Origin of the sequence: Streptomyces lateritius (genome assembly GCF_014649715.1) — a bacterium.
GTDB lineage: Bacteria > Actinomycetota > Actinomycetes > Streptomycetales > Streptomycetaceae > Streptomyces > Streptomyces lateritius.
Genome location: NZ_BMTO01000006.1, coordinates 141,578 through 333,936, shown reverse-complemented (window position 1 = coordinate 333,936; position 192,359 = coordinate 141,578). Strand labels below are relative to the sequence as shown.

Sequence of the window (192,359 nt, the reverse complement as noted above, 5' to 3'; positions counted from 1 at the left end):
CGCGCGGCGGAGTCCTCGGCCACGAGCAGCGGCACGGGGTCGGCGGCGCAGCCGCCCAGCAGCCCGGCCGCCGCCAGCGCGGCGACGGCCGGCGCCAGGGTCCGTACCCGTATGTGATGTCTCATGCGCGTCAGCGTATCCAGGGTGACCTGCCCCTTTACCGGCGCGTCTCCGCAAGGGAACCGGTCACCGAGCGGGCCGCGGGCGGCCGTCGGACAATGAAAACGATCCGGAGGGTTGCCGGAGGGGGGAGTTCCGATGCCCAGTCCCACGCCCAGGAGGCATGACATGCCCCGCAGCTTGAGGAGAATCGGTGTACTCGGCGCCTGTGTGGCCGCAGCCGTCGCCTTCAGCGCCCCCTTCCCCGCTTCCGCCGCCCCCGCCGCCGAGAGCGTCTTCACCCTCTATTCCAAAGAGGTACCGTCCGGCGAGAGCGGTCAGACCGATCAGCCGCCCGAGGTGGGAGACAGCTTCAGCTTCGCCGGCGACCTCTACCGCGCCAAGGGCGGCGAGAAGGTCGGCCGGGACGGTGTGACCTGCACCGTGGTGCGTGCCGGGCAGGCGGGTGGTGACCTGCACTGTGTCGGCACCTTCGTCCTGACCGGCGAGCCCGCCGGGCAGCTGACGGGTCAGGCGCTGGTGCCGTTCGATCCGTCGGACGAGCAGCCGGCGTCGTTCGACATCGCCATCACCGGCGGAACGGGTGACTTCAAGGACGCGCGGGGCTTCGTCCGCTCGACCGCGGACGGGGACCACGAGCGCCTGGACTTCCGCGTCACCCCCTGAACGCGGGGGAGGAGCCCCGGCCCGGGGCCCCTCCGACCTGCACGCGGTGCGCGCCGCGCCCGCGGCGCGCGCGGATCAGGATCAGCCCAGGCCCGGACCGCGGACCGGGATGGTGGTGAAGGTCGGCTCGGGGGCGGGGTTCTGGAAGAAGTCGTTGCCCTTGTCGTCCACGACGATGAAGGCGGGGAAGTCCTCGACCTCGATCTTCCAGACCGCCTCCATGCCGAGCTCCTCGTACTCGACGACCTCGACCTTCTTGATGCAGTCCTGCGCCAGTCGCGCCGCGGGGCCGCCGATGGAGCCGAGGTAGAAGCCGCCGTGGCTGCCGCAGGCGTCCGTGACCTGCTTCGAGCGGTTGCCCTTGGCCAGCATGACCTTGGAGCCGCCCGCGGCCTGGAACTGCTCGACGTACGAGTCCATGCGGCCGGCCGTCGTCGGGCCGAAGGAACCGGAGGCGTATCCCTCGGGGGTCTTCGCCGGACCGGCGTAGTACACCGGGTGGTCCTTCAGGTACTGCGGCATCTCCTCGCCCGCGTCCAGGCGCTCCTTGATCTTGGCGTGCGCGATGTCACGGGCCACGACCAGCGGGCCGGTCAGCGAGAGGCGGGTCTTGACCGGGTACTTCGTCAGCTCGGCGAGGATCTCGTCCATCGGCTGGTTCAGGTCGATCTCGACGACGTCGCCCTCGGTGGAGAGGTGCTCGTCGGTGGTGTCCGGCAGGAAGCGCGCCGGGTCGGTCTCCAGCTGTTCCAGGAAGACGCCCTCGGCGGTGATCTTCGCGACGGCCTGACGGTCGGCCGAGCAGGACACGGCGATGGCGACGGGCAGCGAGGCGCCGTGGCGGGGCAGGCGCACGACGCGGACGTCGTGGCAGAAGTACTTGCCGCCGAACTGCGCGCCGATGCCGATCTTCTGCGTCAGCTCGAAGACCTTCTCCTCCAGCTCCTTGTCCCGGAAGCCGTGACCGAGCTCGGAGCCCTCGGCCGGCAGCTCGTCCAGGTAGTGCGCGGAGGCGTACTTCGCGGTCTTCAGCGCGAACTCGGCCGACGTGCCGCCGACGACGATCGCCAGGTGATAGGGAGGGCAGGCGGCCGTGCCGAGCGAGCGGATCTTCTCCTCCAGGAACTTCATCATGCTCGCCTCGTTGAGGACGGCCTTCGTCTCCTGGTAGAGGAAGGACTTGTTGGCGGAGCCGCCGCCCTTGGCCATGAAGAGGAACTTGTACGCGCCGCCGTCGGTCGCGTACAGCTCGATCTGCGCGGGCAGGTTCGAGCCGGTGTTCTTCTCCTCCCACATGGTCAGCGGGGCCATCTGCGAGTAGCGCAGGTTGAGCTTGGTGTACGCGTCGTAGACGCCGTGCGACAGGGCCTTCTCGTCCTCGCCTTCGGTGAGGACGTGCTGGCCGCGCTTGCCCATGACGATCGCGGTGCCGGTGTCCTGGCACATGGGCAGGACGCCCGCGGCGGCGATGTTCGCGTTCTTGAGGAGGTCGAGCGCGACGAACTTGTCGTTGCTCGACGCCTCCGGGTCGTCGATGATCCGGCGCAGCTGGGCGAGGTGCGCCGGGCGCAGGTAGTGCTGGATGTCGTGGATCGCCTCGGCGGCGAGCCGGCGCAGCGCCTCCGGCTCGACCTTGAGGAACGTACGGCCGTCGGCCTCGAAGGTGGAGACACCCTCTGCGGTCACCAGGCGGTAGGGCGTGGTGTCCTCTCCCAGGGGGAGCAGATCGGAGTACGCAAACTCTGGCATTTCGGCCATTCCTCACTCGGCAGACAGCGGCACGGCCTCCATTGGCAGCGCGTCCCCCAGCGTAAGACGCCGCACCGGCGGGGTTCCTGTGAGGTAAGGCTCACTTGCCACAGGTCTCCGGCGATCGGGCGGGTCCTTCCGGGCGACGGGGCGGCGCGCCGCTCGGTCGCGCCCCCTAGTCGCGATCTATCGCGTTTCGCTACGCTGAGGTCGTGGACCTCGAAAAGCAGCCCCAGAAGCCGGTCGCCCCCGCCGAGCCCGCGCCCGTCGGGCCGGCCCCCGTGCCCGGCGCGCCGGGCGACTCCCTGCGGGCCTCGGACGCCGACCGGGACCGGATCGCGGACATCCTCGGGGATGCCCTGGCGGAGGGGCGGATCGACGCGGAGGAGCACTCGGAGCGGATCGACGCGGTCTACCGCGCCAAGACGGTGGGCGAGTTGGAGCCGATCGTCCGCGATCTCCCGGCCGGCACCCGGCCGCGCCAGGCGCCCGACTCGGCCCACGCGTACGGCCCCGAGGACACGTCGGGACCCGCCGACAACCTGGTCGCCGTCTTCTCCAGCACCACCCGCAAGGGCCGCTGGCGGGTGGGCCGCAGGACCAACGCCTTCTCCCTCTTCGGCAACATCGAGATCGACCTCACCGAGGCGCTCTTCGCCCAGCGGCTGACCACCATCAACGCCACCTCGGTCTTCGGCAACGTCGAGGTGCGGGTGCCGGAGAACATCAGCCTGCGGGGCAGCGGCACGGGGATCTTCGGCAACTTCGAGGTCGTGGCGATGGAGGCCGCCGACCCGCAGGCGCCGCTGGTCGTGATCAACGGCTACTCGGTCTTCGGCAACGTCGAGGCCAGGCCCAAGCGCGGGAAGTGGATCACCGACCTGCAGGGCCGGCTGCGCAAGCACCTCGGCCACTGACCGCACCGGGGGGCGACGGATCGACGGCGAGACGGAGCGATGGGGCTCCTGACGCCCGGGTGACCGGAATCCGCCCCTGAGGTTCCGCACTCCGGAACTCGGCGGCACGCAGTGCATAGGCGCGCGCACAGCGGGTAGGGCTGGGGCATCGTCTCTCGCTCGCGAAGCCGTCGTCAGGAGTAGACCGTGCTGCAACTGCCGCATCAGCCCCGCCAGGTCGCCGCCGTCCCTCCTCAGCGTGCCCCCGCACGGGACGACGAGGGCGGTCCCTGGCACACGGAGGCGGTGTGCCGCCGGGACGAGGCCGGGCTCTTCTTCGCCCCCTCCAAGGAGCCGACCGCTGCCCGGCTCTCCCGTGAGGAGGCCGCGAAACGGGTCTGCGCCCGGTGTCCCGTGATGGTCGAGTGCCGGGAGCACGCGCTGCTCCAGCCGGAGCCGTACGGCGTGTGGGGCGGGCTCACCGCGGCCGAGCGCCGTGTCGTGCTCGCCCGGCGCCGGCGGCGCGAGGTGGAGCTCAAGAAGGCGACGACGGACCGGATCGCCGCGGCGGGCTGAGCCCGCGGCCGACGGTCACCTCCGCCCGTACGGGAAGGGGCGCCCCCACCGCACATGGGGGCGCCCCTCTTCGTGGACCCGATTTCTCGCCGATCCGCTGTGTGGCTACTTCGCCCGATCGAAGTCGATCTTGCTGTAGGCGCGCAGCTTCGAGAGCCGGTGCGTGGAGTCGATCTGGCGGATCGTGCCGGACTTCGAGCGCATCACCAGCGACGAGGTGGTCGCGGTCTCCGAGCGGTAGCGAACGCCGCGCAGCAGCTCGCCGTCCGTGATGCCGGTGGCGACGAAGAAGACGTTCTCGCCGCTGACCAGATCGTTCGTGGACAGCACCCGGTCGAGGTCGTGGCCCGCGTCGAGCGCCTTCTGGCGCTCCGCGTCGTCCTTCGGCCACAGCTTGCCCTGGATGACACCGCCCAGGCACTTGATGGCGCAGGCCGAGATGATGCCCTCGGGTGTCCCGCCGATGCCGAGGAGCAGGTCGACGCCGGTCCCCTCGCGCACGGCCATGATCGAGCCGGCGACGTCGCCGTCCGAGATGAACTTGATCCGGGCGCCCGTCTCGCGGATCTCCTTGACGATCCCCTCGTGGCGGGGGCGGTCCAGGATGACGACCGTGACGTCCTCGGGCGACATGTTCTTCGCCTTGGCGACCCGGCGGATGTTGACCGAGACGGGGGCGTTGATGTCGACGAAGTCGGCGGCCTCGGGGCCGGTGACCAGCTTGTCCATGTAGAAGACCGCGGACGGGTCGAACATGGTGCCGCGGTCGGCGGCGGCGAGGACGGCGATGGCGTTCGGCATGCCCTTGGCGTTGAGCGTGGTGCCGTCGATCGGGTCCACGGCGATGTCCACCTCGGCGCCGGTGCCGTCGCCGATCCGCTCCCCGTTGTAGAGCATGGGGGCTTCGTCCTTCTCGCCCTCGCCGATGACGACGACGCCGTTCATCGAGACGGTGGAGACGAGGGTCCGCATGGCGTTGACCGCCGCGCCGTCCGCGCCGATCTTGTCCCCGCGGCCGACCCAGCGGCCGGCGGCCATGGCAGCGGCCTCGGTGACGCGCACCAGCTCCAGGGCGAGGTTGCGGTCGGGGGCCTCGGGGGAGACCTCGAGCTCGGACGGCAAGTGATGCTCGGTCATCGGAGCGCACCTTTCTGTACGGCGACGGCCGGAAGTGAAGAGGGTGCTGCGACTCTATCGGCACGTCGACAAATTGAGCAGAGGGGCCCACGTATGAGCACATCACCATGATGCGACCATGGGTGCGTGGCAGGTATGCGAGGCAGGCAGACGGTACGCGGGATGTTCCAGTCCCTGGCGGTGATCATGGTGGCGGCGGGCGTGATGTATCTCTTCATCCCGCACGACGAGCACGCGGACCCGGTGAAGGTGAAGGACTACCGGGTCGAACTTCTGACGGCCCAGCGGGCTGCGCCGTACCCGGTGCTGGCCCCCGAGGGGCTCGGCGAGGGCTGGAAGGCGACCGTGGTCTCGTACAAGCGCGAGAACGCCGACGCCTGGCAGCTGGGCTTCCTCGACCCGGACACGCAGTACGTGGCGATCCACCAGTCGACGGCGGAGCCGAAGAAGTACGTTCCCGACGTCACCCAGCAGGCCGAGAACTCCGGGAAGACCCAGACGGTCGCGGGCCAGGTCTGGCAGCGCTGGGAGGGTCCGAAGTACGACGCTCTCGTGCGCACCGAGGGCGGCGCGACGACCGTGGTGACGGGGACGGCCTCGTTCGAGCGGCTGGCGGAGATGGCCGCCTCGCTGAAGTCGCAGAAGACGGCCTGACGCGCGCGCCACAGCGCGTGGCGCGGAGGGCGGGCGGATACGGGAAGACCCCCGGCACCGAGGTGCGCGGGGGTCTTGTCGCGTCGCGGCTCAGACGGTGGTGACGACCTCGTCGTAGGCCAGGCGCGGGGAGCGGGGGAACCAGGCGTCCTCGCCGGGCTTGCCGATGTTGACGACCATGATCGGGGTGTGGTCGTCGTCCAGGAACTCCTTCTGGACGCTGGCGAAGTCGAGGCCCGTCATCGGGCCGGCGGCGAGGCCGGCGGCGCGCACGCCGATGATGAAGTAGGCGGCCTGGAGAGCGGCGTTCAGCAGGGCCGAACCCTCGCGGGCCGGACGCTCGGCGAAGAACATGTCCTTGGCCTGCGGGAAGTGCGGGAGCAGCGCCGGGAGCTCCTCGTGGAACTCGTTGTCGGCGGAGAGGATCGCGACCAGCGGGGCGGCGGCGGTCTTCGGCTGGTTGCCCTCGGCCATGTGCTTGACCAGGCGCTCGCGCGCCTCGGCGGAGCGGACCAGCGTGATGCGCAGCGGCGTCTGGTTGAAGGCGGTGGGGCCGAACTTCACCAGGTCGTAGATCGCCTGGACCTGCTCGTCGGTCACCGGCTCGTCGGTGAACGTGTTGGCGGTGCGGGCCTCACGGAAGAGGAGGTCCTGGGCGGCGGGGTCAAGAGCGAGGGACATGCTGCGTACCTTCCGGACTGCAAAAGGGGGTCAAGCGATGCCCTCACCGTACGGCGGTGATTGGTTAATTTTCAACTAACTATGCGGATAGTGATCCGCTTCACAGTCCGCGAGCTGTTCCGGCCTGGCCCGCCCTACGCGTCCTCGTCGGCCCCCGGCTCGGTCTCGCCCGTTGAGAGCGCGGCGTCGAGCCGTGCCCGCGCGCCTTCCAGCCAACGCCGGCACACCTTCGCCAATTCCTCCCCGCGCTCCCAGAGTGCGAGCGACTCCTCCAGCGTCGTACCGCCCGTCTCCAGGCGTCGAACGACCTCGATCAGTTCGTCGCGTGCCTGCTCGTACCCGAGCGCCTCTTCCGTGGTGGCTGCCATGGAAACCACCCTAAGCGCCGGGTCCGACAACGCGCCGCACCGTGAACTCACCCGCCGCGACCCGGGCCCGCAGCTCCTCGTCGACCGCGACCTCGTCCGGAGAACGCACCACCGTCCCGTCCGTCCGCTGGAGCACGGCGTACCCCCGCTCCATCGTCGCGGCGGGCGACAGCGCCCGCACCCGCGCCCGGGTGTGCGACAGCTCCGAGTCGGCCCGGTCGAGCAGGTGCCCCAGGGTCCGGCGGCTGCGTGCGAGGAGCGCGTCGAGCTCCTCCTCCCGCAGCTCCACCATCCGCTGCGGATGCTCCATGACCGGACGTGCGAGCGCGTGCGCGAGGCCCCGCTCCTCCCGGTCGATCAGCCCCCGTACCGTCCGCAGCGCCCGGTCCCGCAGGCCCTGCACCCGGTCCAGCTCCTCCCCGACGTCCGGTACGACCTTCTTGGCGGCGTCCGTCGGCGTGGAGGCCCGCAGATCGGCGACCAGGTCCAGCAGCGGCGAGTCGGGTTCGTGGCCGATCGCGGAGACCACCGGCGTGCGGCAGTCGGCGACCGTCCGGATCAGCTGCTCGTCGGAGAACGGCAGCAGGTCCTCCACGCTGCCGCCGCCCCGGGCCACGATGATCACGTCCACCCCCGCGTGCGCGTCCAGCTCCTTCACGGCCTGGACGACCTGCGGCACCGCCTTCACGCCCTGGACGGCGACGTTGCGCACCTCGAACCGGACGGCGGGCCAGCGGCGCCGCGCGTTCTCCAGGACGTCCCGCTCGGCGGCGGAGGCGCGGCCGACGACGAGGCCGACGAGCTGGGGCAGGAAGGGCAGCGGCTTCTTCCGGTCGAGCGCGAAGAGTCCTTCGGCCCCCAGGCTCCGCTTCAGCTGCTCCAGGCGGGCGAGCAGCTCCCCGATGCCGACCGGCTTGATCTCCACCGCGCGCAGGGACAGCTGCCCGCGCGGCGCGTACCACTCGGGCTTGGCGTGCACGACGACCCGGGCGCCCTCGGAGACGATGTCGGCGACGGCGTCGAAGACCTGGCGGTAGCAGGTGACGCCGATGGAGATGTCGTGCGAGGGGTCCCGCAGCGTCAGGAACACGACCCCGGCCCCGGGCCGCCGCGACAACTGCGTGATCTGTCCCTCGACCCACACGGCCCCGAGCCGGTCGATCCACCCCCCGATGAGCCGGGAGACCTCGCCGACGGGCAGCGGCGCTTCAGCGGACGTAGTCAGAGCCATGCGCCGAGCGTAGTGGCCGCCTCGGACAACGGAGCGTGCCCGGCGCCCGCGCGACCGGAGTCCGGAGGTCCGGAGTCCGGAGGTCCGGAGCCCGCGTGCTCGGCGCCCGCTTGCTCGGCGCCCGGAGTCCGGCGCCCGCGCGACCGGAACCTTGGGCGCTGCCCCACCCGGCCGGGGCCGGGGCCACTACACCCGCCTGGCCGTGCCCTGCACCGCGAGGACCACGAGACCCACGCCCAGCCACACCACGCCCACCACCTGCGCCGACGTCGCCGCCTCCACGATCACCGCGACCAGGATCCCCGCCCCCACCACCGGCATCACCACATGCCGCAACCAGTGCGGCGGCCCGTCCGCCCCCCGGACCGCGAACCATCGCACCACGCTCGCGTGCAGCATCACGAACGCCGTCAGCGCCCCGATGTCGACCACCGACACCAGGTGGTCGAGACCGTCGTCCCGCTGCGCCGCCCACACCGCCGCCACCATCGTCAGCGCCGCCGCCAGCAGCAGCGCGAGCCGCGGCACACCCGAATCCGTACGGGCCAGCAGACGCGGCAGCCGCCGCTCCCTGGCCATGGCGAAGAGTAGCCGGCCCGCGGCCGCCTGCCCCGCCAGCGCGGCGAAGGCCGCTCCGATCGCCTTGGACGCCGCCACCAGATCGTGCAGCCAGGTTCCCACCGACGCGTCCACCGCGTCGTAGAACGCCGACCCCTGCTTCGCGGGGTCGGCGGCGAGCTCCGCCGACGACAACGGTTCGAGGAGCGCGACCAGATAGGTCTGCGCCACGAACAGCACACCCGCCAGCGCCAGACAGAACAGCACCGCCCGCGCCACCTTCTCCGAACCCCCGGTGACCTCCTCCGCGAACGAGGCGATCGCGTCGAAACCGAGGTACGAGAGCACGGCCACCGACACCGCGCCCACCACGGCCGCCGCCGAGAACGAGGCGTCGCCGGTCAGCGGCGACCACCAGTCACGCCGCGCCCCGTCCCGTACGAGCACGCCCACCGCCGAGACCACGAAGGCCAGCAGCACCACGATCTCCATCGCGAGCACCGCGAAACCGACCCGCGCCGCCGCCCGTACGCCCCACAGGTTGAGCAGGGTCGTGATCACCACCGCGATCCCCGTCCACACCCACCGGTCCACTCCGGGGACCAGCGCCTCCATCGCGATGCCCGAGAAGAGATACGCCACGGCCGGGATGAGCATGTAGTCGAGCATCGCCATCCAGCCGGCGATGAAGCCGGGCCCCTCGCCGAGCCCCTTGCGGGCGTAAGTGAAGACGGAGCCCGCCAGCGGGGCCACCCGCACCATCTGCGCGTAGCTGTACGCGGTGAACGCCATGGCGACCGTGGCGACGACGTACACCAGCGCCACCGCGCCGCCCGACTTCGCGTCGAGGGTGCCGAAGACGCCGACCGGTGCCATGGGCGCGATGAAGAGCAGCCCGTAGACCACCAGGTCGCGGAACCCGAGATTCCGTCGCAGTCCGGTGTGCGGTGCCACCTGTGCTTCGTCGGCCATGCGCCCCAGTCTCGGCCACGCTGTCGATCATCCGGATGACCGACGCGGCCGCGGGCCGGGGCCGCGACGGGGCGGCCTTACGATGGGACACATGACTGCTACGCCCGCGTCGACGCCCGCGACCCACCGTCCGAAGCGTGTCCTGCTCGCCGCTCCCCGTGGCTACTGCGCGGGCGTGGACCGTGCCGTGATCGCCGTGGAGAAGGCGCTCGAGCAGTACGGCGCGCCGATCTACGTCCGCCACGAGATCGTGCACAACAAGTACGTCGTACAGACCCTGGAGCGGAAGGGCGCCATCTTCGTCGACCAGGCGACCGAGGTGCCGCCGGGCAACATCGTGATGTTCTCCGCGCACGGCGTGGCCCCCACCGTCCACGAGGAGGCCCGGCAGGGCCGCCTGGCGACGATCGACGCGACCTGCCCGCTGGTCACCAAGGTGCACAAGGAGGCCGTCCGGTACGCCGACGCAGACTTCGACATCCTGCTGATCGGTCACGAGGGCCACGAGGAGGTCATCGGCACCTCCGGCGAGGCCCCCGACCACATCCAGCTCGTCGACGGCCCGGAGGACGTGGCCAAGGTCGAGGTGCGCGACCCCTCCAAGGTCGTCTGGCTCTCCCAGACGACGCTCTCGGTCGACGAGACCATGGAGACGGTGGACGCGCTGCAGGAGAAGTTCCCGCAGCTGGTCTCCCCGCCGTCCAGCGACATCTGCTACGCCACCCAGAACCGTCAGACGGCCATCAAGGAGCTCGCCGGCCAGGCCGAGCTGGTGATCGTCGTCGGATCGAAGAACTCGTCGAACTCGATCCGCATGGTCGAGGTCGCCAAGCAGGCCGGCGTGCCGGCCGCGTACCTCGTCGACTTCGCGAGCGAGATCGACGAGGCATGGCTGGAGGGCGTCACGACCGTCGGTCTCTCCTCGGGAGCGTCGGTCCCCGACGTCCTGGTCGAAGAGGTCCTCGCCTGGCTCTCCGAGCGTGGCTACGGGGACGTGGAGATCGTGAAGACGGCCGACGAGTCCCTGACGTTCTCGCTCCCCAAGGAACTCCGCAACAAGGACCTGCGTGCGGAGGCGGCGGCTCTCCTCGAGGAGTGACCGCCCCGGGCGGCGTTTCCCCCTACCGTTGGGTTCATGAACGTTTTCGGAGTGGACATCGGCGGCTCGGGGATCAAAGGCGCTCCCGTGGATCTGGAGCGAGGCGATCTGACCGAGCCGCGCCACAAGGTACTGACCCCCCAGCCCGCCACACCCGACGATGTGGCGGGCTGCGTCGCGGAGGTGGTGGAGAACTTCGGCTGGTCGGGACCGGTCGGGGTGACCTTCCCCGGTGTGGTCACCGGCTCGACGATCCGTACGGCGGCCAATGTCGACAAGGGTTGGATCGGCGTCGACGCGGGCAAGCTGCTCGGCGACCGGCTCGGCGGCCTGCCGGTGACGGTCCTGAACGACGCGGACGCGGCCGGGGTCGCCGAGATGACCTTCGGCGCGGGCCGGGGCCGCAAGGGCACGGTGATCCTGCTGACGCTGGGTACGGGCATCGGCTCGGCCCTCTTCGTCGACGGCAGGCTGGTGCCCAACACGGAGCTGGGCCATCTGGAGCTGAAGGGCCACGACGCGGAGAAGAAGGCCTCGACGAAGGCGAAGGAGGACGAGGACCTCAGCTGGGAGCACTGGGCGACGCGGCGGGTGCAGAAGTACCTGGCCCATGTGGAGATGCTGTTCTCGCCGGAGCTGTTCATCATCGGCGGGGGAGTGAGCCGCAAGGCGGACCGGTTCCTGCCGCTGATCGAGGGCATCAGGGCGGAGATCGTTCCGGCGGAGCTGCAGAACAACGCGGGCATCGTCGGCGCGGCGATGGCGGCGGCGGGGCGGTAGGGGAGCCGGGGCGGTAAAGCGCGGGGGCGCCGTCCCCGCTCCGGCCGACCCGGCCCGGTTACGGGGCGGGGTTGGCGGGGCGGCGGGGCGGATGGGCGCGGAGGGCCGCCGCCGCGGCGGCCGCACGCTGACGGCGCCCCATGTCCCGTACCTTCCGGACGCTGGTGATCAGACCGGCGACGAGCGTGCCGCCGTAGAGCCAGCCGGCGTGGACGGCGAGGGCGGTCACGACCGCCATCGCCTGTCCGCCGAAGCCCCCCGTACCGCCCGAGATGGGCACCACGCCGACGGCGAAGGCGATCGGGACGCTGATCGGGGCGGTGACGAGGTCGGCGGTGCGCACCCAGAGTGCGGTCAGGGCGCTGACCGGCAGGAACAGCAGGCCGTAGACGATCGGCGACCCGTCGAGGATCAGCCAGTCGAGGAAGCCGAGCATCAGCATGGTCGCGGAGGCGAACAGCCCCGCTCCGAGGCCGGTCAGCCGCGGGTTGGGCAGCCGCCGCAGGGCGAGGACGACGGGCGGTACGGGCCGCCCCGCGGGCACGGCCCGCTCGACCCGGCCGCGACCTGACCGCCCGGCGCGGGCGGCGACGCGATAGACGGAGGCGCCTTCGACGAGCGCGCCGGGCGGCGTGAGAGGCGTTTGCGGCCGCCGGCGGCCTTGAGGCTCACTAGTCCTGTGCTGCTCCACTCCACCAACGTAGGTCGGGAAGGGGCCGGGTAGCGGCACGAGACACGCCCTTTGGGTGACGTTGCCGCCCGGTTCGGCCGAAGACCGCCGTTCGGCGCCCGTCGTCGGCCGGTTCACGCCGCCCGTAAACTGGGGGATCGGCCCACCATCCACACCCCCTCCACACCGCTAGGGAAGTCGCCAACGTGTCGCTCACGATCGGAATCGTCGGTCTGCCGAATGTCGGCAAGTCGACCCTGTTCAACGCCCTGACCAAGAACGACGTGCTGGCGGCCAACTACCCGTTCGCCACGATCGAGCCCAACGTCGGCGTCGTCGGGGTCCCCGACGCCCGTCTGACGAAGCTGGCCGAGATCTTCAGCTCGCAGCGGGTCCTCCCGGCGACGGTCGACTTCGTGGACATCGCGGGCATCGTCCGCGGCGCGAGCGAGGGCGAGGGCCTGGGGAACAAGTTCCTGGCGAACATCCGTGAGTCGGATGCGATCTGCCAGGTCATCCGCGCCTTCAAGGACGAGAACGTCGTGCACGTCGACGGCAAGGTCTCGCCGAAGGACGACATCGAGACGATCAACACCGAGCTGATCCTCGCCGACCTGCAGACGATCGAGAAGGTCCTGCCGCGCCTGGCGAAGGAGGCCCGGATCAAGAAGGACGTGGGCCCGAAGGTCGCGGCGGTCGAGGCGGCCAAGGAGATCCTGGAGCGGGGCGACACCCTCTTCTCGCAGGGCTTCCTCCAGGGCTCGGAGAAGGCCGAGCTCCTGCACGACCTGCACCTGCTGACGACGAAGCCGTTCCTCTACGTCTTCAACGTGGACGAGGACGAGCTGACCGACGACACCTTCAAGAACGAGCAGCGCGCGCTGGTCGCCCCGGCCGAGGCGATCTTCCTCAACGCCAAGCTGGAGCAGGACCTGGCCGAGCTCGACGAGGAGGACGCCATGGAGCTCCTCCAGTCCGTCGGCGCCGAGGAGCCGGGCCTGGCGACCCTCGCCCGCGTCGGCTTCGACACCCTGGGCCTGCAGACCTACCTGACGGCGGGCCCGAAGGAGTCCCGCGCCTGGACGATCAAGAAGGGCGCGACGGCCCCGGAGGCGGCCGGCGTGATCCACACCGACTTCCAGAAGGGCTTCATCAAGGCCGAGGTCATCTCCTTCGCCGACCTCGTCGAAACGGGCTCGGTCGCCGAGGCCCGCGCGGCGGGCAAGGCCCGCATGGAGGGCAAGGACTACGTGATGCAGGACGGCGACGTGGTGGAGTTCCGCTTCAACGTGTAGCGGGTGACATACCGCCACGTTGCTGATCTGGCAAACATGCAGGTCAGAGAGGGCCCGACTCTACGGAGTCGGGCCCTCTGGCTTTTCCCCGTGCTGGGATGGTGCTGGGATGGCTGACCCCTCGTCACCTGTCATCACCCCTGCTCATCCCTACCGTGCTGGGATCGCGTTGGGATGGGATGAGGGTGCCCGTGCTGGGATTTGCGCGAGCAGGGTGCCGACTGAGCTGTGAAGATAGTGCGGACGTGGCACTTTTCCTACTCGTTTGACACAATCGGGGGTATGGCTGAGACGACGTACAGCATCGGGGAAGGCCCGGCGACGCGGGTGAGCCTGTCGCTGCCGGAGGGGACCGCGGAGGCGATCCGGGCGCGGGTGGGTAAGCGGGAGTTCTCCGCGTTCATCGCCGAGGCGGTCGAGCGTGAGCTGCGCGGGCAGGTCCTGGACGAGTACCTGGCGGACTACGAGAGCCGCAAGGGGCCGGTCTCCGAGCCGGCTCGCCAGCGGGCGCGGCAGGTCTTCGACGAGGTGTTCGCCGAGGAGGCCGAATGGCCCGCCGCAGGCTGAGTCACGAGGGGACGCTGGTCCTCGACAGTGAGGGACTCTCGAAGCTGCTCGCTGACGAAGAACAGGTGGTGGCCCTGATCGCTGAGGCGCGCTCGCGTGGCATGGAGGTCGTGATCAGTGCGCTCACCATCATCGAGGCCGTCCATGCCCGTACGAACAAGTCACGCCTGAACTGGGTGCTTTCCGGGCTGCGGGTCGTCCCGGTCGGTGACGAGGAGGCGAGGGCTGCCTCGAAGTTGCTGATGAATGCCGGATTGCACGGACACAAGTACGCGATCGATGCGGCCGTCGCCGAGGCCGCGCTGCGACAGCACCGCCCCGTGGTCATGCTGACTTCCGATATTGACGACATGGCCAAGCTGTGCGGCGAGCGGGTCCGGCTCGTGGCGGTGTGATTTCCCTCGGTCCGGCTCAGTAGGAGCGGGGTCCGTAGGGGCTCCAGTGACCGAGGAAGGGCTTGAGGTCGTCGCCGCTGGGTTTCGGCGGCGTGGGCAGTTTCGGCGCTGAGACCGATTCGGTGAGGTTTTGGAGGTGCGCGTCCGCGAACGCGAGCCACGCCTCGACCTCGGTCCGCTCCTGCCCGGGCGGAAGTGATGTGGCATGGACGCCTACTGCTGCGACGTATGCAGTCAGGCGCCTGGCCTGGTACCAGGTGTCCGCCTGTTCTCCGAGCTGTTTGACGCGGTAGGCGTGGGCGTAGGCGGCGTGGGCTTCCTGCATGGCGGCTTCCCAGCGCTTTTGCTGTACCTCTCTGGCTTGCTGGTCTGCAAGGCGTTTGCGTTCTGCGGCTTCGCCGCGGAGTCCGACCTCCTGCACGATCTCGGCGAGTTGTTCTTCCAGAGGCCGGTCGGGGAGATCTGCCCATTCGCTTGCACGGTGCGGGCTGCCGCCGCGGAGTATGAAGCGTAGGCGGCTGGAGGGGGTGTAGTCGAAGCGGGGGATGCGCATCCATGAGTGCTTCTTGGCGTCGGCGAGTTCCTTGTCTGTGGGGACGTGTTCGTTGCGGTCCTGTTCTTGGAGGACGAGGAATCCGACACTTTCGCCGTGGGCGGTGATGGAGAAGTGCGGTGGTGCCTTGCGGCGCCGATGGGGCGGGGGCGCGCCTTGTGTGGTTCCGAGCGATGCCTTGTGGCCTTGGGCTGTGGTGGCGGCGATGAGGGTTTGGATGATGCGCAGGGCTCGGCCCTGGAGGGGTTTGGTCAGGCCCATGGGCTGCGGTTGCTTTTGGAGGGCGGCCACGACGGCATGGGGTTTGGTGAGTCTGGCCGGCACAGGGAGCGGGGTGAGTTCCGCGAGGCGCCAGGCAGGGATGTCGACCAGCTTGATCTCGTAGCCGCGGTGGGTGCGGTATCCGTGGATTTCCTGCGTGTGGGGGATCTTGCCGGACTTGCGGGCGGCGTTGACCCGTGACGCCCAATTCACCGCGTGCGGGCCGGATTCGATGGGCTTGATGAGACAGCCGTCGTTCGCAACGGCCAGTTCATCGAGTAGCTGGTCCGCGTAGTTCGCAAGGGCCTTCGGCACGGCTCGGGGGCGCGGCGGTGCCGATTTTCGGGCGGGGCGCTCCGGCGGTCGGGTGCTCTGCTCCACGGGGCGGATGCCGCGTTCGATGAGATGCTGCCGCCCCTTCTCGGTGAGGTGGGCGCTCCAATGCCCGCGGCGTTTGGTGACTTTGATGAGCCCTCGGTTCTGCAGGGCTTGTCCGCTGGTCTTGTACGTGCTGTCTGGCCAGACTCCGTCGGGACACCCCTGGCCCACCCAGCCGAGCACGGCCTGCTGCCGCTTGTTGAAGGCCTGTTCCATGTAGCCTCCCGCCGTTCCCTGAATGCCCTGCACCCGGAGACGAGGGCGTGTTTACGGCGAGAGTCCCGGGCGGCTACGCAGCCTCGTCGCGCATGGCGGACTGGGCCGACTCGCTTTCGACGCCGATGACTTCGACGGTCACGCCGCGAGCGGCGAGGGCCTTCGCGGTCTGGGCCAGGGTGATGGCGGAGAACGGGAAGAGGGAGTCTGGCGTGAGCTTGGCTCCGTCCTTCAGGAGGATCGCGAAGACGACGCGGCGCGGGGTGAAGTCCTCGGGGATGCTGCGGGCCGGATCGCTGTTGACGTGTACGGACCGGGCGAACTCCGCGCGTACGGCCGCGTTCTCGAAGAGGAGCTCAACGGAGACGCGCGCCTGGCTGAACAGGTGACTCAGCGGGCTTGAGGAGTGCGCGGGCTTCACGAGGACAAGAGTGTCGTCCTCGGTGAACAGGTCGCAGATCTCGACGGAGTTGCTTGCCCGAAAGGGGTTGTGGACATTCTTCTTGTCCAGGCAGACCCAGCCGCGACGGGCCTGGGCGGCCAGCTTGTTGTAGTCGCCTTCGTCTACGGGACGCATCACGCGCATACCCTTCTTGTTGAGCTTCTCGACGAGCGGCCAGCGGGGGAGATCGACGGAGGGCGCGTCGGGGAACAAGGGAGCCACGGTCTCGTTGACGTTGCGCAGGTAGCCCGCCCCGAGCTCGTACCACTCACCGTCGAGCAGACAGAACGTGCGGGAGCCGAGGGAGAAAGTGGCCTCGATCCACTTCATGGCGGTTTCCTTGGACAGGGCTTCCAGGGAGGCGGTGCGCGGGGCGAGCGCGGTCCGTGCGGAGAGCGTGTCACGAAACAGTTCGACGGTGCCCTGCCGGAGCGCCGTGACGCGGGCGCCTGCCTTGATCACACGGGCCCGCTCCAGGACGTAGTCGAGACTGAACTCGTCCCGGAGGTGGGGCGGGCAGGACCCGATCTTGATGGTGCAGGCGGTGGACCGGGGCAGGTCGGTGCTCTGGGAGAAGGGGACGGCGGTGATGATCCGGCCGTCTGCGGGACGGCCGAGCGTGGCGTCCAGTTCCGCGTCGAGCGCGTCGATGAGGGAAGGGTCCTTGACCGCGGTGATGTGCTCGACGAAGGCCAGGTCGGGGTGGGGAACGACATGCTCGCAGATCGCGGCGATGGCGCGGATGTCCTTGATCAGTGTGGCGGGGGTGGTGCCGAGTTTGATACGGAGACCGATGCCGCCCTCCGCGGTCATGGCCCCGTTCCTGGTGCCGCTCCCTGCGGTGAGGTCGACCTCGTCGAGATAGCCGCCGAGGTGGCGGATGATCCGCCCGTGGTCCCGGAGTCCGAGTGCCGGTACGGAGGCGCCGGCATGGATCAGAGAACTGTCGATGCGCGCCTGGCCGAGGACGCTGGCAGTGAAGTCCCGCACCTGCCGCGGGTTGATGGCGCGGATACCGAAGGACAGACCGAAGCGCGCGTCCTTGAGCTGGGTGGGGAGAAGCCGGTACCCCTGGTCGAAGCCGATCGCGTACACCGCGCCGTCGACGGCGAGCATGAGCAGTGCGCCGGTGCGCTGCTCGCTCTGCAGCAGGTCCGACCCGTCGGTGAGCCGGAGGATGTCCTTGCCCCAGGCGGCTTCCTCCTTCGCTACGGCGAAGGACACCGCGAGGGCGGGAACTCCCATGTGATCGCTGACGTCGCGCACGACCGCGTCCAGGGTGTCGAGGGCGTCGACGTCGAGGGCTTCGAGCATCGACTCAGGGGTCGCCTTGACGTGGGTCAGGCGGTACAGGGTGCGCTTCGACGCGGTGCTGGACACAGAGGTCTCCTGGGGCGAGGTTGCGGTGCGTTCGGTAACACGAGCGGCCTTACGGGACGGGTGGTGTCGAGGTGGACAGGGGTGAGTGCCCGGCAAGGGAGCGGAGGTGCGGCGATGAGGACGCCGGTGCGGTCGGACTCGTATGGGGCTGGCGTCCCGGCGGGTGGTGCCGGGGTGATGGTGACGAAGGTGCCAGAAAATTGTCGGTGAAATTGTTTGAGAACCTGATAACCCTGGTTATCAACCGCTGGCGAAGCTGAGAGCTCGACCGGCTGTAGCGTGTGAGGTGCCCTGGGAGAAACGTTCTCGACCGAGAGCACGAGGCAGTCGTCACGAAGGGAGCGGAACCGCATGGCTGGCACAGCGTGAATGACCGCCGCAGTCCAGGGCGAGTCGCGGGTGGTGACCAGTGGCCGACGAGGTCGGTCTGGCTTCCGCCGCCGGCCGGCGCGCCCTCGGCGGTCGCCACCGGTCAACTGCGGCCTCGATGGCGCGGGGGCCCGCGTCCCGAGCGGAGAGGTGGCCCAATCGAAGAAGCTCGAAGATCTTCGGCGGTACGATCATCGCATGACGCGTAATGTGGTGATCAGCGGTGGTGGAACGGGAATCGGACTCGCGGCCGCGCGGACCTTCGCGGCGGGCGGGGACCGGGTGCTGCTGCTCGGGCGGCGGCGCGAGGTGCTGGAGAAGGCCGGGGTGCCGGGCGCACTCGTGTACGCGGCCGATCTGACCGAGCCCGAAGAGGTGCGCGGCGTACGGGAGTTCGTGACCGCGGAGCTCGACGGACGGGTCGATGTGCTGATCCACAGCGTGGGCGGCAACGGCGCACTCGAGCCCCCGGTCGCCTCGGACGATCCGCTGGATGTCATCGCCCACGACTGGACGGTCAACTTCCGGATCAATACGCTCACGGCCGCCCTGCTGACGGAGGCGCTGCGTGACCAACTCGCCTCGCCCGGCGGCCGGGTGCTCTTCCTCAGCTCCATCACCGCCTATCGCGGGTCGACTTCGAGTCCGTACGCCGCCTCCAAGGCCGCGCTCCATCCGTATGCCCATGAGCTGGCCCGCGTTCTGGGCCCGCGTGGGATCACGGTGAATCTGGTGGCGCCCGGCTATGTCGAGGACACCGGGTTCTTCGGCGGGAGCGCGCCCGAGGACCGGCGGGCGATGTGGATCGCCGAGACCTCCACCGGACGTGCGGGCACGCCCGAGGACATCGCCGAAACCCTGCACTGGCTGGCCTCTCCCGCCGCCGGACACATCACCTCGCAGGTGATCCAGGTCAACGGCGGTGCCGAACGGGGGCGTTGAGACCGCGGGCAGGTCTGCGCCACAGAACCAACAGGGCTCCTGCGTCGATAAGTTGGCGATCGAGATCGCCAACGGATCGACCAGGAGCCCTTGTCGCGTCACGAGCCCTGCCCACCGGGCAGCCGTCCTCCCTCAGGCGCCGGACGGCACCCTCTGATTCGCCATCAGAACGACATCGTCCGTGGAATGCCGGGGGTCGACCCCCAATCGCTGACGCAGGTATCCGGCGATCAGCGCCAGGGCGTCCCTGGACGTCTGGAGCTTTGCCGCCACTGCCAGGAATCCGTGCGGCAGACCCGCATAGTCGTGATGTTCGACCGGCACGCCCGCAGCTGAGAGCGCGTTCGCGTACGCTTCACCCTCGTCCCGTACGGGGCACAGCTCGGCCGTCAGTATCAATGCCGCGGGAAGTCCGCTGTGGTCGGCCGCTTTGAGCGGCGAGGCATACGGGGAGTCGCCGTCGGTGGGGTTCGCGAGATAGTGATTCCAGAACCATGCGCTCGAATGAGCATTGAAGAACATCGGGTCCTTGTTCTCGCGCATGGACTTCGACGCCAAGTTGTTGTGCAGCGGCGGGTAGACAAGCACTTGGGCGGAAAGCTCCGGTCCGTTCTTGTCTCGCGCCATCAGGGCCATGGCCGCGGCCAGGTTGCCACCGGCGCTATCTCCCGCAACGGCGATGCGCCGGCTGTCCGCGCCGAATTCAGCAGCATGGTCCGCTGCCCATTTCACGGCGGTGTAGCAGTCGTCGACGGCTGCCGGGAACGGGTGCTCGGGCGCAAGTCGGTAGCCCACGGACACCACGACGCAGGGAACCATGGTGGCCAGCGCACGGCAGATCGAGTCCGAGGTGCTCAGGGAGCCGACGACAAAACCGCCGCCGTTGAAGTACAGCACCATCGGGAGCGGCTCGTCGCTCTGCGGGCGGTACACCCTGACCGTCTGCCGGCCGGCCGAGCCGGTGAAGTCTACGTCGAAAACCTCTTCCGGGTGCTCGTGCCAATCCCAGTTCGCTGCTTCGGTTTCCGCATCCGCGCGGCGGGCCTCTTCCACCGACATCTTGTAAAGCGGGGTGAATCCAGTCACCTCACGATAACGCCTGATCATCGCGTAGGTTGGATCAAGCGGCATGGGAAACTCCTCAAACTCTCCGCCATCGTTGCAATACTGAGGACACGGTGAGTGGTGACCGGACGACACGAGCCCGATCTGCCGCGCCGAAACGGACGGTATGATCGCCCTCTCGTCATGCGCGTCCGCACCGCGCTTGTCTGGTGAGAAACATTTCGCTGATCGTTTTCTATGCAGGTAAGTCTCTTGATTACTGCGGGGCAGCCCCCTCCTCTGCCACACTCGGTTCCCGTTCAGTGCATGTTCGGCAATCGCAAGGAGTGGAAATGTCTGACATTCTCGATGAGCAGATCGCCAAGGCTCTCAGGGGAGTCGCTGAACTGCCGGAGGAATTCGAGATCACCGGCGAGCAGAACCTCAGGTCGGACCTGGGGATAGATTCCCTGGGGATGATCGACCTGGTGATGCATGTGGAAGAGGCGCTCGGCATCAAGATCGGCGAAGATTCCATCGGCAATTTCGCCACCGTCGCCGACCTTCAGCGCCATGTCCGCGAATTGTCCGCGACGCCGGTCTCGTAAGGTCCCTGTCCTTAATCCTGATTCAACGGAGTGCCGTGTGTTCGAGTTCAGTCTCCGTCAGGTCGCGCTATGCGGACAGCAACCCGGGGAAGAGCCAGGAGAACTGGCCGCACCTCCATCGGATCTGACCGCGGTCATCGGAACCATCGGTGATCAGTTCCGCGACTCCTTCACCCGCCTGTGCCTGTACTTGGCCCGTACCTACGACGATGCGCCGCAGACGCGCACCGACGACACCGTGGTGATCGGCACCGAGTACGGCAACACCGCAGCACTGGCCCGGCTGCAGCGTCGCGCGGAAACCGACGGCAAGATGCTGTCCGCCAAGCACTTCCCGAATGCCACATCGAGCTCCGCGTCGGCATTCGTGAACCTCGGGATCGGCGCGACCGGCAGGAATCTGACGCTCAACGCGGGCCTGCTCACCCCCGTGATCGCGATCTGGCAGGCGCTGCTCGCGCTCGCCGTCGACAGGTCGTCGACCAGCAAGGTGCTGATCGGCGACGTCTACTCTCCGGAAGCACTGCTGGACGCCCGGCGCGAACCCTACGACCTGCGATGCCGGTCAGGGTTGACCCACGCGACGTTCGTCAAGGGCAGCGAGTTCCGCGCGGATTTTGATTTCGCCTCCGACCACGACGAGTCCCCGGTGCTCGGTGGGCAGATCGGATCGAGCCGGTCGAGTGACCGCAACAGCGCGTTCGTCACCGCCGAGTTCCTCGAACTGATCCAGACGTTGGACATAGGTCAGCAGGCCGTGCTCACCTGCCGGGGCCCGCTCGCCCGCCGCGGCGCGCTGACCGTGACCAGGCAAAGCACCGACACGGCACGTAACGGAGGTCGCGGTGAATAGGTCAGCACGAATCTTCGTCACCGGCCTGGGGATCATCTCTCCGGCCGGCGCCGGCACCGCCCCGTTCTGGGACGACCTGTGTGCGGCACGCAACCGGTTCACCGATCTCACCCCGCTGTATCCGGGCATGAAGGCGGGCACGCTCGGCGGCCGGGTACCCAAGGACGCCTGGGACATCGCACTCGAGCAGGTGAGTGAGCAGACGCGCGCGCGGCCGCGGGCCGCATCGGTGTTCGCCGAGTACGCGGCTCTCGAAGCACTCCGCGACGCGGGCCTGGAGCGTGGCGACGACCTGGTGCGCAACGCTTTGGTGTGCATCGGCACCAGCGACGGTCAGGCCGACGCGCTCGAGGACCTCGTCGGCAACCGCAGAGACATCACCGAGACGGGCGGATTCTCCAGCTACTCGATCACGGAGGACGTCGCGGCGGCCGTCGGCGCCCGGGGGCCGGCGTTCACCACGCAGAGCACCTGTGCCTCGGCGAATGTCGCGGTGTCCTGTGCGATGGAGATGCTGCGCAGCGGTGTCGCCGACACCGCTGTCGTCGGCGGCTGTGATCCGTACTCGGAGAAGAACATCATCGGGTTCAGTTCGCTGCAGACCATCGGCGCGCAACGGTGCAGGCCGTTCTCCGTCGACCGACGCTACGTGACCCCGTCCGAGGGCGCCGGCATCCTGGTGCTGCAGACGGAGAACGCGCTGCGCCCCGGGCAGCAGCCGTATGCCGAAATCCTCGCGACGGCGGTCAACAACGACGCGAGCCATCCCACGGCGCCTGACCGCGACGGCGTCGAGGCGTGCCATCGCCGCGCGCTCGCCGAGGCCGGGATCACCGCCGCCGACATCGACGTGATCTTCGCGCACGGAACCGGCAGCCGGGCCAACGACGCGGTCGAGGGCGGCATCTTCACCGAGGTCTACCCGCGAGCGGCGGTGACCGCGATCAAGGGAACGGTCGGGCACCTGATGGGCGCGGCCGGCGCGGCGGGCGCGGTGGCGTCCTGTCTGACGATGCGGCATCGGACGGTGCCACCGACGGCTGTGGACGCCACGGAGGTCGACGGTGGTCTGAACCTGGTCACCGGTGCGCCGCTGGCGATGCCGCAGCTGCGGTACGTGCAGAACAACGCGTTCGGCTTCGGGGGCAACAACGCGATCAGCATCTTCCGGAACGTCGCGTGAACTCGCCGCTTCGACTGACCTGCGACGGTCCGCTCGCGATTCTCACCATGGACAGCCCACCGTTGAACCTGTTCGACCTCGCGATGTGGGACGCGTGGGAGGCAGAGGTGGCGCGGCTTTCGGATGATCCGCCTCGGGCGCTGCTGATCAGGGCGGAAGGGCGTGTGGTCAGCGCGGGCGTCGAGGTCCAGGTGTTCGCCGACACCGATCCGGCCGACGCGGAATCGTTCTGGGCGAGGCAGCTGCGGATCACTCAGGTGTTGGAGGCGCTGCCGTGTCCGACGGTGTTCGCCGCGCATTCGCTGACGCTGACCGCTGCGTTCGAGCTCGCGCTCGCCTGTGACCTGATCGTCGCGACGGGGTCCGCGAGGTTCGGGCTCGTCGAGCGCAAGGTCGCCTTCACTCCGTCGATGGGCGGCACCCAGAGACTGGCTGAGCGTGCGGGCCCGGCGCGCGCACGCGAGCTCGTGATGACCGGTGACCTGTATCGCGGGTCGGAACTCGCCGAGTGGGGTGTCGTCAACGCGTTGTTCGAGCCTGCCGGATTCCACGAGGCTGTGCACGCCTACGCGATGCGGCTGGCCACCGGACCGAGCATGGCGCACGCGGCGACCAAGTGGATCGTACGCGCGTACCTCGACGGTGGGGTCTCGGCCGCCGACGCGGTGCTTGCCTCGACCGCGGCCGAACTCGTGCGCACCGAGGATCACCGCGCTGCCGTCGCGGCATTCCTGTCGGAGGGGCCGGAGCACCGCACGACCTACCTCGGCCGGTAGGGCGACTTCCGCGCTCCCGGTCGGATCAGCGAACGGTTTCCGGCCCCCGGTGGTCTGACCTGCCGCTTTCCACCGGAGGAAAAGCAAGAGGAACGGCAAGAGTGAGAAGGAAGCGCCATGGACAGGTCCCCCGAGCCGCGCCGCGCGTGTGCGGACATCGGTGGAAGCCGGCATGTCCGTGGCGCTCCGTGCCACGTGAAGGAGCAGAGCGTCCATGGCTGACGTCTGGTACGTCGGCGTCGACCAGGTGCCCGAGTCGCTCGCCGTCCTCCTGGACGAGCGCGACCGCGCCCGCCGCCGACAGATCGCGGTCCCGGCGGACCGGAGCCGCTTTCTCGCCGCGTGGGTGCTGGCGCGCCTCGTTCTCGGCGAGAAACTGGGCCGGGATCCGGCAGCCCTGAGCTTCCATCGGGCCTGCGCCCACTGCGGCGACCCGACGCACGGGAAGCCGGTCGTGGAGACGGCCGGCACCCGTCCGGACTTCTCGCTCGCGCACAGCGGCGGACTCGCCGTGCTCGTCGTCTCGGACCGGGCCGTCGGCGTCGACGTCGAGGACGCCACGGCCAGGGAGCAGCCGTTGGCTCCGGCGCTGTCGGCGCGGGAACGCGCGAACTGCCGGAGTTACGCGGACTTCGCACGGCTGTGGACGCGCAAGGAGGCCTTGCTCAAGGCCGTGGGGAAGGGACTGGCGGTCCATCCGAGGCACATCGAGGTGCTCGGCACGACGCTGCTCGCGCTCCCTGCAGCACTCGGCCGCCCGGAGGACTACACCCTTCGGGATCTTCCGCTGCCGGCCCCGTACGTGGGGTCCGTCGCCGCGCTCGGATCCCGGTTGTCCTTGTCCGTCCGCAGCGGCGAGAGCCTTGTCGGCCGAGCCGCGCAGATATGCGAAGCGCGTTCGATCCCGGCACGGATCGCCGGTCCGGAGTAAGCAACCGTCACCTGACCGCGGGCGGCCTCAGCACGGGCACGCCCGCGAGAATTGCGAGCCATCATGTCGCCCACCCCGTCCGCAGATTCTCCGAGCCCCAGCGACAGCGTGGAACCGCCGGCGACCCAGGCGGACCATGCCCCGGAGCCCCGACCCGCGAAGAATCCCTTCGCGGCGATCGTGCATGACAAGGTCATGCGCGCTCCGCTGTTCTGGAGCGTCGTCGGCCGGCTCCCGCTCTACCTGATCTCCGTCTCCATGGTGGTCTTCACCGCGTCACGGGGTCTCAGCTACTTCTCGGCCGGCCTGCTCCTGTCCGGTTACAGCCTGGGCGGGGCGGTCCTCGCGCCGTTCGTCGCCCGGGCCGTCGACAAGTACGGGCAGCCGCCCGTGCTGCTGATCACCGGCGCGGTCTATCCGCTGGCCCTGATCGGCTTCGTGCTCGCCGACCCGGAGGCGGTGGCCCTGCAGTTGGCGTGCGTGGTCGTCGCCGGTGCCGCGATGCCGCCGATCAGCGGCTGCATCCGCTCCCTGTGGAGCGCGCCGGGCAACACCGAGCGGGTAGGTCTCTCGCTGGAGGCGGTGCTGGGCGAGGTCTTCGTGATCGGCGGGCCGCTGCTGTTCAGCCTGGTGCTGATCTGGGGCAGCGCGGGGGCGGCGCTCGTCGTCGGCGCCGTGCTCACCAGCGCCGGGGCGATCGGGTTCGCGATGACCCGGGCCTCGCGGGACCGGCGGGTCGACACCGGCACCGGCAAGCGCGACCCGCTGGGCGCGCTCCGCTCCGCGGCCCTGGTCCGGCTGCTGGTCCTGCTGCTCGTCGCCGGACTCGCCACAGGCGCGTACAGCATCGCGGTGCCGGCCTTCGTCGAGAGCCACGGCTCCGCCGGTGACATCGGTCTGGTCTTCGGAGTGTGGGGTGTCGGCGGGATTCTCGGCGGGCTCTGGTACGGCAGCCGCACCTTCCGCCAGCCCGCCGAGACCGTCTTCGCCTGGGGCCTGCTCGCCCTCAGCGCGGCCTCCGCGCTGGTGCTGGTCGCCTGGGACAACTGGTCGATGAGTGCGGCTCTCGTCGTCCTCGGCCTGCTGCAGGCACCGGTGACCGCACTCTCGTACGAGCTCATCTCCCGCACTGCGCGCGCGGGTTACGTCACCGAGGCGTACACCTGGGCCATCACGGTCAGCGTCGGCGGCACGGCGATCGGTTCCCAGCTGGGCGGTCTCGTGCTCGGCGCGTACGGCACCTGGGCGCCCTTCCTCGGAGCGGTTGTCAGCATGCTCTTGGTCGCGACGCTGGCCTTCGGCGCACGCCGACTGTTCGCGGAGCCGGCCGAACCCGCCAAGCCCGCCGAGCCGACCGAAGCCGCCGAGCCGACCGAAGCCGCGACTTCGCCCGCCTAGCCCACGCCTTCGACGTCGAACACCCCGGCAACGGGGATGTTCGACGTCTGCGCAGAGGGAATCGGAGAGGAACTGAGGGAAACTGAAGGGAATTGCGGGGGAAGTGGTCCCCGCACACTTGGAATCATGCGTGCACACTCCGCGAGAAGTTCGCAATACAGGCTGCTGCTGGTCATGCCGAACCATCAACTGGTTCGAAAAGGAACCGAAATGGGGATCCGCATCTGGTCGCTATGGGATTCTTCGCAGCTTGACGCGGATTTGCGGCAGCACCTTGAAGAGGTCTCTGAGGAACTGCTGCTCACCGACTTCACCGACGAGAGCGGGCTGCGCGAGCTCATAGCGCGGACCGCGCGGACCCATGACATCGACGTCGTGCTGCACTGCGGACACGGCAGCTCGGTCCTGCCGGTGGTCCGGGAGGCGTGGAGGCTGGGCCTGACCCCGAACTCGCCGGAGGTCTATGAACGGCTCCAGGTCTGCGAGTCGGACGACCGGATCCCCGCAGAGGCGCCCAGAGTGAGCGTCGAGACGCTGACCGTGGACGGGGCCCATCACGTCATCGGCATGACGGCTCAACGCACGACGGGCCCACCGGACTTCCACGTGACCGGCCATCTTCACCCGGCACCGCTGGACGAGGAGGTGCAGAAGGTCATCGCGGTGGAGGTCGTGGACCTGCTGACGGCGAGCGGTTACCGGTCCGGACCCGCACACACACAAGTGGCGCTGCTGCCGCTCGGGCCGCGGATCGTGTCCTGCCGCGCGCACCTCGGCGGCGATCGCATCCCGCTGCTGATCGACATCGCGCGTGGATTCGACCCGGAGGCGGCGGTCTTCGCCGGCCTGCTCGGCAGCCGGCCGGTTGTGGCGCCCGCCTCCCGGTACGCGGAGGTCGGCTTCTTCCTGCTGCCCGAAGGGCGCCTGGAGACGTATACCGGCACGGAGGAGATCGCGGTCACCTCCTGGGTCCGCGGCGCGCGCTTCCCCTACAGGTCCGGTGACTGGATCGCGCCGGTCGGCGATCAGCGCAACCGCCGCGCCTACGTGGTGGTCGAGGGGGATACGCCGGAGCTCACCCGTGTACGGGTGGCCGATGCCCGCCGTGATCTGATCACGCACATCCGGCCGGCCGGCCGCTGACCGGCACCGGGCTGCTGGAGGCCGGGCACGTGGCATGCGGATGGCCGAGCGTCGCGCGGACCTCGTCGTCGGCCGGCGCCCGCGCGGAGTGCAGCGGTCCGGAGATCCTGCGGCCCCATTCCCGCGCCGGAACGCCGGGTTGTCCACCGGCGGCTCCTCGTTCCCGGTGCCGGCTTGACCCGCTGGACGCGGATCCGCAGGCGGGTAAGCGAAATACGTAGCCGCAGCGGACGAATGTCATCGCCATGTGTCGTGCCGGTTGAACCGCTCGCGGACGCGCGGGGCGCCGCCGCGTCCGTAACGTCCGTCGTACTTGCTGGCACACGGCCGGCACAAGTCGCCCGAGTTCCCGCTGGCGATGTGCCGATCGCTCAAAAGTACCTGGCGGTGAAATGTCCGAAAACCAATCGAGCAGTGCTGCTGTCCTCGAAAACTGGGTAGTCAAACCTGTCCGTCTACCGCTTATTCGCCGCCGTTGCCACGTGTGCGCGTCCGACACGTTCCGGACGACCGGCAAATTCCGCGCCAACGCGAACCACAAACTCATCGACATCTGGCTCCTCGCACTCTGCACAGGGTGCGGGGACACCACGAAGCTCACGGTCATGGAACGCATGAATGTGAGATCCGTGCGTCCCGAGCTGCTGGATCGAGTGCACGACAACGACCCCAGCCTCGCGGCCGAACTGCTCCATGACCCGGCCCTGCGGCGCCGCAATCACATCGACCTCGACTGGTCGGACGCCTGGTGCCTCGACACCGGCGGATCGGATCACCTGGAGCGCGAGGTCGTCGACGTCTCGGTCCGCTTCGCGGCGCGCATACCCGTCCGGCCGACGCGGCTGATCGCGGAAGGCTGCGGCCTTTCGCGGGCCGGGGTCGAGAAACTGATCACGGACGGCAGACTCGTCTCGCCCTTCCGGCTGAGCGGCAAGCTCTCCGACGACTTCACCTTCACACTCAAGCGCTGAGCCCCGCCCGCCGGGTGCGCCGCCTCGTGATCGTCCCCGAGATGACGGCCGTTCCGATCTGCGCACCGGTCGGCCTGGCGGCCTGGCGGCCTGCGCGTCATCGCGCGCCGCGAACCGATACACCCTCCGTACGCCCGCGACCTCAAGCCCTGTGAGGTCGCGGGCGTCTGCCGTGTACTCCGAGACATTCCCGCCGACTCGGCCGATGCCGGGCATGCCGGCGATCACTTCGGCGTGCCGGTGCTCACGCGACCGGCCATCGATGAGCTTGCCGGTGTCGCCCGTCACCGCGCAGTTCACGCTGCGGGGATCGGGCGGGTGTCCAGAGGGGAACGGGCCGGGAAGACAGATCGGGAGCATCGGCGGAGTTGAACATCCGGCGTCCACGAAGGAGTCAGCTCATGCGCCGTATAGCCCTGTCTGCCGCCTCGGTCCTCGTTCTGAGTGCGCTGCTGGGCTGCTTCACCGCCTCCCACGCCACCCAGGCGTCGGCGACGGTCCAGCAGCACGCCCTGGCCACCGAGGCGCCGGCCGGGATCGTCGCCGAACCTCGCGACAACCACGGCAACGACTGAGCCTCGCAAGTTCCCAGGCCTCGGAGGGGCAACGTAATGACCATCAGGGTGCTTATCTGTGACCAACTGCCTGTCATCGCGGATGGTCTCAAGACCCTTCTCGACGCGATGCCGGAGATCGATGTGATCGGCACCACCCACAACGGCATGGAAGCCATGGTGCTGGTGCGCACCACGCGTCCCGATGTCGTGGTCACGGATCTGGAACTCCAGACCATCTCCGGCCTCGAGCTGATCCGGCGGCTCGGCCAGGAGGAGGACTCGCCCAACGTCGTCGTATTCACCGCGTCCCAGTCCGACAAGACGGTGAGCGACGTGTTGCACGCGGGGGCGAGCTGTCTGCTCGGCAAGGCCGCCAGCCCGCAGGAGCTGATCGCCGCCATCCAGGCGGCGGCCGCGGGGCAGACCCTGCTCGCCCCCAGCATCGCGGAGCGGCTGGTCAGCTGGTTCCGCGCGCAGCCGGAGCCGCAGGAACCGGTGGCCTGCCCGGAGGTGACCGAACTGACCCCGCGGGAGCGGGAGGTGACCCGGATGGTCGCGCTCGGCATGTCCACCGAGGAGGTGGCCAGCGAGCTGATCATCGGCGAGGCCACGGTCCGTACGCATCTCTACCGGGTGCGGACCAAGCTCGGCGTCCGCGACCGTGCCGAGCTCGTCTCCCTGGCCTACCGGACCGGACTGATCCACTCGGGGGAGCAGTCGTTCGGGGGCGAGCCGGCGCTGTCGCCGGGCGGCCTGCGAGCCAGCTGATCCGCTGAAGCCCGCCTTTCGGCTCACACCGGGAGCACCGCCGCGGCTCGGTTCCGGCGCGCCGTGCGGACGCGGTCCGCGCCGACCGCCCGCCACAGTGCGGCGGGATCGCCGTACCGGGCGGACTCGGCCGCGGCCAGCCGGTAGTACCGGTGCAGACCCAGTTCCGCCGTCATCGCGCGCACTCCGCAGCTCTGCATGCTCAGCCGCACCACGTCGCGCGCGGTCTCGGCGGCCATCGCAAGGGCCACGGCAGGCGCGGTGCCGACCGCGTCGGGCTCGGAGTCGACCAGCCAGGCGCCCCGGTACACCGCCGCCCTGGTGGCGCGCACCGCCACCAGGGCGCGCGCCAGCGGGAAGGAGACGGCCGGCAGGTCGCGCAGCCGCGTACCGAACTGCCGCCGGAATCCGGCGTAATCGACCGCGGTCCGGTGCGCGCCGACGGCGATGCCCAGCAGGTAGCCGGCCTGCCGCAGCCGCGCCCGGGAGAGCGGACCGGTGGGCGAGTCGTCCAGCGGCCCGGCCACCTCCCCGACGGACACCGGCGTGCGGTCGAACCGGATGACCGGCGGCCAGCAGGCGTCCTCGATGCCGAGACCGGCCGCCCCGCGCTCCACCGCGACGAGCACCGGCCCGTCGCCGGTCCGGGTGGCCACCAGTATGTGGGCGGCGCTGACGTCGTCGACCGTGGCCGTGCCGGTGAGTTCCCAGCCGCCCGCCACCGGGGTCGCGGTGACCCGGTCGCCCGTCGGCAGTGCCTCCAGCCCGGCCAGGGCCACGCCCGCCGGGCGACCCAGCTCGGCCGCCAGCGCGTCGGCCCGGTAGGAGTTGCCGCGCGCCGCGCGGCCGAGCTCCTCGCTGACCAGCACTCCGGCGGTGAGGCCGAGACCGAGGCCGCCGGCGGAGACCGGACGTTCGAAGTCGGCCGCGTCCAGTGCGTCGAGGACCGGCCGGGTCGGGCCGGAGGATCCGTCGGTGACCGGCGCACCGTGCAGGTCCATCCGGGCCTCGACGCCGGCCAGGCCCTTGCGCAGTGCCTTGCGCAGTTCGGTGAGGAGCGGATCGGGGTGCAGGTTCATGTCAGTACTCTTCCTGTCCGACGGACTCGAACGCGGCGGTCACGATCTGGAGCATCACCTCGGAGGTCCCCGCCGACAGCGTGAGCCCCGGGGCCTCCCGGTAGGCGGAGTCCAGGATCAGCGACTCCCCGGTGCGGTCGGCCCGCTGCCCGGGGGTGGGGATGCCGACGGCCCAGGCCGCCACGGACTGCGCGAGTTCGCTGCTGTGGTACTTGGCGACGGCCGCCGAGAGCTGGTCGACCCGGCCGGCGGCGAGGCCGGTGAGAACCTCCCAGGAGAGCACGTGGTCGGCCGTCAGCGCACCGTGCCACCTGCCGATCTGCTCCAGACGGTCCTCGTGCCCCGAGTCGGGCGCGTCGTCGATCAGCGCGCCGAGAGCGGTGTCGAACCAGCGCTCGGCCTTGAGGTAGTAGTCGAGGCCCGTGCGTTCGACGGCCAGGGCCTCGTTGAGCAGCGGCCATCCGCCGTCGCGCGGCCCGATCAGGTTGCCGCCCGGTACCGGAACCGAGTCGAGGTCCACCCGGTGGAAATGCTCGTCGCCGATGCCGGGTATCAGCGACACCGTGACGCCGGGGGCCTTCATGTCGACCAGGAACAGACTGATGCCCTGGTACTTCCCCGCACCCGGCGTGGTCCGGGCCGCGCACAGCCCGAGGTCGACGAAACGGGTCTTGAGGCTGAACACCTTCGTTCCGGTGATCCGGTAGTCGTCGCCCTCGGGCTCGGCCACGGCGCGCAGTGCCCCGAGATCCGACCCCGCGTCCGGCTCGGTGTAGAGCACCGAGGCGAAGCTCTCACCGCGGGCCAGCGCCGGCAGGTACCGGCGCTTCTGCTCCTCGCTGCCCGCCATCAGCAGGAACTGGCCCACGATCTGGATGGTGTTGACGTGGAAGGTGTCCGGCACACCGGCCCGCACCAGTTCCTCGGCCACGATCGCCGCATCGGTCGGCGGGCGGTCCGAGCCGCCGAACTCGACCGGCCAGTGCACGGCGAGCAGCCCCAGCTGCCCGAGCAGCCGGTACAGCGGACGCGCGTCCGGCTCGACGCCGTCCGCGCCGGTGGCCTCCGCCGCGGCGGCGCGTACCTCGGGTGAGCGCAGCGCCTCGCGCACGTGCGCCCGGAACTGTTGCTGGTCCTCGGTGAATCCGAACCGCATGGTGGTCTCCTCAACTGGGGAGCGTCGCTTCGAGCGCCGCGACGACTCGGCTCAACGCCGGCTCCGTGAACAGGGTGTAGTGGTCGCCGGGCACGTTCTCGACCCGGAACGGGCCGGTGCACACCGCCCGCCACTGCTCTTCCATGGCGATCTGCGGTGAGGCGGTGAGCAGGGTGACCGGTCCGCCGTACGGGCTCGGCGGGCGGTACTCCTGCATCGCCAGGGCACAGAACCGGAAGGTCCGGTAACTGCCGGCCAACTCCCCTTCGTCGAGCTCCGGTTCGATCTGGTCCCGGTCGCGTCCGGTCAGCGTGGCGAGGTCGTGCACGAAGCGCTGCCGCACCGTCGCCTCGTCGAGCGGGACGGAGTCCTCGTCGTAGGCGGAGTCCAGCAGGACGACCGGAGCCTGCTGTCCGGTCTTCTCCTCGATCTGCCGGGCGACCTCGAAGGCGAGCACCCCGCCGTACGACCAGCCGGCCAGGCAGTACGAGTCCGGCAGGCCGGTCTCCAGCAGGTGGTGCGCGATCCTGGCGGCGGACGCCGCAAGACCCTCCTGCGGAGGCAGGGCGCAGTCGTGCGGATCGGCGGCGAACCCGCTCACCGAGACGGACTCGCGCAGCGCCCTGAGCAGCGGCACGTAGCAGAACAGCGCGCCTCCCGACGGGTGCATCAGGATCACCTGCGCCGGGCCCGACGCACGCATCACCACCGGTGCCCGGCCGGCGTCCAGCCGGGCGGCGCGGCACGTGTCGACGGCGGCGGCCAGGTGGGCAACGGTGGGCGAGGCGAAGAAGTCGCCGAGCGCGATCTCCACCCCGAACCGGCGCTTGATCGCCGACATCAGCTGGACCGCCTGGAGACTGTTGCCGCCGGCCAGGAAGAAGTCGTCGTGCACGCCGACCCGGCCCTCGCCCAGCAGCGGAGCGAGAACCTCGCGCAGCAGTCGGCGTTCGGTCCCGGTGAGCGGACGGCGCTCGCCCCGCTCCTCACCCGCACGGCTCAGGTCCGGCGCGGGCAGCCTGCGCCGGTCGACCTTGCCGCTGCTGGTGACCGGCAGCTCATCGAGGACCACGAAGTAGGACGGGATCATGTACGAGGGCAGGAGCGTGCCCAGGTGCTCGCGCACCGCCGGCACCTGCTGCTCGGTCACCCCGGTCAGGTAGCCGACCAGGTGCTTCGCCCCGTTGTCGTCGGTCCAGGCCTGCACGCTGACCGGCCCGATGCCGTCGAAGCCGGTCAACGCCGACTCCACCTCGCCCAGTTCGATCCGCAGGCCGCGGATCTTGACCTGCTGGTCGATCCGGCCGAGGAAGACCAGGCGGCCGTCCGGAAGCCGCTTCACCAGGTCGCCGGTCCGGTACAGCCGGCCGCCGGGCGCGGTGCCGAACGGGTCGGCGATGAACTTCTGCGCGGTCAGCTCGTCCCGGTTGAGGTAGCCGACGGCCAGTCCGGCGCCGCCGATCACCAGTTCGCCCGGCACGCCGACCGGCACCGGGCGCAGCTCGCGGTCGAGCACGTGCGCCACGTGGTTGGCCATCGGCAGGCCGATCGGCGGCGAGGCCTCCCAGCTGCCCGGGCACTCCTCGACGATCATCGTCACCGTGCACTCGGTCGGCCCGTATCCGTTGAACAGCCGGCGCCCCGGGTTCCACCGGTTCACCAGCTCACCGCTGAAGCTCTCGCCGCCCACGAACGCGATCCGCAGTTCGGTGAACTTCTCCGGGGCCAGCAGCGGCATGACGGTCGGGGGCAGGTCGATGACGGTGATGCCGTGCTGCTCCATCAACGACTGGAGTTGGTCGACGGACAGCCGTTCCTCGTCGGTCACCAGGTACAGCCGTGCTCCGGTCAGCAGAGCTGAGAAGGTCTCGAACACGGAGACGTCGAAGGTCGCCGAGGCGAAGCCGAGTACCCGGTCGGCCGGTGTCAGCTCGAACAGCTCCCGGGTGGAGTCGATGAAGTTCACCACGCCGCGGTGCTCCAGCAGCACGCCCTTCGGCTTGCCGGTGCTGCCGGAGGTGTAGATGACGTACGCGACGTCGCCGGGCCGCGCCGCGAGCGGCGGGTTGTGGGCGGGCAGCGCCGCCAGTTCGGCGCGGACCTCGTCCAGCGTCACGACGGGCGCGTCGACCTCGCTCACGGCCTGACCGGCCTCGGCGTGGGCGACAACCACCCGCACATCCGCGTCGGCGGCGATCTCCGCGACCCGCCCGGCGGGGCTCGCCGGGTCGAGCGGCAGGTAGGCCGCGCCGGTCTTGAGCACCGCGAGGATCGCGGTCGGCAGGTCCACGTTCCTGCGCAGGCACAGACCGACCCGCATCCCGGGCCCGACGCCCCGCCCGCGCAGCAGGGCGGCGAGCCGGTTCGCCCGGAGGTTGAGCTCGGCGTAGCTGGTCTCGACGCCGGCGACGACGACCGCCACGCTGTCCGGGGCCTCCTCGACGCGCGCCTCGAAATCCCGCACGACAGTGGACTCGCGGATCGGCCGCACAGGTCCGCTGCCGACCTCCGCCAGGAACGCCAGGTCCGCCGGGCTGAGCAGCTCGGCAGCCGACAGTGGGGCGTCCGGGGCGGCGGTCAGGGCGTGCAGCAGTCCGTCGTAGTGCCGGGCGAACCTGGCGATGCTCCCGGCGTCGAACAGATCGCTGTCGAACTCGACGACCAGGGACCCGTCCGAGCCGGCCGCCGGCGGGCAGGTCAGGGTCCAGCTCATGTCGGTCTGCGAGACGCCCGTCCGGACGGTCTCCAGCGAGGTGACGAGACCGGACAGGCCGACGACGGCATCCGCGTCCCGCACGCCGAACACGATCTGGAAGACCGGCGGGCGCGACGGGTCGACGACCGGTTCGACCGCCTCGACGAGCCGGTCGAACGGCAGGCCGCCGTGCTCAGACGCCTCGGCCGACCCGCGGGCGACCCGCTGGACCAGGGTGCGGAAGGCCGGGTCGCCGGAGAGGTCCGCGCGCAGCACCCGCGGATCGGTGAAGAGCCCGACGGTCGAGGACAGGGCGGCGTGCCGCCGGTCGGTGTCCGGCGAGCCGATCACCAGGTCGTCCACGCCGCAGTACCGGTGCAGCAGCGTGAAGAACGCGGCGGTGAGCACGTCGGCCGTGGCCGCGCCCTCCTGCCGGGCCAGTTCCTCCGCCCGCTCCAGGGCCTGCCGGCCGATGTCGAAGCGGCGGCTGTCACCTGCGAAGTTCCGGGTCTCACCGCGTGGCCGGTCGGTCGGGAACTCCAACGCCTCGGCGCCGGCCAGCCGCTCGCGCCAGTACGCGGTGAGGCGGTCCAGATCGTCGGCGCTGCGCCGCTCGCGCCGCCACAGCGCGTAGTCCGGGTACTGCACCGCGAGGGCGGGCAGCCGGACCGCGTCGCCCTCGCGCGACGACCGGTAGAACTCGGCGAGGTCGCGGATCAGGATGCCGTGCGACCCGGTGTCACAGTGGATCGGCGGGATGTCGAGCAGGAACAGGTGGTCGTCCGCCGCCACCCGGACCAGCAGCGCGCGCCAGGCCGGCGTTCCGGTCGGGTCGAACGGCTCCCGTGTCCGGCGCGCGATCAGTTCCCGCGCGGCCCGGAGGCGCTGGTCGTGGTCCTCGCCGTCGGCCTCGATCAGCGGAAGCTTGACCGGGACCCCGGCTGCAACCACCTGTACCGGGCCGTCCTCGTGCTCCACGATCGTGGTCCGCAGTGCCTCGTGCCTGGCCACCACCGAGGCCAGGGCCGAGTTCAGCGCGTCCTTGTCCAGGTCGCCCCGCAGGCGCAGCAGCAGCGGCGTGCCGGCGGCGGGGCTGCCCGGCGCGGCGCGGTCGAGGAAGCGGAGCGACTCCTGCGCGGGCGACAGCGGGGCCGGGCCCGTGTGCCCGCGCGAGACCGGGCCCCGTTCGGCAGCCGCCTGCTGCCGTAGCCGGGCCAGGAAGCGCGCACGGCGTTCTGCGGGCAACGCGGCGAGGCGCTGGGTCATATCGGTCACTTGATGCTCCTCAGCGACGGCGGCGCGGCGCTCACCCGGTCGTCCGGGCGCCCGGGCAGGTGTGCCAGCTCCGAGATGGCGATGGTCAGCACGTCGATGCCGCGCAGGTAGTCCGCGAGAACGATGTGCTCGTCGTCGGCGTGGTCGAGGCTGCTGTCGCCCGGACCGTAGGTGGCCATGGGGATGTCCCATTCCTCGGCGAGGGTGTTCATGTCCGAGGTGGCCGTCTTCAGCACGAGTCGTGGCTGGGCGTGCAGTTGGCGGATGCCGGTGACCAGGGCGCGGACCGCCGGGTCGGCCCGGCCCACCCGGCAGGCCGACACCGCGTTCAGCACCTTGAGCTCGCCGGTGGTCAGGCGCTCGCGCAGCTCGCGCACCAGCTTCTCGTCGTCGAATCCCGGCGGGGTGCGGATGCTGAGGTCCATCGTCGCCGTGGTCAGGTCGGCGTTGAGCCGGCACAACGTCGCGCCCGGCTGGTCGAACACGGCGTGGCTCGCGTCCGGCCCGAGCAGATCGAGCAGCGCGCTCCAGCAGGCGACGGCCAGTTCGGACGCCTTCGGCACCGGGTTGCTCGGGTGCGTGGCGGGGCACTTGACGGTGTAGCGCAGGTCGAGCTTCCCCTTGTAACCGAGCACCACGCTCGACCAGCCGCTCGGCTCGCCGATGATCAGCGCGTCCGGCCGCTCGTGGCGGGCCCGGACCGCCATCGCTCCCCGCGAGCTCGGTGTCTCCTCCTCGACGACACCGATCACCACGATCCTGCCGGGGAAGTCCACCGCGCCGGCCGCGGCGCAGATCATCGCCGCCAGCGGCCCCTTCGCGTCCACCGCGCCGCGGCCGTACAGCCGACCGTCCTCGGACCGGACCGGGACATGGCCCGGGACGGTGTCCATGTGCCCGAGCAGCATCAGGGTCGGGCCGTCACCGTGCTCGATCACGCCGATCACATTGCCCACGTCGTCGATGTGCGCCTGGAAGCCCAGGCCCGTCATCGCCTCGGCGAGGAAGCCGGCCAGCTCGCGCTCGTGGTACGACGGGGAAGGTGTCTCCAGCATCTTGCGCAGCAGTCCGGCGGCGTACGTCTCGGTGACTCTGCCCGACGCGGTGAATGGCCAGTTCATCACTGTCCCCGTTCCAGCAGGTGGTCGAGGATGCGGTCCGCGACACTGACCCGGTCGCCGAGGACGGAATGGAAACCGGAGAACTCCACCCGGTGGTTGACTTCGAGGACCAGCAGCCGGCCCTCGCGGTCCTCGATCAGGTCGACGCCGGCGATGTCCGCGCCGACGGCGGTGGCCGCTTCGAGGGAGAGCTTCTCGATCTCCGGTGTCACCTCGCACGGCAGGATCCGGCCGCCGAGTGCCACATTGGTGCGCAGGGCCTCACCGGTCCGGTAGATCGCGCCGACCACCTGGCCGCCGATCACGATCACGCGGATGTCCCGGTCCGGCTTGTCGATCAGCTCCTGCACGTATGCGAGGTGCGACTGGGGGCCGGGCAGCGCGCCGGCGTACTCGAGTACGGCGTCCGCTGCGGCGCGGTCGGGGAGCTGCACCACCAGCCGGCCCCACGAGCCGACCAGCGGCTTGAGCACCGCCGGGTAGCCGATGGAGTCCAAGGCGGTCAGGGCGGCCTGCGGAGTGAGGGCGAGCGCGGTGCGCGGCGTCGGCACGCGGGCCGCCGCCAGGGCCTGGGTGGTGAGCCACTTGTCGCCGCACACCTCGGTCGCGGGCACGCTGTTGACCATGTCGACCCCCGCGGCGGCGAGGCAACGGGCCGCGTACAGCGCTCGCGTCTGGCCGATCTCCCGGTTCAGCGCGAGGCTCCAGGGCAGCTCGCGCCGCCCGGCCGGGAACCACTGCCGCCGCGGGTCGATGTGCTCGAAGAGGACACCGCGCCGCTCGAAGGCGTCGAACAGCCGCTTCTCGTCAGCGCCGATCCTGCTGGCGAGCACGGCGATCCTGCGGGCGTCTGGGCGCTCGGGCGTTGCTGACACGTGACCTCCGTATAAAGGACCAGTGGTTGGCCGGGCGGCATGGCACGCCTGCCGCGTGGAGGAAAAAATAGGCGGGCACGGCCGCCCGCGCGTCCGCGCCGAATGGAATCGCAAGGACGTATTGCAGGGACCCCGGCCGCTGCGGTTGCGAATTTTGATTACCCGGCTCCGGCCAGTGCCGTGTCATTCTTGACCGCATTCGAAAACCCGGCGGAAATCGATGACCGCCGCGAGGCACAGAGAGGGAAGTCGTGGAAAACACGTCGGAGCGGATTCCGGTGCTCGCCCTGTGGAGCGCGCCGCGATGCCGCTCGACCGCGTTCGCGCGGATGATGACGGAGCGGGGCGACCACGCCGTCGTGCACGAGCCCTTCTCCCGGGTGGTCGACTTCGGCGAGGTGGAGGTCGGAGACCGGGTCGCGCACAACGAGCAGGACGTGCTCGCCCAGCTGCGCGCCATGGGGTCCCGGGAGCCGGTGTTCTTCAAGGACACCACGGACTTCCACTACCCGGCGCTGCTCGCGGACGAGGCCTTCCTCGCCGCCGCGACCCACACCTTCATCATCCGCGACCCGGCCGAGGCGATCGCCTCGCATCACGCGCTCAACCCGGAGCTGGGCCGCGACGAGATCGGCTTCGCCCGGCTGTATGAGATCTTCACCGCCGTGCAGGCCGTCACCGGGCGCACGCCCGTCGTGATCGACTCCGACGACCTGCTCGACCACCCGGCCGAGACCGTGCGGGCCTACTGCGAGGCGGTGGGCATCCCCTTCCGCCCGGAGGCGCTGAGCTGGCAGCCGGGCATGCGCTCGGAGTGGCAGTCGACCAGCAAGTGGCACCGGGCGACCAGCGAGACCTCCGGCTTCGCCCGGAGCAGGACCGACGGAGCCGAGGCGGTGGAGGCGGACCCGGTGCTGCGCGCCTTCCGCGACCACCACCAGCCGTACTACGAGAAGCTGCGCGCCGTCGCACTCCGGCCGTGACGTCCGGCGGAACGGTCCGCATGATTACCCGGCGCGTACGCTGCATCCGCATTCGGATGTGCAGAGTAATCACCATGCGGACGACATGCGCGAATCAGCAGGCTACGTTCGAGACGTAAATTCCGTTCCAGCGAGGTGGGGCACTTGACGGGGATCTCGGCGTCCTCAGCCACAAGATTTCTGTTCGATCGGATCGACATTTCCGACCACCGCAACAATGCGGCAATCTCTTCGGCGGCGGAGACCGGAGCAGGGGCATTCAATGTGTGGCGGAACTCGTTCGCGGCGGAATATCTGCCTGCGGGCGGGAGCCTCGTCCATGTGGACGGAGTTCCCTTCGAGTTTCCTCCGGTCTGCGAGGGGCCCGACAACATCCGCTGCGCCGGCCAGTTCATCAAGGTCCCCAGGGACCGCTACGACTGGATCCACGTCCTGGCGGCGTCCGAACGGCGCTGCGAGGACACCGTGGAGCTGACCTTCGCGGACGGCTCGGTCGACGCCGAACCGCTGCGGGTCTCCGACTTCTGGGCGGCCCCGGCGTGGTTCGGTGAGGTCAGGGCCTTCGAGAGCCTGGCCATGCACTATCCGCATCACGTGCAGCGGGGCGTTCCCGCGGTGATGTGGGCGCAGCGGGTGGCAGTGACCCGGCGAGCCGATCTGACCGGCATCCTGCTGCCGCGCAACGTCGCGATGCACATCTTCGCGGTCACCCTCCAGCGGACGGAGCTCTGACATGACCGTCGAAACGACCGCGCGAACGTACATGATCAACGGTCCGGAACCCGAGCTGTGGTACCGCGACCTCATCAGCTGCCTGCAGGCCACCATCGGTTCGGTGCTGGCGCGGGAGGGCGTCGACCCCCTCTCCGTGCTCGGCGCGGGCTGGCGGTTCCTGCACCTGCCGGGCGACGTCAGGCACGAGGAGTTCTACTACCCGTGCCTGCCCGACGAGTCCGGGGCGATCGATCTCGGCACCGCGCTGGCACCGCACCACGCACTGCACGCGCGCTGGTGGCAACCGGCCGACGAGCAGGACGTCTGGCGCGAGGTGCGCGCCTCGCTGGCCGAGGACCGGCTGGTCATCGCCGCCGTGGACAACTTCCACCTGCCGTTCCGGCCCGCGTACGGAGACGTGCACGCCGCGCACCAGGTGGTGATCTACGGTCTGGACGAGACCCGTGGCGTGGTCTACGTCTCGGACGCGATGCCGCCGGCCTTCCGCGGCGCGGTCCCGATCGAGAAGTTCCTGCGCAGCTGGAACTCGGAGAACCCGACCGACGTCCAGGACGCCTTCTTCAGCGACTCCCGGATCGGCCGGCGCTGTCTCGACGTCCGGCTGGACGCCGTGCCCGCGCCGCTGACACCCGAACTGCTCGGCGGCTTCCTGCGCTCCGACGTCGAGGACTTCACCACGGCCGGCCCGGTCCGTACCGGTCTCGCCGGATTCGACCAGTTCGCCGCGGAACTCCTCGACCGGTGCCGGGCGAACGACGCCGGCGCGCTGCGCGAGCTCTACCCGTTCGGCTGGGCCATGCAGGCGCAAGCCTCACTCCACGGTGAACTGCTGCGCCGCTGCGGCCGTGAGTGGCGTGATCCGGCGCTGGCCGGAGCGGGCCGCGCGGTCGAGACCGTGGCGCACGCGTGGACCGGGCTGCGGTTCACCGGCGCACACGGGCTCGGGGACCCGCGCGCGGCCACCCTCGACATAGCGCACCACGCCACGCTGCTGCGCAGCGCCTACGCGCGTGCGGTCGACGCCGTCGGCGCAGTGGCGGCACGGCTGTGATCGCGTACGCATCGACCCTCGTGACCTTCCGGAGTGAAGAGTGAGCAGCAAGCTGGCAGCGCTCGGCGGTACGCCGGCCGTGCCGAAAGACCGACGTCATGTGCAGTGGCCACTGGTCGAGGACGAGGACCGCAAGGCCGTCCTCGACGCGCTCGACGGCGCACGGCTGGTGTCCGACACCGATGGCGTGAACCCGGTCTCCGACCTGGAGCACAACTGGGCCCGCCGCTTCGGCTTCGCGCACTGCGTCGCGGTGTCCAACGGCACCGCGGCGCTGTCCCTGGCGCTGTCCGCGCTCGGCGTCGGACCGGGGGACGAGGTGATCGTGCCCGCGCTGAGCTTCATCGCCACCGGGCTCGCACCGGTGCACCAGATGGCCGTTCCGGTCTTCGCCGACATCGACCCGGTCACCTTCAACATCGATCCGGACGACATCGAGCGGCGGATCACGCCCAGGACCAGGGCGATCATCCCGGTGCACCTGCACGGCGCGCCCGCCGACATGGACCGGATCACGGCGATCGCCCGCAAGCACGGCCTCGCGGTGGTCGAGGACGCCGCACAGGCCCCCGGCGCGACCCACCGCGGACGGCCGGTCGGCGGGATCGGCGACGCGGGCGCCTTCAGCCTCCAGGTCAGCAAGAACATCCCGACCTGCGGTGAGGGCGGGCTGCTGGTGACCGGCAGCACCGAGCTGGCCGAGGCGATGCGCCGGGGCCGGCAGTTCGGCGAGGTGATCGAGGCCGGCCGCGACCGCGACTACATCTCCTACGGCCTGGGCTGGAACCACAAGATGAACGCCCTCCAGGCCTCCTTCACCTCCGCGCAGCTCGCCCGCTTCGACGAGTACGAGCGGCGACGGCAGCAGAACGTCACCGAGTTCCTCGCCCGGCTCGCGAAGCTGCCCGGCCTTCAGGTGCCCACCGCGCTCCCGGACACCACCCACGTGTGGCACATCCTGCGCTTCCGGTTCGACCCGGCCGCGTTCGGCCTGGACGGGGTGCGCCCGCAGGCGCTGCGCTCGGCGCTGCGCCGGCTGCTGCGCGCCGAGGGCGTCCCGATGTCGCAGTACCAGCTGATGCCGCTGCCCGACCAGAAGGTGTTCGTCGAGCGCCTCGGCTTCGGCTCGGGTCACCCGTGGGCCGTGACCGGCGCGCCCGGAACGGTCTCGGGCGAGGGCTACCCGGTGACCCGCGCGGTCATCGCCGACTCGCTGACCATCCAGAAGCGCCACCTCAACCCGGGGGCGGGCGAGCTGCTCTCGCTGTACGCCGACGCCTTCGAGAAGGTGTGGGCCCACAAGGACATGGTGGCCACGCTCACGAAGGCGGCGTCATGACCGGCACCCAACTGCTGGAGCGGGACGCACTCGGGACGCTGGAGGCGATCGCCGCCCGCATCCGCAGGCACGTGGTCGACATGTGCGCCGGGCCTGAGGGCGGTCATCTCGGTGGTGGGCTCTCCTGCACCGACGTGCTCACCGCGCTGTACTTCTCGGTCCTCGACGTGGACCCGCGGCGGCCGGACGATCCGCACCGTGACCGCTTCCTGCTCAGCAAGGGCCATGCCGCCCTGGCGCTGTACGCGACGCTGGCCGAGCGCGGCTTCTTCCCGGTCGAGGAGCTCGCCGAGTTCGGCCGCCCCGGCAGCCGGCTGATGGGCCATCCGGTCCGCGCGGTGCCCGGCGTGGAGCTGCCGACCGGGTCGCTCGGCCACGGACTCGCCCTGGGCTGCGGCTTCGCGCTGGCCGCCCGCTACGCGGACAGCCCAGCGCGCAGCTTCGTCCTGCTCGGCGACGGCGAGCTGCAGGAGGGTTCGGTGTGGGAGGCGGCGATCGCGGCCGCGACCCTGCGACTGGACCGGCTGGTCGCCGTGGTGGACTCCAACGGCCTGCAGCTGACCGGAGCGACCAAGGACATCGCACCGATGGAGCCGCTGGCCGAGCGCTGGCGCAGCTTCGGGTGGTCGGTGCGCGAGGTGGACGGCCACGACCCGGCGCTGCTGGCGGAGCACCTCGACGCCGCGCCGTGGGAGCCGGGCAAGCCGAGCGTGCTGATCGCCCGCACGGTCAAGGGCCACGGTCTGCCCTTCCTGGCCGGCCGTCCGGCCAGCCACTACGTCACGCTCTCGCCCCGCAACCACTCGCGGGCCCTGAACGCACTACGAGCCACGGAGGGCATGGGATGAGCCGTGCGACCCGCGAGGCGTACCGGGACGCACTGCTTCCGCTGCTGGCGCGGCATCCCGAGCTGATGTGCCTGGACTCCGACACCGGTCTGTTCAGCGCGGACCACGCGGCGGCGGCCGGTGAGCAGTACCTCAACCTCGGTATCGCCGAGCAGAACCTGATGGGCGTGGCCGCCGGGATGGCGGCGTGCGGGCGGGTCCCGTTCGTCAACACGATGGCTGCCTTCGCCACCTCCCGGGCACTGGAAGCGATCAAGATCGACATCGCCTACAACCGACTGCCGGTCCGCATCATGGCCACCCACGGCGGGCTGGCCGCAGGCCACCTCGGTCCGACGCACCAGGCATTGGAAGACCTCGCCGTGATGCGGGTGCTGCCCGGCATGACCGTGGTGGTGCCGGCCGACGCCGCCGCCACGGAGGCGTTCGTCGAACAGAGCCTGAACCTGGCCGGGCCGCTGTACGTCCGCCTCGGCCGCAAGGCGACCCCGCCGCTGCCCGTCGGCCCGCCTCCCGTCATCGGGCAGGCGCAGACGCTGCGGCAGGGCGGCGACGTCGTGCTCGCGAGCTGCGGCCCTTACCCGGTGCTCGCCTGTCTCGCCGCGGCGGACGTGCTCGCCGGGCACGGCATCGAGGCGACCGTGCTGAACATGCACACACTGCGACCGCTCGACACCGAGACGCTGACCGCCGCGGCCCGCCCGGCCGACCTCGTCGTGACGCTCGAAGAGCACTGGCGCGGCGGCGGACTCGGCGGCGCGGTGGCGGAGACGCTGGCCGAGCGCGCGCCGGTACGGGTGGTGCGGCTGGGTGTGCCGGACACCTTCGTCGACCAGGTCGGCAACCAGGAACATCTCGTCGCGCACTACGACCTCACCGCGGAGCGGGTGGTCAGGGCGGTCCGTACCGCTCTCGACACCGCGGCCCGCTCGGGAAGAACCGACCGAAAGGAACACATCTCTTGATCACGAAGACTGCTCTGTCATGCCCGGAGTGCGAGGAGCCGGTGAGCATCGGCGACTCGGTCCGGCTGAACGAGATCCTGGAATGCGGGGGTTGCAGGAGCGAGCTGGAGATCGTGGCGCTCGACCCCATGGTGCTCGCCCTCGCCCCCGACGTCGAAGAGGACTGGGGAGAGTAGCCGTCACAGGCTGTGGCCCGCCCCGGCGCGCTGTGTACGCCGGGGCGCGCCGCGTTCCGGACCTTCCGAAAAGCCCAGAAGCGCACAACTTCCCCGAAGGAGTCAGACCTCATGCAGTCCGAGCCCCACGGTCCCGGTGTCGGGACGGCAACCCTGACGCCCCCGCCGTTCTCGGTCATCGACGACGCGGGTTCGTACGCCGCCGCCGTCGAGGAGTTCCTCGCCGCGGACGCACCCGCGTCCGTCCCGGTGTGGACCGGCGGACGGGCCGACCTGGCCGCCTCCGCCGAGCGTTCGGCCGACCTGTACGGGGAGGTGAGCCGCCCGGCCGCCCGCACGTACGGAATCGTGCTCAGGCCGGAGACCCTGCCGGCCGGACTGCACTCGCTGATCGCGCCCTGTGCCCTCACCTGGCTCGACGAGGAAGAGCTCGCTCCCGCCCTGCTCGACCGGCTCGCGCCGGAGGACGACGACAGGCCCGAGGCGTACTCCCTTCTGATCGCCGGGCTCTACGAGCACTTCACCGTCGATCTCATCTGGCCGCTGGTCCGCGCCGCCTCGCGCCGGCCGGACGTGCGTCTCTCGTTCCTCACCGGCCGGGACGCGGCCTCCCTCGCCTGGTTCACCGCGAAGCAGTACGTGGCACCGGCCCCGGACGTGCACGAGCTGGGTCTCTTCACCGGCGTCGACCGAGGTCTCACCCGCGACGGCATCCACCTGCGCAACGAGGGCGAGGTGGCGACGAGCGACGTCAAGTCCGAGATCCTCGGCACCCGTTGGCGGCGCCTGATGCTGCAGGGGCACGGCAAGGACGACTCGATCAATCTCGCCGACTTCACCATCTGCGGTCTGAACGAGACCGTCGGGCGCAACCCGGCCCTGGTCGCCCCGATCTGCGCCACCTCCACCTGCTACAAGCCCGTGGACAAGCTGATCCAGCTGAGGGACATCCGCGCCGCCGAGGTGGTGCTGAGCTCCTGCAACAACAGCCCCTTCGCCGACGCCGCCGTCTTCGACCCGAAGTACCAGCTGATGCTCAACGCGATCGACGGGACCGCCAGGAACGTCGTCGGTGCGATCACGGTCCACGCCTCCGCCCGCCCGGAGAACCTCGTCTGGACGGACGCCGCCCTGGCGGGGGCCTCCTCCGCCGCGGCACTCAACGCGAGCATCGGCACTTCGGAGCCCTACCCCGCCTACGTCCAGTTCGGCATAGGCGAGGACGCGGGCGATACGCCCGAGCCGCCCACCGTCGAGCCGGAGCAGCTGCTCCTCACCACCTCCGCCCGCCTCACCGCGTATCTGGCCGGCGGGGTGCTGTCCCCCAACCACCCGCTCCGAACCCGCCTGGGCAAGCTCGCCACCAAGGTCGAGAGCCAGGTCTCCAGGCGTGACCTGGCGGTGCACCAGGACCGCGCCCCGGTGATCCGCGGCCTGATGGACGACCTGCAGTCGCTGGACATGGCGATCGCCACCCAGTTCGTCAAGGACCCGGAGAACGAACTCAGCAACTGCTTCGCCTACTTCGGCGAGCGCAGCCGGATCGACATGTCCGACGTCAGCCACGTGCGCTGCCAGTGCGGGCGGCCCGCCGAGCGCTACAGCCGGCGTGCCCTCGTCCCCACCTCGCTCGACTTCGAGGGCGTCGTCTGCACGCGCTGCGGCGACGTCGCCTTCCGGCTGTTCGACTCCCCGTCGCTGCTGGTCCACGCCGAGGACGGAGCGGAGCAGGGGACCACCAACCAGGTGCGGGTGGCCGTGCGCGACGCCCGGCCCGGCATCCTGCGCCTCGGCCTGTTCTTCGCCAGCTACGGGCGCGCCGGCTGCACGATCGAACCGGACCTGCGCAAGGTCAGGATCGCGCCGGACGGTACGGGCGAGACGACGTTCACCCTGACGCTGGCCCCCGGCATCCCGCCGCACGGCTACTACATGACGGCCTTCGCCGTACAGGACCTCGCCGTGTCGATCGCCCGCCGCAACTTCGGCATCCTGGCCGCCGAGAACAGCGGCTGACCAGGACCGTGAGCCGGTCCGGCCGGTAGGGGTTCGCCGACCAGGCCCTCGTCGGCCTGTTCGCTGCACGGGGGTGCCCCGCCGAGTAGCCCGCAGGCGTTGACCGAGCGCTCGCCCGTCACCGTGGATTCCGTCTCCTCGGACGTCTCCACGCCGTGCGTCCCGGCGAGATGCGCGCCCCCGGCCGCCCACCCCTGCGCGGAGTAATCGGGGTGCGTAGCCGCGCGGCAGCGGAGTCAGTCCGGCACGCCCCGCGGAATGCGTCTGCCGCGGACGCGGGGGGCGCGGGCGGGCTCGTAGTTTCCCTTTGCAGAGGTCAAGACCGTTCGAACTGGAGGACGTGGTGGTGGCGCTTCGAAATGTGCTGGTGAGGAGGGCGTGGCCGTGCTGCGAGTGACGGTGGTCGGTGCGGCCGGCTACATCGGCGGGGAACTGCTGCGGCTGTTGCTGGGGCACCCCGAGGTGGAGGTGGTGGGCGCCGTATCGTCCCGCTTCCCCGGAAAGCGGATCGACGGTGTGCATCCCAATCTGCGCTCCGTCACCGATCTGGCGTTCTGCTCGGCCGAGGAGACCCCGGAGAGCGACGCGGTGTTCCTGGCGCTGCCGCACCGGGTGGCGATGACCCAGATCGAGCAGTGGCGCTCGCGGGCGGGTGTCGTCCTCGACCTGACCGGTGACTTCCGGCTCGACGACACCGAGGTCTTCCGGCGCTACTACGGCGAGGAGCACCTGGCTCCGCAGCTGTTGGGCGACTTCGTTCCCGGCCTGCCGGAGCTCTACCGCGAGCGCCTGCGCACCGCTGACCTGATCAGCGTTCCCGGCTGCATGGCCACGGCCGCCGTGCTCGCCCTCCACCCCCTGGTGACGCACGACCTGATCGACCTCGAACGAGGCGCCCAGGTCGATGCGAAGACCGGTTCCAGCGGCTCGGGCGCGACGGCCGGCCCGGCCAACCTGCACGCCGAACGCAGCGGTGCGATGCGCGTCTTCGCGCCCACCCGGCACCGGCACGAGGCCGAGATCTCCCGGCACCTCGGCCTGCCGACCGCGATGACCGCCACCGGCGTCGAGGCGGTCCGCGGAGCCCAGACGCTCTGTCACGCCACCCTGCGCCCCGGGGCCGACGCCAAGGCCGTGCGCCGGGCCTTCCGTGAGTGTTACGCGGCCGAGCCCTTCGTCCGTGTCGTCGCACACCAGCGCGGCATCTACCGCTACCCCGACCCGAAGATCCTGCTGGGGTCGAACTTCTGCGACGTCGGCTTCGCCCTCGACGAGGACACCGGCCGGCTGAGCGCCATCGGCGCCCTGGACAACCTGGTCAAGGGCGGTGCCGGCAACGCCGTGCAGTGCCTCAACGTCCGCATGGGTCTCCCCGAGACCCTCGGCCTGACCTTCCCCGGCCTGCACCCGCTGTAGCCCCGGCCGAACCGGAGAGAGCGTGATCACCCAACCCTTGACCGTCGTCAAATGCGGCGGCAACCCCGCCGTCGACGCCGCAGGCATCTGCGCCGACATCGCCCGCCTGGTCCACGAGGGCCACTCCATCCTGCTCGTCCACGGCGGCTCCGGCGAGATCGGCCGGCTGGCCGGCCGGCTCGACGTCCCGCAACGCACCTTGGTCGCACCGGACGGCGTGTCCACCCGCTACACCGACCCGGACACCCTCGACGTGGTCGTCCTCGCCCTGGCCGGTGCGGTCAAGCCCCGGCTGGTGGCGGAACTCGCCCGCCACCACGTGCCCGCGGTCGGCCTCACCGGCATGGACGGCGGCATGCTGCGGGCCCGTCGGAAGGCCGCCGTCCGTGCCGTCGTCGACGGCCGTACCGTCCTGGTCCGCGACAACCACAGCGGCCGGATCGCCACCGTCCACCCAGAACTCCCCCTGACCCTGCTGCGGGCCGGCTACGTACCGGTGGTCTCACCTCCGGCCATCGACGAGCACGATCAGCCCGTCAACGTCGACGCCGACCGGGCCGCGGCGGCACTGGCCACCGCCCTCGGGGCCGACCAACTGCTGCTGCTCACCGGCGCACCCGGTGTGCTCGCCGATCCCGGCGATCCCACCAGTGTGCGGAGCAGCGTCCGGATCGCCCCCAGCGGCGCGCCCGACCCGTCCGCCACCGGCGGCATGGCGCTCAAGCTCATCGCCGCCCGCGAAGCGCTGGCCGGCGGGGTCACCACGGTGCGCATCGCGGACGGACGCACCCCGGATCCCGTGAGCCGGGCACTCGCGGGGGCCGGCACCACCGTGCACGTCGCCGACGCACCTGCGGCCGACGGCAGTTCACGCGAGGAGGCGATCCGGGTATGAGCGAAGCCGATGGCACGCCGGCCGGGTGGCAGGGCGGCACGGTCTGGCTGACCGGGCTGCCGAGCGCGGGCAAGACGACCGTCGCGGTCGGCCTCGCCGAGCAGCTCTCGGCCGAAGGACACCGGGTGCAGGTGCTCGACGGTGACGAGATCCGCGCCGCCCTCTCTCCGGACCTCGGATTCTCGAAGGCCGACCGGGACACCAGCGTGCGGCGGATCGGGTTCGTGGCCCGACTGCTCGCCGAGCACGGCGTCACCGTGCTGGCACCGGTCATCGCCCCCTACGCGGAGTCCCGCGCCGCGGTGCGGGACCTGCACGTGGCGCGCGGCGTCGGCTACCTGGAGGTGCACGTGGCGACTCCGGTGGAGATCTGCGCCGACCGGGACGTCAAGAGCCTCTACGCCAGGCAGGCAGCGGGCGAGATCAGCGGTCTCACCGGCGCGGACGACCCCTACGAAGCCCCGGTCGACCCCGATCTGCGCATCCACACGCAACACAACACGATCGACGAGTCGGTCCGGCAGGTGCGTGCGCTGCTCGCTGCACGGGGACTGTGACGAAGGAGACTGACATGACCGTTGTCGACACCGCCGGCGCGCTGCGCCCACCACGCTCGGCGCTGCCGGGCCACCTTGACGCGCTCGAGTCCGAAGCGGTGCACATCTTCCGCGAGGCCGCGGCCCAGTTCGAGCACCCGGTGCTGCTGTTCTCCGGGGGCAAGGACTCGATCGTCATGCTGCACATCGCCGCCAAGGCCTTCTGGCCCGCGAAGATACCCTTCGGCCTGCTGCACGTGGACACCGGGCACAACTTCCCCGAGGTGCTGGAGTTCCGCGACCGCGCCGTCGCCCGGACCGGCGTCCGGCTGGACGTGGCACGGGTCCAGGACTACATCGACGACGGGCGGCTGCGCGAACGGCCGGACGGCACCCGCAATCCGCTGCAGACCGTGCCGCTGCTCGACGCCGTGAGCACGCACCGCTTCGACGCCCTCTTCGGCGGCGGACGGCGCGACGAGGAGAAGGCCCGGGCCAAGGAACGGGTCTTCTCGCTGCGCGACGAGTTCGGGCAGTGGGACCCGCGACGTCAGCGCCCGGAGTTGTGGTCGCTGTACAACGGCCGGCACAGCCCGGGCGAGCACGTGCGGGTCTTCCCGCTGAGCAACTTCACCGAACTGGACGTGTGGCAGTACATCGAGCGCGAGCGGATCGAGCTGCCCTCGATCTACTTCGCCCACGAGCGCGAGGTCTTCCTGCGCGGCGGCATGTGGCTCACCGCCGGCGCCTGGGGCGGGCCGGCCCAGGGCGAGACGGTCCAGACCCGCCGGGTGCGCTACCGCACCGTCGGCGACATGTCCTGCACCGGCGCCGTCGAATCCGGCGCCGTGACGCTGCAGGAGATCATCGCGGAGATCGCCGCCTCGACGCTGACCGAGCGCGGCGCGACCCGAGCCGACGACAAACTGTCCGAGGCGGCCATGGAAGATCGCAAGCGCGAGGGGTACTTCTAGATGCACACGCCTACGGTGCCGCTCGCGGCCGAGAACACGGACGCCACGCAGCCGGGATCGCTGCTCCGACTCGCCACGGCCGGCTCGGTCGACGACGGCAAGTCGACGCTCGTGGGCCGACTGCTGCACGACACCAAACAAGTCTTCGCCGACCAGCTCGACGCCGTCGAGCGGGTCTCGCGCGAGCGCGGGCTGGAGAGCGCGGACCTCGCGCTGCTGACCGACGGGCTGCGCGCCGAGCGCGAGCAGGGCATCACGATCGATGTCGCCTACCGCTACTTCGCGACGCCCAAGCGCCGCTTCATCCTCGCCGACACGCCGGGACACGTGCAGTACACCCGGAACATGGTCACCGGCGCGTCGACCGCACAGGTCGCCGTCGTGCTGGTGGACGCGCGCCACGGCGTGGTCGAGCAGACCCGCCGGCACGCCGCCGTCGCCGCACTGTTGAAGGTGCCGCACGTCGTACTGGCCGTCAACAAGATGGATCTCGTCGGCTACGCCGAGGACCGCTTCGCCCGGATCGCGGACGAGTTCACGGAGTACGCCCGGGCGCTCGGCGTATCCGCTGTGACGGCGATCCCGATCAGCGCCCTGCGCGGGGACAACGTCGTGGACCCGTCCGGGCGGATGGACTGGCACACCGGCCCGACGCTGCTCGAACACCTGGAAACGGTCGACGCCGACCGCGATGCCTCGGGCTCCGCGGCTCGGCTGCCGGTGCAGTACGTCCTGCGACCCCAAAGCGCCGAGTTCCGCGACTACCGCGGCTACGCGGGCCAGATCACCTCAGGAGTGTTCCGTCCGGGCGACGAAGTGCTCGTGCTGCCCTCGGGGAAGCGGACGTCGATCGCCGGGATCGACCGGCTCGGCGAGAGCGACGTCGACGCCGCCCACGCCGGCCAGTCGGTGACGATCCGCCTGGCCGACGAGGTGGACGTCTCGCGCGGCGACCTCATCGCCGCGGTCGAGCAGGCCCCGCGGGTGACCCAGGAGGTGTCCGCGACCGTCTGCCACATCGCCGACCGGCCGCTGCGCGCCGGCGACCGGGTCCTGCTGCGCCACGGCACCGCCGTCGTCAAGGCCCTGGTCCGCTCGCTCGACTCGGTGCTCGATCTCGAGACGCTGCGCCGCCTGCCCGGCCCGGGGGCCCTGCGGGCCAACGACATCGGCCGCGTCACGCTGCGCACGGCCTCGCCGCTGCCGCTCGACGACTACGCCGACCACCGGCGCACCGGTTCGTTCCTGCTGGTCGACGAGGTCGACGGAGGCACGCTGACGGCGGGCATGGTCGCGGCGGACAGCTGAGCGACATGAACGAAGCCCGGTCCACCACACCCTGCGGGTGGTGGACCGGGCTTCCGGGTTGACGAGGCGACCGGTTACGGCCGGACGCTGTATTCGAGGGTGTCGAGGACCCGCGCCGCGTGCTCGCGCAGCTCGTCCACGGAGTCGGCGGTCATCGCGAAGGTGAGGAAGAAGTTCTCCATGTCCAGGCGGGTGACCCGGAATCCGTTGGTCAGCCGCACGTGGAGGACGCCGGGCAGGGCGAGCAGCTCGTCCTCGGTGGTGACGACCTCGACCGTGCCGATCTCCTCGGCCTCCACGTCCATCCAGCCGATCATCGGCCGCTCGCGCAGGGCCGGCAGCTCCTGCGGCGCGTACTCGCCCAGCGCCATGGAGACGATCACCGCGAACACGTCGATGCCGTAGAGCTCCTGGATGGACCGCGGGATCTCGCCGCCGCCGGCCCGGAGGTTGATCTCGACGAGCTCGGTCCGGCCGTCCTCCGAGCTCCGGCCCTCGAAGTGCAGCCAGAGCTGGTCGAGGCCGCGGTCGGCGCACAGCTTGTTGATCGCCTCGCACAGGACCCGCACTCCTTCTCGCACGTGATCCTGCTGGGGCGGGTGGAACTCGAGCCCCGCGTCATGGTGCTTGACGTCGTCGTGGTCGGGCTTCTCGACGGCGAGGAGGGGGTGGAAGCGGCCGTCCAGCACGGGCCCGTCGACGGAGAACTCGGTGCCCGGCAGGAACTCCTCGGCGATCAGCTCCACGCCGCCCGCCCCGGACTCCTCCAGGTGCTTCAGGTGGGCGAGCAGCTCCGCCCGGTCGTCCACCCGCTTGACCAGGTACGAGGCCGAAGACTCCCGCGCGGGCTTGACGATGGCGGGGAAGAAGTCCACGGTCCTCGGGTCGCCGGTGAACTTGATCCCGGACAGTCCCAGGGCCCGCATGTGCTCCCGGACCAGGGTCTTGCTCGCCAGCACGGCGCGGCCGGTGCCACCGCCCGGAAGGTCGTAGTGCGTGGTGAGCGCGATGTTCCACTCGATCAGCTTCTCGATCATGCTGACGACGGCGATCGGCACGATGCCGCGCTCGTCGATCCGGGCCGTGAGGGCCGAGAGCTCCTCGCTGTCCCAGTCGAACACGATGTGGTCGTCGCAGAGGCCGGCGTTGGGGTCGTCCGGCAGGTTCGAGACCAGCACCGGTCGCAGATCGCGGGTGCGGAGCTCCTCGACCGCAGCGGGCACGTTGCCGATGGCTATCCAGGAGAGGATGAGCACGGATTTCATGTCGCGGACCTCCGGAGGCTTTCGAGAAGGAGTGTTTGATTACGCGCGGGCGTCAATGCTGGCACAGGAGGAGGCCGGACCGAATAAGCGAGATGACTAGTCGTGGGCGAGTCCGGTAAATGCCATGCACCCTTGTGGATAAACCTGCCGCAGACGTGCCGGGAGACATGCGCGTATAGCGTCCGTCAGACGACGCCGTCCGGCGTCTCCCTCCATCCGAAAGAACGCATTGCACAGTGCGTACAGACCGAAGGACGGGCATGTCCGCAATAGAGCAACTGAACTTCGACCGGCTGGCTCCCGGAGTGCGAAAAGAACTCCGGGAGCTCTGTCGGCTCGACAACTACCACGGCCCGCTGGCAATTCTCTTCGAGTACGCACTGATCGCCGCTTCCGTAGCTCTCTGCGTCGCGGGCTCGTACTGGTTCTATCCGGTGGCCCTGGTCGTCATCGGCTCCACCCAGCGCTTCCTCGCCCACTTCCTGCACGAGTCGTCCCACAAGGTGCTCGCCCGGAACCAGACGCTGAACCTGATCGGCGGCACGGTGCTCTCCGGGTACCTGGTGTGGCACCTGCTCGGCCCCTACCGCAGCTCGCACGTGGGCAACCACCACCGCAACCTGGGTGACGCCGAGAACGATCCCGACTACAGCTTCCACGTCGAGTGCGGGCTGTACGACACCGAGCGCTCGGACCGGTACTTCTTCTACAAGCACCTGGTGCTGTCGGCCCTCGGACTGCGTGCTTTCAGCTACATCCGTTACGTGGCCCGCGAGCGGCTCTTCTTCGACGCCTCCCAGGTCACGGTCTCCGTACCGGTGCCGCTGTGGGTCGAGCGCGTCGTCCTGCTCGCCCAGTGGACGGCCGTCGTCGGGGTCTGCGTCTGGTTCGGGTGGCTGCCGGAGCTGGCCCTGTTCTGGTTCGTCCCGCTGTTCACCACCAACGCGGCCATCGGCTGGCTCGCCGAACTGGCCGAGCACTATCCGATGCCGGAGAGCGAGCGGCAGCCGGTGCTGCTGACCCGCAATCGCCACGGCCGGTTCCTGGAGTGGTTCCTGATCAGCCGCCACAACGACCGGTACCACCTGGTGCACCACCTGAACACCGGCATACCGCACTGGAATCTGGGCCGGGCCCACCGGGTCATGCTGCAGGACCCCGGCTACGCCGCGTGGGACGGCCTGTGGGCCGGCGCGTTCACCCGCCCCCGCTCGCGCAAGGGCAAGGAGACCGTCATCAGTTACGCCGCCAAGTACCGCCAGTGGCGTCAGGCCGGCGGTGATCCCGCCGGGTCGAACCCGACCTTCGCCCAGCTCATGATGCTCGCGGCCGACCCCTCCTCCGCGCCCGCCGCTCTGGCGCCGCGGTCCGGTACGCAGCTGACGGGCGTGACGGGCTGACGCTGCCTTCCCCCGATTCGTCGGTGATGCGGCCGGGAGCCGGAGTCGACGTCCGTCAACTCCGGCTCCGGCCGCTTCGGATGGCACGGCTCCCGTACGGCACCCCCTCATGTGCGCCCTTCCCGGGGAGTCGTGGGCTCGGCCCTGGACGGGCCGTCCGGCCGGGTGAGACTCCCATCCGAGGGCCTTGCGCGAGGTGCCCTGCAACGAGAAGCCCTCGGCTTCAGCAAGGCGGCCACCGTGTCGTGCCCTTCCCGCGACATTTTTCGACAGCCCCCTGCCGTGTACGGCGGCGGCATCGGCCTCAGCCACCCCCGACCTCCGCCATCTCAGGGCAGTGATCCAGGTGTGTGCGCGGGTAAGCGAAACGTGTACACGCGCAAAGAAGAGTCAGCGCGGCACGTCCTTGCAAATGAACTTGACGCGGATGCGCAGAGCCCGAATACGAATTTAATCTCGCATTTCAATCCAGGTGGCCATCAATTCAGGAAATTGGCCATGTTCCCTGAATCGGAACGGAACACACTCGAAATTCTGTCATCTGGCGGGTTCGCCGTACCGCTCGTTCAGTGGTTCTGCACTGATGATCGTGCCAGTCGGTCACATGAATGAGACCTGCCTGCCACGGGTCACCCCTGGAACGGGCCGAGCAGGGCTTCCCGGGCCGTGACATCCGTGAGGAGCCGACTCATCGCCACTCTTCGCGACAGAACCATTCGCGCCGGAACTGTGACGCGTCAGCCAATCGCATGCGACATGACCCAACCCTGAGCGAGGCGTAGGAGCGGAATATGACCAGGACACTGACAGTGGCGATCATCGGTGCCGGCCCACGTGGCACCTCACTTCTCGAACGTCTCATCGCCAACGCCGCCGAGTGTGCGCCGGACCGGACGATCGCCGTCCACGTCATTGATCCTTATCCGCCAGGGGGCGGTCGCATCTGGCGGTCCCAGCAGTCACCGCTGCTGTGGATGAACACCACATCCGACGACTGCACAATGTTCACCGACGAGACCGTCGAATGCGAAGGTCCGATCGTCTCCGGTCCCACGCTCAGCGAATGGGCCCAGAAGCTGGCCACGGGCAGCCTGTCGTCGCCCCCGGGATTCCGGCTCTCTCCCTCCACGTCGGCCGAGGCGAGGAGGATGAAGGACGGCTGGTTCACTACTCGTCAGACGCAGAGCGACTATCTGTCGTGGGTATTCTGGCAGTCGGCGAAGAACGGCATGCCCCAGGTACGGGTCCATTCACATGTAGGCCGGGCCGTCGATGTGCACGACCTTCCTCTTGGCCGGCAACGCGTTGTCATGGCGGACGGCCTTCCCCCGGTGGACGCGGACATCGTACTGTTCGCACAAGGCAACGTCGATGCCGCGCCGAATGCGGAAGAGGTGCGTCTGACGGAATACGCCGCCGCCCATGACCTGTGTTATCTGCCATCGGGATCGACCGTCGATCATTGCTTTGACCGGATACCCGCCGGAGAACCGGTGATCGTACGTGGGCTTGGATTGTGTTTCATTGACACCGCCGTGCTGCTGACCTCCGGACGCGGCGGCACATTCCATCGTGACAACTCCGGCGAGCTGCATTACGAGCCCTCCGGTGATGAACCCGTCCTCTTCGTGGGCTCGCGGCGCGGCGTACCGTACTGGTCGAAGATGCACTACAGCCTGACCGGATCACCCCCAGAGCCGTTCGGCCACCTCAACGCCGCGGCCGTGGCCGCCCTCGGCGACCGCCCCCTGGACTTCGCCTTGGACATCTGGCCGCTGATTGCCCGTGAAGTCACCCACGCGGGCTATCGCGAGCTTGCCGAATCGCACCAAGAACTCCTGGACATCGACGCTCGTCAGTTTATTCACCGCCTCGACACCCTCGATTGGGACGGACCGGAACTCAAGGAGCTGGTCGATCAGGCAGTGCGGTTCGACGAGGACCGGATCGACCTGGAGGAAACGGCCCATCCGCTGACCGGTCGCCACTTCCCCGACCTGGACACCCTGCAGAACTGGATGATCAATTACATCGCTACAGGAGTTCGACGCGGGCGCGATCCTCGTTACAGCGCGAGTCTGGCGATGCTGCACGGTCTGAGCTCTGCCTTCTCCAGGCTGGTCGAACTCGTCGGCGAAGAAAGACTCTCTCCCGCCTCATGGGAGCACGATCTGCCCACGTTCCTTGATTTGTGCCGATTTCTCACCAGCGGACCGCCTGGACCGCGGCTGGAGGAGCTGCTTGCCCTGACCCGTGCCGGTATCGTCAGATTCCTTGGTTCGGAGATGACGGTGACCGCCCACGAGGGGCTCTTCCACGCGCGGTCAAGCAACGTAAACGTATCGATCGCAGCCCGATCCCTCATCGAGGCCCGCCTCCCAGAGCGGACAATGCGTCGCGTGAACGACCCATTGCTGTGCAAGCTCATCCAACGCAATGAGATCAGGGAAGAGATCCACTCGGCCCCCGACGGCGGCGACCGTTATCCCACCGGTCTCATCGATACCGCGGGTCTCATCGATACCGATTCTTTGAATCGCCTGAAGCGTGCTGATGGAACCCCCCACGAGAGTCGCTTCGGGGCAGGAATCCTGTTTTCGGGGAGTGTGCTGGCATCCGGCCGGTTCCCGTCCCCGCGGAGTAATGATGCATTCTTCCGACAGAACGACATGATCGCTCGTGCTGCGCTCCACGAAATGTGCCGACGCGAAGGAGCCACTCACAGCTCTCGTGACCTTGATTGAGTTGGTTCGATTGACGGGCTGACGCGCCCCCGATGGAGCAGATCGTGCGGCGGCCGGCCGCGCTCTGCGAGGAGGCGGCCTGCGTGTGGCGGAGCTTGCCCAGGCGCGCCCACGCGGGTACGTGCGGCCTGCTCCGGCCGAGTGCGCCGACTGCGGGTCGGACTTCGCCGCCGGTGACGCGGGCGGGTGACTGTTTCGGACGGCGTGTGAACTGCGGTGACCGGGTGTGTAGCCGTCGTGGTGGTCCGGTACTCGCAAAGAAGCCGGCGCCGGAGTCGCTGCGGAAGGCGACGGGGCGCAAGCCTGGCGGGCCAAGGGGGATCCGGGCGGCAGCCCGGCGCAGGTCGCCGCCCCGGACCGGATCGTCCATCACCGTCCGGCCGTGTGTGCCGGCTGCGGGAACGGACCGTCCGAGGAGGCGAGTTCGGGCTATCGCGTCCGGCAGGTCTTCGACCTGCCGAGATCGTCCCGAAGGTGACCGGGCACCGGCTGCACCAGGCCCGATGCGGGTGCGGACACGTCACGGCGGCCCCGGCGCCGGAGGATGTCCCGGCCGCCCGCCTTCACCGGCACCCCGGCCACCGACGCCCTCGCCTCCTGCACCGTCTACGGCGACAGCCAGGCTCTGTGCGGTGCGCACGTGCTGCGCGAACTCATCGCCGTGAACGAGGACACCCGACGCGACGCCACCTGGGGCCGAAGCCGTGATCGACGTGCTGATCGAGGCGAAGACGGCTGTCGCCGACGCGGCGGCCGCCGGCCAGAGCGCACCGGCCCCGCCACCCTCACCGCCTTCCGGGACCGCCACCAGCACGCGGCGTTGTGCGGCATCTCCGCCAACCCCTACTCCGGCAGCGGGGCGAAGTCCAAGGCCCGAGCCCCGGCCGAGCGAATGCGGGACCGCACCGCCGAGTACACCAGCATGCCGGCAGGAATGGTCAGCGTGATCATCCGGCGAGTGCACAGATTGGCGTTCCGAGCATTCAAGGTAATCAGGGCGTGGATGAAAGGAGTGAATGTCCGGGCTAGGTTCAGGACTTGAGCAGTCTTGGATCGAATTTCCGACGTTGCGTTGGTTCTTTTTCTCTGATCACCAAATACCCCGAAATGCGCAGGAGAGAACTAGTGAGTGACTTCACGGGACTGGTCGCGATCGTTACCGGCGGTGCGTCAGGAATCGGTCTGGCCACTGCGAAGCTGCTGAGCAGCAGGGGAGCCCAGGTCGCCGCTCTCGACCTGAAGCCGGAGGGACTCCCCGACGACATACTGGGAGTCCAGGCCGATGTCAGCGACGACGCCCAGGTCCAGGCCGCCGTCGCGGCGGTGGTCGAGCGGTTCGGCAGGCTGGACGTCGTGGTGAACAACGCAGGTATCGGCGCGGTCGGGGACGTGACCGCGAACAGCGACGAAGAGTGGGCGCGGGTACTGGACGTCAACGTGATCGGGATGGTCAGAATCACCCGGCACGCGGTACCGCACCTGCGGCGCTCGCCCAACGCGGCGATCGTCAACACCTGCTCGATCGTGGCCTGGGCCGGGGTGCAGCAGCGAGCGCTCTACTCGGCGAGCAAGGGGGCGGTCTACGCACTCACCCTGGCCATGGCGGCGGACCACGTCCGCGAGGGTATCCGGGTCAACTGCGTCGCCCCCGGCTCCGCCGACACCCCGTGGATCGACCGGTCGCTCCAGCACACGGCCGACCCCGTGGCCGCCCGGGCCGCCCTCGACGCCTTCCAGCCGACGGGGCGTCTGGTGACGGCCGACGAGGTCGCAGGCGCGATCGCCTACCTGGCCAGCCCACTGTCGACCGCCTCGGTGGGCACCGTGCTCGCCGTGGACAACGGCATGCACGGCCTGCGCCTGCGCCCCCCGGCCCAGGCCTAGTCCGGCGCCGGCACCACCTGCGCGAGAACGCCTCCCTCGAAAAGCCCCCTGTTGCAGTATCTAGTGATGCGCTGCACGAGATGATCTACTCTCGCGTAGCGGGTATTCCGTCCGGGGGGAGGGTAAGGGGTGCAGGCTGCGACGTCGAGGCGTAATCAGGACGGCGTAAGTCGCAGGCCGGAGTTCGCCGTGCTGGGATCTCTGGAAGTCCACAGCGGTGGTGAACCCGTGCTGGTCAGCGGAGCTCTGCAACGGCGCGTTCTGGTGATGCTGCTACTGGAGGCCGGACGCGTCGTGCCCGTCTCCCGTCTGGTGGCGGCCGGATGGAATGAAGAACCTCCGGACAGCGCTGAGCACCAGGTGCGCAAGGTCGTGGCCAAGCTGCGCAGTCGCATTCCGTGCGGACCGGACATCATCGTCACCGACGGGCCCGGATATCGCGCGGTCGTCGACACCGAGCAGCTCGACCTGCTGCGCCATCAGCAGCTGTTGGGCCAGGCCAGGGGGGCGCTGGAGGCAGGGGAGCCGGAGCGGGCCGCCGCACGGTTTCGCGAGGCTTTGGCCCTGTGGCGAGGACCGGTGCTGTCCGGTGACGGCGGTCGGGTGATCGACGCCGCCTCGGCGGCCCTGGAGGAGCAGCGACTCACCGCGGCCGAGCAGCTTTACGATCTGTGCATAGCCGCGGGCGAGGCCGCCGGGACAACGGGCGAGCTGCGCGCCCTCGTCGAAGAGCACCCGCTGCGCGAGACGCTGCGCAGCCGGCTGATGCTCGCCCTCTATCGCTCGGGCCAACAGGCGGCCGCCCTCGAAGAGTTCGCCCGCGCCCGAAAGCACCTCGCGGATGAGCTCGGCATCGATCCGGGGATCGAGCTCACCGAGCTGCACGAACGCATCCTGCGCCAGGACCGGTCGCTCACCCGCCCGGAACGCCCCCCGTCCCCCGCCTCGGCCGAACCGCCCGAGGCCCCGTACGCGCTCCCCTTCGACGTACGCGACTTCTCGGGCCGCAGCGCCGAGCTGCAGTGGGTCTGCGATGCGGTCGAACGTGCCCTGAAGCGGGTGCCGACGGTCCTGGCTCTCGACGGCATGGGCGGCAGCGGCAAGACGGCGCTGGCCGTCCGCGCCGCCCATCAACTGGCCGAGCAGTATCCGGACGGCAGCCTCTTCATCGATCTGCACGGCTTCACGCCCGGCAAGACGCCGCTCAGCGCGTTCGACGCCCAAGGAGACCTGCTCGCCGCCGCCGGCGTTCCCAGCGACGAGATCCCCACGGTGCCGGCGGGACGTGCCGCGCGGTGGCAGTCGTACATTCGGGGACGTCGCATGCTGCTGCTCCTGGACAACGCCGCCGCATCCGAGCAGGTGCGGGGACTGATCCCCGCCTCGTCCGACAGTCTGGTCCTGATCACCAGCCGTCCTCGGCTGACCGGTCTCGACGGAGCCGAGTGGCTCTCCGTGGGCGCTCTGTCGGAGTCGGACAGCCACCAGATCCTGCTGAGCACGCTGGGGAGCGAACGCGTCCGGAACGAGTCGGACGCGGCCCGTGAGCTGCTGCGTCTGTGCGGAGGGCTGCCGTTGGCGGTCAGGATCGCCGCAGCCCGGCTGGCGAACCGTCCGCACTGGACCATTCGGCGCCTCGTCGAAAGACTGCGGGACCACAACCGGCGTTTGGACGAACTCACCAGTGAAGGCAGGGGGGTCGCCAGCGCACTGCTGCTGTCGTACCAGTCCATGCCCGATGACCAGCGCACGGCTTTCCTGCTGCTCGGACATCACCCCGGACGCTATCTGGACACCGAGGAAGCCGCGGCACTGCTGGACACCGATGTCCTGACGGCCGAGGGCGTACTGGAAGAGCTCGTCGACGTGAGGCTGTTGGAGGCCAGGGAACCGGGGGTGTACGCCCTGCACGACCTGGTGCGCAGCTTCGTCCAACGGGTCGCGCAGGGCGAGCAGGCGTGGGAGGTCGGGCAGGCGGTGCGCCGGTTGCTCGATCACTACGTGCACATGGCGGAGCGAGCGGGCGACACGCTGTTCCCCGGTCGGCGCAGCGTGGGCGAGGGTGGCGAAGAGGGCCGGGTCCGCACGGAGTTCGCCCACAAGGACAAGGCGCTGCAGTGGCTCGACCAGCATCGCGACGGCATGCTGGCGGCGGTGGACGCCGCGTATGACGAGGGCCTGCTGTGGCACGCCGCGCGGCTGCCGCGCGAGCTGGGCTTCCACTCCAGCGTCCGCGCCTACGACGCCAGCGCGAACGCGGCCCTGGAGAAGGGGGTGAGCGCGGCGAAACAACTCGGGGACCTGTCCCTGACCCGGCTGAACCTGACGAATCTCGCCATGGGCAAGTGGCGCCTCGGGCAGTTGAGCGATGCGATCGCCCGGCTGGAGGAGGCCGTGGAACTGTCCCGGCAGATGTCGGACGAGCACAGCGAGGCTGCGTGCCAGGCCCGGCTGGGACAGGCGTACAACAGCATGGGGGAGTTGGAACGCGCGCTGCAGCTGAACCAGGAGGTCAGCCGGCGCGCCAAGGAGCTCGGCCTCACCCGGCTCGGCGGTTCGTCGCTCAGCATGCTGAGCCTGATCCAGGTGCGCCTGGGGCGTTTCGACGAGGCGGCGGAGTCGGCCGAGCAGGCGCTGTCCATCTTCGATTCGATCCAGGAGATCCAGCTGTCCGTGGACGCGCTGAGCAATCTCTCCCAGGCGATGGAGGGTCTGGGCCGCCTGGAGGAGGCGCTCGACCGGGCCGACGCGGCGCTGGAACGATGTGAGCGCATCAGCATGCCCTCGGTGCTGCCTCTCGTACTCGCCCGCAGGGCCGACGTGCTGACGCGTATGGGGGAGCTGAGGGAGGCGGCGCTCAGCGCCGAGCATGCGCTCACCAAGGCCACCAGCAGGACCGACGACATCCACCGCGCCAGCGTGCACCTCACGGTGGGGCGGGTCCGGTACGCGCAGGGGGAGCTGGAGCTCGCGCGGGCTCAGCAGCTGCTGGCCCACGAGATCGCCTGCCGCATGGAGTTGCGCTACGACGAGGCGTGCGCGCTGTGGGACCTCGCCCGCACCGCCGAGACCCAGGGGCAGTGGGAGCTGGCCCGGAAGCACCGCTCAGCCGCCGATGACCTGTTCTCTCTCATGAACGTGCCGGAGACCGCACGGTGAGCCCTGATCGGCTTCTCCGAAGGAGTCAGCCCATGCGCCATATCGCTCTGTCCGCCGCCTCGGTCCTCGTTCTCAGTGCGCTGCCGGGCTGCTCCACCGCCTCCTACGCCGCTCAGGCGTCGGCGACGGTCCGGCAGCACGCCCCGGCCGCCGAGGTGCCGGCCGGGATCGTTGGCGAGCCGCGCGACAACCACGGCAACGACTGAGCCCCTGCGCGCCTTCGTGCTCCGGCCGTGACCGGGCCGACCGGAATAGTCGGCGTGATTACCCGGCACGTGAACCGGTCATTGACCCGCACGCTCAGGGTAGTTGCGACGCGGACGAAAGACTTGAATGGCCGGACTAGGTTTGGGCCCAAGACGGTGCGTCAACCAGGTGGGTCGCTTGAAGGGAATTCCGATGCCCTCCTGAAGGGCATTCCGATGTCCTCCGTCAGAAAAGGGATATGCGAACCGGTGGATATCTCCGGTCGTTACAAAGATCTGGCCGCCTCTGCTGCTGCGGAGACCAAGGCTGACCGATCGGAAGGAGCACATCTCATGACCACGGCCATTGCGCACGCCTGCCCGGAGTGCGAGGAGTCGGTGCAGATCGGCGATTCGGTGCGACTCAACGAGATTCTGGAGTGCGCGGGCTGTCGAATCGAGCTGGAGATCGTGGCGCTGAGCCCCGTGGTGCTCGCGCTCGCGCCCGAGGTCGAAGAGGACTGGGGAGAGTAACGGTGATCACCGTGGAGTCGGCCGGCGACGTCGCGTTCGCCGCGACGAAGGACCTGCCCGAATCAGGTGCCCACCTTGTTCGGCACAACGACTTCTCGTCGCTGACGGGCATCTGACAAGGACGGCGCCACGTTCATCACGTCGCTGATGATCGGTCGCAGCAACGTGACCGGTGTGTCGAGAACACGCGGCGCGCCAGGGACTTTTGCTCGCCACTACCGATGACCGCCGGCACCGTACGCGCCTGTCTTCGTAGGCTCCATAACAAAGTCATGCGGCCTGCGTGAACCGTCCTGTGGGCTGTTGCCCGGCAGACGCCGTGAGGGGCCCGGGAACGCATCCCGGGCCCCTCAAGTCCGTGGCGCGGCGGACCGCGCGGCATGGGTGCGCGAGGGCCGGGGGCTCGTGGTCTCCCGGCCCTCGCGTGTCTCGGGTGCTACTTGAGCACGCCCGCCCCCGTCGTCGTCGCCAGCGACGTCGGCAGGTTGCTCGCCGAGGCCTCCAGGCCCGCCGTGAGGGTCGGGGTCCAGTTGACCGTGGTCTTCAGGTCCTTGGACGAGGCGGCGTTGTAGGCGGCGACGAGGTCGGTCACCGTGCCGTTGACGAGGTTGCCGGAGCCCTTGACCGAGCCGGTGCCGTCACCGCTGAGGAGCTTGGCGGCCTTCGCGCCGGACGGCAGCTTCCAGTAGTTGTTCTCCGCGACGACCTGAGCCTTGGCACGGGAGTTGATGCTGTACTGCGGCGTGTACCCGTTGAGGGGCGTGACGTCGTAGTGGTTGTTGTAGATGTGGATCTGGCCGATGCGGGCCAGCGGGGCGCGCTGCATGATGCCCTTCCACACGTTGTGGTGGATGGAGACGCGCAGCCTGCCGACGCTGTCGGTGTCGCTGCTGCCGATCAGCATCGTCTTGTCGTGGTTGGTGAACTGGTTGCGCGAGACGGTCACCAGGTCGGATCCCTTGGTGATGTCGAGGGCGCCGTCGTGGATCTGGTACTCGCGGCCGAAGTACTTCGGGTTGGCGCTGTCGAAGTGCGGCGCGTCGGTGAACGTGTTGTGGTCCGCCCACACGTGGGTCGCGCCGCGCAGGGACACCGAGTCGTAGTTGGAGTTCCAGTTGCCGTCGTCGCCGTCGGTCGGGTCCCACTGCGGGAAGCAGTCCTCAGTGGCGGCGAAGGTCAGGTTGCGGACGATGACGTTGTCCACTTTCTGAATCTGGAGCATGGCCCCGGCAAGGCCCGCGTTCGTGCCAGGGACGCCCACAATTGTCGTGTTGGCGGGGACCTTGAAGACAATGTTCTTGCCCTGCTTGGCCTGGGCGGCGGCGCGTGCCGTCTCCTGGGTGCCGGAGGGCAGCTTGGAGCGGCCGTAGGTGGCCGGGTCGTAGGCCTTGAGGTAGGCCGACAGTGAGTAGCCGGTACCGAGGGCGTAGTCCGCGCAGGTCAGCTTCTTTCCGCTGTCATCGGTGTTGGCGTCGATCATGCCGTTGATCTTGATGATGCGGGGCGTGGTGTCGGAGACCGAGCCCAGCGCCTTCACGAGCTGCGCACGGGTGGAGACGGTGAAGGTGTGGGCGGCGTCGGCCTTCGTGCCACCGGTGGTCCCCGTACCGGAGGACGCCCAGCCGTCCTTGGCGGTGAGCGTCTGGTGGTACAGGTCGACGGTCCCGGCGTTGGCGTTCATCACGACAACACCAGCGCTGACGCCTGCGGCCACGACAGCCGCGCAGACGACGGCGGCACGACGGGAACGGAGGGACCGGCGATGGGAGCGAGCAGCCACGGGGCTTCCTTACAGGGAGAAGAACGGGGTTACGCCCTGTCAGTGGCCGCCGACCCGCGAATGGTTGCCGCGTGCGCGGGTTTTCTCCTCCGCTTTTCCTGCCACGCGATGTCGCCGGAGGCGTTCATCCGCTGATCCATACTCGGCGCATGGATGTCGTAGGGATGCTTGAGGCCGCCTCGCTGCTGGTGCCCGAGGGCGTGGCCACCGAGAACGACATCACGGTGTCCGACGTCTGGCACTACCTCGCGCACGACGAGTGGGAAGTGGCGCTCGACCTGCTGGAGGAGCTGGCTGACGAATGGACGGCGCCGCCGGGCTTCTGGGAGGCGCTGGGGCGCGCGGCGGAGATGACGGGGCTCGAACGGAGCCGGGAGTGGTGCTGGTGGCGGGAGGCCGAGACCCGCTTGGGGCTCATCCGGGCCGAACTCGTACTCCGCCCGGCCGGGGAGACGTTCCGGCGGACGCCGATCCCCGGCGCGGGCGTGCTGCGGCCGATGTGGGACATCGGCAACCGGCGGGAAGACGGAGCATCCGACCTGGCGATCGCCCGCGTGTGGGTCGAGTTCGCTCCCGGCCTCGCGCCCGGCGCCCGGGCTCCGGTTCGCCTCCTGCCCCTGACGCCGACGCGGTGGAGACACCTCGCCCCCGGCGACCGGATCACGCTGTACGAGACCGCGGTCGCCGGCGGGACGGCGACGATCCTGGAGGTGCGCCCTCCGGAGGTCGGCGGAACTTCGCGCGAGGTCAGGGGTGCGGTACCACCGTCGTGAGGACCACTTCGAACTCCTCCAGGCTTCGCGTCACCACGCGCGCCTTCGAGGTCGTCTCGCCGCGGACCTCCGCGAGTGTGGCCCGGGAGGCCGTGAGGGAGGCCTGGTCGTCGAAGAGGGCCCCCACGGCGGCGCGGCCCCTCGCGCGGTCGACGAGGAGGGAGGTGCCCGCCAGGCCGGGGATGCCCTCGATCTTGGGGAGGGCGGTGTTCTTGAAGGTGTCCACCAGGAGGTCCACGTCCGCGGGGTCGACCTCCAGGCGGACGAAGCGGAAGCGGGCGTCCGGGCCGGGGGATTCCGCACGGCGGGCGACCGGGGCCTCCCAGTTGTCGACCGCGACGGTGCGGGCGAAGGGGGAGAGCAGTTCGCTGCGCCGCTCACTGAGGCGCTCGAAGCTCGCGTCCCGGGACTCCTCGTCCTCCCACCACGAGCCCACCAGGAGCTTGCCGAGGTCGCGGTCGACGAAGATCCCCATGCCGCGGAAGCCGGGCTGTTCCGACAGCAGGCGACGGCCTTCGGAGCTGAGTGCCTCGGCCACGCCGTCGAGTCTGGCCGGATCTCCTGTGGTGTAGATCGTGCGAACGTACATGGCGCCTCGTCCTCTCGTCCGGTGGCCCCCACGCGCGCGTGCGTCGTCTCCGGGGCCGCCGTGCGTGCCGTCTACGCTTCGGGCAGCAGCCCCAGCTGGCCCAGGAACTCCATCTGGTCGAAGTAGAGCCGATAGCTCACGATCCGGCCGTCCGCGACCTGGGCGAGGTCGACGCCCCGGATGCGGATCTCCTTGCCGGTGGCGGGCAGGGTCTCGCCGGTCGGAAGCTCGATCGGGCCCGTGTTCCGGCCGCTGAAGACGCCCTCGTCGATGGCCGTGTCGTCGGTGTCGAAGGTGTACAGGGTCGTGAACGAAGTCTCCGTCATCGCTTCGGTCATCGACCGCCAGTACGCGACGATGGCATCGCGACCCTCCAGCTCACCGCCGTCCGGGGTGACCGCCTCCGCGTTCTCGGCGAAGAGGCCGGCGACGACCTCCATGTCCGGTTTCGTGGTCACCGCCTCGGTCAGACGATCCATGAGCGTGCGTGCCTCTCCCATGATCCACCTCCAGGGTTCGGATCCGGGCGATGTGCTGTTGTCCGGTTCCCCTATTTTCTCACCATGGGGCCGTGGCCGAGAGTCGACGGCGACGAACGGAGATCATCATGTCCTACCCCGCAGACCGCTACCACGGCGAGAAGGGCGAGATCAGTGCCTCATTCCGACCGGCCGGAGCCCCCGCCGAGCTCACCGTCGCCAACGGGACGCAGACGCACTATCTGGCCACCACCGCCTCGACCGGCGGCGAGTTCGGGCTCTACCGGGTCGACATGACCCCGAAGGCCGGCGGCCCCTCCACCCACTTCCACAAGACGATCTCCGAAAGCTTCTTCATCCTCGACGGGACCGTCCGGCTCTACGACGGAGAGCGGTGGGTCGACGCGCGGAAGGGCGACTTCCTCTACGTGCCGACCGGTGGCCTGCACGCCTTCCGCAACGATTCCGACGACCCCGCCTCCTTCCTCATCCTCTTCGCACCGGGCGCGCCCCGCGAGGAGTACTTCGAGAAGGTCGGGACGGTCGCGCGGATGACCGACGAGGAGCGGACCGCGTTCTTCCTCAAGCACGATACGTACTGGACGGACTGAGGCCGGTCTTCGCTCCCGCCCCGCACAGCGGTACGACGGTCAGGCCGGGCCGCGGCGCCGCGCGTACAGCCGCCCAGCAGGCCACGCCGGTCGACTCGACGAACAGGCCGCGCCTGGCCAGATCCTGCTGGGCGGCCCGGAGCTGATCCTCCGTCACGGTCAGGAAGGTTCCGCCCGACGCGCGGACCGCCCGCAGGATCTGGCGGGCGCGGGGCGGGTTCGGGATCGCGATGCCCTCGGCGATGGTGTGGCGCGCGGCCGCCTGGGCGCCTGCCGCCGGCACCAGGAGATCGTCGGCGCCCGCGTGGAAGGCCGCGGCCAGTGGCGACACCGCCTCGGCCTGGACGGCGACCAGGGGCGGGCGGGTCTCTGTGAGGCCGTGGCGGTAGAGCTCGTCCACCGCCAGCGCGGCCCCCAGGAGCAGGGTGCCGTTGCCGACGGGGACCACGATCGTGTCGGGGAGCCGGCCGCCCAGCTCCTCCCAGAGCTCGTAGACGTACGTCTTCGTGCCGTGCAGGAAGTGCGGGTTGTACACGTGCGAGGCGTAGAAGGTGCCGGGCTCGTCGGCGGCCGCTCGGGCCGCCCGCGCGGTGGCCTCCCGGTCGCCGGGGACGAGCGTCGGCAGGGCTCCGTGGGCCCGGATCTGTTCCAGCTTCTTGGCGGAGGTGCCCTCCGGTACGTAGACGGCGCAGTCGAGGCCTGCCCGTGCGCAGTACGCGGCGATGGCCGTCCCCGCGTTGCCGCTGCTGTCGGCGAGGACGCGGCGCACGCCGCCGGCCCGCGCGAGACGGCGGGCGAGCTCCGCGAGCATGACCGCGCCACGGTCCTTGAAGGACAACGTCGGCATGAGGAAGTCGAGTTTGGCCCAAATCGAGCCGGTGCCCGAGCCGGTGCCCGAACCGGCGGCCGAGCCGGTGAGCGGGACGAGCGGGGTGCGGCCCTCGCCGAGCGTCACATGAGGGATTTCGGTCGCCAGGGGCAGCGCCTCCTCGTAACGCCACAATGAATTCACACGTGATGCCAGGGACGTGAGTGACATCGGCGCACTCGTGAAATCCAGGTCCCAGGGGCCACGGCACCGCGGACAACACCAGGTGAGGGCGTCAGCGGGGGCGCTGACGGCGCAGCGGGGGCACACGTAGGGCGTCATGGGCGCCAGCATGGCAGGCGCGTGGCGCGCGTGTTGCGGGGCGCTCAGGACCCTTGTGCGATTCCTATGGATCCGCCAATCTTTCGCTCGGCAGCCGGATATTCGAAACGGCGTGGACACCTCACGTCCTTTTGACATGTCCCTGCCTTCCCCCACAGCAGCGCACCACCAATGAGGAGGATCCCTCACATGTCAGTGATGCGTGACTCGCGGCGCAGACTCAACGCCGCCAGCGCCATAGCCGTCGCCGCCCTGGCTCTCGGCACCGTTTCCGCCCTCCCGGCCACCGCGGCCGAGGCCGCCCCGGAAGGTGTCATCCAGAACGCCGGAGCCCCGGGGACGATCGCGGGCAGCTACATCGTCACCCTGAAGGAGTCCGCCCCGGCGGAGACCTCGAAGGGCCGGGCGGTCGCGTCCAAGCACGGCGCGAAGATCAAGAAGACGTACACCTCGGCGCTCAACGGCTTCAACGTCGAACTCTCCGAGGCGCAGGCGAAGAAGCTCGCCGCCGACCCGGCCGTCGAGTCCGTCGTGCAGAACCGTGTCTTCACGATCAACGGTACGCAGCCCTCCCCGCCGTCCTGGGGCCTGGACCGGGTCGACCAGAAGGCCCTCCCGCTCAACCAGAGCTACACCTACCCGGACACCGCGGGCCAGGGCGTGACGGCGTACATCATCGACACCGGTGTGCGGATCTCCCACAGCGACTTCGGCGGCCGCGCCGCCAACGGCTACGACGCCATCGACAACGACAACGTCGCCCAGGACGGCCACGGCCACGGCACCCACGTCGCCGGCACCGTCGCGGGCAACGCCTACGGTGTCGCCAAGAAGGCCAAGATCATCGGCGTCCGCGTGCTCAACAACCAGGGCTCCGGCACGACCGCGCAGGTCGTCGCCGGCATCGACTGGGTGACCCGGAACGCCGTGAAGCCGGCCGTCGCCAACATGAGCCTCGGCGGTGGCATCGACTCGGCCCTCGACACGGCCGTGCGCAACTCGATCGCCTCGGGCGTCACGTATGCCGTCGCGGCCGGCAACGACAACTCCAACGCCTCCAACTACTCGCCGGCGCGCGTCGCCGAGGCGATCACGGTCGGCTCCACGACCAACACCGACGCCCGCTCCAGCTTCTCCAACTACGGCAGCGCGCTGGACCTCTTCGCCCCGGGCTCCTCCATCACCTCGGCGTGGAACAGCAGTGACAGCGCCACCAACACCATCTCCGGTACGTCGATGGCCACCCCGCACGTCGCGGGCGCGGCCGCGGTCTACCTCGCCGACAACCCGACGGCCACCCCCGCCCAGGTGTCGACGGCGCTGACCACCGCCGCCACCCCGAACGTGGTGACCAGCCCCGGCACCGGCTCCCCGAACAAGCTGCTCTTCGTCGGTGGCGGCGGCACCACCCCGCCGCCCGGCAAGCGGTTCGAGAACACCGCCGACTACGCGATCGCCGACAACGCGACCGTCGAGTCCCCGGTCACCGTCAGCGGCGTCACCGGCAACGCGCCGTCCGCCCTCCAGGTGCCTGTGAACATCGTTCACACCTACATCGGTGACCTCCAGGTCCAGCTCATCGCCCCCGACGGCACGGCGTACACGCTGAAGGCCTACGGCACCGGCGGCAGCGCGGACAACATCAACACCACGTACACGGTCAACGCCTCCTCCGAGGTCGCGAACGGCACGTGGAAGCTGCGGGTCAGCGACAACGCGAACTACGACACCGGCAAGATCGATTCCTGGGCCCTGCAGTTCTGAGCGGGAGGCATCCGTAAGGGAGTTCGAGAGGTTCAGGGAGTCCGCGGAGTTCGTACGTGAGTGAGGGGCGGTCGCCGGCGGGCGACCGCCCCTTCCTCGCCCCACCGTCCTGGAATGTCGCGGTTGTCACCCGGATGCCGCCCCTGCCGCCCGACCGCGTACGATGCGCGCCCGTTCGTCTGTTCGTATCGCCCGTCCCCGCAGGAGCACCGTACTCGTGGAGCCCATCCAGCCGCCCCAGGATTCCCCGCCGCCGCAGCAGGGCCGGCCCGCTCCGGGTCCCGCCGCCGGGCCGGGGCCGTACCACCCCGGCCCCTACACGCCGTACGGTCCCGGAGCCGGTCTGGGCCCCGGCCCCGGTCTCTACGGGGCGCCGCCGAGGACCGCCAACGGGCTGGCCATCGCCTCCCTGGTCTCCGGCATCGTCTGCTGCCTTCCGCCGCTCGGCCTGGTCTTCGGCCTGATAGCCCTGCCGCAGATCAAGAAGAAGAACCAGACGGGCACGGGATTCGCGGTCACCGGCATCGTGCTGTCCTCGATCTGCTGTCTTCTCATGATCCTCGGCCTGGTCAGCGGCGCTTTCGGCGAGGCGTGGAAGGGCTTCGAGAAGGGCATGGACGAGGCCTCCCGCTCGCAGTCGGCCTTCGCGCTGCGCACCGGCCAGTGCTACAACGTCGACGGCAAACTGGAGGCGCCGACCTCGGACGTGAAGGTCGTGGACTGCGCGGTGGCGCACGAGGGCGAGGTCACCGGCACCTTCCTGCTCACCGGCTTCACCGCGTGGCCGGGGGAGAAGGCGATCGACCGGATCGCGGCGGACCGCTGCGAGAAGATCGGTGACGCGTACGCGCTGGACACCTGGGCGATCCCCGACGACGTCTGGACGTACCACCACCGGCCGAGCGACCGCAGTTGGCGCGCCGGCGACCGCACCGTGGCCTGCTCGTTCGTCGTCGACGGCGGTGATCCGATCAAGGGTTCGCTGCGCAGCGACGGGTCCAACCTCGACGCCGGTCAGGTCGCCTTCCTGCGGGCCGTCAACCCGATCGACGTCGCTCTGAGGGCGGAGCCGGAGGAGGACGCGGACGTCGACCTGGCGAGCAACACGGCGTGGGCCCGCCAGGTCCGCACCGCCCTCACGGGTGCGAGCACCGCCCTGAAGGGCCGTCAGTGGCCCGCGAAGGTCTCGGCGCCGGTTGCTGCCATGGTCATGGAGATCGACGCCGCGGCCGAGGAATGGGACGAGCTCGCGAAGGCGGCCGACGCGGACGCCTTCTGGGAGCACTACGACACGGCCTACGACATGACGACCTGGAAGTCGGAGCCCGCTGCGCGCAGGAGCTTCGGACTGACGGCGGAGTCGGGGCCGGGTACGTCGGTCTGACGCCGTGTCGTCGGCCGCCGCGGCCGCCGTATGCGCAGGGCCGGGTCTCCCGGAGGAGACCCGGCCCCACGCGCGCGTGCCGTCGAGCGTGCCTCAGCGGCGGCCGAGGCCCCGGTCGACGGCCGTGATCAGCTCGCCGTCCGGGGTGTCCCCGTCCAGCGACCAGAACATCGCGCCGCCGAGCCTCTTGGCGCGTACGTACGCCGACTTGGCCCGCAGCACCTGCGGATCGTCGTACGTCCACAGGGTCGTGCCGTCGAAGAGCCAGGCGTGCCCGTTCCTCCGGTCGCGGTGCACGGTGTACGACCCGGAGTCGGCGAGCTTCTTGAGCGCCTTGTAGTCCTCGTACCCGTTGGCCCAGGTGGCCGGGGCCGGGCCGGTGGCCGGCTGTCCGAGGCCGTCGCCGCCGCCCGTGACGCCCGTCCAGCCCTGGCCGTAGAACGGCATGCCGACCACCAGCTTGCGGGCGGGCGCGCCGCGCCGCAGCCAGTCGCCGACGGTCTGGTCGACGCTGAAGTCGCCCTTCGCGAACAGGGCGGACTGCTGGGCCGTGGTGGACTCCCAGGGGCCGTGGAAGTCGTACCCCTGGAGGTTGACGAAGTCCAGGTCCCGCATGATCTTGGGGACCTCGAACCCGGCGTCGATCTTGGCGGGGGCGGTCGGGACGAAGGCGGTCAGTTCGTAGTGCCTGCGCTTGCCTCTGTCCCTGTCCTCGCCGCTGCCCTTCCGGGACTTCGCGTACGCGTCGAGCTGGGTGCGGAACTCGCGTACGAGCGCGGTGAAGTTCTGTTTGTCCTCCGGGCGGAAGACGGTGTCGACGTCACCGGCGGACGCGGGCCACTCCCAGTCGAGGTCGATGCCGTCGAAGAGGCCCGCGGCCGCTCCCGCACCGCCACGGGCGCCGTCGACGGGCAGGTCGCCCTTGATGTACAGGTCGATGCAGGAGGAGACGAACGCCTTGCGGGAGGCGGGGGTGCGGGCGGCGTCGGAGAAGTGGGTGGACCAGCTCCAGCCGCCCAGCGAGATCATGACCTTGAGTCCGGGATGCTTGGCCTTGAGTTCGCGCAACTGGTTGAAGTTGCCGGCCAGCGGCTGGTCGGCGGTGTCGGCGACCCCGTCCACCGAGCCCGCCGCGTCGAGCGGCCGGACGTAGTCGGCCCAGGCGTCGGCCTCGCCGGGGACGTTGCCGGTGAAGCACCTGCCGTCCGGACTCACGTTGCCGAAGGCGTAGTTGACATGGGTCAGCTTCGCCGCCGTGCCGCTGGTGTCCAGGTCCTTGACCTGGAAGTTCCGTCCGTAGACGCCCCATTGGGTGAAGTAACCGACGCGCTTGTACGACGGGCGGCTCTCGGTGTGGGACACGGGGTCGGCGCCGGCGGCGGGCGCGAGACCGGCCACCAGGCCGAGGGAGACCGCGGCGATCGTCAGCCGGGAAAGGGTTCTGCGACGCATGAGGCTCGTTCCTGTGCGAGTGCCGGAAGGGAGCGGTGCTCCCAGGAACGTATTGGTCTGGACCATTAGGGTCAAGGCTTGGGGTGGGAACTGGGGGTCTATACCTGCGGTAAGTGCAGGCGTAAAGGTGAGTCATCACTTCGGGTGAAACCTTGGCCCATGCTTGCGGGTGGACACCGAGGGTTGTCACTCTGTAGCTGTCCGTCAACCTGAGGGGAGTGTCCAGTGACGTTCGGTGAGCAGCCCGCCTATCTGCGTGTGGCGAGCGATCTCCGGGAGAAGATCGCCAACGGCTTGCTGCCGCCGCACACCCGCCTGCCCTCGCAGGCCCGGATCCGCGAGGAGTACGGGGTCTCGGACACGGTGGCGCTGGAGGCCCGCAAGGTGCTGATGGCCGAGGGGCTCGTCGAGGGCCGCTCGGGCTCGGGGACGTACGTACGGGAGAGGCCGGTGCCGCGCCGGATCGCCCGCTCCGGGTACCGGCCGCCGACCGGAGCCAACCCCTTCCGGCAGGAGCAGGCGGCCGACGGTGCGCGGGGCACCTGGGAGTCGAGCAGCGAGCAGGAGCCGGCGAATGCCGTCGTGGCTGCCCGGCTGGGCATCGAGCCGGGGGAGCGGGTGATGCGCACGCGGTACGTCTACCGGGACGCGGGCGAGCCGATGATGCTCTCCACTTCCTGGGAGCCGCTCTCGGTCACCGGCCGGACACCTGTGATGCTGCCCGAGGAGGGGCCGCTGGGCGGCTGCGGGGTCGTCGAGCGGATGGCGGCGATCGACGTCGTCGTCGACAACGTGGTGGAGGAGGTCGGCGCCCGCCCCGGCCTCGCGGAGGAGCTCCTGGCGCTCGGTGGGGTGCCCGGCCATGTGGTGATGGTGGTCGAGCGGACGTACTACGCCTCGGGGCGAGCGGTGGAGACGGCCGACGTGGTCGTCCCGGCCGACCGGTACCGCATCGCCTACCACCTGCCGGTGCGCTGACCACCGGGCGGCCTGGCCCTGGCCCTCCGCCCGCTCATCGGCTGGGCGGCGAGAAGGGCGCTGCCACCTGGCCCGGCCGAACGGGCCGCACGACCCCGAGGCGGCGTTCGAGGACGTGACGGCGGCTCATGTCTGCGCGGTCCGCGTCACGGCGTCGTACCACTCCCGGACATCGCCGGCCGCCCCGTCCGGGCGGGCCGATCTGCTCGCTCTGCCGCTCCTCGACGCCGAGCGCGGCGAGGCGTGGCGCGAGGAACCCGGCCCGGAGCGACAGGTCCCGCCCGATGTCACTGCCCCCTGCCGACCGGGCCGGCAAACGCCGACCGCGCCGCCCGGGGGCCGCCCAGGCCCACCCCGGAACCCTGATCTTCGGCCGCCCTCCGTCGTTTCCCAGCCGGATCCGTACCTCTTTGTGAAAACCCGTATCCGCTGTGTAAAGGTCAGGCGTAAGCTCGGGCATATGCGCATTGCTGTTTCCTGGAGATCCTTAAAGGTGCCCGGACCGGCGAAGGGGGAAGCCCGATGACCGACAGTGGCCCTGTCCTGCCCTGGCTGGTCATACGGCAGGACGACAACGGCAACCGCTACCGGGTCGGGCGGTACGCCACGGAGGACGAGGCCCAGAAGATCGCCGACAGTCTCGACGACCGCGGACACGAGCAGCTCTACTGGGTGGAGCGCATCGGCCAGCCCGCGCTCTGACCCGCGCGGGTTACGCTCCGGTCCATGACAGATCGCAGCGTGGACCACGTCGTCGTGGTCGCCGGAGCCGTGTACGACCGGGGGCGCCTGCTGGCCGCGCGCCGCAGCGCCCCCGCCGAGCTCGCGGGCCGCTGGGAGCTGCCCGGCGGCAAGCTGGAGCCCGGGGAGAGCGCCGAGGAAGCGCTGGTCCGCGAGTTGCGCGAGGAGCTGGGCGTGGAGACCGAACCGGGTGAGCGGATTCCCGGCGAGTGGCCCCTCAAGCCCGGCTATGTCCTCCAGGTGTGGACCGCCCGGCTGCTCTCGGGTGAGCCGCGCGCACTTCAGGACCACGACGAACTGCGCTGGCTGGCCCGGCACGAACTGGACTCCGTCGACTGGCTCGACCAGGACCGGCCCGCCGTCGCCGAGGCCGGCCTGCGGCTGCCCGCCGTCCCGGCGGACCGAGTGCGCGGCTGACCCCTACGCCGTTCGTGCCACCGTGCGCCCCCTCGTCCCCTCTCCGCGATATCACGCCCTGAATATCGGGTATGTCCTGATTAACCCCCCGAAATAGGACGTGGGTCTTCCTGCTGAAACTGGGCTGGGGAAGTGATCGGGCGTGATCGACACCGAAGGCGACTGCGCCGAGTGGACCTTCCCGGCGGAGGCCAACGCCGTGCGCGCCGCCCGGCACGTCGTACGCGACACGCTCCGGACCTGGAAGATCGACGCGGCCGTCGGCGACATCACCGTTCTGCTGGTGAGCGAGCTGGTGACCAACTCCCTGCGCTACGCCTCCGGCCCGATCGGGGTCCGGCTGGTTCACCTCCCCTCCGGGGGGAGCGACACCGCCCACCGCCCCGCCCTGCTCGTGGAAGTCTCCGATCCGCTTCCGGATCCCCCCACCGAGCGCCCCGCCGGACCCGACGACGAGGGGGGCCGCGGCCTCCAGCTCGTGGCTTGTTCCGCACGTCGCTGGGGGACCCGCAAAGGCAGGACGGGCAAGACGGTGTGGTTCGAGCTGGCCCTGCCTGGTTAGAAGGAGGGAAGGACAACGATCACCACGGGCTCGGCTGGAAATGAACGAGACCACCCTGTGATCGTGAACGTCGTGCCGTCGGGGGCCGTAGTGCTGAATACTGCGGGCATGGCCGGTCCGGTGCGGTGAGCTGGAGGGGACGGTCGCGTGAGCGAGATACCTGAGTCGGCGAGCGGCGTCGTGTGGCAGAGCAGCCCGCCCGGCTCGATCTATGACTACATCCGTGTCGCCTCCTTCTCGATAGGGCCCGACGGGCTCGTCGACCAATGGAGCCGACGGGCCGTCGATCTCTTCGGCGTGCCCGCCCAGGAGGCGATGGGCAAGGACCCGGTCGAGGCCTTCATGCCCGCCGACCTGCGGGAGCGGGGCCGACGCCGCGTCGCGGAGATCCTCGACGGCAAGGAATGGACGGGCCTCGTCCCCTTCCGTATCCCGGGGCAGACCCGGCGCGAGGGGACCCGCGAGGGCATCGCCGAGATGTACGTCATGCCGAGCGAGACGCCGACCGGAGAGCGGGCCGCGCTCTGCATCGTCGTCGACGTCCGCGCCCTGCGGCGCATCGAGACCGACCTCGCCGCCTCGCAGGCCATTTTCGGCCAATCCCCCTTCGGCTTTCTCCTCTTCGGCACCGACCTCACGGTGCAGCGCGCCAACCAGCGCTTCGCCACCGTCTTCGGCGGCTCGGCCGAGGACCACCGGGGGCGCACCGTCCACGACTACCTCTCGCGGCCCGAGGCCGAGCGGATGACCGCAGCCCTCCAGCGCGTCCTGGAGACCGGCGAGGCCGTCACCGAGCTCCAGATCGTCGGTGCCCCGCCCGGCTCCCGCGACCGGCGCCACTGGTCGATCAACCTCTACCGCGTGCACAGCGGCACCGGCCGGCCCATCGGCGTCGCCGGACTCGGCATCGACGTGACCCGGCGCCACAACGCCGCCCGGGAGGCGGCCAACGCCCGCCGCAACCTCGCCCTGCTGAACGAGGCCGGCGCCCGCATAGGCAACTCCCTCGACCTGGAGGCCACCGCCCGGGAACTCCTCGACGTCGCCGTGCCGGGCTTCTGCGACCTCGCCTCCGTCGACCTCTACCAGGGGTTGCTCACCGGGGACGAGGCCCCACCCGGACGCTGGGGGAGCTCCCACGACGTGGGCTACGGAGCCGGCAGCGCCGAACTGCGCCGGGTCGCCTTCGCCAGCGCCGTCTCCGACACGCCGCTCAGGACCCCCGCCGCCACCACGGCCACCGGCGCCGGCGACAGCTGTTGCGCGACCGCCACCGGCACCGGTCCCGTCGAGGTCGGCTCAGTCCACCGCTACCCCTTCAACTCTCCCTGCGCCGGCGCGCTGCGCACCGGACGCGTCCGGGCGGTGCCGGGCGCCGACGGCGGCCTCGTCCAGTCCACCCTCGTCGTCCCGATGGTCGCCCACGACACCGTCGTCGGCCTCGTCCAGTTCTCCCGCACCAAGGGCAGCGAGCCGTTCGGCGAGCGGGACCGGGCCCTCGCCGTCGAACTGGCCGCGCGCGCGGCGGTCTGCATCGACAATGCCCGTCTCTACCGCCGCGAACACGAGCGGGCCCTGATCCTGCAGCGCAGCCTGCTCCCACCCGGCGACCCCGAGGCCGCCGGTCTCGACATCGCCTGTCGCTATCTCCCCGGCACCACGGCCACCGAGGTCGGCGGCGACTGGTTCGACGTCATCGAACTCCCGGGCCACCGCACCGCGCTGGTCATCGGCGACGTCATGGGACGAGGGCTGCGCGCCGCCGTCGCCATGGGCGAACTGCGCACCGCCGTGCGCACGCTCGCCCAGCTCGATCTCGAGCCCGCCGAGGTCCTCTCCCACCTGGACGAGATCGCCCGCGGTCTCGGCGCCCCCGCGGGCGCGCAGCAGAGCGGCCGCGCCCACAAGGCCCGGGGGCCGGAACTCTCCGAGGTCTACCTCGCCACCTGCGTCTACGCCGTCTACGACCCGGTCACCCGGCGCTGCACCTTCGCCAACGCCGGCCATCTGCCGCCGGTCCTCGTCGAACCCGGCGAGCAGGCGCTCCTCCTCGACGTGCCGCCCGGGATGCCGCTCGGGGTCGGCGGCGAACCCTTCGAGGAGGTGGAGGTCGAGCTGCCCGAGGGCTCGCTGCTCGCCCTCTACACCGACGGGCTCGTCGAGTCCCGCGACCACCCCCTCGACGAAGGACTGAGTGCGTTCCGCAGCGCGCTCACCGACCCGGCCCGCCCCCTCGAGGACGTCTGCGACCACGTCCTGACCACCCTCGACACCCAGCACGGCGAGGACGACATCGCCCTCCTCATGGCCCGCATCCAGGGCCTGCCCTCCGACGCCGTGGGGGACTGGCGGCTGCCCAGGGAGCCCCGCTCGGTCGGCCGGGCCCGCGAACTGGCCCGCGCCCAGCTCACCGCCTGGGACCTCGAACCGCTGGTGGACACGGTCGAACTGCTCGTCAGCGAGCTGGTCACCAACGCGCTGCGCTACGGCGAGGGCGAGATCCGGCTGCGGCTGCTGCGGGACCGCACCCTGGTCTGCGAGGTCTGGGACGCGGGCCTGGTCCAGCCCCGGCGCCGCCGGGCCCGCGACACCGACGAGGGCGGCCGCGGACTGCAGTTGGTCGGGCTTCTCAGCGCCGCCTGGGGCGCGCGCCGCACCCCGCGCGGCAAGACCGTCTGGTTCGAGCTGCCCCTGCCGGACGGCGACGGCACCGCCGAACCGACCGTGGAGCAGCTGCTGAGCATGTTCTGACCAGCACCGCACGGCCCCGCGGGCCCGGCCGAGCAGCGTCGGGACCCGGGGCGACCGAGCCCCTCGCCCGAGGGGCGCGGGGCGACCGAGCCCGCGCCCGAGAGGCGGACGGCGCCGCGGCTACCCCTTGAGCGCCGCGAGCCGGGCCTCGATCTCCGCGCTGTCGCCGAGGGCGTCCAACTCCTCGAACTGGGCGTCGAGCGAGGAGGCCGCCAGCTCCTGCTTGCCCATCGCCCTCGCCTCCTCGCGCCGCACCTTGTCCTCGAACCGGCTCAGCTCGCTCGTCGGGTCCAGGACGTCGATGTCCTTCACCGCGTCCATCATCCGGTTCTGCGCCTGCGCCGTCTTGGCCCGGGCCACCAGCTCGTCCCGCTTCGCCTTCAGCTCGCCGAGCTTGGCCCTCATCTGGTCCAGGCCGCTCTTGAGCTTCTCCACGATCTCCGTCTGCGAGGCGATCGTCGGCTCCGCCGCCCGCGCCTCCTTCTCCGACTGGAGCTGACGTCCCAACGCCACCTTCGCGAGGTTGTCGAACCGGTCCGCGTCCGCCGTCCGCCCCTCGGCCCGCAGCCCGTCCGCCTTCCGGCTCGCGGCCAGGGCCTTGTCGCCCCACTCCTTCGCCGCGTCCATGTCCTCCTGGTGGTCCTGTTCCATCAGCCGCAGATTGCCGATGGTCGTCGCCACCGCCTCCTCCGCCTCCGCGATGTTGTTCGTGTAGTCGCGGATCAGCTGGTCGATCATCTTCTGCGGGTCCTCCGCCTGGTCCAGCAGGGCGTTGATGTTGGCCTTCGCCAGCTGCGCGACACGGCCGAGGACGGTCTGCTTGCTCATGCTTCTTCTCCTTGAACCCGAGGAACGCGAGAGGCCTGTCAGGGTCAGAAACGGCCGCCGCCGCCGAGCCGGCCGCGGGTCCCCCCGCCGCCGAAGCGGCCGGGCCCGCCCCCGCCGCTCCCTCCGAAACCACCGCCCCCGAAACCGCCCCCGAACCCACCGCCGAATCCCCCGCCGTGGCTGCCTCCCCTGTCGCCGAACAGTCCGCCGAGGATGATGCCGCCGAGCACCGCACCACCGAGCCCGCCGCCCCCTCCTACCCCTGTCACACCGCCCAAGCCGTTCGGGTTCCCGTACGTCCGTACGTCCTGCTCCGCCAGGTCCTGCGCGCGCCGGGCCAGCGCGTCCGCCTGCCGGGCCTCGGCCAGCGCCCCCTGCGGGTCCCCCGCCGCGGCGAGCGCGTCGGCCCGCTCCAGTCGGCGCTGGGCCTCGGCCAGGCGGGTACGGGCCTCGCTGCCGACGGCCCCGCGATGCGTCGTGATGTAGTCGGCGGCCGCGCCGATCGCCGAACGGGCGGTCAGCGTCGCCTGGTCGAGGAGCGCGCGCGCCCGCCGCGTGCCCGACTCGCGCTCCCGCGCGCCCTCCAGGGCCTCGTCGAGCGCGCCGTCGGCCTCCTCCACCCGGCGCAGCGCGTCGATCGGGTCGTAGCGCCCCGTGTCCACGGTTCTGCGCACATCGGCCAGGACGGCCTCCGCCCGGGCGATGCGGCCCTGGAGATCGGCGGTGGAGACCCCCTCGGCCGTGCCCTGGAGCAGCCCGCGGGCGTCGGCGAGATCGGCCTCGGTCTCGCTCAGAGCGACCGGCAGCCTGCCGGCCGCCTCGGCGACCTCCCGGGCCCTCCGGTCCACGGCCTCGCTGAGCCGGGCAGCCTGGTCGACGGCGCCCTCGGCGGCCCGGATGTGCACGGCCGCGACGCCGTTGTCGCCCGCCTCGACGCTCTGCCGGGCCCGGTCCAGATGGGTCGTCGCGAACACCAGCCGGTCCTTCGCCTGTTCCACGTCGCTCGCGACGGGGGAGGCCGCGGACTCGGCGTACCGCCCGCGCATCGCGGTGAGCGTCGCCTCCGCCGTGATGACCCGGCCGGTCTGCTCGCGGCACGCCGCCTCGGCCACGTTCAGCGCCTCCGCGGCGTCGCTCTCCAGGGCCCGCAACCGGTCGAAGGCCTCCGCCTCCGCGTCCAGCCGCGCGTTCGCCGCATCACATCGCCGGACGATCTCGTCGAGCATCGAGCGGCGGGTCGCGTCGTCCTCCGGGAAGGCGTCGTCGAGCTGCTGCCGCAGCCGGAACGCCGCCGTCAGCTCCGTCTTCGCGAACGCCACCGCCTCGGTGAACGGCCGCACCGCCTCCTCGCCGAACTGGGCGGTCGCGAAGCCGAGTTCCTCCTGGCTGGTGCGTACGGCGTCGTCGGTGGTCACCAGATCCCGCCGGGCCCGTCCGTCCAGCTCCTCCAGCGTAGGAAGCGTGGGCCCCTTCGGCGCGCCCCAGCCCTGCCCGCCGCTCGGCGTCGTACGGGTATCGGTCCGCCGTCGGCGCCTGCTGTACGCGTACGCCGCCACGGCCCCCGCCCCGCCGACGAGGACGATCGGAACGAGGAGGTCCGTCGCCGAGCCCCCCTCGTCGCCGGCGCCGCCGGGGTCCGCGGCGCCCGGCGTGATGGTGGGCACCGGCACGGGCAGTCCGGCGAGCACGGCGTCGAAGCCGTTCGCGGCCCCGATCGCGGCACCGGCCCAGTCGTTCTGCCGCAGCGCGGGCTCGATCGCGGTCTGGGCCACGTCGTCGATCTGGGCCTGGGTGAAGCGCGAGCCCGGGTCGGCCGAGTAGCCGTACTGACGGTCGTGGGTGGCCACCGCGAGGAGCACGTCGTTGACACCGAGGCCGTTGCGCTCGGCGGTGGCGTCGGCCCAGCTCTGGCCCGATCGCCCGGAGAAGTCCCGTACGTAGACGACGAAGAGCTGGACCCGTTGGTCGTCGTAGAGCCGGTCCAGGGCCTGGGTGACCGCGCTGCGGCGGTCGCCCAGCGCGCCGACCCTGTCCGTGATCTGCCCCTCGCGGGACAGCACGACGGGATCGTCGGCACGGGCGCCGTGAACGGCGGGGACGACCAGCCACCACGCCGCCAGCAGCACCGCGAGGACGCTCCGGAGAGAGGCTCGGGCGGCTGTTCGCGTCACATGGGGAGGTTATGTCCCGATCTGTTCGCCCGCGACCGGGCGGAACCCGTTCACCGCGGCCCGGCGTCACTGTCGGTGGCCGCCTCTACGGTGGTGATCACGACGACGGAGATTCTTGGGGGCTCGGGTGAACGGACGCGTACGCGGCTGGTGGCGGCGGCGACGGTGGGGGCGGTGGGTCGTGCTCGGGCTCGTCCTCCTCCTGGTCGTGCCGCCGGCCGGCAGCGCGCTCGCCCTGCGGCTGAACTACGCGGGGGATCTCCGCGACGGGACGCGGACGCGCGGGAAGGACGCCATCTGGCTCGGCCACGCCTGGGTGGACGGCCGGAAGAAGGACGCCGACCTCACCGCCTTCGCGGCCCGGATCAAGGGCACGGGGATACGCGACCTGTACGTCCACGCGGGCCCGCTGGAGCATGACGGAACGCTCCCCGTGGCGCGCTACCCCCGCGCGAAGTGGCTCATCGAGAACGTGCACCGGACGATGCCGGGGATACGGGTGCACGCCTGGCTGGGCGACATCCTGGCCACCGAGGGCCCGGACGGACTGCGCCTGGAGGACGCGGCCTCGCGCGCGGCCGTGGTGGGATCGGCCCGGCAGATCCTCGACGCCGGCTTCGACGGGGTCCACTTCGACCTGGAACCCCTGCTCTCGGACGACGCGAACTACCTGTCCCTGCTCGACGACCTGGGCGAGCTGACCAGGGCCCGCAAGGTCCCGCTCTCCGTCGCCGCCCACCAGATCGACCCGCTGCCTGCCGCGCACACCGTCAACGGCGCTCTCAGCGGCAGCGAGAAATGGTGGTCCCAGGAGTTCTTCGGGCAGGTCGCCCGCCGGGTCGACCAGATCGCCGTCATGTCGTACGACACCTGGATGCCGCTGGAGAGCCTCTACGGCGGCTACGTCGCCCAGCAGACCAGCCTCGCCCTCGAGGTCACGCCCGAGTCCACCGACCTGCTCATGGGCCTGCCGTTCTTCCACGAGGACGACCTCGGCCACCACGACTCGGCGGAGACGGTCGCGGCCGCGATCCGCGGCACCCGGCTGGGCCTGGGGCGCACGGACCACGACCGCGAACGGTTCGGCGTCGCGCTGTACGTCGACTTCGCCGCGAAGGAGGAGGACTGGGCGGCCTACCGCCACGGCTGGCACTGACGTGGCCGGGTCCGTCGGGTACTACGCCTCCGGCCGCCTCCGGATCTTGTTCCCCAGCCACACCAGCGGGTCGTACTGACGGTCCACGACCCGCTCCTTCAGCGGGATCAGCGCGTTGTCGGTGATCTTGATGCCCTCCGGGCACACCTCCGTACAGCACTTCGTGATGTTGCAGTAGCCGAGCCCGTGCTCCTCCTGCGCCGTCCGCTTCCGGTCGATGCCCGCCTCCTGGGCCGCGTCCAGGGGGTGCATGTCCAGCTCGGCCACCCGCATCAGGAAGCGCGGCCCGGCGAAGGCCGTCTTGTTCTCCTCGTGGTCCCGCACCACGTGGCAGGTGTCCTGACACAGGAAGCACTCGATGCACTTGCGGAACTCCTGCGAGCGCTCCACGTCCCGCTGCCCCATCCGGTACTCGCCCGGGGCGAGCCCCTTTGGCGGGACGAAGGCGGGGACCTCCCGCGCCTTCGCGTAGTTGAAGGACACGTCCGTCACCAGGTCGCGCACCACGGGGAAGGCCCGCAGCGGGGTCACGGTGATCGTCTCCGCCCGGTCGAAGACCGACATCCGGGTCATGCACAGCAGACGCGGCCGCCCGTTGATCTCGGCCGAGCACGAGCCGCACTTGCCGGCCTTGCAGTTCCAGCGCACCGCCAGATCCGGCGCCTGGGTGGCCTGCAGCCGGTGGATGATGTCGAGGACGACCTCGCCGTCGTTCACCTCGACCTGGAAGTCCCGCAGTCCGCCGCCGCCCGCGTCGCCCCGCCACACCTTGAAGGCGGCCTGATAGCTGCTCACTCGTAGAGCTCCTCTTCGGCGAGGTACTTGACCAGCTCCTCCTTCTCGAAGAGGGCGAGCAGGTCCGGACGGATGGGGTCGGTACGCGTCCGTTCCAGGACGACGCCGTCGTCCACCGCGCGGCACAGCAGATTCACCGAACGCCAGGCCCGGTCCATCGAGGGGTGGTCCTCGCGGGTGTGCCCGCCCCGGCTCTCCGTGCGCTCCAGCGCAGCCAGCGCCACGCACTCGCTCACGAGGAGCATGTTGCGCAGGTCGAGGGCCAGGTGCCAGCCCGGGTTGAACTGCCGGTGCCCCTCGACACCCGCCCGCCGCGCCCGCTCGCGCAGCTCGGCGATCCGCTCCAGGGCCTCGGACATCTCCCCCGCGCGCCGGATGATGCCGACGAGGTCGTGCATGGTCCGCTGCAGCTCCTGGTGGAGGGTGTACGGGTTCTCCGCCGGCCCTTCCGAGGCCGGAGCTTCGGCCGCGGCGAACGGAGCGAGCGCCTCGGCCACCGCCGCGTCCACCGCGGCCGGGGACATCGCCGGGCGTCCCGCCCCCGTCGCGTACTCGGCGGCGTGGAGCCCCGCCCGCCGCCCGAACACCAGCAGGTCGGAGAGGGAGTTGCCGCCGAGCCGGTTGGAGCCGTGCATGCCGCCGGCGACCTCACCGGCGGCGAACAGCCCCGGCACGCCCACCGTCGCCGCCGTGTCCGAGTCGACCGCGACGCCGCCCATCACGTAGTGGCAGGTCGGCCCGACCTCCATCGCCTCGGCCGTGATGTCCACGTCCGCCAGCTCCTTGAACTGGTGGTACATCGAGGGCAGGCGCCGCTTGATCACCTCCGCCGGCATCCGCGTCGACACATCGAGGAAGACCCCGCCGTGCGGCGAGCCGCGCCCCGCCTTCACCTCCGAGTTGATCGCCCGCGCCACCTCGTCGCGCGGCAGCAGTTCGGGCGGGCGCCGGTTGTTGTCCGGGTCCTCGTACCAGCGGTCGCCCTCCTCCTCGGTCTGCGCGTACTTCTCCTTGAAGACGTCGGGGACGTAGTCGAACATGAACCGCTTGCCGTCGGAGTTCCGCAGCACCCCGCCGTCCCCGCGCACGGACTCGGTGACGAGGATCCCCTTCACGGACGGCGGCCAGACCATTCCGGTCGGGTGGAACTGCACGAACTCCATGTTCACCAGCGGAGCGCCCGCGAGCAGGGCGAGGGCGTGCCCGTCGCCGGTGTACTCCCACGAGTTCGACGTCACCTTGAAGGACTTGCCGATGCCGCCGGTCGCGAGGACCACGGCCGGCGCGTCCAGGACGAAGAAGCGCCCGGTCTCCCGCTCGTAGCAGAAGACCCCGCTCACCCGGCCCGCTTCGTCCTTCAGGACGCGTGTGACCGTGCACTCCTGGAAGATCTTCAGCCGGGACTCGTACTCCCCGGTCGCGCGGAAGTCCTCCTGCTGGAGGGAGACGGTCTTCTGCTGGAGGGTGCGGATCAGCTCCAGGCCCGTCCGGTCGCCGACGTGCGCGAGCCGCGGGTACTCGTGTCCGCCGAAGTTGCGCTGGGAGATCCGGCCGTCGGCCGTGCGGTCGAAGAGGGCGCCCCAGGTCTCCAGCTCCCAGACCCGGTCCGGGGCCTCGCGTGCGTGCAGCTCGGCCATCCGCCACTGGTTGAGGAACTTCCCGCCGCGCATGGTGTCGCGGAAGTGGATCTGCCAGCTGTCGTGCGGGTTGGCGTTGGCCATGGAGGCGGCGATGCCGCCCTCGGCCATCACCGTGTGCGCCTTACCGAAGAGCGACTTGCAGATCACGGCCGTACGGGCGCCCCGCTCGCGCGCCTCGATCGCGGCCCGCAGTCCGGCGCCGCCGGCCCCGACCACCACCACGTCCCACTGCTGCCGTTCGACCTGTGCCATGTCAGAAGATCCTCGGGTCGTCGAAGGTGCCGGTGGCGAGCAGGTACACGTACAGATCGCAGAGCGCGACGCTGATCAGGGAGGCCCAGGCGAGGAGCATGTGCCGGGCGTTCAGCTTCCCGACCAGGGTCCACAGGCGGTAGCGCACGGGATGCCGGGAGAAGTTCCGCAGCCGGCCGCCGACGATGTGCCGGCAGGAGTGGCAGGAGAGCGTGTACGCCCAGATCAGCACGATGTTGACGAGGAAGATCACCGTTCCGAGTCCCGCGTGACCCCAGGCGTAGGTGGCGTCCCGGAAGGTCAGCACCGTGTCGTAGGTGAGGATCGCGGCGACCGGGAGGGCGGCGTAGAAGAAGTACCGGTGGAGGTTCTGCAGGATCAGCGGAAAGCGGGTCTCGCCGGTGTACGCCGTGTGCGGTTCGGCGACCGCGCAGGCCGGGGGCGAGGCCCAGAAACCGCGGTAGTACGCCTTCCGGTAGTAGTAGCAGGTCAGCCGGAAGCCGAGTGGGAAGACCAGGATCAGCAGGGCGGGGGAGAGGCCCCACCAGCTGCCGAAGATCTCCCAGTTGGGCCCGGCCTTCATCGGGACGCAGTTCTCCGCGAGGCAGGGCGAGTAGAACGGCGAGACGTAGGGGGCGGCGTAGTAGTCGCTGTTGGCGAAGGCGCGCCAGGTGGAGTAGGCGATGAAGGCGAGCAGGCCGGCGGCGGTGGCGGCGGGCGCCAGCCACCACCGGTCGGTCCGCAGATGGCGGGGGGCGATGGCCGCGCGGGAGGGGGAGTGCACCCCGGTGGCGGACACCCCCCTTCCGGTGGAGGGTGGTTCGGTTCCTGTGGCCAACGAGGTCTCCTAGGGCGCGTGCCGGTCGCGTGCTCCCAGGCCCTCGTCGTCCGTGTCGGTCCACAGGCCGCTGTCGTAGGGCGTGTCGGGGATCGTCACGAGATTCTCGGGCCGGCTCGAGGTCGGCGGCGCGGGGGCGCGCCGCTCCGCCGCGATGCTGCGTTCCAGTTGTCCGACCGTGCGGACCAGGTCGTCGAGACAGCGCTTGACGGCCGCCAAATCGTCCTGAAGGGACATCGATTGCCCTCACTTCCGCGATCGCGGGTGGCGAACACGCGCTGGGGGTTCCCCCGGGCCGGGCGGACCCGACCTTGGGGGAGAGTGTCGCGCGTCACATCCTGCTTGTGAAGCCACCTGCACCGGATTCCACTCGTCCGGAGCGCCCCGCCGTCCGGCGGTTCGGCCGCACGGGTGGTGTTTCCGCGCCGTGCCGTCGTGTCGCCGCCACGGGATCCGATTCTTCCTTTTCAGTGTATGAGCAATAGGTGTGATCATCGCCAAATGCCATAAAACTGGACGAAGGGGTACAAGTCATGGCCCAGGTCGGCGCCCCTCGCGGAAGGACATGCTCCAGGAGCCCCCGCTCCCGCACGATCCGCTCCGTCGCCACCCTCACCAGCGCGGTGCTCGCCGTTTCCGTCCTGGCCGGCTGCAGCTCCGCCGACGGGGCCGACGAGGCCCCGGCCGCCGCCCCGGACCACGCGCCCGCCGCCCGCGACCGGGTCGCCGACGGCGGCACCCTGCGCTGGGCCCTGGACGCGATGCCGACCACGCTCAACGCCTTCCAGGCCGACGCCGACGGTTCCACCTCCCGCGTCGCCGGAGCCGTACTCCCCTCGCTCTACACCCTCGACGAGCGCGGCCGGCCCCAGCGCAACCCGGACTACCTCGAGTCCGCGCAGGTGGTCGAGACCGAGCCCCGGCAGGTCGTCCTCTACAAGCTCAACCAGCAGGCCGTCTGGAGCGACGGCCGCGAGATCGGAGCCCCCGACTTCGTCGCGCAGTGGCGCGCCCTCAGCGGCCGGGACACCGCCTACTGGACCGCGCGCAACGCCGGCTACGAGCGGATCGAGAAGATCGAGCGCGGCAAGAACGACCTGGAGGTGCGGGTCACCTTCGCCAAGCCGTACGCCGACTGGCAGTCCCTCTTCACCCCCCTCTATCCGAAGGAGGTGATGGGAGCCCCGAACAGCTTCAACGACGGCGCGCGCACCACGCTGAAGTCAACTGCAGGACCGTTCCTGCTCAAGGCGTCCGACCGCAAGGCCGGCACGCTCACGCTGGCCCGCAACCCCCGCTGGTGGGGTCAGCCCGCCAAGCTCGACGAACTCGTCCTCAAGGCCGTGCCCCGCTCCGAGCGCGTCGCCGCGCTCGCCGCCGGCGGCCTCGATCTGGCCGAGATCGACCGGGCCGCCGCGGACCGTATCGCGCTCGCGGTACGGGATGCCCGCGCCGGCCGGAACGGCGGACAGGCGCTCACGCACGGCCCCGGCGCCGCGATCACACCCTCCGCCGCGCTCAAGGCGTGGGCCCTGGCGCACGGCTCCGACGAGGAGCAGGCGGAGATCGTCCAGGCCGCCCGCGAGGAGAACCAGCAGGCCATCGGGCGGTACGCGACCGAGCAGACCGCCCTCGGAAAGCTCGTGGTGCGCAAGTCGCTGGAGCCCGCGTACACCCAGCTCTCGCTCAACGGAGAATCGGGGCCGCTCGCCGACGAGCGGGTGCGCAGGGCGGTGGCCCGCGCGATCGACCGTAAGGAACTGGCCGAATCCGTACTCAAGCCGCTCGGGCTGCCCGCCAAGCCGCCTGGCAGCCACCTGGCACTGGCGGGGCAGGCGGCGTACGCGGACAACAGCGACGCGCTCGGCGACCAGGACACCGAGGAGGCGCGGGCGCTCCTCGCGGACGCGGGCTGGGTACCGGGCGGCGCGAGCAAGAAGCCGGCCGGGACGAAGGCGGGCAGCGAGGCGACGAAGGAGGCCGCCGAGAAGAAAGAGGAGGCCGCCGAGAAGAAGGCCGCCGACAAGAACGCCACGGGCGCCGCCGACAAGACCGCCACCACCGGCAGGGCCGGGAAGCCCGAGGCCGACGTCGCCTCGGACGACGGCCTCTACATCGTCGGCGACGACAAGCCCGGCGGCACCGCCGCCCGCCTGGACGGCAAGGCCGGCGGTCCCGCCCTCGGCGTCACGGGCCCCGAGAGCGGCACCCGCCCCCTGGACGGCAAGGCCGGCGGTCCCGCCCTCGGCGCGACGGGCCCCGAGAGCGGCACCCATGTCCTCGCCCCGGCGCCCGGCGCCGCGCTCCAGAACGTGGCACTGCTCCGCCAGGCCGCGTCCCTCGACACCGGCCAGGACGCCGCCACGGAGGCCAAGGCCAGGAACGCGGCCGGGCCCGACCAAGGCGTCGCAGGCGCCTACGCTCCGCGCGGCACCGCCGCCCCCGCCCCGGCCGCCGCCCCCGAGGCCCTGGGCAAGGACGGCAAGCCGCTCAGCCTGCGCTTCGTCCTGCCCTCCGGCCCCGGCTCGGAGTCGCTGCGGGCCGTCGGCGACAGGATCATCCGGATGCTCGACGTGGTCGGCATCCGCACCGAGGTCACCAAGGTCGCCGACGACAGTTTCTTCAAGGACCACATCGCCTCCGGTGACTACGACCTGGCGCTCTACTCCTGGCCGGCCACCGCCTTCCCGGCGACCGACGCGCGGCCGATCTTCGCCAAGCCCGAGCCGGCCTCGGACGGCTCGCTTCTGGTCGAGCAGAATTACGCGCGGGTCGGCACCGATCGTATCGATCAGCTGTTCGACCAGGCGGTGGCCACCCTCGACGAGGAGGAGGCGCGCGACCTGGTCCGCCAGGCGGACGCCCGGATCTGGGCCGCAGCCGGATCGATTCCCCTCTATCAGCGCCCCCAGCTGGTGGCCGCCAAGCCCGAGGTGGTGAACGCGGGCGCCTGGGGCTTCGCGACGCCTCGGTACCAGGACATCGGGTTCAAGAAGCCCGAATCGGCCAAGGGCGCGGAGCGCGACACCGGGAAATAAACAGAAAGAGCAGGTCACAACCTCAGAAGCAGCTCAAGTTCCTTGCCCGCCGGTGATCCCGGCGGGCAGGATCACGTCCGGCCCCTTGACCCGGTCGCTTGATCACGCTCTCCCCCTCCACACCCAGTGCACGATCGCACCACCGAGGCATCCCAAAACCTCCAGCAGACCCCCTCGGATCCGGGCGGGGAAGCCCCTTGCGTGGCAGCCCCGTACCATAGGACTTAGCCGTGGCGCGTCCGCCCGGCGGGCGTAAGAGGAACCGACGCCGCATCCCACGATCCGAGAGAAGCGCAAGCACCCATGCCCACGCGCCACGACATCCGTAACGTCGCCATCGTCGCCCACGTCGACCATGGCAAGACGACCATCGTCGACGCCATGCTCAAGCAGGCCGGTGCCTTCGCCGCCCACCAGCACCTCGACGACCGCATGATGGACTCGAACGACCTGGAGCGTGAGAAGGGCATCACGATCCTCGCCAAGAACACGGCGGTGAAGTATCACCCCAAGGACGGCGGGGCCCCGATCACGATCAACATCATCGACACCCCCGGCCACGCCGACTTCGGTGGCGAGGTCGAGCGCGGTCTGTCGATGGTGGACGCGGTCGTCCTTCTCGTCGACGCCTCCGAGGGCCCGCTTCCGCAGACCCGCTTCGTGCTGCGCAAGGCCCTTCAGGCCCGGATGCCCGTCATCCTCTGCATCAACAAGACCGACCGCCCGGACTCCCGGATCGACGAGGTCGTCAACGAGACCTACGACCTCTTCCTCGACCTGGACGCGGACGAGGACCAGATCGAGTTCCCGATCGTCTACGCCTGCGGCCGTGACGGCGTCGCCTCGCTGACCAAGCCGGAGGACGGCACCGTCCCGGCGGACAGCGACAACCTGGAGCCGTTCTTCTCCACGATCCTGGAGCACGTCCCGGCCCCGGTGTACGACGAGGAGGCGCCGCTCCAGGCGCACGTCACCAACCTCGACGCCGACAACTTCCTCGGCCGTATCGCGCTGCTCCGCGTCGAGCAGGGCGAGCTGCGCAAGGGCCAGACGGTCGCGTGGATCAAGCGGGACGGCACGATCTCCAACGTCCGCATCACCGAGCTGATGATGACCGAGGCGCTCACCCGCAAGCCGGCCGAGGTCGCCGGCCCCGGTGACATCTGCGCCGTCGCCGGTATCCCCGACATCATGATCGGCGAGACGCTGGCCGACCCGGAGAACCCGATCGCGCTGCCGCTGATCACGGTCGACCAGCCCGCCATCTCGATGACCATCGGTACGAACACCTCGCCGCTCGTCGGCCGCGGTGGCACCGGCAAGGGGGCGGACGCCAAGTCCGCCGTGAAGGACCGCAAGGTCACCGCCCGCCAGGTGAAGGACCGCCTGGACCGCGAGCTGATCGGTAACGTCTCGCTCCGCGTCCTCGACACCGAGCGGCCGGACGCCTGGGAGGTCCAGGGCCGTGGTGAGCTCGCGCTCGCCATCCTGGTCGAGCAGATGCGCCGCGAGGGCTTCGAGCTCACCATCGGCAAGCCGCAGGTCGTCACCAAGGAGGTCGACGGCAAGATCCACGAGCCGGTCGAGCGTCTGACGGTCGACGTCCCCGAGGAGCACATGGGCGCGGTCACGCAGCTCATGGGTGTCCGCAAGGGCCGCATGGACAACATGTCCAACCACGGCTCCGGCTGGGTCCGCATGGAGTTCGTCGTCCCGTCCCGCGGCCTGATCGGCTTCCGTACGGAGTTCCTGACCAACACCCGCGGTACGGGCATCGCCCACTCGATCCACGAGGGTCACGAGCCGTGGTTCGGCACCCTGACCACCCGTAACAACGGTTCGCTGGTCGCCGACCGGGCCGGCGCGGTCACCGGTTTCGCGATGACCAACCTGCAGGAGCGCGGCGTGCTGTTCGTCGACCCCGGCACCGAGGTGTACGAGGGCATGATCGTCGGCGAGAACTCCCGCGCCGACGACATGGACGTCAACATCACCAAGGAGAAGAAGCTCACCAACATGCGCTCCTCCTCCGCCGACTCCTTCGAGGCGATCGTCCCGCCGCGCAAGCTCTCGCTGGAGCAGTCGCTGGAGTTCTGCCGTGACGACGAGTGCGTCGAGGTGACCCCGGAGGCCGTGCGTATCCGCAAGGTCGTCCTGGACCAGAAGGAGCGCGGCCGTACGGCCTCGCGCGCCAAGAACAACTGAACGATCTCGTAGGCGGCCGATCTGTGTTCCGCGCCGCATCGAACTGACCTCGCGTCAGAACTGGGCCCGGGCTCCCGCAGACACTGTGGGGGCCCGGGCCTTTCGTCAAATCCATTTCATGGGCAGGGTGTCCGGATATCGGTCGTCGCTCTCCGGAACGTGTGTTAACGGTCCGTTTCGGGGGTGTCTGTCTGTGATCAGTTTGTCCGGATTTCGGTCTTAGGGCCCATGGTGATGTTGTCAAAACGAGACCACTTAAGTGTGGTTTACAGCTCGGACGTACTTAATAGTTGGCTCCATTGAGCTCGGGTCAATGGGTCAGCGCACTGTGGGGAGTGCCGACTCACGAGCACACTCGGGGCACTTGAGTGCATCGCCGTCAGGGGTGTCGGCAGACTCGAAGTGCCCTTCTTGTAGTAACCAGTGACTCATGAGGAGGAACCCATGCGCGGTGCCAAGAGCGCCAAGTGGGTAGTGGGCGCGATCGTCGTCGCCCTGGCAGCGACCGCCTGTGGCGGGGGTAACGGCGGCGGCAGCGACGCCAAGGGTGAGGTTGACCCGAACGGCATCTACTCCATGGAGCTGGGTGAGCCGGAGAAGCTCCTGCACACCGGCGACACCATGGAGAACAACGGATCCATCGTCATGGATGGACTGTTCTCGCAGCTCGTCGACTACAAGGAAGACGGCTCGCTCGAGATGGTCAACGCCGAGTCGGTCACCACGACCGACTCGAAGACGTGGACCGTGAAGCTCAAGAAGGGCTGGACCTTCCACGACGGCACTCCGGTGACCGCCAAGTCCTACGTGGACGCGTGGAACTGGAACGCCAACATCGGCAACGCCATGGGCCTGTCCTCGTGGTTCGCGGACATCAAGGGCTTCGAGGCGGTGCACCCCGAGAAGGAGGGCGCCAAGCCGACGTCCGACAAGCTCACCGGCCTGAAGGTCATCGACGACACGACCTTCACCATCGAGCTCAAGGGCGCCGTCCCGGCCTTCGGCCACAAGCTCGCTTACATCGTGTTCGCGCCGCTGCCGGAGTCCTTCTACAAGAACCCCAAGGCCGCTGGTGAGAAGCCGGTCGGCAACGGTCCCTACAAGTTCGAGTCCTGGGACCACAAGAAGCAGATCAAGATCGTCCGTTACGACGGTTACAAGGGCGCAGACAAGGCCAAGAACGGCGGTGTGCTCTTCAAGAACTACACCACCCTCGAGGCCGCGTACGAGGACCTGAAGTCGGGCAACGTCGACGTCCTGCGTCAGCTCGCCCCGAAGGACCTCCCGGTCTACCGCCAGGACCTCGGTGACCGCGCCGTGGACCAGGCGTACTCCGCCGTCCAGACGCTGGCCATCGCGTTCTACGCGGACCAGTGGAAGAAGCCCAAGCAGGTCGACCCGAAGGTCATCCAGGGCCTCTCGATGGCGATCGACCGCGCCACCATCACCAAGACGGTGCTGCAGGGTACGCGTGAGCCGGCGACCGGCTGGGTCGCCAAGGGCGTCCTGGGCTTCCAGGAGAACGCCGCGGGCGACGTCACCAAGTTCGACCCGGCCAAGGCCAAGGAGCTCATCAAGGCCGGCGGTGGCGTCCCGAACAACGCCATCACCATCCAGTTCAACGCCGACGGCGGCCACAAGGAGTGGGTCGACGCGGTCTGCAACAGCATCACCCAGGCGACCGGCGTCAAGTGCACCGGTGACAGCAAGCCCGACTTCCAGGCCGACCTGACCGCTCGTAAGAGCAAGCAGGTCAAGTCGATCTACCGCTCGGGCTGGGTGCTGGACTACCCCGTCAACTCCAACTTCATCAGCGACCTGTTCCGCACGGGTGCGGCGGGCAACCAGGGTGACTTCAGCAACAAGGAGCTCGACGCCCGCATCGCTAAGGCGGACAGCGCCGCGACGCTCGACGAGTCGGTGAAGGCGTACCAGGCCATCGAGAAGGACCTGGTCAACTACATGCCGTCGATCCCGCTCTGGTACTACAAGGTCAACGCGGGCTTCTCGGAGAAGGTCTCCGGCGTGAAGTACGGCCAGGACGGCGACCCGATCCTGGACAGCGTCGAGGTCATGAAGTAACCACCCAAGCGTAGTCCGCACGCCGGCGCGGGACCTGACGGATCGTCGGTCCCGCCCGGTGCCTTACGCAGTGGCTGGGGGGCCCTTCCACGACGTTCGCGTACCGACCGGGACGCGGGCGGCCGGGGGAGGGCCCGTCGGCTGCCGCTGTCACATCTCAACGGAGGCATGATGGGGCGCTATGTCGCACGACGACTGCTCCAGATGATCCCGGTATTCCTCGGGACGACCTTTCTGATCTTCTTCATGGTCTACAGCCTGCCCGGCGACCCCGTGCTGGGGCTGTTCGGTGACAAGGGTGTCGACCCCGCGACGTTGGCCGCGAAGAGAAAAGAACTGGGACTGGACCTGCCTATCTGGCAGCAGTACTGGAACTACATGACCAACATCATCCTGCACTTCGACTTCGGCAACCAGATCCGCAACGGTCGCCCGGTCACCGAAGTGCTGGGTGACGCGTTCCCCATCACCCTTCAGCTCGCCGCCCTGGCCTTCGCCTTCGAGCTGATCTTCGGCATCGGCCTCGGCGTCATCGCCGGCCTGAAGGCGGGCCGACTGGCCGACAACGCGGTCCTGATCTTCACGCTGCTGATCATCTCGATTCCCGTGTTCGTGCTGGGCTTCATCATCAAGATGGTCTTCGCCTTCGAGCTCGGCTGGATGGCTCCGAACGTCAGCAACGAGCAGAAGTGGTCCGAGCTGATCGCGCCGGCCATCGTGCTCGGCGGTCTCTCCCTCGCGTACGTCGCCCGGCTCACCCGTACCTCCATGGCGGAGAACCTGCGCGCCGACTACATGCGTACGGCCATCGCCAAGGGTCTGCCGAAGCGCCGGGTCATCGGCGTCCACCTGATGCGCAACTCGATGATCCCCGTCGTCACCTTCCTCGGCACCGACATCGGCGCCCTGATGGGCGGCGCGGTCGTCACCGAAGGCATCTTCAACGTCAAGGGCGTCGGCGGGCTCATCTACGAGTCGATCACCCGGCGTGAGGGCACCACGCTCGTGGGCCTCGTCACCATCCTGGTGCTCGTCTACCTCGCCACCAGCCTGCTCATCGACCTGCTGTACGCGGTCCTGGACCCGAGGATCCGTTATGCCTGACGTGACCAAGACCGCAGCCGAGGCCGTCGAGGACGCCATCGCGCCGCCCTCCGCCGCGGAGCCGGCTCCGCAGCCGAAGGCGGAGAAGGCGCGCAGCCTCTGGGGCGACGCCTGGGTGGACCTGCGCCGCAACCCGTACTTCCTCGTGTCGTCGGTGCTGATCTTCTTCCTGCTGCTGATCGCCGCCTTCCCGTCTCTCTTCACCAGCGCCTCGCCCACCGTCGGCGACCTGGTGAACCACTACCTCGGCAAGCCGGAGCTCGGCAAGATCGGCTCCGAGGGCTGGCTCGGCTACGACGGGCAGGGCCGCTCCGTCTACGCCCGTCTGATCCACGGCACCCGTGCCTCGGTCATCGTCGGCATCTGCGTCACCCTGATCGTCACCATCATCGGCGGCATCATGGGCATGATCGCCGGTTACTTCGGCGGCATCATCGACGCGGTCCTGTCGCGGGTCACCGACATCTTCTTCGGTATCCCGTTCCTGCTCGGCGCCATGGTCGTCCTGCAGTCCTTCACCGAGCGCACGATCTGGGTGGTCGTCTTCGCCCTGGCGTTCCTCGGCTGGACGCAGATCACCCGCGTGATGCGCGGTGCCGTGATCACGGTCAAGCAGGCGGACTACGTCCAGGCCGCCAAGGCGCTCGGCGCCGGCACCGGCCGCATCCTGTTCCGGCACATCCTGCCGAACGCCATGGCTCCCGTGATCGTCGTCGCGACCATCGCGCTCGGCGGCTACATCTCCGCCGAGGCGACCCTGTCCTACCTGGGCCTGGGCCTTTCGTCGCCCATCGTCTCGTGGGGTGTGGACATCTCCACCGGTGTCACGCAGATCCGTACGGCACAGCACATCCTGCTGTACCCGTCGATCATGCTGAGCATCACCGTTCTGGCGTTCATCATGCTCGGCGAAGCCGTCCGCAACGCCCTCGACCCCAAGCTGCGCTGAGGAGGGCGTAAAACGTGAGCATCATCGACAACACGGGCAAGACCGCGACCGTTCCCGCGCCGCGCGACGGCGACGACTACAACGGTCCCCTGCTCGAAGTCCGTGACCTGCATGTGGAGTTCCACACCCGTGACGGTGTGGCCAAGGCGGTCAACGGTGTCAACTACTCCGTCAACGCGGGGGAGACGCTCGCCGTGCTCGGCGAGTCCGGCTCCGGCAAGTCCGTCACCGCGCAGGCCATCATGGGCATCCTCGACATGCCGCCGGGCAAGATCCCACAGGGCGAGATCTTCTTCCGCGGCGAGGACATGCTCAAGATGTCCTACGAGGAGCGCCGGAAGATCCGCGGCCGGAAGATCGCCATGATCTTCCAGGACGCGCTCTCCTCCCTGAACCCGGTCCTCACCGTCGGCTACCAGCTCGGCGAGATGTACCGGGTGCACCACGGCCTCTCCAAGAAGGAGGCCAAGGCCAAGGCCATCGAGCTGATGGACAAGGTCAAGATCCCCGCCGCCGCGGCGCGGGTGAACGACTACCCCCACCAGTTCTCCGGCGGTATGCGCCAGCGCATCATGATCGCCATGGCGCTCGCCCTGGAGCCGGATCTGATCATCGCGGACGAGCCCACCACGGCGCTCGACGTGACGGTCCAGGCGCAGGTCATGGACCTCCTCGCGGAGCTCCAGCGCGAATACAACATGGGCCTGATCCTGATCACCCACGACCTCGGCGTCGTCGCCGACGTCGCGGACAAGATCGCGGTCATGTACGCGGGCCGGATCGTCGAGACCGCCCCCGTCCACGAGCTGTACAAGCGCCCGGCCCACCCGTACACCCGGGGTCTGCTCGACTCGATCCCGCGCCTGGACCAGAAGGGCCAGGAGCTGTACGCGATCAAGGGTCTGCCGCCCAACCTGCTCCGCGTCCCCACCGGCTGCGCCTTCAACCCGCGCTGCCCGAAGGCCGAAGACATCTGCCGCACGGAGATCCCGGCGCTCGCGCCGGTCGCCGAGCAGGACGGCACGGAGCTGCCCGGCCGCGGCAGCGCCTGCCACTTCTGGAAGGAGACGATCCATGGCTGAGCTCAGCAAGAACGGTGAGGCCGCGGACGCGACTCCGAACGTCACCGAGGTCGAGACGGTCGACGCCGCCACCGAGGCGGAGGCCGTGGCCGCCATCGAGGCGCCCGTCGGGCGCGGTGAGCCGATCCTGCAGGTGCGCAACCTGGTCAAGCACTTCCCGCTGACCCAGGGCATCCTCTTCAAGAAGCAGGTCGGCGCCGTCAAGGCCGTGGACGGGGTCTCCTTCGACCTCTACCAGGGCGAGACCCTCGGCATCGTGGGCGAGTCCGGCTGTGGCAAGTCCACGGTCGCCAAGCTCCTGATGACCCTGGAGCGGGCCACCGCCGGCGAGGTCTTCTACAAGGGCCAGGACATCACCAAGCTGTCCGGCCGCGCGCTGAAGGCCGTCCGCCGGAACATCCAGATGGTGTTCCAGGACCCGTACACCTCGCTCAACCCGCGCATGACGGTGGGCGACATCATCGGCGAGCCCTTCGACATCCACCCCGAGGTGGCTCCGAAGGGTGACCGGCGCCGCAAGGTGCAGGAGCTGCTCGATGTGGTCGGTCTGAACCCCGAGTACATCAACCGCTACCCGCACCAGTTCTCCGGCGGTCAGCGCCAGCGCATCGGCATCGCCCGAGGCCTCGCGCTCAACCCGGAGATCATCATCTGCGACGAGCCGGTCTCGGCCCTGGACGTCTCCGTCCAGGCGCAGGTCATCAACCTGATGGAGAAGCTGCAGGACGAGTTCAACCTCTCCTACGTCTTCATCGCGCACGACCTGTCGATCGTCCGGCACATCTCCGACCGGGTCGGCGTGATGTACCTCGGCAAGATGGCCGAGATCGGTACGGACACGCAGATCTACGACCACCCGACGCACCCCTACACCCAGGCGCTGCTGTCGGCGGTCCCGGTTCCGGACCCGGAGGCCCGCGAGGGCCGCGAGCGGATCATCCTCACCGGTGACGTCCCCTCGCCGGCCAACCCGCCGTCGGGCTGCCGCTTCCGCACCCGGTGCTGGAAGGCCGAGGAGAAGTGCTCCACCGAGGTTCCGCTCCTCGCGATCCCGGAGCGCTTCCAGGGTCAGGACACCCCGGCCGCGCACGAATCGGCGTGCCACTTCGCCGAGGAGAAGGACGTCATCCACGCGGCGTAGCCTCCGGCGGTAGCTGACGAGGGCGCTCGGACCATGCGGTCCGGGCGCCCTCGTCGCGTTTGTCCGTATGGGTGTGGAGAAGGTGCATATCGCCCACAGTCGGGTGATATTGGGTCCCTCGATACTGACAGCACCTCAGGAGGCACCTCATGCGCGGAGCCACGCACGCCAAGTGGGCCGCACTCGCCCTCGCCGTCGCCCTCACGGCGACCGCCTGCGGCGGTGGCGACGACAGCGGCGGCAGCGGGGCCGACGGCATCGTGAGTTCCTCCTGGGGCGACCCGCAGAACCCGCTGGAGCCGGCGAACACCAACGAGGTCCAGGGCGGCAAGGTCCTCGCCATGATCTTCCGGGGCCTCAAGCAGTACGACCCCAAGACCGGCGAGGCCAAGGACATGCTCGCCGAGAGGATCGAGACGACCGACTCGACCAACTTCAGGATCACCCTCAAGAGCGGCTGGACCTTCTCCAACGGCGAGAAGGTCACCGCGAAGTCCTTCGTCGACGCCTGGAACTACGGCGCCCACCTGAAGAACAACCAGAAGAACGCCTTCTTCTTCGGCCAGATCGAGGGCTACGACCAGGTCCACCCCGAAGAGGGCCAGGCCAAGGCCGAGACCATGTCCGGGCTGAAGGTCGTCGACGACAGGACCTTCACCGTCAAGCTCTCCCAGAAGTTCTCCCTCTGGCCCGAGACGCTCGGCTACGCGGCCTTCGCCCCGCTGCCCAAGGCGTTCTTCGACGACCACGACGCCTGGCTCTCCAAGCCCGTCGGGAACGGCCCGTACACCGTCGACTCGTACGCCAAGGGCTCCCAGATGGCCCTCAAGCGCTGGGACGGCTACCCGGGCGAGGACAAGGCGCAGAACGGCGGGGTGACCCTCAAGGTCTACACCGACAACAACACCGCCTACACCGACCTGACGGCCGGAAACCTCGACCTCGTCGACGACGTGCCCGCCTCCCAGCTCAAGAACGTCGAGGCGGACCTCGGCGACCGGTACATCAACGTCCCCGCGGGCATCATCCAGACGCTGTCCATCCCGTTCTACGACAAGGCCTGGGACACCCCCGACGGCGACAAGCTCCGCAAGGGCATCTCCCGGGCGATCAACCGCGAGCAGATCACCGAGACGATCTTCCAGAAGACCCGGACCCCCGCCGTCGACTGGACCTCCCCGGTCCTCGGCGAGGAGGGCGGCTTCAAGAACATCTGCGGCGACTTCTGCTCGTACGACGCGGCCGAGGCGAAGAAGCTGGTCGCCGAGGGCGGCGGCATCCCCGGCGGCACCATGAGGATCTCGTACAACGCCGACACCGGCTCCCACAAGGAGTGGGTGGACGCCGTGTGCAACTCCATCAACAACGCGCTCGGCAACAACAGGGCCTGCGTCGGCAACCCCGTCGGCACCTTCGCCGACTACCGGAACCAGGTCACCACGCAGAAGATGACCGGACCGTTCCGGGCCGGCTGGCAGATGGACTACCCGCTCATCCAGAACTTCCTCCAGCCGCTGTACTACACCAACGCCTCCTCCAACGACGGCAAGTGGTCGAACCCCGAGTTCGACAAACTCGTCGATCAGGCCAACGCGGAGCCCGACACCCAGAAGGCCGTCGAGATCTTCCAGCGGGCCGAGGAGGTCCTGCGGGACGACATGGGGGCCATTCCGCTCTGGTACCAGAACGGCAGCGCCGGCTACTCGGAGCGCGTCTCCAATGTGGCCCTGAACCCGTTCAGCGTCCCCGTCTACAACGAGATCAAGGTCAACTGACGCAGGGAAGCGGCGTACGGCCCGGCGTCCCCGCGCGCCGGGCCGTACGTCTTCCCCCCACCCCCGGAGCCCCCCATGGGTCGTTATGTGATCCGGCGTCTGCTGCAGATGATCCCGGTCTTCTTCGGCGCCACCCTGCTGATCTTCCTGATGGTGAACGTGATGGGCGACCCCATCGCCGGACTGTGCGGCGACCGCGCCTGCGACCCGGCAACCGCCGCCCGACTGAGGGCCGAGTTCGGCCTCGACAAACCGGTCTGGCAGCAATACGCGACCTACATGGGCAACGTCTTCACCGGCGACTTCGGCACCGCCTTCAACGGCCAGCCCGTCACCGAGCTGATGGGCAACGCCTTCCCGGTCACCATCCGGCTCACCCTCGTCGCCATCGTCTTCGAGATCGTCATCGGAATCAGCCTCGGCGTGGTCACCGGTCTGCGCCGCGGCCGCCCCATCGACACCTCCGTGCTGCTGCTGACCCTGGTCGTCATCTCCGTCCCGACCTTCGTCACGGGCCTGCTCCTCCAGCTCCTCCTCGGCGTCCAATGGGGCTGGATCAAACCGGCGGTCTCGCCCGAGGCCCCCATCGGCGAACTCATCGTCCCCGGCCTCGTCCTCGCCTCCGTCTCGCTGGCCTACGTCACCCGGCTCACCCGGACCTCGATCGCCGAGAACAAGCGCGCCGACTACGTCCGTACCGCCGTCGCCAAGGGCCTGCCCCGGCGCCGGGTCATCACCCGCCATCTGCTGCGCAACTCGCTGATCCCCGTCGTGACCTTCATCGGCACTGACATCGGCGCGCTGATGGGCGGTGCCATCGTCACCGAGCGGATCTTCAACATCCACGGCGTCGGCTACCAGCTCTACCAGGGCATCATCCGCCAGAACACGCAGACCGTCGTCGGCTTCGTGACCGTCCTCGTCCTGGTCTTCCTGGTGGCCAACCTGCTCGTCGACCTCCTGTACGCCGTACTCGACCCGAGGATCCGCTATGCCTGAGCCGAACTACGACGAAGGAGCCGCCATCGCCCCCACCGGTGCGGGAGGCGCCGTGGATCTCGCGATGAGCGAGGGCGAGAGCCTGGAGAAGACCCCGGGCGGGCCTCTGGGCACGGGCCCCGCGGGCAAACCGCGCTCCCTGTGGTCCGACGCCTGGCACGACCTGCGCCGCAACCCCGTCTTCATCGTCTCCGCGCTCGTCATCCTCTTCCTGGTCCTCATCTCGATCTGGCCCTCCCTGATCGCCTCGGGAGACCCCCTCGACTGCGACCTCGCCAAGGCCCAGGAGGGCTCCCAGCCCGGCCACCCCTTCGGCTTCAACGGCCAGGGCTGCGACGTCTACACCCGTACGGTCTACGGCGCCCGGACCTCCGTCGCCGTCGGCGTCCTCGCCACCCTCGGCGTCGCCGTCCTCGGCTCCGTCCTCGGCGGTCTCGCCGGCTTCTTCGGCGGCGGCTGGGACGGCTTCCTCTCCCGGATCACCGACGTCTTCTTCGCCATCCCCGTCGTCCTCGGCGGACTCGTCCTGCTCTCCGTCGTCACCAGCAACACCGTCTGGCCCGTCATCGGCTTCATGGTGCTGCTCGGCTGGCCCCAGCTCTCCCGCATCGCCCGCGGCTCCGTCATCACCGCCAAACAGAACGACTACGTGCAGGCGGCCCGGGCCCTGGGCGCCTCCAACTCCCGCATGCTGCTGCGCCACATCGCACCCAACGCGCTGGCACCCGTCATCGTCGTGGCGACCATCGCCCTCGGCACCTACATCTCACTGGAAGCGACGCTGTCGTTCCTCGGCGTCGGCCTCAAACCGCCGACCGTGTCCTGGGGCATCGACATCTCCTCGGCCTCGCAGTACATCCGCAACGCCCCGCACATGCTGCTCTGGCCGGCGGGCGCGCTGGCCGTCACCGTGCTCGCGTTCATCATGCTCGGCGACGCGGTGCGCGACGCCCTCGACCCCAAGCTGAGGTAGACGCCCATGCTGCTCGAAGTCCGTGACCTGCACGTGGAGTTCCACACCCGGGACGGGGTGGCCAAGGCGGTCAACGGTGTCGACTACTCGGTGGACGAGGGCGAGACGCTCGCCGTGCTCGGCGAGTCGGGTTCAGGCAAATCCGTCACCGCCCAGGCCGTCATGGGCATCCTCGACATGCCCCCCGGGAGGATCACCGGCGGCGAGATCCTCTTCCAGGGCCAGGACCTGCTGAAGCTCAAGGAGGAGGAGCGGCGCAAGGTCCGGGGCGCCAAGATGGCCATGATCTTCCAGGACGCGCTCTCCTCCTTGAACCCGGTGATCAGCGTCGGCGACCAGCTGGGGGAGATGTTCCAGGTCCACCGGGGCATGTCGAGGAAGGACTCCCGCGCCAAGGCCGTCGAGCTGATGGACCGGGTCCGCATCCCGGCGGCGAAGGAGCGGGTGGGCCAGTACCCGCACCAGTTCTCCGGCGGCATGCGCCAGCGCATCATGATCGCGATGGCGCTCGCGCTCGAACCCGAGCTGATCATCGCCGACGAGCCGACCACCGCGCTCGACGTCACCGTCCAGGCCCAGGTCATGGACCTCCTCGCCGAGCTCCAGCGCGAGCTCCACATGGGCCTCATCCTCATCACCCACGACCTCGGCGTCGTCGCCGACGTCGCAGACAAGATCGCCGTGATGTACGCCGGCCGGATCGTGGAGCACGCGCCCGTCCACGAGATCTACGAGGCACCCGCCCACCCCTACACCAAGGGCCTGCTCGAATCGATTCCGCGCCTGGACCAGAAGGGCTCGCAGCTGTACGCGATCAAGGGGCTGCCGCCGAACCTCCTCGCCATCCCGCCCGGCTGTGCCTTCAACCCCCGCTGCCCCCTCGCCCAGGACCGGTGCCGCACCGACGTACCGCCGCTCTACGAGGTCACCGAGTCCCCGGTCCCGCGCAGGAGCGCCTGCCACTACTGGAAGGAGTGCCTCCATGGTTGAGGCTCGCGGCGAGGCCAGTCTCCAGCCCGAGGCCATCCTCCAGGTCCGGGACCTGTACAAGCACTACCCCCTGACGCAGGGCATCCTGTTCAAGAAGCAGGTCGGTGCGGTCAAGGCGGTCGACGGCGTCTCTTTCGACCTCGCACCGGGCGAGACCCTCGGCATCGTCGGCGAGTCCGGCTGTGGCAAGTCGACCGTGGCGAAGATGCTGGTCAATCTGGAACGCCCGACGGCCGGCACCATCTCGTACAAGGGCGAGGACATCACGAAGATGTCCCCGAAGGCGCTGCGCGCCGTGCGGCGCAACATCCAGATGGTGTTCCAGGACCCGTACACCTCGCTCAACCCCCGCATGACCGTCGGCGACATCATCGGAGAGCCGTACGAGATCCACCCCGAGGTCGCCCCCAAGGGCTCGCGCCGCAGGAAGGTCCAGGACCTGCTCGACGTGGTCGGCCTCAACCCGGAGTACATCAACCGCTATCCGCACCAGTTCTCCGGCGGCCAGCGCCAGCGCATCGGCATCGCCCGCGGCCTGGCGCTCCAGCCGGAGATCATCGTCGCCGACGAGCCGGTCTCGGCGCTCGACGTCTCCGTCCAGGCGCAGGTCGTGAACCTGCTGGAGAACCTCCAGCGAGAGTTCTCGCTGTCGTACGTCTTCATCGCCCACGACCTGTCGATCGTGCGGCACATCTCCGACCGAGTCGGCGTCATGTACCTCGGCCGGATCGTCGAGATCGGCACCGACACCGAGATCTACGACCATCCCACGCACCCCTACACCCAGGCGCTGCTGTCCGCGGTCCCGGTGCCCGATCCGGAGGCCCGCGCCCACCGCGAGCGCATCGTCCTCACCGGCGACGTGCCCTCCCCGGCCGACATCCCCTCGGGCTGCCGCTTCCGGACCCGCTGCTGGAAGGCGCAGGAGCGCTGCGCCCTCGAGGTGCCGGCGCTGGCCGTCCCCGTGGAGTTCCGGCTCACCGACTCTCCGGCGAAGCACGACTCCGCCTGCCATTTCGCCGAGGAGAAGCACGTGGTCCCGACGGAGGACGACCGGGAGTAGCAGCCGCCTCGCACGAGCGGGCTCGCATCCGCTGACGAAACGTCGTCATGTTCCTTAACCGGGAGGCAACTTCGCCGACCCCGGTCCGATATAAGAACGGGCCACGCTGGGCAGCGTACGGCCGTGCGGGTGCCGTAGGCCGACCGGGGCGCACCATGTCGTCCCGGCCGGCCGCCCGTACCCCCGGGCATATGCGGAATCCCTTGTTTCGGCGGGCCGCGACCGTGAGTATCGGTCCGGTGACAGTGACTCGCGCAGCACGTCTCGCCGGAGCCGCCCTCTCCGTCGCGCTCGCCCTGGTCCTCGTCGGCTGGACCCTGCGGGACCTCGCCGTCACCACCGGCTCGCCCGCCGATCTCGCCTGGCACTGGGCCAAGGACCACCACCCGCTGCTCCGCGGACGAGCCGCCACCTCCGGGACCGACCCGGTCCTGATCGTGATCTACGCCGTCACGGCCGTAACCGCCCTGCGCTCACCGGTCGCGGCCTCCGCCCTCGCCGCCACCGGAGCCGTCACCCTCGCCGTCCGGCTCCCCGGCCTCTGGGCCACCGCCGCGAGCTCCGCCGCCCTGGTCACCACACTCCTCGAACTGGCCCTCGCCGGAGCCCTCCTCGTCACCGCCGCCGCCGGCCGCCGCCCCGCCGACACGGCGTACGAGCCCCTCCCCACCCGGCCGCGTCCAGGTCCCGCCGTCACCGCCGGCGTCCTGCTGCTCCTCGCCGGCCTCGTCGCTGCCGCCTGGGAGGTCCACTGGGCGCTCGAACTCCCCGCCGAGATCACCGTCGACCGGTTCACCGGCGGCCGCTCCGTCCTCGCGCCGCTGCTCGCGCCCCCGCCCGGCTGGCTGACCGCCGTCCTGGTCCTCCTCGCCCTGACCGCCGCGGGCAGCGTCTTCGCCCGTCCCCCGTACGCCCGCCCCCTCGGTCTGGTCGCCGGGGCGCTGCTGTGCGGCTCGGGCGTCATGGGCCTCGCCCCGGCCGTACGGTACGAGCTCCTCGACCGTTTCTCCGGGCTCTACGGCGTCGAACGACTCGCCCTGCTCTCCTCGCTGTTCGACCTGCTCGCCGGAGCCGCCGTGCTCGCCGTGCTCGCCGGCCGGGGCGAGCCGCGCGTCGCCCCGGCCCCGCCCCGGACCCCGGTCCTGCCGCCCGCCCCGCCGTCCCCGCGCCCGCCCGGCTGGTGACCCGCCCGCCCGGCCGCTGACGCTCGCGCCCCCCTCTACGCGAGCCCCAGCGAACGCTTCAGGAAGTCCACCTGGAGCAGCAGCAGGTTCTCCGCCACCTGCTCCTGAGGCGTCATGTGCGTCACGCCCGTCAACGGCAGCACCTCATGGGGCCGGCCCGCCGCGAGCAGCGCTGAGGAGAGCCGCAGGGTGTGAGCCACGACGACATTGTCGTCGGCCAGTCCATGGATGATCATCAGTGGCCGTGCCGGGTTCTCCGGCGCCGACAGACCGTCGTCGGTGACCAGCGAGTTCGCCGCGTACACCTCCGGACTCTCCTGCGGCATGCCCAGGTACCGCTCCGTGTAGTGGGTGTCGTACAGCCGCATGTCGGTGACCGGCGCCCCCGCGATCGCCGCGTGGAAGACGTCCGGCCGCCGCAGCACCCCGAGCGCGGCGAGGTAGCCGCCGTACGACCAGCCCCGGACGGCCACGCGGTTCAGATCCAGCGGGAAGTCCCCGGCGAGCGCGTGCAGCGCCTCGACCTGGTCGTCGAGGGTCGGTGTCAGGTCGTTCCTGATCGCCTTCTCCCAGGCGGGGGACCGGCCCGGCGTGCCCCGCCCGTCCGCCACGATCACGGCGAATCCCTGTTCGGCGAACCACTGGGACGTGAGATGCGGATTGTGTGCGGCGACCACACGCTGACCATGAGGCCCACCGTACGGATCCATGAGGACGGGCAGAAGTCCGTCACCTTCCTCGTACCCCGAGGGGAGCAGGACGGCGCACGGAATCCGCCGTGCGCCCCCCTCCAGCAGGCGCACCCGCGCCGAGAGCACGGGCCGCTCCGCGTGCGAGGCGACCACCGCCACCTCCGCGCCGGCCCGCAGGACCCGCGCCACGCTTCCCGGAACGTCCGGCCCGGCGGAGGACAGCACCGTCACCGCGCCGGAGCGCACCGCCGCGTGGACTCCGGTTCCCCGCGAGAGACGCTCCACACCCCGTTCGTTCACCCGGTAGACGTGGATCTCGCCGATCTCCGGATCCGCCGCCTCCTCGCCGGCCGACGCCGAGACCAGGATGTCGTTCTCCCCGATGTCGAGGACGGCCCGGACATGGAGCGCCGCACCGGTCAGCGCCCGGTCCCCGGCCGCCAGCACCCGGGCGCCGCCCTCGTCCGCCACCCGGACCAGCCGCCCGTCCGGAGTCCAGGCGGGCACCCCCGGCACCAGCTCCAGCCACGCCGGGTCCTCGTCGACATGCACCGTCCGGGTCGCCCCGGTCACCGTGTCCACCGCCAGATGAAGCTGGGTGCGTTGGTCACGAGCCTGTACGAGGATCAGCGGAGCCCCGCCCCCCGACCAGTGGACCCGGGCCAGGTACGGGTACCGCTCCCGGTCCCACCCGACCTCCGTCCGCTCCCCGGCCAGGTCCACCAGGTACAGCCGCACGTCCGCGTTGGGCGTGCCCGCCGCCGGATAGGCCACGACCTGCGGCTCACGGTCCGGATGCGCCGGGTCCGCGATCCACCAGCGCCGCACCGGCCGGTCGTCCGCCCGCGCCACCAGCAGCCGGTCCGACTCCGGCGACCACCAGAACCCCCGCGCACGGTCCATCTCCTCGGCCGCCACGAACTCGGCCAGGCCGTACGTCGTGTGCGCGTCCTCCGGCTCCGCGAGCGCCCGGTCGCCCTCCCCGTCGGCGCCCGTCACCCGCAGCGCGCCCCGCGCCACGTACGCGATGTGCCGCCCGTCCGGCGACGGCCGGGGATCGATCACCGGCCCCGGTACCCGCAGTTCCTCCGCCGTCCCCGCCCTCAGCTCCGCCACGAACAGCCGCCCCGACAGCGCGAACGCCGCCAACTCCACTGCGCCGTCCACTGCGTAGGCCACGATCCCGCCCGAGCCCTCCCGGCTCCGCTCCCGCCGGGCCCGCTCCTCGGCCGGCAACTCCTCGGCGGCGCCCGCGAGCAGCGCCTCCGGATCCGCCGCGATCCGCTCCCGTGCCTCCCCGGCCCGGCCCTGCGGATCGAGCACCCACAGCGCGTGCGAGCGGTCCGTGCCGGACGACGACCGCAGGAACACCACCCGTTCACCGTCGGGGGAGACCGTGAAGGAGCGGGGGACGCCCAGGGTGAAGCGCTGCGTCCGGGCGTACTGGCGAGGGAACGAGAGCGGGAACGACCGCTGTTGCCTGGAGGTCATGCGACCGAACCTAGCGCCGTGCGCCCCCTTGTGCCCCCGTACACCATCGATGCGGAGCCACACATAGTTATGATCCGTAGCGCTAGGTGGGTAGGGGACACCTGGCACATGCTCGCCGAACTGACCGTAGGAATATCCGACCGAAGAAGTGTGGAGGTGAACCGCCGTGGCACTCTCGATTTCGGCGGTGGTGCTGCTGGCGATCGTCGTCTTCCTGCTGATCCGGAAATCCGGGCTGAAGGCTGGACATGCGGCGGTCTGCGCGCTCCTCGGGTTCTACCTGGCGAGCTCGTCCATCGCGCCGTCCATCAGCTCCCTCACCACGAACGTGGCAGGCATGATCGGCGGCCTCAAGTTCTGAGCCTCGCGCAGGTCACCGGCCCCGCCTCGCTTCGTGGTGTCTCGTAGGGTGGGGCCATGACGGATCTCCCAGCCCGTCGTCTGCTCCTGGTGCACGCGCACCCCGACGACGAGTCGATCAACAACGGCGCCACCATGGCCAGGTACGCGGCCGAGGGGGTGCTGGTCACCCTGGTGACCTGCACGCTCGGCGAGGAGGGCGAGGTCATCCCGCCCGGGCTCGCCCACCTCGCACCCGACCGGGAGGACCGGCTCGGTGACCACCGCGTCGGTGAACTCGCCGCCGCGATGAAGGAGCTGGGCGTCACCGACCACCGCTTCCTCGGTGGCCCCGGCCGCTTCCGTGACTCCGGGATGATGGGCGCCGAGCAGAACGGGCGCGAGGGCGCCTTCTGGAACACGGACGTCGACACCGCCGCGCCGTACCTCGTCGAGGTGATCCGTGAGACCCGCCCGCAGGTCCTGATCACCTACGACCCCGACGGCGGCTATGGCCACCCCGACCACATCCAGGCCCACCGCGTCGCCACGCGTGCCGCCGAACTGGCCGCGGACGCCGCGTACCGGTCCGATCTCGGCCCCGCCCACACCATCGGCAAGATCTACTGGAACCGGATCCCCCGCCCCGTCGCCGAAGCCGCCTTCGCCCGGCTGCGTGCCGAGGGCACCCGCTTCCCCGGCGTCGCGGAGACCGGCGATCTGCCCGGCGTGGTCGACGAGTCGCTCATCACGACCGAGATCGACGGCGGAGCGGTCTGGGCCGCCCGCAAGACCGCCGCGATGCGCGCACACGCCACCCAGATCGCCGTCGACGGCCCCTTCTTCGCCCTCTCCAACGATCTGGGGCAGCCGATCTTCACCACGGAGTACTACCAGTTGGTCAGGGGTACACCGGGCGCGCCGGCGGGCGCGCGGGAGAACGACCTCTTCGCGGGAGTGACGGCATGAGCGTCCGGATCGTCTGGTACGCGCTCTTCCTCGTCCTCGGGGCGCTGGTCGGAGCGGCGGGCGCGCTCGCCCAGAACGCCTGGTTCCCCGGCGGGTTGGCCCTCGCGCTGCTCGCCACCGCCGGCGTCTTCTACGGCGGTCTGCGCGCCACCGACACCCAGCTCGGCATAGTGGCCCCCGGGGCCGGCTGGCTCGTCGCCATCATCCTGCTCAGTCTCGGACGGCCGGAGGGTGACGGTGTCTTCGGCGGTGGAGTCGCGGAAATGGTGTACCTCCTGGGAGGCATGGCCGTCGCTGTGATGTGCGCCACCCTGGGGCGCCCGGTGCGACCGGCCCCGTGAGCAGGCCGACTTGAGCCGGGGCTGCCCTGACTTCGGCCCAAATGCCCTGTAGTGGAACCCCGGCCGTCAGGTGCGCGGCGGCGGCGGACAGTATGGTGGTGCGCGCCGCCGAGCCGCCCGGGTACACGAGCACCAGCAAGAGAGCGGGCGGTGGAGCCAACCGGGAGAACCTGCTTTGAGTCGTGAAACTGGTCGAGAGACTGACAGTTCGTCCTCCGGCGCCCAGGGGCGCGGTGGAGCCGCGTACCCGTCGGGTACACCGCCGTACGGAACCCGCCAGTATCCGTCGCTCCACCCCACGCAGGACGGGGCCGACGACGCTGCCGACACCGCCGCCCCGCCCGCTCCGCAGCGGCCGGAGGAGCCGAAGACCGAGACCACGCTGACGACCCGGATCCGGATCAACATCCCGGGTTCGCGGCCGATCCCGCCCGTGGTGGTCCGCAAGCCCGTCGCGGGGGCCGACACCGAGGCATCTCCTCCGCCGTCCGCCGAGGCTGCCTCGGAACCGGAGCGTGTCGCGCCCGAGCCGGCCGCCCCGGCCGCCGCTCCGGCGGAGCCGCCGAAGGCGGAGGAGAAGCCGACCAGCGACTGGTTCGCCCCGCGCAAGTCGGCCGCTCCGGCCGCCCCGGCGGGGCCCTCGACGCCGCCCGGCGCGCCTTCGGGCGCTCCGAGCCCCTCACGTCCCTCCGGTCCTTCGGGTCCTTCGGGTATGGGCGCGGGGGCGGCGGCGACCGGAGCCGGTGCGGGGCCGTCCGCGCCGCGCAGGCCCGGCGGCGGGGCGCCGAACCGGGGATCCGGCTTCGCCGGCCCCGCGACCGGAGGCATCCCGACGGTCGGCGGCGCCTCGATCGCGGCCACCCCCGCGGGCGGCACCCCCGCGTACCTGTCCACCCCGCCGCAGGACGAGGCCGCGTACGGTCCGGACGGTGACCCGTACTTCGGCGGCGCCGCCCCGCAGGCCCCCAACGGGCCGACGAGCGGTCCCGTCACCGGCAGCAGCCCGATCGGCGCCGGTCCGGCGCGCGGTGGCGCTCCGGGTCCCGGTCCGGCGCGCGGTGGCGCTCCGGGTCCCGGTGCTCCGGGCGGTGGCGCTCCGGACGGCGGTTCCTTCGGGGGCGCCTCCTTCGGCGGCGCGCCGCGCATGTCCGACGACACCGCGGTCCTGACGCCCCAGAGCCCCGGCCCGGCCGTTCCCCCCGCGGGCCCCGGCGCCCCCGGCGGCGGCCATGTCTCCGGTGACACGCTCACCAGCGGCATCCCCGTCGTGCCCTCCGGGCCCACGGGCGCTCCTGATTTCACCGCGAGGCCACAGGAGCGCTTCTCGGCCCCCGAGGTCATGGGAGCCGAGCCGGCCCGGGCGCACGCCGCCCCGCGCCCCGCGCCCTCCTCCTCCGCCCCGGCGAAGAAGGGCCGCTCCAAGCTCGTCCTCCTGGGCGTCGGCGTGTTCGGCCTCGCCGGCGTCGCCTATGGCGCGGGACTGCTCCTCAACCACTCCGACGTCCCCAAGGGCACGACGGTCCTCGGCGTCGACATCGGCGGCGGTACGAAGGAAGAGGCGGTCAACAAGCTGGAGGCCGCGCTCGGGAAACGCGCCCACGCCCCCCTCCAGCTGAGCGTCGACGGCAAGACCGTCGCGCTCGCACCGGACAAGGCCGGTCTCTCCCTGGACAGCCAGGAGACCGTCCGCGCCGCCGCGGGCAGCGACTACAACCCCGTCTCCGTGATCGGCTCCCTCTTCGGCGGCGAGCGGGTCGCCGAGCCGAAGCTCCCGGTGGACGAGGAGAAGCTGGCCGTCGCCCTCAGGGACGTGTCCGGCGCGTCCGGCTCGGCGACCGAGGGCACGATCGTGTTCTCCCCGGGCAAGGTCACCGCCGTGGAGGGCAAGCCGGGCAAGGGCCTGGACGTCGGCCGATCGATGATCTTCGTCAGGGACGCGTACCGCGCCCAGGTCGAGACCGGACAGACGAAGGCCGTCGAGCTTCCCGTCGTCACCCGCCAGCCGTCGATCACCAAGGCGGAGCTGGACCGGGCGATGAACGCCTTCGCCAAGCCGGCCATGTCCGACCTGATCACGATCAAGGCGGGCACGAAGGAGATCAAGTTCGGCCCCGCGCGGTCCCTGCCGAAGATCCTCTCCATGAAGCCGGTCAACGGCCGCCTGGTGGAGGTCTACGACAAGAAGGCGATCGAGGAGCTCCTCGACGGCGTCTTCGACGGCATCATGATCACCAAGGGCGACGGCAAGAAGCACCAGGTCTCCGCCGACGACGTCGCCTTCGTGATGCGCGACGCCCTGCGGGGCAGGACGACGGCCGAGCGGACCAAGGTCATCGACCTCGACGGCCAGGGCTGACGCCCGTACCCGTACCGCGGACGGAGCCCCACCCGGCAGCGCCGGGTGGGGCTCCGCCGTCACCAGTCCCCGCCGTACCGTCGGCGCTTGGCGCGCAGCCAGTCCTGGATCTCCCCGGTCTCGCGGGACGAGGCGGGGCGCAGGTCGTCGGCGCGGATCGTGGCGACGAAGTGCACGAACCGCACCCGCCGGTGCGCTCCGTCCACGCCGATGACCTTGCCAGGGCCGGAGACGTCGGTGCCGGTGTGGGCGACGAAGGTTCCGGGGCCGTAGGGGTCTGCATCGTGAGCCTTTCGCTCTGTGTGTTGTTCCGGTCACACAGTGGCGCGGCTCAGGGTGCGCGCGGCAGGGCTTCGCTCGTGCCGGCCGAATGGCTCCGGCCCCGCATCCCGCCTGGTGGGCGGGGTGCGGGGCCGGAGTCCTCATGGGCCGAACGGCGTCAGGTCATTCCTGGCCGGCCGTCCGGCGCCGCTTCCACCACAGCAGTCCGCCGCCGAGCGCCGCGAGGGCCGCCGCGAGAGCGGCGATCAGGCCGACGGGGGTCGAGGAGCCGGTGTCGGCGAGGTCGCCGCCCGGGTCCTTCGGCGGGTTCTGGCCGCCACCGCTACCGCCGCTGCCACCGCCGGTCGGCGGGGTGGTCGGGTCCGGCGCCGGGGTGGTCGGCGTGTCGGAGGGCCGGTCCGACGGCGTGGGCGTCGGGGTGGGGGTCGGCGTGGGGTTGGTGTCGTCGTCCCCGGTGGGGGTGTTTCCACCCAGGTAGAGGGTGTCGGTGTCCCGGTAGGACGCGTCGTCGGACCGCAGGGAGTTCCGGGTGGTGTTGTCCAGGTCCCGGTTCTCCAGGTCGAATCGGACCTTGGGGATGTTCCGCTTCGGCGACTTGGAGAAATCGACACCGCCGACGCCCTGGTTGTAGACCTTGCCGCCGTACTCCAGCTCGAACCACTCCACGCCTTCGCGCAGGGACTTCATGTACCGGTCGTACGTGCCCTGCTTGGTCCACTTGTCGTTCGGGGCACGCAGCGGCCAGGCGGAGACGTCATTGGAGTCGATGATCGGCCGGAAGTCAGTCGGCGACTTGGCGTCCTGCTGGCGGATGTACTCGGCCGCGACGCGCGAGGTGTAGACCCGGCGCAGGTCGGCGTACTTCGCGCCGTTGTTGACCCGCTTGGACACCTCGGGCATCACGTTCGCGCGCAGGTTGGCCTCGCTGAAGCGCTTCTCGGCCTCCGTGAAGGTGCAGTTGTGGGCACCGGGGGCGGACCAGTCCACATCCATCCACTCGGTGGACACCTTCAGCGGCGCGTCCAGGATGTAGATGCCGCCGTCCTGCTCACGGACCTGGGCGACCTCCGGCTCGATCCACATCCGGACCTCGGGGAAGCACGGGATGCCGTCCTCGCGGGGCTGCGTGTCCCAGAAGCGGCGTGCGCCGGCGTGCTTGTCGGGGTTGATGGCCTCGGCGAAGTCGAACTTCATGTCCAGGTCGGCGTCGAGGAGGATCCGGCCGGCATCGGTGGCCGCGAACTTCGAGTCCATGATCTTGTCGGGCTGGTCGGGGTTGAGGTTCACCCAGAACTTCTCCGGCGTGAGCGCCAGCCACGTGAACAGGGCGTCGGAGGCGAGCTGCATCTTGGCCTGGCCGCCGAAGCCGGGGTTCTCGTCCGGCTCGGGCATCATGTCGGCCTTCATGCTGTACTGCACGCCCTTGCCCTTGCCCAGGCCGCCGACGAAGCGCAGCTCCAGGGTGGTGAAGTCCACGCCGCCGGGGCCGCCGCGGGGGAGGGTGCCCCGGGTGTCGAGGCGCCGGGCATCGGCCTGGATGCGCTTGGCCTCTTCCAGGGTGCGGCCGGAGCCGTTGATCCGGTCGTTCAGCGGACCGCGGGATCCGCAGTCCTTCGGAGCGGCGGCGGCCTGCGCGCGCGGGGTGACGATGCCCTGGCAGGCGGGCGCCATCCACGTGTCGTTCTTGCCGTAGCCGGGGATCGGCGTGGTCCGGCCGACCGGGTTGTAGAACCGCTGGTTACCGCGGACCTGGTTGGTCGTGCCGGGGCGGTCCCTCCTGATGTCGTCGTCGAGCTGCTTGATGTGCTGCTCCTGACCACGGGTGAACTTCTTCGCGCCGGTGAAGCGGAAGGTGTGGTCGGGCATCGACTTGGCGACGATCCGGTCCTTCGCGAGCTGCTTGGGGTCCAGCTTGCTGTTGGACTTGAACTCGTTGAACTCCTTGGTGCGCTTGTTGTACGCGTCGTAGCGGCGCTCGCCGACCTTGTTGCCGTCCTTGTCGAAGAGCTCGACGTAGTACTCGCACAGCCAGTCCGGGCCGACGAGCTTGTAGTCCCTGACGAGCTGGCGCTCGAAACCGGAGCCCTTGTGGTTGTTCGTCTGGTTCCGGATGTACCGGTGCTCGAACCAGTGGTCGAAGGCGAGGTTCTCGTTGTTCGCGAGGAAGCGGGCGTAGATCTCCATCGCCCGGTCTTCGGGGTCCCCGGACTTGTCGGCCTGCTTGGTCCAGGCGTCGACGTTCTTCTTCGGGTCGCCCGGGACCTTCGACATGGCCTGCTGCCGCTGGGCCGCGTTCGGGGCTTTGAGCCCGTCGAACGCCCTGCCGGGAAGGGGGTAGTCGAAGTTCTTCGGCAGCTCGTTGGACTTGTGGAACAACCCGGCGGGGTCGTCGGGGAAGCCGGAGTCCGGCGGTGTGGTCCTGGCGGCCGGGAGGCCGTTGCGCGTGTCGCAGCGCTTGCCGGTGCCGGGCTTGGGCTTCGCCATGACGGGCGGGCCCGCCGCCTGGGCGGTCTCGACGGCGGGGAGGCCGGTCAGCGTGACGGCGGCGGCCAGTGTGCCGGCTGCCGCCCATCGTGCCGCCACTCGCCAGCGGGTGGGTATGCGTAACCTTCGGTTCAAGGTGCTCGTCTTCCCTCGGTGGGGGGCCGGGGGGTGTACGGCGGCGCGCAAGGCCCCCGTGACATGTACGCGCCGTCAATCGCCACAGTAGACCATCCGTCGCAGTCGCAACCGCGATTGACCGTGTTGTCGAGAAGACGCCAACCAGCCCTGTCCCAGGGGGAGTTGATCAGATGAAGTACAGGTGCTCCATGGCACGGACGGCGGACTCGGTGTGACGGACGCGGAACGCGGAGGTCTGGACGTCGGGACGGTTCCAGGGATCCGCCTGACCCAGGGCGAGGGTGGCGAGGGCGGACCACTCGGTCTCGTTGGGCTCGTCCTCGTCCAAGTAGAGACCGGCGCCCTCCAGCGTCTCGCCGGTCAGGCCCAGCGAGGCGATCACGGCGTCGGGGTCACCGCTGACGACGAACGGTTCGTCACCGGGCCATCCCGAGGCGTGGAACATGGCGCCGTCCGGAAGCCACACGAGGTCCTCGGTGTGGTCGGCGCCGGCGTGGAAGTGGACGCGGCCGACGACGCGGGCGTCGGGGAACCGCTCCCGCAGGACCTTGGCCCCGTGGAGCAGCGGGGTGTCGTTGCCGTTGTCGGCGAACGCCGGATCGCAGATCCCCAGGACATGGCCCCACGCGCCGGCCTGGACGACGTCCAGATCGCTCCGCCGGTCGGGGTAGGGAGTTTCCAGGGCGGACCGGGCCCCGAGGTCTTCGAGGATCTCCTCGACCGTGTCGCAGGAGGCCGCGAACTCGGCGGCCCGCACCGGGTCGTTGGCCGGCAGGGCGCGGCCGTCCACGTCGTAGGGGGCCTGGAGGACAGTCAGGTTGCAGTGCCCCATGGAGCCGCGGACGATCCGGTCCGCGGGCGAGGTCCAAAAACCGTTGCTGTTCATGACCGCAACCGTAGTGGTGCCCACCGACAGCCGTACCCCCAACCGGAGTTCGGGCCCGCATCGTCATCGTCCGCCCCCCCGGGACCGCCCCGAGTGAGAGCGCTGTGCGTGCCGTGCGGTTCAATCGGCGTATGGCCGAAACCACCGGGACCTCACCGGCGTACGTCGACCTCGGAGCGGTGGCCGCCCCCTCCGGGACGCTGGTCCTGGGCATGGCCGGCTGGATCGATCACTGGCCCGAGGTGGGCAGGCCGCTCTCCGAGCGCGCCGCCGACGCGGCCGCGCGGGGCGGCGGTCATCTGTACGGGCCGGAGGAGGGCGAACGCCCGCCTTCGACCTGCGAGGCCATCGCCGTACCGGCCGCCACGGACCGCCCCCCCTGTGGGTGCGGGCGCGGACCTCGCCGTCACCCTTCGACGGTGAGCCGACCATCTCCGTCCTGGAGGTGGACCTCGGTCTCCCCTGGCCCGAAGGGGAGGACGACAGACCGGTGCCGCTCGGGGACCTGCCCGTCGACCGGTGCGGCATGGTCCTGGGGGACGCGCGGGCGCTCGACTCCTTCGTCGGCATGGACGGCGAGGCTGTCGACGGTCTCGCCGACCTCACCTACTGGGGGAGGTACGAGGAAGAGGCCCACGCCGCCTTCGGTGGTGAGCGCATCGTGAACACCTCTTGGGGCTCCGGCCCGTACGGCTGGCTCGACCTCCCGCTGTCCGAGGCCCGGGCGATCGAGGAACGCCTCCGCGCGTGGAACCGGACGGGGCCGGGCAAGGGGAACGGGCTCATGACCGACGTGGCGGGGCACACCGATCACCACCGCCTCCGCCGGGCCGGCTGGACCCGTCCGCTGCTGAACGGCATCGTCGACATCGCCGGCTGCCCCGTCCTCGGCCTCGACTGGGACCCGGGCGACCACTCCGTACGCCACCACGGCGAGCGCGCCTGGGGCCAGGTCTACCCCGCCACCCTCGCACCCCGGGAGGGCCGAACCGTCCTGCGCTGGACCGTCCCGCCCGCCGCCTGACCGCCGCGCGGCTCCTAGTTCAGCAGCGCCCGCGCCGCCTGGGCGCGGTTGCGGATCGTGGCCGCGGCGCTCGGTTCGACGGCGGCGACGACCGAGGCGTACGACTCCATCTCCGCCGCGCCGGCCAGGAAGTCACCCCGCTGTACCAGCAGTTCCGCGCGGTCGTAGCGGAGCCGCGCCGGGTGGGAGGGCAGCAGCAGGGCCAGCTCCACCGCCCACAGGGCGACGCCCGAGCGCTCCGGCCGCGGGGAGGCCCAGGCGCGGATGTTGTTCAGGATGCGCAGGACGATCTCCAGCGGGCCCGCGGGGCGCAGCACCGACGGTTCGAGCGGCTCGCCCGTCGCGCCCGCCACCAGCAGCTCCGCGTCCATGCCCGTCATCGCCCGGCCGCCCGCGAACGGGTCCGCGAGGGCCTGCTCCGCCGGGTCGCCGAAGCCGACCACGAAGTGGCCCGGCAGCCCGAGCCCGTACACCGGCGCACCCGCCCGGCGGGCGACCTCCATCCACACCACCGACAGCAGGATCGGCAGACCTCGCCGGCGTCGCAGGACCTCGTGCAGCAGCGAGGACTCCAGGCGCAGGTAGTCGGCCTGTGTCCCATGGAAGCCGTACCGCCCGCCGAGCAGCCGGGCGAGCGCCGTCCCCCAGTCCGCCGCGTCCCGGGCGCCGTACGGCAGTTCACCGGCCAGCCGGTCCAGTTCGATCTCGGCCGCGTCCAGATCGGCCTCCGTGACCGAGCCGTCCGCCACGGCACCGATCAGCAGGCACAGCCGGGCCAGGTCCGGGCGCTCCGCCCGGGCCTCCTCCGCGAACTCCTGCCGCCAGTCCGTCATGCCTCGGCCGCTCCGTAGTGGTGGTAGTGGTGATGGACCGCGAAGCCCATGCCCTCGTACAGCGCCCGCGCCCCCTCGTTGTCGGTCTCCACCTGGAGCCAGGCCGCCGAGGCGCCCTCGTCGAGGGCCTGCCGGGCGAGCGCCGTCATGACGGCCGAGGCGATCCCCCGACGCCGGTGCGCCGGGTCGACCTCCACCGCCATGAACCCGGCCCAGCGGCCGTCCACCACACAGCGTCCGATCGCGGCCGGTACGTCTCCCGTGCCCGGTACGGACGCGAACCACACACTCGGACCGCTGGAGAGGACGCTCACCACATGGGGCCCGGGCACACCCGAACGGTTGTAGCGGTGGAGCCAGGATTCGTCCAGGGAGCGGGAGAGCCGGACGGACGAGATGTCCGCGTCCAGGTCCCCGACCGGCGCGAGCGCTCCGACCCGTACCTCCGCCGTGACCTCCGAGCGCCAGCCGCGCCGCTCCAGCTCCGCGCAGAGCAGCTCCTGCGTGCCCTCCGCCCCCGTCGCCGTCTGCAGGTACGCCGGGAGATCCCGCTCTGCGTACCAGTCGCGCACCCGCGCCAGGGCCTCGTCCAGCGGCAGCCCCGGGTCGCCGAGGGGAAGGACGGAGTTGGCCCGGCGGGTGAATCCCGCCGCCGCCCGCAGCGTCCACCCGCCCAGCGGCTCACTCTCCACCGGCTCCCAGGCGCGGGCGGTGACCCGCGCCAGCTCCTCGAAGGAGGCGGCGGGCCCGCGCCTGCGGGCCGGCGCCGCGGGGACGACCTTGCCCGCGACCAGGGAGGATTCCGCGATCCGGACGCTCTCACCGGTCCGGCGTGTGATCAGCAGCACACCCGCGTCCCAGGATGTGAGAACGCCGACCGCGTCGGTGAACCTCCCGCCCGCGTCGGACGCCTCTGTCACGTACCGAACTGAGACACGTTTTCCCACGTCAGCGTGGGTCATACGCACCTCAAGGCGACCTCCTGCGGTGAATTCCACAGCTTCTCAGCCCCTCCTGTTCGGATCGTCCCCGAGAACGGAGATACTAGGGGCGGGCATCGACGACGCCGCGCTCCCGCGCAGACCAGCCCTACCGAGGAGGAACGACAGCGTGACCTACGTCATCGCGCAGCCTTGTGTCGACGTCAAGGACAAGGCATGCATCGAGGAGTGCCCCGTCGACTGCATCTACGAGGGCTCCCGGTCCTTGTACATCCACCCGGACGAATGCGTCGACTGTGGTGCTTGTGAGCCGGTCTGCCCGGTCGAGGCCATCTTCTACGAGGACGACACCCCGGAGGAGTGGAAGGACTACTACAAGGCGAACGTCGAGTTCTTCGACGAGCTCGGTTCGCCCGGTGGTGCCTCCAAGCTCGGCCTGATCGAGCGCGACCACCCCTTCATCGCCGCTCTGCCGCCGCAGAACGGCTGATCGAGCCGCATTCGGTCCCGTACGGCCTCGCCCGCTGTACGGGACCGACGCGTTTTCCGTACGTACGAGGAAGTGAGCCAACTCGTGAGCGCAGTCTCGGGCGCCGTCTCTTCGCGCCTGCCCGTCTTCCCCTGGGACAAGCTGGAGCCGTACAAGAAGACGGCGGCCGCCCACCCGGACGGCATCGTGGACCTGTCCGTGGGCACCCCGGTCGATCCGGTTCCCGAGCTGATCCAGCGCGCCCTCGTCGGGGCGGCTGACTCGCCGGGCTATCCCACGGTGTGGGGCACCACCGAGCTGCGGGACGCGCTGACGGGCTGGTGCGAGCGGCGCCTGGGCGCGGTCGGCTTCACTCACCGGAACGTGCTGCCTGTCGTCGGCTCCAAGGAGCTGGTGGCCTGGCTGCCGACGCAGCTGGGTCTCGGCGCCGGGGACCGGGTCGCGTACCCGCGCCTCGCCTACCCGACGTACGAGGTCGGCGCGCGGCTCTGCGGCGCCACCCCGGTCGTCTACGACGACCCGACCGAGCTGGACCCGGCCGGCCTGAAGCTGCTCTGGCTCAACTCGCCGTCCAACCCCACGGGCAGGGTTCTGGGCAAGGACGAGCTGATCCGGATCGTGGCCTGGGCGCGCGAGCACGGCATCCTCGTCTTCTCCGACGAGTGCTACCTGGAGCTGGGCTGGGAGGCCGACCCGGTCTCGGTGCTCCACCCGGACGTCTGCGGCGGTTCGTACGAGGGGGTCGTCGCCGTCCACTCGCTCTCCAAGCGCTCCAACCTGGCCGGCTACCGCGCCGCGTTCGTCGCGGGCGACGCGGACGTCCTGGCCGAGCTGCTGCTGATCCGCAAGCACGGCGGCATGATGACGCCCGCCCCGGTGCAGGCGGCCACCGTCGCCGCCCTCGGCGACGACGCGCACGTGGCCGGGCAGCGCGAGCGGTACGCGGCTCGGCGCACGGCGCTGCGCACGGCCCTGGAGGCGCACGGCTTCCGGATCGAGCACAGCGAGGCCAGCCTCTACCTGTGGGCGACCCGGGACGAGCCGTGCTGGGACACGGTGGCGTACCTGGCCGGCAAGGGCGTCCTGGTCGCGCCCGGTGACTTCTACGGGGAGGCGGGGGAGCGGTTCGTCCGGGTCGCCTTCACCGCGACCGACGAGCGCGTCGAGGCGGCGGTCAAGCGCCTCGCCTGACGACACGGCCTGAAGGCGCGAGCGGAAGGCGTGGACGTGTGAGGGCCCGGGGAGCGGATGCTCCCCGGGCCCTCACACGTGCGGGGTGGTGCGGTCAGCCGCCGATCGGCAGGCCGCCCAGCGACGGCACACCCTCGCCGAGGCCGTCCGTGGCCGGGGTGCTTTCGGTGGCCGCGCCGGCGGTCTCGCCGAGGATCTCGCCCGCGCTGCCCGCGGCCTTCTGCGCGGTCGGGGTGGCGGTCTTGCCCGCCCTGTCCACGGCCTTGCCGACGGTCTTGTCGCCGGCGAGACCGGTGGCGGTCTTCGACGCGCCGTCGACCGTGTTGCCGACACCGGCGCCGTCGAGCGAGCTGACGCCGGAGAGGGCGCCGGTGGGCGCGAGGCTGTGGTCCAGGGCGCTTGCGGAGCCGGCCGCACCGACCACGGGGGCTGCACCGGCCGCGACGAGGAGGGCGGCGCGGGCGATCCGACGGGTCAGGGGGAGGGTCATGGTGCTCCTTCGACGGAGAGGACATTGCGGTGTCCGCGTTCGGACGCAGTGACAACCGGCTCGAGGGAGGGGAAGGTTGCGGCGACCGAAGGTAAAGAGTTGGCAATGCGTCGTATTGTCTGGTGGGAGGAAAATGGACGAACGCGTCCGTGCGTAGGCCGCTGCGGAACCGTCACTCCTCTTGCCCCACAAGGGAATTGCCGGGGCATGCCGGGTCACGGAAGGGCAGGTCGGGGCCCTGTCGAATTCCGGGGACCGGTTTCGGGACGCGTGACTCGGCCGAGTGAATTCCCGTACGGGTGCTCGGGCGTTGTGCGAGTCGCTGTACGAGGCGTCGACCGCCGCGCCGGCGCCTTCGGCCCCCTCGGCGGGCTTTTCGGCGCCTTCTTCGGCCGCCTTACCTCGCGAGCCGCATACGGACCGTTCCGTCGCCCGGGAGGTCCGCCCTCATCCAGTTCCCCGAGACATCGCCCGCGCGCCAGACCTTGTCCGCGTACGACACTTCCACGATCCGCAGCTCGTCCGCCCGCGCCACCGCCCAGTGGGCGAGCTCCCACCCGCGCTGCGCGTCCGTGCCGGTCGTCGCGCGGACGGGCACGGAGAGCACGGCCGAGGAGCCGCTCGCGTTCGCCCCGGCGCTGCCGGCCGTCGAAGCCGACGCCTTCGGGGCCGCCTTCTGCCCGAAGGCGCGGACCAGCTCCGCCCGTACCTTCGCCGGATCGCCCGGCTTCCGCCCGTCCGGCGGCATGTTCGTCGAGCAGCGCAGGGAGGCCGCCGAACGGCCGGTCAGCGCCGCCGAGAGCAGCACCGCGTCCGGCTCGTGCTTCGCGTACGCCTGGGGGAAACCGCTGCGCTGCACCTTCTGCGCCGCCACGGTCAGCGGGAGCCGCGAATAGCCGGGCACCTTCGCCAGACCCTCGTAGAACTTCCCCGAGGAGTACACCGGGTCCAGGATCTGCTCCGGGGTGCCCCAGCCCTGCGAGGGGCGCTGCTGGAACAGTCCGAGCGAGTCACGGTCCCCATGCTTGATGTTGCGCAGCGCCGACTCCTGCAGCGCCGTCGCCAGGGCGATGGTCACCGCCCGTTCCGGCATCCGGCGGGTGGTGCCCACGGCCGAGATCGTGGCGGCGTTCGACGCCTGCTCCGGCGTGAACTCGTAGGTGTTCTCACCACTGCCCACCGCGCACCCGGGGGCGCCCTTGGACCCCGTGACCTGGTGCACGGCCACATAGGCCGCCAGGCCGAGGAGGACGGCGGAGGCGGCCGTGAACCTGGCGAGGCGGCCGCGGCGGGCGCGGGAGGTGGGGCGCATGGGCTCGGACACGCGCCCCACCGTACTGGAGGCCGGGTTAGGGTCGGCACATGGCTGACATCGCTCCCCTCGACGCCCCGCTGGACCTCACGCAGGACGGCCCGACGCTCACCGCGGCGCTCGTGGACTTCCCCTCCGTCAGTGGGACCGAGAAGCCGCTCGCCGACGCGATCGAGCAGGCCCTGCGCCTCCTCCCGCACCTCACCGTCGACCGGTTCGGCAACAACGTCGTGGCCCGGACGCACCTCGGCCGCGCGGAGCGCGTGGTCCTCGCCGGACACATCGACACCGTCCCGATCGCCGACAACGTGCCCTCGCGCCTCGACGAGAACGGCGTCCTGTGGGGCTGCGGCACCTGCGACATGAAGTCGGGCGTCGCCGTCCAGCTCCGGATCGCCGCCACCGTCCCCGAGCCCAACCGCGACCTCACCTTCGTCTTCTACGACAACGAGGAGGTCGCCGCCGACCTGAACGGCCTCGGGAAGGTCGCCGAGGCGCACCCGGACTGGCTGAAGGCCGACTTCGCCGTGCTCCTCGAGCCCTCCGACGCGCAGGTCGAGGGCGGCTGCCAGGGCACCCTGCGGGTCCACCTGCGCACGGAGGGCGAGCGCGCCCACTCCGCCCGCTCCTGGATGGGCTCCAACGCCATCCACGCCGCCGCCCCGATCCTCGCCCGGCTCGCCGCCTACGAGCCGCGCAGGCCCGTCATCGACGGCCTGGAGTACCACGAGGGCCTCAACGCGGTACGGATCGAGGGCGGCGTCGCCAACAACGTCATCCCCGACGCCTGCACGGTCGTCGTCAACTACCGCTACGCTCCCGACCGCTCCCCGGCCGAGGCGGAGGCGCACGTGCGCGAGGTCTTCGCCGACTGCGGCGTCGCCGAGTTCGTGATCGACGACCAGAGCGGCGGCGCCCTTCCCGGCCTCTCGCACCCGGCCGCCGCCGCCTTCATGAAGGCCGTGGGTGGCACCGCCCACCCCAAGTTCGGCTGGACGGACGTGGCCCGTTTCAGCGCCCTCGGCGTGCCGGCGGTCAACTACGGCCCCGCTGACCCCCTCTACGCGCACAAGCGCGACGAGCACGTGCGGGTCGAGAGGATCAGCCACTGCGAGGCGCGGCTCCGCGACTGGCTCACTGCCTGACAGCCGCGATTTCGCCATTTGTCACCTCTCTGGCCCTACCCTGACCGAACCGGAAGATCAGTGGATCGGTGGAGGGAGCAGGCCATGGGTATCCCCGAGGGAGCGTCGAAGCCGGAGGAGCAGCGTCTGGGACCGGTGTTGAGGCGCCGGGAGCAGATCCAGCCGGGCACCACGGATCAGCGTCTGCTGGACACCGAGGGCGATTCGGAGTGGGTGCACACCGACCCGTGGCGGGTCATGCGGATCCAGTCCGAGTTCGTCGAGGGCTTCGGCGCCCTCGCCGAACTGCCGAGCGCGATCAGCGTCTTCGGCTCGGCCCGCACGAAGCCGGACTCCCCGGAGTACGAAGCGGGGGTGAGCCTGGGCCGCGCCCTGGTCCAGGCCGGCTTCGCGGTGATCACGGGTGGCGGGCCGGGTGCGATGGAAGCGGCCAACAAGGGCGCCAGAGAGGCCAAGGGCGTCTCGGTGGGCCTGGGCATCGAGCTCCCCTTCGAGCAGGGGCTCAACCCCCACGTCGACATCGGCGTGAACTTCCGCTACTTCTTCGTCCGCAAGACGATGTTCGTGAAGTACGCGCAGGGCTTCGTGGTCCTGCCCGGCGGCCTCGGCACCCTGGACGAACTCTTCGAGGCGCTCACCCTCGTCCAGACCCGCAAGGTGACCCGCTTCCCGATCGTCCTCTTCGGCTCCGCCTACTGGAAGGGCCTGGTCGACTGGCTCCGCGACTCGGTGGTGGCGGGCGGCAAGGCGTCGGAGCGGGACCTGCTGCTGTTCCACGTCACGGACGACGTGGAGGAGGCGGTGGCGCTGGTCTCGAAGGAAGTCGGCAGGTAGAGGCCTCGATCGTGGGCACCTCAGGGGCCGGGGCCCTACGGGTCCCGGGTCCCGTGGGGCCCCTCGGGCCGGTCCGACCCCGGGCCGGTCCGCTCTCAGGCCAGCCCGCGCCGTGCCACGGCGGGCTCACGGTGCCCCGCGATCGTCGCCACCATGTCCAGGACCTGCCGGGTCTCGGCGACCTCGTGCACCCGGTACACCCGCGCCCCGAGCCACGCCGACACGGCGGTCGTCGCCAGCGTCCCGAGGACGCGCTCCTTCACCGGCCGGTCCAGGGTCTCCCCGACGAAGTCCTTGTTGGACAGGGAGACCAGCACCGGCCAGCCCGTCTCCGTCATCTCCCCGAGCCGCCGGGTCGCCTCCAGGCTGTGCCGGGTGTTCTTCCCGAAGTCGTGACCCGGGTCGATCATGATCCCGTCCCGCCGCACGCCCAGCTCGACGGCCCGTTCGGCCAGCCCCAGGGTCACCCGCAGGATGTCGGCCATCACGTCCTCGTACTCGATCCGGTGCGGCCGCGTCCGGGGCTCCGCGCCGCCCGCGTGAGTGCAGACGAGCCCGGCGCCGTAGCGGGCGGCGACCTCCGCGAGGCGCGGATCCACCCCGCCCCAGGCGTCGTTCAGGACGTCCGCACCGGCCTCGCAGACCGCCTCCCCGACATCGGCGCGCCAGGTGTCGACGCTGATGACGACGTCCGGATGACGCCGCCGTACCTCGGCCACGAAACCGACCGTGCGGCGCGCCTCCTCCTGCGCGGTCACCTCCTCGCCGGGGCCGGCCTTGACCCCGCCGATGTCGATGATGGCCGCGCCCTCGGCCACCGCCTGCTCGACCCGGGCGAGGGCCGGCTCGTCGCGGAAGGTGGCGCCCTGGTCGTAGAAGGAATCCGGGGTCCGGTTCACGATCGCCATGATCACCGGCTCGTGCGGCCCGAATTCACGCCGTCCCAAGCGCAGCATCCCTGATGTCCTCCCTCGCGTCCGTTCGCCTGCGACCCTAACCGCCGGTCGCGCATGGCACGATCGGCACGGGACGATTTCCACTCCGGGGAGAGGCGCGCTGTGTTCTGGTTCTTGCTGATCGCGATGGTCGTGGTCGTCGCCGCGGTCACTCTCGCGGTGGTCGGCGGCGGTGACAGTGAGGTGCTGCCCGAGGTGGCACCGGAGCAGTTGGTGGATCCCCTCCCGGCGACCCGCCCGGTCGACCGCGCAGACATCGAGGCGCTGCGGCTGCCGGTTGCGGCGCGTGGCTACCGCATGGCGGACGTGGACGACGTCCTCGGCCGCCTGGGCGCGGAGATCGAGGAGCGGGACGCCCGGATCGCCGAGCTGCGGGCCGCCCTGGCGGGCGGCCGCGACGACTCGGGCCCCTCGCCGCGGAAGGACGGGCCCCAGTGACCGCCGGCGGGGCGATCCCCGGCCCGGACGGCCTGTTGCGCTGCCCGTGGGGCCTCTCGGCGCCGGACTACGTCACGTACCACGACGAGGAGTGGGGCCGGCCGGTCCACGGCGACGACGCCCTGTTCGAGCGGCTCTGCCTGGAGGCCTTCCAGTCCGGGCTGTCGTGGATCACGATCCTGCGCCGCCGCGAGGGCTTCCGCCGGGCCTTCGCCGACTTCAAGATCGCCTCGGTGGCGGAGTTCGGCGAGGGGGACCGGGAGCGGCTGCTCGCGGACGAGGGCATCATCCGGAACCGGGCGAAGATCGACGCGACGATGGCCAACGCCAAGACGCTCGCGCAGTGGGCCCCCGGCGAACTGGACGCCCTGATCTGGTCCCACGCCCCGGACCCGGCGACCCGCCCGGCCCCGCCGACGACGGCGGCCGTCCCGGCGGTGACGGACGAGTCGACGGCCCTGTCCAAGGCCCTCAAGAAGCGCGGCCTGCGCTTCATCGGGCCCACGACGGCCTACGCCCTGATGCAGGCATGCGGCCTGGTCGACGACCACGTGGCCGACTGCGTGGCCCGGGGCGCCCGTTAGGCAGCCCCCGGACACGGCCTAGCGGCCCACGTAAGCCGGCTTCTCCTTCGACAGGAAGGCCCGCACCGCGATCGTGTGGTCCTCCGACGCGCCCGCCTTCGTCTGGAGTTCGTCCTCCTTCTCCAGGGCCTCCGCCAGCGAGTGGTCCGCCCCGTACGCCAGCGACTCCTTCAGGGCCGCGTACGCCACCGTCGGGCCCGCCGCCAGGGTGCGGGCCACGGCCGTGGCCTCGGCGGTCAGGTCGGCGGCCGGGACCAGCCTGTTCACGATGCCCAGGTCGTACGCCTCCTGCGCGCTGATCGAGCGCGGGAAGAGCAGCAGGTCCGACGCCCGGCTCGCCCCGATCAGCCGCGGCAGCGTCCAGGACATGCCCGAGTCGGCGGTCAGCGCGACACCCGCGAAGGAGGTGTTGAACTTGACCGTGTCGGCGACCACCCGGTAGTCCGCCGCCAGCGCGAAGCCGAAGCCCGCCCCCGCCGCGACCCCGTTCACGCCCGCCACGACCGGCTTCTTCATGCTGGTCAGCGCCTTGACGATCGGGTTGTAGTGGTCCCGGACCGTGTTCATGGTGACCTGCGTGCCGGACTCCTTGTCCGTCATCAGGAGCCCCACGTGCTCCTTCAGATCCTGGCCCACACAGAAGGCCCGGTCGCCCGCGGCCGTCAGCAGCACCGCCCGAACGGCCACGTCCGCCGCGGCCGTCTCCACCGCGTCCCGCAGGGCGACCTTCGCCTCGATGTTCATCGCGTTCATGGCCTCGGGCCGGTTGAGCGTGATCGTGGCGAGTCCGTCGCTCACTTCGTACAGCACGGTGTCGGCCATCGCGGCTTCCCTTCGCGTCTTTGCGTCCCTGACCCTCCCCGGCTTCGCCGGGACCCCCAGCATGGCGGAGATCACGCACCCCGTGCATGTGACCTGCGTCAAAGACAAGCGCTGAAGTGGCGGCGAAGTATCGCAGGCGGATCACCGAAATAGGGGGTTTTGCGGGAGCGCGTTGCGCAAGCGATGCGAACCGATGTTGGTCATCGGGTCCTGTGATGCGGGATAATGACCTGGAAGCAATGTGTTCGATGCCGGTGACGTGTGCTCCTCTTCAGGGGCCGTCGGCTGACGATGAGCTGGTTTCAGGAAGGGGAACGAGCATGGCGGCCATGAAGCCGCGGACGGGCGACGGCCCGCTCGAGGTGACCAAGGAGGGGCGGGGCATCGTCATGCGGGTTCCGCTCGAAGGCGGCGGTCGGCTTGTCGTCGAGCTGACCCCGGACGAGGCCGAAGCCCTCGGCGACGCCCTGAAGCAGGTAGTCGGCTGACGCGACAAGCCAGGATTGTCCGCTCCTGCCCCGGCACGGTACGCACCGCGCCGGGGCAGGAGTGTCTCTACGGACACGCGGGAATGCGATCGCCCCGTGGCCCGTGGCCCACGCGGGGATTGCGATCGCCCCGGGCCCCGTGGGCCGCGCCTCAGGCGCGCCGCACCGCGCACAGCAGGCCGTCGCCGACCGGCAGCAGGGTCGGCAGCAGCTCCTGGCTCTCGCGGACCGCTCGCAGCAGCTCCCGTACCCGCAGCACCTCCGCCGGCTGCGCCGCCCCGTCGACCGTGCGGCCGTCCGCGAAGACACCCTCGAAGCAGACCACACCCCCCGGTCGCAGCAGGCGCAACGATTCAGCGAGGTAGTCCAGGGACTCCAGCCGGTCCCCGTCGCAGAAGACGAGGTCGTATCCGCCGTCCGCGAGCCGCGGCAGGACGTCCAGGGCGCGGCCGGGGATGAAACGCGCCCGGTTCCCGGCGAAGCCGGCCGCCCGGAACGCCGTCTTGGCGAACTGCTGGCGCTCCGGTTCCACATCCACCGTCGTCAGGACCCCGTCCGGCCGCATCCCGTGCAGCAGATAGATCCCGGACACGCCCGTACCGGTACCGATCTCGGCCACCGCTTTCGCGTCCGCCGTGGCGGCCAGCAGGCGCAGAGCGGCGCCGGTGCCCGGTGACACCGAGGGCAGCCCTGCCTCCCGGGCCCGGTCACGGGCCCAGCGCAGCGCTTCGTCCTCGGCGACAAAGGCGTCGGCGAACGCCCAGCTCGTCTGCCGGTTGGCGGTAATGGCCCTCTCCTGTCCCCGTAGTTGGCGCAACGGTGACTGTATCCGCTGCACGCGGGAACCCGCAGATGGGACCGCGCGTTCACAGAGGGCAGGACGCGACGCGCGGTGCCGGTGCCCCGGCCCCAAATTCGCGTAAAGATTCTTATCCGGAGCTAACGGGCGAGGTGGCTATGGTAGGGGCTCCACTGGACACCACCAGAGCCGATAGGGGAGGTGCGGCTGCGCCTGTGGATCGGAGGGGACGGCTTCGGCGTCTTCTCAGGTCGGCGGGTGAGCCGAAATCCGTGACCGACACCGCTGACCGTTTCCACACCGTCGACTCCGCTCCCACCACGGCGACCTTCGCATCGGATGCGGAATCGCAGGCGTGGACTCCGCCCAGCTGGGAGGAGATCGTCAGCACGCACAGTGGCCGGGTCTATCGCCTCGCCTACCGGCTGACGGGCAACCAGCACGACGCCGAGGACCTCACGCAGGAGGTCTTCGTCCGTGTCTTCCGCTCGCTGTCGACGTACACGCCCGGCACCTTCGAGGGCTGGCTGCACCGCATCACCACCAACCTCTTCCTGGACATGGTCCGCCGCAAGCAGCGGATCCGGTTCGACGCGCTCGCGGACGACGCGGCCGAGCGGCTCCCGAGCCGCGAGCCCTCTCCGCAGCAGGTGTTCAACGACACCCACTTCGACGCCGACGTCCAGCAGGCTCTCGACACCCTCGCGCCCGAGTTCCGCGCCGCGGTCGTCCTCTGCGACATCGAAGGACTCTCCTACGAGGAGATCGCCGCGACCCTCGGCGTGAAGCTCGGCACCGTCCGCAGCCGCATCCACCGCGGCCGCTCCCACCTGCGCAAGGCGCTGAAGCACCGTTCTCCCGAGGCCCGGGCGGAGCGCGCGCTGGCCACCGTCGGCTGGGAGGGCGGAACGGCGTGAGTACGAGTCCTGCCGGTCCGACCCCCGCGGAGCAGCACCTCGGGGACCGGCTCGCCGCGCTCGTCGACGGGGAGCTGGGCCACGACGCCCGCGAGCGGGTCCTGGCGCACCTCGCGACCTGCGCCAAATGCAAGGCGGAGGCCGACGCCCAGCGCAGGCTGAAGAGCGTCTTCGCCTCCACCGCACCCCCTCCGCCCTCGGAGGGGCTGCTCGCCCGTCTCCAGGGGCTGCCGGGGGGGCCGGGTGGTCCGGGGGGTGAAGACCGACGGGGGGGACCTTTCGACGACCTCTTCGGCCTGGGCCCGTCACGCGGGGTGAAGTCCGACGGCTTCGCCACCGCGGCGGCCGCCTCCCCGCACACCGGCTTCCGCATCCACGAGGTCGGCGCACGGCCCGAGAACGACCGCTCGTCCTGGCGCGGCCGACGCTTCGGCATCGCGGCGGCCAGCGCCGTCTCCTTCGCGGCCATCGCCCTCGGCGGCGCCCTGCCGCTGGAGTCGACGGTCGGCAGCGCGCGCGGCGAGGGCACGGGTAACAACGTGACTCCGCTGCGGGCCGCGGCCACCGGCGCCGGCAACGGTACGAATCCGGGTGCGGCTTCGGGCGCGGGCGTCGGCACGTCCACCGGGAGGGGTCAGCGCTCGGGGGAGCGCACGGCTCCCGAGACCTCGGCGACCCCCCTCGGCGCCGGCTCGACGCCCGGCACCGTGGTGCCCGGCCCCCTGGTGCCGGGGGAGGCGACGCCCGCCGTGGCCGTCCGGCTCCAGGGCCCCGCCCCGCACTCGCTGCTGGCGCTCTCTCCCTTCATACGTCCCACGGGACCGGCGCTGCAGCTGGGCGTCGCACCGGGGCTCGGCACGTTCGGCGGCCCCACGGCAACCCCGGCTCCGACCGGGTTCGCCGCCCCGAGCACGTCGTCGAAGCCGCTCACCTCACAACGCTGAGCCCGGACCTGGTTGAATCCAGGCACGGGCGCCCGACGCAGGGGCGCGGACCGGCCAGCTGTTGCGGGGAGAGCATGAACGACGGGAAGCCCACCGGCCAGAAGCCGAAGTGGTGGAGCCGGCCTACGAGTACGCCGTCGGCGCCCATACCGGAGCCGCCGGCCGTGGACGAGGGCGACTTCACCCTGGCCGCGCCCGCGGCCCCCGACGCCCCGGACGTCCGCGAGGCCCGGACCCCGGAGGTCGTCGTGCCTCCAGCCGACGCCCCCGTGGAGGCGGTCGCAGGAGAGGCGGTCGCAGGAGCGGCGGTCGCTCCCGTCGAGGCGGTCCCCGTGGAGGCTCCTGCCCCTGCTCCCGTACCGGCGCAGCCGCAGCCGCTGCACGAGCCCGACGAGTACCGGACCCCGCCCTACGGCGGGCCCGGCCCGTGGGCGCCCGCACCGCCCGTCCAGCGGCCGGTGGCAGCCCCCGCCCACGGATCCGTGCCCCCGCAGCCCGTGCCCCCGCAGGCGCCGCAGCAGGCCGTCCCGCAGGCCGCGCCCGCCGGGCCTGCGCCGGCGCAGTGGGTGCAGTACGACCCCTGGGGGGCTCCTGGCGCCCCGCTGATCCTCGGGGCCGAGCCGTCCGGCGCCAAGCCCCGCCGGTCGCGGCGCGGGCTCGCGCTCGCGGGCGCACTGGTCTTCGCCCTCGTCACGGGTGTCCTCGGCGGCGCGGTCGGCGCCTACGTCGAGCGCAACGGCGGCATCACCACCGTCGAGCTGCCGCAGGCGGGACCCGAGGACGCAGGGCGCGCCCCCGACAGCGTCGCCGGGATCGCCGCCAGCGCGCTGCCCAGCGTGGTCACCCTCCACGTCAGCGGTGGCGGCGCCTCCGGCACCGGTACCGGCTTCGTCCTGGACACCCAGGGCCACATCCTGACCAACAACCACGTGGTCGACGCGGCGGCCTCCTCCGGGGACATCTCGGTCACCTTCAGCAGCGGCGAGACGGCGAGCGCCAAGCTGGTCGGCAAGGACAGCGGCTACGACCTGGCCGTCGTCCGGGTCACCGGGGTCTCGAACCTCAAGCCCCTGCCACTCGGCAACTCGGACAACGTCCGCGTCGGCGACCCGGTCGTCGCCATCGGTGCCCCCTTCGACCTCCAGAACACCGTCACCTCCGGCATCATCAGCGCCAAGGAACGGCCCATCACGGCCGGCGGTGAGAAGGGCGACGGCAGCGACGTCAGCTATGTCGACGCCTTGCAGACCGACGCCCCGATAAACCCAGGCAATTCGGGCGGGCCGCTGGTCGACTCCAAGGCCCGCGTCATCGGCATCAACAGCGCCATCCGCGCCGCCGGTGACGGCTCGGGCGGCGAGGGCGGCGCCCAGTCCGGTTCCATCGGGCTGGGCTTCGCCATCCCGATCAACCAGGGCAAGCGCGTCGCCGAGGAGCTCATCAACACCGGCAAGGCCACCCACCCCGTCATCGGTGTGAGCCTCGACATGCAGTTCAACGGCGACGGGGCCCGCGTCGGTGAGAAGGGCAAGGACGGCTCGGCCTCGGTCACCCCTGGCGGCCCGGCGGCCAAGGCGGGCATCCGGCCCGGCGACGTGATCACCAAGGTCGACGGTCAGCGGGTCCACAGCGGCGAGGAGCTGATCGTGAAGATCCGCGCCCACCGTCCCGGCGACCGGCTGGAGCTGACGCTGGTGCGCGGAGGCAAAGAGCAGACCAAGACGTTGACGCTCGGTTCCTCGCAGGGCGACTGAGCGCCATGTGGGGGACGCCGCGAGGTACCCGCCCGGCTGTTTCGGCGGGTACCGTGGTGCGGGCCCCGGACCCCGTGTAAGGAGCAGCAAGGTGTTCAACGACCTAGGCATACTCGAGCTCGTGACGCTCGTGGTCCTCGCCGTGCTCATTTTCGGCCCGGAGAAGCTGCCGAAGGTCATCCAGGACGTCTCGCGCTTCGTCCGCAAGGTCCGCGACTTCTCGGAGAGCGCGAAGCAGGACATCCGCACCGAGCTGGGGCCGGAGTTCAAGGACTTCGAGTTCGAGGACCTGAACCCGAAGACGTTCCTCCGCAAGCAGCTGGAGGGGAACGAGGACTTCAACGAGTTGAAGGAGCTGCGCAGCAGCTTCGACCTCAAGAAGGAGATGAACGACGTCGCCGACGCGGTGCACGGCCGTGAGACGGGTTCGTCCGTGCCCTCCGCCGCTGCCGCGTCCTCCGTTCCGGCGGCGGTCAACGGCTCGCCCGACCTCCTCAAGAAGCAGGACAAGCCGGACGCCGGCGAGCGTCCGCCGTACGACTCCGACGCGACCTGACCACCTGCGCTGACACGACCTGACGCGGGTCGGTGGCTATCCTCCATCTGTTGTCCGCCGACGCGGGCACGACGGAACGAGGAGGCGGCCGAGATGGAGACGACGAGTCGGGTGGAGGGACCGCCCGCGACCCGGCGCACCGCCGAAGGCTATCTGCGCGCGGAGTTCCCCTGGTACGGACTGGACGAGGCGTTCACCGGAGCCCGCTGGCTGATGCAGGTGGGCACGGCGGCGGACGGGACCGTCCAGCACGGGTCGATGGGCCACGGCGACGAGCCGTCCATAAAGTCCGACGCGAGCGGGACCGAGAAGGAGCGTTTCGCCGTCGTCGTGACCGTCGCGGCGAGCCCGGTCCGCCGTACGGGGGACGGTACGGGCGTCCTGGAAGCCACGACCGTCTCCTCCGCCGCCTGGCTGGCCGGCTCGGGGCTCCTGGCGTACACATGGCCGGCGCAGCTGGACCACGTGCTGCGCGACGACTGGCTGGACCAGCAGACCGAGACCGCCTTCGAGCTCGCGGACGACCTGGCGGGGCCGGAGTGGTCGACGCTGTCGCTTCCGGTGGACGGGGTGCCGATGCCGTTCCACTACCGGGAGTCGGAGTTCGGCTGGGTGCTGGCGGGGTCCGCGGGCGCGGTGCACATCGGGGCGTACGGCAGGGGGATGAGCGCGTACGGGCTGGGGTTCTCCGCGGTGAAGGACCTCGGGCTGTACACCTGACGGCACGGCGAAGGGCGCCGCTCACCGGAGCGGCGCCCTTCGCCGTGCTCAGACCCCCGTGCTCAGAACTTGTTGCGCGGGGTGATGCCCAGGCTCATGCCCGAGAGGCCTCTCGCGCGGCCGCCGAGCTTGCCCGCGATGGCGCGCAGCGCCGCGCCCGCCGGGGACTCGGGGTCGGTGAGGACGACCGGCCTGCCCTCGTCGCCGCCCTCCCGCAGGCGGACGTCGATCGGGATGGAGCCGAGGACCGGCACCGTCGCGCCCGTGGTCCTCGTCAGGCCGTCCGCGACCTTCTGGCCACCGCCCGAGCCGAAGACGTCGACCATCTCGTCGCAGTGCGGACACGGCAGGCCCGACATGTTCTCGACGACGCCGACGATCTTCTGGTGGGTCTGGACGGCGATCGAGCCGGCCCGCTCGGCGACCTCGGCCGCCGCCTGCTGCGGGGTCGTGACGACGAGGATCTCCGCGTTCGGGACCAGCTGGGCCACCGAGATCGCGATGTCGCCGGTGCCCGGGGGCAGGTCGAGCAGCAGGACGTCCAGGTCGCCCCAGTACACGTCCGCGAGGAACTGCTGGAGCGCGCGGTGGAGCATCGGGCCGCGCCAGACGACCGGGGCGTTGCCCGGGGTGAACATGCCGATGGAGATGACCTTCACGCCGTTCGCGGACGGCGGCATGATCATGTTCTCGACCTGGGTGGGACGGCCGTCGGCGCCCAGCATGCGCGGCACACTGTGGCCGTAGATGTCGGCGTCGACGACACCGACCTTCAGGCCGTCCGCGGCCATCGCCGCGGCGAGGTTCACGGTCACGGAGGACTTGCCGACGCCCCCCTTGCCGGAGGCGACGGCGTACACGCGGGTCAGCGAGCCGGGCTTGGCGAAGGGGACCTCGCGCTCGGCCGTGGTGCCCCGCAGGGCGGCGGCCAGCTCCTTGCGCTGCTCGTCGCTCATCACGTCCAGCGTGACGTCGACGCCCGTGACCCCCTCCACCCGGGAGACCGCGTCGGTGACGCGCTGGGTGATCGTGTCGCGCATCGGGCAGCCGGAGACGGTGAGGTAGACCGTGACGGCGACCGTGCCGTCGGGTCCGATCTCCACCGACTTGACCATGCCGAGCTCAGTGATCGGTTTGTTGATCTCGGGGTCGTTCACCGTCGCCAGTGCTTCACGCACCGCGTCTTCCGTAGCCATACCGACGATGGTACGGCGCCGACCACCGGCCTCGGAAAGCCCGTCAGCGGTCGGGTACGTCACTTCTGCGATCGTCACCGGAGGGGAATAGATCCCGATGGCCCCGGTGGCCGTCGAGGCGCTCCTCCAGCTCCTTCGTCAGGTCCTCCAGCTCCGAGCGGATCCAGTCGCGCGTCGCCACCTCGCCCAGACCCATCCGCAGGGCCGCGATCTCCCGGGTCAGGTACTCGGTGTCGGCGATCGACCGCTCGTTCTGCTTCCGGTCCTGTTCGAGGTTGACCCGGTCCCGGTCGTCCTGCCGGTTCTGGGCGAGCAGGATCAGCGGGGCCGCGTAGGAGGCCTGCAGCGACAGGGCGAGCGTCAGGAAGATGAACGGGTACTCGTCGAACCGCAGCGAGGGCGGCGAGAAGACGTTCCACAGCACCCAGAGGATGATCGTCAGGGTCATCCAGACGAGGAAGCGTCCCGTCCCCAGGAACCGGGCGATCCGCTCCGACAGCCGCCCGAAGGCCTCGGGGTCGTACTCCGGCAGCAGCCGGGCCCGGCGCTCGCGCGGCAGGTCGAGCCGGATCCGGGGCATGGACCGCTCCCGGTCCCGGTCCGGGGTGCGCTCAGCCATTCGCAGCCCTCTCCTCGTGGAACTCCGTCTCCCGCCAGTCCTCCGGCAGCAGGTGGTCCAGGACGTCGTCGACGGTGACCGCCCCGAGCAACGACCCGCTCTCGTCCACGACCGGCGCCGCGACCATGTTGTACGCGGCGAGATAACTGGTCACGGCGGGCAGCGGTGTGCCCGGCGCGAGCGGCGGCAGATCGCTGTCCACCAGCGAGCTGACCAGCGTGAACGGCGGGTCCCGCAGCAGCCGCTGGAAATGCACCATGCCCAGGTACTTGCCCGTCGGCGTCTCGTCCGGCGGCCGGCACACGTACACCTGCGCCGCGAGCGCGGGGGAGAGGTCCTGCTGCCGTACGCGGGCCAGCGCGTCCGCGACCGTCGCGTCCGGCCGCAGCACGATCGGCTCGGTCGTCATCAGACCGCCCGCCGTCCGGTCCTCGTACGCCAGCAGCCGCCGGACGTCGGCGGCGTCGTCCGGTCGCATCAGGGTGAGCAGCCGCTCCTTGTCCTCCTCGGGCAGCTCGGAGAGGAGGTCGGCCGCGTCGTCGGGGTCCATGGCCTCCAGGACGTCCGCCGCGCGCTCCTCCTTCAGCTTGCCGAGGATCTCGATCTGGTCGTCGTCCGGAAGCTCCTCCAGGACGTCCGCGAGCCGGTCGTCGTCGAGGGCGGCGGCGACTTCGGCACGCCGCTTCGGGGAGAGGTGGTGCAGCACGTTGGCCAGGTCGGCGGGGCGCAGCCGCTCGAAGGTGGCGACCAGGTTCTCCGCCCCCTGACCGTGCTCCTCCAGCGAGAACCCGGTCACGCCCGACCACTCGACGGTCAGCGTCTCGCCCTTGCGGCGCAGCGCCCCGCCCTTGCCGCGCCGTACGAAGACCTTGTCGATCTCCCAGTCGCGGCGCGCCGGCAGCTGCTGGATGGCGACGTCGAGGACGGTGACCTCCTCGCCGGTCTCGACCAGGCGGACGCGCCGGTCGAGCAGCTCGCCGAGGACGAGCCGCTCGGTCGGGCGCTGCTCGAAGCGGCGCATGTTCACCACGCCGGTGGTGATGACCTGGCCGGACGCGACACCGGTGATCCGCGTCATCGGGACGAAGACCCGGCGGCGGCTGAGCACCTCGACGACCATGCCGAGGAGCCGGGGCGGGCGGCGGCCGACCCGCAGCATGGCGACGAGATCGCGGACACGGCCGACCTGGTCGCCGTTGGGGTCGAAGACGGGCACACCGGCGAGGTGGGAGACGAAGATCCGAGGGGCGCCTGCCGCCATGCCACGCGCCTCCTCGATGTCGCACGATTCGGGTCATTGCTTGAGGTATGCCGGGTTCAGGCTAGCCCGTGCCCTTGCGTGGCGCCCCGGCAGAGCGCCCGTACGGCTGCCCGTGCGCGACGTCACGGCTGCCTGCGGGCGACGCTCCCGGCCCGGGTACGCTGCGCACTGCCGTCCCCCCACCGACACGGCCCCCACCGACACGGCCCTCCACCGGGCCGAAGAGCACGAGAGGCAGCGCAGGTGACCGATCTCCCCCCGGCATCGCGTATCCGCAGGGTCGTCCTGCCCGTGGCGTTCTGCACCGGCCTCACGGCGGTACTGAGCGGCTGCGCCGCGGACCCGGACGAGGGGACGAACGGGGTGGGGAAGCTCTCCGCGACCGTCATCGAGCAGAAGGCGCAGTCCGCGGCGGACACGGCGAAGGCGGTCCGGCTCGCCGGGACACTGGTCAGCAAGGGCGGCACGTACAAGCTGAACATGCGGCTCAAGCAGGACGGCGCGAGCGGCTCGGTGACGACGAAGAACAGCACCTTCGAGCTGCTGCGGATCGGTGAGGCGCTCTACCTGAAGGCCGACGCGGGCTTCTGGGCGCACGACGACAAGCCGTCGGGGTCCGAGACGCCCGACGCCGACAGCGGCGGTGACGCCGACAGCGAGGCGGCCGACAAGCTCGACGACAAGTACGTCAAGGTGCCGCAGGACGACCCCTCGTACAAGCAATTGCGCGGCTTCACCGACATGGATCTGCTCCTCGACGGGCTCATCGGCCTGCACGGCGAAGCGGTCAAGGGAGACCGCGACAAGATCGGCGGCATCCGTACGGTCAAGGTCAAGGGCGGCGAGTCGGGCGAGGGCGGCACGCTGGACGTCGCGCTCGAGGGGACGCCGTTCCCGCTCCGGTTCGCGCGCGCCGGCGGAGCGGGCGTGGTGGTCCTCTCCGAGTGGGACAAGGACTTCGCGCTGGAGGAGCCGTCCGCGGGCCAGACGCTGGACTACGGCAAGCAGCTCCCGCGCACCTGACCCGGCCTTCGCCGCGGGTCGTCACCGGGCTCGGCGGCCCGGCCCGGCTCAGCGCTTGCGGCGCTTGAAGAGCAGACGGGGGAGGGCCGCCGGCACGGCGCGCCGCGTGGTCGCGTCCGAAGGCTGCGGGACCGCCGCGAGGGAGCCGTCCGGCAGGTCCGTCGTGGAGCCCACCGGCTCAAGGCGCAGCACCCGGCACTCGCGCGCCCAGCGCTCCGGCATCGCCTCGCCGTCCGTCGCGTTCAGGCGCTTGCCCTTCAGCTCGGCGACCGCCGCGTCCCACTCCGGCGTACCGGAGGGCAGTTCGCTCACCGAGGCCGTCCAGGAGACGATCCGGCCGCCCTTGTCCTTGCTGCGGACCGTCACCTCGGCGGTGGAGCCCGCGACGAGCCCCGGGAGCGGCTGCTCGCCCGGCCCGTCGCCCACGACGTGGGCCGCGCCGTCGTGCCAGACGTGCCACAGCGCCCGCGCGGCCGAGGCGTCGCCCCGGACCCAGATGAGGCCGGACTTCTTCGTGGCCTCCTCGACGAGCGCGGGGCCGAGCAGCGTTTCCGTCATGCTCCGCAGCCTATCCGCCGCCCCCGCGAGGCCGCCTACAGCCAGCCGTTCCGCTTCAGGGTGCGGTGGATGGTGAAACAGATCGCCGTGATGCCGAGCAGCACCATCGGGTAGCCGTACCGCCAGTGCAGCTCCGGCATGTGGTCGAAGTTCATGCCGTACACGCCGCAGACCGCCGTCGGGACGGCCACGATCGCCGCCCACGAGGTGATCTTGCGCATGTCCTCGTTCTGCGCCACGGTCGCCTGCGCCAGGTTGGCCTGGAGGATCGAGTTGAGCAGCTCGTCGAAGCCGACGACCTGCTCCTGCACGCGCGCGAGGTGGTCGGCGACGTCACGGAAGTACTTCTGGATGTCCGGGTCGACCAGTCGCATCGGACGCTCGCTCAGCAGCTGCATCGGACGCAGCAACGGTGTGACCGCCCGCTTGAACTCCAGTACCTCGCGCTTGAGCTGGTAGATCCGGCCGGTGTCGGCACCACGGGTGGAGCCCTTGGCGGGCGGCGAGAAGACGTCGATCTCGATCTGGTCGATGTCGAGTTCGACGGCGTCGGCGACCGCGATGTACCCGTCGACGACATGGTCGGCGATGGCGTGCAGGACCGCGGACGGGCCTTTGCTCAGGAGCTCGGGTTCGCCCTGGAGGCGGTGGCGGAGGTTGCGGAGCGAGCCCTGCCCGCCGTGCCGGACGGTGATGACGAAGTCCGGGCCGGTGAAGCACATGACCTCGCCGGTCTCGACGACCTCGCTGGTGGCGGTGAGCGCGGCGTGCTCGACGTAGTGGATCGTCTTGAAGACGGTGAAGAGGGTGTCGTCGTACCGCTCCAGCTTGGGCCGCTGGTGGGCGTGGACGGCGTCCTCGACGGCGAGCGGGTGGAGCCCGAACTCGGCGGCGATACCGGCGAATTCGGCTTCGGTCGGCTCGTGCAGACCGATCCAGGCGAAGCCGCCGCTCTCCCGCACCTGCTGCATCGCGCCGCGCGGAGTCAGGCAGTCGCGGTCGTCCACGCGGCGGCCGTCGCGGTAGACGGCGCAGTCGACGACGGCACTGGAGGCGGAGGGGTCGCGGGTCGGGTCGTACGCGGTGTAGACGGTGGGGGTCTTGCGCAGGGAGGGCCGCAGGGACGGGCGGACCGCGGCGCGCAGGTCACGGATCATCGACACTTGGCATGCTCCTTCACGGAGAAGCCGCCGGCGATGCGTGGCACAGCCCGGAATGGGGGCGTGGACCGGGCGTCCTGATGGTCCTACGTCCGCAAAGCGGGCGGCACCGCGAGTTCGCGGTGACGGCGTTCGCTACAGACAGGCAAAGACGAAGTGCTCTTCCGTCGTGCGAGATGCCGGATGACGGGACCGGATGGGGAAGGTCTCAGATCACCGGGAGGAACGCACCGGGCTCGGGTGCGGGGCGGAAGAGCGGTTGGTACTGCCCGATCGACTTCGATCCACGCAGCCCCACCTCCTCCAGCCGGTCCCCCGTGGGGGATGACGAGTAGTCGGGAGTCCCGACCAGCGGCCAAGACTATCAGCCGACTGAGGTCAATCCCTTCCTTTGCCCGTTGCCCACGCGCTTTATGCTCACCGCATGGGAGAAGTTCTTGCTCTGGTCGAGGCCCGGTTGCGTACCGCGCTCGGTGAACCGGACGCGCGGGCCGCGGTGACGTTCCTCGGTACGGACCGGATCGAGGTACTCCGCTTCATCGACGGCGATGTGGTCAGGTATGCGACGCTCGGCATGTCCGCGCACCCGATGGCCGACCCGACGGCGGCGCTCGCCGACCCGGTGAAGGGCCCCCGCGCGGAGCTGCTGCTCTCGGTACGGGCCGGGGTGGCCGACACCGACAAGGTGCTTCGCCCGCTCGCCGTGCTCGCCTCGACCCCGCAGGTCGAGGGCGTGGTGGTGGCCTCCGGCGCCTCGCTCGACGTGGGCGAACCCCTCTGGCCCGGGGCCCCGTTCACCTCGGTGCTCGTCGCCGAGCCGGGCGGTCTGGTGGAGGACCTGGAGCTGGACGAGCCGATGGATCCGGTGCGCTTCCTGCCGCTGTTGCCGATGACCTCGAACGAGGCCGCCTGGAAGCGGGTCCACGGGGCGCAGGCCCTGGAGGAGCGCTGGCTGACGAGCGGTACCGACCTGCGCGATCCGCTGCGTCGGTCCGTACGGCTGGACTGACGCCGGTCCGGTCCCTCCGCTGGGGATCCGTGAGTTAGGGGCCCTCATAGATGCGCTCTGCACCTACTGCGCAGGGTGAACTGGTCGGTCCGGACGGGTGATCGTCCTTGACGCGGGGCCGGTGGGGTAGGACCGTTGGGGTCTATGAGGGGCGAACCCAGTTGCCCGAAGTGCGGTGGCCGGGTCAGGGCGCCCGGTCTTTTTGCCGACTCCTGGCAGTGCGACGTGCATGGCTCGGTGCACCCGCTGCAACCCGTGATCCCGCCCAGTGTCGAGGCCCTCGGTGTCGTGGTGCACCGGGCCGAGGTGCCGGTGTGGATGCCGTGGCCCCTGCCCGTCGGATGGCTCTTCACCGGGGTCGCGTACGCCGGTGACGACCGCAGCGGCGGACGCGCGACGGCCGTCGCCTGCTCCGGACCCGGGCCGCTCGGGGGCATCGGGGAGCTGCTGCTCGTCGCCGAGGAGCTCGGCGTCGGGCTCGGCGCCCGGTACGCCGGTATCGACGGCCCCGACCCCGGACCCGGCATGTCCATCGACAAGCCCGCCCAGACCAAGGTGCTCGCAGCCGGACGCCCCACCCCGCTGTGGCACGTCAACGGCTCGCCGCACGACCGCGCCGTCTTCGCCGGGGAGGCGCGCGGGCTGTGGCTGTGGGCGATCGTGTGGCCGGAGCAGTCCGGGCTGCTGATGTACGACGAGCTGGTGCTGACCGATCTGCGGGACGCCGGCGCGGAGGTCGAACTCCTGCCCTGCGGGGCGCTGACGCCGCGTCTGCTGAGCTGACGGCAGCGGGCGGGGGGCAGGGCCCGGGGGCGTGGCCCAGGGCCCGGGCTGTTCGATTCGCCCGTTATGCTGAAGCGTCCTCTTCGTCCGCCCCGAGCCTCTGGAGTACCGCGTCGTGCGCATCGACCTGCACACCCACTCCACCGCCTCGGACGGTACGGACACCCCCGCCGAGCTGGTCCGCAACGCCGCCGCGGCCGGCCTCGACGTCGTCGCCCTCACCGACCACGACACGACGCGCGGGTACGCCCAGGCGATCGCGGCACTCCCCGAGGGGCTGACCCTCGTCACCGGGGCCGAGCTCTCCTGCCGGATCGACGGGGTCGGCCTGCACATGCTCGCGTACCTCTTCGACCCGGACGAGCCCGACCTGGCCGCCGAGCGCGAGCTGGTCAGGGACGACCGCGTGCCGCGTGCCCAGGCGATGGTCCGCAAGCTCCGGGAGCTCGGCGTTCCGGTCACCTGGGAGCAGGTCGCCCGGATCGCCGGGGACGGTTCGGTCGGACGCCCGCACGTCGCGGAGGCGCTGGTCGAGCTCGGAGTCGTACCGGACGTGTCCGGCGCCTTCACCTCGCAGTGGCTCGCCGACGGCGGCCGGGCGTACGTGGCCAAGCACGAACTGGACCCTTTCGACGCGATCCGTCTGGTCAAGGCGGCCGGCGGCGTCACCGTCTTCGCGCACCCGCTCGCCGTCAAGCGCGGCGAGGTCGTGCCCGAGGCCGCGATAGCCCGGCTCGCGGCGGCCGGCCTCGACGGCATCGAGGTCGACCACATGGACCACGACGAGGCGACCCGGGCGCGGCTGCGAGGGCTGGCGAAGGAGCTGGGGTTGCTGCCCACGGGCTCCAGCGACTACCACGGGAGCCGCAAGACCTGCCGTCTCGGCGACTTCACCACAGACCCCGAGATCTACGGCGAGATCACCCGCCGCGCCACGGGCGCCTTCCCGGTGCCCGGCACGGGCGGACCCGCCTAGGCCGGGTCCGTGAAGTCCCGCCTGGCCCGCGGCGCCTGGCACGCGCGCTCGCCGCGTTGTCGGGATCACCCGAGTACGCCCAGTACGAGGGTGATCCTCCGCCTTGCGATCGCACCCGCCAGACGCCGCGGGCCCTGCCCTGCGGGCAGACGGCGCTACTTTCCGGACCCGACCTAGGCCGCGTCCACCGGGCGGCCCTCGGGGACCATGGTCCCCGAGGGGGCCGACGGCCCGCCGCGTACGGCTTCCTGAGTCCACCCACCGGTGTGCGTCGTGGTGCCGTTCCGCGCGAGCGTCTCGGCGCCGCCGCGTCCGGCCGGGTTCCCTCCCGGAGGCCCGGGCGCGAACGTCGGCCGCACCCGGCCGTGACGGACCGGCCGCGTCCGGCGTCCGGGGCCCGGGACGCCCGTGCGGCCAGGCTCCGGCTGACGGCGGGGACGGCCGGGACCCCGGTGTGGTCACCGCTCCGCCCTGACGGGCGGGACGCCCGCGTGGGCGCCCCCCTCACCCGGGGACGCCCGTGCGGTCACGCCGCGCACACCGTCCGTGCGGCCGTCGCCGTTGCGTCGCCCGCCCGTCCTTCCCCGCTCCTCCTCCCCCTCCACGGGGCCCGCAGCCCCGCACCCCTCCGTTCGGCCCTCTCCCGCAAGCAAGGCTCACCGTGTTCGACGTCGCCGTCTTCGGCTCGCTGTTTCTGACCCTCTTCGTGATCATGGATCCGCCCGGGATCACTCCGATCTTCCTCGCCCTCACCTCCGGGCGGCCCGTCAAGGTCCAGCGCCGGATGGCCTGGCAGGCCGTCGCCGTGGCCTTCGGTGTCATCACCGTCTTCGGCATCCTCGGGCAGCAGATCCTCGCCTATCTCCACGTCTCCGTCCCCGCGCTGATGATCGCGGGCGGCCTGCTCCTGCTGCTCATCGCGCTCGACCTGCTCACCGGCAAGACCGACGAGCCCAAGCAGACCAAGGACGTCAACGTCGCCCTCGTCCCCCTCGGCATGCCGCTGCTCGCCGGGCCGGGTGCGATCGTCTCCGTGATCCTGGCCGTGCAGCACGCCGACGGCGCCGGGGCGCAGATCTCCGTCTGGGCCGCGATCGTCGCCATGCACGTCGTGCTCTGGCTGACCATGCGCTACTCGCTGCTGATCATCCGCGTGATCAAGGACGGCGGTGTCGTGCTGGTGACCCGCCTCGCCGGCATGATGCTGTCGGCCATCGCCGTGCAACAGATCATCAACGGCGTGACCCAGGTCATCCAGGGCGCCTGAGCCCTCGCCGGACGACAACACCACTGCGCCCCCGTACGGATTCCGGTTCACGGAGTCCATGCGGGGGCGCGGTGTCTGCGTCGGTGCCTTTACGGCGTTACGAGGCCGAGGTCTCGGCCGGGCGGATCCAGATGCGCTGGCCGATCGAAGCGGCCTGCTGCACGATCCGGTTGACGGAGGAGGCGTCCACGACGGTTCGGTCGACGGGCGTGCCGTCGATGTCGTCGAGTCGCAGGATTTCGAAGCGCATGGGCTTCTCCCTTCGTCTGAGTTGATCCTCCTGGTGGAGAACTGCGATACGTAGTGGTCCAACGGTACGCGTTCTGCAAACATTCCCTACGCTAAGGAAATTTTTTGGATGCCTAACTACTACCCGGTAGAGGACGTTGGCCAGGAGGCCCCGCCCAGCGCAGAATGAGCCCCGTATGAACGACGCAGAGATCCCTCAGACGCCGTCCGGGCGTGACCAGGTCCACGAGCTCGGCTCCCGCCTGGAGCGCACCAATGAGCTCCTCCAGCGCATGCTGGCCGAAGTGGCCAAGACCCCTTCTACCCACGCCATCTTCGTCGACGCGGGTTACGTCTATGCTGCGGCCGGGTTGCTGGTTGCGGGCACCGAGGACCGGCGCTCGTTCGACCTCGACGCCGAGGGGATCATCGAGGCCTTCATCGACATGGCCCGCACGATCTTCGCGGACAGCCGGCTGCTGCGCGTGTACTGGTACGACGGCGCACGACGCCGGATCCACACCCCGGAACAGCAGTCGATCGCCGAGCTGCCCGACGTCAAGGTGCGCCTCGGCAACCTCAACTCCAACAACCAGCAGAAGGGCGTCGACTCCCTCATCCGCACGGATCTGGAGTCCCTGGCCCGGCACCGCGCCATCAGCGACGCCGCCCTCGTCGGTGGCGACGAGGACCTCGTCTCGGCCGTCGAGGCGGCGCAGGGCTACGGCGCCCGCGTCCACCTCTGGGGCATCGAGGCCGCCGAGGGCCGCAACCAGGCGGAGCCGCTGCTCTGGGAGGTAGACAGCTCACGCACCTTCGACCTCGACTTCTGCCGTCCGTACGTCACCCGGCGGCCCGTGACGACGTACGAGAACGAGGGCGAGCCCCCGCCCTCGCGCGAAGAGGTCCGCTTCATCGGCGCCCAGATCGCCGCGACCTGGCTGGCCGAGCGCGGTCGCGACGCGATGGCCGAGCTGCTCCCCGGGCACCCGTACCTGCCGGGACCCGTCGACCAGGACCTCCTGATCGAGGCGGAGAAACTCCTCAGCCGCTCCCTGCGCGGGCACGCCACGCTCCGCAGATCCCTGCGCGACGGCTTCTGGCAGCACCTCCAGGCCCAGTACTGAGGGCATTCCACCCAGCCGGCCACCCCACCCGGCCGTTCCGGACCGCTGCCAAGGGGGGTCTCCCCTAGCAGCGCTCCCAGAACGCGGTCAGCCGGTCGGCCAGTTCCCGGGGGTGGGACACGTTGGGGGAGTGGCCCGCGCCCACGACCACGGTGTGGTGCGCTCCGGTCCGCAGCGCCACGGCGGCGAGGCCCGCCACCGGCCAGACCATCTCGCCGTCGCCGTACGCGATGTGCAGCGGCACCGTCAGCTGGGCGAGCTGGGCCGTGCCGTCCCGGTCGCGGCGCAACAGGCGTCCGGCCGACGAGAGTTGGACGATCCGGGTGAGCATCCAGCGGCGCCGCAGGAAGGACACGATCTCCGGCGGGTCCGTCACGTCCGGCTCCTCGCCGCGGCTGTCGAGCCACCGCGTGGCCCGCCACACCCGTTCCTTGGGCAGCAGCGCGAGTGCGCCCCTCAGCATCCGGACCCGGATGCGCTGCGGCCGGGCCACGCGGCCGGGACCGGACGAGAGCAGCGTCAGCGAGCGGAACGCGTCCGGCGCCGTCCAGGCCGCCGAGCGCGCCACGAGACCGCCGAAGGAGTGCCCCAGCAGATGCACCGGGCCGTCTCCGAGCGCGGCCGCCTGGGCGACCGCGTCGAGCGCGAGCGCCCGCCGGCTGTACGCGGTCCGGTGCCGCGGCCCGAAGGTCTCGTGCTGGCCCCGGCCGTCGACGGCGACCGCGCGGTACCCGGCGTCGCTCAGCGGTCCGAGCAGAGCGAGGAAGTCCTCCTTGCTGCCCGTGTAGCCGGGCAGCAGCAGCACCGTGCCGCGGTGCTCCCCCTCGGGTGCGGTGTCCAGTACGGCGAAGCCGCCGCGGGCGGTCACGAGCCGGTAGGCACGGGTGCGGGGCGGCAGCGCCAGGGACCGGGGCTTGCTCATAGAAGGGACTGTAACCGCTGTTCAGGGGCGGTCGAACGAGACAGCGGCCCGGCCCCTGGGGAGGGACCGGGCCGCTGTGGACGATGCGGTGGCGCGTCAGCTCTCGGGCTGGGCGGCCGCGGCCTTCTTCGTCGTCCGGCGGCGCGGGACCTTGGGGGCCTCGGTCGCCTCGACGGTCTCCGCCGGAGCGGCTGCGGCCTTCTTCGTCGTCCGGCGGCGCGGGGCCGCCTTCGGCTCCGAGGCGTCGGGGGCCTCGGCGGCGACGGCCTTCTTGGCCGTGCGGCGGCGGGGAGCCTTGGGGGCCTCCTCGGTCGCCTCGTCGGCCGGGGCCGCGACGGTCTCGGCGGCCGGGGTCTCGGTGGCGACGGCCTTCTTGGCCGTGCGGCGACGGGGCACCTTCGGCGCGGCCTCGACGGTCTCCGCGGCCGGCGCCTCGGCGGTCACGACGGCCGCCTCGGCGGCCTCCGGGACCTCGGCGACGGCCTTCTTCGCCGTGCGGCGGCGAGGCGCCTTCTTGGGCTCCTCGACCGTCGTCTCGACGGTCTCGGCGGGTGCGACCCTCGCGGCGGCGGCTGCGGCAGCGGCGGCGGCCGCCGTCTCCACCGTCTGGAAGGTCACGGTCTCCTCGGGACGGGCGACCCGGGCACGGCGGCGGCGCGGCCTGGCCTCCTCGGCCACGGGAGCCACCGCGGCCGGAGCCGGGGCGGAAGCCGCGCGCGGGGCCGGAGCCTTGGCCACGACCGGAGCCTTGGCCACGACGGGAGCGGGAGCCGCGACCGGAGCCTCCACGGCCGGGGCGGCGGACGCCTCCTGGACCGGGGCGCTCGACGCGCCTCCACCCGTACGGGTACGGCGACGGCGACGCGGCGTGCGCGGCTCGGCGGAGGCGTCCTCCGCCGGCGGAGCGTCCGCGACCGGGGCCGCGGCCGGGGTGGCGAGGCCCTCCTCCGGCGTGCTCCCGCCACGCGTACGGCGACGCTGGCGCGGCGTGCGGGTACGCTCCGGGCGCTCCTCGACCGCCGGGGCTGCCTTCTTGCGGCCACGACCGCCCGGCTCGCCCAGGTCCTCCAGCTCCTCGGCGCCCAGACCCGCACGGGTCCGCTCGCCGCGGGGGAGGATGCCCTTGGTGGCGGCGGGGATGTCCAGCTCCTCGAAGAGGTGCGGGGACGTGGAGTAGGTCTCGACCGGGTCGTGGAAGTCCAGGCCCAGCGCCTTGTTGATCAGCTGCCAGCGCGGGATGTCGTCCCAGTCGACCAGCGTGACCGCCGTACCCTTCGCCCCCGCGCGGCCGGTGCGGCCCACGCGGTGGAGGAAGGTCTTCTCGTCCTCCGGCGTCTGGTAGTTGATGACGTGCGTGACGCCCTCGACGTCGATGCCGCGGGCGGCGACGTCGGTGCAGACGAGCACGTCGACCTTGCCGTTGCGGAACGCGCGCAGCGCCTGCTCGCGGGCGCCCTGGCCGAGGTCGCCGTGGACCGCGCCGGACGCGAAGCCGCGCCGCTCCAGCTGCTCGGCGATGTCGGCCGCCGTGCGCTTCGTACGGCAGAAGATCATTGCGAGCCCGCGGCCGTTGGCCTGGAGGATGCGCGAGACCAGCTCGGGCTTGTCCATGGAGTGCGCGCGGTAGACGCGCTGGGTGGTGTTCGCGACCGTCGCGCCCGCGTCGTCCGGGGAGGTGGCGCTGATGTGCGTCGGCTGCGACATGTAGCGGCGGGCCAGGCCGATGACCGCGCCCGGCATGGTCGCCGAGAACAGCATGGTCTGACGCTTCGCCGGAAGCATGTTGATGATCTTCTCGACGTCGGGCAGGAAGCCCAGGTCGAGCATCTCGTCCGCCTCGTCGAGGACCAGGGACTTGACGTGCGACAGGTCGAGCTTGCGCTGGCCGGCCAGGTCGAGCAGGCGGCCCGGGGTGCCGACGATCACGTCGACGCCCTTCTTGAGCGCTTCGACCTGGGGCTCGTACGCCCGGCCGCCGTAGATGGCGAGGACACGGACGTTACGGACCTTGCCGGCGGTGAGGAGGTCGTTCGTGACCTGCGTGCAGAGCTCGCGGGTCGGGACGACGACGAGCGCCTGCGGGGCGTCGGTCAGCTGCTCGGGCCTGGCCCGGCCGGCCTCGACGTCCGCGGGGACGGTCACACGCTCCAGGAGCGGCAGACCGAAGCCGAGCGTCTTGCCGGTGCCGGTCTTAGCCTGGCCGATGACGTCGGATCCGGAGAGCGCGACCGGAAGGGTCATCTCCTGGATGGGGAAGGGGGTGATGATGCCGACGGCTTCGAGCGCCTCGGCCGTCTCGGGAAGGATTCCGAGCTCTCGGAAAGTCGTAGTCAGGGTGCTGCCTCTTCTGTGAGACGCGGCCTGAGGCGAACGAAGGGGGTCGTACCGTGCCGGATCACTTCCGGCCGGATCTTGGAGATCTCCACCGGGGTGGCACGGGACCACTGCCGTCGCTCGAGCGTCATACCGCTTGAGGGACCCTCCTGCGGGTACGCGGGGAGGGCTGTCGGGTCGGAGCCAGTCGGGCCACCGACCGGGCATCCTCATTCATGAGATGGCCCACCGGGTACGTCCGAACGTGCGAAAGCATGTCCGCATACTCAGCAGGCGCTTTATCACTGTACCCCGGATTCGCGCATGTGTGTTGGGAGAATTCGTGATGAGGGCGCGGTCACAGTGACTGACCAGGGCCTTCGGCGGGTCGGGGAGCGGGCTATTGTGCGCTTCATGGAGACGCCTGACAACGCCACAGCAGCCGAAGAGCCCACCGGGATCGCCGCCCAGGACTGGGCCACGGCATCCGCCGAGCCCCAGTACCGCGCCGCGGTCGTCGACCTGCTCGGCGCGCTGGCCTACGGCGAGCTGGCGGCCTTCGAGCGGCTCGCCGAGGACGCCAAGCTCGCCCCGACCCTCGCGGACAAGGCGGAGCTGGCGAAGATGGCCTCCGCCGAGTTCCACCACTTCGAGCAGCTGCGCGACCGGCTGACCGCCGTGGACGCCGAGCCGACGGCCGCGATGGAGCCGTTCGCCAAGGCGCTGGACGACTTCCACCGCCAGACCGCGCCCTCGGACTGGCTGGAGGGCCTGGTCAAGGCCTACGTGGGCGACTCGATCGCCAGCGACTTCTACCGCGAGGTCGCGGCCCGCCTCGACTCCGACACCCGTGGCCTCGTGCTCTCGGTGCTCGACGACACGGGTCACGGCAACTTCGCCGTGGAGAAGGTCCGCGCCGCGATCGACGCCGACCCGCGCGTCGGCGGGCGGCTCGCGCTGTGGGCGCGCCGGCTGATGGGCGAGGCGCTCTCCCAGGCGCAGCGCGTGGTCGCCGAGCGCGACGCCCTCTCCACCATGCTGGTCGGCGGCGTGGCGGACGGCTTCGACCTCGCGGAGGTCGGCCGCATGTTCTCCCGCATCACCGAGGCCCACACCAAGCGCATGGCGGCACTCGGCCTCGCGGCGTAGCGGGCGGGGGCGCGACCGGCGCGAGGGGCGACGCCCACGTGCTTCGAGCGCCCCGCCGGGCGCCTTCAGCCGTCCCGACTGCGGCGGCTGCGACTTCGGCTTCGGCGGCGGTGTCTGTCACACCGCCGCTGATCTGCGCAGCCGGCGTGAGGCCGGGCGCAGCAGCAGCGAGAGCAGGACGGCCGCGATCGCGAGAGCGCCGGTCAGCGTGGCCAGGGCATGACCGGGACCCAGGGCCCCGTGCGTCACCAGGGCGCCGAAGACGGCACCGAGCGACCCCGTGGTGAGGACGACCCCACGTGCGGGAAGACGGTCGGGCAGCCGGTGCACGGCCGCCCAGGCCAGGGCGAGTCCGAGCAGGGCGGAGCCGAGGGCTTCCAGGAACACGGGATCACCTCGCGTGCGGGGGCGGGGCGGGCAATTCGGTCGTAGGCCGTCTTACCCGTGCCGTCCCGAGCGCAATCCTCTTCCGCCGCCCTCACCAGGGCCGACGCCCCGGGAAAGGCGGAAGGCCCGGCGGATCGGATCCGCCGGGCCTTCCCCCGGATGGACGGTGCGTACGTCTCAGAGCGCGCCGAAACCGACCCGGCGAACCGCCGGCTCGCCGATCTCCACGTACGCGATTCTCTCGGCCGGGATCAAGACCTTGCGGCCCTTCTCGTCCGTGAGGCTGAGCAGCTGCGCCTTGCCGGCCAGCGCGTCGGCCACCGCGCGCTCGACCTCCTCGGCGGACAGCCCGCTCTCCAGAACGATCTCCCGGGGTGCGTGCTGCACGCCGATCTTGACCTCCACGGCTATGTCCCTCCGAACGGTCAGCGTTGCGCGGTCCTCCGCGCCGTACGCTGCACACATTAGCCCGGTGAGGGGACACGCACGGCGCAGCGGCCGAACGCCAGGAGCGAACACCGCGCCCGGAGCCGGCCGGAGCCGGGTCGCGGCTGGCCGGAGGTCAGTGCCCCTCGGCGCTCAGCTGTCCCTCCGCGGGGTGCAGCGGGAAGCCCGCGATACCGCGCCACGCCAGCGAGGTCAGCAGCGCCACCGCCTTGTCGCGCGGGATGGCGGACTCGCTGGAGAGCCAGTAGCGTGCCACGACCTGCGAGACACCGCCGAGGCCCACGGCGAGCAGCATCGACTCGTCCTTGGACAGCCCCGTGTCCTCGGCGATCACGTCGGAGATCGCCTCGGCGCACTGCAGGCTGACCCGGTCGACGCGCTCCCGCACCGCCGGCTCGTTGGTCAGGTCGGACTCGAAGACGAGACGGAACGCGCCGCCCTCGTCCTCCACGTACGCGAAGTACGCGTCCATCGTCGCCTCGACCCGGAGCTTGTTGTCCGTGGTCGAGGCCAGCGCGGTGCGTACGGCTTGGAGGAGCGCCTCGCAGTGCTGGTCGAGGAGTGCCAGGTAGAGCTCCAGCTTGCCCGGGAAGTGCTGGTACAGCACCGGCTTGCTGACGCCCGCCCGTTCGGCGATGTCGTCCATCGCGGCGGAGTGGTACCCCTGTGCGACGAACACCTCCTGGGCCGCGCCCAGAAGCTGGTTCCGTCGGGCTCGGCGCGGCAGGCGCGTGCCCCGAGGGCGTGCTGCCTCTGTCTGCTCGATGGCTGTCACGCCGCCTCCCAAGAATCGATCCATGCGCGCTGTGGCGCCGCGCCCGCCATCGTACTTTTGGGTAACCCGGCTGTGCGCCGTGCGGACGCAGAATTTCACGGACCGGACGCCCGGGGCGATCGGCGATTCAACGTTAAACAGAACAAATCAGCGATAGTCGTCTTCGTCAAGGGTGACCACGCGTGCCTGTTCGGAGGCGTCGGCCTCGTTCGCCGACTCCTGTTCCAGGTGGGTCGGTGCCTCGTCCTCACGCTGCTGGACTTCGGTGTGCTGCTCGGCCGCGTCGGCCTCGGGAATCTCCTCGTCGAGCACTACGGCCTCTTCCTCGGCGAACGTGTCCGGCTCGTTCGGATCGACAGTCATGCGGTTCCTCTCCGGCATGCGTTCCTCTCCCATGACCCTCTCCTACGAGCGTAGGAGCACACCTGGCAGGGCGCACCCGAACCTGTGACGCCACACACACCCGCCCCCGCGTGATCGTCTCGTAATATTGCGGCCATGTCGTCGACCGAGCCTCCGGAAACCCGGACCGCCGCCGCACCACTCCCGTCGCGGACCCGCGCCGTACGGGTCGCCGACGGCGAGGAGTTGCGCTCCGTCGCGCTCCCCGGTCTCACGCTCACCGTGCGCGCCCGCCCGGGCAACCGGCCGGGCCTCCCGCCCGCGCTCTACGTCCACGGGCTCGCCGGCTCCTCGCAGAACTGGTCGGCGCTCATGCCGCTGCTCGCGGACCACGTCGACGGCGAGGCGGTCGACCTCCCCGGCTTCGGCGACTCCCCGCCGCCCGACGACAGCAACTACTCGGTCACCGGACACGCCCGCGCCGTCATCCGGCTGCTCGACTCCGGCGGACGGGGACCGGTCCATCTGATCGGCAACTCGCTCGGCGGCGCCATCGCCACCCGTGTCGCCGCCGTCCGCCCCGACCTGGTCCGTACCCTGACCCTGGTCTCGCCGGCCCTGCCCGAGCTTCGCGCCCAGCGCAACGCCTGGCCGACCGCGCTGCTCGCCCTGCCGGGTGTCTCCTCGCTCTTCTCCAGGCTCACCAGGGACTGGACGCCGGAGCAGCGCGTCCGGGGGGTCATGACCCTCTGTTACGGAGACCCCGGGCGGGTCACGGACGAGGGTTTCCGGCACGCTGTGGAGGAGATGGAGCGGCGCCTGGAACTCCCGTACTTCTGGGACGCCATGGCCCGCTCCTCGCGCGGCATCGTCGACGCGTACACGCTCGGCGGTCAACACGGCCTGTGGCGGCAGGCGGAACGGGTGCTCGCGCCGACGCTGCTTGTCTACGGCGGTCGTGACCAGCTCGTTTCCTTCCGGATGGCGCGCAAGGCGGCCGCCGCGTTCCGCGGTTCGCGGCTCCTGACGCTCCCGGACGCCGGGCATGTGGCGATGATGGAGTACCCGGAGACGGTCGCGCAGGCCATCCGGGAGCTGATCGAGGACAGTGGTGCCGGCGCCGGGAGCGGCGGCGGCGACGAGAACAGCGGCGACAACAGCGGCGACAGTGGCGGGAGCTGATCAGGGGCGTGGGACGACATAGTCGGAAGGGCCCCGCGCCCGTGCCCGCCGCCCCCGTCGAGACGGGGCGGCGGCAGGGAGCCGGTGCCGGGACGGGGCGGCGCAGGCGGACGCCGGACGAGGACGCCTACCCGGCACGGGACGCGTATCCGCGTGCGAACGCCGTCGACGCGAACACGGAAGCCGACGTGTACGGGCGTGGGGCCGGGCGCCCGGTCTGGGACACGCCGATGCACGGCACGCCGGTGTACTCCCCGCCCGCTGACGCGTCCGTACGGGGCGGGCACCCCGAGCACGCCGAGGACACCCCCCGCTCCGAGCGGTACGGCGACCGGCGGGGCGCGGCCCGCGGAGCCGCGCCCGCCCCCCAACGAACCCCGTTCATCCCCGCCCCCCGGCGCGAGAGTGTCGTCCCGGAGGAGCTCCCCGAGGAGCCGCCGGCCAGGACCCCCGGCAAGGGGCGCACCTTCACCGGCATCGCGGCCGCCGCCGTCACCACCGTTCTCGCCGTCGTCGTGGCGGGCCAGGTGGCCGAGGGAGACTCCGCCGCCCCCCTCGCCCGCACGGCCGCGGGCCCCGCCGAGCGAGCAGTGGGCGACGGCACCGCCTCGCGCTCCGACGAACGGCTCACCCCCTCGCAGCCCCCGCTCGCCGCGCCCGTGGTCCTGCCCACGTACGAGCAGTTGATGACCCGCCAGTTCCCGATCGACCCCGGGCTGAAGGGGTCCGGCGAGTTCGAGGCCGTGGCCGGACTCGACAAGGCACCGGGCAAGGGACGCAAGATCCGCTACCGGGTCGACGTGGAGAAGGGGCTCGGCCTCGACCCGCAGCTCTTCGCGCGGGCCGTGCAGCAGACCCTGAACGACGAGCGGAGCTGGGCCGGCAAGGGCGCGATGACCTTCGAGCGGATCTCCAGCGGCGAGCCGGAGTTCGTGATCACGCTCGCCAGCCCCGTCACCACCGGCGTCTGGTGCGCCAAGTCGGGCCTGGACACCACCATCGACAACGTCTCCTGCGACTCCGCCGCCACCCCCCGGGTGATGATCAACGCCTACCGCTGGGCGCAGGGCTCGGAGACCTTCGGCGACGCGGCGATGCTCGCCTATCGCCAGATGCTCATCAACCACGAGGTCGGGCACCGGCTCGGACACAGCCATGTGAGCTGCCGTACGCCGGGCGCCCTGGCCCCGGTCATGCAGCAGCAGACCAAGTCGCTGGACGTCGACGGCATCAAGTGCCGGCCCAACCCCTGGGTCAACCCGGGTCGTTGAGGGCCGCAGGGCGCCCCCCGGGGCACCGGCGGCTCCGCCGGGGGCGGCCCCAGGGGCTGGCCGCAGCCTCACGCTCCGTAGGTGAAACACCCCGTACCGCGACGGAACGCTACCGCGGCGGGAAAGTTACGTGCATTCACCCCTTCCGGTGGTGCGACGGACAACCGTCCATCGCGCCACCCGTATATCCGCTTACGTTCTTCCCGCTGCGAGTCGCCGGGCCACGGCGACCGCGCACCGAGGGAGATCGGGGGTGTGCTCATGCGGATCGGACTGCTCACCGAGGGTGGTTACCCGTACGCGACGGGTGAGTCCATCTGGTGCGACCGGCTCGTACGCGGGCTCACGGCGCACGAGTTCGAGCTGTACGCCCTCAGCCTCAGCGCACGCCAGGAGGAGGGCGGCCGGGTCGACCTGCCCCGGCACGTCCGGCGCGTACGCACCGCCCCGCTCTGGGCCCCCGAGGACGACGGCCGTACCTACGGAAGGCGCGAACGGCGGCACTTCGCCGGCCACTTCCGCGAACTGGTGACGGGCATGTGCGCGGAGGGCGGGGGCGGGGAGACGGCGGACCTCTTCGGCGAAGGGCTTTACGGACTGGCCGAACTCGCCCGTGAGCGAGGCGGGCTCCACGCCGCGCTCCGGTCCGAACTCGCCGTCCGTACCCTGGAGTCCGCCTGCCGCGCCCCCGGCGCACGCCGGGGCGCGGCCGCCGCCACCGTCCCGGACTACCTCACCTTCGTCGACCGCCTCGAGCGCGCCCTGCGCCCGCTCTCGCTCGACTGGTACGGCGAGGACGGGCTCGCCGCCGTCGACCTCTGCCACGCCGCGTCGGGCGGATCCGCGGCCCTGCCCGGCCTGTTGGCCAAACGCTTCTTCGGAACCCCGCTGCTGGTCACCGAGTACGGCGTCCAGCTGCGCGCGCACTACCTCGCCGCCACCGAGGCGCCCGACTCCGACCCCGTACGCGCCCTGCTCGCCGCCTTCCACGGCCGGCTCGCCGGAGAGATCTACCGGCAGGCCGCACTCCTCACCCCCGGCAACACCCACGCCCGCCGCTGGCAGGAGAGGTGCGGCGCCGACCGGGCCAAGCTGCGCACGGTCTACCCCGGCATGGAGTCCGAGCGGTTCACCGAGGTCGGCGAGGACGAGGAGAGCGGCGACCCGGCCACCCTCGTCTGGGTCGGCCGCGTCGAGCCCGCCAAGGACCTGATCGCGCTGCTCCACGCCTTCGCGGAGATCCGCAAGGCCCAGCCCGAGGTCCGGCTGCGGGTCATCGCCGCGCCGGTGCGCGAGCCGGGCGCGGAGGCGTATCTCGCGCACTGCCGGGCGCTCGCGGCCCAGCTCTTCCCCGACGAGGCCCCCGGCGCGCACGCGGTCGGGGAGAACCCGGTCACCTTCGAGGAGATCGGCGGACCGGAGGCGCCGACACTCGCCGAGGCGTACGCGTCCGGCGCGGTCGTCGTCCTCTCCAGTGTCGTCGAGGGCTTCCCGATCACTCTCGTCGAGGCGATGTTCTGCGCCCGGGCGACCGTCTCGACGGACGTCGGCGCGGTGGTCGAGGTCATCGGCGGCACCGGGCTCGTCGTCCCCCCGCGCAACCCACGGGCGCTCGCCGACGCGTGCCTCGCGCTGTTGCGCGACCCGGAGCGCCGCTACCGGCTGGGCGCCGCGGCGCGCGCCCGCGCACTCGAACTCTTCACCGTCGAGCAGAACCTGGCGGCATTTCGCGGCATTTACCTGGAGCTCCTCTCCCACTCGCCGGTGCGGCGCCCCGCCGCCGAGGGCGTCCCCTTCGCCCGCCCGGCGGAGGCGTACGTCCCCGGCAGCTGGGCGGACCGGCCGGTGACCGCCGGAGCGGGAGACGCCGATGCCTGAAGGAGGAACCCCCATGCGCGGCCCCGCCGCCCCCACGAGCCCCGGCCCCTGGGACTCCCACTCCGAGGCTCTGCTGAAGACGCCGGCGCTGACGACCGAGGCGCCGCAGCCGACCTCCTCGCCGAACCTCGCCGCATGGCCCGTCACCTGGCGCGCCACCGACCCCGCGACCCGGCCGGCGACCCCGACCGCGACCGCCACGGCGCGGGCCGAGGGCGGAGCGGATGCCGCCGCGACGGCGGGGCGGCGGGGTACCGCCGACCCCGTCAAGGCGCTCATGCACCGGCACCGGGACCTGTGTGAACGGGCCGTCGATCCGCTGGAGATCGCGGCCGGTCTCGAAGCGCACGGCGTCACCGACCGGACCGCGGCGCGGTTCCGGCACCGGGACGTCTTCTCGCTCGCCGACGAGCTCTACGCGCGCGTGCCGCGCGGCGACCGGGCGCCCGCGCGCCCCTCGGGCGAGGAAGGCCCTCGCGCCGGGTGGGCGGGGTGGACGCTGTCCGCCCTGGCGCCCGGGGCCGTCGCCGCCCTCGCCGTCGCCGGACTCGCGCTCACCGAAGGACCCGTGCGCCTCGCCGTCGGCGCGGCCGGGGTCCTCGGCCTGGCCCTCGCGCTCGCCGTCGCCGTCCGGCGCGGCCCCCTGCGCGCGGCCGGCCGCACCGTCCCCGCCGCCCACGTCTGGACCCTCTGGCTCCTCGCGTACGCGGTCGGCGGGGACGGTCTTCTCGCCGAGACGATGACCGGCGGGCCCGACGAGCCCTGGGACATCACCCCGATGCCCCTCCTCGGCCTGGCTCTCGCCGTCGCCCCCGCCGCCTGGTGTGCCCACCTGTTCGCCTCCCGGGCCCGCCGCAGGCTCGCCGCGAGCCGGGGCCTCGACGACTTCGCCGCGGGCACCCGGCCCCTGCTCCTCGCGACCGCGGCGCTCCATCTGGCCGCCCTCGCCGGCCTGCTCAGCCTGACCGGGTTCACCCCCGGCGCACTGGCCCTCGGCGGCCTGCTCCTGCTCGCCCGGCTCCTCACCGTCCACGGATCCCCCGACACCGCCGCCGCCGGACTCGCCGCCGCCTGCGCGGCCGAGGCCCTCGCCCTGGCGGCGGTCCTGGCCGCCCGGCTCCCCGGCTGCGACCTCCTCGCCGTACCGGTCCACGCCCTCGTCGACAACTGGGGCACCGGCGCCGTACCCACCCTCGCCTGCGGGGCGGCGGCCGTCGGCCTGCTGGCCCACGCCACCGCCGCCCTCTCCCGGGCCTCGGCCCACGCCGCCCCCTGAAGCCCGGCGGACCCGCGGAGCCGACGCCGCGGGCACGCCCACCGCGCTCGACCCATTCCAAGGAGACGAAAGAGACATGACCTCCCTACCCCCAGCAACGGCCGGTCGGCGCGAAGGGGCCGCACGATGAGGGTGCTGCTGCTCGGAGCCAACGGATTCATCGGCCGCTTCGTCGCCGACCGGCTGCTCGCCGACCCGGCGGTGCACCTCACCGCCCTCGGGCGCGGCGACGACGCCGACGTACGGTTCGACCTCGCCGGCGGAAGCCCCGGCGCGCTGACCCGCTTCCTGGACGCCGTCCACCCCGGGGTCGTCGTCAACTGCGCCGGCGCCACCCGGGGCGGTGCCCGGGAGCTGACCCGGCACAACACCGTGGCCGTCGCCACCGTCTGCGAGGCCCTGCGCCGCAGCGGCTGCGGAGCCCGGCTGGTCCAGGTCGGCTGCGCGTCCGAGTACGGGCCTTCCCAGCCCGGCTCCTCCACCGCCGAGGACGCCGTCCCCCGCCCCGGCGGCCCCTACGGGGTGTCCAAGCTCGCCGCGACCGAGCTGGTCCTCGGATCCGGCCTCGACGCCGTCGTGCTCCGGGTGTTCTCACCCGTCGGTCCGGGCACCCCGGCCGGCTCCCCGCTCGGCCGCCTCGCCGAGGCCATGCGCCGCGCCATGCAGGCCGGCGACGGCGAGCTGAAGCTCAGCGGCCTCGGCGTGCAGCGTGACTTCGTCGACGTACGGGACGTCGCCCGCGCCGTCCACGCGGCCTCGCTCTCGGCCGCCCAGGGTGTCGTCAACATCGGCACCGGACGAGCCGTGCGGCTGCGCGACGCCGCCGCCGTCCTGGCCAGGGTCGCCGGATACGCCGGGACCCTGCACGAGCTCGACGGACCGCCCCAGCGGCCCGTCATCGGCGCCCCGCGCTCCGAGAGCATCGCCGAACAGCTGGCCGCCGCGCCCTACCCGTACCCCGACGGCTGCGGCAGCTGGCAGCAGGCGGACGTCCGCACCGCCCGCGACCGGCTCGGCTGGCGGCCCCGGATCAACCTCGAGGAGTCCCTCGCCGACATCTGGATGGAGGCGGCATGCCGCATCTGACCACGAGCACGACCGGGGCCGTCCAGGAGATGGGGGTGGGCGTCCCCGGGTACGCCCACCCGCTGCTCGCCCCCGTCGAATGGGCCGAGCTGACCCGCCCCGGCACCCCTCTGCACTGGGCGGTCCTCAACGTCGCCGACGGCCCCGGCACCCGCCCCGACCCGCACTGTCTGGAAGCGGCCGGAAGGCTCCGGAACGCGGGGGTGAAGGTCCTCGGGCACCTGGACCTGTGCCACGGCTCACGTGCCTTCGGCGAGATCGTCTCGGACGCCCACCGGTTCCTCGACTGGTACAAGGTCGAAGGCTTCTATCTGGACCGCTGTCCCACGGACCGGGCGGACCTGCCCGAGGTGCGGCGCGTCGCGGCCACCCTGGAGTCCGTGCTCGACGGCGAGGCCCACCTCGTCCTGGGCCACGGCACGCACCCGTACCCGGGCTACGCCGAGACGGCCGACCAGCTGGTCACCTTCTCCGGCCCCTGGACGGACTACCGCTGGTCGCAGGTGGCCGAGTGGACCGCGGAGTACCCGTCGGAGAAGTTCGCGCACCTCGTCCACGGGGTGCCGCGCAGCCATCTCGACGAGGCGATGCGGATCGCCCGCTGGCAAGGAGCGGGGACGATCTTCTTCACGGACCGCGGAGACCGCACCGGACAGAACAACCCATTTCAAACCCTGCCCGGCTACTGGGACGAAATCGTCTCGCGCATTGGACCGGGTGTCTCGGAATGAGAAGGGCCGTGGCAGTGTTACGGGGAGAACAACCGTACTGACATACCGACCAACGGAGCCCCCGTGTCGCTGCCACCCCTGGTCGAGCCGGCTGCCGAGCTCACCGTAGACGAGGTCCGCAGGTACTCCCGCCACCTGATCATCCCTGATGTCGGGATGGACGGCCAGAAGCGGCTGAAGAACGCCAAGGTGCTGTGTGTCGGCGCCGGCGGCCTCGGCTCGCCGGCCCTGATGTACCTGGCCGCGGCCGGTGTGGGCACGCTCGGCATCGTGGAGTTCGACGAGGTCGACGAGTCGAACCTGCAGCGCCAGATCATCCACAGCCAGGCGGACATCGGCCGCTCCAAGGCCGAGTCCGCGAAGGACTCGGTCCTCGGCATCAACCCGTACGTGAACGTGATCCTCCACGAAGAGCGGCTCGAGGCCGAGAACGTGATGGACATCTTCAGCCAGTACGACCTGATCGTCGACGGCACCGACAACTTCGCCACGCGCTACCTCGTGAACGACGCGTGCGTGCTGCTGAACAAGCCGTACGTCTGGGGCTCGATCTACCGCTTCGACGGCCAGGCCTCCGTCTTCTGGTCCGAGTACGGCCCCTGCTACCGCTGCCTCTACCCGGAGCCCCCGCCGCCGGGCATGGTCCCGTCCTGCGCCGAGGGCGGCGTCCTCGGCGTGCTCTGCGCGTCCATCGGCTCCATCCAGGTGACCGAGGCGATCAAGGTCCTCGCCGGTGTCGGCGACCCGCTCGTCGGCCGGCTGATGATCTACGACGCCCTGGAGATGCAGTACCGCCAGGTGAAGGTCCGCAAGGACCCGAACTGCGCGGTCTGCGGCGAGAACCCGACCGTCACCGAGCTCATCGACTACGAGGCCTTCTGCGGCGTCGTGTCCGAGGAGGCCCAGGAGGCGGCGCTCGGCTCGACGATCACTCCCAAGCAGCTCAAGGAGTGGATCGACGAGGGCGAGAACATCGACATCATCGACGTCCGCGAGATCAACGAGTACGAGATCGTCTCGATCCCCGGCGCCCGCCTGATCCCGAAGAACGAGTTCCTGATGGGCACCGCCCTCCAGGACCTCCCGCAGGACAAGCGGATCGTCCTGCACTGCAAGACGGGTGTCCGCAGTGCGGAAGTCCTCGCGGTGCTGAAGTCCGCGGGCTTCGCGGACGCGGTGCACGTCGGCGGCGGCGTGATCGGCTGGGTCCACCAGATCGAGCCCGAGAAGCCCGTCTACTAGCCCCGTAGGGCTGGACCGCCCTGGACGCGAGAAGGGCCCGGACCTGAGGACAGGTCCGGGCCCTTCCGCATGCCTCGCTACGAACAGGTCGTGCCGTACGCCGGGACCTCGCCGTCCAGCAGATAGCGGTCGACCGTCCCCGTCACGCAGGCCCCCGACCCGTACGCGCCGTGCCCCTCGCCCTTGTTGGTGACCAGCACGCCGACCCCCTTCCCGAGCTCCTCGGCCATCTTCTCGGCCCCCTCGTACGGGGTCGCCGGGTCACCGGTCGTCCCCACGACGAGGATCGGGCCCGCGCCGGGCGCGCTCGCGTCCGGATCGGCGCGCTCCCCCTTCACCGGCCAGTCGGCGCACCAGCCGGCCGTGTCCCAGACCAGGAACGCGCCGAAGACCGGGGAGAGCCGGCGGAACTCGGGCAGCAGCGCTTTCGCCCGCGCGAGCGTCGGCCGCTCGCTGGAATCGGCACAGGAGATCGCCCGCTGGGAGTGCGACTGGGTGCCGTAGTGCCCGTTCGGCTCCCGGTCGTTGTACGAATCGGCGAGGGCCAGCAGCTCCGTACCGTCGCCGTTCTCGGCCCGCGCCAGGGCCGAGGTCAGCATCGGCCAGCCGCTCTGCGAGTACAGCGTGACCGCGATGCCGGTGAGCGCCAGGCCGTCGGTGAGCCGGCGGTCGCCGACGGGCAGCGGATCGCGGTCCAGCCGCTCCAGCAGACGGACGATCCGGGCCGTTCCCGCCTTCGGGTCCGCACCGGTGCTCTTCAGGTAGTTGTCCAGCGCCCGCTGGAAACCGATCGTCTGGTTGCGCGCGTGGCCGGTGGTGTCGGCGGTCGGGTCGACGACCGCGTCGAGGACGGTCCGGCCGACGTTCCGGGGGAAGAGGTGCGCGTAGGCGGCGCCCAGCTGCGTCCCGTAGGAGATCCCGAAGTAGTTCAGCTTCGCGTCGCCGAGAACGTGCCGGACCAGATCCAGGTCCCGGGCGGTGTTGCTCGTCGTGGTGTGCGGGATGAGCTTGCCGGAGCGGCGGGCGCAACCGGCGCCGAAGGCGGCGCCGTCCTGGAAGAACGCGGCCTCCTCGGCCGCCGTGTCGGGCGTGAGGTCCGTCCGCTCGGCGGCGGCCTGCTCCCGGTCGTCCCGGCAGACGACACCGGCGCTCCGCCCGACGCCCCGCGGGTCGAAGCCCACGAGGTCGTAACGCCGGTTCAGCGTCCCGTACTCCTGGGCCGCCCGCGGGAGGATGTCGACACCGGAGCCGCCGGGGCCGCCGAAGTTGAAGAGCAGCGAGCCGATCCGCTCGCCCTTGTCCCGGGCCTCCTTGCGGATGAGCGCGATCGGGACGGTCTCGCCGGAGGGCCGGGCGTAGTCGAGCGGGACGTTCACGCTCGCGCAGCGCCAGGCGGAGCCTGGCTTCTCGCCGCCCGCGGGGGCCTCGCACGGCTTCCAGTCGAGCCGCTGGGAGGTCAGGGAGGCGGGGAGTCCGGTGGCGCCGTCCTTGCCGGTCGGAGGTTCGGCGGCGTCGGAGGCGCGCGTCGGGCGGTCGGCGTCGGCGGCGCCGGTGCAGCCGGTGAGCAGGAGACCGGTGACCGCGAGGGCGGCCGCCGGTATCCGCAGGGACAAGCGCGGTATGGACATACGACCCCCGTTGATCCGGACCGGAAAACCGCCATCCTAGGCCGTGCCCGTGAAGTCCCGCCTGGCCCGCGACGCCTGGCACGCACGCTCGCCGCGTTGCCGGGATCACCCGAGTACGCCCGGTACGAGGGCGGCCCTCCGCCTTGCGATCGCACGCACCTCACGCCGCGGGCCCTGCCGTGCGGGCAGACGGCACTACTTCCCGGACACGACCTCGGGCGGTCACTTGCAGACGGTCCCGGAGGCGGGCACCTTCCCGTCGAGGAAGTACGCGTTCACGAGGTTCTGCACACACGCGTTGCCACTGTTGTAGGCGCCGTGGCCCTCGCCGTCGTACGTCAGCTCCACGCCCACGCCCTTGCCGAGCGCCTCCGCCATCGCCCGGGCTCCCTCGTACGGCGTCGCCGGGTCGCCGGTCGTGCCCAGCACCAGGATCGGGGCGGAGCCGGGCGCGGAGACGTCCGGGTGGTCCCAGGCGCCCGGGACCGGCCACTGCGAGCAGCTCGCCAGAGCCCAGCCCATGAACTCGCCGAAGACGGGCGAGGCCTTGCGGAACTCGGGGAGGCGCTCCTTGGCCTGGCCCAGGCTGTAGCGCTCCTTGAAGTCCACGCAGTTGATGGCCGCGTTCGCCGCCTGGATGTTGCTGTAGGTGCCGTTCTGGTTCCGCCCGTTCATGGAGTCGGAGAGGCTCAGGAGGAGCGCTCCGTCGCCGCCGTCGGCCGCGTCCAGGCCCTGCTCCAGGTACTGCCAGTACTCCTTGGAGTACAGCGCCTGCGCGATGCCGTTGACGGCATGCGTCTGGGTGAGCTTGCGGTCCCCGATGCCGGCGATCGGCTTCTTGTCGAGTTCGGCCAGGAGTCCGGTGATGAAGGACTCGATCTCGTCGGGCGTCGAGCCCGGCAGGGCGCAGGCGTCCTCGCGGGCCACACAGTCCTTCGCGAAGTTGTCGAGGGCGAGCTGGAAGCCCTTGGCCTGGCCGAGGGCGCCGTCCTCGGTACCGGAGCGGGGGTCCACCACCGCGTCGAACAGCGCCCGGCCGACCTTCTTCGGGAACATGTGGGCGTACACACCGCCCAGCTCCGTGCCGTAGGAGATGCCGAAGTAGTGGAGCTTGTCGTCGCCGAGGACCTCGCGCATCAGGTCGAGGTCCCGGGCGGCGTTCTCGGTGCCGACGTGGGGGAGCATCGCGCCGGCGTCCTTCTCGCACCCGGCGGCGTACTTCTTCTGCGCGTCGGACAGGGTCCGCTCCTCGGCGGCGTCGTCCGGGCTGAAGTCCAGGGCGTAGTACGCGTCGAGGTCCCGGTCGGACGCGCACTCGACGTCCTCGCTGCGGCCGACGCCCCGCGGGTCGAAGGAGACCAGGTCGTAGCGGGAGCGGAGCTTCTCGTAGTCCGGGGCGAAGGAGGGGAGGGCGGTGAGGCCGGAGCCGCCGGGCCCGCCGAAGTTGAAGACGAGGGAGCCGATCCGGTTGGCCTGGTCGCGGGCCCGGGCGCGGATCAGGGCCAGCTCGATCTTCTCGCCGCCGGGGTCGTCGTAGTCGAGCGGCGCGTCCATGAAGGCGCACTCCCAGGCGGTGCCGCCGGGCAGGGGCGAGGGCGGCGGTCCGCCGCCCTCCGCGGCGGACGGGGGCGGACAGGGCGCCCACTCCAGCTGCTGCGCGGCGAGCCCCGCCATGTCGGTCGGGGTGTCGCCGGCCGGTTCGTCGTCGCCGTTGTCCGAGCATCCGGCGGCGAACAGCACGGTGGTCGCGGCGAGCAGGACGGCGCGCTGAGCAGCGGAGATCGGCATAGCGCCATCCTCGGCCGAGCGGGGCGCCGGCGCGCGGGCGGTACGTCCGAGCGGGTGTCGGCCGCGCCCCGGAGGGGCGCGGGGAACCACGGGATCAGCCGCACCCGGCCCGAGGCGTCAGCACGACCGCGCCGACCGCGGCGCACTCCGCCGGACGCTAGAGCGCTCCCCGCTTCGTCAGCCAGTTGAAGCAGAGCCAGCCCGGCAACACCGGCAGCCACAGGGTCAGCAGCCGGTACAGCAGCACAGCAGGGGTGGCGACCTCCAGCGGCAGATGGCCCACCGTGACCAGGCCGACGGTGAGCGCGCCCTCGACCGCGCCGATGCCGCCGGGGGTCGGGGCCGCCGAGCCGAGCGCGTTGCCCGCGAGGAAGACCACGGCCACGCTCGCGAAGCTGATGGACACGTTGCCGTGCCCGAAGGCGCGGATCGAGGCGTCGAGACACAGCACGAACGCGCCGGTCAGCAACAGCATGCCGCCGATGCCGGTGAGCAGCTTCATCGGCCGCTGGAGCACGTCCAGCATGCGCGGCACGACACCCGCGAAGAGCGAGCGCAGCCGGGTCGAGACGAACTTCCGCATGAAGGGGATCGCGGTGACCACCAGGACCAGCACAGCCACCGTCAGCAGTCCGGCGATGACCGTCCTCGACGGGGTGAACGACCGCGACTTCTCCGTACCCGTCAGATAGCCGAAGGCGAGCAGCAGCAGGATGTGCGCCCCGAGGCCGAAGAGCTGCGACGCGCCGACGCTCGCCACCGCGAGCCCCGGACGCACCCCCGAGCGCTGGAGGAAGCGCGTGTTCAGCGCGACACCGCCGACCGCCGCCGGTGCCACGATCTTCACGAACGAGCCGGCGACCTGGGCGACCACGGTCCGCCAGAACCTCACCCGCTCCGGCACGAAGCCGAGCAGGCTCATCGCGGCCGCCACATAGCTCAGCGCCGAGAAGAGCACCGCCGCCGCCACCCACCGCCAGTCGGCCTGACTGATCACGGACAGCGGCGTGCTGGCGACCTGGGAGAGCAGGAAGTACGCGGCGATGGCGCCGGCGATCAGGCTGACCAGCGTGCGGGGCTTGATCCGCTCCAGGCGGACCGGTTCGACCGGCGCCTGCGGCCGGATCAGCAGCACCTGCCGCCGGATCTGTGCCAGCAGGTCCTCGTCGCGGGCCTCGTCGAGCGCCACGTCGATGGCCCGCTTCTCGGCCTGCTTCTCCGCCTTCTCGATCTTCCTGCCGGCTTTCCGGTCGGCCACGCGGTCGACCGTCGCCTCCTCGCCGGGGGCGGCTGCCTCGGCACGGGCCCGCTTCGCCGCCTCCGAGGCCTCCAGGACGGCCTCGCGCTCCCGCTGCGACCGCTCCCGGGCCAGTCTCCTGAGCGTCGCGCGCGTGGAGCGGCTCAGGGCGATCGGCTGGAGGAGGGGGAGACAGTCGGCGATCGCGTCAGGGCCGAGGACCTCGACGGCCGTCGCCACCGCGCGCTCGGCGCCCACCCGCAGACCGAGGGTGGTGAGGAGCTGGGCGATGTCCATCCGCAGGACCAGATCGCCCGCCGCGATCTCACCACCCCGCAGATCGGTCAGTATCACGCTGCCGGAACGATCCACCAGGATCGCGTCCCCCGTGAGCCTGCGGTGCGCGATCCTGCGCGACTGCAGGGCCCGCACCTGACGCCAGGCGCTGCGCACCAGATCGTCGGTGATCTCCTCGTCCTCCAGCGAGTCCAGGGACCGGCCGCCCAGGTGCTCGTACACGAGCATCACGGCGTCCGGACCGAGCTCCGAGGTGGCGATCAGCTTCGGCGCGTTGGCGCCCGCCGCGATCGCCGCGTACGCGAGGAGCGCCTCCTGCTCCAGCGCCTGACGCAGGGACACGATCGAGCGGCGGGTGGTGATGGCCCGCAGGGTGAGCCGGCGCCACGCCCGGTAGAAGAAGCCGTGCGCCTGTTGCTCGCGGTCGACGACCGTGACGTCGAGCGGAGGCCCGTCCTCCAGCGTGACGATGTACCGGCGGCCGCGGTCCCCGCTGTCGGCCGAGTCGGGCACCCCCGCCCCCTCGGCGCGGAGCGCCGTGACCGGCCGGAAGCCGACCCGGCGCAGTCCGGCGAGGAGGGTCTGGCCGGTGGGCCGGACGTTGGGGGAGCCGACCGCGTAGAGCGTTCCGTACGCGACGGTCCAGCCGATCAGCACCGTCAGGATGATCGAGAACGCCGTGGTGTACCCGGCCACCAGCATGGTGAACGCGTCGAGCAGCAGCACGGTCCACAGGAGCACCCGCCAGCGCGGCCTGCGGGCCATGCCGACGGCCGTCATGTAGGCGATGACGGGCGCGAGGTAGTTGTGGACCGGGTCGGTGAGCCCGCCTCCGGCCTGCGGCTGGGTCAGCGCGTCCTGGATGGTGCCGGGCGCGGCCCTGGCGACCCAGAGGTCGGTGGCGAGGGTGACGCCGTGGGCGAGCACGGCGGCCAGGACGCCGTCGGCGATCCGCAGCCCGTCGCGTTTGATCAGCCGCTCGATGGCGAAGGCGACCGGCACGAGGAGTACGGCGATGCTGGAGACGAGACCGGCGATCTTGACGAAGACGTCCGGGGCGCCGCCGGCGCCCTTGTTGATGTCCTGCTCGAGACCGGAGGTGGTGCCGTGGGCGAAGGCGGCGATGGCGACGACGAGGGCGATCGCGAGGACGCCGACGAGCAGCCGCATCAGGTCGGAGGGCCGGTGCACACGGGCGGCGAGCAGCGGCTCGTCCCCGGAGACGCGCTCGCTGGGCTCCCCGTCGGGGGCGGCTGCCTCAGGGGCGGCCACGTCGGGGGCGGCTGCCTCAGGGGCGGCCACGTCGGGAGCGGGTGCCTCCTGGGCGGGCACGTCGGGGGCGGGTGCCTCCTGGGCGGGCACGTCGGGGGCCGGGGCGGGCGGGCGCGGCGTGGGCGTCCCGGGGGTGGGCCGCTCTGGGTGCGCCTCCTCCTCGGGAGGCTGAGCGTCGTGCCCCATCGCCATGTCCGTCTCTGCTTGTGCCGCCTGTGCCGCTTGCTCGAACTGATACCCGTTGTGGTACCCGTCGTGGTGTTCTTGTCGCTCTTGATCTCGTATCACCAGTCACCGCCCGGACGATGGTGGCATGAAGCGGCCTCCGACGGAGGCACCAGGGCGTTGTCGGTGCGGTGAGGCAGGATGGGGCGGATGAGTATGCAGGAGCTTCCGGAGTACGCGGAGCGGGTGCTGGAGGTCGCCGAACTGATCCCGCCCGGCCGGGTGATGACCTACGGCGACGTGGCCGAATGGCTGGGCGAAGGGGGACCGCGTCAGGTCGGCCGTGTCATGGCTCTGTACGGCGGGGCCGTGCCGTGGTGGCGCGTGGTGCGCTCCGACGGCGTGCTGCTGCCGGGCCACGAGCTGCGCGCCCTGGGGCACTACCGCGAGGAGGGCACGCCGCTGCGCGAGGCCGGCCGAGCCGCCGAGGGGCACCTGCCGAAGCTCGACATGCGACGGGCACGGTGGGACGGCGGTCGGGACGCGGCAGCGGGCGCCGGTCGGGACGCGGCCGGCGACGCAGGAGAGGACGCGGCCGCGGGCGTGCGGCCGGGTGCGGGAACTCACACCTGACAGCTTCGCCCATGGCAGGAGGGGCCGAGCGGCCCGATGACGGTACGGAGGCCCGTACGGAGTAAGACCCGGGTGCCCTCCGTATCCCGTAACGTCGTCGTTCGCCCCGTACACCTCTCCACCTTCTCGTTCAGGACCGGTCGATCCACGTGAGTTCCTCCTCCACCACCCGGCGTACGCCGTACCAGGGGCGGACCACGGGCGCGTACCGCCTCGTGCGGACCGCCCCGGCGGCGGTGGAGCCCCCTCTCCTGGACGCAACCCAGCGTGAAGTGGTTGACCACGCGGGCGGGCCACTGCTCGTCCTGGCCGGACCCGGCACCGGAAAGACGACCACGCTGGTGGAGGCGGTCGCCGCCCGCGTCGAGAAGGGCACGGACCCGGAACGGATCCTCGTGCTCACCTTCAGCCGCAAGGCGGCCGTGGAGCTGCGCGACCGGATGGCGGTCCGGCTCGGCGGCGCGCGGCCCCCGCAGGCGACGACCTTCCACTCGTACTGCTACGCCCTGATCCGCGCCCACCAGGACGCCGACCTGTTCGCCGAACCGCTGCGGCTGCTCTCCGGACCGGAGCAGGATCTCGCCGTACGGGAACTGCTCGCGGGCCAGATCGACCTGGAGAAGGCGGGCCTCGGGCGGGCGCGGTGGCCGGACGAGCTGAGGGCATGTCTGACGACACGGGGCTTCGCCGACGAGGTACGGGCCGTCCTCGCGCGGTCGCGGGAACTGGGGCTCGGGCCGCGGTCCCTCGCGGAGTTCGCCCAGCGGGTCGGCCGGCCGGACTGGAAGGCGGCCGCCGGATTCCTGGCGGAGTACCTCGACGTCCTGGACCTCCAGGGGGTCCTCGACTACACCGAACTGGTGCACCGGGCGGTGCTGCTGTCCGAGCGCGTGACGCTGCCCCCCTACGACGCTGTCTTCGTGGACGAGTACCAGGACACGGACCCGGCGCAGCTGCGGCTGCTGCGCGCGCTGGCGGGCGACGGGCGCACCCTGGTCGCCTTCGGCGACCCCGACCAGTCGATCTACGCCTTCCGGGGCGCCGACGTCAACGGCATCCTCGACTTCCCCGACACCTTCGGCGGCGCCGAGGTCCGCGTTCTGACGCGTTCGCGCCGCTCGGGCGCCGAGCTGCTCGCCGCGACCCGCCGCCTCACCGTGCGGATGCCCCTGCCGCGCCTGCCCGCCGACAAGGTCAGGGCGCACCGGGAGCTGACCGCGGTACGGGACGGGGGACGGCTGGAGGTCTACACGTACCCGACCGCCTCCACCGAATCGGAGAACATCGCCGACCTCCTGCGCCGCGCCCACCTGGAGGACGGCGTCCCGTGGCAGGACATGGCGGTCCTGGTCCGCGCGGGCAGCACCGTCCCGGCCCTCCGCCGCGCTCTCACCTCCGCCGGCGTCCCCCTCGAGACGGACGCCGCCGACACCCCGCTCCGCCACGAACCGGCGGTGGCTCCTCTCCTCCTCGCCCTGCGGGCGGCGGCGACGGCGGACGCCGACTCGACCGCGTCGGCAAAGCCCGACTCGGCCCACTCGGCCCACTCGGACATCTCGGACGTCTTGGCCGGCCCCGGGGCAGCCGAGGTCGCGGAGGCCTCCGAGGCCTCCGAGGGCACGGAGGACGGGGACGACGAACCGGCGCTCAGGGGCGAGGACGGGGACGACGAACCGGCGCTCGGGGCGGAGGACGGCGGCGCGGCCGTCGCCCCGCCGTCCGGTGCCTGGATCGACACCGAGACCGCCCTCTCCCTCCTCGCCTCCCCCCTCGCCGCCATGGACCCCGCCGACCTGCGGCGGCTCGGCCGCGCCCTGCGGGACGAGGAACGGGCCGGCGGGACCAGGGTCCCGCCCCCGTCCGACGTCCTCCTCGCCCGCGCGCTCGCCGAGCCCGAGCGGCTCGTCGCCCACGACCAGTCCTACGCCCGCGGCGCCAAGCGGCTCGGCGAGCTGCTCCAGCAGGCCCGCGCCCGCCTCGCCGCCGGAGGCACCGCCGAGGAGGCGCTCTGGCTGCTCTGGAACGGGACTCCCTGGCCCGGCCGCCTGGAGCGCGCCGCCCTGCGCGGCGGCCCGGCCGGACGCAACGCAGACCGCGATCTCGACGCCGTCTGCGCTCTCTTCGAGACCGCCGCGCGCGCCGAGGACCGCGTCGGCGGCCGCGGCGCACTGAACTTCCTCGAAGAACTCGACGCCCAGGACATCGCCGCCGACACCCTCTCCCGGCGCCAGGCCCGCCCCGAGGCCGTCCGGCTCATGACGGCCCACCGGGCCAAGGGCCTGGAGTGGAGCCTTGTCGTCGTCGCCGGTGTCCAGGAAGGGCTCTGGCCCGACCTGCGCCGCCGCGGCTCCCTCCTCGAAGCCGACCGCATCGGCCGCGACGGGCTCGCCGAACCGCTCACCCCCGGCGCCCTCCTCGCCGAGGAGCGCCGGCTCTTCTACGTCGCCGCCACCCGCGCCCGCGACCGCCTGGTCGTCACCGCCGTCAAGGCTCCGGCCGACGACGGCGACCAGCCCTCCCGCTTTCTCACCGAGCTCGGCACCGAGCCCAAGGACGTCTCCGGCCGCCCGCGCCGCCCCCTCGCCGTCGCCGCGCTCGTCGCCGAGCTGCGCGCCACCACCGTCGACCCGGACGCCTCCGACGCGCTTCGCGACGCCGCCGCCCAGCGTCTGGCCCAGCTTGCCGCGCTCACCGACGACGAGGGCCAGCCGTTGGTGCCGGCCGCGCATCCGGACCGCTGGTGGGGCCTGTTCGAGCCGACCCACAGCAGGGTCCCGTTGCGCGACCGCGACCACCCCGTCGCCCTCTCCGGCTCCGCCCTCGACCAGCTCGCCAACACCTGCGCCCTCCAGTGGTTCCTCGGCCGCGAGGTCAAGGCCGCCGCCCCCGCCACGGCCGCCCAGGGCTTCGGCAACGTCGTCCACGTCCTCGCCGACGAGGTCGCCTCCGGCCGTACCCCCGCCGACCTGGACGTCCTCATGGCCCGCCTCGACTCGGTCTGGGACGCGCTCGCCTTCGACGCGCCCTGGAAGTCGGCGCAGGAGAAGGAGCACGCGCGCGTGGCGCTGGAACGCTTCCTGCGCTGGCACGTCATGGATCGCGGCGGCCGCACCCCCGCCGCCACCGAGCACGACTTCGACGTCACCCTCGAAGCCGGGGAGTACGAGGTCCGGATCCGGGGCTCCATGGACCGCGTCGAGGCCGACGAGCGGGGCCGGGCCTACGTCGTGGACTTCAAGACAGGCAAGTCCGCCCCGACCCGGGACGAGGTCGCCCACCACCCTCAGCTCGCCGTCTACCAGCTCGCGGTACGCGAAGGAGCCCTGGACGAGGTCTTCGACGGCCGCCGCCCCGAACCCGGCGGCGCCGAACTCGTACAACTGCGCCAGTCCGCCCCCAAGAAGGAGGGCGGGGACGCGCTCCCGAAGATCCAGGCACAGGAACCCCTGGCGGGGGAGTGGGTCGGCGACCTGCTCGCGACGGCCGCCGGCCGGGTCCTGGACGAGCGCTTCACCCCCACCACCGGCCAGCACTGCGCCCACTGCACCTTCCGCTCCGCGTGCAGCGCCCAGCCGGAGGGTCGCCACATCGTGGAGTAGGCCGTACGCCGGGGCCGGTCACCCGACTGGAGTAGCGGCCGCGCGCCCGGAGGGTAAGGCTGGTACGAGGGGCCGACCGAGGAGGGCCGCATGGCGTACCGACGCACGCTCCGGGCCGCCACCGTCGTCTGTGCCGCCGTGATGGCCGGCACCGTCCCGGCGGGCGGCCGGGCCGTGGCCGACAGCCCGGTGACGGACGTACGGGTACGGCCGGTCGCCGCCGCACCCTCGCCCACCCCTTCACCCTCGCCCGACCCCTTCAAGGGGCTGAGCGCCGACCAGATCGCCGACCGCGCCGTCTCCGCCACGCAGTCCGCGACCTCACTCCGGATGGCCGGGCGGGTCACGTCGGACGACCAGCCCCTGGACGTCGACTTCTCGCTCAACGACAAGCAGGAGTGCAGCGGGCGGATGAAGATCAAGGGTGGCGCCGCCGAGCTGCGGCAGATGGACAAGATCACGTACATGAAGGGCGACGAGCGGTTCTGGCGGGTCTCCATGACCTCGCAGGGCGTGCCGGAGCGTCAGATCGACGCCACGATCGAACTTCTCAAGGGCCGCTGGCTGAAGATCACGCCCGATCAGGCGGGCAGCCGTGATCTGAGCGGGGTCTGCGACCTCAAGGCGCTCCTCGCCGACATGGGCAAGGACAAGGACGAGGACAAGGACGAGCGCGGGGAGCTGACCAGGGGGCCGGACGCGAAGGTCGACGGCACGCCCGTCGCCACCCTGGTGAACAAGAAGCCCGGCGACGGCACGACCACGGTCTCCGTCTCCCAGAAGGGCAAGCCCTACATCCTCAAGATGGTCAAGGCGGGTGGCGACGAGCCGGGGACGATGGTCCTCTCCGACTTCGACAAGCCCGTGAAGGTCGTCGTACCGCCCGCGGACGAGACGGTGGACCTCTCGAAGCTGGACCAGGGCACGAGGACCTGAGGTCCGCGAGGGCCACCGTCGGCGACCGTGGCCGGCCGTGGTCGGCGCTGTCGGTGGTCGCCGTTAGCCTCTTTGGGGTGACCGCACGCATCACCGACCCCGAGCAGCTCAAGGAGCTCCTCGGCATCCCGTTCACCCCGGAGCAGACGGCCTGCATCGTCGCGCCGCCCGCCCCGCAGGTCATCGTGGCCGGAGCCGGATCCGGCAAGACGACGGTGATGGCCGCCCGGGTGGTCTGGCTGGTCGGCACGGGCCAGGTCGCCCCCGAGCAGGTCCTCGGCCTGACGTTCACCAACAAGGCCGCCGGCGAACTCGCCGAACGTGTCCGCACCGCGCTCGTACGCGCCGGGGTCACCGACCCCGACGTCATCGACCCTGAGAACCCTCCGGGCGAGCCCCGCATCTCCACGTACCACGCCTTCGCCGGCCAGCTGCTGACCGACCACGGTCTGCGCATCGGCCTGGAGCCGACCTCCCGCCTGCTCGCCGACGCCACCCGCTACCAGCTCGCCGCGCGCGTGCTGCGCGAGGCACCGGGGCCGTACCCCGCCCTGACCCGGTCCTTCCCGACCCTCGTCAGCGACCTCCTCGCCCTCGACGCGGAGCTGGCCGAACACCTCGTACGCCCCGAGGACCTCGTCGCGTACGACTCCGGCCTCCTCACCGCCCTGTCCCGCGCCAAGCTCTCCAACGCCGACCTGCGCAAGGTCCCCGAGACGGCGGCGGCCCGCCGCGAGCTGCTCGACCTCGTCGTCCGCTACCGCGCGGCCAAGCGCTCCCGCGACCTGCTCGACTTCGGCGACCAGATCGCCCTCTCCGCCGAACTCGCCACCACGCGCGCGGAGGTCGGCGCGATCCTGCGGGACGAGTTCCGGGTCGTCCTGCTCGACGAGTACCAGGACACCTCCGTCGCCCAGCGGCTCCTGCTGTCCGGCCTCTTCGGCGGTGGCACCGGCCACGCCGTCACCGCCGTCGGCGACCCCTGCCAGGCGATCTACGGCTGGCGCGGCGCCTCCGTCGCCAACCTCGACGACTTCCCCGACCACTTCCCGTACCAGGACGGCACGCCCGCCACCCGCTACGCGCTCTCCGAGAACCGGCGCAGCGGCGGCCGGCTCCTCGACCTCGCCAACGGGCTGGCCGCCCCGCTGCGCGCCATGCACGCGGGCGTGGAGGCACTGCGCCCGGCGCCCGGCGCCGAAGCGGACGGCACGGTACGGATCGCGCTCCTGCCGACGCACGCCGAGGAGATCGACTGGCTCGCCGACTCCCTGGCCCATCTGGTCCGCACGGGCAGGGAACCGGGCGAGATCGCGGTCCTGTGCCGGACGGCGACCGACTTCCCCGCCATCCAGGCCGCGCTGGTCGCCCGGGACGTCCCGGTAGAGGTAGTCGGCCTCTCCGGGCTCCTGCACCTGCCCGAGGTCGCCGACCTGGTCGCCGTGTGCGAGGTGCTCCAGGACCCCGGCGCCAACGCCTCCCTCGTCCGGCTCCTGACGGGCCCCCGCTGGCGCATCGGCCCGCGCGACCTCGCCCTCCTCGGCCGCCGCGCCCGGCTCCTCGTCCACCGCGCCGGCGAGGACCCCGACGCGGACGCCGACCAGCGGCTCGCCGCGGCGGTCGAGGGCGTCGACCCGGCCGAGGTCGTCTCGCTCGCCGACGCGCTCGACACGTTCCTGGAGTCGGGCGGCGAGGACGACGGACTCCCCTTCTCCGCCGAGGCGCGGGTCCGCTTCGCCCGCCTCGCCGCCGAGCTGCGCTCCCTGCGCTCCTCGCTCGCGGACCCCCTGATGGACGTCCTGCACCGGGTCCTCGCCACCACCGGCCTGGAGGTCGAGCTCTCCGCCTCCCCGCACGCCCTGGCCGCCCGCCGCCGCGAGACGCTCTCCCACTTCCTCGACATAGCGGCAGGCTTCGCCTCCCTGGACGGCGAGGCGAACCTGCTGGCCTTCCTCGGCTTCCTGCGCACGGCCGCGCAGTACGAGAAGGGCCTCGACAACGCGCTCCCCGGCGGCGAGAACACGGTCAAGGTCCTCACCGCGCACAAGTCCAAGGGCCTGGAATGGGACGTGGTGGCGGTGCCCGGCCTCGTCGCGTCCCAGTTCCCGAGCACCAGGGCCCGCGAGTCGTGGACCTCCCAGCCGCAGGTCCTGCCGCACGACCTGCGCGGCGACGCCGCCACGCTGCCGGGGATCGACACCTGGGACGCCGCCTCCCTGAAGACCTTCAAGGAGCGGATGCGGGACCACCAGCACACCGAGGAGCTCCGCCTCGGCTACGTCACCTTCACCCGTCCCCGCTCCCTCCTCCTCGGCTCCGGCCACTGGTGGGGCCCGGCCCAGAAGAAGCCGCGCGGCCCCTCGGCGTTCCTTCAGTCGCTGTACGACCACTGCGCGGCCGGCTTCGGTGAGATCGAGGTCTGGTCCGACGAACCGGCCCAGGACGCGGAGAACCCCTCCCTCACGGAACACACGCAGGACCAGGCCTGGCCCCTCCCTCTGGACGAGGCCGCCTTGAAGCGCCGCAGAAAGGCGGCGGAGCAGGTGATGACGGCGTTGTGGGCACATGGTCCGCAGGGCGCAAGGGGTGGGCACCACGCCATGAACGCGCTGCCCGCGCAAGGGCCCGTCCCCCCGGCCCCGGCCGCCGAGCCCTTCGACGAGGACCTCTGGCCCGAGGAGGAACCCCTCTGGGACGAGGACCCTTTCCCGGGCGAGGACACCTTCCGGGACGAGGACATCTTCCGGGACGAGCAGCCCGCGCCCGAAAGGCTCCCCGCCCCCCGGGCGCCCGAGGACGACGCCCCGGCCCGCCCCACCCTCACCCCCGAGGAACAGAAGACGCTCGCCTCCTGGGACCGCGACCTCACCGCCCTCACCACCGAGCTCCGCCGCTCCCGCGCCACCACCCGCGACGTCCTGCTGCCCGCCTACCTCTCCGCCTCCCAGGTCCTCCGCCTGGCCGCCGACCCCGACGGGTTCGCCCAGGAGCTGGCCCGCCCGATGCCCCGGCCGCCGCAGCCCGCCGCCCGCCGCGGCACGCGTTTCCACGCGTGGGTGGAGTCCCGCTTCGAGGAGCTGCCGCTCCCCATGCTCGGCCCGGACGAGCTCCCCGGCGGCGAGGACTTCGCCGGTGAGCCGGAGATCGTCGACGAGCGGGACCTCGATGCGCTGAAGGACGCCTTCGCCCTCACCCCGTACGCCCGTCGCAGCCCCCACCGCGTCGAGGTCCCCGTCCACCTCTCGCTCGCGGGACGGGTCGTGCGGGGCAGGATCGACGCCGTCTACCGGGACCCGGACACCGGCGGGTACGAGATCGTCGACTGGAAGACCAGCCACCTCCGCACCGCCGACCCGCTCCAGCTGGCGATCTACCGCCTCGGCTGGGCCGAGCAGCACGGCCTGCCCGTCGAGGAGGTCGCCGCCGCCTTCGTCTACGTACGGACGGGAGAGGTCGTACGCCCCGCCCGCCTCCCCGGCCGGGCAGAGCTGGAGAGCATCCTGCTGGGCAGGCCGGTGGCCGGGTCCGCGGTCGCGTCCGCGGGTGGGACGGCGAGCGCCCCGGCGGACCGTCCGGAGGGCGGACCGCCGGACGGTCCCGCCCCGGGCGCCGGATAGGCTCAGACGTATGAGCGAGACCCCGGACAACGTCGTCCAGACCGTACGTACGTACATCGATCAGCACCGCGCCGCCTTCCTCGACGAGCTCGCCGAGTGGCTGCGCATCCCCTCCGTGTCGGCGCAGCCCGACCACGCGGAGGACGTACGGCGCAGCGCCCGGTGGCTCGCGGCCAAGCTGTCCGACACCGGCTTCACGACGGTCGAGATCTGGGAGACCGGGGACGGGGCGGGCGCACCCGCCGTCTTCGCCGAGTGGCCCTCGGGCGACGCCGACGCCCCGACCGTGCTGGTCTACGGGCACCACGACGTCCAGCCCGCCGCCCGCGAGGACGGCTGGCACACCGACCCCTTCGAGCCGCACGTCGTCGACGGCCGGATGTACGCGCGTGGTGCGGCCGACGACAAGGGGCAGGTCTTCTTCCACACGCTCGGTGTCCGCGCCCATCTCGCCGCGACCGGACGCACCGCACCCGCCGTCAACCTCAAGCTGATCGTCGAGGGCGAGGAGGAGTCGGGGTCCCCGCACTTCCGCGACCTGGTCGAGGCGCACGCCGCCCGGCTCGCCGCCGATGTCGTGATCGTCTCCGACACCGGCATGTGGTCCGAGGACACCCCGACCGTCTGCACCGGCATGCGCGGTGTCGCGGACTGCGAGATCGAGCTGTACGGCCCCGATCAGGACATCCACTCCGGATCCTTCGGCGGAGCCGTGCCCAATCCGGCCACCGTCGCCGGCCGCATCGTCGCCGCGCTCCACGACGAGGACGAGCGCGTCGCCGTCCCCGGCTTCTACGACGGCGTCACCGAGCTCTCCGCCGCCGAGCGCGCCCTCATCGCCGAGCTGCCCTTCGACGAGGCCGCCTGGCTGAACACCGCCAAGTCCCACGGCACCCTGGGGGAGGCCGGCTTCTCCACCCTGGAGCGCGTCTGGGCCCGCCCCACCGCCGAGGTCAACGGCATCGGCGGGGGCTACCAGGGCCCCGGCGGCAAGACCGTCGTCCCCGCCTCCGCCCAGCTGAAGCTCTCCTTCCGGCTGGTCGCGGGCCAGGACCCGGCCAAGATCGAGCTCGCGGTGCGCGACTGGCTCGACGGCCTGGTCCCCGCCGGCATCCGGTACGACATCGTCTTCGGCGCCCCGACCCGGCCCTGCCTCACCCCGCTCGACCACCCCGCCCTGCGGGCCGTCGCCGGGGCGATGAGCCGGGCCTTCGACGGCGCCACGGTCCGGTTCACCCGCGAGGGCGGCTCCGGACCCGCCGCCGACCTGCAGGACGTCCTGGGCGCGCCGGTGCTGTTCCTCGGCATCTCCGTACCGTCCGACGGCTGGCACGCCCCCAACGAGAAGGTCGAGCTGGACCTCCTCATGAAGGGCGTCGAGACCACCGCTCATCTGTGGGGCGACCTGCCCGCTGCCGTCCCGGCAGCCGCCCCGCAGCGCTGAACGCTGAACCACACACCTGATCCGGGGGAGTTGGAAGCACCTGTGAGCAGCATGAAGTACGAGTCCACGGATCGTCCGATCGGGCTCACCGCCCCGAGCGGCATCGACCGCGCGGCCCACCACCGTCTCGACGAGGCGTGGCTGGCGGCGGCCTGGAGCCACCCCACGACCCGCGTCTTCGTCGTCTCCGGCGGCCAGGTTCTGATCGACGAGCCCGCAGACAGCGCTGACGGCCGCACCGAACTGGTCATGACCCCGGCCTTCGAGGCGCCGGTCACCGAGACGCACCGCTACTTCCTGGGCACGGACGCCGAAGGCGTCTCCTACTTCGCCCTCCAGAAGGACTCGCTGCCCGGACGGATGGACCAGTCGGCCCGCGCGGCGGGGCTGCGCGAGGCCGGGCTGCTGCTGTCACCCCGGGACGCGGGCCTCATGGTGCACGCCGTCGCCCTGGAGAACTGGCAGCGCCTGCACCGCTTCTGTTCCCGGTGCGGCGAGCGCACGGTCATCGCGGCCGCCGGCCACATCCGCCGCTGCCAGGCCTGCGGCGCGGAGCACTACCCGCGCACCGACCCCGCCGTGATCATGCTGGTCACGGACGAGGAGGACCGGGCCCTGCTCGGCCGCCAGGTCCACTGGCCGGAGGGCCGCTTCTCGACCCTCGCGGGCTTCGTCGAGCCGGGCGAGTCGATCGAGCAGTCGGTGGTGCGCGAGGTCTTCGAGGAGGCCGGTGTCACGGTCGGCGAGGTCGAGTACGTCGCCAGCCAGCCGTGGCCCTTCCCGTCCAGCCTGATGCTGGGCTTCTTCGCCCGCGCCACCTCCTCGGAGATCACCGTGGACGGCGAGGAGATCCAGGAGGCCCGCTGGTTCTCGCGCGAGGACCTGAAGGCCGCCTTCGAGTCGGGCGAGGTCCTGCCGCCGTACGGCATCTCGATCGCGTCCCGCCTGATAGAGCTCTGGTACGGCAAGCCGCTGCCGAAGCCGGGCGACGTCCTCTGACCCGGGCCCATGGCCGAAAAACCCCCGTCCGGCACCGCCGGGCGGGGACTTTCTCGTGCCGGGGACTTCTCGTGCGGCTCAGAGGCGGGCGAGATTGCGCTTGAGGTAGCGGCTGAGCGGCCGCTCGACGACGCGATGCACGCCGTACGACAGCACCAGCATTCCGACGAGCACCGAGGTGACCAGCGGCCACGGGGAGACGTGCGGCGAGAAGAGGGTGAAGAGTTCCCAGCCGATGACCTGGTGCAGCAGGTACAGCGGGTAGGTCAGCGCCCCCGCGATCGGCAGCCACTTCCACTGGATGCCGGAGAGCCTTCCGGTGGCGGCCAGCGTCATCACCCCGAAGAAGGCGGCGAGCAGGACCGTCACGGGCCAGGCCGGCCGGTCGCCGAGGAAGTCGAGCTGCTTCCACTCGTCGATGGTGGGCGCGAGCGAGGCGCAGTAGCAGAATCCGACGATGCCGAAGAGCATCAGGTTCGGGCGGAACCGGTACATGAGGTAGAACGCCATGCCCGCGATGAAGAACCAGCTGTACTCGGGGATCAGGAGCAGGCGCAGGAGGCCGTCCCCGGACGCCGCGACCAGGGGAGTGGCCGCACCCCAGACGCAGCAGAACAGCAGGACCCTGCGGTACGTCAGCCCCCACCAGGCGAGCAGCGAGAAGAGCAGGTAGAAGCGGAGCTCGGTGAAGAGCGTCCAGTAGACGGTGTCGACGTGCCTCACGTCGAGCGGCTGCTGGAGCATCGTCAGGTTGGTGAGGACGTCGTTCCAGGGCAGGTGGCGACGGCCGCCGGGTATCACGGTCACGGTGACGGTGGTGGCGATGACAGCGAACCAGTACGCGGGGTAGAGGCGCACCACGCGCGATACGAAGAAGTCCTTCACCGGCCGGCCCCAGGCGCTCATACAGATGACGAAGCCACTGATGAGGAAGAAGAGCTGTACGCCGAGGTAGCCGTAGGAGGCTATTCGGAAGGTCTCGGGAAAGAGCTGCTGCACCTGCGTCGGCCAGCCTCCGCCGCGTGCCAGGTAGTGATACACCACCACCATGAGGGCGGCGCCGAGGCGCAGGGCGTCGAGTGCGTGGAGCCGCTTGGGCCTCGTGCGGCCGACGGGAGTCGGTATGAGGCTCGGCGCGAGGACGGTCTCACGAGGTGCCTCGGTGACCGTGCGTATCTGGTTGAGCAATCGGGGACCCCCGCCTGGATGTGCAGCCGCTTTCACCTCGGCAGGTGGGGCCGGGACGCCACCATAGGGGGGCTTCCGGGAGCCGCACAAAGAGAGAGCCGCCTGTTGTGACGCTCGTCATGGGCGCCGGCGGGCCGCGCCGTGCCCGCGCGGACGGGGGCCCGTCGGTCCGTGTGAACAGGGCCTGTGCAGATCGGGCCGCATGTCCGTCCGGACGAGCTCGTGGAGAGGGCCCCGTCGGCCGGTTCTCGCCGGTCGCGGGGCCCTGCTCGATCTCCTCGCGGTCTTCTTGCCGCCTCCGTGCGATCTCCTCACGATCTCCGTGAGAACGCGATCAGACGCCGAGCGCCTGCTTCACCTGCGCGAGGCTGGGGTTCGTCATGACGACCTCGTCAGCGCCGGGGGTGGGGAGGATGCGGACCGTCGGAACTGTCTGGTTCCCGCCGTTGGCCTTCTCCACGTACGCGGCCGACTCCGGGTCCTGCTCGATGTTGATCTCCGTGTACGCGATGCCCTCGCGGTCCATCTGGCTCTTCAGCCGACGGCAGTAGCCGCACCACGTGGTGCTGTACATCGTCACAGTGCCCTGCATGGCCAGGCGCTCCTCTGTTCGCGGGTAAGTGCCGAGGGAAGAACGTACGCGCCCGCCCCGCCATTCCCGCATTCGTACGACCGGCGCCTCCGCCCTGTGGACAACCCGCCGCACACGCCCCTCGGAACCTGGCAGCATGGCGGGGTGACAGCAGCAACGCACTCCCCTCTCTTCCCGCAGGTCCCCGAGTCGGCCGACGCGGTGCTCGACGGGCTCGACCCCGAGCAGCGCGAGGTCGCTCTCGCCCTGCACGGCCCGGTGTGCGTGCTGGCGGGAGCCGGTACGGGCAAGACGCGGGCCATCACCCACCGCATCGCCTACGGCGTGCGGGCGGGCATACTCCAGCCCGGCAGTGTGCTGGCCGTCACGTTCACCAACCGGGCCGCCGGCGAGATGCGGGGCCGTCTCCGGGAGCTCGGCGCGGGCGGCGTCCAGGCCCGCACCTTCCACTCCGCCGCGCTGCGCCAGCTCCAGTACTTCTGGCCGAAAGTCGTCGGTGGTGATCTTCCCCGGCTCCTGGAGCGCAAGATCCAGCTCGTCGCCGAGTCCGCCGCCCGCTGCCGTGTCCGCCTCGACCGCAACGAGCTGCGCGACGTCACCGGCGAGATCGAGTGGGCCAAGGTCACCCAGACCGTCCCCGGCGACTATCCGGCGGCCGTCGCCAAGTCGGTCCGTGACGCTCCCCGCGACCCGGCCGAGATCGGCCAGATCTACGCCATGTACGAGCAGCTGAAGCGCGACCGGTCGGTGATCGACTTCGAGGACGTGCTGTTGCTCACGGTCGGCATCCTCCAGGACCGACACGACATCGCCGACCAGATCCGCCGGCAGTACCAGCACTTCGTCGTGGACGAGTACCAGGACGTCTCCCCGCTCCAGCAGCGGCTTCTCGACCTGTGGCTCGGCGACCGCGACAACCTCTGTGTCGTCGGCGACGCCAGCCAGACCATCTACTCCTTCACCGGCGCCACCCCCGACCACCTGCTGAACTTCCGCACCCGGCACCCGAACGCCACGGTCGTGAAGCTCGTCCGCGACTACCGCTCCACCCCCCAGGTGGTCCACCTCGCCAACGGACTCCTCAGCCAGGCGCGCGGCCGGGCCGCCGAGCACCGCCTGGAGCTGATCTCCCAGCGCGACCCCGGCCCCGAGCCCGCCTACACGGAGTACGCCGACGAGCCCGCCGAGGCCGAGGGCACCGCCCGGCGGATCCGCGACCTGATCGCCGCCGGTGTCCCGGCCGGCGAGATCGCGGTCCTCTACCGGATCAACGCCCAGTCCGAGGTCTACGAACAGGCCCTCGCCGACGCCGGAGTGCCCTACCAGCTGCGCGGCGCCGAGCGCTTCTTCGAACGCCAGGAGGTGCGGGAAGCGGGCATCGCCCTGCGCGGCGCCGCCCGCGCCGGTGGGAACGACGCGCTGCTCGACGACACCGAGGACCTGCCCTCCCAGGTCCGCGCCGTGCTCTCCACCAAGGGCTGGACGACCGAGCCGCCCGCAGGCTCCGGTGCCGTCCGCGACCGCTGGGAATCCCTGGCCGCCCTCGTCCGCCTCGCGGAGGACTTCGCCCGCGCCCGGTCCGGCGCCACCCTCTCCGACCTGGTCGCCGAGCTCGACGAGCGGGCCGCCGCCCAGCACGCCCCGACCGTCCAGGGCGTCACGCTCGCCTCGCTGCACGCGGCCAAGGGCCTGGAGTGGGACGCCGTCTTCCTGGTCGGCCTCACCGAGGGCATGATGCCGATCACCTACGCCAAGACCGACGAGCAGGTCGAGGAGGAGCGCCGGCTCCTGTACGTCGGAGTCACCCGCGCCCGGCTCCACCTCTCGCTCTCCTGGGCGCTCTCCCGCTCCCCGGGCGGCCGCGCCTCCCGGCGCCCCACCCGCTTCCTCAAGGGGCTGCGGCCCGGATCCGGTGCGCTCGGCGCGGCCGGAGCGGGCGGCGGCGGCTCCGTCGAGCGAGGCAGCGGCGGTCGGCGCAAGCGCCGTGGGCCGGTGCTCTGCCGGGTCTGCGGGGCCACCCTCACCGAGGCCGGCGAGATGAAGCTCATGCGGTGCGAGGACTGCCCCTCGGACATGGACGAGGCGCTGTACGAGCGGCTGCGCGAGTGGCGCTCGGACCAGGCCAAGCAGCTCGGACAGCCCGCGTACTGCGTGTTCACCGACAAGACGCTGATGGCCATCGCCGAGTGCGTGCCCTCCACCGACGGGGAGCTCGCCGCCATCTCCGGGGTCGGCGCCCGCAAGCTCGACCGGTTCGGCGCCGACGTCCTGGCCCTCTGCGCGGGTGAAGAGCCAGGTGAGGAGCGTGCGGAAGACGACGGGGAGGACTGATCGAAACTCGTCGGAAAAATAGTTTGCGCACGCCCCGTCAAGCCCCATAGGTTCTTAACCACGGAAACAGCGGCTTCTTCGAAGCCCTGTCTTCGTGCTGTACTTATCCGAATACACGAGGGCCCGGTTCACCCCGAGCCCCCCGAGACGCCGAGAGGAGGCGAATCCAGTGATCAGCTACATCAACAACAACGTCAGCTTCGTCAGCACCGACAAAATGACCGATCGCTCGGTCGCCTCCGCCTGCTCGCTCGGCCTCTCCGGTTCGGCGTTCATCGGCAGCGGTCTTCCTGGCACCGGTGTGTCCGGCCTCGGCATCGCCGGCGTCGGCGCCCTGCGGCCGGCCGCCGTTCCGGCGGGTCTTCCCGTCATGGAGCGCAATGAGCGACCGACCAAGGCACTGGAAGCAGGAGTAGCAGCAGTCAAGGCCGCCCAGGCCTACGGCTTTGCGGCGACCGGTGCCGGCTTTACGAAGCAGACGACGCAGCACCACACGATGTGGGCCTTCCGTGGGCTCGAACCCTGGAGTGATCCAGCCTGATCCTCGATCAGGCCGGCGCCTTCAGGGCCGCGGAACCCCACCCGGGATCCGCGGCCCTTCTGTTTGTCCTCGAACGGGGATGACGGAGCGAAGGGGCCTCGGGACCAGCAGAACCCGGTACCAGCCGAAACCCCGGTCAACAGGCCGGAACGACCAGACGAGGAAAACCCACCGTGCAACTCGAAGCGCACGCCCCGTCCGTACCGCCTTCCGAAACGCTCCCCCCGCCCGGCCTCACGGAGGACTCCACCTTGACCCCCCTCACCGCGCTCACCGCGCTCGACGACGCCATCGAGAACCTCGGTGTACCCGTCCCCTGCCGCTCGTTCGACCCGGAGGTCTTCTTCGCCGAGTCCCCGGCGGACGTCGAGTACGCCAAGTCCCTCTGCCGCACCTGCCCGCTGATGGAGGCCTGCCTCGCCGGCGCGAAGGAGCGGCGTGAGCCGTGGGGCGTCTGGGGCGGAGAGCTGTTCGTCCAGGGTGTCGTCGTCGCCCGGAAGCGGCCGCGTGGTCGCCCGCGCAAGAACCCGGTCGCGGCATGAACGTCACCGGAACCATCGACCGACCCCTCACGCACGATCCCCAGAAGCAGGCCCCGATGACCTCTTCCACCAGCGAGCCCTGCGGCTCCGCGACCCCAGACGTTTCCACCACCGGCGCGAACGCCTCGCGTCAGAACAGGACCCGAGAGATGCAACTCATCCCAGAAGCCATGGCTCGTGCTCATATGCGCGACCGCCTGCGGGAAGCCGACGCGGAACGCCAGGCCGTGCGCCTGGTCGCCGCCCGGCGGATGCAGCGTCGAGCCGAGCGCGTCTCGCTGCGCGCCCGGCGCGCACTGGCCATGGCCGTGATGCACTGACCCGAAGAACCACGCGGGAGCCGGTCCGTCAGGACCGGCCCCCGCGGTGCGTTGCTGCGCGGCCGGTGCCCTCTCGCACTATCGTCGGCAGGGTGAACGACGCCCGGAACCCCGAGGAGGTCATCGTGTGCGCCGGCTGCGGCAAGACCGCGGAGGAGCCCCCGGTGACCTGGAGCTGCTCCGTGGAGAACGGCGCCCGCCGCTACCTCTGCGACACCTGTGCCCGTGACCACATCCGTTCCATCGAGGGCCGCCTCGACTCCGCCTGGTGGTGACCCGGGGCCCCGGCTCACTCCGCCGCGACGAAGCCGGGCAGCCACTCCTCCAGTTCGTCGCGCAGCCGCACCGTCGCGTCCAACTGGCAGAGCACACCGATCGTGCTCAACGTCACGCGGTGTATCAGCAGGTACGAGGGCGGCAGGTTGAGCTTCTTGCCCAGCTGGTGCGCGGGGGAGCGCGGGTCGGCGATGCGGGCGGCCTGGTTCCTCAGCCAGCCCCTGCTGAAGCCGAAGGCGTCCACCTCGGCCGGCTCGATGATCGGCAGCAGGTACGCGAGCACCTCCTCCGGGTCGAGGTCGATGGACTCCTTGACGAACCCCTCCTCCCGCAGCAGCGCGTAGACCGTCTCGGCGTCGCCCTCCAGGGTCAGCCGCAGAGAGGTGCCGATCGTCTTCGGCAGCCCACCCGGCAGCCGGTCCACCGTGCCGAAGTCCAGCACCCCCAGACGCCAGCTCTCCGGCCCCTCCTCCTCGTCGGCGCCCGGCAGCAGCCGGAAGTTCCCCGGATGCGCGTCCGCGTGCAGCAGGCCCGTCCGGGCCGGGCCGGAGAAGAGGAAACGGGCGAGGAGCTGACCGGCCCGGTCCCGCTGCTCCTCGGTGCCGTCCGCGATCACCTCCGACAGCGGGATCCCGTCGATCCACTCCGTCACCAGCACCTGCTCCGACTGGTGCACCACCCCCGGCACCACCACGTCCGGGTCGTCCGCGAACTCCTCCGCGTGCTCCCGCTGCGCCTGCGCCTCCAGGCCGTAGTCCAGCTCCTCGGACACCCGGTCGCGCAACTCCTTGATGAGCGGCTTGACGTCCATCCCCGGGATCAGCGGCCCGAGCAGCCGGGCGAAGCGGCTCAACTGCGCCAGGTCCGACAGGAGCGCCTCACCCGCCCCCGGATACTGGACCTTCACGGCGACCTCCCGGCCGTCGTGCCACACCGCCCGGTGCACCTGGCCGATGGACGCCGCCGCCGAGGGCTTCTCCTCGAACTCCAGGAACAGCTCACGCCACTCGGCGCCGAGCCGCTCCTCCAGCACACCGTGCACCGTGCGCGTCGGCATCGGCGGCGCCGCCTCCTGGAGCTTGGTGAGCGCCGCCCGGTACGGACCCGCCACCTCCTCGGGAAGCGCCGACTCGAAGACGGACAGTGCCTGCCCGAACTTCATCGCCCCGCCCTTGAGCTCGCCCAGGACCTTGAACAGCTGTTCCGCCGTGCGCTGTTGCAGTTCCCGTGCGACCAACTCGGCGGACCTGCCGCCGATCCGTTTGCCCAGGCCCCACGTGGCCCGTCCCGCGAAGCCCAGTGGCAACGCGGCCAACTTGGCGGTCCGGGTGACCGCCTTCCGGGGAAGATCAGACATGCGCCCCTCCAATTCCCAGACCGCCGTGCCGCACAGGGCGGTTACCCCGCCATTGTGTCCTGCGGGCTTCTCGCCCCCGAGGCGCGCTCCCCTTCTCCGTGACGTATCGGCTCGCGCGCCGCGCCACAGGGGCACGCGGGGTGGGGGCTGAGCCGCTCCTCGCGCCACTCGAGCAGCGGCAGCGCCGCCTCCCAGCGGGCCCCTGTGCTGGCGGGCAGCTCCCCGTCCAGAAAGGCCAGCGCGTGGGCCGCCGCGAGCCCCGCCACCGCCGTCGCGAGACCAAGGTCACAGGCCGGCAGCGGCTCCGGCGCACCCGAGCGCCACTGGGCCAGCATTCGCGGCCAGACCGGCTCCCGGTCCGTCCGCTCCTCCTGGGCGCAGCGCGCGCAGGCCGTCCCGCCCGGCAGCACCAGCGGCCCGACCACCCCCGTGGCCTCCAGCACACCGGCGTAGAGATGGGGCGTGCCGGTGGCGATCCAGGGCTCGGCCGTCACGGGATCGGGGGCGTAGGCGGCGAATCCGTCCCGGGGTGTCACCACGACGAGTGAGAGGGCGGGCTCGCCCCCGCAGTCACCCGGGACGGGACGGGGCGCCCGCGGGGCGCGGCCACCGGGCGCCGAGCGCCCCACGAGCCGCCGGGCGGCCACCGCCCGGCGTTCGCCCACCGCCTCGGGCGGGAGTCCACCCGGTGACGTCTCCCAGGGCAGCACCGTGCCGGAGTCCAGCACCTCCACCCGGCCCACCCCCGAGGCCGAGAGCAGTGCCGCGACCGCCGCGCCGATCCTGCCCGCGCCCCGGACCTGGACGCGCGCGGCCCGCCGGGCGGCCAGGCGTCCTGTCGCCCCGTCCGGTTCGGGATGGACCACGGAGAGTGAGGCCAGGTCGGCGCGGAGCGGATCGAGCGCGCGGTCCGCCGGCCGGGGCGCGCCGGCTCTGCCGGGCCGGCCGGCCGTCCCGTCCGCGACGAGTCCGGCCGATGACAGCCGCTCGATCAGCGCCTCCAGTTGCCCCTCGGGCAGTCCGAGGGCCCGGGCCTCGGCCCGGAGCAGTTCCATGCCGCGGGTGCCGTCGAGCAACCCGAGCAGGCTGCCGGTGGTGGTGTCGAGCGGTCCGACCACGACCGCGTGCGCGGAAGTGGCTCCGAACTGCACCGACTGAAGATTTCGCCAGGCGCGTCGCAGCGTCGGTTTCAGCATCGGATGCATCTGCGTTCCCCCGTGATCTCGGCCGATGATCTTCTTGGCTCTCGGCCGTTCCCCGTCGGGCCGCCGGTCGAGCCGTTCTCAGATTGCCCGGGTGTCGGGACGGTTGCGAAAAGTTGTCCACAAGGGCGGGTATTAATCATTCAAATGGTGCGGGGGGTGGCGGGATCGCGGCCGAACCGTCCCGGAGGCGGGACTTCCCCCGCTGACAGCGGGTAACGTCGAGGCCGTGCCCGCCGACCCTCAGCACAGCGTGACAAGCAAACCGCCCCGCGGCTCCGGGACGAGTGCGGTCGAGGTCCGCAGAAGCTCCCGGCGGAGGAGAACGGTCTCCGCCTACCGTGAGGGCGACCGGACGATCGTGCTCATCCCGGCCCGGATGTCCGAGGCGGAGGAGCAGCGCTGGGTGACGGTCATGCTGGACAAGCTCGCCGCCCAGGAGAGCAAGCGCGTCCTCGGCGACAGCGCGCTGACCGAGCGGGCCCAGCGGTTGTCGGAGCAGTATTTCGGCGGCCGTGCGCGACCGGCGTCCGTGCGCTGGGTGACCAACCAGAACACCCGCTGGGGTTCGTGCACCCCGTCCGAGGGCAGCATCCGTCTCTCGCACCGGCTCCAGGGCATGCCCGAGTACGTCGTCGACTACGTCCTCGTCCACGAGCTGGCCCATCTCCTGGTGCCGGGTCACGGCCCCCGGTTCTGGCGGCTCCTCGAGGCGTACCCGAGGACCGAGCGGGCGCGCGGATATCTCGAGGGCGTGGTGGCCGCGGACCGTCTGCCACACCTGCCGGCCGCCCGCGAGGAGTGACCGCGTCAATCTTGTACCGAATACGTACCGGCTTGCCTCAATGTCGGATCCAGCCGTTAGCCTGACGCGACGCATTCGTATTTCGGGATGGGGGACGGTCGTTACGCATGGCCAGGGAATTCCAACGCGGCCACAAGGCCAAGATCAGTGATCTGACACCGGGGACCGATCTGTACGTCGGCGTGCAGATCGCCGCACCCGGACTGACCTTCGACATCAGCTGCTTCGGCCTCGACGCGAACGAGCAGCTCTCGGACGACCGGTACTTCATCTTCTTCAACCAGCCGAAGTCGCCGGAGGAGTCCATCCAGCTCCTCGGCGCGCAGTCGGGTGACACGGAATCCTTCCGCGTCACGCTGGACCGCGTCCCGGCGAACATCCACAAGCTGTCGTTCACCGCGACCATCGACGGTGCCGGCCAGATGTCGCAGATCGGTCCCGGCTACATCCGGATCGTGGCGGGCGGCGAGGAGGTCGTCCGGTACGCCTTCACGGGCTCGGAGTTCTCCACGGAGCGCGCCGTCATGCTCGGCGACTTCTACCTCAAGGACGTCTGGCGGTTCGCCGCCGTCGGCCAGGGCTTCGACGGCGGCCTCGACGCGCTGCTGAGGAACTTCGGCGGCGAGGTAGCCGAGGAACAGCCCGCCGCGCAGCAGCCCCAGGGCGCCGCCCCGGGCTTCGCCCCGCCCGCCTTCGGCGCGCCGGCGGCACCGCCCGCGCCGCAGGTTCCGCAGCCGGCCCCGGGGTTCGGGGCACCGGCACCGGCTCCGGCGCCGCAGGCCCCGGTCCAGCCGGTGCACGCGGCCCCCGCGATGGCCGCGCCCATGGCCCCGCCCGCCCCGGCCCCCGGCCCGTACGGCCAGCCGCAGCCGCCCCAGCAGCCGCAGTTCGGCCAGGTCCCGGCCCAGGTCCCCGGTCAGGTTCCGCCGCCGGGCACCCCCGCGCCGTACGGACAGCCGGCCCCCGGCGGGTACGGACAGCCCGCCCCCGGCGGGTACGGACAGCCGTTCGGCCAGCAGCCCCCCGGCATGCCGGGGCAGCCGGGCGTCCCGCAGGGCGTCCCGGCCGCCGGCGCCGGACTCGCCGCTGCGCTCCAGCCGTACAAGGAGACCGCCACCGGCGCCCGTTGGACACCGCAGAACCAGCAGCTCATGCGGGTCGACCTCGCCATGGGCGGCGTGCCCGTCCTCGCCCGCCAGGGCAGCATGGTCATGTACCAGGGCAAGGTCGAGTTCAGCCACAAGGGAGCCGGTTTCGCCGGCCGGATCGTCGGCAACGCCACCGGCCAGGAGATGCAGCTCATGCGCTGTACCGGCCGCGGCCAGGTCTTCCTCGCCGAGGAGGGCGCCCACCTCCACCCGATCGAGCTCCAGGGCGACGGCATCTGCGTCTCCGCCGAGAACGTGCTCGCCTTCGACGAGTCCCTGCAGTACGAGGTGCGCCGGATCGAGGGCCACGGCATCCCCGGCGGCGCCCTGTTCACCATGCAGTTCCAGGGCACCGGCACCGTCGTCGTCAAGACGCACGGCACCCCGGTCGTCCTGCCCGTCACGCCGACCACCTTCGCCGACTGCAACGCGGTCGTCGCCTGGTCGTCCGCGTCCCAGGTGATCCTCTCCAGCCAGGTCCGGCTGCGCCGCAACGCGTACCCCGGACACAGCGGCGAGACCGTGAACCTCCAGTTCCGGGGCGCCCCCGGCAACTTCATCGTCGTCCAGCCCTACGAGGTCTGAGGGAGCCCGAAGAATGAACCAGCAACTCGCGGGCTTCGCCCCGACCCCGATGGCGGCCCGGATGGAGAACCACGGCCGCTCCATGCTGAAGGTCGCCATGGCCTCCGGCCAGGACCTGTACGCCCGCACCGGCTCGATGGTCGCCTACGAGGGCTTCGTCACCTACGAGCCCAACCCGCCCGCCGCCCGCCAGGTGGCCCAGCAGTGGATCACCGGCGAGGGCGCGCCCATCATGAAGTGCTCCGGCGACGGCCTGCTCTACCTCGCCGACTACGGCGCGGACGTCGTCGTGATCAACCTTCAGAACGACTCGCTCTCGGTCAACGGCACCAACCTGCTCGCCTTCGACGCCCACCTCCAGTGGGGCGTGGAGAAGGTCAAGGGCCTCGCCAAGTTCGCCGGACAGGGCCTGTTCAACGTCGAGATCGCCGGAACCGGCTGGGTCGCCCTGACCTCGCGCGGGACCCCGATCGTCGTCGACTGCGGCCGCGGCGAGGACGAGACGTACGTCGACCCCGACGCGCTCGTCGCCTGGTCGCCGGCGCTCAAGGTCAAGGGCAAGCGCAGCTTCAAGGCCTCCTCCCTGATCGGGCGGGGCAGCGGCGAGGCGTTCCAGATGGCCTTCTCCGGCCAGGGCATCGTCGTCGTACAGCCGAGCGAGGACAGCACCGACCGCCTGCGGATCCGGGGCTGAGGGGGAGCGAGAACACACCATGCAGAGCCCGCTTTTCAACTACGCCGAGCAGCAGAGCCAGGAACGGTACGTCATCCAGAACCCGCAGCTGCTGCGGGTCGCCCTCACCGGCCAGGACGACATCCTCGCCCGCAAGGGCGCCATGGTGGCCTACCAGGGGCTCGTCGACTTCGACGGCGAGTACCAGACGCCCAGTCAGCGCCGGGCCCAGGCCCGCACCGGTGAGGGCCTGGACCTCATGCGCTGCTCCGGCCAGGGCACGGTCTACTTCGCCAACCTCGCCCAGTACGTCCACGTCGTGGACGTCGACCAGGAGGGCATGACCGTGGACAGCGCCTACGTCCTGGCGCTGGACTCGACCCTGCACACCGAAGTCATCGCCGTGGACAGCCAGTACGGCGTCTCCGGCTCCGGCAAGTACCAGCTCAACATCTCCGGCCGCGGCAAGGTCGCCCTCATGACCTCCGGTCAGCCGCTGATGATGCACGTGACGCCGGACAAGTACGTCAACGTCGACGCGGACGCCATCGTCGCCTGGTCCACCGGGCTGCGGGTGCAGATGCAGACCCAGACGACGAACTCCAACGTCCGCCGTCGCCGCGGCACCACGGGCGAGGGCTGGGAGCTGAGCTTCCTCGGACAGGGCTTCGCCCTGGTCCAGCCGAGCGAGGTCATGCCGCCGCAGAACGCGGCCATCGGCCAGGGCGTCGCCGCCCAGTTCGGCGCCGGCCAGCACGGCTCGCACGCCCAGAACCAGAACAACGCCTGGAACTGAGCCCGGTCACGGGTAAGGGGCGGTCGCCACGGCGACCGCCCCTTACAGGTGCCGCGCTACAGCCGGGCCAAGGTGTTCTCCAGCAGCCGGACCACCGACGCGTCGGCCACGCCCGCCACCTCGTCGTACGCGTACCAGCGCAGATCCAGCGACTCGTCGCTGATCTCCTCCACCGAACCGGCCGGGGCCAGCGCCGCGTACTGCACGTCCAGGTGCCAGTGACAGGGCGCCGGAATGGCATGGCGGTCGAGGCGCACCGGACCGCCGGGCAGCAGCGTCAGACCGGTGATCCCGGACTCCTCCGTCGCCTCACGCAGGGCCGCCGCCGCCACCGTCGCGTCACCGGGCTCGCAGTGGCCGCCCATCTGCAGCCACATGCCGAGCTTCCTGTGCAGCGTCAGGAGGACCCGCCCGCGCTCCGGATCGACGACCAGCGCGCTTGCCGTCAGATGCCCGGCGTCGCACGCCTTCCACATGCCGTCCTCATGCGAGGCCAGATGATCCAGATAGGTCTGACGCAACTCGCCCTGGCCGTCGTGCCCGCTGTCGTACGCCTTCAGGACCAGAACCGCGTCCTCGTGCAGACTCACTTGTCGCTGTCGTCCTCGTCGTCCGCGGAGCGGTCCTGCTTGCCCGCCGCCTCGCCCAGCATCTTGTCCAGCTCGGAGAAGTCGAGCTGTTCACGGTGGACGAAGCCGTCCGGGTCGTCCAGGTCGGACGCCGTCGGCAGCATGTCCGGGTGCTCCCACAGGTCGTCACGGCCGTCGACACCGCGCGCGTCCGTGAGCGAGGCCCACAGTCGCGAGGCGTCCCGCAGCCGGCGCGGGCGCAGCTCGAGGCCGATCAGCGTCGCGAAGGTCTGCTCGGCCGGGCCACCGCTCGCCCGACGCCGGCGCAGCGTCTCACGCAGCGCGTCTGCCGAGGTCAGCCGGGACTTCGCGGCCTCGTGGACCACCGCGTCCACCCAGCCCTCGACCAGCGCGAGCGCCGTCTCCAGGCGGGCCAGGGCGGCCTTCTGCTCCGGCGTGTCCTCGGGCTGGAACATGCCCTGCTGCAGAGCCTCCTGAAGCTGCTCCGGGTGCGTCGGGTCCAGCTGGCCGACCGCGTCCTCCAGCTTGGAGGTGTCGACCTTGATCCCGCGGGCGTAACCCTCGACCGCGCCGAACAGATGCGAGCGCAGCCACGGCACATGGGCGAAGAGCCGCTGGTGGGCGGCCTCGCGCAGCGCCAGGTACAGCCGCACCTCGTCCTTGGGGACGCCCAGGTCCTTGCCGAAGGTCTCGATGTTCAGCGGCAGCAGCGCCGCCTTGCCGGCAGGGCCGAGCGGCAGACCGACATCGGTCGAGCCGACGACCTCGCCCGCGAGCGCGCCGACCGCCTGGCCGATCTGCTGGCCGAACATGGCGCCGCCCATGGAGCGCATCATGCCGATCAGCGGGCCCGCCATGGCCTGCATCTCCTCGGGCAGCACATCTCCCATCGCCGCGCCGACCCGCTCGGCGACCGGGTCCACCAACTGCTGCCACGCCGGCAGCGTCGCCTCGACCCACTCCGCGCGGCTCCACGCCACCGCCGTGCTCGCCCCGGACGGCAGGGAGGTCACCCCGTCCAGCCACAGATCGGCCAGGCGCACCGCCTCCTCGACCGAGGCCTTCTCGGCCGGGCCGACACTGGCGTCCTTGGTGCCGTCGGAGGTGCCCTGGGCGACCACCTGGCGGGCGATCTGCTTGGCCATGTCCCAGTTCACCGGACCGCCCTCGTACGAGAGCATCTGTCCGAGCTGCTGGAAGGCCGCGCCCAGGTCGTTCGGGTTCAGAGAGCCGAACATCGCCGCGAAGGGATTGTCCGCCCCGCCCGGACCGCCCATGCCGGGCAGACCGCCGAAACCGAAGGGATTGGCACCGAACGGGTTGCCGCCGCCCTGGTCACCGGACCCCTGGCCACCTCCGGCGGGGTCCTTCTTCTTGCCCTCGTCGCCGTTCTCCGGCTCCTCCGGCGGAAGGCCGAATCCGAATGGGGTGTCACTCACAGGTTTCCTCGGCTCGTAGGGCCGCCGGCCTCCTGCCGACGGCGACTGCCCGCTACACACCACCAGCGTAGACATCCGGGCCGGATATGGGCTCGGTGCTCCGCCGGGCCGTGGCCTGCGGCAGGATGGACGCCACCTGGTACGTACGTGTCATTCGTGTACGTACTGAAGACAACCGCTGGAGACGCCCGGTGAGTTCCCCAGATCCTCAGGTTCGCGCAGCGCGAAACATCTCAACCCGGTCCGCCGGCCGCGGGCCGGTGGTCGCGGTGACCGGCGCCGCTTCCGGGGTCGGCGACCTGCTGACCAGGCGCCTCGCGGCGTCCGACGAGATCAAACAGGTCGTCGCGATCGACGAGCGCCGGGGCGAGGTCTCCGAGGCGCAGTGGCACATCCTCGACGTCCGCGACCCCGCGATCGCCGAGAAGCTGCGCGGCGTGGACGTGGTCGTGCACCTCGCCGTCGACCTCGACCTCGAGTCGGACGCCGCCGCCCGAACGGCCTACAACGTGCGCGGCGCGCAGACCGTCCTCACCGCCGCCGCGGCGGCCGGGGTCCGCCGGGTGGTGCTCTGCACCTCCGCCATGGTCTACGGCGCCCTGCCCGACAACGACATCCCGCTCTCCGAGGACGCCGAGCTGCGCGCGACCGCCGAGGCCACCGGCGTCGGCGACATGCTGGAGATCGAGCGGCTCGGCCGCCGCGCGCCTCGCGCCCACCCGGGCCTGCAGGTCACCGTCGTCAGGCCCGCCGTCCTGGTCGGCGGTACGGACACGGCGCTGACCCGCTACTTCGAGTCCCCCAGGCTGCTCGTGGTCGCCGGATCCCGCCCCACCTGGCAGTTCTGCCACGTCGAGGACCTCGTCAGCGCCCTGGAGTACGCGGCCCTGGAGAAGGTCGAAGGCGAGTTCGCCGTCGGCTGCGACGGCTGGCTGGAGCAGGAGGAGGTCGAGGAACTCTCCGGGATCCGGCGCATGGAGCTGCCCTCCGCCGTGGCGCTCGGCGCGGCGGCCCGGCTGCACCGCATCGGGCTCACCCCGTCCCCGGCGGGCGACCTGGCGTACACCATGCACCCGCGGGTGGTCAGCGTCGGGCGGCTGCACGACGCGGGCTGGCGGCCCCGGTGGACCAACGAGGAAGTGCTCACGGCGCTCCTGGAGGAGGTCGAGGGCCGGCACACGGTCGCGGGCCGCCGACTCGGGCGCAAGGACGCCACGGCGGCGGGCGCGGCGGGCGCGACGGTCGCACTGCTCGGCACGGCGGCGCTGGTCAGGCGGGTACGGCGGCGGCGCGGGCTGTAGGACCCTCCTACGGAGGGACGGGTCCACCGGTCGAAAACGCTATTCCGCGATGTCCGTGCCGTGCGGCACCATGGCCCCATGGCACGAACCAACGACCACCCCGGTGAGCAGGCCGCCGCCGACCCGATCAAGCTTCTCGCGATCCGCGACACCCCGCTCTCGGTCGACGAGGTCTTCCGGGCGGTCGGCGACGACGCGGCCGGAGGGACCACCCTCTTCGTCGGCACCGTGCGCAACCACGACGGCGGAGCGGATGTCGACACGCTGGGGTACTCCTGCCATCCCTCCGCCGAGGCCGAGATGCGCCGGGTCGCCGAGAAGGTCGTCGCCGACCACCCGGTCCGCGCCCTGGCCGCCGTCCACCGGGTGGGCGATCTGGAGGTGGGCGACCTCGCGGTCGTTGTCGCGGTCTCCTGCCCTCATCGCGGTGAGGCCTTCGAGGCGTGCCGCAAACTGATCGACGACCTCAAGCACGAGGTCCCCATCTGGAAGCACCAGACCTTCTCCGACGGCACCGAGGAGTGGGTGGGGGCCTGCTGAGCCTCGGGCACGGGTGCGAGGATCCCCCGGACGGAGTCCGGCGGAGGGCCGGCGCCCGCTGAGGGTCGCCTTGCGCCTTCGGCAAGACACCACGCCGACCGGGTGTAGTCGAACGCCCGATTTGCGTAACCGCCCCCCCGGCAGCAGCGTTGTTGCTGCAGGTCGCTAATCTGCTGATCGGCCGGATCCCGGTCGGTTGCGGTCGCTCAGTGGGGATGGGAGGTCGGGATGGCAGCGCTGGCCTGGTTGCTGATTCCGCTTTTCGCAGTCGTCGGCGCGGCGATATGGGGAAGCTGGACCACGAGGAACAAGACCATCGGGGACGTCGCCGAACTCGCCGGCTACGCCCGGTTCCGGGACGCCATGGAGCGTTCCCATTCCGGTACCGAAGGTGCCGACCGCGAGATGACGTCGACGACCTCCCCGTCCTCCGTACGCAGTAGCCACGTCTCCGGCTGACCTCCGATCGCCGGCCGCCTCGTACGGCCCCGCCCCACGGGTGCACTCACAGACCGGTCCCGTACTGTCGTTCCATGCCACGCCGCACTGCGACGATGCTCGCCTCCACTCTGGTCCTGATCACTCTGCTCTGTGTGGGCGTCTTCGTACCGGTGCCGTACGCCGAGATGAGCCCCGGCCCCACCGTCAACACCCTCGGTGAGGTCAAGGGGGAGCCCGTCCTCCAGATCGCGGGTCGTCAGACGTACCCCACGGAGGGGCATCTCAACATGACGACGGTCCGCGTCACCAGCGCGGACTACCGGATGAACATGGTCGAGGCGGTCTACGGCTGGCTCGCCCACGACAACGTGGTCGTCCCCAAGGAGACCCTCTACCCGGACGGCAAGACCGAGGAGCAGTCGAGTCAGGAGAACGCCGAGGAGTTCTCCCAGTCCCAGGAGAGTGCCAAGGTCGCCGCCCTCGGCGAGCTGGGCATCCCGGTGACCACCCGGGTCGTCGTCGCCTCCGTCGTGAAGGACAGCCCCGCCCAGGGCACCCTCCACGCCGGGGACGTCGTGAAGGCCGTCGACGGCGTGCCCGTGAAGGAGCCAGGGGACGTCGCCAAGCAGGTGACCACGCACAAGCCGGGTGAGAAGGTCGTGTTCACGATCGTCCCCGCCAAGGAGGCGGCCGCGGCCGAGAAGGCCGGCAAGGAGCCCACCGCCACCCGCGAGGTCACGATCACCACCGCGAAGTCGCAGGAGGGCGACCGGGCGATCGTCGGCATCCAGGCCGGCACCGACCACGTCTTCCCGTTCACCATCGACATCAAGCTCGCCGACGTCGGCGGCCCCAGTGCGGGTCTGATGTTCGCGCTCGGCATCGTCGACAAGCTGACGCCCGGGTCCCTCACCGACGGCAAGTTCATCGCCGGGACGGGCACCATCGACGAGAAGGGCGAGGTGGGCCCGATCGGCGGTATCGAGATGAAGCTGGTCGGCGCCCGCGAGGCCGGTGCGCAGTACTTCCTCACCCCGGCCGACAACTGCGAGTCCGCCGCCTCCGACATCCCCGACGGCCTCACCCTCATCAAGGTGGACACCATCGACGACGCGACGAAGTCGCTGGAGAAGCTCCGCAGGGGCGACACGAAGAA

General features: G+C 71.0%; 171 protein-coding genes. 112 read left to right on the top strand and 59 right to left on the bottom strand.

Annotated elements, in window-relative coordinates; all coding sequences use genetic code 11:
* The first annotated feature begins 288 nt into the window (after positions 1–288).
* Positions 289–786 carry a hypothetical protein gene (locus IE136_RS14680; RefSeq protein ID WP_189600539.1) on the top strand — a complete coding sequence of 166 codons (498 nt, stop codon included), beginning with the start codon at positions 289–291 and terminating at the stop codon, positions 784–786.
* Between the two features lie 81 nt (positions 787–867).
* Here IE136_RS14680 and IE136_RS14675 read toward each other — a convergent pair whose 3' ends face one another.
* Positions 868–2,535 (bottom strand): fumarate hydratase, encoded by a 1,668-nt coding sequence (locus tag IE136_RS14675; protein ID WP_189600538.1) that lies wholly within the window; start codon positions 2,533–2,535, stop codon positions 868–870.
* A 212-nt stretch (positions 2,536–2,747) separates the two neighbouring features.
* Here IE136_RS14675 and IE136_RS14670 point away from each other — a divergent pair, with 212 nt between their 5' ends.
* Positions 2,748–3,452, top strand: a complete 705-nt coding sequence (locus tag IE136_RS14670; RefSeq protein ID WP_189600537.1) for a DUF1707 SHOCT-like domain-containing protein — start codon at positions 2,748–2,750, stop codon at positions 3,450–3,452.
* 186 nt (positions 3,453–3,638) lie between these two features.
* Positions 3,639–4,007: a WhiB family transcriptional regulator gene (locus tag IE136_RS14665; protein WP_158989933.1), complete on the top strand. Its 369-nt coding sequence runs from the start codon at positions 3,639–3,641 to the stop codon at positions 4,005–4,007.
* A gap of 105 nt (positions 4,008–4,112) precedes the next feature.
* Here the strand turns inward: IE136_RS14665 and glpX are convergent, their stop codons facing one another.
* Positions 4,113–5,144, bottom strand: coding sequence for a class II fructose-bisphosphatase (gene glpX / locus IE136_RS14660; protein WP_158989935.1), 1,032 nt, complete (start codon positions 5,142–5,144; stop codon positions 4,113–4,115).
* 126 nt (positions 5,145–5,270) lie between these two features.
* Between glpX and IE136_RS14655 the strand changes: the two genes are divergently transcribed.
* Positions 5,271–5,798 (top strand): DUF4245 domain-containing protein, encoded by a 528-nt coding sequence (locus IE136_RS14655; RefSeq protein ID WP_158989937.1) that lies wholly within the window; start codon positions 5,271–5,273, stop codon positions 5,796–5,798.
* Positions 5,799–5,888: 90 nt separating this feature from the next.
* Here the strand turns inward: IE136_RS14655 and IE136_RS14650 are convergent, their stop codons facing one another.
* The 4 genes from IE136_RS14650 to IE136_RS14635 all read right to left on the bottom strand — a co-directional run bounded on the left by IE136_RS14650 (position 5,889) and on the right by IE136_RS14635 (position 9,608).
* A complete protein-coding gene (locus IE136_RS14650; protein ID WP_189600536.1) occupies positions 5,889–6,479 on the bottom strand; it encodes a malonic semialdehyde reductase in 591 nt (196 codons plus the stop codon).
* 134 nt (positions 6,480–6,613) lie between these two features.
* Positions 6,614–6,847, bottom strand: a complete 234-nt coding sequence (locus IE136_RS14645; protein WP_158989941.1) for an exodeoxyribonuclease VII small subunit — start codon at positions 6,845–6,847, stop codon at positions 6,614–6,616.
* Positions 6,848–6,857: 10 nt separating this feature from the next.
* Positions 6,858–8,078: an exodeoxyribonuclease VII large subunit gene (gene xseA, locus IE136_RS14640; RefSeq protein WP_189600535.1), complete on the bottom strand. Its 1,221-nt coding sequence runs from the start codon at positions 8,076–8,078 to the stop codon at positions 6,858–6,860.
* 186 nt (positions 8,079–8,264) lie between these two features.
* Positions 8,265–9,608, bottom strand: a complete 1,344-nt coding sequence (locus tag IE136_RS14635) for an APC family permease (protein ID WP_189600534.1) — start codon at positions 9,606–9,608, stop codon at positions 8,265–8,267.
* A gap of 82 nt (positions 9,609–9,690) precedes the next feature.
* On the opposite strand from IE136_RS14635, the gene IE136_RS14630 reads away from it, so the two are divergent.
* Positions 9,691–10,707 (top strand): 4-hydroxy-3-methylbut-2-enyl diphosphate reductase, encoded by a 1,017-nt coding sequence (locus IE136_RS14630; protein WP_189600533.1) that lies wholly within the window; start codon positions 9,691–9,693, stop codon positions 10,705–10,707.
* Positions 10,708–10,743: 36 nt separating this feature from the next.
* Positions 10,744–11,487: a polyphosphate--glucose phosphotransferase gene (gene ppgK, locus IE136_RS14625; protein WP_158989961.1), complete on the top strand. Its 744-nt coding sequence runs from the start codon at positions 10,744–10,746 to the stop codon at positions 11,485–11,487.
* A gap of 58 nt (positions 11,488–11,545) precedes the next feature.
* On the opposite strand, the gene IE136_RS14620 is transcribed toward ppgK, so the two are convergent.
* Complete coding sequence (locus IE136_RS14620; RefSeq protein ID WP_189600532.1) at positions 11,546–12,178, bottom strand: DUF6542 domain-containing protein; 633 nt, start codon at positions 12,176–12,178, stop codon at positions 11,546–11,548.
* 185 nt (positions 12,179–12,363) lie between these two features.
* Here IE136_RS14620 and ychF point away from each other — a divergent pair, with 185 nt between their 5' ends.
* The 3 genes from ychF to IE136_RS14605 all read left to right on the top strand — a co-directional run bounded on the left by ychF (position 12,364) and on the right by IE136_RS14605 (position 14,414).
* Positions 12,364–13,452: a redox-regulated ATPase YchF gene (gene ychF / locus IE136_RS14615; RefSeq protein ID WP_189600531.1), complete on the top strand. Its 1,089-nt coding sequence runs from the start codon at positions 12,364–12,366 to the stop codon at positions 13,450–13,452.
* A gap of 282 nt (positions 13,453–13,734) precedes the next feature.
* Complete coding sequence (locus IE136_RS14610; protein ID WP_006138089.1) at positions 13,735–14,019, top strand: hypothetical protein; 285 nt, start codon at positions 13,735–13,737, stop codon at positions 14,017–14,019.
* Positions 14,001–14,414, top strand: a complete 414-nt coding sequence (locus tag IE136_RS14605) for a PIN domain-containing protein (protein ID WP_037661709.1) — start codon at positions 14,001–14,003, stop codon at positions 14,412–14,414. The genes IE136_RS14610 and IE136_RS14605 overlap by 19 nt, the downstream gene beginning before the upstream one ends.
* A gap of 16 nt (positions 14,415–14,430) precedes the next feature.
* On the opposite strand, the gene IE136_RS14600 is transcribed toward IE136_RS14605, so the two are convergent.
* Both IE136_RS14600 and IE136_RS14595 read right to left on the bottom strand, forming a co-directional pair.
* On the bottom strand, positions 14,431–15,822 hold the full coding sequence (locus IE136_RS14600; protein ID WP_189600530.1) for a hypothetical protein: 1,392 nt from the start codon (positions 15,820–15,822) through the stop codon (positions 14,431–14,433).
* A 73-nt stretch (positions 15,823–15,895) separates the two neighbouring features.
* On the bottom strand, positions 15,896–17,644 hold the full coding sequence (locus IE136_RS14595) for a DUF6119 family protein (RefSeq protein WP_189600529.1): 1,749 nt from the start codon (positions 17,642–17,644) through the stop codon (positions 15,896–15,898).
* Between the two features lie 567 nt (positions 17,645–18,211).
* On the opposite strand from IE136_RS14595, the gene IE136_RS14590 reads away from it, so the two are divergent.
* The gene (locus tag IE136_RS14590; protein ID WP_189600528.1) at positions 18,212–18,955 is read left to right on the top strand and encodes an SDR family NAD(P)-dependent oxidoreductase; all 744 of its coding nucleotides are present in this window, start codon (positions 18,212–18,214) and stop codon (positions 18,953–18,955) included.
* A gap of 132 nt (positions 18,956–19,087) precedes the next feature.
* On the opposite strand, the gene lipP1 is transcribed toward IE136_RS14590, so the two are convergent.
* Complete coding sequence (lipP1, locus tag IE136_RS14585) at positions 19,088–20,086, bottom strand: LipP1 family hormone-sensitive lipase (protein WP_158989975.1); 999 nt, start codon at positions 20,084–20,086, stop codon at positions 19,088–19,090.
* 266 nt (positions 20,087–20,352) lie between these two features.
* Between lipP1 and IE136_RS14580 the strand changes: the two genes are divergently transcribed.
* From IE136_RS14580 to IE136_RS14535, 10 genes are all read left to right on the top strand, one after another.
* Positions 20,353–20,607: an acyl carrier protein gene (locus IE136_RS14580; protein ID WP_158989977.1), complete on the top strand. Its 255-nt coding sequence runs from the start codon at positions 20,353–20,355 to the stop codon at positions 20,605–20,607.
* A gap of 37 nt (positions 20,608–20,644) precedes the next feature.
* Positions 20,645–21,460: a hypothetical protein gene (locus tag IE136_RS14575; protein WP_189600527.1), complete on the top strand. Its 816-nt coding sequence runs from the start codon at positions 20,645–20,647 to the stop codon at positions 21,458–21,460.
* On the top strand, positions 21,453–22,643 hold the full coding sequence (locus IE136_RS14570) for a beta-ketoacyl synthase N-terminal-like domain-containing protein (protein ID WP_189600526.1): 1,191 nt from the start codon (positions 21,453–21,455) through the stop codon (positions 22,641–22,643). The genes IE136_RS14575 and IE136_RS14570 overlap by 8 nt, the downstream gene beginning before the upstream one ends.
* Positions 22,640–23,419, top strand: coding sequence for an enoyl-CoA hydratase/isomerase family protein (locus tag IE136_RS14565; protein WP_229818843.1), 780 nt, complete (start codon positions 22,640–22,642; stop codon positions 23,417–23,419). Before IE136_RS14570 ends, IE136_RS14565 begins: the two co-directional genes overlap by 4 nt.
* Before the next feature lie 214 nt (positions 23,420–23,633).
* Positions 23,634–24,350: a 4'-phosphopantetheinyl transferase family protein gene (locus IE136_RS14560; protein WP_158989983.1), complete on the top strand. Its 717-nt coding sequence runs from the start codon at positions 23,634–23,636 to the stop codon at positions 24,348–24,350.
* Between the two features lie 180 nt (positions 24,351–24,530).
* Complete coding sequence (locus tag IE136_RS14555; RefSeq protein ID WP_229818842.1) at positions 24,531–25,748, top strand: MFS transporter; 1,218 nt, start codon at positions 24,531–24,533, stop codon at positions 25,746–25,748.
* A gap of 36 nt (positions 25,749–25,784) precedes the next feature.
* Complete coding sequence (locus tag IE136_RS14550) at positions 25,785–26,891, top strand: ATP-grasp domain-containing protein (protein ID WP_229818841.1); 1,107 nt, start codon at positions 25,785–25,787, stop codon at positions 26,889–26,891.
* Positions 26,892–27,283: 392 nt separating this feature from the next.
* The gene (locus tag IE136_RS14545) at positions 27,284–27,862 is read left to right on the top strand and encodes a DUF1062 domain-containing protein (protein WP_158989989.1); all 579 of its coding nucleotides are present in this window, start codon (positions 27,284–27,286) and stop codon (positions 27,860–27,862) included.
* 401 nt (positions 27,863–28,263) lie between these two features.
* On the top strand, positions 28,264–28,437 hold the full coding sequence (locus tag IE136_RS14540) for a hypothetical protein (RefSeq protein ID WP_158989991.1): 174 nt from the start codon (positions 28,264–28,266) through the stop codon (positions 28,435–28,437).
* A gap of 36 nt (positions 28,438–28,473) precedes the next feature.
* Positions 28,474–29,187 carry a response regulator gene (locus tag IE136_RS14535; RefSeq protein WP_158989993.1) on the top strand — a complete coding sequence of 238 codons (714 nt, stop codon included), beginning with the start codon at positions 28,474–28,476 and terminating at the stop codon, positions 29,185–29,187.
* Between the two features lie 23 nt (positions 29,188–29,210).
* On the opposite strand, the gene IE136_RS14530 is transcribed toward IE136_RS14535, so the two are convergent.
* Genes IE136_RS14530 through IE136_RS14510 form a run of 5 tightly spaced genes read right to left on the bottom strand, consistent with a single transcriptional unit; the run spans position 29,211 to position 37,388 of the window.
* Positions 29,211–30,266: an acyl-CoA dehydrogenase family protein gene (locus IE136_RS14530; protein WP_158989995.1), complete on the bottom strand. Its 1,056-nt coding sequence runs from the start codon at positions 30,264–30,266 to the stop codon at positions 29,211–29,213.
* A gap of 1 nt (position 30,267) precedes the next feature.
* Positions 30,268–31,422 (bottom strand): acyl-CoA dehydrogenase family protein, encoded by a 1,155-nt coding sequence (locus tag IE136_RS14525; RefSeq protein ID WP_189600524.1) that lies wholly within the window; start codon positions 31,420–31,422, stop codon positions 30,268–30,270.
* A 10-nt stretch (positions 31,423–31,432) separates the two neighbouring features.
* Positions 31,433–35,383 (bottom strand): non-ribosomal peptide synthetase, encoded by a 3,951-nt coding sequence (locus IE136_RS14520; protein ID WP_189600597.1) that lies wholly within the window; start codon positions 35,381–35,383, stop codon positions 31,433–31,435.
* A 5-nt stretch (positions 35,384–35,388) separates the two neighbouring features.
* Complete coding sequence (locus IE136_RS14515) at positions 35,389–36,513, bottom strand: [LysW]-lysine hydrolase (RefSeq protein ID WP_158989999.1); 1,125 nt, start codon at positions 36,511–36,513, stop codon at positions 35,389–35,391.
* Positions 36,513–37,388 (bottom strand): RimK family alpha-L-glutamate ligase, encoded by an 876-nt coding sequence (locus IE136_RS14510; RefSeq protein WP_158990001.1) that lies wholly within the window; start codon positions 37,386–37,388, stop codon positions 36,513–36,515. The genes IE136_RS14515 and IE136_RS14510 overlap by 1 nt, the downstream gene beginning before the upstream one ends.
* A gap of 251 nt (positions 37,389–37,639) precedes the next feature.
* On the opposite strand from IE136_RS14510, the gene IE136_RS14505 reads away from it, so the two are divergent.
* The 13 genes from IE136_RS14505 (at position 37,640) to IE136_RS14445 (ending at position 50,630) form a co-directional block, all read left to right on the top strand.
* Entirely contained in the window at positions 37,640–38,371 is a 732-nt protein-coding gene (locus IE136_RS14505) for a sulfotransferase-like domain-containing protein (RefSeq protein ID WP_158990003.1), read from the top strand.
* A 135-nt stretch (positions 38,372–38,506) separates the two neighbouring features.
* Positions 38,507–39,103, top strand: coding sequence for a beta-sandwich domain-containing protein (locus tag IE136_RS14500; protein WP_189600523.1), 597 nt, complete (start codon positions 38,507–38,509; stop codon positions 39,101–39,103).
* A gap of 1 nt (position 39,104) precedes the next feature.
* Positions 39,105–40,157 carry a BtrH N-terminal domain-containing protein gene (locus IE136_RS14495; protein ID WP_158990007.1) on the top strand — a complete coding sequence of 351 codons (1,053 nt, stop codon included), beginning with the start codon at positions 39,105–39,107 and terminating at the stop codon, positions 40,155–40,157.
* A gap of 40 nt (positions 40,158–40,197) precedes the next feature.
* A complete protein-coding gene (locus IE136_RS14490; RefSeq protein ID WP_158990009.1) occupies positions 40,198–41,496 on the top strand; it encodes a DegT/DnrJ/EryC1/StrS family aminotransferase in 1,299 nt (432 codons plus the stop codon).
* Entirely contained in the window at positions 41,493–42,344 is an 852-nt protein-coding gene (locus IE136_RS14485) for a transketolase (RefSeq protein WP_189600522.1), read from the top strand. The genes IE136_RS14490 and IE136_RS14485 overlap by 4 nt, the downstream gene beginning before the upstream one ends.
* Positions 42,341–43,309 (top strand): transketolase family protein, encoded by a 969-nt coding sequence (locus IE136_RS14480; RefSeq protein ID WP_158990013.1) that lies wholly within the window; start codon positions 42,341–42,343, stop codon positions 43,307–43,309. The genes IE136_RS14485 and IE136_RS14480 overlap by 4 nt, the downstream gene beginning before the upstream one ends.
* Positions 43,306–43,485 (top strand): lysine biosynthesis protein LysW, encoded by a 180-nt coding sequence (locus IE136_RS14475; protein WP_189600521.1) that lies wholly within the window; start codon positions 43,306–43,308, stop codon positions 43,483–43,485. The genes IE136_RS14480 and IE136_RS14475 overlap by 4 nt, the downstream gene beginning before the upstream one ends.
* Positions 43,486–43,596: 111 nt before the next feature.
* Positions 43,597–45,501 (top strand): hypothetical protein, encoded by a 1,905-nt coding sequence (locus IE136_RS14470; protein ID WP_158990015.1) that lies wholly within the window; start codon positions 43,597–43,599, stop codon positions 45,499–45,501.
* A gap of 384 nt (positions 45,502–45,885) precedes the next feature.
* The gene (gene argC / locus IE136_RS14465; RefSeq protein WP_189600520.1) at positions 45,886–46,917 is read left to right on the top strand and encodes an N-acetyl-gamma-glutamyl-phosphate reductase; all 1,032 of its coding nucleotides are present in this window, start codon (positions 45,886–45,888) and stop codon (positions 46,915–46,917) included.
* Between the two features lie 22 nt (positions 46,918–46,939).
* Positions 46,940–47,812: a [LysW]-aminoadipate kinase gene (locus IE136_RS14460; protein ID WP_189600519.1), complete on the top strand. Its 873-nt coding sequence runs from the start codon at positions 46,940–46,942 to the stop codon at positions 47,810–47,812.
* Positions 47,809–48,369 (top strand): adenylyl-sulfate kinase, encoded by a 561-nt coding sequence (gene cysC / locus IE136_RS14455; protein WP_189600518.1) that lies wholly within the window; start codon positions 47,809–47,811, stop codon positions 48,367–48,369. The genes IE136_RS14460 and cysC overlap by 4 nt, the downstream gene beginning before the upstream one ends.
* Before the next feature lie 14 nt (positions 48,370–48,383).
* Positions 48,384–49,322, top strand: coding sequence for a sulfate adenylyltransferase subunit CysD (gene cysD, locus IE136_RS14450; RefSeq protein WP_158990023.1), 939 nt, complete (start codon positions 48,384–48,386; stop codon positions 49,320–49,322).
* Positions 49,323–50,630: a sulfate adenylyltransferase subunit 1 gene (locus IE136_RS14445; protein ID WP_158990025.1), complete on the top strand. Its 1,308-nt coding sequence runs from the start codon at positions 49,323–49,325 to the stop codon at positions 50,628–50,630.
* Positions 50,631–50,704: 74 nt separating this feature from the next.
* On the opposite strand, the gene IE136_RS14440 is transcribed toward IE136_RS14445, so the two are convergent.
* The gene (locus IE136_RS14440; RefSeq protein ID WP_158990027.1) at positions 50,705–51,895 is read right to left on the bottom strand and encodes an ATP-grasp domain-containing protein; all 1,191 of its coding nucleotides are present in this window, start codon (positions 51,893–51,895) and stop codon (positions 50,705–50,707) included.
* A gap of 260 nt (positions 51,896–52,155) precedes the next feature.
* On the opposite strand from IE136_RS14440, the gene IE136_RS14435 reads away from it, so the two are divergent.
* The 6 genes from IE136_RS14435 (at position 52,156) to IE136_RS14410 (ending at position 61,801) form a co-directional block, all read left to right on the top strand.
* On the top strand, positions 52,156–53,295 hold the full coding sequence (locus IE136_RS14435; protein ID WP_189600517.1) for a fatty acid desaturase family protein: 1,140 nt from the start codon (positions 52,156–52,158) through the stop codon (positions 53,293–53,295).
* A gap of 791 nt (positions 53,296–54,086) precedes the next feature.
* Positions 54,087–56,039 carry an FAD/NAD(P)-binding protein gene (locus tag IE136_RS14430; RefSeq protein WP_189600516.1) on the top strand — a complete coding sequence of 651 codons (1,953 nt, stop codon included), beginning with the start codon at positions 54,087–54,089 and terminating at the stop codon, positions 56,037–56,039.
* A 1,125-nt stretch (positions 56,040–57,164) separates the two neighbouring features.
* Complete coding sequence (locus IE136_RS14425) at positions 57,165–57,923, top strand: SDR family NAD(P)-dependent oxidoreductase (RefSeq protein WP_189600515.1); 759 nt, start codon at positions 57,165–57,167, stop codon at positions 57,921–57,923.
* Between the two features lie 189 nt (positions 57,924–58,112).
* Positions 58,113–61,082 carry an AfsR/SARP family transcriptional regulator gene (locus IE136_RS14420; protein WP_229818839.1) on the top strand — a complete coding sequence of 990 codons (2,970 nt, stop codon included), beginning with the start codon at positions 58,113–58,115 and terminating at the stop codon, positions 61,080–61,082.
* A 32-nt stretch (positions 61,083–61,114) separates the two neighbouring features.
* Positions 61,115–61,288: a hypothetical protein gene (locus IE136_RS14415; protein WP_158990037.1), complete on the top strand. Its 174-nt coding sequence runs from the start codon at positions 61,115–61,117 to the stop codon at positions 61,286–61,288.
* A gap of 333 nt (positions 61,289–61,621) precedes the next feature.
* Positions 61,622–61,801: a lysine biosynthesis protein LysW gene (locus IE136_RS14410; protein WP_158990039.1), complete on the top strand. Its 180-nt coding sequence runs from the start codon at positions 61,622–61,624 to the stop codon at positions 61,799–61,801.
* 436 nt (positions 61,802–62,237) lie between these two features.
* Here the strand turns inward: IE136_RS14410 and IE136_RS14405 are convergent, their stop codons facing one another.
* The gene (locus IE136_RS14405) at positions 62,238–63,581 is read right to left on the bottom strand and encodes a pectate lyase family protein (protein ID WP_189600513.1); all 1,344 of its coding nucleotides are present in this window, start codon (positions 63,579–63,581) and stop codon (positions 62,238–62,240) included.
* 149 nt (positions 63,582–63,730) lie between these two features.
* Here IE136_RS14405 and IE136_RS14400 point away from each other — a divergent pair, with 149 nt between their 5' ends.
* Positions 63,731–64,354: a hypothetical protein gene (locus tag IE136_RS14400; protein ID WP_189600512.1), complete on the top strand. Its 624-nt coding sequence runs from the start codon at positions 63,731–63,733 to the stop codon at positions 64,352–64,354.
* Here the strand turns inward: IE136_RS14400 and IE136_RS14395 are convergent.
* Together IE136_RS14395 and IE136_RS14390 are read right to left on the bottom strand one after the other, a co-directional pair.
* Positions 64,329–64,943 (bottom strand): antibiotic biosynthesis monooxygenase, encoded by a 615-nt coding sequence (locus tag IE136_RS14395; RefSeq protein WP_158990045.1) that lies wholly within the window; start codon positions 64,941–64,943, stop codon positions 64,329–64,331. The two genes, IE136_RS14400 and IE136_RS14395, sit on opposite strands and share 26 nt — an antisense overlap.
* 71 nt (positions 64,944–65,014) lie before the next feature.
* On the bottom strand, positions 65,015–65,443 hold the full coding sequence (locus tag IE136_RS14390) for an ester cyclase (RefSeq protein WP_158990047.1): 429 nt from the start codon (positions 65,441–65,443) through the stop codon (positions 65,015–65,017).
* Between the two features lie 107 nt (positions 65,444–65,550).
* Here IE136_RS14390 and IE136_RS14385 point away from each other — a divergent pair, with 107 nt between their 5' ends.
* Complete coding sequence (locus IE136_RS14385) at positions 65,551–66,033, top strand: cupin domain-containing protein (protein WP_158990049.1); 483 nt, start codon at positions 65,551–65,553, stop codon at positions 66,031–66,033.
* On the opposite strand, the gene IE136_RS14380 is transcribed toward IE136_RS14385, so the two are convergent.
* Positions 66,005–67,195 (bottom strand): threonine synthase, encoded by a 1,191-nt coding sequence (locus IE136_RS14380; protein ID WP_189600511.1) that lies wholly within the window; start codon positions 67,193–67,195, stop codon positions 66,005–66,007. The two genes, IE136_RS14385 and IE136_RS14380, sit on opposite strands and share 29 nt — an antisense overlap.
* Before the next feature lie 177 nt (positions 67,196–67,372).
* On the opposite strand from IE136_RS14380, the gene IE136_RS14375 reads away from it, so the two are divergent.
* Positions 67,373–68,947 carry a S8 family peptidase gene (locus tag IE136_RS14375; RefSeq protein WP_189600510.1) on the top strand — a complete coding sequence of 525 codons (1,575 nt, stop codon included), beginning with the start codon at positions 67,373–67,375 and terminating at the stop codon, positions 68,945–68,947.
* Between the two features lie 217 nt (positions 68,948–69,164).
* Positions 69,165–70,331, top strand: a complete 1,167-nt coding sequence (locus IE136_RS14370; protein WP_189600509.1) for a DUF4190 domain-containing protein — start codon at positions 69,165–69,167, stop codon at positions 70,329–70,331.
* Positions 70,332–70,424: 93 nt separating this feature from the next.
* Here the strand turns inward: IE136_RS14370 and IE136_RS14365 are convergent, their stop codons facing one another.
* Positions 70,425–71,783 carry a glycoside hydrolase family 18 protein gene (locus tag IE136_RS14365; RefSeq protein WP_189600508.1) on the bottom strand — a complete coding sequence of 453 codons (1,359 nt, stop codon included), beginning with the start codon at positions 71,781–71,783 and terminating at the stop codon, positions 70,425–70,427.
* Between the two features lie 225 nt (positions 71,784–72,008).
* On the opposite strand from IE136_RS14365, the gene IE136_RS14360 reads away from it, so the two are divergent.
* The 5 genes from IE136_RS14360 to IE136_RS14340 all read left to right on the top strand — a co-directional run bounded on the left by IE136_RS14360 (position 72,009) and on the right by IE136_RS14340 (position 77,232).
* On the top strand, positions 72,009–72,761 hold the full coding sequence (locus tag IE136_RS14360; protein ID WP_158990059.1) for a GntR family transcriptional regulator: 753 nt from the start codon (positions 72,009–72,011) through the stop codon (positions 72,759–72,761).
* Between the two features lie 522 nt (positions 72,762–73,283).
* Positions 73,284–73,463: an SPOR domain-containing protein gene (locus tag IE136_RS14355; protein ID WP_158990061.1), complete on the top strand. Its 180-nt coding sequence runs from the start codon at positions 73,284–73,286 to the stop codon at positions 73,461–73,463.
* 24 nt (positions 73,464–73,487) lie between these two features.
* A complete protein-coding gene (locus IE136_RS14350; RefSeq protein WP_189600507.1) occupies positions 73,488–73,919 on the top strand; it encodes a (deoxy)nucleoside triphosphate pyrophosphohydrolase in 432 nt (143 codons plus the stop codon).
* A 142-nt stretch (positions 73,920–74,061) separates the two neighbouring features.
* Positions 74,062–74,481, top strand: coding sequence for an ATP-binding protein (locus IE136_RS14345; RefSeq protein ID WP_158990063.1), 420 nt, complete (start codon positions 74,062–74,064; stop codon positions 74,479–74,481).
* Between the two features lie 147 nt (positions 74,482–74,628).
* Positions 74,629–77,232, top strand: coding sequence for a SpoIIE family protein phosphatase (locus IE136_RS14340; RefSeq protein WP_158990065.1), 2,604 nt, complete (start codon positions 74,629–74,631; stop codon positions 77,230–77,232).
* A gap of 120 nt (positions 77,233–77,352) precedes the next feature.
* Here IE136_RS14340 and IE136_RS14335 read toward each other — a convergent pair whose 3' ends face one another.
* Both IE136_RS14335 and IE136_RS14330 read right to left on the bottom strand, forming a co-directional pair.
* Complete coding sequence (locus tag IE136_RS14335) at positions 77,353–78,060, bottom strand: PspA/IM30 family protein (RefSeq protein WP_158990067.1); 708 nt, start codon at positions 78,058–78,060, stop codon at positions 77,353–77,355.
* A 44-nt stretch (positions 78,061–78,104) separates the two neighbouring features.
* A complete protein-coding gene (locus tag IE136_RS14330) occupies positions 78,105–80,231 on the bottom strand; it encodes a TPM domain-containing protein (RefSeq protein ID WP_189600506.1) in 2,127 nt (708 codons plus the stop codon).
* A 127-nt stretch (positions 80,232–80,358) separates the two neighbouring features.
* On the opposite strand from IE136_RS14330, the gene IE136_RS14325 reads away from it, so the two are divergent.
* The gene (locus tag IE136_RS14325; protein WP_158990071.1) at positions 80,359–81,387 is read left to right on the top strand and encodes a glycoside hydrolase family 18 protein; all 1,029 of its coding nucleotides are present in this window, start codon (positions 80,359–80,361) and stop codon (positions 81,385–81,387) included.
* 21 nt (positions 81,388–81,408) lie between these two features.
* Here IE136_RS14325 and IE136_RS14320 read toward each other — a convergent pair whose 3' ends face one another.
* Genes IE136_RS14320 through IE136_RS14305 form a run of 4 tightly spaced genes read right to left on the bottom strand, consistent with a single transcriptional unit; the run spans position 81,409 to position 85,149 of the window.
* Complete coding sequence (locus IE136_RS14320) at positions 81,409–82,182, bottom strand: succinate dehydrogenase/fumarate reductase iron-sulfur subunit (protein WP_158990073.1); 774 nt, start codon at positions 82,180–82,182, stop codon at positions 81,409–81,411.
* Positions 82,179–84,074, bottom strand: a complete 1,896-nt coding sequence (locus IE136_RS14315) for a fumarate reductase/succinate dehydrogenase flavoprotein subunit (protein ID WP_189600505.1) — start codon at positions 84,072–84,074, stop codon at positions 82,179–82,181. Before IE136_RS14315 ends, IE136_RS14320 begins: the two co-directional genes overlap by 4 nt.
* A 1-nt stretch (position 84,075) precedes the next feature.
* The gene (gene sdhC, locus IE136_RS14310; protein WP_158990078.1) at positions 84,076–84,912 is read right to left on the bottom strand and encodes a succinate dehydrogenase subunit SdhC; all 837 of its coding nucleotides are present in this window, start codon (positions 84,910–84,912) and stop codon (positions 84,076–84,078) included.
* Positions 84,913–84,921: 9 nt separating this feature from the next.
* Entirely contained in the window at positions 84,922–85,149 is a 228-nt protein-coding gene (locus IE136_RS14305; RefSeq protein WP_158990080.1) for an Rv0250c family protein, read from the bottom strand.
* Positions 85,150–85,445: 296 nt separating this feature from the next.
* Between IE136_RS14305 and IE136_RS14300 the strand changes: the two genes are divergently transcribed.
* From IE136_RS14300 to IE136_RS14240, 13 genes are all read left to right on the top strand, one after another.
* Positions 85,446–87,950 (top strand): ABC transporter family substrate-binding protein, encoded by a 2,505-nt coding sequence (locus IE136_RS14300; RefSeq protein WP_189600504.1) that lies wholly within the window; start codon positions 85,446–85,448, stop codon positions 87,948–87,950.
* A gap of 303 nt (positions 87,951–88,253) precedes the next feature.
* The gene (gene typA / locus IE136_RS14295) at positions 88,254–90,155 is read left to right on the top strand and encodes a translational GTPase TypA (RefSeq protein ID WP_158990084.1); all 1,902 of its coding nucleotides are present in this window, start codon (positions 88,254–88,256) and stop codon (positions 90,153–90,155) included.
* Positions 90,156–90,599: 444 nt separating this feature from the next.
* Positions 90,600–92,237: a peptide ABC transporter substrate-binding protein gene (locus tag IE136_RS14290; protein ID WP_158990086.1), complete on the top strand. Its 1,638-nt coding sequence runs from the start codon at positions 90,600–90,602 to the stop codon at positions 92,235–92,237.
* 171 nt (positions 92,238–92,408) lie between these two features.
* The gene (locus tag IE136_RS14285; RefSeq protein ID WP_162467859.1) at positions 92,409–93,341 is read left to right on the top strand and encodes an ABC transporter permease; all 933 of its coding nucleotides are present in this window, start codon (positions 92,409–92,411) and stop codon (positions 93,339–93,341) included.
* Positions 93,334–94,290 carry an ABC transporter permease gene (locus IE136_RS14280; RefSeq protein WP_158990090.1) on the top strand — a complete coding sequence of 319 codons (957 nt, stop codon included), beginning with the start codon at positions 93,334–93,336 and terminating at the stop codon, positions 94,288–94,290. The genes IE136_RS14285 and IE136_RS14280 overlap by 8 nt, the downstream gene beginning before the upstream one ends.
* Before the next feature lie 14 nt (positions 94,291–94,304).
* Positions 94,305–95,372, top strand: coding sequence for an ABC transporter ATP-binding protein (locus tag IE136_RS14275; protein WP_373309064.1), 1,068 nt, complete (start codon positions 94,305–94,307; stop codon positions 95,370–95,372).
* A complete protein-coding gene (locus IE136_RS14270; RefSeq protein ID WP_158990092.1) occupies positions 95,365–96,513 on the top strand; it encodes an ABC transporter ATP-binding protein in 1,149 nt (382 codons plus the stop codon). Before IE136_RS14275 ends, IE136_RS14270 begins: the two co-directional genes overlap by 8 nt.
* A 149-nt stretch (positions 96,514–96,662) precedes the next feature.
* On the top strand, positions 96,663–98,288 hold the full coding sequence (locus tag IE136_RS14265; RefSeq protein ID WP_189600503.1) for a peptide ABC transporter substrate-binding protein: 1,626 nt from the start codon (positions 96,663–96,665) through the stop codon (positions 98,286–98,288).
* A gap of 75 nt (positions 98,289–98,363) precedes the next feature.
* On the top strand, positions 98,364–99,287 hold the full coding sequence (locus tag IE136_RS14260; RefSeq protein WP_158990096.1) for an ABC transporter permease: 924 nt from the start codon (positions 98,364–98,366) through the stop codon (positions 99,285–99,287).
* On the top strand, positions 99,280–100,260 hold the full coding sequence (locus tag IE136_RS14255) for an ABC transporter permease (RefSeq protein ID WP_158990098.1): 981 nt from the start codon (positions 99,280–99,282) through the stop codon (positions 100,258–100,260). The genes IE136_RS14260 and IE136_RS14255 overlap by 8 nt, the downstream gene beginning before the upstream one ends.
* A 6-nt stretch (positions 100,261–100,266) precedes the next feature.
* Complete coding sequence (locus IE136_RS14250; RefSeq protein WP_158990100.1) at positions 100,267–101,250, top strand: ABC transporter ATP-binding protein; 984 nt, start codon at positions 100,267–100,269, stop codon at positions 101,248–101,250.
* Complete coding sequence (locus tag IE136_RS14245; RefSeq protein WP_158990102.1) at positions 101,243–102,313, top strand: ABC transporter ATP-binding protein; 1,071 nt, start codon at positions 101,243–101,245, stop codon at positions 102,311–102,313. Before IE136_RS14250 ends, IE136_RS14245 begins: the two co-directional genes overlap by 8 nt.
* Positions 102,314–102,552: 239 nt before the next feature.
* Positions 102,553–103,497, top strand: coding sequence for a hypothetical protein (locus IE136_RS14240; RefSeq protein WP_189600502.1), 945 nt, complete (start codon positions 102,553–102,555; stop codon positions 103,495–103,497).
* A 35-nt stretch (positions 103,498–103,532) separates the two neighbouring features.
* Here IE136_RS14240 and IE136_RS14235 read toward each other — a convergent pair whose 3' ends face one another.
* Positions 103,533–105,680 (bottom strand): S9 family peptidase, encoded by a 2,148-nt coding sequence (locus IE136_RS14235; protein WP_189600501.1) that lies wholly within the window; start codon positions 105,678–105,680, stop codon positions 103,533–103,535.
* Positions 105,681–105,846: 166 nt separating this feature from the next.
* Here IE136_RS14235 and IE136_RS14230 point away from each other — a divergent pair, with 166 nt between their 5' ends.
* The 4 genes from IE136_RS14230 (at position 105,847) to IE136_RS14215 (ending at position 109,685) form a co-directional block, all read left to right on the top strand.
* Complete coding sequence (locus IE136_RS14230; RefSeq protein ID WP_158990106.1) at positions 105,847–106,041, top strand: hypothetical protein; 195 nt, start codon at positions 105,847–105,849, stop codon at positions 106,039–106,041.
* 56 nt (positions 106,042–106,097) lie between these two features.
* Entirely contained in the window at positions 106,098–106,988 is an 891-nt protein-coding gene (gene mshB / locus IE136_RS14225) for an N-acetyl-1-D-myo-inositol-2-amino-2-deoxy-alpha-D-glucopyranoside deacetylase (RefSeq protein WP_189600500.1), read from the top strand.
* The gene (locus IE136_RS14220) at positions 106,985–107,329 is read left to right on the top strand and encodes a DUF6113 family protein (protein WP_158990110.1); all 345 of its coding nucleotides are present in this window, start codon (positions 106,985–106,987) and stop codon (positions 107,327–107,329) included. Before mshB ends, IE136_RS14220 begins: the two co-directional genes overlap by 4 nt.
* A gap of 175 nt (positions 107,330–107,504) precedes the next feature.
* Positions 107,505–109,685 (top strand): hypothetical protein, encoded by a 2,181-nt coding sequence (locus IE136_RS14215; RefSeq protein WP_189600499.1) that lies wholly within the window; start codon positions 107,505–107,507, stop codon positions 109,683–109,685.
* A 59-nt stretch (positions 109,686–109,744) separates the two neighbouring features.
* Here IE136_RS14215 and IE136_RS14210 read toward each other — a convergent pair whose 3' ends face one another.
* From IE136_RS14210 to IE136_RS14200, 3 genes are all read right to left on the bottom strand, one after another.
* Entirely contained in the window at positions 109,745–109,891 is a 147-nt protein-coding gene (locus IE136_RS14210) for a hypothetical protein (protein ID WP_229818837.1), read from the bottom strand.
* A 238-nt stretch (positions 109,892–110,129) separates the two neighbouring features.
* On the bottom strand, positions 110,130–112,550 hold the full coding sequence (locus IE136_RS14205; RefSeq protein ID WP_158990114.1) for an LPXTG cell wall anchor domain-containing protein: 2,421 nt from the start codon (positions 112,548–112,550) through the stop codon (positions 110,130–110,132).
* Between the two features lie 205 nt (positions 112,551–112,755).
* Entirely contained in the window at positions 112,756–113,475 is a 720-nt protein-coding gene (locus IE136_RS14200; RefSeq protein WP_158990116.1) for a DUF6333 family protein, read from the bottom strand.
* Positions 113,476–113,965: 490 nt separating this feature from the next.
* Here IE136_RS14200 and IE136_RS35595 point away from each other — a divergent pair, with 490 nt between their 5' ends.
* On the top strand, positions 113,966–114,499 hold the full coding sequence (locus tag IE136_RS35595) for a hypothetical protein (RefSeq protein ID WP_229818836.1): 534 nt from the start codon (positions 113,966–113,968) through the stop codon (positions 114,497–114,499).
* A 14-nt stretch (positions 114,500–114,513) separates the two neighbouring features.
* On the opposite strand, the gene IE136_RS14190 is transcribed toward IE136_RS35595, so the two are convergent.
* Complete coding sequence (locus IE136_RS14190; RefSeq protein WP_158990118.1) at positions 114,514–115,332, bottom strand: transglutaminase family protein; 819 nt, start codon at positions 115,330–115,332, stop codon at positions 114,514–114,516.
* The gene (locus tag IE136_RS14185) at positions 115,329–116,330 is read right to left on the bottom strand and encodes a GNAT family N-acetyltransferase (protein ID WP_189600498.1); all 1,002 of its coding nucleotides are present in this window, start codon (positions 116,328–116,330) and stop codon (positions 115,329–115,331) included. The genes IE136_RS14190 and IE136_RS14185 overlap by 4 nt, the downstream gene beginning before the upstream one ends.
* Before the next feature lie 112 nt (positions 116,331–116,442).
* Here IE136_RS14185 and fdxA point away from each other — a divergent pair, with 112 nt between their 5' ends.
* On the top strand, positions 116,443–116,763 hold the full coding sequence (gene fdxA, locus IE136_RS14180) for a ferredoxin (protein ID WP_003985062.1): 321 nt from the start codon (positions 116,443–116,445) through the stop codon (positions 116,761–116,763).
* An 84-nt stretch (positions 116,764–116,847) separates the two neighbouring features.
* Positions 116,848–117,954 (top strand): bifunctional succinyldiaminopimelate transaminase/glutamate-prephenate aminotransferase, encoded by a 1,107-nt coding sequence (locus IE136_RS14175; RefSeq protein ID WP_189600497.1) that lies wholly within the window; start codon positions 116,848–116,850, stop codon positions 117,952–117,954.
* A gap of 94 nt (positions 117,955–118,048) precedes the next feature.
* On the opposite strand, the gene IE136_RS14170 is transcribed toward IE136_RS14175, so the two are convergent.
* Both IE136_RS14170 and IE136_RS14165 read right to left on the bottom strand, forming a co-directional pair.
* Positions 118,049–118,444, bottom strand: coding sequence for an ATP-binding protein (locus tag IE136_RS14170; RefSeq protein WP_158990124.1), 396 nt, complete (start codon positions 118,442–118,444; stop codon positions 118,049–118,051).
* Between the two features lie 397 nt (positions 118,445–118,841).
* Entirely contained in the window at positions 118,842–119,777 is a 936-nt protein-coding gene (locus tag IE136_RS14165) for a hypothetical protein (RefSeq protein ID WP_229818835.1), read from the bottom strand.
* A 29-nt stretch (positions 119,778–119,806) separates the two neighbouring features.
* On the opposite strand from IE136_RS14165, the gene dapE reads away from it, so the two are divergent.
* Positions 119,807–120,901 carry a succinyl-diaminopimelate desuccinylase gene (gene dapE, locus IE136_RS14160; protein ID WP_189600496.1) on the top strand — a complete coding sequence of 365 codons (1,095 nt, stop codon included), beginning with the start codon at positions 119,807–119,809 and terminating at the stop codon, positions 120,899–120,901.
* 84 nt (positions 120,902–120,985) lie between these two features.
* The gene (locus IE136_RS14155; protein ID WP_158990130.1) at positions 120,986–121,735 is read left to right on the top strand and encodes an LOG family protein; all 750 of its coding nucleotides are present in this window, start codon (positions 120,986–120,988) and stop codon (positions 121,733–121,735) included.
* A gap of 95 nt (positions 121,736–121,830) precedes the next feature.
* On the opposite strand, the gene folP is transcribed toward IE136_RS14155, so the two are convergent.
* Positions 121,831–122,691, bottom strand: a complete 861-nt coding sequence (gene folP, locus IE136_RS14150; protein ID WP_158990132.1) for a dihydropteroate synthase — start codon at positions 122,689–122,691, stop codon at positions 121,831–121,833.
* 102 nt (positions 122,692–122,793) lie between these two features.
* Between folP and IE136_RS14145 the strand changes: the two genes are divergently transcribed.
* Positions 122,794–123,129: a hypothetical protein gene (locus IE136_RS14145; protein WP_189600495.1), complete on the top strand. Its 336-nt coding sequence runs from the start codon at positions 122,794–122,796 to the stop codon at positions 123,127–123,129.
* Positions 123,126–123,713, top strand: a complete 588-nt coding sequence (locus IE136_RS14140; protein ID WP_158990136.1) for a DNA-3-methyladenine glycosylase I — start codon at positions 123,126–123,128, stop codon at positions 123,711–123,713. The genes IE136_RS14145 and IE136_RS14140 overlap by 4 nt, the downstream gene beginning before the upstream one ends.
* Positions 123,714–123,731: 18 nt before the next feature.
* On the opposite strand, the gene chcB is transcribed toward IE136_RS14140, so the two are convergent.
* Positions 123,732–124,535 carry a 2-cyclohexenylcarbonyl CoA isomerase gene (chcB, locus tag IE136_RS14135; RefSeq protein WP_189600494.1) on the bottom strand — a complete coding sequence of 268 codons (804 nt, stop codon included), beginning with the start codon at positions 124,533–124,535 and terminating at the stop codon, positions 123,732–123,734.
* Between the two features lie 320 nt (positions 124,536–124,855).
* On the opposite strand from chcB, the gene IE136_RS14130 reads away from it, so the two are divergent.
* Positions 124,856–125,023 (top strand): DUF3117 domain-containing protein, encoded by a 168-nt coding sequence (locus tag IE136_RS14130; protein ID WP_006346801.1) that lies wholly within the window; start codon positions 124,856–124,858, stop codon positions 125,021–125,023.
* A 151-nt stretch (positions 125,024–125,174) separates the two neighbouring features.
* Here the strand turns inward: IE136_RS14130 and IE136_RS14125 are convergent, their stop codons facing one another.
* Positions 125,175–125,840, bottom strand: coding sequence for an O-methyltransferase (locus tag IE136_RS14125; RefSeq protein ID WP_158994667.1), 666 nt, complete (start codon positions 125,838–125,840; stop codon positions 125,175–125,177).
* 140 nt (positions 125,841–125,980) lie between these two features.
* Between IE136_RS14125 and sigE the strand changes: the two genes are divergently transcribed.
* The 5 genes from sigE to IE136_RS14100 all read left to right on the top strand — a co-directional run bounded on the left by sigE (position 125,981) and on the right by IE136_RS14100 (position 130,713).
* On the top strand, positions 125,981–126,739 hold the full coding sequence (gene sigE / locus IE136_RS14120) for an RNA polymerase sigma factor SigE (RefSeq protein WP_158990140.1): 759 nt from the start codon (positions 125,981–125,983) through the stop codon (positions 126,737–126,739).
* Positions 126,736–127,683: an anti-sigma factor family protein gene (locus tag IE136_RS14115; RefSeq protein WP_189600493.1), complete on the top strand. Its 948-nt coding sequence runs from the start codon at positions 126,736–126,738 to the stop codon at positions 127,681–127,683. The genes sigE and IE136_RS14115 overlap by 4 nt, the downstream gene beginning before the upstream one ends.
* 74 nt (positions 127,684–127,757) lie before the next feature.
* Positions 127,758–129,437 (top strand): S1C family serine protease, encoded by a 1,680-nt coding sequence (locus tag IE136_RS14110; protein WP_189600492.1) that lies wholly within the window; start codon positions 127,758–127,760, stop codon positions 129,435–129,437.
* A 91-nt stretch (positions 129,438–129,528) separates the two neighbouring features.
* Complete coding sequence (locus tag IE136_RS14105; RefSeq protein WP_158990144.1) at positions 129,529–129,993, top strand: sec-independent translocase; 465 nt, start codon at positions 129,529–129,531, stop codon at positions 129,991–129,993.
* Between the two features lie 93 nt (positions 129,994–130,086).
* On the top strand, positions 130,087–130,713 hold the full coding sequence (locus tag IE136_RS14100) for a hypothetical protein (RefSeq protein ID WP_158990146.1): 627 nt from the start codon (positions 130,087–130,089) through the stop codon (positions 130,711–130,713).
* A 62-nt stretch (positions 130,714–130,775) separates the two neighbouring features.
* Here the strand turns inward: IE136_RS14100 and IE136_RS14095 are convergent, their stop codons facing one another.
* Genes IE136_RS14095 through IE136_RS14085 form a run of 3 tightly spaced genes read right to left on the bottom strand, consistent with a single transcriptional unit; the run spans position 130,776 to position 133,789 of the window.
* Entirely contained in the window at positions 130,776–131,909 is a 1,134-nt protein-coding gene (locus IE136_RS14095; RefSeq protein WP_189600491.1) for an Mrp/NBP35 family ATP-binding protein, read from the bottom strand.
* Positions 131,910–131,952: 43 nt separating this feature from the next.
* Positions 131,953–132,528 (bottom strand): DUF1003 domain-containing protein, encoded by a 576-nt coding sequence (locus tag IE136_RS14090; RefSeq protein WP_158990150.1) that lies wholly within the window; start codon positions 132,526–132,528, stop codon positions 131,953–131,955.
* Entirely contained in the window at positions 132,521–133,789 is a 1,269-nt protein-coding gene (locus IE136_RS14085) for a magnesium transporter MgtE N-terminal domain-containing protein (protein WP_158990152.1), read from the bottom strand. The genes IE136_RS14090 and IE136_RS14085 overlap by 8 nt, the downstream gene beginning before the upstream one ends.
* Positions 133,790–134,032: 243 nt before the next feature.
* Here IE136_RS14085 and IE136_RS14080 point away from each other — a divergent pair, with 243 nt between their 5' ends.
* Positions 134,033–134,812 carry a hypothetical protein gene (locus IE136_RS14080; RefSeq protein ID WP_189600490.1) on the top strand — a complete coding sequence of 260 codons (780 nt, stop codon included), beginning with the start codon at positions 134,033–134,035 and terminating at the stop codon, positions 134,810–134,812.
* A gap of 48 nt (positions 134,813–134,860) precedes the next feature.
* Here IE136_RS14080 and IE136_RS14075 read toward each other — a convergent pair whose 3' ends face one another.
* Together IE136_RS14075 and IE136_RS14070 are read right to left on the bottom strand one after the other, a co-directional pair.
* A complete protein-coding gene (locus IE136_RS14075) occupies positions 134,861–135,370 on the bottom strand; it encodes a hypothetical protein (RefSeq protein WP_158990156.1) in 510 nt (169 codons plus the stop codon).
* A 35-nt stretch (positions 135,371–135,405) separates the two neighbouring features.
* Complete coding sequence (locus IE136_RS14070) at positions 135,406–136,533, bottom strand: magnesium and cobalt transport protein CorA (protein WP_158990158.1); 1,128 nt, start codon at positions 136,531–136,533, stop codon at positions 135,406–135,408.
* A 421-nt stretch (positions 136,534–136,954) separates the two neighbouring features.
* Between IE136_RS14070 and IE136_RS14065 the strand changes: the two genes are divergently transcribed.
* From IE136_RS14065 to IE136_RS14050, 4 genes are all read left to right on the top strand, one after another.
* Positions 136,955–137,539 carry a suppressor of fused domain protein gene (locus IE136_RS14065; RefSeq protein ID WP_189600489.1) on the top strand — a complete coding sequence of 195 codons (585 nt, stop codon included), beginning with the start codon at positions 136,955–136,957 and terminating at the stop codon, positions 137,537–137,539.
* A 144-nt stretch (positions 137,540–137,683) separates the two neighbouring features.
* Positions 137,684–138,322 carry a DUF6758 family protein gene (locus IE136_RS14060; RefSeq protein ID WP_158990162.1) on the top strand — a complete coding sequence of 213 codons (639 nt, stop codon included), beginning with the start codon at positions 137,684–137,686 and terminating at the stop codon, positions 138,320–138,322.
* A gap of 115 nt (positions 138,323–138,437) precedes the next feature.
* Complete coding sequence (locus IE136_RS14055) at positions 138,438–139,298, top strand: PHP domain-containing protein (RefSeq protein ID WP_158990164.1); 861 nt, start codon at positions 138,438–138,440, stop codon at positions 139,296–139,298.
* Between the two features lie 661 nt (positions 139,299–139,959).
* On the top strand, positions 139,960–140,565 hold the full coding sequence (locus tag IE136_RS14050) for a MarC family protein (protein WP_158990166.1): 606 nt from the start codon (positions 139,960–139,962) through the stop codon (positions 140,563–140,565).
* Positions 140,566–140,662: 97 nt separating this feature from the next.
* On the opposite strand, the gene IE136_RS14045 is transcribed toward IE136_RS14050, so the two are convergent.
* The gene (locus tag IE136_RS14045; RefSeq protein ID WP_158990168.1) at positions 140,663–140,815 is read right to left on the bottom strand and encodes a DUF8834 family protein; all 153 of its coding nucleotides are present in this window, start codon (positions 140,813–140,815) and stop codon (positions 140,663–140,665) included.
* A gap of 175 nt (positions 140,816–140,990) precedes the next feature.
* On the opposite strand from IE136_RS14045, the gene IE136_RS14040 reads away from it, so the two are divergent.
* On the top strand, positions 140,991–141,920 hold the full coding sequence (locus tag IE136_RS14040) for an NYN domain-containing protein (RefSeq protein WP_189600488.1): 930 nt from the start codon (positions 140,991–140,993) through the stop codon (positions 141,918–141,920).
* Between the two features lie 64 nt (positions 141,921–141,984).
* On the opposite strand, the gene IE136_RS14035 is transcribed toward IE136_RS14040, so the two are convergent.
* Positions 141,985–142,842, bottom strand: a complete 858-nt coding sequence (locus IE136_RS14035; RefSeq protein WP_158990172.1) for an alpha/beta fold hydrolase — start codon at positions 142,840–142,842, stop codon at positions 141,985–141,987.
* A 96-nt stretch (positions 142,843–142,938) separates the two neighbouring features.
* Entirely contained in the window at positions 142,939–145,083 is a 2,145-nt protein-coding gene (locus tag IE136_RS14030; RefSeq protein ID WP_189600487.1) for a DEAD/DEAH box helicase, read from the bottom strand.
* 486 nt (positions 145,084–145,569) lie between these two features.
* Here IE136_RS14030 and IE136_RS14025 point away from each other — a divergent pair, with 486 nt between their 5' ends.
* Positions 145,570–146,304 carry a ferritin-like fold-containing protein gene (locus IE136_RS14025; RefSeq protein ID WP_158990177.1) on the top strand — a complete coding sequence of 245 codons (735 nt, stop codon included), beginning with the start codon at positions 145,570–145,572 and terminating at the stop codon, positions 146,302–146,304.
* Between the two features lie 117 nt (positions 146,305–146,421).
* Here the strand turns inward: IE136_RS14025 and IE136_RS14020 are convergent, their stop codons facing one another.
* The 4 genes from IE136_RS14020 to IE136_RS14005 all read right to left on the bottom strand — a co-directional run bounded on the left by IE136_RS14020 (position 146,422) and on the right by IE136_RS14005 (position 148,276).
* The gene (locus tag IE136_RS14020) at positions 146,422–146,691 is read right to left on the bottom strand and encodes a hypothetical protein (protein ID WP_158990179.1); all 270 of its coding nucleotides are present in this window, start codon (positions 146,689–146,691) and stop codon (positions 146,422–146,424) included.
* A gap of 177 nt (positions 146,692–146,868) precedes the next feature.
* Positions 146,869–147,096 (bottom strand): DUF3107 domain-containing protein, encoded by a 228-nt coding sequence (locus tag IE136_RS14015; protein ID WP_162467838.1) that lies wholly within the window; start codon positions 147,094–147,096, stop codon positions 146,869–146,871.
* A 157-nt stretch (positions 147,097–147,253) separates the two neighbouring features.
* Positions 147,254–147,913, bottom strand: a complete 660-nt coding sequence (locus tag IE136_RS14010; RefSeq protein ID WP_158990183.1) for a TetR/AcrR family transcriptional regulator — start codon at positions 147,911–147,913, stop codon at positions 147,254–147,256.
* Positions 147,914–148,060: 147 nt separating this feature from the next.
* A complete protein-coding gene (locus IE136_RS14005; RefSeq protein ID WP_158994669.1) occupies positions 148,061–148,276 on the bottom strand; it encodes an Rv3202a family protein in 216 nt (71 codons plus the stop codon).
* Positions 148,277–148,411: 135 nt separating this feature from the next.
* Here IE136_RS14005 and IE136_RS14000 point away from each other — a divergent pair, with 135 nt between their 5' ends.
* The 7 genes from IE136_RS14000 to moeZ all read left to right on the top strand — a co-directional run bounded on the left by IE136_RS14000 (position 148,412) and on the right by moeZ (position 156,921).
* Positions 148,412–149,437, top strand: coding sequence for an alpha/beta fold hydrolase (locus IE136_RS14000; RefSeq protein ID WP_189600486.1), 1,026 nt, complete (start codon positions 148,412–148,414; stop codon positions 149,435–149,437).
* A gap of 8 nt (positions 149,438–149,445) precedes the next feature.
* Positions 149,446–150,708 (top strand): DUF3152 domain-containing protein, encoded by a 1,263-nt coding sequence (locus tag IE136_RS13995; protein ID WP_158990187.1) that lies wholly within the window; start codon positions 149,446–149,448, stop codon positions 150,706–150,708.
* Positions 150,709–150,969: 261 nt separating this feature from the next.
* The gene (locus tag IE136_RS13990; RefSeq protein WP_189600595.1) at positions 150,970–152,586 is read left to right on the top strand and encodes a DUF3492 domain-containing protein; all 1,617 of its coding nucleotides are present in this window, start codon (positions 150,970–150,972) and stop codon (positions 152,584–152,586) included.
* A 13-nt stretch (positions 152,587–152,599) separates the two neighbouring features.
* On the top strand, positions 152,600–153,862 hold the full coding sequence (locus tag IE136_RS13985) for a hypothetical protein (protein WP_229818834.1): 1,263 nt from the start codon (positions 152,600–152,602) through the stop codon (positions 153,860–153,862).
* Positions 153,863–153,988: 126 nt separating this feature from the next.
* Positions 153,989–154,948: an NAD-dependent epimerase/dehydratase family protein gene (locus tag IE136_RS13980; RefSeq protein ID WP_158990191.1), complete on the top strand. Its 960-nt coding sequence runs from the start codon at positions 153,989–153,991 to the stop codon at positions 154,946–154,948.
* Entirely contained in the window at positions 154,936–155,679 is a 744-nt protein-coding gene (locus tag IE136_RS13975) for a spherulation-specific family 4 protein (RefSeq protein ID WP_158990193.1), read from the top strand. Before IE136_RS13980 ends, IE136_RS13975 begins: the two co-directional genes overlap by 13 nt.
* A gap of 63 nt (positions 155,680–155,742) precedes the next feature.
* Positions 155,743–156,921, top strand: a complete 1,179-nt coding sequence (gene moeZ, locus IE136_RS13970) for an adenylyltransferase/sulfurtransferase MoeZ (RefSeq protein ID WP_189600485.1) — start codon at positions 155,743–155,745, stop codon at positions 156,919–156,921.
* Positions 156,922–156,998: 77 nt separating this feature from the next.
* Here the strand turns inward: moeZ and IE136_RS13965 are convergent, their stop codons facing one another.
* The 3 genes from IE136_RS13965 to IE136_RS13955 all read right to left on the bottom strand — a co-directional run bounded on the left by IE136_RS13965 (position 156,999) and on the right by IE136_RS13955 (position 163,335).
* Positions 156,999–158,549 (bottom strand): alpha/beta hydrolase, encoded by a 1,551-nt coding sequence (locus tag IE136_RS13965; RefSeq protein WP_189600484.1) that lies wholly within the window; start codon positions 158,547–158,549, stop codon positions 156,999–157,001.
* 222 nt (positions 158,550–158,771) lie between these two features.
* Complete coding sequence (locus IE136_RS13960; RefSeq protein ID WP_189600483.1) at positions 158,772–160,337, bottom strand: alpha/beta hydrolase; 1,566 nt, start codon at positions 160,335–160,337, stop codon at positions 158,772–158,774.
* Positions 160,338–160,494: 157 nt separating this feature from the next.
* A complete protein-coding gene (locus tag IE136_RS13955; RefSeq protein WP_373309062.1) occupies positions 160,495–163,335 on the bottom strand; it encodes a lysylphosphatidylglycerol synthase transmembrane domain-containing protein in 2,841 nt (946 codons plus the stop codon).
* 174 nt (positions 163,336–163,509) lie between these two features.
* Between IE136_RS13955 and IE136_RS13950 the strand changes: the two genes are divergently transcribed.
* From IE136_RS13950 to nudC, 6 genes are all read left to right on the top strand, one after another.
* Positions 163,510–163,941: an MGMT family protein gene (locus tag IE136_RS13950; protein WP_229818832.1), complete on the top strand. Its 432-nt coding sequence runs from the start codon at positions 163,510–163,512 to the stop codon at positions 163,939–163,941.
* 149 nt (positions 163,942–164,090) lie between these two features.
* Positions 164,091–167,540 carry an ATP-dependent helicase gene (locus IE136_RS13945; protein ID WP_189600482.1) on the top strand — a complete coding sequence of 1,150 codons (3,450 nt, stop codon included), beginning with the start codon at positions 164,091–164,093 and terminating at the stop codon, positions 167,538–167,540.
* Positions 167,541–167,630: 90 nt separating this feature from the next.
* A complete protein-coding gene (locus IE136_RS13940; protein ID WP_189600481.1) occupies positions 167,631–168,476 on the top strand; it encodes a hypothetical protein in 846 nt (281 codons plus the stop codon).
* 77 nt (positions 168,477–168,553) lie between these two features.
* Positions 168,554–172,093 (top strand): ATP-dependent helicase, encoded by a 3,540-nt coding sequence (locus tag IE136_RS13935; protein ID WP_189600480.1) that lies wholly within the window; start codon positions 168,554–168,556, stop codon positions 172,091–172,093.
* 10 nt (positions 172,094–172,103) lie between these two features.
* Positions 172,104–173,537, top strand: coding sequence for a dipeptidase (locus tag IE136_RS13930; RefSeq protein ID WP_158990203.1), 1,434 nt, complete (start codon positions 172,104–172,106; stop codon positions 173,535–173,537).
* Between the two features lie 51 nt (positions 173,538–173,588).
* Positions 173,589–174,536 carry an NAD(+) diphosphatase gene (nudC, locus tag IE136_RS13925; RefSeq protein ID WP_189600593.1) on the top strand — a complete coding sequence of 316 codons (948 nt, stop codon included), beginning with the start codon at positions 173,589–173,591 and terminating at the stop codon, positions 174,534–174,536.
* A 78-nt stretch (positions 174,537–174,614) separates the two neighbouring features.
* Here the strand turns inward: nudC and IE136_RS13920 are convergent, their stop codons facing one another.
* Both IE136_RS13920 and IE136_RS13915 read right to left on the bottom strand, forming a co-directional pair.
* The gene (locus IE136_RS13920) at positions 174,615–175,724 is read right to left on the bottom strand and encodes an acyltransferase family protein (protein ID WP_229818831.1); all 1,110 of its coding nucleotides are present in this window, start codon (positions 175,722–175,724) and stop codon (positions 174,615–174,617) included.
* A gap of 334 nt (positions 175,725–176,058) precedes the next feature.
* Positions 176,059–176,316, bottom strand: a complete 258-nt coding sequence (locus IE136_RS13915; RefSeq protein ID WP_158990205.1) for a mycoredoxin — start codon at positions 176,314–176,316, stop codon at positions 176,059–176,061.
* Between the two features lie 144 nt (positions 176,317–176,460).
* Between IE136_RS13915 and IE136_RS13910 the strand changes: the two genes are divergently transcribed.
* From IE136_RS13910 to IE136_RS13890, 5 genes are all read left to right on the top strand, one after another.
* Entirely contained in the window at positions 176,461–178,647 is a 2,187-nt protein-coding gene (locus IE136_RS13910) for an ATP-dependent DNA helicase UvrD2 (RefSeq protein ID WP_189600479.1), read from the top strand.
* Positions 178,648–178,864: 217 nt separating this feature from the next.
* Positions 178,865–179,188, top strand: a complete 324-nt coding sequence (locus IE136_RS13905; protein WP_189600591.1) for a hypothetical protein — start codon at positions 178,865–178,867, stop codon at positions 179,186–179,188.
* 173 nt (positions 179,189–179,361) lie between these two features.
* A complete protein-coding gene (locus tag IE136_RS13900; RefSeq protein WP_189600478.1) occupies positions 179,362–179,730 on the top strand; it encodes a WhiB family transcriptional regulator in 369 nt (122 codons plus the stop codon).
* Positions 179,727–180,050, top strand: a complete 324-nt coding sequence (locus IE136_RS13895; RefSeq protein WP_158990211.1) for a putative WhiB-interacting protein — start codon at positions 179,727–179,729, stop codon at positions 180,048–180,050. The genes IE136_RS13900 and IE136_RS13895 overlap by 4 nt, the downstream gene beginning before the upstream one ends.
* A 92-nt stretch (positions 180,051–180,142) precedes the next feature.
* Positions 180,143–180,325 carry a hypothetical protein gene (locus IE136_RS13890; RefSeq protein ID WP_189600477.1) on the top strand — a complete coding sequence of 61 codons (183 nt, stop codon included), beginning with the start codon at positions 180,143–180,145 and terminating at the stop codon, positions 180,323–180,325.
* A gap of 14 nt (positions 180,326–180,339) precedes the next feature.
* Here IE136_RS13890 and IE136_RS13885 read toward each other — a convergent pair whose 3' ends face one another.
* Both IE136_RS13885 and IE136_RS13880 read right to left on the bottom strand, forming a co-directional pair.
* Positions 180,340–181,683: an ABC1 kinase family protein gene (locus tag IE136_RS13885; RefSeq protein ID WP_189600476.1), complete on the bottom strand. Its 1,344-nt coding sequence runs from the start codon at positions 181,681–181,683 to the stop codon at positions 180,340–180,342.
* 41 nt (positions 181,684–181,724) lie between these two features.
* Positions 181,725–182,888, bottom strand: coding sequence for a TOMM precursor leader peptide-binding protein (locus IE136_RS13880; protein WP_189600475.1), 1,164 nt, complete (start codon positions 182,886–182,888; stop codon positions 181,725–181,727).
* Between the two features lie 226 nt (positions 182,889–183,114).
* Here IE136_RS13880 and IE136_RS13875 point away from each other — a divergent pair, with 226 nt between their 5' ends.
* From IE136_RS13875 to IE136_RS13860, 4 genes are all read left to right on the top strand, one after another.
* Positions 183,115–183,690 carry a M48 metallopeptidase family protein gene (locus tag IE136_RS13875; protein WP_158990218.1) on the top strand — a complete coding sequence of 192 codons (576 nt, stop codon included), beginning with the start codon at positions 183,115–183,117 and terminating at the stop codon, positions 183,688–183,690.
* A 107-nt stretch (positions 183,691–183,797) separates the two neighbouring features.
* A complete protein-coding gene (locus IE136_RS13870) occupies positions 183,798–185,423 on the top strand; it encodes a TerD family protein (protein ID WP_189600474.1) in 1,626 nt (541 codons plus the stop codon).
* Positions 185,424–185,436: 13 nt separating this feature from the next.
* Positions 185,437–186,117 carry an AIM24 family protein gene (locus IE136_RS13865; RefSeq protein ID WP_158990222.1) on the top strand — a complete coding sequence of 227 codons (681 nt, stop codon included), beginning with the start codon at positions 185,437–185,439 and terminating at the stop codon, positions 186,115–186,117.
* Positions 186,118–186,136: 19 nt separating this feature from the next.
* Positions 186,137–186,892, top strand: coding sequence for an AIM24 family protein (locus IE136_RS13860; RefSeq protein WP_158990224.1), 756 nt, complete (start codon positions 186,137–186,139; stop codon positions 186,890–186,892).
* A 56-nt stretch (positions 186,893–186,948) separates the two neighbouring features.
* Here the strand turns inward: IE136_RS13860 and IE136_RS13855 are convergent, their stop codons facing one another.
* Complete coding sequence (locus tag IE136_RS13855; RefSeq protein WP_158990226.1) at positions 186,949–187,482, bottom strand: NUDIX hydrolase; 534 nt, start codon at positions 187,480–187,482, stop codon at positions 186,949–186,951.
* A complete protein-coding gene (locus IE136_RS13850) occupies positions 187,479–188,921 on the bottom strand; it encodes a zinc-dependent metalloprotease (RefSeq protein WP_189600473.1) in 1,443 nt (480 codons plus the stop codon). Before IE136_RS13850 ends, IE136_RS13855 begins: the two co-directional genes overlap by 4 nt.
* 191 nt (positions 188,922–189,112) lie before the next feature.
* On the opposite strand from IE136_RS13850, the gene IE136_RS13845 reads away from it, so the two are divergent.
* From IE136_RS13845 to IE136_RS13830, 4 genes are all read left to right on the top strand, one after another.
* Positions 189,113–190,222 carry an SDR family oxidoreductase gene (locus IE136_RS13845; protein WP_189600472.1) on the top strand — a complete coding sequence of 370 codons (1,110 nt, stop codon included), beginning with the start codon at positions 189,113–189,115 and terminating at the stop codon, positions 190,220–190,222.
* A gap of 78 nt (positions 190,223–190,300) precedes the next feature.
* Positions 190,301–190,762, top strand: coding sequence for a molybdenum cofactor biosynthesis protein MoaE (locus tag IE136_RS13840; RefSeq protein ID WP_158990232.1), 462 nt, complete (start codon positions 190,301–190,303; stop codon positions 190,760–190,762).
* Positions 190,763–190,990: 228 nt separating this feature from the next.
* A complete protein-coding gene (locus IE136_RS13835; protein WP_158990234.1) occupies positions 190,991–191,221 on the top strand; it encodes a hypothetical protein in 231 nt (76 codons plus the stop codon).
* A 74-nt stretch (positions 191,222–191,295) separates the two neighbouring features.
* Positions 191,296–192,359, top strand: a 1,064-nt coding sequence (locus tag IE136_RS13830; RefSeq protein ID WP_189600471.1) for a YlbL family protein, incomplete at its 3' end; no start/stop codon positions are given.

Bases quoted from the DNA above. Each gene is read 5' to 3' on its own strand.
- IE136_RS14090 (WP_158990150.1), bottom strand. From the start codon at position 132,528: ATGGCTGAGCGCACCCCGGACCGGGACCGGGAGCGGTCCATGCCCCGG.
- lipP1 (WP_158989975.1), bottom strand. From the start codon at position 20,086: ATGCCGCTTGATCCAACCTACGCGATGATCAGGCGTTATCGTGAGGTG.
- IE136_RS14675 (WP_189600538.1), bottom strand. From the start codon at position 2,535: ATGCCAGAGTTTGCGTACTCCGATCTGCTCCCCCTGGGAGAGGACACC.
- IE136_RS14630 (WP_189600533.1), top strand. From the start codon at position 9,691: ATGGGACACATGACTGCTACGCCCGCGTCGACGCCCGCGACCCACCGT.
- IE136_RS14285 (WP_162467859.1), top strand. From the start codon at position 92,409: ATGGGGCGCTATGTCGCACGACGACTGCTCCAGATGATCCCGGTATTC.
- IE136_RS14430 (WP_189600516.1), top strand. From the start codon at position 54,087: ATGACCAGGACACTGACAGTGGCGATCATCGGTGCCGGCCCACGTGGC.
- IE136_RS14335 (WP_158990067.1), bottom strand. From the start codon at position 78,060: ATGAGCAAGCAGACCGTCCTCGGCCGTGTCGCGCAGCTGGCGAAGGCC.
- IE136_RS13930 (WP_158990203.1), top strand. From the start codon at position 172,104: ATGAGCGAGACCCCGGACAACGTCGTCCAGACCGTACGTACGTACATC.
- IE136_RS14445 (WP_158990025.1), top strand. From the start codon at position 49,323: ATGCACACGCCTACGGTGCCGCTCGCGGCCGAGAACACGGACGCCACG.
- IE136_RS14220 (WP_158990110.1), top strand. From the start codon at position 106,985: ATGAGCGTCCGGATCGTCTGGTACGCGCTCTTCCTCGTCCTCGGGGCG.
- IE136_RS14060 (WP_158990162.1), top strand. From the start codon at position 137,684: ATGAGGGGCGAACCCAGTTGCCCGAAGTGCGGTGGCCGGGTCAGGGCG.
- IE136_RS14110 (WP_189600492.1), top strand. From the start codon at position 127,758: ATGAACGACGGGAAGCCCACCGGCCAGAAGCCGAAGTGGTGGAGCCGG.
- IE136_RS14130 (WP_006346801.1), top strand. From the start codon at position 124,856: ATGGCGGCCATGAAGCCGCGGACGGGCGACGGCCCGCTCGAGGTGACC.
- IE136_RS14440 (WP_158990027.1), bottom strand. From the start codon at position 51,895: ATGAAATCCGTGCTCATCCTCTCCTGGATAGCCATCGGCAACGTGCCC.
- IE136_RS14095 (WP_189600491.1), bottom strand. From the start codon at position 131,909: ATGGCTACGGAAGACGCGGTGCGTGAAGCACTGGCGACGGTGAACGAC.
- IE136_RS14245 (WP_158990102.1), top strand. From the start codon at position 101,243: ATGGTTGAGGCTCGCGGCGAGGCCAGTCTCCAGCCCGAGGCCATCCTC.
- IE136_RS14400 (WP_189600512.1), top strand. From the start codon at position 63,731: ATGGATGTCGTAGGGATGCTTGAGGCCGCCTCGCTGCTGGTGCCCGAG.
- IE136_RS13870 (WP_189600474.1), top strand. From the start codon at position 183,798: ATGGCCAGGGAATTCCAACGCGGCCACAAGGCCAAGATCAGTGATCTG.
- IE136_RS14000 (WP_189600486.1), top strand. From the start codon at position 148,412: ATGTCGTCGACCGAGCCTCCGGAAACCCGGACCGCCGCCGCACCACTC.
- IE136_RS14265 (WP_189600503.1), top strand. From the start codon at position 96,663: ATGCGCGGAGCCACGCACGCCAAGTGGGCCGCACTCGCCCTCGCCGTC.
- typA (WP_158990084.1), top strand. From the start codon at position 88,254: ATGCCCACGCGCCACGACATCCGTAACGTCGCCATCGTCGCCCACGTC.
- IE136_RS14355 (WP_158990061.1), top strand. From the start codon at position 73,284: ATGACCGACAGTGGCCCTGTCCTGCCCTGGCTGGTCATACGGCAGGAC.
- IE136_RS13975 (WP_158990193.1), top strand. From the start codon at position 154,936: ATGCCGCATCTGACCACGAGCACGACCGGGGCCGTCCAGGAGATGGGG.
- IE136_RS13940 (WP_189600481.1), top strand. From the start codon at position 167,631: ATGGCGTACCGACGCACGCTCCGGGCCGCCACCGTCGTCTGTGCCGCC.
- cysC (WP_189600518.1), top strand. From the start codon at position 47,809: ATGAGCGAAGCCGATGGCACGCCGGCCGGGTGGCAGGGCGGCACGGTC.
- IE136_RS14270 (WP_158990092.1), top strand. From the start codon at position 95,365: ATGGCTGAGCTCAGCAAGAACGGTGAGGCCGCGGACGCGACTCCGAAC.
- sigE (WP_158990140.1), top strand. From the start codon at position 125,981: ATGGTAGGGGCTCCACTGGACACCACCAGAGCCGATAGGGGAGGTGCG.
- IE136_RS14200 (WP_158990116.1), bottom strand. From the start codon at position 113,475: ATGAACAGCAACGGTTTTTGGACCTCGCCCGCGGACCGGATCGTCCGC.
- IE136_RS14375 (WP_189600510.1), top strand. From the start codon at position 67,373: ATGTCAGTGATGCGTGACTCGCGGCGCAGACTCAACGCCGCCAGCGCC.
- IE136_RS14045 (WP_158990168.1), bottom strand. From the start codon at position 140,815: ATGCGCTTCGAAATCCTGCGACTCGACGACATCGACGGCACGCCCGTC.
- IE136_RS13840 (WP_158990232.1), top strand. From the start codon at position 190,301: ATGGCACGAACCAACGACCACCCCGGTGAGCAGGCCGCCGCCGACCCG.
- IE136_RS14560 (WP_158989983.1), top strand. From the start codon at position 23,634: ATGGCTGACGTCTGGTACGTCGGCGTCGACCAGGTGCCCGAGTCGCTC.
- IE136_RS13980 (WP_158990191.1), top strand. From the start codon at position 153,989: ATGAGGGTGCTGCTGCTCGGAGCCAACGGATTCATCGGCCGCTTCGTC.
- IE136_RS13865 (WP_158990222.1), top strand. From the start codon at position 185,437: ATGAACCAGCAACTCGCGGGCTTCGCCCCGACCCCGATGGCGGCCCGG.
- IE136_RS14255 (WP_158990098.1), top strand. From the start codon at position 99,280: ATGCCTGAGCCGAACTACGACGAAGGAGCCGCCATCGCCCCCACCGGT.
- IE136_RS14410 (WP_158990039.1), top strand. From the start codon at position 61,622: ATGACCACGGCCATTGCGCACGCCTGCCCGGAGTGCGAGGAGTCGGTG.
- IE136_RS14610 (WP_006138089.1), top strand. From the start codon at position 13,735: ATGGCTGAGACGACGTACAGCATCGGGGAAGGCCCGGCGACGCGGGTG.
- IE136_RS14645 (WP_158989941.1), bottom strand. From the start codon at position 6,847: ATGGCAGCCACCACGGAAGAGGCGCTCGGGTACGAGCAGGCACGCGAC.
- mshB (WP_189600500.1), top strand. From the start codon at position 106,098: ATGACGGATCTCCCAGCCCGTCGTCTGCTCCTGGTGCACGCGCACCCC.
- IE136_RS13955 (WP_373309062.1), bottom strand. From the start codon at position 163,335: ATGGCGATGGGGCACGACGCTCAGCCTCCCGAGGAGGAGGCGCACCCA.
- IE136_RS13985 (WP_229818834.1), top strand. From the start codon at position 152,600: ATGCGCGGCCCCGCCGCCCCCACGAGCCCCGGCCCCTGGGACTCCCAC.
- IE136_RS14100 (WP_158990146.1), top strand. From the start codon at position 130,087: ATGGAGACGACGAGTCGGGTGGAGGGACCGCCCGCGACCCGGCGCACC.
- folP (WP_158990132.1), bottom strand. From the start codon at position 122,691: ATGCTGCGCTTGGGACGGCGTGAATTCGGGCCGCACGAGCCGGTGATC.
- IE136_RS14190 (WP_158990118.1), bottom strand. From the start codon at position 115,332: ATGACGGACTGGCGGCAGGAGTTCGCGGAGGAGGCCCGGGCGGAGCGC.
- IE136_RS14315 (WP_189600505.1), bottom strand. From the start codon at position 84,074: ATGGCACAGGTCGAACGGCAGCAGTGGGACGTGGTGGTGGTCGGGGCC.
- IE136_RS14535 (WP_158989993.1), top strand. From the start codon at position 28,474: ATGACCATCAGGGTGCTTATCTGTGACCAACTGCCTGTCATCGCGGAT.
- IE136_RS14470 (WP_158990015.1), top strand. From the start codon at position 43,597: ATGCAGTCCGAGCCCCACGGTCCCGGTGTCGGGACGGCAACCCTGACG.
- IE136_RS13960 (WP_189600483.1), bottom strand. From the start codon at position 160,337: ATGCCGATCTCCGCTGCTCAGCGCGCCGTCCTGCTCGCCGCGACCACC.
- chcB (WP_189600494.1), bottom strand. From the start codon at position 124,535: ATGGCCGACACCGTGCTGTACGAAGTGAGCGACGGACTCGCCACGATC.
- IE136_RS13965 (WP_189600484.1), bottom strand. From the start codon at position 158,549: ATGTCCATACCGCGCTTGTCCCTGCGGATACCGGCGGCCGCCCTCGCG.
- IE136_RS14030 (WP_189600487.1), bottom strand. From the start codon at position 145,083: ATGACCCTTCCGGTCGCGCTCTCCGGATCCGACGTCATCGGCCAGGCT.
- IE136_RS14260 (WP_158990096.1), top strand. From the start codon at position 98,364: ATGGGTCGTTATGTGATCCGGCGTCTGCTGCAGATGATCCCGGTCTTC.
- nudC (WP_189600593.1), top strand. From the start codon at position 173,589: ATGAAGTACGAGTCCACGGATCGTCCGATCGGGCTCACCGCCCCGAGC.
- IE136_RS14305 (WP_158990080.1), bottom strand. From the start codon at position 85,149: ATGTCCCTTCAGGACGATTTGGCGGCCGTCAAGCGCTGTCTCGACGAC.
- IE136_RS14040 (WP_189600488.1), top strand. From the start codon at position 140,991: ATGAACGACGCAGAGATCCCTCAGACGCCGTCCGGGCGTGACCAGGTC.
- IE136_RS13860 (WP_158990224.1), top strand. From the start codon at position 186,137: ATGCAGAGCCCGCTTTTCAACTACGCCGAGCAGCAGAGCCAGGAACGG.
- IE136_RS14385 (WP_158990049.1), top strand. From the start codon at position 65,551: ATGTCCTACCCCGCAGACCGCTACCACGGCGAGAAGGGCGAGATCAGT.
- IE136_RS14580 (WP_158989977.1), top strand. From the start codon at position 20,353: ATGTCTGACATTCTCGATGAGCAGATCGCCAAGGCTCTCAGGGGAGTC.
- IE136_RS13990 (WP_189600595.1), top strand. From the start codon at position 150,970: ATGCGGATCGGACTGCTCACCGAGGGTGGTTACCCGTACGCGACGGGT.
- IE136_RS14605 (WP_037661709.1), top strand. From the start codon at position 14,001: ATGGCCCGCCGCAGGCTGAGTCACGAGGGGACGCTGGTCCTCGACAGT.
- IE136_RS14635 (WP_189600534.1), bottom strand. From the start codon at position 9,608: ATGGCCGACGAAGCACAGGTGGCACCGCACACCGGACTGCGACGGAAT.
- IE136_RS14005 (WP_158994669.1), bottom strand. From the start codon at position 148,276: ATGACTGTCGATCCGAACGAGCCGGACACGTTCGCCGAGGAAGAGGCC.
- IE136_RS14290 (WP_158990086.1), top strand. From the start codon at position 90,600: ATGCGCGGTGCCAAGAGCGCCAAGTGGGTAGTGGGCGCGATCGTCGTC.
- IE136_RS13950 (WP_229818832.1), top strand. From the start codon at position 163,510: ATGGGGCGGATGAGTATGCAGGAGCTTCCGGAGTACGCGGAGCGGGTG.
- cysD (WP_158990023.1), top strand. From the start codon at position 48,384: ATGACCGTTGTCGACACCGCCGGCGCGCTGCGCCCACCACGCTCGGCG.
- IE136_RS14515 (WP_158989999.1), bottom strand. From the start codon at position 36,513: ATGAACTGGCCATTCACCGCGTCGGGCAGAGTCACCGAGACGTACGCC.
- IE136_RS14540 (WP_158989991.1), top strand. From the start codon at position 28,264: ATGCGCCGTATAGCCCTGTCTGCCGCCTCGGTCCTCGTTCTGAGTGCG.
- IE136_RS13880 (WP_189600475.1), bottom strand. From the start codon at position 182,888: ATGCATCCGATGCTGAAACCGACGCTGCGACGCGCCTGGCGAAATCTT.
- glpX (WP_158989935.1), bottom strand. From the start codon at position 5,144: ATGACCGAGCATCACTTGCCGTCCGAGCTCGAGGTCTCCCCCGAGGCC.
- IE136_RS13915 (WP_158990205.1), bottom strand. From the start codon at position 176,316: ATGCAGGGCACTGTGACGATGTACAGCACCACGTGGTGCGGCTACTGC.
- IE136_RS14495 (WP_158990007.1), top strand. From the start codon at position 39,105: ATGACCGTCGAAACGACCGCGCGAACGTACATGATCAACGGTCCGGAA.
- IE136_RS14390 (WP_158990047.1), bottom strand. From the start codon at position 65,443: ATGGGAGAGGCACGCACGCTCATGGATCGTCTGACCGAGGCGGTGACC.
- IE136_RS14480 (WP_158990013.1), top strand. From the start codon at position 42,341: ATGAGCCGTGCGACCCGCGAGGCGTACCGGGACGCACTGCTTCCGCTG.
- IE136_RS14650 (WP_189600536.1), bottom strand. From the start codon at position 6,479: ATGTCCCTCGCTCTTGACCCCGCCGCCCAGGACCTCCTCTTCCGTGAG.
- IE136_RS14600 (WP_189600530.1), bottom strand. From the start codon at position 15,822: ATGGAACAGGCCTTCAACAAGCGGCAGCAGGCCGTGCTCGGCTGGGTG.
- IE136_RS14235 (WP_189600501.1), bottom strand. From the start codon at position 105,680: ATGACCTCCAGGCAACAGCGGTCGTTCCCGCTCTCGTTCCCTCGCCAG.
- IE136_RS14085 (WP_158990152.1), bottom strand. From the start codon at position 133,789: ATGGCGGCAGGCGCCCCTCGGATCTTCGTCTCCCACCTCGCCGGTGTG.
- IE136_RS14350 (WP_189600507.1), top strand. From the start codon at position 73,488: ATGACAGATCGCAGCGTGGACCACGTCGTCGTGGTCGCCGGAGCCGTG.
- IE136_RS14415 (WP_158990037.1), top strand. From the start codon at position 61,115: ATGCGCCATATCGCTCTGTCCGCCGCCTCGGTCCTCGTTCTCAGTGCG.
- IE136_RS13905 (WP_189600591.1), top strand. From the start codon at position 178,865: ATGACCGATCGCTCGGTCGCCTCCGCCTGCTCGCTCGGCCTCTCCGGT.
- IE136_RS14525 (WP_189600524.1), bottom strand. From the start codon at position 31,422: ATGCGGTTCGGATTCACCGAGGACCAGCAACAGTTCCGGGCGCACGTG.
- IE136_RS14435 (WP_189600517.1), top strand. From the start codon at position 52,156: ATGTCCGCAATAGAGCAACTGAACTTCGACCGGCTGGCTCCCGGAGTG.
- IE136_RS13885 (WP_189600476.1), bottom strand. From the start codon at position 181,683: ATGTCTGATCTTCCCCGGAAGGCGGTCACCCGGACCGCCAAGTTGGCC.
- IE136_RS14035 (WP_158990172.1), bottom strand. From the start codon at position 142,842: ATGAGCAAGCCCCGGTCCCTGGCGCTGCCGCCCCGCACCCGTGCCTAC.
- dapE (WP_189600496.1), top strand. From the start codon at position 119,807: ATGGCTGACATCGCTCCCCTCGACGCCCCGCTGGACCTCACGCAGGAC.
- IE136_RS14365 (WP_189600508.1), bottom strand. From the start codon at position 71,783: ATGCGTCGCAGAACCCTTTCCCGGCTGACGATCGCCGCGGTCTCCCTC.
- IE136_RS14520 (WP_189600597.1), bottom strand. From the start codon at position 35,383: ATGACCCAGCGCCTCGCCGCGTTGCCCGCAGAACGCCGTGCGCGCTTC.
- xseA (WP_189600535.1), bottom strand. From the start codon at position 8,078: ATGGCTCTGACTACGTCCGCTGAAGCGCCGCTGCCCGTCGGCGAGGTC.
- IE136_RS14170 (WP_158990124.1), bottom strand. From the start codon at position 118,444: ATGACCCTCCCCCTGACCCGTCGGATCGCCCGCGCCGCCCTCCTCGTC.
- IE136_RS14250 (WP_158990100.1), top strand. From the start codon at position 100,267: ATGCTGCTCGAAGTCCGTGACCTGCACGTGGAGTTCCACACCCGGGAC.
- IE136_RS14680 (WP_189600539.1), top strand. From the start codon at position 289: ATGCCCCGCAGCTTGAGGAGAATCGGTGTACTCGGCGCCTGTGTGGCC.
- IE136_RS14550 (WP_229818841.1), top strand. From the start codon at position 25,785: ATGTTCGACGTCTGCGCAGAGGGAATCGGAGAGGAACTGAGGGAAACT.
- IE136_RS14485 (WP_189600522.1), top strand. From the start codon at position 41,493: ATGACCGGCACCCAACTGCTGGAGCGGGACGCACTCGGGACGCTGGAG.
- ppgK (WP_158989961.1), top strand. From the start codon at position 10,744: ATGAACGTTTTCGGAGTGGACATCGGCGGCTCGGGGATCAAAGGCGCT.
- IE136_RS14065 (WP_189600489.1), top strand. From the start codon at position 136,955: ATGGGAGAAGTTCTTGCTCTGGTCGAGGCCCGGTTGCGTACCGCGCTC.
- IE136_RS14155 (WP_158990130.1), top strand. From the start codon at position 120,986: ATGGGTATCCCCGAGGGAGCGTCGAAGCCGGAGGAGCAGCGTCTGGGA.
- IE136_RS14380 (WP_189600511.1), bottom strand. From the start codon at position 67,195: ATGCTGGCGCCCATGACGCCCTACGTGTGCCCCCGCTGCGCCGTCAGC.
- IE136_RS14590 (WP_189600528.1), top strand. From the start codon at position 18,212: ATGACGCGTAATGTGGTGATCAGCGGTGGTGGAACGGGAATCGGACTC.
- IE136_RS14075 (WP_158990156.1), bottom strand. From the start codon at position 135,370: ATGACGGAAACGCTGCTCGGCCCCGCGCTCGTCGAGGAGGCCACGAAG.
- IE136_RS14530 (WP_158989995.1), bottom strand. From the start codon at position 30,266: ATGAACCTGCACCCCGATCCGCTCCTCACCGAACTGCGCAAGGCACTG.
- IE136_RS14025 (WP_158990177.1), top strand. From the start codon at position 145,570: ATGGAGACGCCTGACAACGCCACAGCAGCCGAAGAGCCCACCGGGATC.
- IE136_RS13835 (WP_158990234.1), top strand. From the start codon at position 190,991: ATGGCAGCGCTGGCCTGGTTGCTGATTCCGCTTTTCGCAGTCGTCGGC.
- IE136_RS14395 (WP_158990045.1), bottom strand. From the start codon at position 64,943: ATGTACGTTCGCACGATCTACACCACAGGAGATCCGGCCAGACTCGAC.
- IE136_RS13895 (WP_158990211.1), top strand. From the start codon at position 179,727: ATGAACGTCACCGGAACCATCGACCGACCCCTCACGCACGATCCCCAG.
- IE136_RS14545 (WP_158989989.1), top strand. From the start codon at position 27,284: ATGTCCGAAAACCAATCGAGCAGTGCTGCTGTCCTCGAAAACTGGGTA.
- IE136_RS14300 (WP_189600504.1), top strand. From the start codon at position 85,446: ATGGCCCAGGTCGGCGCCCCTCGCGGAAGGACATGCTCCAGGAGCCCC.
- IE136_RS14280 (WP_158990090.1), top strand. From the start codon at position 93,334: ATGCCTGACGTGACCAAGACCGCAGCCGAGGCCGTCGAGGACGCCATC.